The organism is Mycobacterium sp. FW102-FHT13B02 (genome assembly GCF_058790275.1).
The window spans coordinates 223,882-452,123 of the sequence record NZ_JBYTCM010000002.1 but is presented as its reverse complement, the minus strand read 5'-3'; the positions used below and the strand labels follow the sequence as shown (position 1 = coordinate 452,123).

The window sequence follows — 228,242 nt, the reverse complement described above, 5'->3', positions numbered from 1 at the left end:
GAGCTGCATGACTGCTTCTCCGCCAACGAGCTCCTGCTGTACGAAGCCCTGGGCCTGTGCGGCGAGGGTGAAGCGCCGCGGCTGATCGACAACAACGACACCACCTACGGCGGTCGCTGGGTGGTCAACCCGTCGGGCGGGCTGATCTCCAAGGGCCACCCGCTCGGCGCGACGGGCCTGGCCCAGTGTTCCGAACTGACCTGGCAGCTGCGCGGCACCGCCGACAAGCGCCAGGTCGACGGCGTCAACGCTGCCCTGCAGCACAACATCGGACTGGGCGGCGCCGCCGTCGTGACGGCCTACCAGCGCGCCGAACGGTAGTCACCGCCCCCTCGAAACGGCATTCCAGCAGGCCAGTTCTCGAACTTTCCCTGCCGGGATGCCGTTTCGGGTGGTCAGGGGGTGAACATGGCGTCCACCAGGCGGCGCAGCACCTGCCTGGTCTCGCGCCGGGCCTTCTTCGGGTCTTCGGACGTGGCGATGAGCATGGCCGCCTCGTCGAGCGCGCCGATCAACACGTGCGCCAGAGATCGCACCGGCTGACGAGCCAGCTGGCCGGCCTTGATGGCCTCGCTGAGCAGCTGCTCTGTCATACCCAGGCTGTAGCGCTGGGCCACATCGCGGAAGCCCGCCCAGCCGAGCACGCTCGGGGCGTCCAGCAGGACCAGCTGCCGGACCTCCGGGTCACCGGAGACCTCTAGCCACGCGTCGACCGCGGCCCGGATGGCATCTGCCGGTGACGTCGCACCCGATGAAGCCACCATCGCCGCCATCCGGTCCATCACGTCCTGCTCCACCACCTCCACCACAGACAGGAAAAGCGCCGCCTTGTCGGCGAATTGGTGATACATCGCGCCCCGGGTGACCCCGGCCGTCGTCGCGATCTCGGGGGTACCCACTTCTGCGTAACCACGCTCGCCCCACAACCGCCGCGCAGCGACGATCAGCGCCTCGCGGGTAGCCGCGGAGCGCTCCTCCTGAGTACGCCTCTTGTTTTCCATACACCCTGTTGGTAAGTTGCGGACAGCCTGTTTGTAAATACGTGTCGAGCTAGGAGTCATCCATGTCGATCATCGAGATTAACGCCGGAACCATCCATTTCGAGGAATTCGGACCGAAGAGCGGCCGGCCCGTCGTCTTCGTGCATGGATACATGATGGGCGGCCAGCTGTGGCGGCAGGTCGCTGCGCGCCTGGCCGCACAAGGTCTGCGGTGCATCGCCCCGACCTGGCCCCTCGGTGCGCATCCCGAACCACTGCGCCCCGGCGCCGACCGGAGCATCCACGGCGTCGCACGCATCGTCGCCGACACCCTGACGGCACTGGACCTCGACGACGTCGTGCTGGTCGGCAACGACACCGGCGGCGTAGTCACCCAACTGGTCGCGGTCCACCATCGGGAGCGCATCGGCGCCCTGGTCCTGACGAGTTGCGATGCGTTCGAACACTTTCCACCGCCGATCCTCAAGCCGCTGATCCTGGCATCGCAATCGAAGGCGCTGTTCCGGGCCGGAGCACAGGTGTTCCGGATTCCAGCGGTCCGCAAGCGCGCCTACGCCGGGCTCGCCTACGCCGACCTCGACGCGCTGACCCGAGAGTGGGTACACAACGCGCAGTCGAAACCCGCCGTCGCCGAGGATCTTCGGCAGTTCACCAGGTCACTGCGCACCGAGGTCACCACTGGGGTGGCGGCGCGGCTGCACGAGTTCGACAAGCCGACGCTCATCGCCTGGTCAGCCGACGACGTGTTCTTCGAAGTCGGCGACGGCGAGAAGCTGGCGAAGATCATCCCGAACGCCCGCCTCGAAATCATCGACGGCGCACGGACTTTCTCGATGCTCGACCGGCCAGACCGGCTCGCCGACCTGATGTCGACTCTCGCGGTCCGCGCCTAACCCCCGGTTCGCGCTAGATAGTGATGACGTCGTAGGCGCCGTCGGCGTACCGGGCTCGGATGGTCTTCTTGTCGTACTTGCCGACGCTGGTGCGGGGCACCTGATCGACGAACGTCCACCGTTCAGGCAGCCACCAACGAACCACCTTGTCCGCCAGGAATTCTCGCAGTTCCGCGGGCGTCGCCGCAGCCCCTTCGTGCAGCACCACGGCGACCAGTGGGCGCTCCTGCCAGCGGTCGTCGGGCACTGCGACCACGGCGGCCTCCAGCACCGCGGGGTGCGCGATGAGATGGTTCTCCAGCTCGACCGAGGAAATCCATTCGCCGCCGGACTTGATGACGTCTTTGGCCCGGTCGGTGAGGGTGACGAACCCGCAGTCGTCGATGCGCCCGACGTCGCCGGTGCGTAGCCAGCCGCTGTCGAACTTGCTGGAGTCATAGCCCAGGTAGTAGCTGCCCGTAATCCACGGCCCCCGGACCTCGATCTCGCCGACGGCCTCGCCGTCGTGCGGCAGCGGTGCGCCCGCGTCGTCGACGACCCGGACCTCGACGCCACACATCGCGCGGCCCTGCGTGGCCCGCGTCGCCCAGTGCTGTTCTTCGGAGACACCCGGCAGCGGCTTGGCCGTGGTGGCCATCGGCGACGTCTCCGTCATGCCCCACAGCTGCTGGATGTAGACGCCGTGGCGTTCCTGGAACGTCTTCATCAACGACACCGGCACGGCGGACCCGCCGCACGCAACCAGACGCAGCGACGAAATATCGTGTGCGGGGCCCTTTTCCAGGCAGTGCTGCACGTCGTTCCAGATGGTCGGAACGGCGGCAGCGACGGTGGGCCGGCAGGTCTCGATCAGATTGATCAGCGAGGCGCCGTCGAGGAAGCGGTCCGGCATCGCCAAGTCGGCGCCCGCCATCATCGCGGCATACGGCAGCCCCCAGGCGTTGGCGTGGAACATCGGCACGATGGGCAGCGCGACGTCGTCACTGCCGATCCCCAGCGCGTTGCTGGTGCACGTCGCCAGAGCGTGCAGGAAGCTCGAACGATGGCTGTAGACAACGCCTTTCGGATTGCCGGTGGTACCGCTGGTGTAGCACATCGCGGCCGCGGACCGCTCGTCGAGCTCCGGCCAGTCGAACTCGACGGGCTGGGTGGCCAGCAGTTCGTCGTACCGAAGCACGGTCTTGCCCTCCGCAGCAAAGACGGCCTCGAGCGGCGCCAAATCCCCTGCGCCGACGGCGATCACGGTATGCACGGTGTCCAGCTGAGGCAGCACCGGAGCCAGCTGGGCGGCCAGCGAGATGTCGACGATGATGATCTGGTCCTCGGCCTCGTTCGCGACGTACGCGATCTGCTCGGGCGACAACCGGATGTTGAGGGTGTGCAGCACGGCGCCCATCGACGGAATGGCCAGGTAAGCCACCGTGTGCTCGGCGTTGTTCCACATGAAGGTGCCCACCCGCTGGTCTCCGGTGATGCCGAGACCACGCAACGCGTTGGCCAGCCGGCCCGCCTGCTCACCGATCTCGCGGTAGGTCGCAGTGCGGTACCGCCCGTCGCCGAGCGCCGTGGTGACCGTCCGAGAGGAATTCAGCCCGATCGCGTGCCGCATGATCGTGGCGATGGTGAGCGGGGCGTCCTGCATCGTACTGAGCATCGTGAATTTCGCCTCTGTGTTGCTGCCGCTGGGATGTCGAGATGCTAGCCGACCCTGCCAGGTAGGAGGATGATTGGCGTTAGTACGACAGGAGAAAATCATGCGCGGGAATTGGACGCTGGCCGCGGCGACCGCAGGGGCCGCGCTGACCGTGCTGGCGCCGGCAGGATTGGCTGCCGCCGAAACGGCGCAAGAGACCATCAACCGGCTGCAGTCCGAGGGCTACGTGGTCACGATCGACAAGATCGGGACGGCTCCGATGGACCAGTGCACCGTGACGAGTGTGCGCAACCCGCAGCAGACCACGCAGTGGGTGCCATGGGTCGGCCCGGGCCTGGGCCACAACAACAATTCGATTCTGCTGCCGCAGACCAGCAAGACCATCTCCGTGTCGCTCGACTGCACGGGCAGGCAGCACTGATCCCACAGACGCCAGAACGCCCCCGCCGGCAGGCGTGGGCGTTCTGTTCGGACTATCAGACGGTCGCGGGCTCCAGGGCGCGGACCTCGTTCATGGCGACGGACTTTGTCGCCATGAACTGCGAGTAGAGCAGCGGCTTGGGAGCCTCGACGGCGACCGCGGTGACGTCACCGGCGACGTCCGCGACGTACAGCCGCGAGCCGTCACGGCTGACGGTGACGCAGGACGGCTGGACGTCCGCGGTGATGGTGTCGACGACCACGTTGGTCTGGGTACAGAACACCGAGACCCGGTCGTAGTCGACGACGTAGGCGCGGGTGCCGTCAGCGGCGAGCACCAGCTGGGTCGGGGCGTCACCGACGGCGAAGCGTCCGCGCACCCGGCCGGCGGCCAGGTCGACGACGTGCACCTCACCACGGGCAGTCAGGTCCGAGGTCAGCGCGTACGCGGTGTTGTCCGGGCCGAGCGCCAGGCTGCGGATCGGGGCACCGACGACGATGGTGTTGCGAATGCGGGCGGTCTCGGTGTCGACGACGACCAGCTGGCTGCCCACCTCGTCGGTGGTGGCGACGTAGAGCCGGCGACCGGTGTGGTCGACCGCGAGCGCATCGATGCTGATGGCGGCACCGGTGGCGATCTCGATGGTGCCGACGCGTTCGGCGGTGATGTCGATGACGGCGACGTCGATGTAGGCGTCGCCGGTGCGGCCGGCGAACACGCGCTTGCCGTCCGGGCTGACGGCCAGGGCGCTGACGCCGGAGGCCAGCGGGTAGGCGGCCAGCTCGGCACCGGTGGCGACGTCGATGACGGCGACGCCGTCGAACTCGGCGCCGGACACGGCGACGTAGGCCCGGTCGTCGGTGGCGACGACCGCGAACGGCTCGCCGTCGACGGCGATATCGCGGATGCTGCGGCTGCGCGGTTCGATCAGCGACACGATGCTGTCGGCGTAGCTGGTCGCGACCAACTGGCCCGCGCTCTCGGCGATGTCGGCGATGGCGCCGCGGCCGACCTGCGCGATGTCCATGATTCCGCGCTGCGCCTGGGCGCCAGCCCGCTTCGCTTTTGCACGAGCGTTATTATTTGCCACGATCTTCGGTACCTCCGCCAGCGCGGCAACGCGCCGGTAGTCGATTGCCCGTCCGGGTGCGCCCGGATGAGCGCTGCTTTCAAGAAGTGTAGTGATCCCCACCGACATTCCGGACAGCTTCCGCGACGGCACATCGCGAATTACTCAGAGGCTCTTAAGAATTACTTAAGGTGCGAATTGTTATGCACTTGTTATCAAGAGCAATCAGCGCCTTCACCAGCGAAGACGCTCGCGAAAATCAAATTGAGCAAACTTTGGCAGACGTCGTTTCTGAGGATTTCGAAACGCCGTTTCCCGACATTCCCAGACAAAGTGAGCGAAACATCACACCGCGACACGAACGCATCCAATCCCATCCGTACCATCAGCACGATACAACTCAGAACCCACTTCTGTTCATCATGATCGTGACAGTGCCGAGACCCACCTGAGCCGGCGTTGATATTCGCTGTTATCGACGAGTTCACATTTCGTTCATGATGAGACGGGTGTCACACCCGAAGTTGCGGAGTGGCTGTCGACATCCGAATCGACCATCGTCAGCTCATCGAACGGATCGGCACCGCTGAGCACCGCCTCGGCCTTCACCCGATCGATCGTCCCGGTCCACGCTCCGATCAGCACAGCGGCGACCGCGTTGCCCGAGAAGTTGGTGACGGCCCGCGCCTCCGACATGAACCGGTCGATGCCCACGATCAGTCCGATGCCGTCCAGCAGGTCCGGCCGGTGACTCTGCAAACCGCCGGCCAGGGTTGCCAGGCCCGCACCGGTGACCCCGGCCGCGCCCTTCGAAGCGACGATCATGAAGGCCAGCAACGCCAGCTGCTCCCCGATCGCCAGTGGCCGACCCATGGCGTCGGCGATGAACAGCGCCGCCATCGTCAGGTAGATCGCGGTGCCGTCCAGGTTGAACGAGTAGCCGGTCGGCACCACCACGCCCACGGTGCTGCGGTCCACGCCGAGGTGCTCCATCTTGGCGATCAGCCGCGGCAGCGCCGACTCCGACGACGACGTCGAGAAGATCAGCAGGTACTCGCGGGCCAGGTAGCGGACCAGCCTGAAGATGGACATCCGCGTCATCGACCACAGCACCACTCCGAGCACGCCGAACACGAACACCACGCAGGTCAAGTAGAAGCCGAGCATCAGGGTCAGCAACTGCGTGACTGCGCGCCAGCCGGTCTGGCCGACGACGCCGGCCATGGCGCCGAACGCGCCGATCGGGGCCAGCCACAGGATCATGCTCAACACCCGGAACACCAGTTTCTGAAGGTGCTGGACGCCCCGCAGGATCGGTTCGCCGGCGGTCCCCATAGCCTGGACGGCGAACCCGACCAGCAGCGCGACGAATAGCGCCTGTAAGACGTTTCCGCTGGTCAGCGCGGAGAGCATGGTCTCGGGAATGATGTGGGCGACGAAATCCATGAGGCCACCGGCCTCGTGGGCCTTTTCGGCGAGTTTCGCACCCTGGCCGGTCACCTGCGGCGACAGGTGCATGCCCGATCCGGGGCTCAGCAGATTACCGACGACCAGGCCGATCGCCAGCGCCACCGTCGACATGGCCAGGAAGTAGCCGAGTGCCAGGCCACCGACCTTGCCGACGGTTGCGGCCTTTCGCACCGAACCGATGCCCAGCACGATGGTGCAGAAGATGACCGGCGTGATCATCATCTTGATCAGGCTCACGAACAGGGTGCCGAGGACCGCGATGTCCTTGCCCACCCCGGGCGCGATCAGGCCGACGGCCACACCGCCGGCAACGGCGATGAGCACGGCGATGTACAGCCAATGCGTGCGGTCGCGGCGGGGCGCTTGAGCAGTCATGTCGACAGTCCTCCGACTTCGAGTTGCAAATCTTCTGCAAGGATGTTGAGCCAGAACGTGAGGCACGTCACGCATATGTTCATTTCGTTCACGGAAGTTCACGCGGGTGCGAAGGGCACGAGGATTTCACAGAAGGACGCAGTGATGCGCAGTTGGCCGGCCGCGCCGCGCTGGTCCCTGGCCGGCCAGATCGTCGCCCTGCAGATCGCCATCATCATCGTGGTGGTGGCGGCCGGGAGCGCGCTGGCCGTGGTGCAATCCCGCCGCACCAACGACACCGCGGCCAAGCAGCTGCTCACCGGCATCGTCACGGCGCTGGCCGATGCCCCGTCGACAGCAGCCGCACTGCAGACGGGGAAGGCCACGGAAGTCCTTCAGCCAGTGGCCGAATCGGTACGGGTCCAGACCGGTATCGCGTTCATCACCGTCATGTCGCCCGACGGCACCCGCTTCACCCACACCGACCCGCGCCAGATCGGCGGTCACTACCTGGGGACCATGGCGCCGGCGCTGCAGGGCCAGACATTCACCGAGTTCTACACCGGGACGCTGGGCCGGTCGGTGCGCACCATCACCCCGGTCCGGGACGGCTCCGGCCGCATCGTGGGTCTGGTCGCCGCAGGCATCACCGAGACGACCCTGACCGCGCAGTGGCGCCACCAGATTCCGGTGATCATCGCGATCGGCCTTGCCGCCCTTGGCCTTTCACTGGCGGGCACGTGGCTCATCCGGCGCCGGCTGCTCCGGCAGACCAATGGCCTGCGGCCGGACGAGCTGCGGGTGATGTACGAGCATCACGACGCCGTTCTGCATTCGGTGTCCGAGGGCCTCCTGGTGCTCGAGAAGGGCCGCGTCGCCCTGGCCAACGACGAGGCGCGCCGCCTGCTGGCCCTGCCGCCAGGGGCCGTGGCGCTGTCCGATCTGCCGGAGTTCCTGCGTGCGGCCGGTCCCGGCGTGCGCGACGAGGTCCACGTCACCGACGAGCGGGTGCTGGTGGTGAGCCGGTCACCGGTGTCCGGCACCTCCGGTTCGGAGGTCGTGACGATCCGGGACCGCACCGAATTGCAAAGCACCCTGGGCGAACTCAGTTCGTTGAAGATACTCACCGACTCGTTGCGGGCGCAGGCGCACGAAGCGGCCAACAAGCTGCACACCGTGATCACCATGGTCGAGATGGGCCGCCCATCCGATGCCGTCGCGTTTGCCACCGACGAATTGGAGCTGTCCCAGCGACTCGTCGACCGGCTGTCCAGTGAGGTCCGCGAACCCGCACTGGTCGCGCTGCTACTGGGCAAGAGCGCGCAGGCCCATGAACGCGGTATCGAGTTCACCGTCACCGCGGACTCTCAATTGCCCTCGGACACTTCATATCTGCCCTTGACCGGTCAGGAGATGGTGACAGTGCTGGGCAACCTGATCGACAACGCCATGGATGCGTGCGACCGCGATGAGCCGTGGGTCGAGGTGACGGTGCGCTGCGAGCCGGGAGCCGAACTACTGATGCGGGTGGCCGACAGCGGCGCCGGCATGGACCCGGAAGCCTTCGAAAACGCCATGCACCGGGGCTATTCGACGAAAACTGCTCCGGGACACGGGTTGGGACTGGCGCTGGTGGCCCAGGTGGTGAGGCGGCACGGCGGCACGCTCTCCTCCGACGTCAGCTACGGGTCGGCGGTATCGGTGACGATTCCGGCGGTGCCCGCATGACCAGGGTGCTGATCGTCGACGACGACCCGCTGATCGCCGAGGCACACCGCACGTACGTCGAACGGCTGGAAGGGTTTTCCGTCACCGCGGTAGCCCATACCGCGCGCGAGGCGATTCAGACCGCCACCCGGGCGACCGCTACGGACGAGCCCGTCGACCTGGTGCTGCTGGACCTCGGGCTGCCCGACGCCAGTGGCATCAGCCTGGCCTCGGCGCTGTCCGGGCTGCGTCCGGCCCCGGACATCATCGCCATCACCTCCGAGCGCGACCTGGAGATGGTGCGCGCCGCCGTGGCCCACGGTGCGCTGGCGTACCTGCTGAAACCATTCACCTTCGCGGCGTTCCGGGACCGGTTGGAGCGCTATCAGCGGTACCGGACGGCACTGCCGTCCGGGGTGGACGCGGCGAGCCAGGCCGAGGTGGACCGGGCGCTCGCCGAATTACGCACCGGCGCAGACAAATCTGCGGCTCCGAAGGGCGCCGCCACTCTGACCAACGACGACATCGCCCGCGCGGTGCGCGACAGCCCCGACGGGCTGACCGCGGACCAGGCCGCCAAAGCCGTCGGCGTGGCCCGGGTGACTGCCTGGCGCTATCTGGAACGGCTGGCCGAGGACGGAACCGTCACGCGCCGAAGCGAATACGGCGGGACGGGCCGGCCCAAGACGCGGTACCAATGGCGTTGAGCAGCCCTCCCACGTGTGACAGCATCGGACCATGAGTCGCGACGACGATCCAGAGGCCCGCATCCGCGAGCTCGAGCGCGCGATGAACGAACAGGCGCGAGCCTCGGAGTTGACGGAGCCCGGCCAAGCGTGGTCGTCCCGCGCACCGGCGGCGCGTATGCCGTACCTCAGCCGGCCCCGAAACACCTGGCCAGCGCCACCCTCGGTGCCCAGTGTTTCGGCGTCGAAGAGTCGCCGCCTGATCTTCGCGGTCGTCATCCTCGCTGTGCTGGCGGGTCCGTTGATCGCGGGAATCATCGTCTTCGCCAACCTCACGGGCAAGAAGCACACGACGTTCCTCCCACCCAGCGCCGGCAGGCAGCCCAGCGCCTCGGTCTCGGCGCCAACCCCGGCGCCGTCCAGCGAGGAGTCCTCGGTGGTCGTCAACGGCACGACGGTGATGTCCGGACCTGGCCTGGTGGAACTGCCACCGCAGTCCGACGATCCGGGAAGGCCCATCCAGATCGCTGGCGTGCGGGGCCACCGGACGCTGGAATGCAATGACCGCCCGGTAAACATCAGCGGGGTGTCCAACAGCATCACCATCACCGGGCACTGCGCGACGGTCAACGTGTCCGGCATCGACAACACGGTGGTGGTCGACTCTGCCGACAAGATCGTCACGTCCGGCATGGACAACCGGGTGACCTACCACTCGGGCACACCCGAAATTCCCACACCGGGTGGGTCCAACACCGTCAGCCGCGGCTGAAGCGCGCCGTTTTTGACCATTTCGACGAATACGTTGATACGGTGCGCTCGACGACGGGAGCCACCATGGGCAACGCAATTCGTTCGGCGGCAATCGCGGCAGCAGTGATCGGCCTCGTGGCAGGGTGTGGCAGCGGATCCGACTCCGCCAAAGGATCGTCGAGCGCGGCCTCGACCAGCACCGCGTCAGCAGCCGCGGCCAGCCCCGCGCAACTGCAGGCGCTGGTGCCGACCCCAACCGGCACCGCCCAGACCTACGGGCCAGACACCCTCGCGGACAACGGGATTCACCTCAAGTTCAAGGTGGCGGGCTCCCCCACCGATGTGGTCACCGCGTACAAAGCCGCACTCGAAGGAAAGGGCTGGACCGTCACCACCATCGTGTCGTCCGACGGCGGACCGGGAGGTGGCGGCGGCGCTACCTACACCGGAACCCACGGCGACAACTACGGCGTGTTCGACGGCGGTGGGTTCGGCACCGAGACGTACCTCAACGTGTGCGCCTGGCCGGCGAAGCCGGCCCAACCGAATTGCAGTCGAAAGCGCTGACTGCGCGAGACACTCTTGCCGCTCACATTGCGCGCAGCAGGGCAGCGCGCCCCTTGACGTGAAGTTTCTCGAGTGTGGAGTCGCGCAGTTCCGATTTGCGCTGCAGCATTCGCTCGCCCAACGAGTCGAGCAGCTCAATACTCAGATCCGCCGGCGCCGGGCATAGATCACGCTCTTCTTCGGCAGCATGGGCGTCGAGGACCGTGACGAACGAGTTCCACTCATCCTCGTATTCGGGTGCCGACGGTGACGTCCTGAGCGCTACCGCCAGCTGGTCCAACACCTGCCGGTGCTCGGCATGGGCGATCGCCACAAGTCTGCTCGCCTCCGACACCGCCGGGTAGAACAAGTCGTCTTCGATCCGCATGTGGATGTCGAGCTCTATCAATAGTTCGTCGAGCGCGTCGCTTCGCGCGTCAGACTCGGGCGGCAATGCGCTGATCCTCTTGCACAGACCGCGGAGCACCTCGTGATGGTCGAACAACACGTCGTAGGCGTTCATCGCGTCACCCCGCGCACCTCGACCATCCCGTTGTGGATACGGGTCGGATAAGTCGGCAAGTCCGCGGTGGCGGGACCGCGCATCACCGCACCGGATCGACACGAGAAACGAGACCCATGCCATGGGCACACGATCCGGTCCCGATCGATCCACCCGTCGTCCATCGGAGCACCCAGGTGCGGACAATTCCCACCGGTGGCCAGCACCTGAGATTCGTTGCGGTACAGCACCATTCCGACGCCTTCGACCTGCACGCGTCGCGGTTGGCCGTCGAGATCCTCAATCGGCAGGACCGGTGTCCAGTGAGAACGCCTGAGCCGCGTCCCCGAGCGGTCCACACCGGTGCCCCATCCGTAGACCATGGCACCGCCCAGATAGCCGCTGCCGAGGGTGATCCCGTAGCCGAGCGCACTGGCTGCCACGGCGCGGGCCTGACGCCCCCGACCGCGGTCCCGCCAGGAGAGCGCGTAAAGGCCCGTCGCGACGGCATTCAAGACGCCGTGGGCCAAACCCAGCCGACGCGATCGTTCTTGCGTATGTTGCCAGTCCGTCATACCCGTCGCCGCCGCTCCGACGCTTCCTACCAAGCCGACTCCCAGGGCGAATCTCGCGGCGACGCGCCACTCCGACGCGCGCCGAGCCATCAGGCCGATGGCATCCATGGCGATCGTCGTTGTCGCGGCACCGATGGGCACGGCGGTCAACGCCGGATGCAGCGGGTGTCCCAGCCACGTTCCGTGCAACGCATTGGCAACCTGATCACGACGACGTCCCATGGCGGCGAAGACGAATGTCATGATGTGCTCGAGCCGGTAGCTCGGTCGATCCAACCATTCCTGCTTTTCGACTGCCGTACGTACGGCCGGACCCGATCTGCGGAGCCGCGTCAGAACACTTTGCGATGGCTCAGCCACGGTCTGTCTCCTCTCGTGCGCAAGATGCGGGTACCCCGCCTTCAAAGGGCTCAATCACCCGAGCGCTGGAGCCGCAGATGCTCCGAAAGCTGCCCTGTTGCGCACAGCGATCCGAGATCACGGCGCCTCGTTTCATGGGGACGAGACGGGGTAGGCAACCAGTCAGCAGGTGAATCCGTGACGCGGAACGGTCGTGACCAGTTGGAGAAAACTCGATTCAGGTGCCTCTGCGGGAGCGACGAAGCCCTGAGCCAGGTGCCGCAGAGTCGCTGTTCGCCGTCCTACGTCTGCGCATCGGCACACAGCGTTCCTGGGGGAGTTCGTGACTGAGGTACTGCGAGTCAGCGCACCCGTCTACGGCCGGTGCGGCGGCTATCGGTTGTGCTGCACCGGTGAGCTCAACGCATCGTCATATCGCACGTTGCGCGACTCCGTGGTCAAGGCGGCACTGGACGAACCCCGTATGGTGCTCGCCGATGTCAACGAACTGCGGGTACCTGACGCATCAGCGTGGTCGGTGTTCACGAGCGCCCGTTGGCACGTGAGCATCTGGCCCGACGTGCCGATCGTGCTGGTGTGCGCCGACGCTGCGGCTCGCGAAGTCATCTGCCAGTGCGGTGTCACTCGCTACGTGCCGGTGTTCGCCACCGAACAGGAAGCGCTGCAATCGATGGGCGACAGGCAGCCCCGACAGCGGCACCGGGCGCGAGCCGAACTGCCTCGCCACGTCAGCAGCATCATCGACGCACAACTATTGGTCGGCGGCTGGTTATCCGGCTGGTCGTGCGCCGGCCTGATCCCGGCTGCGGCGGTCGTCGCAACCGCGTTTGTCGAAAACGTCCTGCGCCACACCGATTTTGCGCCCACACTCCGGCTGGAGTACGACGGCCGATTCGCCACCGTAGCGGTCGCGGATGCCAGTCCGAAGCTGGCGCTGCGCAAGGAGGCAATTCCCTTCGGCACCAACCATTTATCCGGCCTGGACATCGTGACTGCGCTGACCCAGACGTGGGGGAACCTGCCGACATCGAGTGGCAAGACCGTGTGGGCGCGCGTGGGTCCGGAAAATGTAGTGCTTACGGGTTGATGGTGTTCTCGCCGTCTTGGCGGCCCCAGACGTATTCGGATGCGAACGGCGAGCCGAGGCCGAAGTGGTTGTACGGCGCGATCGACGCACCGGTGTCCAGCACCATGTAGGGCATGGGCCAGATGTCCCTGGTCACCGTCCAGCAACCGGGCCGGCCCATGGGCCCGCCCCGGGCATTGATGCGGGGCAGGTTGTCGGGGTAGACGTACTGGTTGGCGGCTCCCACGAGACTGGTATGGGACACCAGAGAGTAACCGTTACCGCCGACTATCGGCGTTGCGATGGCCACTGCGCGCGGCAGAGCCCTTATGCCGCAATCGATCTCGGGACTGTACTTGTCCAGCAACTGGGACGTCGGAAGCAGATCCTGGACGCCTCGGACCAGGTACGGGCCGCCGCGCTCGAAGATGTCGCCGCCGGTGTTGCCGAACCCGACCGCCGACATCAGCGCCTGATCGATGTTGCCGCGCTGGTCGTTGAGCGTGCGTTCGGTGGTCACCGCGTTCTTCAGGCCGTCCCACAGGTCGGGCGACGCCTGCGCGTACACCTCGGTCAGGTCGGCGAGCGCCTTCGTGTCGTGCCGGAAGCTCGGCATCCGCTGGTTCAGGTCGGCCAGGATGACGTTGCCGTTGACCAGTGATTGCCCGAACTTGTCACCGAGCCCGTCGAGCGCCTCCGCCGCGGCGGTCAGCGTCTGGTTCAGCTTGATGGGGTCGACCTGCTCGGAGATCGCGGTGACGGTCTCGAACAACGTGTTGAACTCCGTGGTGACGCTGACGGCGTTCACGGTGTCGCCGGCCTTGAGGCGCTGCGGTGTCGGGTTCGGCGGCGAGGTCATGGAGATGTACTTGTTGCCGAAAACCGTTGTGGCGAGCAATTTGACGTCCACGTTGCGCGGCAGCACCGACATATACTGCGGATCGACATCGAGGATCAGTTTGGCTTCGGGACTGTCGCCGGGAGCGGTCACTGCTTCGGTGCCCTTCAACCGGCCGATCGGTACCCCGTTGTAGGTGACCTTCGAGCCGTTGTCCATCGACAGCCCGGCGCGACTCGCCAGCACGTACACCTCGGCTTTGGTGGCGAAGGACCCACGGAATTGGAGCCAGGTGAGCGTCAGCCCCACCGCGGCGACGAGCGCCATGATGAGGCCGGCGATTTTGTACGGCGGGGTGCGGTCCCTGTTGAGCGGGGCATGGATCTGGCCCGTAGCGACGGGCGGCAACGGCGGCAGTGGCGGCCGCGGTTTCGTCATGGCACTCCAGCGTCAGATCGAGGTGTGGTGGGGCGCCGTTGCCCAACCCTGAATCGATGTCGACTGGTATGCAGGGTACGACCGTCGGCAGGCTGGTGATGCGCAAAATGGCAAACCTGTAGCAAACCGTAAATTGACGCGGCGGCTACCCGATGGCCACCTTCTCGCCATCACAAGGTCGGTGCCACCAAAGTGATGACGGCTGTTAGCAAATTGAGCGGCGCCATGCCTTCCGGCGTTACGAGGCCGCCTGGGGAGTCACCAGGAATTTCTCACCAGTGGCTTTCTTGAGGTAGCTGTTGAATGCCTCGGGCTTGAGCAGGCCGGCCAAGGAGACTTCCTGCGTATATGTGCTCGCGAAGGTGGTGGTGAGCTCCGCGGCCACGCGGGCCCGCAGCCTGCCGATGACCTCGGCTCCCGCGCCGGCGAGGAACGGCGTGAGCAGCCAGCCGCCGACGCCCCACGCCATGCCGAAGCTCCGGGTCAGGACGGTGGGGCTCGTGTCGAGGCTGCCGTAGATGTACACCTGCTTGTGGACGGACGAGCCGTAGCGGGAGTACTGCGTCGCGGTGGCGTTGGCCGCCTGCTCCATGCCGTTCAGGATCTGACTCGCCAGCGTGCCCCCACCGATGGCGTCGAAGGCCAGCGTCGCGGATGTGGCTTTCAGCGCGTCGACAAGGTCCTGCTCGAAAGTCGTTGCGGCGGAGTTGCATACGTACGTCGCACCGAGGTTGCGCAGGATCTCTTCCTGTTCAGCCTTGCGGACGATGTTCACCAGCGGCACCCCGTCGGCAAGGCAAATCTTGGCCAGCATCTGGCCCAGGTTCGACGCCGCCGCCGTGTGCACCAGGCCCGAATGTCCTTCCCGGCGCATGGTTTCCACCATGCCCAGCGCGGTCAGCGGGTTGACGAACGACGATGCGCCGTCCTTCGCCGTCGCGCCGTCGGGCAGCACCAGGCAGGCTACGGCCTTGACCACGCGGTACTGCGAATACATGGCGCCGCCGGCGATGCCCACGGTCTTGCCGAGCAGTGCCTGCGCCGCGGCCGACTCCCCCGCCGCCACGACGGTGCCCGCGCCTTCATTGCCGACCGGAAGTGATTGACCGACACGGACGGACAGCTGGGCCAGCGCCCCGGGTGGCAGCGGCGCGGTGACGACGGGGCGCTCCGGGGTGCCCGTGACCGTCGCCGCCGACATGTCGGCGCCAGGGATCAGCAGTCCCAGATCCGACGGATTGACCGGTGATGCCTCGACGCGGACGACGACTTCGTCGGCAGCCGGTTTGGGGACGTCAACGTCGTGCAGCGAGAGTTCGAGCATGCCGTCCGGTGTCACCAACGACCGCAATTCCAAACCGGTCTCCGGTGGTGCTTCGGTCATTGGTATGCCTCCGATCGTCGAACCCTCACCTGAACATTAGTGCGGCGGCAGCGACATGACCGGCGATCGCCGACGGAAAAAGGACTGCTACCCAACATGAGTGATCCGACCATGCACAACCGGCTCTACCCCGCTGGGTAGCAATCGTTCATCGACGGTCGTCCCTGTGAGCCACGCAGTGATCCGGTCGTGGGCGAACCACGCGCGACAACGAGCGGCCATCTGACAGTGCAACCAGTCCTGTAAGCGTGCTCGTGCGCGTCGTTGACCGCTATCCCTTTCAACAGATGGAGACGAGCAGTCATTTCTCCGCAGGTGCAATGCGCCTGCCAGCGCACACCCGCCGGCATGACCGAAACGATCCCCGTGCCCGACGTCGAAGAGCTTCTCATGAGGGAAGTTGGCTCGGTCATGCGCGCGAGCCGATGGCGGTACCTGCGCTGACCACTGCGGCTGCGGCGGAATGACGAACCCGATTGCCACCGTCGCGGTTTCGGCATGACATTGTGATCGCTTCCTGTCTCCGCCGTTAGGCGGGCGAGCTGACTGCACCGCAGGCGTACTTGCGATCACCCAGCGCGCGCCTGCGTTCGCCGCGCTGTTCGCGTGGGAGCTCGCGCGTCCACCCGTCTGACTGCTCCTGGTGTTCGTGCTGACGTCGCGCGGTATTCGGCTGCTCCGCGAACAGTCGGCCGCCGCGCCGATCGAACACCCAAAACGATTGTGGCCCTCCGCCTTCCAGTAGAGGCCACAACCTGTTCAGCTACTCGGCTCCGGCGGGACCGCCGCCGGCGCCGCCGGCCGCAGTGCGCCTGGACGAGCCCTCACAACTCCCGCCGGCCTTGGTGTCGCCGGTCTTCGTCCCACCACCCACCAGGGCTACCCGCAGCGACATACGGCCTCATCGTCAGCTGCATTACCCCACCTCTCGATTGTGTCAGCGATCTCAGCCCGCGGCGTCGCCAAATTAACCCACCAGTAAGTTATAAAGCAACAGTTTTCGCGAATTACAGCTACTTCCAGAATGGCGATACCCCTCACGCATCAGCCGAACAGCCCAGCTCATAGGCCACAAAGCGGACAGTTAAGCGCCCGGCGCCAGGTCGGTAGCAAACTGCATACGCACGGCGCCCGAATGGTCCACGTGTATTGCCCGGGACCCAACGGAAGCAACCTTGGAACTCCCTGCGAGCAGGCAATTGCCTACGTGGCGCCACTTCGACCGGAGTTTGCCGATCCGTTTCCAAACAAGACAGCCACACCAAACGAGGCGAAGCCGGGATAGCACAACCGGGATGACACCGGGACGGCCACTGCCACCGCCGAACGCGGCACTGCCCGCACCTGCCGCCGCTTGCGATACCCACCGTCTCGCCGAAAGGCGCCCGCGCCACCGGCGACTCACCCGCGGCCACAACGGCGCCCGGGCCTTCGTTTCTGACCGGCGGCAAATCAAATAAACGCCCGTTGAGCGCCCTCGACTTTTGTTGCACATTCAATTAACCAAATTTAGTTAACCGCATTTAGTTAACTACCTTTAGCTAAGCGGATTTAGCTAAATTGATTTAATCAAACAAATTAGAGTAACGATTTGCTGAGAACTGCTCCAAAAATCGATGAACAGCAATGATGCATCTCGATCTAGATTGCGACGGACAGGGTACCGCAACGAATATAAAAATACTTGCGGAATTTGACTTCCGCCCAGGTAACCTCCCCGGTGTCACGACCGTCAATTAAGGAGAGATGGCATGCAGGTTGCCGTTCCACCACGCATCAATATGGGTATTGCGCTGGCGGGTGCCGGTGCGATAGCGCTCGCCCCGATCGCCCAACCGATGCCCGCCATCGCCGAACTACAAGCGCGAGCGGTGTCCTCGGCGAAGGTTGCTCTCACCGCGGCGGTGAACCCGATCGAGCAGTGGGGGCAGATCATCCGAGACGCTCTCGCCAACGGCGGTACGCTCGTCAATACCTACATGCAGAACCCCGCACCGATCTTGCACCAGCTGCTCATCAACGGCCTCGGATACGGCGGGCAGACGTTCGCGGCACTGCAATCCTCGTTCGGGAATCTCGTCGACCAATTGCGGTTGGACAACCCCGACGGCTTCCCGGCAGGGCTTCAACACGGCGTCAGCCAGATTCTGGCGGGCCAGATCTACGACGGTTACAACACGCTGTTCAGTGCCGGGCTCGGACTCATCATCGGTCCGGTCTTCCCGCTGCTCGAACTTCTTCAAATTCCGGTCACCATGGCAAAGAACTTCGCGAACGCCGTCGCCGTGGCCCCTAGCGTTCTGGTCGGCGTGGGATTCGGAGTCATCGGCACCGTCAACGGCACCATGCAGGCGGCCGCATTTCAAGCGCAGGCCGTCCTCGACGCCCTGAAAGCCAGGGATTTGCCGGGCGCGGTCAATGCGCTTGTCGCCACCCCCGGCGCAATCGTCAACGCGGTGCTCAACGGTTTTGCGTTGTCCGGCGCCCCTGGGCTGCTCACCTCAGGCGGACTGATCGACCAGGTGATCCAAGGCCTCAACGCGATCGCCCACGCGATCGCTCCGACTACGTCCACGTCCCTCGCGGCGAAGGTGGCTGATGCCGGACCGTCCGCTGTTCCGTCGGCTGCTTTGTCGGCTGCGACGGTCACGCTGGGTGCCGAGAAGGTGACGACGCCTGATACCGCGAAGACCGGAGCGACGAAGACCGGAGCGACGAAGACCGCGGCTGCGGAGACCACCGGGGCGGAACCCGCCGCGACTTCGCCTGAGACGCCTTCCCCCGCAACCGAACCGAAGCCGGAATCGGGTACGACCTCGGGCAGCACCACCACGCCAACCGGTGGCACCGACACCACCAGCGGCACCACAGCCGGTACGCCCGGCACGACCGGTGAGACCACCAAACCCACCAAGCCCAGCGGATCAACCGGGAGCCAGACGGGCTCGGGCAGCACCACCACACCAACTGGTGGCACCAGCACGACCGGCGGCACCACAGCCGGTGCACCCGGCACGACCGGTGAGACCACCAAACCCACCAAGCCCACCAAGCCCACCAAGCCCACCAAGCCCACCAAGCCCAGCGGATCGACCGGGAACCAGACGGGCTCGGGCAGCACCGGCTCCGGCAGCAGCGGTAGCGGTGCATCTGCATCCGGAGGTGGCGCTTCCCACGCCGCCGCGTAGTCACACCCTTTCAAGACAAGTGGGCCCCGCTCATGAGCGGGGCCCACTGCCATCTGGTGTCGCGAGGGGTCGCCAGACATGCAGCGGTCCCCGAGCCCTGGTTCCTGGTCTGGATAGACCGACGGGCTCGGGGGCCGGATGCTGTGGGAATTCGCCGGCGCGCGAAGGTGATTCACTTGTGCGTAGAGCAACGAACACACCCGGCGCTCCCAAGCTGACCGCCACCCCACATGTCCGTGAGTCAATCAGTTTCCCGGACCACCGCATTCCTTGTGCGCGCGCGACCCGCACTCCCGAAGTCTGGGGCCGATATCGGCTTTTCGCTTCCCGCTCAACCGAGCACAGGATCGTGGCGTCTAGCGGTCAGTGTGACGCTCGACAGCAACCAGACACCCTGTGCACCAACGAGTTCAGCGAAATAGAACGGAATCTCCTGGCATTGCACGCCAGGTCCGCGTGGTTCACGGTTGTGGCGATCGACGACCCCTACTGGGGGTATGGATCCAGTTCACGCATCTGCTTCAAATGAGCTTGCTGCAGTTCTTCCGTACGGCTGAGGAACCCGACGATCAGGGCGATCTCCGCCGCGTTGTAGCTCAACAACATCTTGCCGCCCTGATCCAGCAGCGGGGCGACGAGTTCTGAGATACGGCGAGCCGCAAGTTCTGTGCCCAACACAACTACTCGGCGGTGATCGGTCGGATGCAGCGATCGGCTGACGTATTTCAGCTTTTCGAGGCGGTTGAGCACGATTGTGGTGCCGGCGGCGGTGAGACCGAGCCGGTCAGCCAGAAGTCCCGGCGTCGTTGCCTTCTCGCCCGTAAGGAGAATGTGTAACAGGGCACGGAGATCTGTGTGATTGACGCCGAGCATCCTCATCAGTTCGTGCGCCAATTCGTCGACAGCGCCGTGAAAAGATTCCAGTCTTCTCTTCAGGTCTGCGGCGATCCGAGCGAGTTCAGCTGCCATCGGACGAAAGACCTCCCCCAAGGTGTCCTTTATGACTGGGCCTGATCATAGCGATGGTCGAGTGGTTCCGGATGGAATTATTGACGCTTGGACTAGAAAATGGCAATGACCCTCGACTGGGCCGGTCAGTCAGCCCAGTCGAGGGCCGTTCACCGCTGCACTTCCCCGAGGTCATGCACTGAATCTGACCTGATCCGATCAGCGCCAAGATGTACAGTCGGCTATTTTCTGCGCGCCAACCGGAGTTAGGTGACGGTCGTGGTGGTGAGCGTCGGAGACGGATTCGGGTAGCACGCGGTTGCGACGTCGATTTGAGGAACAAGCGGCGGTTTCACGGTGGTGGTGAAGGTCATGCCGGGGTCGGCGTAGCCGGTGCCGGCGTACTTGCTGGTAATTGAGCCGGGAGCGTTGGCCGTCACGTTGATGGTGACTTGGGGAGGTGTGTAGGTCGCGCCGCCGGCAATTGGGCCGGGAACAGTGAGCTCGACATTACTGCCCACGAGGGCCGTCGTGCCGGCGACAGATCCACCGGACGCGCTGGAGGAGACATATGTCGAGTTGGCCGGGACCGGGATGAGCATCTTCATATTGCTGATCTTGACGACCGTAACACCGGCCGCCGACGTCGGAACCGTCGATGAACCCGGTGCAATGGTAATGGCTACAGGAGAACCCGCGGTCACCGAACTCGGCGCGGAGGTCGTAACCGAGGTTGTCATACTCGACGTCCCAACCGAGGCCTGACAACTCCAATTCACAGAGACGGCTGCATGTGCCGTCCCGGCCAGACAAAGTGCGGCAGCGAGGGCCATCGGAGTGATAGCGCCGGCACGACGCAACGTGGACGTATTCGATCGCATTGTTATCTCCAAGAGGTGAAGTAACGACGTGGCCGGAATGCCGCGCCGCGTTAGAGCGAAGAAAACATAACGCGCCTCCGGTCAAATTCCATGCACATATTGAATACGTTTCGATAGCCGTGTCGCATTCATTAATTGTTATTCACTATTCAGTATTGAGAATTCACAAAAGAAAACTATTACCAGAGAAGTATTGAATGCGTAATTTCGTGCGCCCAAACCAGGAACCAGGGCTCCGGCGGGCCGCTCCAGGTCTGTCGCCCCTCGATGCACCAGACGGCAGTGGGCCCCGCTCATGAGCGGGGCCCACTGGTCATGAAAAGGGTGTGACTACGCGGCGGCGTGGGAAGCGCCACCTCCGGATGCAGATGCACCGCCACCGCTGCCGGAGCCGGTGCTGCCCGAGCCCGTCCCGCTCCCGGTCGATCCGCTCGGCTTCGTGGGCTTCATAGGCTTCTTGGGCTCGCCGGTCTTGCCGGGCGTACCGGCCGTGGTGCCGCTGGTGGTGTTGGTGCCACTGCCACCGGTTGGCGCAGTGGTGCTGCCCGGGCCCGTCTGGCTCCCGGTCGATCCACTGGGCTTGGTGGGCTTCGTCGGCTCACCGGTCGTGCCGGGTGTACCGGTCTTTGTGCCGCCGGTCGTGCCACCGTTTGGCGTGCCGGCGCCACCGGTTGGCGCAGTGGTGCCACCCGAGGTCGTACCCGATTCCGGCTTCGTTTCGGTTGCGGGGGAAGGCGTCTCAGGCGAAGTCGCGGCGGGTGCCCCTGCGGCTGGCCCCGTGGCGACTGGCGCCGCCGCGGCGGGTTCTGCTGCCGTGGTCTTCGTCGCCGCGGTCTTCGCGCTATCAGGCGTCGTCACCTTCTCGGCACCCAGCGTGACCGTCGCAGCCGACAAAGCAGCCGACGGAACAGCGGACGGTCCGGCATCGGCCACCTTCGCCGCGACGGGCGCGGGGGACGCGGCCGCCGCCGCGGCCGGCACCGGTGCGCCAAGCGCTTGCGCGATGGCGTCGCGAACGGCGATCACCAGTATGGGAACCACGCCGCTTCCGGGAGCCAGAAGCCCCCCGAATCCCGTTGGCCCATACCCGTTGAGGAAGGCGTTGGTGAGCACGGCCGGGGCGTTGACGATCGCGTTCAGCGCCGCTCCGACGTTGCCGGCGCGCACCCCGTCGTACACCGCTTGCGCAGTATCCGCAAACGCGCTCTCGACGCCGCCAACTGTGCCGAGCACTGAAAAGCCAATACCGACAATAAGATCGGGGAGTAGTTTGGCTACGTTGGCGACGTTCTGCATAACCTTGCCGGGGATATTGAGCGTCTGACCTTGCAGCAGTGCGAAGCCGGGGTTTACCACCAAGTTGAGCACGGCGCCCCACGCCGTGTTGATGCCTGCGCTGATCTGGCCGGCGGCCAGCTGTTGAGCGGCCTGCTGAAAAGCCTGCGGAAGTGCCGTCACGGCCGTGAGGAAACCGTTGCCGGCTGCGCCCAGGTCAGTAGCGATGGTGTTCGCGTAGCCGAGCTGGTTGATGAGGATCTGCTTCAGGATGGGCGCGGGGTCGGCCCACACCTGCTGGCCGAGGGCCGAAACGTTGTTGAACGTTGTTGTCAGGACCTGCGCCCATTCGCTGATGGGATTGACCGACGCGGTCAACGTCGTCGCGAGGCTTGACACCGGAACCGCCGGCAGGTGTACCTGCTGCGGTGCCACCACTATCGGTGACAGCGCGATGGCACTCGCTCCGATCAGTGCCACACCGCTGGTCATACCGGTCCGGACAAACGTTTGCATAACTCCCCCTCAGTAATCAGTAACGTGAACTCGCAAATTAATGCACACTGATCGCGGCGTGGGGCGAATTCGGCCGAAAATTATGAGAATTCTTGCGCACCATTTTCGTTATCCGAAGTTGAAATTCAACGACAGAAAGTTAACCGCGTGAGGGTAATCAACTTCATAAAGCTATTAGCGCAAAGATGTTTGAAATGCCGAATATGAATCGCCCTGGAAATCAGGACTCCTGACCTTCGGTTCGAGGATGCAGACGCGCCCACGGAGTCGTCCTCGGGAAACACGCCCACCAGCTGTCGGTGTAGCGCCGAGGAGAAGGCAGCTGCGGCGCGGGTGGTCCGGAAGCTGCGCGCCGACGCGTAGTTCAGGTACGAGACATCGCGCTGGGCGAGCGGCGATCAGTCCGGTCGCATGTCCGCGGCGTAGCCCTACGCCGAGAGTGCGGCATATCGGTGCGTCCACCGGCGTGTCGTCACGACAGCCCGCACTTTCGACCTGGCACCGCACACACGCGTGGCGTCGCTAGAGTCGGACAGATGGTGACCGAGTCGGCATCGCTCACCCCTGTCCGGCACTCGAATGCTCGAGTGGTGGGAATACCTGATCGCGGAAAGCTAGAGGCGACTGGCAGCGAAATCAGCTGCCTCCGTGACCTTTCCGGACTGCACGTAGGAGGCGTGGGCACCGACGTCGAAACCGCCATCCACCCAGCAGATCGGGTCACCCGGGGCGCACTCGTCGATGGAATTGGCCGCGTATTGCGGTGCCAGCTCGGGTAGCGGTCCACCGGCGAGCATGCCCGCGAAACCGGTGCGGGGCGCGCCGAACAGTGCGGTGGCGGCCACGCGACTGGCGAGCTGTGGTGCCGCGTTGGTGGCTCCTTCGATGACCGCCGCACCCTGCGAGTAGCCGCCGAGCACCATCTTGGTCTTGGGGCAGGTGGCCGCGGTGGACTCGATGACTGCCCGCGCGGCGTCGATGCCGGCCGGCGTGCTGACGGCGAAGTCGCTGCTCGCCGGGTAGTCGACGGGCGTCGCCTCGACCGAGCGCGGTGCGATCCGGGCGGTGAGGTCGTCAACGAAGGGGCGGCCGACACTGCCTAGGCCCGGCCCCTCGCTGGTGCCGCGGGCGAACACCACCTGGACATCGGGGCACGGCGCCGCGGCGGCGAGTGCGGGGGCGATTGTCGGGATGGCCGGGGCCAAGGCGGCGACTGCAAAGATCAACGCGAGTTTGCGGGTCATACCAACTGATCGTAGGCAACCGACGTGCCGGGTTCTCGATCACATAGAACTACGGCGATGTTTTGAATGGTCTACGCGTGGCTACCCTCGGTTAGCGCTTATCGCTCGGCAGTTGCCTATCGTGTCGTGGATTGGTGAGGGCCATGTCTGATATTGAGCCAGCTACCACTGAGCGCGGAGCACCAGACTCCCAACAGTGGGGGCCTGCCGCGGTTTTGGCGGGCGGCTACGCCCAGACAATCGGTACCTTCCAGTACTTCCTGGCCGACCACCGGTGGGTGTGGTCGGACACGGTTGCCCGCATGCACGGCTACAAGCCGGGACAAGTGCAACCCACCACCGAACTGCTCCTGCGCCATAAGCATCCAGATGATCGGGCGAAAGTCTCTGAGCTCCTCCACCGCGTCGAAGCGGGCGGCTTGTTCAGCAGCCGGCACCGCATCATCGACACGAACGGGCAAACGCGCTGGGTCGTCGTTGTCAGCGACCACTTGACCGACGAAGCTGGGCGGACGGTGGGAACGCAGGGCTACTACATCGATGTCAGCGCTGGATTGCAGGCCGACATCACCAGGGAAGTGGCCAACGTTGCCAAGTCGCGCGAGATCATCGACCAAGCCAAGGGCGTGCTCATGGTGGCGTACGGGATCGATGCGGAGAAGGCGTTCGACATCCTCAAATGGCGCTCACAAGCCGTCCAGCGCAAGCTCAAGGATGTTGCGACGGAACTCGTCGAGGGGCTGATCCGCAAGGGTCTCTCCCCCGACAGCATCGGCACCATCGACCATCTACTCGTGGCCGACCTCCCCATCAAAGACGAGACCGAAGCACTGCGAGGAACCAAGCACGAGAGGGACAAGCTCGGGCGCCTCTAGCAGGAACAGTGGCGTAACGACGCGTATCGCGCGGCCAAGCACGGTCGGCTGAGATCAGTCCCACTGTCGACCAGCTCGGTCCCCTCCCCGTGGACACGCATCTCAGAGCAGCCGCAACATCACCGAAATTGAGCCGCACGGCTCGGAACACGTTCGCCGACAATGGGATCGGACACTATTGGGCGCTTGGTCGGCAGAGCAGTTCCAGTGGGTCCGGCCGGCACCAGCCCATGGCCGAGCGGGATTTCGCCTAACAAGTCGAACCGCCCCTGACGTTTGGCGACCTCGGACCCCGCGATCGCCAACGCCCCAGTGATGATGCAACGACCGGATTCGATGGCCGCGATCCGGCCTTGCCGAATCACCAGAACCACCAGGTCCATGTCGAAGGAGATGGTCAACTCCACCAAAGTCGCCTCCTGAGAGGATATAGCGCCCCTCGGCCGTCACTCGCACCTCAGTGGCAAATTTTGACGATTCCGCTAAATGTCGGACAACCCGAGCGTTACGCTAATGGACGTATCTTGTCTGCTCCGTTTGCCGGAGGTTCTACGTGCTGCGTTGCATATTGTCGATTTCGGCTGCAGCAGGTTTGTGGTGCAGCATACAAGCAGCGGTCCCGGCGACCGCATCAGCCTGCCCGGGTGGCGATTACACAAACTCAAGCGGCAATTGCGTACAGGACCCAACCGCACCCACCAGTGGGAACACCCCTCCCCCTGACGCAACTGCCATTTGCCGCGATGGCGATTACTCATTTAGCCAGCACCACACAGGTACATGTTCCCGGCATGGCGGTGTATCGCGGTGGCTAACTTCCTGACGCCACAAACCGCACCTCCCCGCAGCTACGCGCGGGTAGTTGTGGCTACAGGAGCGATTTCTGCCACCGCGTCAGCGTCCCTCGTACCCCACCCCAGCAGGAAGCCGCTCATGTCGCGAATAGTCTTTACGGCGGTCATCGCTCTTGGCGCATGGAGCGGAGGGCTCGTATACAACGCTCCGACCGCGGGTGCTGACGTCGACCCGCATGTGGCGTTGGCCATCGACAAATACGGTCCAGGACTCTGCGTAGCACTCGACCAAAACCCTGACGCGATGACGGTCCATGACTTCATCCAATCAATGAACGGCTTCACTTTCACTGATAGCTGGCAGTTCAACGAGCAGGGAGCCAAGAACGTCGCACTGGGGTCCCTGATTGGCTATTGCCCGCAGCACCAAGCTCTATATTTCGGCACACCAGAAGTGCAAAGCGAACTCGGGAAGTCCTTCCTTAGAGGATTTCTCGAAGGTTTCGGAGGGTAGGCCATCACGCCAACCGGCAATTACCGTGCAAACTCACCAATCCCTGTGGGAAGCTTGCTAATCCCTATGAATAGCGTGTACAGGAGGGGAATCCATGAAAGCGACAGCGACGGTTCTTGCCACATTCGCAATTACTGTTCCTACTGCCGTCGTCGCGGCAGCGACCGTCCGAGCCGAGGAATTCGACCTCTGCCCATCAGGGCTAACCGGAGTCGTGACCGAGGACACCAGCTGCGCATTCGCGGACAACGTGCGCTATTCCTGGTACGCGCAACCTGGAACCATAATCACCGCATTCAGTCCGGTAACTGGAAAGACCTACACCATGCAATGCACTGAAACGAACTCAGACACCTGGCCCCACGCGAAGCGTTGTGTCGGTGTGAACGATTCTGGGCACGGCTTGATTGTGGTTATCGCTTAGGGCCCCGGCGCGACGCAACCGGTATTGACAACCATGGTGACGCGAAAGCCCGTCGTAGCGCGTTGTTAGAGTCTGTTCGCTCAAGGGGAGAATCAGCGAGGGGACGTCTGAACGGACATGGAAGCTCTACTAATACTCGGCTTTATCTGGATCGCGGGCTGGGCCGCATATCGAATCGGTCGATACATCCTCAAAGAGCGGTACTTTGCTGGCGAAGAGTTCTTAACCCATAAGAAACAAATCGCATCGTTCGTCGCCGAGCACAACGAACTTGCCCAGTACATTGCCGAGATTCGTAGCCGCGGATCGTTTCAGCTTGGTGCGTCGTTCACCGGTTCGCAGGCGCATCTGGCGTCGTTCCAAAACACGAGTAATTGGAACTACCGCCGCGATCGGAACGTGGCGAATTACCAGGCACCGAATGTGCATAACTGTTCACTACAGGTTGTGCGTAGCGCCAGTGGTGATCCCCTCAAGTACGTGATGAAATACTTCAACATCAAGGCTGACGAGACGCATCTTGCTGACGTCGAGAACCTGGGTGACGACATCGCACGACTCCAAGACGCCGTGTACAACCTCCAGCAGCGTGAAGCTAGCATCAAGCAGTCGATCAATCCACCCGCATTCATCTTGAAGCACTACGCGGGCGAGTTCATGAAGCACGTCGGGGTCGAACTATCGCCGATCACGGTGCCTTACCCGGTGTACATCTTCGAATACGTAAGTGCCGGTGGGAACAGCTCACAGCGCACAACAGTCACGTTCAACTCCCCGACGATCGACGCACTCATCGAGACACTTTCGCAGAAGATCCGCTGGAGAAAGAGTGCTGCCGGCCAACGTGCGCTGATGACCTCTAGGCTCCGCAACTCCATCAAAGCACGCGACAACCACGCGTGCCGATACTGCCGGGTGTCGCTCGCGGCGGAGCCGCACCTCCTTCTAGAGGTGGATCACATCATTCCAGTTTCCAGAGGTGGTTTGACGACACCGGACAATCTGCAGACCCTGTGCTGGCGATGCAACCGGACCAAATCGAATAAGGTTGCCTGACCGCTCTTCGAGTAGGGAGAAAAGCAGACTGGATTGCGAAGCGTCGTGGAATTGCGTTTCCAAAAACATATGACGCTTGGGTCAGCGTCTAGACTTCTCCTGTTAGTGGCTGTAAGCGTGTGTCACCTTTGCCGTGAATTGGCGGCGATCCGAGGGGAGAAATCGTGCTGGAATTGTTTGCGCGGGACCAAGTGCTCGACCCTGACCGTATGCCCATAACCGCGGACATGATTGACGACATCCGTGAACTTCTAGCCGATAGCGTCAACAACGGATACGATATCGACGCAGTTCTGTTTCGATTGGCCTTATCCGTCATGAGGTTGGAGATGGAGCTGATGGAACGCCGAACTGACCTCCTTAGCCTTGAGACCCGCATCCTCCAGGCAGGTCTGAAGGTTCGCCCACGGCAGTAATGCCCCGAGCCGCGGTAGACGGCATTGCCAGGCTTGTCAGAAACCAATCGGACCTAGCCGCGTCGATGTCGTTCGACGACAACTGGCGTCTAACTGGGGCACTAGGCTGCCTGACAAGCCCAACCCGGCGATCCACGGGGCCAGCTCGCGGTACGTGATGTCTTTCAGCGCTGTATAACCCCACTTGGGCAGAACATGCGTGTCCAAGATCTGCGGTACCCGGCGACAGTCTTGGGCTTGCAAAGCGCTTTCGTTGCAAACCACTCCTCACCTACCGCCTTGAAGGTGTCAGCGCCCCACGTCGGGATTGACCCAGACTTTCGTGCGAACCTCGCCCTGAAGAACGCCAACCCACGTCTTGGCATCGTCTTTGATTCTGAACTTCTTAGTTCTACGTAGGCCGTCATCTCCGACATACCACGCCCGCCAACGGGAACCTTTGCCTTGCGGCTTACCCCGCCCTCTGCCCACGGTCCCCGCGCAAGCTTCGTCGGGGTGTTATCAGAGTTCACCCACATGTCTTCCACACCGCCCGTACCGGGCGTTCTGCGGCGACCAGTCCTGCCGGACAGTCTACGGTTTGTCTACGGTCAACGAGCCTAGACAACGATAAAACCTCTACTAGCTGCGAATTTCCAGTGCCCCCAGTCGGACTCGAACCGACACTTGGCGGATTTTAAGTCCGCTGCCTCTGCCAATTGGGCTATGGGGGCTTGGTGAAGCGGCTATCAACCTATGACGTGGCGACCAGGCCGTTGAATCCGGCCCCAACCAGACGCCAGAAGAGCCGGCGCGCCCTAGAACGTCGGCCGTGCGTCCTCATCCACCACACGCAACACCTCGGAGGCCGGCAGCGGCGGGCTGAGGAAGTAGCCCTGCAGCACATCGCAGCCGAAATCCCTTAACTGTGCGGCTGATTCGGCGCTCTCGATGCCCTCCGCGACGGTCTCGAAACCGAGCTTGTGCGCGAGGTCGATGATCGCGCTCACCACCACGGCAGCGCGCTCGTCGACCGTGACCCGTGCGATGAAGTCTTGGTCCAGCTTGATCTCATGGATCGGCAGGTCGGACAGGTAGGTGAGCGCGGAGTACCCGGTGCCGAAGTCGTCGAGGGCGATCCTGATGCCGCGGTTGGCCAAGTCGGCCAGCACTGTTCGGGTGTCTTCCATGTTGTCGACGAACAGATCTTCGGTGATCTCGACCGTGAGCGCCGTCGGCGGCAGCCCGCGCTCGTCCAAGGCCTGACATAACTGGTCCGGCAAGTTCAGGTCACTGAGCAACGGAGCGAAAAGATTAACGGCCACAGGCACTTTCGCCTCGGCAGCGCACCACTGCAGGGCGTCGTCGAGCGCCATGTGGACGACCAGACCCGTGGCCTGGCCCATCAGGCCATGCTGACGCACCAACGGCAGGAAGTCCGCGGGCCGCAGTAAACCGCGGTCGAAATGGCGCCAGCGCAACAACGCCTCCACCCCTACAACCAAGGCCGTGCGCGCGTCGAATTTGGGCTGATAGACCAGCGAGAGTTCGTCCCGGTCTATCGCCTGGCGAAGTTCTACGAGAAGCTCTGAGATGGCGTTCACCCGCCCGTCATCGACGCCTGCACCCTAGGCAGACCATTGAACCAGCGTGGCAATCGCAATCCGATCGTTTTCAACGCTGCCCGGGTGCGGCGCGCTTTTCCTCGTACATGAGCTCGTCAGCGCGGGCCAGCAGCTCTTCGAGCGTGCCGGTGTCGGCAGGCCACACGTGGAGCAGGCCGACGCTGGCCGAGAGCCGATAGACGCGATCGTGGGTGTCGTTGAACGTCTGAAAGGCGTCCAGAATCCTCCTCCTGAGGACCGACAGCCCGTCGGTTTCACTGACCAGGACGCAGAATTCGTCCCCGCCCATCCGCCCGATGATGTCGGACTTGCGCAGCGTGGCATGCAAGACCGTGGCCACGTCGCGGATGAGCTCGTCGCCCATCTCGTGGCCGTATTCATCGTTGACGCGTTTGAGCCCGTTGACGTCGAGGAAGGCCACCGCGGCGCTGTGCCCGTTGCGCTTTGCCTGTTCGAGGGCGGGTTCGGCGTGCAGGAAGAAGCCGCGGCGGTTCAGTAGCCCGGTCAATTCATCGGAGATCGACAGCTGGTGGATTTCCGCTTTGGCCTTCTCGAGATCCGCGGTGCGGTCCCGCACCCGTTCTTCGAGTTCGGTGTAGACCTGAACGTTTTCCATCGCGATCGACGTCGAATCGGCCAGTGCCTGCAGCAGTCCGACCTCTCTGGTAGAGGGCTGCCGCGCATAGGACCAGTAATTGCCGATGGCCCCGATCGGATCGAGCGTCCGGATCGGCACCATGACCATGCTCTTGACGAAGGTGGGTCGGTACGCCTCGTGCGGCACGCGGGCATCCTGGTAGATGTCCGAAATCACGGCCGCGTCCTTGTTCAGCATCGCCCAGCCGCTGACACACGCTTCCATCGGGAACCGCATGCCCTTCCACAGCGGCTCGATCGCGTCCTCGTCGGCGTAGAAGCACATGCCGTTGTCCCGGAGGATGAAGGTGGCGCCGTCGCAGCCAGTCAGTTCGCGCGCGGAAGTACGGACAATGCGCTGGACATCGGGCAGGCTGCGGGCCATCGACAGCTCCTGGACCGCCTTCATCAGGCGCTCCATGCCCCGGGTGTAGTCGGCGTCCGTGAACTCGCCACTGGTGATCGACTCAGGTGCCACGGCTTCTGCGGTCACTGGGGCCTCCATGGCTCCGGTCAAACTCAAGGCAACTACGACGGGGAAGATTGTTACGTCTTCGTCAATATAATGGTTGCTGCCCCTGCAGGTAAATGAAAGCGTACTTTTCGCATGGATCTCGCGAAGCCGGCCAGATTCGCATCCTTGAGCCGATTTGGCGAGGCCACCCGGAGCCACCTTGCCACCAAACGCCCAGCTTCGAGTGCTAGCTTCGCGCGGTCCTGGTACCGAGCCATCTTTGCTGGAGGCAACTCGTGAACACGCTGGTCCGCCTGATCGCAGTCCTGGTCATCCCCGTCGTCCTGCTGGTGGGCGGCTGCGGGCACAAACAGGCATCGACGGGAAACAGCGCCAGCTCGTCGGAGTCCATCCCCGCCGATCCCTCGGGCGACGCCGGTGACGCCGCGCCCATCTCCCAGACCTGCCCGGCGCAGGCCACCACGTCCTTCGCCAAGACCAAGTTCGTCGCGCACAGCGGCCTGGCCTTCGGCGCCTTCCACCGCTGGTTGTGGAAGCCCTTCCAGGCCGGCACATTCAAGAAGGGCGCCAACGGCCGGATCACGGCATTCGTCAAGGGCGGCCTCGCGGCGCTGTTCGTGAAACGTGAGGTCCGGCTGGCCGCCACCGACGTGCAGGCCGATCCCACGTTGTGCAAGGCGATCATCGCGCCGCTCGACAAGCTCGGCGACACCGTCCAGGCCGCGTTCGACAAGCTGAAGGGCGGCGACGCCAGCGGCATCACCGACCTGAACTCCTCGATCGGATCGATCGAATCGACCTCGCAGAAGGACGGCGTCGCGATCCAGGAGGACGAGAACGCCGACCTGACCAAGAAGCCCGCCTAATCCCTCGCGTCACTCAAGGGTTTTGGCCAGTCTCTTGGGTCAGGGCCGGCCAGGATCACAACGTGACCACGGGCCAATCATTCGCGACACGGGCCATCACATTGAAATAGTTGGTCATGGTGTTCAGCGCAACGTTGGCAACCACCTCGCCGATCTCCTCGTCGGAGACTCCCGCGTCGCGCGCAGCCGCTAGTTCGGCGTCGTTCACGTCACCGGCGTTCTCGGCGATGGCGACTGCCAGCTTGAGCAAGGCAGCGATGTGCGGGTCATCCGACTCGGCACGGCGGGCGTTGTCCAATTCCACGGCATCGATCTTGGCGAACTTGGCGCCCGTGAAGGTGTGTGCCGACAAGCAGTACTCGCAACCGTTGAGCTGAGCGGACGCGATGGCGAGCCGCTCGCGTACGGCGGGCTTGAGAGTACCGCCCGCCGCCGCGCCGGACAGTGCCAGATAGCTCTGCAGCAGGGTGGGGCTGTTGGCCATCACCTTGGTCATGTTGGGAGTCTGACCCATCGACTTCTTCACTTGCGCAAGCAATTCGGCGGCCTTGCCGGTCGCGGCCTCAAGCTCGATGGGGGCGAAGTTGGTCATCGGCGTTCCTTTGTTAGTCCATCCACCTAAGGGATAGAGCGAAGTTTTTCCGTTAGAAGCTGTACGCGAGCTTCTAACGGGTAGAACACCATCTATCCGTGATAAAATTCCGGGCGTGGCCACCAGTACGCCCGCCTGGATGCTTCCGGATGAACCAGCCCCGGTGCGGCTGATGAACACCATCTGGGCAGATACCCGCGGCGTACACGACGAACTGGCAAGCCCGACGGTGCTGCGCGACTGGCTGGCAGACGTCACCGAGCACGACCGCCGCGTACTGGGCAAGCCGAGTCCAGCCGAACTCAACGACGCCGTCCTGCTGCGCGACAGCCTGCGACGCTTGGCTGCCCACGTCACCGCAGACGATCGCCCGACGGCCCAGTCCCCCGTCGGCGAGGTCAGCCAAGCGATCGACGTGGTCAACGAGCTCGCCGCCGACCGTCCGCGCGCCGAACTCACGCTGCACAACGGCGCACTGGGCGCCGTCAGCGCGCAGCTCACCTCACCCATACGAAGTGCGCTTGCAGAACTCGCATACCAAGGCGTCGAGCTGCTCGCCGGACCAGAGGCGATCAACCTGCGAGCCTGCCGCGCACCCCACTGCGTGCTGTACTTCGTGAAGTCACGGCCGCGCCGCGAGTGGTGCTCCGAAATGTGCGGCAACCGCGTCCGAGCCGCCAGGCATTATGCCCGAATCCGCACAAGTCAAGCTTAGGCCCGACGCAGTAGCAGCGAGCGCTCTGCCTCATTGCTGCTGAGTTCGGCGGCGTGAGCGAACGCCGCCGACGCTTCCGCTGTTCTGCCCAAGCGCTCCAACAGATCTCCGCGCACCGCGGCCGGCAGAGGTGACCGGGGTAGCGGATCGGGACCGAGCGCATCGAGCACCGCGAGCCCCGCCTCGGCTCCATAGGCACGTCCGTGCGCCACCGCGCGGTTGACCTCGATGACGGCACCCGGCGCGGCGACGGCGAGCACGTCATACAGGTCCGCGATCCGCTGCCAGTCGGTGTCCTCGGCCCGCATGGCGCGGGCATGGCAGGCCGCGATGGCCGCCTGCAGAAAGTAGGTCCCGACAGGCGTGCCCGCCTGGGCAAGTTTCTCGGCGCGCTTGAGCACCTGCAGTCCGCGGCGCCGCAGCAGGTGGTCCCAGCGGGCCCGGTCCTGATCGTCCAACAGCACCGGCGCCCCGTCCCGATCGATTCGAGCCGGAATGCGCGACGCCTGGAGTTCGACAAGTGCTTGCAGCCCAAGAACATCCGGGATGTCCGGCGCCATGGCGGCCACCGTGCGCGCCAGCCGGATCGCTTCGAAGCACAAGTCCGGGCGCGTCCAGTCTTCGCCCGCGGTCGCCACATAGCCCTCGTTGAACGTGAGGTAGATGGCGGCCAGCACATCGTCGATCCGGTCGATGCGCTCAGCCCCGGCCGGCAGCTCCATGTCCGCGCCGATGAGACTCTTCTTGGCGCGGCTGATCCGTTGCGCCATCGTCGATTCCGGCACCAAGAAGGCGCGGGCGATCTCGGCCGTGCTCAGACCCGACACCAAACGGAGCGTCAACGCCGCGCGCGACGCCGCAGGTAGCTCGGGGTGACAGGTCAGGAACATCAGCCGAAGCACGTCGTCTTCGATGAAGTCGAGCTGCCCTTCGAAATCCGGCATATCGACCTCCTCCAGCCGGTGCCCGACTTCCTCGGTCTTGCGGCGCAGCGTCTCGGCACGGCGGATGTGGTCAATGGCCCGTCGCTTCGCCGCGGTCATGAGCCAGGCGGCGGGGTTGGCGGGGATCCCGCGGTCCGGCCACTCCTCCAGCGCGGCGACGAGCGCATCCTGCGCGACGTCCTCCGCAAGGTCGATGTCACGAGTCATGCGAGCCAGCGCCGCCACGAGGCGTGCCGATTCGGCACGCCACGCGGCGGTCACGGCCTCAGCGGTTGTCACCCGGGGCAGGCACCCGGTTCCTGGTCGGGTGCTCCCTCGATCAAATGCATTTCAACGCGGCCCTCCCACTCGGGCCAGTTCTCGCGATGGAGCTCGGTGAACGAACGGGCACCTTCGACGGCCTCGGCGTGGTTGCGGTACTCGAGCACGGCGTAGCCGCCGATGATCTCTTTGCCCTCGGCGAACGGCCCGTCGGTGGTGCTGAGCTGACCGGAACGGACCTGGTAGCCGATCCGGTTCTCCCCCTGCCCCAAACCGCCACCATCGACATAGATGCCGTCAGCGGCGTTCTTGCCGACGTACACCTCCATCGCGTCCATCAGTGCCTGCGGCGGCGGACCCTGGTTGGGATCCATGATGACCAAACCCATGTAGCGCATTGCGGTGACCTTTCGTCGTCGAGTCAATCCTTCACATACACGTCGAACGGGCGGGGCCGATTTCGACATTGCTCCGGAAATGACTCGCGATCGAGCGAAAGCTCATCGCAATCTGACGGCGAGCGCCCTAGATCTCCATCTCGACGAGCACCCGGCGCAGCAGCTTGCCGGTTGTGTTGCGCGGCAGCTCATCGATGAACACCACGTCGCGTGGCACCTTGTGACGGGCCAGGTTGTTCTTGACGAACGCCTTGATCTCGTCGGCGTCCTGCGCCGCACCCGGCTGCAACACGACGAATGCCCGCAGGCGCTTCCCCCATTCGACGTCGTCGACGCCGACCACAGCCGCGTCAAAGATGTCGTCGCGCTCGGCGAGGAGTTCTTCGACTTCCTGCGGGAATACGTTCTCGCCCCCGGAAACGATCATGTCGTCGTCCCGGCCGTCGACGAACAACAGCCCATGGTCGTCGAAATGCCCCATGTCGCCACTGGACATGTAGCCGTCGATGATCTGCTTGGTCCGGCCGTCGGTGTAACCGCTGAAGGGTGCACCGTTGCGGACAAAGATGCGACCACGACGGTTCTTCTCGTTGATGCGGCGGTCGTTTTCGTCGTACAGCACCACCTCGCACGTCACCGGTGCGCGTCCGGCGGTACCCGGCGCGAGGCGCAGTTCGGCCGGGGTGGCGACGCTGGCAATGGCGCACTCGGTCGAGCCGTACAAGTTGTAGAGCACGTCGCCGAAGATGTCCTGGACCCGGTTGGACAGCTCCGGACTCAACGCCGACCCGGCGATCAGGATCGTGGTCAGCGACGAGGTGTCGTACTTGCCGATCACCTCAGGCCCCAGCTCGACGATGCGGTGCAGCATCGTCGGCACCGCCACCAGCATCTGGGCCTTGTGCTCGGCGATGAGCTGCAGGGTCCGCTCGGCGTTGAATCGCCGGGCGGTCACCACCTTGTTTCCCAACGCGGCGCCGACGGTGTAGGTGGCCCAGCCAGTGCTGTGGAAAATCGGCGAGACGATGACCATGGTTCCCTTGCGCGGGAACGGAATTCGGTCGATGATCTGCGCTGTCGCCAACGGTGACACCGAGCTGCGCGGCGCACCCTTCGGCAGGCCTGTCGTCCCGCTGGTGAGGATCACCGAGCCACCCGCCTTGCTCGGCGCCGGCAGCGGCTCAGTCGAATTGGCCGCGACGATCGCGTCGAGAGTCTGTGCGCCGGCCGGGATTTCAGCGCCCTCGTCCACCCAGGTCAACACGCGCGGCATGTCCGCCGGCAGCGCGTCGAGCAGTCCGAGGAACTCGCTGTCGTGCAGCACGACCTTGACGCCTTCGCGCTCACAGACCTGGGCGAACTGCGGTTTGGCGAACCCGGTGTTCATCAGCACCAGCCGGGCGCCGAGCTTGCCGCACGCCACCATGGCAAGGATCAGGCCACGATGGTCCCGGCACAGCAGCCCAACCACCGAGCCTTCGGTCACGCCCATGCCCCGGAGCCCGCGGGCCAGTGCCCAGGACTGGTCGTCGACCTGCCGGTAGGTCAGCGTGCCGCGTTCATCCACCAACGCCGGCAGACCCGCGTATTTGCGCCCGCCCTGGATGGCCATCGACGCCTGCGGGCCGAAGATCGGCGCATTCTTCGCGGTCTCCAGCATCACGCCAGGGTTGGCCAGATCCAGAAAGCCGGTCTCATACAACCGGCGTACCGCGTTCGCGGACTCCGCAAGATGGTTCAGTTTCTGCCGAATCTCACCGACGACGTCGATCACCAATACCTCCCAAGTTCGAGGGGTGGTCGGCCCCACACGCTGGCACGTTAGCCGGTCGAGCGGCGAGAGGACATCAACAGCCCAAGACTTCCACGGAGCAGGCCGGCCGTAAATGCCACAACACCGCCCATTCATCTGTGTGAAACATCACTTGATCAGGCATTTGTCGGGTCGCACGTACCCGCGGCCCGGGCTCGATGCGGAATTCCGTAAAGGATGCCGGGCGGGCCGTAAAGAAGCCGTCAAGATCAGCGCATCCCCGCTCCCGCAGGCCGATGCTGACGAGGTCGCCGAGGGCCGGCGACCCGTTTACATGTGGGAGAACCCATGTCTGTAGTGGTGTTCGCGGTGCTGACGGTGGCGATCTTCGCCCTCCTCGGCCTGGTGCAGAAGAGCGTCGAGAAGGGTGTAGGGCGCTCATGAACCACGCCAACGACATCGGCCTGGTGCTGTGTCTGGTGATCGCGCTGTTCCTGGTCGCTGCTCTGCTCTTTCCGGAGCGGTTCTAGTGAGTACCACTGCCGCAGGAATCATGTTCCTGCTCTCACTGATCGTCGCGCTCACCGCGGTGCATGTGCCGTTGGGCGACTACATGTTCCGTGTGTATACATCCGAAAAGCATTCGCGCGCAGAACGTCTCATCTACAAGGCGATCGGCGCCGATCCCCAGTCCGAGCAGAACTGGGGCGCCTACGCCCGTAGCGTTCTCGCCTTCTCTGCCGTCTCGCTGCTGTTCCTGTTCGCGTTCCAATTGGTGCAGGGTGTACTGCCACTGCATCTGAACAATCCCGCCACTCCGCTGACGGCCGACCTGGCGTGGAACACCGCCGTCAGCTTCGTCACCAACACCAACTGGCAGGCCTACTCGGGTGAGACCACCCAGGGCCACCTGGTCCAGATGGCCGGCCTGTCGGTGCAGAACTTCGTCTCAGCCGCCGTCGGCATGGCCGTGGCCATCGCACTGGTCCGCGGTTTCGCCCGTCGCCACGCGTCCGAACTGGGCAACTTCTGGGTCGACCTGGTGCGTGGCACCATCCGAATCCTGTTGCCGCTGGCCGCCATTGCCGCGCTGATCCTGATCGCCGGCGGCGCCATCCAGAACTTCCACCTGCACGACCAGATCGCCAACACCCTGGCCGGCGCGCAGCAGACGCTCACCGGCGGCCCGGTGGCCAGCCAGGAAGCCATCAAGGAACTCGGTACCAACGGCGGCGGTTTCTACAACGCGAACTCGGCGCACCCCTTCGAGAACCCCAACGCCTGGACCAACTGGGTGGAGATCTTCCTGTTGCTGGTGATCTCGTTCTCCCTGCCGCGCACCTTCGGCCGGATGGTCGACAGCCGCAAGCAGGGCTACGCGATCGTCGCGGTCATGGCGACCCTGGCCGTCATCAGTGTCAGCCTCATGATGCTGTTCCAGAGCCAGCACCACGGCACAGTGCCCACCGCCGTCGGCGCCTCGATGGAAGGCGTGGAACAGCGCTTCGGCGTGGCCAATTCGGCGGTCTTCGCCACTGCCACGACCTTGACCTCCACCGGCGCGGTGGACTCATTCCACGACTCGTACACCTCGCTCGGCGGCATGATGACGATGTTCAACATGCAGCTCGGTGAGGTGGCGCCGGGCGGTACCGGCTCGGGCCTGTACGGCATACTGATCCTCGCGGTGATCACGGTGTTCGTGGCCGGCCTCATGGTCGGGCGTACCCCTGAATACCTCGGCAAGAAGATCACCCCGCGTGAGATCAAGCTGGCGGCAAGCTATTTCCTGGTCACACCGCTGATCGTGCTGACCGGCACCGCTTTTGCCATGGCCCTGCCCGGTGAACGCGCGGCGATGCTCAATTCCGGGCCGCACGGCCTGTCGGAGGTGCTGTACGCCTTCACCTCGGCCGCCAACAACAATGGCTCGGCGTTCGCAGGACTGTCGGTCAATACAGTCTGGTACAACACGGCTTTGGGCCTGGCGATGGTGATCGGCCGCTTCCTGCCGATGATCCTGGTGCTGGCGCTGGCGGGCTCACTGGCAAAGCAGGGCAGCACTCCCCCGTCGATCGGCACCTTGCCGACGCATCGTCCGCAGTTCGTCGGCATGGTCGCCGGCGTGACGCTGATCCTGGTCGCCCTGACCTTCCTGCCGGCGCTGGCGCTCGGCCCCCTTGCTGAAGGAATTCACTGATGTCCACCAACGTAAAGGGCGGCCTGCTCGACCCGAAGATGCTGTGGAAGTCCATGCCGGACGCCTTGCGCAAGCTCGATCCCCGCACCCTGTGGCGCAACCCGGTGATGTTCATCGTCGAAGTCGGCGCCGTCTGGTCGACGGTCCTGGCCGTACTGAACTCCAGCTGGTTCGCCTGGCTGATCGTGTTCTGGCTCTGGCTGACAGTGGTATTCGCCAACCTGGCCGAGGCCGTCGCCGAAGGCCGCGGCAAAGCTCAGGCCGCCAGCCTGCGAAAAACCAAGTCCGACACCATGGCCCGCAAGCTGGTCGGGTGGGCACCGGGCAGCGCCGGCACCGAGGAGGAGATCGCCGCACCGCTACTGCAGCAGGGCGACATCGTGGTGGTCGAAGCCGGACAGGTCATTCCCGGCGACGGTGACGTCGTGGAAGGCATTGCCTCCGTGGATGAGTCGGCCATCACCGGTGAATCGGCGCCCGTCATCCGGGAGTCCGGCGGCGACCGCAGCGCCGTCACCGGCGGCACCACGGTATTGAGCGACCGGATCGTCGTGCAGATCACCCAGAAGCCGGGTGAGAGCTTCGTCGACCGCATGATCGCTCTGGTCGAGGGCGCCAACCGGCAAAAGACCCCCAACGAGGTCGCGCTCAACATCCTGTTGGCCGCATTGACGATCATCTTCGTGTTCGCCGTCGCGACGCTGCAGCCGTTGGCCATCTACTCGAAGGCCAACAACCCCGGTGTACCCGACACCGAGGCGCTCGACGGCTTCGGCGTCACCGGCATCGTGATGGTCTCGCTGCTGGTCTGCTTGATTCCCACCACAATTGGTGCGCTCCTGTCGGCCATCGGCATCGCCGGCATGGACCGCCTGGTGCAGCGCAACGTGCTGGCCATGTCCGGTCGCGCGGTCGAAGCCGCGGGTGACGTCAACACCCTGCTGCTCGACAAGACCGGCACCATCACGCTCGGTAACCGGCAGGCCGCGGGCTTCATCCCGGTGCCCGGTGTCACCGCCGAGCAACTGGCCGACGCGGCGCAGCTGTCGAGCCTCGCCGACGAGACGCCCGAGGGCCGGTCAATCGTGGTGTACGCCAAGCAGGCTCACGGCCTGCGCGCCCGTACCCCGGGTGAACTGACCGATGCCACCTGGGTCGAGTTCACCGCCCTGACACGCATGTCTGGCGTCGATCTGCACGACGGTCAGAAGCTCCGCAAGGGCGCGGCCAACTCCGTCGCCGATTGGATCCGGACCAGTGGCGGAACGGTGCCCGTCGAACTTGGTGAGATCGTCGACGGCATCTCCGCCGCCGGCGGCACGCCGCTCGTGGTGGGCCGCATCACCGACGGAAAAGCAGAAGTGCTGGGCGTCATCCACCTCAAGGACGTCGTCAAGCAGGGGATGCGAGAGCGGTTCGACGAGATGCGCAAGATGGGCATCCGCACCGTCATGATCACCGGCGACAACCCGTTGACCGCCAAGGCGATTGCCGACGAGGCCGGGGTCGACGACTTCCTGGCCGAGGCCACGCCCGAGGACAAGCTGGCGCTGATCAAGAAAGAGCAGGCCGGCGGCAAGCTGGTCGCGATGACCGGTGACGGCACCAACGACGCCCCCGCGCTCGCCCAGGCGGACGTCGGCGTCGCGATGAACACCGGCACCTCGGCGGCCAAAGAGGCCGGCAACATGGTCGATCTGGACTCGGATCCGACCAAGCTCATCGAGATCGTCGAGATCGGCAAGCAGTTGCTGATCACCCGAGGCGCCCTGACCACGTTCTCCATCGCCAACGACATCGCGAAGTACTTCGCGATCATCCCGGCGATGTTCGTGGCCCTGTTCCCCGGCCTGGATCTGCTGAACATCATGCGGCTGCACAGCCCGCAGTCGGCCATCCTGTCGGCGGTGATCTTCAACGCCCTGGTCATCATCGCGCTGATCCCGCTGTCGCTGCGCGGTGTCCGGTACACCCCCAGCAGTGCGTCAAAGCTCCTCAGCCGCAACCTGTATGTCTATGGCCTCGGCGGCATCATCGCCCCGTTCATCGGCATCAAACTCATCGACCTACTCATCCAGTTCATCCCGGGGATGTCTTAATCATGAACATTGGCAACTTGATTCGCGTCCACAGTGCCGCGCTGCGCGCACTGCTGGTCCTGACCGTCATCACCGGCCTGGCCTACCCTGTGCTCGTGTGGGCCATCGCCCAGCTTCCGGGGTTCAAGGACAAGGCCGACGGCTCGCTCGTCACGGCGGGTGGCAAGGTCGTCGGCAGCTCCCTGATCGGCCAGCTGTTCACCGACGCCAAAGGCAATGCACTGCCGCAGTATTTCCAGAGTCGGCCGTCGGGCGCCGGCACCGGGTACGACCCGATGGCGAGCGGAGCAAGCAACCTGGGCCCGGAGAGCATTGTCGACACACCCGGTGACCCGGCTCAGATCAAGGCCGGCAAATCGGCCGCCGACGCCGGGTTCAAGGCCAGTCTGCTGACCCAGGTGTGCACGCGTAGTTACGGCGTGGCCGATACCGAGGGCCTGGACCACACCGCCGGGGCGCGTCCGTTCTGCACTGCCGACGGCGTGGGCGCGGTGCTGTCGGTGATCGGACCCCGGGACGCCACCGGCAACGTCACCCACCCCACTCGGGTGGTCAGTGTGAATCAACCATGCGAGACGACGAAGGCGCCGTTCGCCGCGACCTACGAAGGCATCCGCGTCGAATGCGCCAAGTACGGCGAGGATTACAGCGCCGGGCAGATCGTCGCGATCCGCGGATCGGCACCGGCCGACCCGCAGGTGCCGGCCGACGCTGTCACCGCCAGCGGCAGCGGCCTGGACCCGGACATCTCGGCCGACTACGCGAGCCTGCAGGTGGGCCGCATCGCCAAGACGCGGCACATCTCCGCCGACCAGGTGCGGACCCTGGTGCGCGACAGCACCACCGGCCGCGCGCTGGGCTTCATGGGTGAGCCGCGGGTCAATGTCCTGCAGCTGAATCTCGCGTTGGACCAGAAGTACCCAGCCCGTATTGGATGATGGGAGACATGGGAACGCCGGACAAGCGGGGCGAGTTACGCATCTACCTGGGTGCGGCCCCTGGCGTGGGCAAAACCTTCGCGATGCTCGGCGAGGCGCACCGCCGCATCGAACGCGGCACCGACGTCGTCGCCGCCGTCGTCGAGACACACGGCCGCAAGAAGACGGCCGAGGCACTGGCCGGCATCGAACGCATCCCGCCGCGGTTCATCGACTACCGCGGCGGGACGTTCGCCGAACTGGATGTGCCGGCGGTGCTGGCCCGCCACCCCGAGGTGGTGCTGGTCGATGAACTGGCGCACAGCAATACCCCCGGCAGCAAGAACGCCAAACGCTGGCAGGACATCGAAGAATTACTCGACGCCGGCATCACCGTCATCTCCACCGTCAACGTCCAGCACCTGGAGAGCCTGAACGACGTCGTCGCCCAGATCACCGGCATCGAGCAGCAGGAGACGGTGCCGGACGCCGTGGTGCGCAGCGCCGCGCAGATCGAGCTGGTCGACATCACACCGGAAGCGTTGCGCCGCAGGCTCTCCCACGGCAACGTGTACGCACCGGACCGCGTCGACGCGGCACTTTCCAACTACTTCCGGCAGGGCAACCTCACCGCGCTGCGCGAGCTGGCGCTGCTGTGGCTGGCCGACCAGGTTGACGCAGCCCTCGCGAAATACCGCGCCGAGCACAATATTTCGGAGACCTGGGAGGCGCGCGAACGCGTCGTCGTGGCGGTCACCGGTGGCCCCGAATCAGAGACCCTGGTACGCCGCGCGTCACGCATCGCCTCCAAGTCGAGCGCCGAACTGATGGTGGTGCACGTCGTCCGCGGCGACGGCCTGACAGGCGTCTCGGCCCCGCAGATGGGCAAGGTGCGCGAGCTGGCCACCAGCCTTGGCGCCACGCTGCACACCGTCGTCGGCGGCAGTGACGGTGACGTCCCCTCTGCGCTACTGGATTTCGCGCGCGAGATGAACGCCACCCAGCTGGTGCTGGGCACGTCACGCCGCTCGCGCTGGGCCCGGCTGTTCGACGAGGGCATCGGCGCCAAGACCGTGCAGCACTCGGGGAAGATCGACGTGCACATGGTGACCCATGAGCAGTCCCAGCCCGGCTGGTCGTGGTCGACGGCGACGCGCGGACAACGACACCTGGCGTCCTGGCTGGCCGCCATCGTCGTGCCCGGCATCATCACGGCCGTCACCGCGCTGCTGGATCCTTTCCTGCACATCGGCGGCGAGAGCGCGGTGTTCTTCATCGGCGTGCTGGTCGTCGCGCTCCTGGGCGGCGTTGCCCCGGCTGCCCTCTCGGCCGTGCTGTCGGGACTGCTGCTCAACTACTTCTTCGTCGCCCCGCGGTACAGCTTCACCATCGCCGACCTCGACAGCGCCCTGACCATCGTGGTGCTGCTGGCCGTCGCGGTCGCGGTCGCCGCACTGGTCGACGGTGCGGCCAAACGGTCCAGGGAAGCCCGCCACGCCTCGCAGGAAGCCGAGCTGCTGGCCCTCTTCGCGGGCAGTGTGCTGCGCGGCGCCGACCTGAACACACTGCTCGAACGCGTCCGCGAGACGTACGCGCAACGCGCCGTCAGCCTGCTGCACGAAGAAGAGGGCATCGTCGCCTGCGTCGGCAAGGACCCCTGTGTGACAGTCGATTCCGCCGACACCGCCATCGAGGTCAGCGACGACGAGTACTGGCTGCTGATGGCCGGCCGCAAGACCGAGGCCCGCGATCGGCGCGTGCTCGGCGCCGTCGCCCGTCAAGCTGCCGGTCTGGTGCGGCAACGCGCGTTGGCCGAAGAGGCCGGCCGCGCCGAGGCCTTGGCCAAAGCCGACGAGCTGCGCCGCTCGCTGCTGAGCGCCGTCAGCCACGACCTGCGCACGCCACTGGCCGCCGCCAAGGCCGCGGTGTCGAGCCTGCGCAGCGAAGACGTCGGATTCTCCCCCGAGGACACCGCCGAGCTGCTCGCGACCATCGAGGAATCGGTGGATCAGCTGACCGCGTTGGTGGGCAACCTGCTGGACTCCTCACGGCTGGCCGCCGGTGTCGTGAAGCCAGAGCTGCGGCGGGTGTACATGGAAGAGGTTGTGCAGCGGGCCCTGCTCGGAATCAGCCGCGGCGCAACGGGGTACGCGAACCGGGGACTCGACCGGGTGAAGGTCGAAGTCGGCGACGCCGTCGCGCTGGCCGATGCGGGCCTGCTGGAGCGGGTGCTGGTCAACCTCATCGACAACGCGCTGCGCTATTCCGCGGGCAGCGTCGTGCGGGTGAACGCCGGACAGGTCGGTGATCGGGTACTGATCACGATCGTCGACGAGGGGCCGGGCATCCCCCGTGGCACCGAGGAGGAGCTGTTCGCGCCGTTCCAGCGCCTCGGCGACCACGACAACAGCACCGGTGTGGGACTTGGGCTTTCGGTCGCGCGCGGATTTGTCGAGGCCATGGGCGGCACCATCTCCGCCACCGATACGCCCGGAGGCGGGCTGACCGTCGTGGTGGACCTGGCAGCCGCGGGAAAGGATCAGGCGTGACACGGGTTCTGGTCATCGACGACGAACCTCAGATTCTGCGTGCGTTGCGGATCAATCTGTCGGTGCGTGGGTACGACGTCACCGTCGCGGCCACCGGCGCCGAGGCGTTGAAGGCGGCCGCCGAGCACAAACCCGACGTGGTGATCCTGGACCTCGGCCTGCCCGACATGTCCGGCATCGACGTGCTGGCCGGGCTGCGCGGTTGGCTCACGGCTCCGGTGATCGTGCTGTCGGCGCGCACCGACTCGATGGACAAGGTCGAGGCCCTAGACGCCGGCGCCGACGACTACGTGACCAAACCGTTCGGCATGGACGAATTCCTGGCCCGGCTGCGGGCCGCCGTACGACGCGGCGCGGCGGCCTCCGAGACCGACGAGCCCGTCGTCGAAACATCGTCATTCACAGTCGATTTGGCCGCCAAGCGGGTGACCCGCAGCGGCAACGAGGTACACCTGACCCCCACCGAGTGGGGCATGTTGGAGATGCTGGTGCGCAACCGCGGCAAGCTGGTGGGCCGCGAGGAACTGCTCAAAGAAGTGTGGGGCCCCGCATACGCCAAGGAGACCCACTACCTTCGCGTGTACCTTGCGCAGTTGCGTCGCAAACTCGAGGTCGACCCGTCACACCCCAAACACTTACTGACCGAGGCCGGGATGGGCTACCGCTTCCAGGAGTAGTTCGACGTACAGAAATCGCCAACTGTTTACCTGACACGGGTTACCGACAGTGCAAGGCTGGAGCGCGACGTCCTCCCACGAATGCACCTGTGAAAAGGCTGGAAATGGCAGACAATTCGCGCGCGTACAACAGTGTCTGGCAACTGCGGGGCGACGCCTGGTGCCGCCTCGAAGAGGCCGCCGACCGGCTGACCCGGACCACCACCGTCGGCGATCTCAAGGAGCAGTACGTCAGTATCTGCCGAGAGCTCCTCGCGACGCTGACCCCACTGGAGCCGTATTGGGCGTACCCCGGTTCCCTCCAGTTCGCCAAGGTGCAGCGGTTGTTCAGCGCCGGCGCCTACGACAAGTTCGCCAAAGCCGTCGCCCGCATCAACCGCGCGCTCACCACCGAGTCCTACCGGACCGGCGACGTCGACCACGCCGGCATGGATGACACCGACATGTTCCCCACCGACCCGCGCACGCTGGAACAGCAGCCCGTTACCCGGCGCGAACAGCTGTACTTCGAGGTGCTGATCGTCGAGAAGATGACCGAGGCCCAGGAGCAGGCGCTGCGCGCAGAGGTTCGCAGCTGGCGCCGGCCCGACGACGAATTCGTCTACGAACTGGTGGTGGTCGCCAGCGGTGACGAAGCGTTGATCGCAGCCCGGCTGAACGTCAACCTGCAGGCCGTCGTGATCCGGCGGCGGTTCAGCCACCAGTCCGAGCGCGACCTTTCGACGCTGGCGGAGTTCGTCGACACCAAGGTGTCCGCGGTGCTGGACGACCACAAGTCGCCCGACGAACGCGCACAGATTCTCGCGTCGTCACTGCAGGAACTGCGGCCCGAACTCGACCTGTATCTCATGACGGAGATCGAGGTCGAAGACATCGCCGGCCGCCTCGGCCCCCACTTCCGCCGGGTGTTCCACGCCCGCGAGGGCGTGCTCGAACTGCATCTGTCGATCCTGCAGGGCGTCGCCGAGCGTTACCGCACACCGTTTTTCAGCGCGCTCAAGCAGTACAGCCACCGGCCCACCGGGGTGTTCCACGCGCTACCGATCAGCCAGGGCAAGTCAATTGTCAACTCGCACTGGATAAAAGACATGGTGAGCTTTTACGGGCTCGACGTGTTCATGGCCGAGACATCCGCGACCTGCGGCGGACTGGACTCACTGTTGGAGCCGACGGGGCCACTGCGTGAAGCGCAGCAGCTCGCGGCAGAGACGTACGGTTCGCGGCGCACCTACTTCGTCACCAACGGCACGTCGACAGCCAACAAGATCGTGACCCAGTCGCTGGTGGCGCCCGGGGACATCGTGCTGCTGGACCGCAACTGCCACCAGTCGCACCACTACGGAATGATGATGGCCGGAGCCAACGTCATCTACCTCGAGGCCTATCCGCTGCCCGACTACACCATGTACGGCGCGGTGCCACTGCGTGAGATCAAGTCAAAGTTGTTGGCGCTCAAGAATGCCGGCAAGCTCGACCGCGTCAAGATGATCTCGCTGACCAACTGCACCTTCGACGGCATCGTCTACGACGTGCAGCGGGTCATGGAGGAATGCCTGGCCATCAAGCCCGACCTGGTATTCCTTTGGGACGAAGCATGGTTCGCGTTCGCGCGGTTCCACCCGGTGTACCGCGACCGCACGGCCATGGCGTCGGCCCGCCGGCTGCGCGACACGCTGGCCGAGCCTGAGTACCTCGCCGCCTACCAGCGTCAACTGAAAGCGGACATCGAAAATCCGCCCACCGACCAGGAATTGCTCGAACGCCGGCTGATCCCGGACCCGGCAAAGGCGCGCGTGCGGGTATACGCATCGCAGTCGACACACAAGACGCTGACCTCGCTCCGCCAGGGTTCGATGATCCACGTGTTCGACCAGGACTTCGAGCAGAAGGTGGCCGAAGCCTTCCACGAGGCGTACATGGCACACACGTCGACCTCGCCCAACTACCAGATTCTGGCGTCGCTGGATCTGGGCCGGCGGCAGGTGGCACTGGAGGGTGTCGAGCTGGTGCAGCGCCAGATCGAGAATGCCATGCAGTTGCGGGACGCCATCGATAATCACCCGTTGCTGAGCAAGTACATGCGGTGCCTGCGCACCTCGGATCTGATCCCCGATGAATTCCGGGCCAGTCACATCGAGCAGCCGCTGCGCTCCGGGCTGCAGAACATGATGACCGCCTGGGATAAGGACGAATTCGTCCTGGACCCGTCCCGGATCACCCTGTCCATCGGGCACACCGGCTACGACGGCGACACGTTCAAGCGCGAGCAGTTGATGGACCGGCACGGCGTGCAGATCAACAAGACTTCACGCAACACCGTGCTGTTCATGACGAACATCGGCACCACCCGCAGTTCGGTGGCCTTCCTCGTCGAGGTGCTGGTGAAGATCGCCGCCGAGCTCGACGAATCGGTCTCCGAGATGGGCCTCGGCGAGCGCAGCCGGTTCGAGCAGAAGGTGCGACGCCTGACCACGCCGTCGGCCTCGCTGCCGAACTTCAGCGGGTTCCATCCGGTGTTCTGCGACGTGACCTGGAACAACGGCGCCATACCCACGCCGGAAGGCGATGTGCGCCGCGCCTTCTACCTCTCTTACACCGACACCAACTGCGAATACCTGACCACCGATGAGGTGTTCGAGAAGTTGGACAACGACGTGGACGTCGTCTCGGCGACGTTCGTGACGCCGTACCCGCCGGGTTTCCCCGTGCTGGTGCCGGGCCAGGTGTTCAGCCGCGAGATCCTCACCTTCCTACGAGACCTCGACACACCCGAAATCCACGGCTACAACCCGGACTTCGGCTACCGCGTGTATACGGCGAAGGCGATCGAGATGTGCCGGCCTGTCATCACCCCGGCAGCGCAGATTGCCACGCCCGCGGCTCCTGCACCCGAGGCGGTCGCGGCGCCCAAGCCCAAGAAAAGCGCCGCCAAAGCGAGTAGTTGATGCCGGGCGGCCATCGCCGAAATTGGAAGGGCAAGGCCAACGCAAACCAGCCCGCAGTTCATCCCCGATGCTTAGTTGCGCTAGGTATGTGTTAGGTCACACCAACCGCGTGGAATCGCAGCTCCCCGATTCGGCTTATACCAGGCAACTGGTAATTCAAGGGACGGGGAATACAACATGAGCGCCATTCGTATCGCGGCGGGCAAGGTGGCATTGACCGCCGTGGCTGCCTTCACGATCATCGCCGGCGCCATCGCCGGCCCGGTCGCCACCGCCAACGCCGCCGACGACTCCTGTGCGAACGTCGAGGTCGTCTTCGCCCGCGGCACCTTCGAAGCTCCTGGCGTCGGAGCCACCGGTCAAGCCTTCGTCGACGCACTGAATGCGCGCATGCCCGGCCGGAACATCGACGCCTACGGCGTGAACTACCCCGCCTCCCTGGACTTCGGCCAGGCCGCCGAGGGCGTCGCCGACGCCACCAACCGCATCGAGTCCATCGCCGCCTCGTGCCCCGCCACCAAGATCGTCATCGGCGGCTACTCGCAGGGCGCGGCCGTCGCCGGTTACAGCACCATGAGCAACGTCCCGGCCGGATTCGTTCTGCCCGCCGGCATCAGCGGCCCGATGCCCGCGTCGGTCGCCTCGCACGTCGCCGCCGTCGTTCTGTTCGGCACCCCGAGCCCGTTCGTGCTGAGCGTTGCCGACCGCGGTGCGCCCGCCATCAACATCGGCGGGGCCTACGCCGGCAAGACCATCCAGTTGTGCGCCCCTGGCGACCCGATCTGTGGTGGTGGCATGGACCGCTCCGCTCACAGCGCCTACAAGTTCAACGGCATGGCCAACCAGGCCGCGGACTTCGTCGCCCGCCAGCTGGGCGCCCCCGCCGCTCCGGCCGCCCCCGTGGTCCAGGCATCGGACGACACAGCCAACTGAATCACCCCCTGCCGACGGCCGGAAGTCAGTCTCACGAGGACTGGTTCCGGCCGTCGGTCTGTGATGCCGGCGTCCCGACTCCTACGCCGAACGTGTCGCTTACCGTCCATTTTTCGCGCGCGTCACCGCGCTGGTCGTCACACTCGGCGTAGCATCTGACATCGACCAGTGGCTCCGGCGACCTTCACTCAGCCCCGCGCCCGAACTATGGTGAAGTAGTCATATCTCGATAAGCCGAGACAAACAGGGGTGAACAGTAATGAAAGTTTCCACCAAGAACGTGTCGACCTGTGGCTGTCAGTGCAACGCCTGCCGCGACGGACACCACTGCCACAACCGCCCGAACTGCAAGGTCTAGCTAGAACCGCTTCCGCGCGCGACGCGCTAGAACGTCCGTCGTGTTGCGGTAGTTGCCAGTTCTGCCAATCCCCCTTTGGCGCGTGCCTGACGCGCCGAAGGGGGATTTTCGTTGTTCGGCTGTGGTGGTCTCGCATCAGCGATTTTGACGCAGGGGCCGGCCGCCGCTGCTCTTACGAACGTTGGGAGGACGTGTTTTTGACGCCAAGAGCAGGGTGCGGCGAAACAGCTGAAGGTAAATGCCGATGCGGCTTTGAATGCGGGACGCGGCGGGACTCCGAGATGAGCTGGCACGTCGATACCTGCGCGTTTTCGGTGCTAGCGATCAACCGGACAAGGCGTGGAGGCGTCGTGCCAGAACTCTACGGCGTCCCACATCGTCAGTGTCCCGTCTTGGTGTCGGAGAGCGGTATGGGCGCCGGGTAGCATTTCGGCAGCCGGTAATTCATCGTCGCCACAACTCGTCGGGGGGGACTGTGTCGAATTTGCGTGTGGACCCTGTCGACTTGGCGCTGTCCGCCGATCATATGGATATGCACGGCCGCGATTTGCAGGTAGCGCACGCATCCGCGAACGCAGCGATCGACAGCGCCGGGGCCGGATGGGTCGGAACATCAGCCGTAGCTCTGCAAGCCCGGCTCGCCGAATGGCAGGCCGTCACCGACGATCTATGCCTGCAAATCACGACGATGGGCGAGCACTTCCGCGTTGCCTCGCAGCGTTACAGCCAAGCGGACGCGAGCTCCGCCGATGCCCTGGCCCGCGAAATAGGGCCGGCGGCTGGGCCGGCGCCCCGCTGAGGTCACCGCCCGAGGATGACTGTCTCCCTCGCCGACGTCGACAAGTGGAGCTCCTGGGCGATCCACGAGGTCGCCGACGCCATGGCTGGCCGCGGATCATCGGCCGAACAGGTCATGACAGGCCTGACAATCCTTCCTATTGTCGCGAGTTGGACCGGGCAAGCCAGCGATTCGGCACGTGTATCGCTGGACCGTTTGAGTTCGCAGCTGGGCAACCATTCCGAGCAGATGCAGGCGGCCGCGTCAGCGTGCTGGAAGCTCGCTGACGATGTGGAGGGACTCAAAGCCATAGTTGCCGCGATCGACCGCGACGCGAGCGCCGAGGGTTTCAATATTAACCGCGTCACGGGAGAAGTCACCCCCACCGACCCTGATCGGCTGGCATCGTCGGTGGCGTACCAGCAGCAGATGGCCGACCTGCAGCGCCGCGTCACCGCAGCGCTCGCCGAAGCGAACACCATCGACGAGGCACTCGCGCACACCCTCAGTCTCGAACTGCCCCAAGGCACTCCCGCTCCTGCCGCCCCCGGCCCGGAACCGGCATTGCCCCCACCGCGCACCCCGGGAGCCAATGACGACCCCTGGCAGCATGGCGGGGATCGCCGGTGGACATCGGTGGCAACCGAAGGCCTCAAACAAAAAGCGGTCGCCGCAGCCGAACTGGAGATGCTGCGCAACGGTCAGACCAACGCTGCTGCGTTCCTGGACCACTACCTGGACAACACCGGCGCACCAAAGACGCTACCTCCGGACGTCATCGACAAGTGGCTCAGCGACAACGCCAACGGCTACAACGACTTTGCCGCGGCGCCGGTTGCCCAGGTCAACTCGAATCTGCAGTCCATCACCCGCGACGCTCTCGCCCAAGCGCGCAGCACAGGAAAGCCGGTCACGTTGTCCGGGACCACCCCGTGGGCCGTAGTGGCCGGCAGCGACGGCGACGAGGTGCGCACGCTCGGCCACTATTCAGTGTCAACCGCGTACACGATCACCATGAATCCCGACGGCACCTACGCCGCCAATTACCGCAACGATGTCACTGACTGGTACAACTTCGCCACCACATCTCCGATGCCTTCTGACCTCAGCCATAACATCTCCAACATGGCGCACGACCTGCAAGCGGTCGGCATTGCCCAAGACTTCTTGGTCACCGGATCGGGCAGCGTGCAGCGCGTCCAGGGAAGGATGCCATGAGCATCGTCATCGATTTCGCCCGCCGGATCGCAGCCACCGGCATGATCACCGTCGGGGTGCTGGCAACTGCTGCTTGCGCATCTGATCAATTGGAGACGACCAAGGACATACCGAAAGATCAAGCTGTTCAACAGATTAACGCTGCGTTTGTCCACGCACGCGTCCCGGCCAGCTTTACGCCACTAGCCGCCACCGTCAGCACGACCACCTGGGGCTCAGAAGCGCGGACCGTCAAAGCCGCCTTCACCGCCCGAAAGGCTGACTTCGATACATTCATGACAACGGTCAGCACCCAAGGCGATCCGACGTGGATGAAAGACACCTCGAATAGCTGCCCTCCTGACAGCGGCACACACCCCGCACCGGTGGCATACGCGCCACCTCCGCCGCTGTTGAAGAATTGGTACGACCGCGGAATCTTCCAGCGCTGCACAGCCATTGAGTCGTGGGCTATCGCATCGACTGAATTCAGTGACACCGCCCGCTCGGCAGGGCACATCTTCGTGCAGCCGACCGACAACGCCACGGACCCCGGCGAAGTGACTGTACTCATCGGGACGACGGTAGCCTAACCTACTGCGGCGGAACGGGAACCCGGCCCGCGCGATGTCCTCGCCCGCGGCCGAAGCCAACATCCCCACGCTCGGTGGGCGATCTCCAACCGCGCCGGAACAGCCGTGTGTGTGCTCGGGCCACCACCGCTGGACCATTGGTAGAAACGAACGACAATGACTGCGCACCACCAACTATTCATTATCACGAACAAGCCTGAGCATAGGGTCATAGCAGATCTTGCCGCAGCCACGGGTACCGAAATCACACCGATTCAAGCGGTATCCGAAGGGCCGACTTACGGCGGAAAATTCGACGACAGCATTACAGAGGTCGAGACGCAGCACGATTTTGACGACGATCTAGGTATCAAATTCAGCCAATACCCAATGGTGGTTACGATTCGCGACGCGAGCGGCGATAAGTCCGCAGAAGAAAAAAATGCACGCGATGTTTCCGAAAAACTCAAGAATATCGGCGGCTACAAACTTCTCCTGGCTTTTGATCTACAGAAACTGCTGGCACAGTTTCGATTCGGAGGTAGCTCCGACAGTCGACGTCAGATGGACAGCGCGATGCCGTCCAGGATGTCGTGTTCGCTGACCACCAATTCCGTGATCCCCGCCCGCTGACCGAATTCGCGGGCCAATTCCTCGACGACGATCGAGCCGCCACCGATCACCGGCACCCGGCCCGGGTGCATGGGGCCGAGCTCGGCGCGTTGCGCACGGGGCATCGCGATCAGCTCGTCACACACTTTCACCACTTCGGGAATTCCGATGCGGGACAGGTGAATCGCCTCGGAGTCGTACTCCGGTAGGCCCAGCGCCAGCGCGGCAATCGTGGTGAACGTGCCGGCCACGCCGACCCACGTCGCCGCACCTTCGATCGGCACCACATCGAGGGCTTCGGCCAACTTATCGCGGACCACGGCACGCGCCGCGGCCACTTCGTCGACGGTGGGCGGATCGGACTGTAGGCAACGCTCGGTGAGCCGCACGCAGCCGATGTTGGCCGAGAAGCTGGCCACCACGTCGGCAACGGCAGGACCGGAACCGCCGAGCACCACCTCGGTCGAACCGCCACCCAGGTCCACGACCACGAAAGGCCCTGTGGCCGGGTCTAATTCACCGACGGCACCGCGGAAGGACAATGCGGCTTCCTCGGTCCCGGTGATCACCTCGGCCACCGCGCCGGGCATCACCCGACCCAATTGGCGCGCCGTCATGGCGAAGAACTCGTCGCGGTTGCCGGCGTCGCGGGCCGCCGAAGTCGCGACCATGCGCACCTTGGCCACGTCGTGCGCCAGCATCACCTCGACATAGTCGGTCAGTGCGGCCTCGGTACGGGCCAATGCGGCGGGCGCGAATTGTCCTGTGGCGTCCACGCCTTCGCCGAGGGTGACGATCCGCATCTCGCGGTGGACATCCTGCAGCCGACCATCAGAGACGTCAGCGATCAGCAGCCGGATGGAATTGGTACCGCAGTCAACAGCAGCGACTCGCGAACTCACACCCACACCTTCGGATCCAGAATCCCGGCCATCGCCGGTTCGACTGCCAACAACGCCAGCGCCTCGTCACCAAAGGGATTGACGCCCGGGCCTTTTGCCAACGAATGCGCCATCACCACGTGCAGGCACTTCACCCGGTCCGGCATCCCGCCGCCGGAGAACGTCGTCCCCAGCGATTCTATGGCGTCCCGCTCAGCCAGGAACGACTCGTGCGCCCGCAGATACGCCGCCGCCAGCTCTTCGGAGTCCTGCAGGCGTTCGGTCATGTCCTTCATCAGACCGGACGACTCCAGCCGGCTCGCCGCGGCCGTCAGCGCCGGATGGGTCAGGTAATACAAAGTGGGAAAAGGAGTTCCGTCGGGCAATCGCGGCGCGGTCTTCACCACGCCGGGTTCACCATTGGGGCAGCGGTACGCGATCTCCAGCACACCGCGCGGTTCGCGCCCCAGTTGGGCCGCAACGGCTTCCAGATCAGCAGCGTCAACCACCGGGCGGCGCCTGAGGTGCGGGCTCGTCCGTCGGGGTCACGGCATCGTTCGGGGTGACGCCATCCGGGCCGGGCGGCACGACGGCCGGCGCCGGCGTAAGTCCGTGCGGCTGATCGGCAATGGTGTGCCACAGCGCGGTGTACCAGGGCTGGTTGCTCTTCGCGGTGGGCGACGGTGCGGGCGCGACGGGTGCCGTCACGGCGCCGGGAGGCAGTTGCACCTGATACGGGATATCGCCCGGCATCACGAAGCCCAACCGCTCACGGGCCTGCGCGGCGATGTACACCGGGTCGGCCAGCTTCACCTTCTGCTGCTCCAAATTCTTGATCTGCGAACGCAATTGGGCCTCAGCCGTGGCCAGCTGCTGCATCTCGGTGCGCTGCGCGAAGAACGTCCGCACCGGGCCGGCGATGGTCAGGGTCAGCACGCACACGACGACGGCGAGAATCGCCGCTCGCCGTGCCGCCGAGCCCAGCCGCTGCTCGGCATGGTGCTCGACCGACTCCGCATACGCCTGCCGGATCGGCTCCGTGGCGGGCACCGGCAGGTTTTCCGGGACCCGGCGCGGCTCGGCTTTGGGCCGGTTACCCGCCTTGGCCGCCGACGTGCCATTCCCGGCGCGCCCCCGCTTCGCCTCGCCGGGTTTGGCGGGGCGAGAGGCGGGGGAACGCCGCTTGGGATCGGCCATATCGGTAGGTCAGACCCGCGAAACTACTTGGCTTCCAGCGCGAAACGCGGGAAAGCCAGGTCGCCGGCGTACCGTGCGGCGTCACCCAGGGTCTCCTCGATGCGCAGCAGCTGGTTGTACTTGGCGACGCGCTCGCTGCGGGCCGGGGCACCGGTCTTGATCTGACCGCAGCTGCACGCCACGGCCAGGTCGGCGATGGTGGTGTCCTCGGTCTCGCCACTGCGGTGGCTCATCATCGACTTGTAGCCGGCGGCGTGGGCCAGGGCGACAGCGTCCAAAGTCTCGGTGAGCGTGCCGATCTGGTTCACCTTCACCAACAGCGCGTTGGCGGCGCCCTTCTCGATGCCCTCTTCCAGCCGCTCCGGGTTGGTGACGAACAGGTCGTCGCCGACCAGCTGAACACGGTCACCGATCGCGGTGGTCAGCGCCACCCAGCCGTCCCAGTCGTCCTCGGACAGCGGGTCCTCGATGGACACCAGCGGGAAGGAATCCAGCAGCGAGGCATAGAACTCGGCCATCTGCTCAGCGGTGCGAGTCTGCTTCTCGAAGGCGTAACCCGTTCCGTCCGTGTAGAACTCGGTCGCCGCGACGTCGAGGGCCAGCGCCACGTCGCTGCCCAGCTTCAGGCCGGTGGCGTCGATGGCGGTGCTGATCAGTTCGAGCGCGGCGTGGGTGCCGGCGACGTCGGGCGCGAAGCCGCCCTCGTCACCAAGGCCGGTCGACAGCCCCTGCTTCTTCAGCACGGACTTGAGCGAGTGGTACACCTCGGCGCCCCAGCGCAGCGATTCCTTGAAAGTCGGGGCACCGATCGGGGCGACCATGAACTCCTGGACGTCGACGCCGGTGTCGGCGTGGGCGCCACCGTTGAGGATGTTCATCATCGGCACCGGCAGGATGTGGGCGTTCGGGCCGCCGATGTAGCGGAACAGCGGCAGGCCGGCGGAGTCGGCAGCGGCCTTCGCCACGGCCAGCGAGACACCGAGGATGGCGTTGGCGCCGAGGCGCGACTTGTCCGGGGTGCCGTCCAGGTCCAGCAGCGCCTGGTCGATGATGCGCTGGTCGTCGGCGGCCTGGCCGATGACGGCGGGAGCGATCTCGTCGAGCACGGCCTCGACGGCCTTCTCGACACCCTTGCCGAGGTAGCGGGCGCCGCCGTCACGCAGTTCGACAGCCTCGTGCTCACCGGTGGACGCACCCGACGGCACGGCCGCGCGGGCGAACGTTCCATCAGTCAGAGCAACCTCGACCTCGACCGTCGGATTTCCCCGAGAGTCGAGAATCTCGCGGGCTCCGACCTGTTCGATGATTGGCACTTGGGTCTCCCTTTGGCGTCACGGACTCGTGCGAACGCCCATCAGCCTAAACGGTGCCAGGCGCAGGAGTGTGTCAGCTACCCCGGCCGATCGAATACCTATCTTTGATGCCCGTTGGCATATGCCGTCGCCCAGTCGCGCACAGCACGGGCGTAGTCGTCCGACATGTTGTAGGCGTGCAACGCGTCCATCCAGCCATGCGGACTGGACAAATCCTTGCCTCGGTAGCAGAGATAACCAGCCGCTGACAGCGCCGCGTCGTCGATGTTGTCGGGGCTGGCGAAGCCGGTGTTGTTGGCGTCGACGCCGTACAACCGCCAGGTGTCCGGAATGAACTGCATGGGCCCCATGGCGCGGTCGACGGCGCTGTCGTTGTCCATGTTGCCGAGGTCGGAGTCCGAAATCCGCAGGTTGTTCATGGTTCCATCGAGCGGCACGCCCCGAATCGGGGGCGTGACGTCACCGTTCGGCGCGATGGTCGCGCCGCGGTAGGTGCCGTGATGACTCTCGACCATGCCGATGCCGGCCAGCGTCGTCCACGCGATGTGGCACTTGGGGTTCTCGACCTCAGCGACGCGAGCGGCGTACCCGTACGCCTCGAGCGCCATGACCGGAATGCCCAGCGGCGGTGCCAGCTGCTGGGCCCAGTCGTGCAGCTGGTCGGCGCCACGACCCTTCACATGAGTGTTGATCGCGGGCACGGGCGGTCCCGCCGGTGGCGGCACTCCGCGCAGGTAGCCGGGCTGAAACGAGCAACTCGAGGCCATCAGCAGCGCTGTCGCGGCAACGACAGCGCTCGCCCGCAGCCACCGCGCTCGCAACACCGGTACTCCCCCATGCACTGAGATTCTCGACGGATTCGTCGCCCCGCCATCGTCGCATGCCGAGCTGAGTGCACCCGGGAGCGCGAGCTTTCCGGCACGGAACTACGACGGTCGCCCGTCCGCTGATAAGGTTGGCTTGCCTTCCTTTGGCAAGGCAAACCTGTGTTGCTGTTTAGTCTATCTAAGGATTGCGGATGACTACCACTTTCGCGGTCTCGACATCGCTAACTGCCGCAGGCCCCGGCATTTCCTCACAGCTGTTTGGCAGCTTGCTGATCGGCCTCCGCGAAGGCCTGGAGACTGCGATTGTCGTCACCATCCTGATCGCCTTCCTCGTGAAGTCCGACCGCCGCGACGCCCTCAAATGGGTCTGGCTCGGAGTTGCCGGCGCCATCGCGATGACCATCGGTGTGTTCCTCAGCATCCAGCTCAGCGAGAACACCATCTCCGGGCTGGCAGCCGAGGCCATCGCCGGCGTCGCCTCGTTTGTCGCGGTGGTCATCGTCACCACGATGGTGCTGTGGATGCGCAAGGCCGCCGCCACCATCTCCGGCGAGTTGCGCAGCGACATGGCGCGCGCCCTGGAATCGGGCGGTTGGGCGGTCGCCACGCTGGCGTTCCTGGCCGTCGGCCGCGAAGGCGTCGAGACGGCGCTGTTCATGGTCGGCTACGCCAATGCCGAGACCGCGTGGCCGTTGACCGGACTGTTGATCGGCGTGCTCATCGCCATCGCGTTCGCCTACGGCATGTACATCGGGTCGCTGCGGATCAACTTGGCCAAGTTCTTCAAGTACACCGGCGCCTTCCTGGTCGTGGTCGCCGCCGGCATCTTGTCCTACGCCATCGGCGCGCTGCAGACCGTCGGCTGGCTGCCCGGGCTGGGGGCCAAGGCCTTCGATCTGACGGGCGCCTTCAATTGGTCGTCGTGGTACGGCCAGGTGATCCAGGGCGTCTTCAACGTCAGCCCCACCCCATCCGTTCTGCAGTTCGTCTGCTGGCTGGCTTACCTGTTGATCGTCCTGACGCTGTTCCTGCGACCCGTCGCAGCCAAACCCGCCCCTGCAGCCCCCCTCGAAAGGTCCGCTAAGTGAACCTCGCCGCCCTGAACGCCAAGGCCGGTCTGACCGCGCACGCCAGGAGCAAGACGGTAATCGCCTCCGCAGCCCTGCTCGCCGGCCTGACCGCGGTCTCCGCGTGCACCTCCAAGTCGGACGAGAACAAGTCCGCCTCGGGCGAGATCACCGTGACCGCCTCCGACGACGCCTGCAAGCTCTCGGCGACGTCGGCCAAGACCGGCGCGAGCACATTCGTCATCACCAACAACGGCACCAAGGTCACCGAGTTCTACGTCTACGGCCCCGGCGACAAGGTGATGGGCGAGATCGAGAACATCTCCCCCGGCCTGCAGCGCAAGCTGATCGTGCAGCTGCCCGAGGCAGGCACCTACAAGACCGCGTGCAAGCCCGGCATGGTCGGCGACGGCATCCGCGGTGATTTCACCGTCACCGGCGACACCGTCAAGATCGACGACACCGGCAAGTTCAAGGACGCCGCCGACTTCTACAAGAAGTACGTGATCGCCCAGACCAGCGACCTGGTGCCCGCCACCGAGGCTTTCGCCGCTGCGGTGAAGAAGGGTGACGTCGCCGGCGCCAAGGCGCTGTACCCGAAGGCCCGCACCTACTACGAGCGCATCGAGCCGGTGGCAGAGTCGTTCCCGAACGACCTGGACCCACGCATCGACCTGCGCGAGGCCGACGTCAAACCTGGCGACAAGTGGACCGGCTTCCACCGCCTGGAGAAGGAGCTGTGGGTCACCGGTCTGCAGCCCGACAGCGGCGCGGTGGCCGATCAGCTGGTCGCCGATGTCAAGGAGCTCGACGCCGGCGTGAAGGATCCGAAGTGGACCATCGACTCCACCAAGATCGCCGGTGGCGCCCAGGGCCTGCTCGACGAGATCGCCAAGACCAAGATCAGCGGTGAGGAAGACATCTTCAGCCACACCGACCTGTGGGACTTCCAGGCCAACGTCGACGGCTCGCGCACCGCGGTCGGTTCGGTGGACCCGATCCTCGACGAGCGCAACCCCAGCCTCGGCAAGGACGTCGACGCTGCTTTCGACAAGGTCCAGACGCTGCTGGACAAATACCGCCAGGGCGACGGCTTCGTGTTCTACGACAAGGTCACCGAGCCTGAGCGCCAAGAGCTTTCGCAAGCGATTGACGCATTGAGCAAGGAGGTCAGTGAGGTGCAGGGTGTCGTCGCAAAGCAGTGACACTCAGCCGGTGACCACTGAACCGGCCGCGACCGAACGCGGCGCCCACGGCGGACTCAGCCGGCGCAAGCTGTTCGGCGCAGCCGGGGTGACAGCCGCTGTGGTCGGCGCCGCCGCCACCGGCGCGCTGGCCGGCCGCTCCTCGGCGGCCATGGTCGAGGACAGCCTGAGCAAGCCGGTGCCATTCCGCGGCAGCCATCAGGCGGGCATCGTCACCGCCGCGCAGGACCGGATGCACTTCGCCACCTTCGACGTCACGACGGACAAGAAGGCCGACGTGGTGGCGATGCTGAAGAAGTGGACGGAGATGGCCGAGCGCATGACGCTCGGCGAAGAGGCTGTCGCACACGGGGCCATCGGGCTGAACCCGTACGCGCCACCGGCGGATACCGGTGAGGCCCTTGGCCTTTCACCCTCCGCCCTGACCCTGACCATCGGCTTCGGTCCTGGCTTCTTCCGCAAGGACGGCAAGGACCGGTTCGGCATCGACGCCCAGCGGCCGCCACATCTGGTGGACCTGCCCAAGTTCCGCAACGAGAAGCTGGACCCGGCGCGCTGCGGCGGCGACATCGTCGTACAGGCCTGCGCCAACGACCCACAGGTCGCGGTGCACGCCATCCGCAACCTGGCCCGCGTGGGCTTCGGCACCGTCGCGGTGCGGTACTCGCAGCTGGGGTTCGGCCGCACATCGTCGACCACCCGGAACCAGTCCACCCCGCGAAACCTGTTCGGGTTCAAGGACGGAACGAACAATATCAAGGCCGAGGACACGTCGGCCATCGACAAGCACATCTGGGTCGGCACCGGCGACGGACCGGCCTGGATGACGGGCGGCTCGTATCTGATCAGCCGCCGCATCCGGATGCTCATCGAATCCTGGGACCGCACAACGCTGTTGGAGCAGGAGCGGGTGATCGGACGACAGAAGGGCAACGGCGCACCCAACGGGTACACCGACGAGTTCACCCCGCTGGACTTCGACAGCAAGGGCGCCGACGGCGCGCCGATGATCGACGTCAACGCCCACGTGCGCCTGGCCTCCCCCGAGGCCAACAACGGCGTGCAGATTCTGCGCCGCGGCTACAACTTCACCGATGGCTCAGACGGTTTCGGCCATCTGGACGCGGGGCTGTTCTTCATCGCCTTCGTCCGCAACCCGGCCGAGTCGTTCATCCCGATGCAGACCAAGCTGTCCACCAACGACGCGCTGAACGAATACATCACGCACACCGGCAGCGGCATCTTCGCCTGCCCGCCGGGTGTGCGTGATGGTTCGTCGGACTACTGGGGTTCGACGCTCTTCGGCTGATTACCGGGCTGGTCGGCGGTGCGGTAGCGGTTGTAGAACGCCAGTGATGCGACTGCCGCGGCGGCACCGATCACGCCCCACAGCGCGATCTGGAAGACCAGCGAGCCGAACAGGAAGTCGTAGGCGAAGGTCAGATACAGCGACCAGGCCGCCCGGTAGCCCGACCAGAAGGCCAGCAGGCCGGTGCTGATCGCGATGATCAGGCTCTGCTGACGATCGAAGCGGTTGACCTGCTGTTCGATGGCGGCGGGCAGTTTCATGGTGATTCCTTCCTCAGGTTTGTCGGACGCTCGTTGGTCGGCGTCGTTGGAGCAATCACACCGGGGCCGCCCGGCTACCGATCCCAAGTTCTGGGGTTGGCGGGCGGTCAATCGAGCGTGCGTGCACTCAGAAGTTCTCGAACGCAACCGGGTGGCGGAAAACCAGCCCGGAAATCGCCGTGCAGTTGCGTTCGAGCGGTGCGACGCCTGTCACGTTGCCCAGCCTGACCTGACGGCGGAAATCCGCATCGGAGATCGCCGTACCGTCAGGCTCGGGAAGGTAAGTCGGCATGATCGACGAGGCCGCGACTCAGACGTCCTGGACCGGCCAGTGCTCCCGCCACTCATCCTCTGACACCACACCCAGCGGTGCGGCATCCAACTCCACCGCCACCTCGTCGCCGCGGCGGGCGGCGACGATGCGGCGCTCGGCCTCGCGCACGTTGTCGATGAACTCCAGGGCCACTGTGCGCAAAGCACTTTCGGCGTCGACGTGCGGCTCGAGGGTCACCGAGGTGAGACCGGCCGGAAGCAGATCGGCGGGCAGCCCGGCCGTACCGGTCCGTTCGATCAGCTTCTGCGCCAGGGCCAGCGCCGGCAGCGCCGTCGGCACCCCGTCCAGGCAAGACCAGCGGGACGCCTTCGCCTGCATTTCCAAAGCCTTGCGCTCTTCCCACTGCGCAATCTGGTCTTCCAGCGAAATCTCCTGCCCGGCAAGCACTGCCGGAACCCGGTTGCCCAGTTTACGAATCAGCGTGTCGGCGACGTCGTCGATGCCGAACGGGTGCAGCGGCGCATCCTCGGCGATGCGCGCGTGAAACAGCACCTGCAGCAACACATCTCCGAGTTCCTCGCGGACGTCGTCGGCGTTGCCGCCCCGGACCGCGTCGAACAGCTCGTAGGTCTCTTCCAGCAGGTAGCGGCGCAGTGAGTCGTGCGTCTGCTCGCTCTCCCACGGCCCGTTGGTGCGCAGCTTGTCCATCATCGTGACAGCGTCGATGAGTCGCTCACCCGGCTGAGAACCGTCCGCCGTGATCAGCCTCTCGCCTGCGGCCAGCCGGGCGCGCACCTGTGGATGCTCCGGATCGGACGACAGCAGCACCGGTGCCGGGTTGTCGGAATCGCCGTAAGCCGGCCGGCCCGACGGCAAGGACCACGGCACCTTCACCGGCAATTCCTCGGTGTACTGCACGTCGCCGGTCAGCAGCACCAGCGCATCGATCGGCATCAACGAGGGGCGGCGCGGATCGACCAGGACGACCGTCATTTCGACTGCCCCGGTTCGCCCACCGCATTACCTCCCAGGTCGGTTATGTCCACTTCACCAGCCGCTTTCCCGTCGAGCACCAGCAGCAGTCCGGCCACCGCGCGCGCCAGCTCCAGGTCGCGGATGCGGGGCGCGCCCACGCCGGCACCGGCCCGTGGAATGGGGATCTGCACCGTTGCGGTCGTCGCCCGGTACGTCGCGCCGGGGTACATCCGCTTGAGCCGCAACTGACCGGAGTCCATGAGCGTCAGCGGCGTCACCCGGATGGTCGCGTCCGAGATCGCGGTGACCTCGGTGACGCCGTACTCGCGGCACAGCAGCCGCAAGCGAGCGACCGCGACGAGCCGCTGCGCGGGTTCGGGCAGCGGGCCGTAGCGGTCCACCAACTCTTCGACGACGGATGCGACGGCCGCGTGATCAGACGCGGCGGCCAGCCTGCGGTAGGCCTCGAGCCGCAACCGGTCGCTGCCGATGTAGTCCGGCGGCAGGTGGGCATCGATCGGCAGATCGACCCGCACCTCCTTCGGTTCCTCCACGGCCGCAACGGTTTTCCCATCCACCGCGGCGCGGTAGGCCTCCACGGCCTCGCCGACCAGCCGGACGTACAAGTCGAAGCCGACGCCCGCGACGTGCCCCGACTGCTCGACACCCAGCACGTTGCCGGCGCCGCGGATCTCCAGGTCCTTCATCGCAACAGCCATACCGGCACCCAGATCGTTGTTCTGCGCGATGGTGGCCAGCCGGTCGTGCGCGGTCTCGGTGAGCGGGACTTCCGGCGGATACAGGAAGTACGCGTAACCGCGTTCGCGGCTACGGCCGACGCGGCCACGGAGCTGGTGCAACTGTGACAGACCGAAGGTGTCGGCCCGCTCCACGATCAGCGTATTGGCGTTCGAAATATCAAGGCCCGTCTCGACAATCGTGGTGCAGACCAGGATGTCGTACTCGCGGTTCCAGAAGCCCTCGACGGTCTTCTCGAGCATCTCCTCGGGCATCTGCCCGTGGGCCACCACGACGCGCGCCTCTGGCACCATTTGACGCACCCGCGCAGCCGCGTTGTCGATCGACTTCACCCGGTTGTGGATGTAGAACGCCTGCCCGTCGCGCAGCAGCTCGCGACGCAGGGCGGCAGCGACCTGCTTGTCGTCATGCGGCCCAACGTAAGTCAGCACCGGGAAGCGCTCCTCGGGCGGCGTCAGGATGGTCGACATCTCCCGGATACCCGCGAGGCTCATCTCCAGGGTGCGTGGGATCGGGGTGGCGCTCATGGTCAGCACGTCGACGTGCGTTCGCATCGACTTGATGTGCTCCTTGTGCTCGACACCGAACCGCTGTTCCTCGTCGACGATCACCAGGCCGAGATCCTTCCAGGTGACACCGGTCGCCAGCAGCCGGTGGGTACCGATCACGACGTCGACCGAGCCGTCCTTCAAACCCTCGATAACCAAACGGGATTCGGCCGGGTCGGTGAATCGCGACAGCCCCTTGACCGTCACCGGGAAGCCGGCCATGCGGGCGGTGAAGGTCTGCAGATGCTGGTCGGCCAGCAGCGTCGTCGGCACCAGCACCGCGACCTGCTTGCCGTCCTGTACGGCCTTGAACGCCGCGCGGACCGCGATCTCGGTCTTGCCGTAGCCGACGTCACCGCAGATGACCCGGTCCATGGGCACCGGCTTCTCCATGTCGGCCTTGACCTCGGTGATGGCGGTCAGCTGGTCCATGGTCTCGGTGAAGCCGAACGCGTCTTCCATCTCGGCCTGCCACGGGGTGTCCGGGGCGAACGCGTGCCCCGGCGCGGACTGCCGCTTGGCGTACAGCGACACCAGCTCGCCGGCGATCTCGCGAACCGCCTTGCGCGCCTTGGTCTTCGTGTTGGTCCAGTCGCTGCCGCCGAGGCGGCTCAGCGTGGGTTCCTGCCCACCGACGTAGCGGGACAGCTGGTCCAGCGAGTCCATCGGCACGTACAGCCGGTCGGCCCCGCCACCGCGTTTGGCCGACGCGTACTCGAGCACCAGGTACTCGCGCCGCGCACCGCCGACCACGCGCTCGGTCATCTCGACGAACTTGCCGATGCCGTGCTGGTCGTGCACCACCAGGTCGCCGGCTGTCAAGGCCAGCGGGTCGACGACGTTACGCCGTTTGGCGGCAAGCCTTTTGCCTTCGGTGACCGCCGCCCGGTTGCCCGTCAGATCGGTCTCGGTGATGATGACGAGGTTGACGCCGGGCAGCACCAGACCGTCATGCAACGGCCCCTTGAGCACGCCGACGACGCCGGACTTCGGCGCCGCACCGGGCTCCAACATCGTTGCTGCGACGTCGGATTCACCCAGCTGCTCGACGACACGGTGCGCGGTACCGGTACCCGGGGTCACCACCGCGGCGAGCCCGCCGGTGGCGATGTGCGCCCGCAGCATCGCGAAGATCTCTTCGAGGCTCTGCTGGCTGCGGGCCGACGGCGCCGGTCGGATGTCGACCTCGGCGGCGGACTCATTGGCCAACTGGCTGAGCGTCCACCACGGGTGACCGCCGGCGGCCGCGGCTTCCCGGATCTCCACGAAGTCCCGGAATCCCGAACCACCAAGCTGCTCAACGTCAATCGGCGCGTCGCCGCCCACAGCGGCCACCGACCACGAGGCTTCCAGGAACTCGCGGCCGGTCTTGATCAGGTCGGCCGCGCGGGTGCGAACCTTCTCCGGATCGCAGATCAGCAACGGCGCACCCGCGGGCAGCCGATCGGTGAGCAACGCCAGTTCGCCGGGACGCAACACGGGCAGCAGCGCCTCCATGCCGTCGACCGGGATACCCTCCGCCAGCTTCGCCATCATGTCGGCGACGCTGCCGGTGATCTGGTTGTCGCTGCTGGGCAGGCCGGCCCCGATCGCGGCGGCGCGTTCGCGGACGTCGGCGGTCAGCAGCAGTTCGCGACAGGGCACCGCGATCACCGACTCGACGGCGATCTCCGGAATGGAGCGCTGGTCGGCCACCGAGAACATCCGCATCTCGGAGACCTCGTCGCCCCAGAACTCGACCCGCACGGGGTGCTCGGCGGTCGGCGCGAAGACGTCGAGAATGCCACCGCGGACGGCGAATTCGCCGCGCTTGCCGACCATGTCGACGCGCGTGTAGGCCAGCTCGACCAGTCGCGTCACGGTGTCGTCGAAGTCGGCTTCACCGCCGATGGTCAGAGTCACCGGCTCGGCGTCGGTCACCCCGCCGGCCAGCGGCTGCAGCAGCGACCGGGCCGTGGTGACGACGACCCGCAGCGGCGGACCGAGCCGGGCATCATCAGGCAGGGCCAGCCGGCGCAGCACCGTCAACCGGGCACCGACGGTGTCGACGCCAGGCGACAGCCGCTCGTGCGGCAATGTCTCCCACGACGGGAACAACGCCACGGCGTCGCCGTAGACGGCCCGCAGTTCGGCGGTGAGATCGTCGGCCTCACGGCCGGTGGCGGTGACCACCAGCACCGGGCCCGCAGCAGCCAGCGCGGCCGCGACCGGCAGCCGGGCGCTGACCGGGCCGACCAACGCCTGCTCGGCGACGCCCTCGGCGGCATGCCGCGTCAGTTCCTGCAGGCCAGGATCGGTGAGTGCGAGTTGGACGAGCCCCGCCAACGGGGTTTGGATCGATTGCTGCCCCGGGGAGGTCATGATGACACCGATTGTAGTTCGCAGGACTTCGTCAATATTGGGCACCGTCCCGTCAAGGGATCGTCAACGAGGCGCTCACGCGGCGATTTCCGGCGCAGGGTGGAGTCATGACACTGCTCGACATCCTGCCGTCCCTGCGGGGCGCCGTGCGTCCGCGCATCGACACCACCATCTGGCCGTCGACCACCCAGGTCGACGCCTTGGGGCGGCTCTGCGTCGGGTCCTTGGCGCTCACCGACGTCGCCGATGAGTTCGGCACACCCGCATACGTTCTGGATGAAGCCGACTTCCGCAAGCGGGCCCAGCACTACCGCGCCACGTTGCGGGGTGTCGAGGTGGTCTATGCCGCGCAGTCCCTGCTGACCAGGACCGTCGCCGGCTGGCTGCATGACGCCGGCCTCGGCATGGCGGTGTGTTCGACGGCCGAACTGGCCACCGCCCTCGCCGGTGGCATGGACCCCGCACGCATCGTGGTGCACGGCAGCGGCAAGTCGGTGGACGAACTGGCGACCGCGGCCGGCGCCGGCGTTGGTCGCATCGTGCTCGACTCCCCCATCGAAATGGCCTATCTGGCCGGGGTCGCGCGCCGGCCGCAGGCGATGCTGCTGCAGATACTGCCCGGCGTCGACGTGCTGCCGTTGGTCCGCCGGGCGCTGGCCACGCCGCAACTGCCGTTGGTGGGGCTGTGCTGCAATCTGGGCACGCAGATCGCCGAACCCGAGATGTACGTCGAGGCCGTGCGCCGCATGGTCGACACCATGGCCGATGTGCGAGCCGCCCACGGCGTGGTGCTCACCGAGCTGAACATCGGTGGCGGGCACGCCATCGCCTACCGGACCGGGGAACCCGAACTCGACGTCGCGGCATTGGCCGACTTCCTGGAAGACGCCCTCGATGCTGCCTGCGCCGCGAACCGGTTCCCGCGGCCCCGGCTCGTCGTCGAACCCGGCCGGGCGATCAGCGGCCGGGCCGGGGTGACGTTGCACCGGGTGCAATCAGTGTCGACCCGTACCGACGGCAGCGGTGTCATAACCGTCGACGGCAGCCATCCGCACTCCGCGCCGATCGCGAATTACACTGTGGCCCTTGCCAACCGGCACCCGCTCGGACCCACGCGGCGGTCCACGATCATCGGCCGCGACGGCACCCCCATCGCCGACGATCTCGAACTGCCCGACGACGTCCATCCCGGCGATCTCCTCGCCACCGCGTGCACCGGCGCCTACCACCACAGCACGGCCTCGAACTTCACCATGACGACCCGGCCACCGGTGGTCGCCGTCTGCGACCGTCGCGTGCGGCCGCTGATCCGGCGCGAGACGACCGCGGACCTGCTACTGCGCGACTGCGGGTAACGGCGTCAGCCGAGGGCAGAAGTCAGCCTTCGTGCAACTCGGGGTCTGCCTCGAGATGGGTCAGCCCGTTCCACATCAGGTTGACCAGGTGCGCGGCAACGACTTCCTTCTTCGGCTCCCTGGTGTCGAGCCACCACTGCGCGGACATCGACACCGATCCCACCAGCGCCTGGGCGTACAGCGGTGCCAGCTCGGGGTCCAGTCCCCGCCGGGAGAAGTCGCCGGCCAAGATCGACGACACCTGGTTGACGGCGTCGTTGAGCAGGGTCGAATACGTACCGGACGCGATGCTGGTCGGGGAGTCCCGAATCAGGATCCGGAACCCGTCGGTGTGTTCTTCGACGTAGGTCAGCAGCGCCAGCGCAACCCGCTCGACCCGCACCCGCGACCGGTTGTTGGTCAGCGACGACGTGATGCCGTCGAGCAGTGCGGACATCTCGCGGTCCACGACGACGGCGTACAGGCCTTCCTTGCCGCCGAAGTGCTCATAGACCACCGGCTTGGAGACATTGGCGCGCTGCGCTATCTCCTCGATGGACGTGCCGTCGTAACCCCGCTCGGCGAACAGCGACTTCGCGATCTCGATGAGCTGCTGACGGCGCGCACTGCCGGTCATGCGCGCGCGAGGGCTGCGCGCTCCGTTCTCCACCGCTGCCATGATCGCCAGCGTATCCGCTTGCACTAGAGTCTCTGGCGAGTAATCCGTCGTGGTGTAATCGGCAGCACCTCTGATTTTGGTTCAGATAGTTCAGGTTCGAGTCCTGGCGACGGAGCAAGTCAAGTAGTGCACAGCGCGAAGCAGTCAAAGCGCGACATCGCGTAGAGAGAGGCGTACGTGACTCGAGGCGAAGCCGCTGTCATCGTCCTGGCGGCCGGGTCGGGCACCCGGATGCGCTCCGACATCCCGAAGGTCCTGCACACGCTGGCCGGCCGCAGCATGCTCGCGCACGCCCTGCACGCCGTGGCCAAGGTCAACCCGACGCACCTCGTCGTGGTGGTCGGCAAGGAACGCGAGCGCGTCACCGCACACGTGGACGAGATCGCGGGCGGACTCGGCCGGACCATCACCGTCGCCATCCAAGACGAACAGCTCGGCACCGGGCACGCCGTCAGCTGCGGCCTGTCGGCCCTGCCGGCAGACTTCGCGGGCACCGTCGTCGTCACCGCCGGTGATGTGCCGCTGCTCGACGCCGACACCCTCACGAATCTGATTGAAACCCACGCCACCGCGACCGCGGCCGCGACGGTGCTGACCACCACCGTCGCCAACCCCACCGGCTACGGGCGGATCCTGCGCACGCAGGACCACGAGGTGATCGGCATCGTCGAGCAGGCCGACGCCACCGAATCCCAGCGCGCCATCCGCGAGGTGAACTCCGGTGTGTACGCCTTCGACGCCGCCGCACTGCGCTCGGCGCTGAGCCGGCTGCGGTCGGACAACGCCCAGCAGGAGCTCTACCTCACCGACGCCATCTCGATCGTGCGCGGCGACGGCCAGATCGTCCGGGCCCACCACATCGACGACAGCGCGCAGGTTTCCGGTGTCAACGACCGGGTGCAGCTGTCCGAGGTGGCCGCCGAACTGAACCGCCGGATCGTCGCCGGTCACCAACGCGCCGGTGTGACGGTCATCGACCCGGGCACCACCTGGATCGATGTCGACGTCGCCATCGGCCGCGACACCGTCATCAAGCCGTGCACCCAGCTTCTGGGCGCCACCGACGTCGGCGCGAACTGCGTCATCGGCCCCGACACCACCCTGACCGACATGGAAGTCGGCGACGACGCCGAGGTGATCCGCACGCACGGGCAGCTCGCGGTCATCGGTGCCGGCGCCACCGTCGGCCCCTTCACGTACCTGCGGCCGGGCACCGAACTGGGCGCCGACGGCAAGCTGGGTGCGTTCGTCGAAGTCAAGAACTCGAAGATCGGCACCGGCACCAAGGTGCCGCACCTGACCTACGTCGGGGACGCCGACATCGGCGAGTACAGCAACATCGGCGCCTCCAGTGTCTTCGTCAACTACGACGGCGAGCACAAGAACCGCACCACGATCGGTTCGCACGTGCGCACCGGCTCGGACACGATGTTCGTCGCCCCGGTGAGCGTCGGCGACGGCGCCTACACCGGCGCCGGCACTGTGGTCCGCGAGGACGTACCGCCTGGCGCGCTGGCCGTTTCCAAGGGTGAGCAGCGCAACATCGAGGGCTGGGTGGAGCGCAAGCGGCCCGACTCCAAGGCCGCGCAAGCGGCCAGGAAAGCGCGTGGCGAAAGCTGATCCCGACATCTGATGTTGGCAATCCGGTAACCCGGCAACAGAACCGGGTTACCGATAAGTACGATTACGGCGTATCGAGCCCCCACCGCGAAAGCAGCACACAGTGGCCACGGATTGGACCGACAACCGCAAGAATCTGATGCTCTTCTCGGGGCGCGCGCACCCCGAACTGGCCGAACAGGTGGCCAAAGAGCTCGGCATCGAGGTCACCCCGCAGACGTCCCGGGACTTCGCGAACGGCGAGATCTTCGTCCGTTTCGACGAGTCGGTGCGTGGCTGCGACGCCTTCGTGCTGCAGAGCCACCCCGCGCCGCTGAACCAGTGGCTGATGGAGCAGCTCATCATGATCGACGCGCTCAAGCGCGGGTCAGCGAAGCGGATCACCGCGATCCTGCCGTTCTACCCGTACGCGCGCCAGGACAAGAAGCACCGCGGCCGCGAGCCCATCTCCGCGCGCCTGGTCGCCGACCTGCTCAAGACCGCCGGTGCGGATCGCATCGTCTCGGTCGACTTGCACACCGATCAGATTCAGGGCTTCTTCGACGGCCCGGTCGACCACATGCGCGGCCAGTCGCTGCTGTGCGGCTACATCGGTGACAAGTACGGCGACTCCGACCTGGTCGTCGTGTCCCCCGACTCGGGCCGCGTGCGCGTCGCCGAGAAGTGGGCCGACTCCCTGGGCGGCGTGCCGCTGGCGTTCATCCACAAGACCCGCGACCCGCTGGTCCCCAACCAGGTCAAGGCCAACCGCGTCGTGGGTGACGTCAAGGGCAAGACCTGCATCCTGACCGACGACATGATCGACACCGGTGGCACCATCGCCGGCGCGGTCAAGCTGCTGCGCGAAGACGGCGCCAAGGACGTCATCATCGCCGCCACCCACGGTGTGCTGTCCGACCCGGCGGCTCAGCGCCTGGCCGACTGCGGCGCCCGCGAGGTCATCGTCACCAACACGCTGCCCATCACGCCGGACAAGCAGTTCCCGGCCCTGACCGTGCTGTCGATCGCGCCGCTGGTGGCTGCGACCATCCGCGCGGTGTTCGAAAACGGCTCGGTCACCGGCCTTTTCGACGGTTCCGCGTAGGAATGTCCACCGCGTCCAATGGGCGGCCCGCCGCCGTTATCTACCACAACCCGAAGTGCTCGACCTCCCGCAAGACGCTGGATCTGCTGCGGGAGAACGGCATTGAGCCCGAGGTCGTGCAGTATCTGAAGACGCCGCCGACTCGCGCCGAACTGGTCGAGATGATTGCCGCGGCCGGTATCGACGTCCGCACCGCCGTGCGCAAGCGCGAAGCGCTCTATGCCGAACTGAATCTGGCCGACGCCACCGACGAGCAGCTGCTCGACGCCATGGCGCAGCACCCGATCCTGATCGAGCGGCCGTTCGTCGTCACCGCCAAGGGCAACCGGCTGGCCCGCCCGATCGACGCGGTCCGCGAGATTCTGTGATCCTGCAGCGGGTTGTTGCCGCCGCCGCAGTGGCGCTGGCACTCACTGCGTGCGACGCGAAAACTCCTGACTACAAATCGATCTGGTCGACGACGCCGACGACCACCACGACACCCGTGGACAAGGCCAGCCTGATCCCGTTCCCGGACTACATGAACAAGCTCGGCGTGCAGAGCAAGCAGGTTGTCCCCGACCAGCTCACCGACCTCAAGGTGACGCTGCCCCGGCCGCAGGGCTGGACGGCATACAAGAACCTCAACTACTCGCCCGGCACCGTGACCATCGCCAAGAACGACACCTACCCCTTGGCAATGCTGATGGTGTTCCAGCTGTCCGGCGACTTCGACGTCAAGGACGCTCTCCGGCATTCCGACGCCGACGCGCTGCTGTCCGACAACTTCAAGAAGCTCTACAGCTCGGGCGAGGACTTCCAGGGCTACCCGTCGGCCATGATCGAGGGCAGCTACGACCTGCACAACCGCCGGATGCAGTCCTACAACCGGATCGTCATCGCCCAGCCGTCCCCGCCGCGACCGGGTATCCACTACCTGATCCAGCTGACCGTCACCACCTACGCCGAACAGGCCAAGGACCAGGCCGGCGACATCGAGGCGATCATCAAGGGCTTCTCGGTCGGTCCCAAGTAGCGGTACCGCACTAAGCTCGCCGTCATGAGCGAATGGACCGGCCAATGGACCGCCGCCGACCTGCCTTCTTTCGCCGGCCGCACCGTCATCGTCACCGGTGCCAACAGTGGCCTCGGTGAGGTCACCGCGCGTGAACTGGCCCGCGTGGGCGCCAAGGTCATCCTGGCCTGCCGCAACACCGCCAAGGGCGACGCCGCCGCCGCAGGTATGACCGGTGGCGTCGAGGTCCGGCCGCTGGACTTGCAGAGCCTGGCCTCGGTGGGCGAGTTCGCGGAGGGTATCGACAAGGTCGACGTCCTGATCAACAACGCCGGCATCATGGCAGTGCCCTTCTCACTGACCGAGGACGGCTTCGAGAGCCAGATCGGCACCAACCACCTGGGGCATTTCGCGCTGACCAACCTGCTGTTGCCGAAGATCACCGACCGGGTGGTCACGGTCTCATCGATGATGCACCTCCTGGGATACATCAGCCTCAAAGACCTGAACTGGAAGTCGCGGCCATACTCGGCATGGTTGGCGTACGGGCAGTCGAAGCTGGCGAATCTGCTGTTCACCAAGGACCTGCAGCGCCGGTTGTCGGTGGCCGGGTCCCCGGTGCGGGCACTGACCGCGCATCCGGGCTATTCGGCGACCAACCTGCAGGGCCAGACCGGCAACGCGCTGGGTGACAAGATCTTCATCGCGGCCAACAAGGTGGCGACCGATGCGTCCTTCGGTGCCCGTCAGACCCTCTTCGCGGCGTCGCAGGATCTGCCCGGCAACACGTTCGTCGGCCCGAAATACGGCATGCGCGGTCCCACCGGCCCGACGCAATTGATCAAGCCGGCCGCCCGGTCGGCGCGCACCGCGACGGCCCTGTGGGACCTGTCTGCCCAGCTCACCGCAACTGAATTTCCTCTGTAAGGGGCGTTTCCGCTAGTCTTGCTGACGATCACGGCGAGGGTCGGTCCGCTCGGACCACCGTTATCGACGGGAACTTCACAGCACTGATGTGCGCTGATATCCCAGCCCTGGCCGTGCCACCCAGTAGATACGGCATCAGGAGCGATTCACATGGCCAAGAAGGCCTCCCCCACCAACAATCTGACCGCTGAGGTCCGCACCCGGACCGGCAAGGGCGCTTCGCGTCTGGCCCGTCGTGAGGGCCGCGTGCCCGTCGTCCTGTACGGCCACGGCACCGAGCCGCAGCACCTGGAGATCAACGCGCGCGACTACGCCGCCGTGCTGCGTAACTCGGGCACCAACGCGGTGCTGACCCTGAGCATCGCCGGCAAGGAGCAGCTCGCGCTGACCAAGCAGGTCGTCGTTCACCCGATCAAGCGCAACATCGAGCATGCCGACCTGATCGTCGTGAATCGCGGCGAGAAGGTCACGGTCGACGTGAGCATCGTCGTCGAGGGTGACGCCGAGCCCGGCACCCTGGTGGCCCAGGACACCAACACCATCCAGATCGAGGCCGACGTCCAGTCGATCCCCGAATCGCTGACCGTTTCGGTCGAGGGCATCGCGGCCGGCACCCAGATCCTGGCCGGCCAGGTCGAGCTGCCCAAGGGCGTCACGCTGGTGACCGACCCCGAGGTGCTGGTCATCAACGTCGTCGCGGCGCCGACCGCTGAGGACCTCGAAGCAGAGGGCGCCGGCGCGGAGAGCGGCGCTACCGAGGCTGCCGCCGCGGGTGAGGCGGCCGAAGAGGCCGCTGCCGAGTCGGAGTAGTCCGCTTTGGCCGAGCCACTACTGGTGGTCGGCCTGGGCAATCCTGGGCCGCGCTACGAAACAACGCGGCACAACGTTGGGTTTCTGGTTGCCGACATCCTGGCCGATCGCATCGGCGCAGGGTTCAAGGTGCACAAGAAATCCGGGGCTGAAGTCACCACGGGCCGGCTGGGAGGCCGGTCCGTGGTGCTGGCCAAGCCGCGCACTTACATGAACGAATCCGGTAGGCACGTAGGGCCTTTGGCGAAGTTCTACTCCGTCGCCCCGGCCGATGTCGTGGTGATCCACGACGAGCTGGACATCGACTTCGGCCGCATCCGGCTCAAGTTCGGCGGCGGCGAGGGCGGCCACAATGGCTTGCGGTCCATCGCTTCCGCATTGGGCACCAAGGACTTTCAACGGGTCCGCATCGGCGTGGGCCGCCCGCCGGGGCGCCAGGACCCAGCGACCTTCGTGCTCGAGAACTTCAATTCGAAGGAACGTCCCGAGCTGGGCACCATCCTCGAACAAGCCGCCGACGCAACGGAATTACTGCTACAGCAAGGCGTCGAGGCGGCACAGAACACCGTTCACGCCTGGTAGCAACCCTCGCTGAGAACGCGAAAACTCCCAAATTCCATGGAATTTGGGAGTTTTGCGTTATGCCGCGGGAAGAACTATCCGCAGATATGTTGCCGGTCAACGGCATCGGTGTAGCAGCTGCGGCGACCCTGAGCACCGACCCGCGAAGCCTGAGTGTCGTCATAGGTGCGGGCCTCCGGGGTCACCTTGATGGCCACACTGCCATTCGTCTCGCAGGTGGAGTGACTGCCGGAGTCCTGGCAGGTCGGGCGGGCACCTGCGACGGGCGCCATGATGCCGCTGACCGAGGCCAGGCCCACCAGCAGAGCGGCCATCCTGCGCTTGCCTTGATGAGTCATGTCACCTTCTCACTATCAGGGAAGGCCGCCTGTCCCTGTCCCGCAATGACGGGCTGAGAACCACTAACCGCGCCTTCCATCAACGCATGTTAGGTCGACTATATGTTTCGTCCAGGTGTCCATGCCATTAACTCATGGCGAACTCACATATAGCTGAACAGCCGAAATGCGTTGACCTGGCGGTCTGAGAAATACCGGTGAGCAACGTCACCGAACAGCCGAGGAACTCTCGCCCACAACGGAATTCGCAAACCGCCGGTCGCGTGACTCAGCTCACGGGCAGGACCAGGCGAGGGTGGGGGAATCCGGCGCAAGTGGAGTGTTGTTGGCCGCCGCCCGATTGAACGCGTCCTGGCGCGCCGCCTCGACCGTCAGCCCGGCACCACCAGCCACCACACCGGTTTCGGGGGCGTCCACGTTCACGATGCACAGCCGGTCGTTGGTGACCTCGTCACTGGTGCACTGGTCAGCACCGGCGCGCTGACACGCCGCGGTGACCGCCGCTGCGGCAGCAGGGACGTCAGGCCCGGTTGCGGAGAAACCGACGATCACGCCGTCCTGCACCCCAGAGCCGACCGCCGCGGCGATGTCATAGGGGTTCTCGACCACGCCCGCCGAACCGTCGGCACAAGCGGGTGCCGCGGCCATCACACTCGCGCCGAAGACTGCCACCACAGCCGCAATCACACGCCCCATGAATATGCCGGTCCTCTCCTCAACAATTCAGCGAGAGATTACCCGGGGTTCACAGCTTTCGCTCAGGGAAGGGAACAATCCCACACTCGGGAACCAAAACGAAAACCCTCGATTTCCGGGGAAATCGAGAGTTTTCCACAAAGCTCGCGCAGAAGACTATCCGGTGACGAGTTCCACGGAGTTGGCGCGACGGAGCTTGCCGGACGGCGTCTTCGGGATGGTGCCCGGGCCGAGCACGACGACGTTGCGCGGCCGCACGTCGACCTCGGTCACGACCTCGTGCGCCACCTGATGCTCGATCCGGCGCACCTCCACCGGGTCCTGCCAGGCGTTGGATTCGACTGCGACAGCGAAGGTTTCACGCGAGTGACCGGCGTCGAGGCGCACCGCGACGGCGCAGCCAGGGCGCACGCCCTCGACGCGACCGGCGGCCCGCTCGATGTCCGTCGGGTAGATGTTGCGGCCCGCCATGATGATGACGTCCTTCACGCGGCCGCACACCACGACGTTCTGTTCCTCGGTGATGTACCCGAGGTCACCCGTGTCGTACCAACCGTTCTCGTCCTGCGTCGGCAGGAAGCCGGCCATGGTGATGTACCCGGGGGTCACCGACTCACCACGCAGCTGGATGACGCCGACACCGCGCTCGGGCAGCACGTTGCCGTCCTCGTCGACCACGCGGGCCTCGAGGTCGCGCAGCAGCGGACCCAGCGAGGCGAGGCGGCGGGTGTTGCCCTTCGAGGCGGGCACGGCGCGACGCAGCGCGGCCAGCAGGTCGGCGTCGACCTCGTCGACCACCAGGCCGGCGTTGCACGGCGAGAACGACACGGCAAGACAGGTCTCGGCCATGCCGTAGGCCGGCAGGATGGCCGATGCCTTCAAGCCGAACGGCTTGCCGGCATCGATGAGGTCTTCGACATCGGCGGGGTCGACGGGCTCGGCGCCGGACAGCGCGAAGCGCAGGGTGGAGAGGTCATATTCGCCCGGCTTGGCCTGGCGACGCAAACGCTTGGCGAACAATGCGTAGGCGAAGTTCGGGGCCGCCGTCATGGTGCCCTTGTACTTGTCGATCAGCTTGGCCCACAGCAGGGTGTCGCGCAGGAAGTCCATGGGCGTGACCTTGACCAGCTCGGCACCGAAGTACATCGGGATGGTGAGGAAGCCGACCATGCCCATGTCGTGGAAGCAGGGCAGCCAGCTGACCATGACGTCCTTGTCGACGTCGTACTCAGCGCCGATGAACATGGCCTCTGCGTTGGAGTAGATGTTGCGGTGCGTGATCTGCACGGCCTTGGGCGACCCGGTCGAACCCGAGGTCAGCTGCATCAGCGCGAGGTCGTCTTCGCCGGTCTCGACGGGATCGATCGGCTCGGCTGCCAGCAGGTCGTCGACCTTGAGGACCTGCAGGCCCTTCTCCTCCAGCACGGGGATGGCGACCAGGAACGGCTCGGAGACGATGACGGCCTTGGCCTCGATCATGCTGATGACGTTCATGGTGTCTTCAGCCCAGACGGCCAGGTCGGTACGGGGCGTCGGCTGGTGCAGCATGGTGAGGCTGCCGCCGCGCATCCAGATGCCCTGCACCGTCGGCGCGATCTCGACTGGGTAACCGGCCAGCACGCCGATCCTGTCACCGTGACCGATCCCGGCAGCTGCCAAGCCGCCGGCGACGCGCCGGGCGCGCTCGTGGACCTCGCCCCAGGTGTGCCGCACCGGCTCATACGGCTCACCAGTGACCATGCCACGCTGCGAGGTACGAGCGTTGTAGTACAACTTGTCGGTAAATCGGCTCACGACAACCTCCTGAGGTCAGGCGCCACTGCCCGTCGTTCCATAGTCCGTCCGGTGGTAGGCGCACTCGTAGAGGCGCGCACGCACAATTCGGCCGCGGTTATATCTCGAATCGATGGCTCCCATCGCGAGAGCGCCGCTGCCCTGGCACGCCTCGATCCCTCACCGACACTGCCGATGAGAGAAACCATTGCGTTCCACGCCTGGCCGCTGGCATACACCATCGATCATCTTAAGAGACTCTTAAGTAGCTAACAAACTGTCGGCCGAATTGAGTGCTGGGTCACACCGCGATCAGGCCTGCTTGCTGGGCTCCGGCACCACCCTGGCGCCATGGACGGGGCCGCTGGCCACACGTACAGTCCGGCACACCCCGGCGCCGGAAAGCTGGGTGCCAACCTCGATCGCGTCGTCGGCAGAGGCACACAGGAACGCGCACGTCGGCCCCGAACCGGACACGATGCCTGCCAGCGCACCGGCTTCGACGCCCGCCCGCAGCGTGCGTCGCAGCCCGGTGTCCAGACTGACGGCCGCGGCCTGCAGGTCGTTGCCCAACAGCGGCGCGAGTTGCCGAGGGTCACCCGACGCCAACGCGGTCAGCAGCGGCTCGGGGTCCTCCAGCGCCGGCGGGCCACCCGTACGAGCGTCGGCCCTAAGGTTGTCCAGTTCAGCGAACACTTTCGGCGTGGACAACCCGCCCTCGGCGAAGGCCAGCACCCAATGGAACGTGCTGCGCGCCAGCACGGTCGCCAGCTGCTCGCCGCGGCCAGTACCCAGGGCGGTGCCGCCGTGCAGCGCGAATGGCACGTCGCTGCCCAGTCGTGCGGCCAGCGTGTGCAGGTCGCGCCGGGGCACACCCAGCTCCCACAAGTTGTTCATCGCGACCAGCACGGCGGCCGCGTCGGCGCTGCCGCCGGCCATACCGCCCGCCACCGGGATGGCCTTGTCGATCGAGATGGCGACATCGGGCGCGCGGCCGACGTGCTCGGCCATCAGTTCCGCGGCCCGCCAAGCCAGGTTGCGGTGGTCCGTCGGCAGGCCCTCGGCGCCGTCGCCGAACATCTCCACCGACAGCAGGTCCGCGTTGCGCACGGTGACCTCGTCGAACAGAGAGACGGCGTGAAAAACCGTGGTCAGCTCGTGGTAACCGTCATCACGGCAGTCACCGACACCGAGGTACAGGTTCACCTTGCCCGGCACGCGGACGGTCACCGAGCCCGTGGGTACCCACTCAGAAGCAGTGTTTCCATCCGACGCAGACACGCCACGACATTAACGCCCGCAGCGAGCGTCACAACACCAAGTGGGGAGAAACCGGGCCCGACAGGCTCAGTGGGTGGCGTCGACCTGCTGATCGGACTCCGGAGCTTCGATCTGCTGGCCGGCCCGCTGCTCGCGGTCCAGCTCCCCCGAACGCTGCAGCAGCCGCACGAAGTCGGCGATCGCCAGGGTCTCGCCGCGGCGGGCCGGATCGATGCTGGCGGCCAGCAGACGCTCGGCCGAGGCATTGCCCGAACCCGCCCATTCGGCGAAGGCATTGCGCGACGTCTTGCGCCGCTGCGCGAAGGCGATGTCGATCAGGTCGAACACCTGCGAGCGGAAGCCGTCGTCGGTAGGCCACGGCGTCGTCTCGTGCCGGTCGATCCGGACCAGACCCGAGTAGACGCGCGGAATGGGCCAGAACACCGTCGGCGACACCATGCCGTAGCGCCGCACGTTGCCGAAGAACCGCACCTTGGCGCTGGGCACCCCGTAGTCCTTGGTGCCCGGGTCGGCGGCCAGACGCTCGGCGACCTCGGCCTGGACCATCACCATGACGGTGCGGATGGTCGGGAACTCCGAGAGCAGGTGCAGGATGGCCGGCACCGCGACGTTGTACGGCAGGTTCGCGACCAGCGCGGTCGGCTGCTCGTCCAGGTCGGACGGCACCAGGTCGAGCACGTCGCGGTTCAGCACCGTCAACCGGCCGATCTCGCTGTGGGAGTGCTCCGCGATGGTGGTCGGCAGCTGGCGGGCCAGGACCGGATCGATCTCGACGGCCGTCACCTTCGCGCCCCGGTCCAGCAGCGCCAGGGTCAGCGAACCCAGACCCGGGCCCACCTCCAAAACGTGGGACTGCCGGTTCACTCCCGAGGCCGACACGATGCGGCGCACCGTGTTGGCGTCATGCACGAAGTTCTGTCCGTATGCTTTACGCGGCCGGAAATCCAGCTCTTTAGCCAAATGCCGGATTTCGGTTCGACCGAGTAGCCGGATCGTCATCGTGCCCCAATTCTCCCGCTACACACAGGCCAGGCACCCCAACCTTGGCGGGCTCGCGTCACTTCAGCAATCGCGATCTGCTCTTCACGGGTCGCAAGATCAGCTCTCGAAGCATAACGCAGACCACCGTTCCGCTCCCAGGTGTTCTGGTCAAATTGGACGCCACCGTAAAAACCGTTGCCGGTGTTGATGGCCCAGTTACCACCGGCCTCACAATGCGACAGCGCGTCCCAGGCAGCGCCTTGAGCCACCGGGGGCACCTCGGTGCCGGGTTTCGCGCCGACCCGCAGCACACCGTCGCGCGCCGGGGTCAGCACCTGGTTGGAGACGGGGAGCCGGCCGGTCTCGACACCGTTGACCGTGGCAACCGCGAAGGTGACGTTCTGGGTGCCGGGCTGGCCCGGATCGTCGACAACCTTGCGGCTCATGTTCAGCGCCGGGTCGGGCACCGTGTTCATCGTCGGGGGCAGCGGCGACTCCGCTGTCACCTGCTGCAGCCGGATGCGGGTCACGTCGATCTCCATGCCCTCGGTCACCGGGGTGGCCGCGGCGGGGACGACGACGTCGCGCTGCTCGAGCGGCACGCCGGCCGTGGCCAGCAGCCCGGCCACGTTGGCCGCGGCCAGGTGCACCTGGCGCACCACACCGCCGTCGTTGATGGTCACGTTGCGGGCGCTGACGACCGGGAGCGACATGCCGGCCAGCGGCACGCGGGTGGCGCGGTCGGCCGCGACGGGAGCGGTGTCGGTCATGGACAGCTGCTTGAGGGCGTCCTGCACCGTGGCGGCGGTGGTCCATACCTGGCGGGTGTTCTGGCCGTCCAGCGAGACCTCGAGCGGGCGGCTCCGGCGCAGCACGATGTTTTCGGACTCGTGCACTTCCTGGTCGGCCGCGGGGAACAGGTCGTCGCGCTCGCCGACGGAGAAGCCGTTCTCCGCCAGGACGTCACCGATGCGGGTCTTCATGGTCTGCACCGTCATCGGTGCACCATCGATGGAGAGGGTGACGGTCTTGTGGTTCGCGACGGCGAACCCGCCTGCGACGGTCAGCGTGGCGAGGAAGGCCCCGGCCACGCCGCGCAGCATCGGCGAGCGCGCATCATGCAACTTGGTCAGAAAGTTCAAAACGCCAATCCCGTGTCTTTCGGGCCCGAGGTGGCCCCGAGCAGCGGCCGCGGTGACCGCATAAAAGCCACCTCGACCGGGTTAATCACAGAACGGTAACGAACATCCCCGGGAGGCGGCAACCTGGACAAATGCTACAGTCCATAGCTTTTCGAAGCATTTTCCGAGGTCACCGCGGCGATTTCGGCCGCTGAAGAAGCTCTGATTTCCGCTAGCGCGCGGACCGTGTACGGCAGGCAATACGACTCATTCGGCGCCCCGCGGAACGGGTGCGGCGTCAGGAACGGCGCGTCGGTTTCGACCAGCAGCAGCTCCGCCGGAATGATCGCGGCGGCCTCGCGCAGCGCGTGCGCATTCCGGAAGCTGACGGTGCCAGAGAGGCTCATGAGCCAGCCGTGGTCGGCACAGGTGCGAGCCATCGCCGCGTCCGACGAGAAGCAGTGGAAGATGACCGTCTGCGGCGCGCCCTCGGACTCGAGCATGTCGAGGACCTCGGCGTCGCCGTCCCGGTTGTGGATCATCAGCGGCTTGCCGACGCGTTTGGCCAGGTCGATGTGCCAGGCGAAAGCCTCGCGCTGCGTCGCCTCGTCGGCGCAGCCGTCGAGCTTGCCCGGCCAGTACATGTCGATGCCGGTCTCCCCCACCGCGACCACCCGCGGGTCTGTCGCCAGCGTTTCCAGGGTGCGTTTGGCCTCGTCGTCGAGGGCGCCCGCGCGGGTCGGATGCAGTGCGACGGCGGCGTACACCCGCGGGTCGGCATGCGCCGCGCCCACTGCCCACTCGGCGGCCTCGAGGTCGTCGGCGATGGTCACGACCTTCTCGACGCCGACGGCCTGGGCACGGTCGAGGATCACCCGGATGCTCTCGGCGTCGGTCGCGCCGCACGCGTCCAGGTGGGTGTGGGCGTCGATCAGGCCGGGCAGCGGTTCCGGGGCAGGCGGCTTCTCGCGTTTAGCGCTCACAGCGACACCTTAAAGTGAGACCAAATGAGCGAGCCTTTCTACATCACCACCGCCATCGCATACCCGAACGGCGCACCGCACATCGGGCACGCGTACGAGTACATCGCCACCGACGCGATCGCCCGGTTCAAGCGGCTCGACGGCTTCGACGTCCGCTATCTGACCGGCACCGACGTGCACGGGCAGAAGATGGCCGAGGCCGCCGCGGCGGAAGGCATCACGGCGGCGGAGCTGGCCACGCGCAACTCCGACGTCTTCCAGGCGCTGCAGGAGAAGCTCAACGTCTCCTTCGACCGCTTCATCCGCACCTCCGACGCCGACCACTACGAAGCGTCCAAGGAGATCTGGCGACGCATGAACGACGCCGGGGACATCTACCTCGGCACCTACGCCGGCTGGTACTCCGTGCGCGACGAACGCTTCTTCGCCGAGGACGAGACCGAGGTCCGCGAAGACGGCCGGTTCGCCATCGAGACCGGCACCCCCGTCACGTGGACCGAGGAGCAGACCTACTTCTTCAAGCTGTCGGCCTACACCGACCGGCTGCTGGCGCACTACGAGGCGCACCCCGAGTTCATCGGGCCGGACGTGCGCCGCAACGAGATCATCAGCTTCGTCTCGGGTGGGCTCAAGGATCTGTCGATCTCGCGGACGACGTTCGACTGGGGCGTTCCGGTCCCCGACCACCCCGAGCACGTCATGTACGTGTGGGTGGACGCGTTGACGAATTACCTGACGGGCGTGGGCTTCCCCGACGAGGCATCGCAGACCTTCCAAAAGTACTGGCCGGCGAACCTGCACATGATCGGCAAGGACATCATCCGGTTCCACAGCGTGTACTGGCCGGCGTTCCTGATGTCGGCCGGAATCGCCCTTCCGGAAAGGGTTTTCGCGCACGGCTTCATCAACGTCAAGGGCGAGAAGATGAGCAAGTCGGTGGGCAACGTGGTGGACCCCATCGCGCTGATCGACGCCTTCGGCCTCGATCAAGTGCGCTACTTCTTCCTGCGTGAGGTGTCGTTCGGGCAGGACGGCAGCTACAGCGAGGAAGCCATCATCGGCCGCATCAACGCCGACCTGGCCAACGAGCTGGGCAACCTGGCGCAGCGCTCGCTGTCGATGGTGAACAAGAACCTCGGCGGAATCGTCCCGGAGCCAGGCGAATTCACCGCCGCCGACCTCGAGCTGCTCAAGCAGGCCGACGACCTGCTGGACACCGTGCGCGGGCACTACGACGTGCCGGCCATGCATCTGGCCTTGGAGGCGATCTGGCTGATGCTGGGTGCCGCCAACCGCTACTTCTCGGCCGAGGAACCGTGGGTGCTGCGCAAGTCACCCGCCGAGTCGGACCAGAAGCGCTTCGGCACGGTGCTGTACACGACGCTGGAGGCGGTCCGGATCGCCGCACTGCTGGTGCAGCCGGTGATGCCGGAGTCAGGGGGGAAGCTGCTCGATCTTCTTGGGCAGGACGCCGCGGCCCGGGACTTCCGTGCGGTGGGTACCCGGCTGGCACCCGGAACCGTGCTGCCGACACCCGAGGGCGTTTTTCCCCGCTATCAGCCGCCGGCCGACTAGCCGGCGCGCCGAGATGGCAACTGCTGGCGATTCCTCGCCAGAAGTTCGGCAGAATTTGCCATCTCGGTGAACGAGAGTGGTGAGCTGCGCCACATCGACGGCCTGGGTGTCACATTCCGGGCGCCGCTGGTGTCTTGAGGGCATAACCAACCCGAAGGAGATGCAGTGATGACCGGAAACCAGAAGCCCAACCGCGTCGTCGTCATCGGTGGCGGATACGCCGGCGCGCTGGCGGCCAATCACGTTCGGATGCGCGACGACAGCGGCTGCCCTGTAGACGTCACTCTCGTCAATCCGCGGCCCAAGTTCGTCGAACGCATCCGCCTGCACCAGCACGCGGCCGGGAACTACGACGCCACCGTCGGCTACGACACGCTCCTGGCTGACGACGTACACCTCGTGGTCGACACCGCCACCCGCATCGACGCCGCGGCCCGCACCGTCGAACTGGCGTCCGGCGACACCCTCGACTACGACTACCTGATCTACGCCGTCGGCAGCACCGGAACGGTACCGGCGTCCGTGCCGGGTGCCGCCGAATTCGCCTATCCCCTGGCCGAATTCGAGCAGGCGGAGCGGCTGGCGGCGCGGCTGCAGGACGTGCCGCTGTCCGCGCCGGTGGTGGTCATCGGCGCCGGCCTGACCGGCATCGAGGCCGCTTCCGAATTCGCCGAGGCCGGTCGCAACGTCGTGCTGATCGGCAACAAGCTCGGCCCGTCGCTGAGCGCACCGGCACGCCGCTCGGTGGCCAAGGCCCTGACCAAGCTGGGCGTGACGGTCATCGAAGGTGACGTCAGCTCCATCACCGCCAACCGCGTGACGCTGGCCGACGGACGCTTCATCAGCAGCGCGGTGACGGTGTGGACCGCCGGCTTCGGCACGCCAGAACTGGCGACCGCAAGCGGGCTGCGCACCGACGACCTGGGCCGGTTGCTCACCGACGAAACCCTGACCAGCATCGACGATCCGCGGATCGTCGCCACCGGCGACGCCGCCGCGCCGTCAGGCCGGCCGCTGCGGATGAGCTGCCAGGCCTCGAGCCCACTGACCGTGACGGCCGTGGGGACGGTGCTGAGCCGGATCGCCGGCACCGAGCCCAAGGCCCTCGACCCCGTGTTCGCCGGATCGTGCATAAGCCTGGGTCGCCACACGGCGACCATCCAGATCGCCCGCAAGGACGACTCCTCCACGAACTACTACATCGGCGGTCGGGTCGCCGCGAAGCTGAAGGAGACGATCTGCAAGGGCACGCTGTGGGGCATCCGGCGAGCTGCCCGCAAGCCCAGTGCGGTGTTCGTGATGAAGGGCGGTAAGCGCGCCGAACGTCTGGCCGAGGCCGTCACCGCATGACGGGCTCAGCCAGCGCCACAGGGGGTGAACACGCCGAGCGGTTCACCCACCTGCGGCCGCTCCTCTTCACCATCGCCTACGAAATCCTGGGCTCCGCAACGGAATCCGACGACGTGCTGCAGGACAGCTACCTGAGGTGGGCCGAGGTCGACCTCGGCACGGTGCGGGACACCAAGTCTTATCTCGCCCAGTTGGTCACTCGGCAGGCCCTGAACACGTTGCGAGCCGGTGCGCGGCGCCGCGAGGAATACGTCGGCCCCTGGCTGCCCGAACCACTGCTGCTCGACGAGCGCGACGCCTCGTCGGATGTCGTACTCGCCGAATCGGTTTCGATGGCGATGCTGGTGGTACTCGAAACCCTGGGCCCCGACGAACGGGCCGTGTTCGTGCTACGGGAGGTCTTCGGCTTCGACTACGACGAAATCGCCGGCGCCGTGGGCAAATCCACCGCAGCAGTCCGGCAGGTGGCGCACCGCGCTCGGGAACACGTACAGGCCCGCCGCAAGCGCTTCACGCCCGATACCGCCAAGTCCACCGAGGTGACGACACAGTTCCTCACGGCGGCCGCGACCGGTGACCTGGACGGCCTGATGACCCTGCTGGCCCCCGACGTCACCTGGACCGCGGACAGCGACGGCAAGGTCAGCGCCGCCCGCCGGCCGGTGTACGGCCCGGACAAGGTCGGGCGACTGCTGTTGGGGCTCATGCGCGGCGCCGCGGAATACCCGCAGGCCCGCTTCGACCTCGCCACGTACAACAACGCGCCGGCGCTGGTGCTGTACCTCGGCGAGCAGCTCGAGGGCGTCATCCTGATCGAGATCGAGGACGGCAAGATCAGCCACTTCTACGCCATGCGCAACCCCGACAAGCTCGGCGGCGTGCTGGTCGAGCGGGAGATCCGGCGGACCGTCTGACAAGCTGTGGGGCGTGCGAGTCGAGCGGTTGGCCGACCTGGGCGACGCCCCGGGCGTCTTGAAGGCTGTCGCCGACGCTGCCGCTCTTCGCGGATTACCGCCACCGGCCGCACTACTGGGTGACTGGTTCGGCGCGACGGCCGTCATCGCGCCGAGCGTGGCCATCGAACCGATCGCCCCCGCCGAAGTATTCGACGCGCCAACGGGCTCCGGCGAGGTGATCGGCGGCGGTTGGTTCGGCTACCTGTCCTACCCGGACGGAGAGAGCCGGATCCCGGTGGCGGCGGGCGGCTGGTCAGATTGCGTGCTGCGGCAGGACGCCGACGGACAATGGTGGTACGAAAGCCTCTCCGGCACAGCGCTTCCAGACTGGATCGCCGCCCTGCAGCCGGCCCGGCCCGCGCCGTACGCCATCGAATGGCGTTCCCCGGACCGCGCCAGTCACCGCGCCGGCGTGTTGTCCTGCCTGGAGGCGATCGCCGCCGGCGAGGTATATCAGGCCTGCGTCTGCACCCGGTTCACCGGACAGATCTCCGGTGCGCCCATCGACTTCTTCGTCGACGCGGTGACGCGGACCGCGCCCGCCCGGGCGGCGTTCGTCGCCGGTGAGTGGGGCGCGGTGGTGTCACTGTCCCCCGAACTCTTTCTGAGCCGTCGCGGCGAGGCCGTCACCTCCAGCCCCATCAAAGGCACGCTGCCCCTTGATCATTCACCGTCGGACCTGGCGTCCTCGGTCAAGGATGTCGCCGAGAACATCATGATCGTCGACCTGGTTCGCAACGATCTGAGCCGCGTCGCAACCACCGGGTCGGTCCGGGTCCCGCAGCTGCTGGCAGTCGAACCGGCCCCAGGCGTCTGGCATCTGGTGTCGACGGTGTCGGCGCAGGTTCCGGCCGATATCCCGATGGCGGAATTGCTGGATGCCACCTTCCCACCGGCCTCGGTCACCGGCACCCCGAAGTGCCGCGCCCGTGAACTCCTCGCCGAGTGGGAACCCTATGACCGTGGCATCTATTGCGGCACGGTTGGTTTGGCATCACCGCTGGCCGGGACCGAATTGAATGTCGCGATCCGGACGGTCGAATTCGACGCCGACGGCGCCGCCGTGCTGGGTGTGGGCGGCGGCATCACCGCCGACTCCGACCCCGACCGCGAGTGGGACGAGTGCTTGCACAAGGCCGCGCCCACAATCGGGCTCCATCTTTCTCGCGAGTAGGGGCACCTCCCGCTTGCGGAAGAACTGTCAGTCGCGGGATTTGAGGACGGCGTCGTAGAGCTCGCGCCGCGAGGGCGCGCCGGGGTTCTCGGCGACCACCTGAGCACAGGCGTCTTTGACACGCGCGCCGTCGTCCACGAGTTCCTCCACCAGCCCCACCAAGGTGTCCAGATCTGCCACCGGTGTCGCCCCCGCCAGCACCACGGTGATCTCACCGAGCACGCCGTCGGCGGCCCACTCGGCCAATTCCGCGAGCGTGCCCCGACGAATCTCCTCATGGGTCTTGGTCAGCTCACGGCACACGACGGCACGGCGGTCCGGCCCGAGTGCCGACACCGCGTCGGCGAGGCATTCCGCCAGTCGCCGCGGTGACTCGAAGAACACACACGTCCGCCGCTCGGTCGCGAACCCGGCCAGCCAGGCCCTGCGTCCTTTGCGGGGCGCGAAGCCTTCGAAGCAGAACCGGTCCGACGCCAGCCCGGACACCGCCAGCGCCGTCGTCACCGCCGACGGGCCGGGCAGACATGACACCGGTAACCCGGCTTCGGCGCACGCCGCCACCAACCGGTATCCGGGATCGCTGATCAGCGGCATGCCGGCGTCGCTGACCACCAGCACCGTCTCCCCCGCGGCAATCGACTCCACCAGGCCAGCCACCCGCGCCGCCTCGTTCTGGTCGAAAAAGCTCACCACGCGCCCGCCGGGCCGCACATCCAGTGACGCAGCCAGGGCACGCACGCGCCGGGTGTCCTCGGCGGCGATCACGTCGGCACTGCCGAGCGCCTCGATCAGGCGGGCCGACGCGTCGCCGGGCTGGCCCAGCGGAGTCGCCGCGAGCAGCAGCCGACCGGCGCCATACGGTGTTGTCACACCGGACAGCCTACGATCGCTGACGTGACCGCTCCCGCGCTCGACGCCTCCGACGCCGAGCGTGAGGTGCCCGTGATCAGTCCGGCACCGCTGACCCCCGCCGCCGATTTCGGCCCCACCGACCGGCTGCGCGGCTGGACCATGACCGCGCTGATCACCGCGCTGGCCGCGATCACCCGGTTCCTGAACCTGGGCTCGCCGACCGATGCGGGCACCCCGATCTTCGACGAGAAGCACTACGCGCCACAGGCCTGGCAGGTGCTGCACAACCACGGCGTCGAGGACAACCCCGGCTACGGCCTCGTGGTGCATCCCCCTGTCGCCAAACAGCTGATGGCCATCGGCGAGTGGATTTTCGGCTACAACGGCGTCGGCTGGCGGTTCTCCGGTGCGGTGTGCGGCGTCATCCTGGTCCTGCTCGTGGCACGGATCGTGCGGCGCATGACGCGCTCGACGCTGCTGGGCGGCATCGCCGGGCTGCTGGTCATCGCCGACGGCGTCAGCTTCGTCTCGGCCCGCACGGCGCTACTGGACGTCTATCAGGCGGTGTTCATCGTGGCGGCGTTCGGCGCGCTCATCGTGGACCGCGACGAGGTGCGCGCCCGCATGCACGTCGCGATGACCGAGGGCCGGATCGCCGAGACCGTGTGGGGTCCGCGCCTCGGCGTGCGGTGGTGGCGGTTCGGCGCCGGTGTGCTGCTGGGTCTCGCGCTGGCGGTGAAGTGGTCGGGCCTCTACTACATGGTGTTCTTCGGCTTGATGACCGTCGCTTTCGACATCTCGGCCCGGCGCGCGTATCGCGTACAGCGGCCGTGGCTGGGCACGCTGCGGCGCGACGTCCTGCCGGGGATGTGGGCGCTGACGCTCATCCCGGTCGGGATCTATCTGGCGTCGTATGCGCCGTGGTTCGCGTCGGAAACCGCGATCGACCGGCACATGGAAGGCCGGAACATCGGTGACGGACGATTCGCGGCGCTGCGCTCACTCTGGTACTACACCCACGACGTCTACCGCTTCCATTCCGGGCTGACCAACGCCGCGGGCAACCATCACCCGTGGGAGTCCAAACCGTGGACGTGGCCGATGTCGCTGCGGCCGGTGCTCTACGCCATCGACAACACCAACGTGCCGGGCTGCGGTGCGCAGTCGTGCGTCAAGGCCGTGATGCTGGCGGGGACGCCGGCCATGTGGTTCATCGCGGTGCCGGTGCTGGCCTGGGCCGCGTGGCGGACGTTCGTCAGACGCGACTGGCGGTACGCCGCCGCGCTCACCGGCTATGCCGCGGGCTACCTGCCGTGGTTCGCGGACATCGACCGGCAGATGTACTTCTTCTACGCGACGCCCATGGCACCGTTCCTGATCATCCTGATCACGCTGATCCTCGGCGACATCCTGTATCCCAGATCGACGGAACCGGAACGACGAACGCTCGGGCTGCTGGTCGTGTGCTTCTACGTCGCGCTGGTGATCACCAACTTCGCCTGGATGTACCCGATCCTGACGGGGCTGCCGATCTCGCCGTCCACCTGGAACATGGAGATCGTGCTGCCCTCCTGGCGTTGAGCCTGCACAGGGTTCCAGCACATCGAACGCCTGTGCGATAAGATCGCAGGGTGTCCTTGGCGGTTCAGGGTTCGCTGTTCGACCATGCCGAACGGCGGTGGCTCGGCGACGGCGCCTGGGTCGACGTCCGTGCCGGCTGGCTGACGGGCGCCGACAGCCTGTTCGACGAGCTGCTGACCGCGATTCCCTGGCGCGCCGAACAGCGCCAGATGTACGACAAGGTGCTCGACGTACCGCGTCTGGTCAGCTTCCACGACCTGGCCCGGGAACGGGCACCGCATCCCGGCCTCGCGCGCCTGCGGGTGCGGCTCAACGACGCCTACGCCCACGAACTCGGCGAGCCGTTCACCACCGTGGGCCTGTGCCTCTATCGCGACGGCGCGGACAGCGTCGCCTGGCACGGCGACACCATCGGCCGCAGCAGCACAGAGGACACCATGGTCGCGGTGCTCAGTCTCGGCGCAACAAGGGTTTTCGCGCTGCGCCCGCGGGCGACGACGCCCGACGGTCGCGAGTCACGGTCCACCTCCGGCGGACGGCGCACCAGCATTCGGCTGCCGCAGGACCACGGCGACCTGTTGGTGATGGGCGGGTCATGCCAGCGCACCTGGGAGCACGCGGTGCCGAAGACCGCCCGCCCCACGGGGCCGCGGATCAGCATCCAGTTCCGGCCACGCAACGTGCGCTAGCTACTGGCCCCGCACACTCGCGACCGACTTGGTGAGCAGCTCCGTCGCCTTCTGCGTATTCACCGGCACGACGGGCTTGTCCGGCGCGACGAGCGAGTTGGCCGTGACGATCACGAGGAACCTGCCGAAACCGGCGACATAGTTGTAGAGCTGGCCCGAGGCCGGCTTGCCACCGGCCACCGTCTCGAGGAAGCGGTGGGTGCCCAGCGTTTTCACGCCGTCGATGGTCGGCGCGGGTACCTCTTCGACCAACCCCCGCACGCCGGTGCCGGAGAAGGCGACTTTCTTGCAGGCGGCACCCGGATCGGCGGGCGCGATGGGCTCGGACGTCTCGACCGCGAGGATGACGAACCGGTTGCCCTGACCTTCGGCCGTGACAGCGGTCATGTTGCCCTTGGCACCGGGGGGGACGGCCATGCCGGAGGCGAACTTCGCGCAGTCCGGTGGCTCGAACTTCAGGCCCGGCGGCAATATCTGCGGGGCGAACGCGCGGGGGTCGATACCCGTCGGCGCGACCGTCTTGACCTGGTAGTCCGGCCCGAAAGTGCCCTTCAGGTCAAGGATCTTCGTGATGTCGGGGTCAGCGACCACCTGGGCATGAGTCGTGCATGCCGCCACCAGACCGGCGGAGGCCACCGCGAGCACCGTTCTGCGCATTGTGGCGAATCTACCGGGCCAACCCGTCCGCGGCCGGGATGCCCTGCACCGACCGCACTGCTGCCGCCAACAAAGTCGCGGGGAGATCCGCCGGCAGGGGCGGCGCGACGGCCCCGGGATCGATCACCATGGTGACCGAAACCGCCAGCGTATCGACGTAGGCGATCAGAGTCGTTGCCTGCGAATGGGTTTGCGCGCCGTTCTCGACACTGGTGGTGATGTGGGCCGTCATGCCCAGCGTGCGGGCTTCGGCGATCCTGGGCGCGTCGACGGCGTCGACGGCCGCCCTGGCCCGGCCCGCGCTCAGTGTCCAGCTGGAACAGTCGCGGGCCACCTCGGGCGCGGGGGCGCCGCCGGGCGCCGCGGTCGCGTACACGATGCCGCCCGGCCCCGATGCCGACCAGCCGCGCACACCGTCGGCAGGCGCTGCCACCAGTGCTGCGCAGTCCGGCGGGTCCGCAGCCGACTCGGACGGCATGCCCCAGAAGGTCGTCGGCACGGCCGGCGCGGGCAACGGGCCGAACTCGTAGCTCTGCAATTCTTTGGGCAACTGTTGGCGCATCCGGCCGATCGCGGCGGGGTCGGCGGGCTTGGCGGCCGCAGTGGTGGTCGGCCTCGCGGCTTCGGTGGTCGACCCGCACGCAGCGCACAGCAGAACCGCTGTCGACCACGCGAGTGCGCGCATTTGCTGTTGATAGCACGGCAAACCCGCCGACCGCGGCCAATACCCGACGCCACGCCGGAACCTCTTTTGCGGAAGCCGCGCAGGGACGAAACCTCACGCCACCGCCCACCTCCGCCCCGTAGTCTGCATCCGACGACAGGAGACAGAAATGTTGCCGATGAGGGTTGCCGGCCTTGCGCTGGCCGTGACCGTGAGCGCGCTGGGCGCGAGTGCATGCAACTCGGGCTCGAAACCGGCGTCGTCGACGTCCGCTTCCAGCAGCGCCTCGAGCACCAGTGCCGCGGCGGCGCCAACCTCGTCGGCCCCCGCCGCCCCCGCGGCGCCGAAGAAGACCATCCGGGACTACCTGCGCGAGAAGAACATCACCGAGCAGCAGTTGCATCCGGGCGATGCCGGGGCCCCGACACTGAATATGCCGCTCCCCCAAGGCTGGGTGGACGCCGGCGCGCTGACCCCGAAAGATGCGTGGAGCGCAAGCAAATTCGATGACCCGTCCATGAAGGCCGACCCGCCGACCATCATCGTTCTCGTCTCGAAGTTGCCCGGTGGTAATGCCGATGAGGTACTGCAATACGCACCCGGCGAGCTGCAGAACCTACACAACTGGCAGGACGCCGGCACCAACTGCAACGCCAAGCTCGGCGGGTTCAAGGCGTGTCAGGTCGGCGGCATGTACAACCAGGACGGCAAAGATCGGTTGATGGCCCAGAAGACGGCGGCCATCCCGACCAAGGACGGCGTGATCGTGTTGCAGATCAACGCCAGCGGCACCAAGGACACGATCGGGCCGCTGATGGACGCGACCGCGGCGATCGACAAGTCGCTGACCATCACCGCGCCCTGAGGCCAGGCGCCGCGATTCAGGCGCGGGAGAACGCTGACGCCGCGGCCACCTGTGCGGCGGTCGGCCGCACCCCGGTGTAGCGCTCGAACTGTTCGGCGGCTTGCAGAGCGATCACCTCGGCGCCCGTGATCACAGGAATCCCGGCCGCGCGGGCCGTGCGCACCAGTGGGGTCTCCGACGGCAGCGCCACGACATCGAACACGGTGTGTGCCTTGGCGATAACGTCGGGTTCGAAGGACAGATCGCCGGCTTCAGCGCCGCCGGCCATGCCGATCGGGGTGACGTTGACGACGATGTCCGCGCCGCCTGCGGCGTCGGCCGCGTAGCGGTACCCGAGGCGATCAGCCAGCCGGCCGCCGGTCTCCGGATTGCGGGCCACGATGGTGCCCGTCTCGAATCCTTTGTCCCGGAAGGCCGCTGCCACCGCGCTGGCCATTCCGCCACTACCGCGGATGAGCAACGACGCGGCAGGGTCCAGGCCATGTTCGTCGATGAGCCGGGCGATCGCCAGGTAGTCGGTGTTGCAGGCGGTGAGCCGTCCCGCGTCGTTGACAATGGTATTGACCGAATTGATCACGCGCGCAGACTCTTGCAGCTCATCGACCAGCGCGATGACGTCCTCCTTGAACGGCATGGACACCGAGCAGCCGCGGATACCCAGGGCCCGGACCCCACCGATCGCGGCGACGATGTCCGTCGTCGTGAAGGCTTTGTAGATGAAATCCAGGCCCAGCTCGTTGTAGAGGTAGTTGTGAAAGCGGGTACCGATATTGCTGGGCCGGGCGGCCAGCGAGATGCATACCGCGGTGTCCTTGTTCAGCAGCGGCCGCCCGGAGTACAGCGAATCCGTCATCAGCCGACCGCCTTGATCACTCTTTGCGCCAGTGTGTAGATGTCCCGATACTGCTTGCGCGACAACGACAATTGCCCGGGTTTCGGGACGTCGAACTCGGTGACGATCATGTTGCGGTCGTCGCGCTCCCAGGTGGCGCCGTAGTGCTCGAGGATCTTGCGCATCGGGAAGTTGTCGGACAACACCCGCGCTGCGAACCGCTCGATGCCGGAGCTCCGGGCGGCGGGCACCAGCGCATCCATCAGGAAGGTGCCGATACCCCGACCCTGATAGTCGTCACCCACCATGAAAGCCACCTCGGCAACCGTCGGATTCTCGTGCAGCCGAACGAATCTCGCGTCGGCAACCATGGGCCCGTCGGGTCCGTCCACACCGTCGGTCAGCACCCAGACGAAGTGGTCCACGTAGTCGACCTCGAACAGGTACGCCATCAGTGCCGGGCTGGGCTGGTAAGCCGTCTGGAACCGGCGGTAGATGGTCTCGGTCGAAAACCGGACGGGCCCCTGACGTACGCGCGGGTTGTCACCCGGCAGGACGGGCCTTAGGTACATCTGGCTGCCGTCGCTCAGCTTCACCGGAAGCGGCGTGATGAACTCCGCGAGCCGTTGCCGCGCCGTGCGCACCAACCGCTCGGCCATGCAGGGCACGTCGAGCATGGCGGTCAGAGCGTCGTGCCCGCCGACCCACCCCGCCAGCGGTTCGGTGACCAGCACCGTGGCATTGCGGGTGCCGCCCCGCAGCAGCGCGATCTCGCCGACGATCAGACCCGGGCCGATGTTGTGAACGATGAGCTCACCGTCGGGGGCGGCATGCGTCACCCGTGCGCTGCCGGCGCTGATCAGGATGAACGACGACGCAACTTCGCCCTGCGTCATCAGTACCCTGCCCGGTTCGGCCGTCAGGGGACGCAGCAAGGGAGCGAGCCGGTCGAGGTCCTCCCGGCGACAACTCGCGAAGAACCCCAACGAAGCCAGTTCATCCGTCGTCGATTCCGGCACGGAAGGAAACGTTACCGGCGGACGGCGCCACGTGCGACGAGGTCGGTCCGGTCAGTTCGGGCCGGCCCCGCCTGCGGCGTGGGTGCGGGTGACCTGAGGCTCAGCGTGCCCGGCGATGCGCGCATGATCACGTACGGCAGCCGCGACGGCTTCCACACGGTCGGTGGGAACCAGCGCGATCACGCAGCCGCCGAAGCCGCCTCCCGTCATCCTGGCGCCCAGCGCGCCCGCTCGCACCGCAGACTCGGCGATCAGTTCGATCGGCGCGGTGGTGATCTCGAAGTCGTCCCGCATCGACTCCTGCGACGCGTTGACAAGGTGCCCGGCCAACAGATAGTCGCCGCGCTCGATCGCGTCCACGAAGTCGAGCACCCGCCTGTTCTCGGTCACCACGTGGCGGGCCCGTCGGGCGTCTACCGAATCGACCACCGCGGCAAGGTCTGCCACGTCGCGTACCTCGCGCAGTGAGCCCAACCCCAGGGCTGCGGCCGCACGTTCGCACGAAGCCCGGCGCTGACCGTACTCGCCGCCGGCATGCTGATGTCTGGTCCGAGAGTCGATGAGCAGCAAGGCGATACCCGATTCTTCGGGCATGAACTTCACAGGCCGCACCGTGGTCTCCCGAAAATCGATCAACACCGCGGCGCCGACTGTCCCGCACATCGATGCCAGTTGATCGAGCAGACCCGTTGGCACACCCACGTATTCGTTCTCCGCATGCTGTGCGATGCGCGCCTGGTCGATGCGCGGCAACGATATACCCGCTGCCTCGAGCAGAGCTCCCAGCACGGCGCATTCCAGCGCCGCGCTCGACGATAGGCCCGACCCAACCGGCACGTCACTCGCGATCGTCATCGTGCCGCCGGGCACTGCGTACCCCTGCCGCCGTAGCGACCACATGATGCCCGCGACGTATGCGGCCCAGCCGGCAACCTCTCCCGGCTTGGTGTCCAACGCAATTCGAGCGGTGCCATGACACGCGCTCGACACCGACAGCGTGGTGCCGGCGTCCGCGCTGAATGTGACGACGGTGCGCTGCGGTAGCGCGATCGGCAGCGCGAAACCGAGGTTGTAGTCGGTATGTTCCCCGATCAGGTTGACGCGGCCGGGGGCGGAGAAGACGACCGGCCCCGTCATCGTCCGACCGCGCGCAGTCGGGCGGCCGCGTCCTCCGGGGAAACATCACCGATGAAGGCGTCCATCGCCGATTCGGAGCCCGCCAGGTATTTCAGTTTGTTGGCGGCGCGGCGGACGGACATCAGTTCGATGTGGAAGTAGCCCTCTTGCTGAGCATCCCGTCCGTTGTATTGGTGCAGCGCCGAAATGTACGGCAGCGGCTTGTCGTACAGCCGGTCGAAGCGTTGCAGGACATCGCGATACAACTCGGTCAGCGCATCGACCTCGGCATCATCGAGAGCAACGATGTTGGGCACGAACCGATTCGGGTAGATGTGCACCTCCACCGGCCAGCGCGCCGCGAACGGGACAAAGGCCGTGAAATGGTCATTGCCGGCGATCACCCGACGGCCATCATCGACTTCCGCCGCGAGCAGCGCAGCGAACAGGTTGGTGCCGTGCGTTTTACGGTGCGCATCCGCCTGTTGCAGCATCACCGTGGCGCGCGGAGTCAGGAACGGGTAGCCGTAGATCTGGCCGTGCGGGTGCGTCAGCGTCACCCCCATGTCCTCACCCCGGTTCTCGAAACAGAAGACCTGCTCGATACCCGGCCTAGCCATCAGATCGGCGGTGCGGTGCCGCCATACATCGACGACCAGTCTGGCCTGCTCGACCGGCAGTTGCGCGAAAGAAATGTCGTGGTCGCTCGAAAAGCACACCACTTCGCACCGTCCGTGACCCGGTGCGGCGATGAACAAATCGAACTGCTCAGCGGCTTGAGGCAATTCGAACCCGGGATGCCGTGACAGGCTCGGGAAGCGGTTCTCGAACACCACGACGTCGTAGTCCGCGGCCGGGACCTCACTGGCCAGTCCCGTCGGCCCCGGGCACAGCGGACATTGATCTGCCGCGGGTTTGTGGGTGCGCTCCTGACGCAGTGCCGCGATGATCACCCACTGTCCGGTGCTCCGGTCGAACCGCAGCTCGGACGCACCGGCTCCGCGCTCGGGTAACGAGCGCCTGTCGGGCACCGGATCGGATCGGTGTCCGGCCAAGTCGAAGAACCAGATGTCGCGGCCATCGGCGAGCATCCTGTGCGTCACGTTGTCCTGACTAGGCACGTTCGAACACTAGCCGCATTTTCTGGGCTCGCTCACAGCCTGCGCTGTTACCGTCGCCCCACTTGGGACTTCGGCTTCACACGAGCACGAAGGAGGCTGCTTTTGCGATTGCATGTCAGTGCCCTGGACTACGCGATCGTCGCCATCTATTTCGTCTTTGTTCTCGGCATCGGCTATCTGGCACGCAGCCAGATCACCTCGAGCCTGGACTTCTTCCTCTCAGGCCGCCGGCTGCCCGCCTGGGTGACCGGCATCGCCTTCGTGTCCGCGAACCTTGGCGCGGTCGAGATCATGGGGATGTCTGCCAACGGCGCACAGATCGGCCTCGCCACGATGCACTACTACTGGATCGGCGCCGTCCCTGCGATGCTGTTCCTCGGCGTCGTGATGATGCCGTTCTATTACGGCTCCGGGGTGCGGAGCGTGCCGGAGTTCATGCGCCGGCGTTTCGGCCCAGGCGCCCACCTGGTCAACGCGGTGAGCTTCGCAGTGGCACAGGTACTTATCGCCGGGGTCAACCTGTTCCTGCTCGCCACCGTGATCAACGCGCTGCTGGGCTGGTCGCACTGGATATCGCTGATCGTGGCGGCGGCAATCGTGTTGACCTACACGGCCCTTGGCGGGCTATCGGCGGCGATATACAACGAGGTGCTGCAGTTCTTCGTCATCCTGGCCGCGCTGGTTCCGCTGACCGTCTTCGGGTTGATCAAGATCGGCGGCTGGAATGGTTTGAAGGCCAAGGTAATCAACACCGTCAGGGCGGATGGGACCGTCACCGCCACGGTGCACGAGCAGCTCAACACCTGGCCGGGCCAGGCACTCAGCGGCTTCGGCAGCCCGGTGTGGTCGGTCATCGGCATTGTCTTCGGGCTCGGGTTCGTGCTGTCGTTCGGATACTGGACCACCAATTTCGTCGAGGTGCAGCGCGCCATGGCTTCGAGTTCCATGTCAGCCGCGCGCCGTTCCCCGATCATCGGCGCTTTCCCGAAGATGCTGATCCCGTTCGTCGTCGTCGTACCCGGAATGATCAGCGCCGCAGCGATCGGCGACATGATCCACCTGAAATCGACTGGCAGCGGTCAGGTGACCTACAACGACGCCATGCTGCTGATGATCCGCGACATCCTGCCGGGCGGGCTGCTCGGCGTCGCAGTGACCGGGTTGATCGCCTCGTTCATGGCCGGCATGGCGGCGAACATCTCGGCGTTCAACACCGTGTTCAGCTACGACATCTGGCAGCAGTACGTGGTCAGGGACAAACCCGACGGCTACTACATCACGGTGGGCCGCTACGCGACGGTCGCAGCCACGGTCTTGGCAGTGTTCACCGCGGTGATCGCATCGGGCTACTCGAATCTGATGGACTATCTGCAGACGCTGTTCGGCTTCTTCAACGCGCCGCTGTTTGCCACGTTCGTCCTGGGTATGTTCTGGCGCCGGATGACCGCCGCCGCCGGCTGGACCGGCTTGGTGGCCGGAACCCTCTCTGCGATCACTGTTTTCGCCTTCTCCAAGGCGGGGGTGATCGACCTGCCGGGGCAGGGCATGCCCTTCCTTGCCGCAACCGCCGCGTTCATCGTCGACATCGCCGTCAGCGTCGGCATCAGCCTGGTAACCGCCGCCAAACCCCGCGCCGAGCTGGCTGGGCTGGTCTACTCCGAGACGCGGGTGTCACTGCTCCGCGATCCAGAGGATGCCGGGAAGGCCTGGTACCTCAAGCCCGTTCCACTGGCCGGCGCGATGCTGGCCGCGGTGATCATCCTCGACGTCGCGATCCGCTAGGGGTGCTGATGCTGAAGTATCTGTTCGACGTCCGCGTCATCGTCGGCGCTCTGCTGGGGATTTACGGACTGCTGCTCACTGTCGCGGGGTTCTTCCCGTCGATTCTCGGTGCACATGCCGGTGCCGCCAACACCGATACCGTGCAGCTCTACGCCGGCACCGACGCCAACTGGTGGGTGGGTCTCGTATTGCTTGCCGTGTCAGCAGTATTCATTGGCTGGGCGGTGATCCGACCGCCAGAAGTCGCCGAAGTCAATGACACCGAGGAGTGACGCGCAGCAGCGTAACCGCATGTGGGGCAACGGTTCCGCTGTCGATCGCCCCGGTGCTGGTGGCGTCTTTGTGTGACCAGGTATCGCGGACCGTGTAGCAGCGCTCGGCGGGTAATCCCGCGGCCGCGGCGGTCGTTGCAATGGCGACAGGCTTGTCGGTGGCGTTGAACATCGCCACCGCCATGGCGCCGTCCGACAGCCATTTCAGCTGTACCCGCGGGTCCGTCGCCAGCGGATGCATGGGCGCGGTCAGCGAATCCTGGTCGATGGCGATGACGTCCCGGTTGGTCAGCAGGTCGCGGGTGTCGTTACTCATCGTGCGCACGTCGTTGCCGGCGATCAACGGTGCGGACAACATCGACCACAATGCCAGGTGGGCACGCTGCTCGTCGGCCGTCAGATTGCGTTGCCGGTCGGTCATCAGGTGCAGAAGTTGATCATCGGAGGCCGTCGCGAACTGCCGCACCGCGTCGGCAGGCGCACCGACAGTGAGCTGGTCGCGGACCGACTTCAGATGCTCGGCGACCCACTCGTTCCAGCCGATGCCAGCGACCAGCATATCGGCGTCGACCCAGTACCCCTGTTTACTGGGGGCGAGAGCCTTTGCCGCAGCGGCGAATTCGTCGGGCACACCCAGGTAGACGTGACCGGCGAACGGGTCCAGTGGCCCCAGCTGCGGCAGCTGGTCATGCCAGACAGGCACCAGATCGTTGGTGGCGCGGGCCATGTCGGCAATGTCCGACCAGTCATAGCGGATGCCCGCGGTCTGGTCGTCGGAACTGTTGGGGTTGATGCTGTAGACGATGTGCCGACCTGACGCACGCAGCGCGTCGCGCATGGCGCTGAACACCTGCACCTGATGCTTGTGGTCAGCCTCGTTGCGGCACCAGTCGTACTTGAGCATGTCGACGCCCCAGTCCGCGTAGTCTTTCGCATCCTGGGTTTCATGGCCGACAGCCGCCAACGCCGGTTGGGCGCTGCACCCTTGGTCGAACGGACTCGCGTACAGGCCCAGCAGCATGCCGCGATCGTGTGCATACGTGGCCAAAGCGGCCATGCCGTCCGGGAAACGTGCTGGATCTGCACGCAATTCGCCGTCGGCCGTGCGTTGCGGCGCCGCCCAACCGGCATCGAGATTGACGTAGCGGTAGCCCGCGTCGCGCATGCCCGAGGACACCATGGCGTCGATGACGGCCTTGATGTTGGTCTCGGTGAGTGCGACGCCCGAGTTCCACGAGTTCCAGCCCATGGGTGGCATGGGCGGTTGAGCAGGCCCGTTCGACGGCCCAGTCGATTGGGCCGAACAGCCCGCATTCAGCGCCACCACGCACAGCAGCACCGCCAACACAGACCAGAGCCGCGTCATCCATGTCCTCGTCGTCAGGAGCCGGGTGTACCGACAGTAGCGACGTCGGCTGAGAGCGAGCTGCCGCTTATCGGAAACCATTTTCGACAAGGCACGGCCGGTCAGGTATCGTCGGCCTCGCCTTAATGAAAACGATTTTCACAGAGTCGATGGAGGTTCCCATGAAGGCCGGCATTCACCCCGACTACCACCCCGTGGTCTTCCAGGACGCCACCACCGGACGCACGTTCCTCACCCGATCCACCGCCACCAGCTCCCGAACCATCGACTGGCAGACCGCGGACGGCGTTCACACCTACCCCCTGATCGTCGTCGACGTCACCTCGGACTCGCACCCGGTGTGGACCGGCAAGCGGCAGATCATGGACACCGCGGGCCGCGTCGAGAAGTTCAATCGCAAGTACGGTCGATGATCTTGTCGCGGGTATCCCCTTGCCCCCGCGAGACATTCGCATCCCCTTCTCGCAACGCCCGCCCCCGGCCGCGCCCCGGGTGCCACACGCGGGGCGCGGCCACCACCGCTGCCTGGGATTGGCAGTTGCACGCCCGCTGCCGCGGACTGCCGGCCGAGGTGTTCTATACCGGCGACGACGACCGCGGCGCCCGGCGAGTCGCCCACGAAGAACATGCCAAACAGATCTGCCACCATTGCCCGGTACTGCGCGAATGCCTCGGCCACGCCATGGAAGCCGATGAGCCCTACGGTATCTGGGGCGCGACCACACCGAAGGAACGCGCCGCCTTGCGAAGTTCACAGGTTTTTATTAGCTGATCTAGCAAATCTGTCGGTACCTTGGTGACATCACCGCGACACCGATGGGAGCCACGATGGGATTCGGACCGCCACAGGGCCGGCCGACCGTCACCGACGACGAGATTGCCGCCATCATGGACCCACCGCAACGCGTCCGCACACTACGAAATATGTTGGACGCCACGGGGGATGCACTCGAACCGGTGATCGACCTATATCGGCCCTACGTGACCGGCCTCGACCGCCTGCCCCGCGACGGCCGCTTCCTTCTGGTCGGCAATCACACGGCGTTCGGCTTCGCCGAGATACTGCTGATGCCGTATTACACCCGTCGCGAACTCGGCGTGCAGGTGCGCCCACTTGCAGAACGGGGCCTGGCACAGGCCAAGGGCTTTGGCGGCGACCTGGTGGCAGCGTTCGGCGGCGTGGTCGGCCACCCCGACACCGCACGAGAACTCATGCGGCACAATGAGACTGTGCTGGTATTCCCCGGCGGCGGGCGCGAGATGCCCAAGTTCAAGGGCGAGGAATACCAGCTGAAATGGGAAGGCCGCAGCGGTTTCGCCCGCGTGGCCATCGAAAGCGGGTATCCGATCGTGCCGGTCGGCCTGGTCGGCAGCGACGACGTCTACGAACCACTCTTCGAACGCGACAGCGCGCTGGGCCGCCTGAGCCAGTCCATCGGCGAGCGGTTCGGTGGGCGTACCGACATGGCGATGCCCCTGGTGCGCGGCATCGGTCCGACGCTGATTCCGCGCCCGCAGCGCATGTACCTCGAGTTCGGCAAGCCGATCAGCACGACGGCACCAAACGGCACCACCGACCACACCCGGTGGGTGGAAACAGTCAAGTCGGCGACTCAGCAAGCGCTGGAACAGATCCTGGCCGATTTACAGGAGATCAGGTCCGGTGATCCGTATCGGAGTCTGAATCCGCTGGCTTGGTCCCGGGCAGCCCAGCCACCTGAGACCGCCAGTCGAGCGGTCTGAACCACGGCCGGTCGCCGGTCATCGTAAGCTTCGTCAGGTGGCATTCACCGACTATCAGCAGCTGACGTTGACTCGCCGCGACAACGGCGTCCTGCTGATCACCCTCGACCGGCCCGAGAAGTACAACGCCGCCGACGAGGGCATGCACGCCGAACTGGCCAACATCTGGAAGGACGTCGCGGCCGATCCGGAGACCCGGGTGGCCGTGATCACCGGTGCGGGAAAGGCATTCAGCGCCGGCGGGGACCTGGCCATGGTCGAGCGCATGGCCGGTGACTATGACCGCGTCTCGCACATGCTCGGCGAGATGAGCGACCTGGTCTACAACATGATCAACTGCGACAAACCGATCGTGTCCGCGATCAACGGCGTCGCGGTCGGCGCCGGCGCTGTGGCCGCATTGCTGGCCGATGTCGCCATCATCGCCGAGGACGCCAAGATCGGCGACGGCCACGTCAAACTCGGCGTGGCCGCGGGCGACCACGCCGCGATCATCTGGCCGTTGCTGGCCGGGACCGCGAAGGCCAAGTATTACCTCATGACGGGTGAGATGATCGGCGGCGTCGAGGCCGAGCGCATCGGTATGGTCGCCAAAGCCCTGCCCCGCGAAGAGGTTCTGGACGAAGCACTTCGGGTTGCCGACGTGCTCGCCACAGGTGCCCAGCAGGCGATCCGGCTGACCAAACGGGCGCTCAACAACTGGCTTCGCAATGCCGGCCCCATCTTCGATCAGTCCGCGGCCTACGAGATGTTGACCTTCCTCGGGCCGGATGTGGTCGAGGGGTACACCGCGCTGCGCGAGAAGCGCACGCCCCAGTTCCCGTCCGCGCGCTAGCCGCAGGAGCCGAAGTGACCTGGCAGCAGATCGAGCCCTTCCTCGTAGCACTTGCCATCGGGCTGCTGCTCGGTTTGGAGCGCGAACGCAGTCATTCCCGCAAACTGCCTGCCGGGTCGCGCTCGTTTGCCCTGCTGTCGCTGGCTGGGGCGGTCGCGGCAGGTTTCGGCCAATGGGCCATCGTCACGGTATTCCTCGGCGTCGGCACGCTGGTCGCGCTCGCTTACTTCCGAACCAGCCAGGAAGACCCCGGAACCACCACGGCGACGGCCGCGCTCGTCGCGTATCTCCTTGGCGCCCTGGCCTATTCCCGGCCCGCGCTGGCAGTCGCCCTCGCCGTCGTCGTAGCCGGCCTGCTCGTGTCGAAAACCCGCATCCACCAGTTCGCCCGCGACATCGTCACCGAGGTCGAGCTGGAAGACGCCATCAAGTTTCTCGTCGTCGCCTTCGTGATCCTGCCGCTGCTGCCCGACCGCGGACTCGGACCGTACGGCGTTCTCAACCCGGCGAAGATCTGGCTTCTCGTTGTCCTGCTCACCGGCATCGGTTGGGTGGGGTACATCGGTGTGCGAGCTCTCGGGCCAGAACGCGGCGTACTCGTCACCGGCATCGCGGGCGGCTTCGTCTCTGCGAGCGCGACAACGGCGTCCATGGGCCGGCTCAGCCGAACGACAGCGAGCTTGCGGGCGCCCCTGGCCAGCGCCCTGCTGGCCAGCTTGGCCACCTTTGTGCAGCTCCTCATCGTGATCGGAGTCGTCGACGCCGACGTGCTGCGCCGGCTCTGGCCGCCCGTGGCTGCCGGTGCCGTCGTGCTGATCGGTATTGCCGCCCTCGTCTACCGGGGAGCCGGCCGACCCGCTGAGAACGCCGCTGCCCCAAGCGAAAACGCTGAGCCGGCGCCCCCAAATCGACCGTTCACCCTGCGGCCGGCGCTCATCCTGGCCGCAGTGCTGACCCTGGCCCTGCTGGTCGGACGGTGGGGCGCCGACGTGCTCGGCACCGAGGGCACCGTGCTCGCCGCCTTCGCCGCGGGCCTGGCCGATGCGCACGCGGGCGCTGTCGCCGCGGCCAGCCTCGCCGCGAAGGGTGCCATCTCCGTCGACACCGCACTGGTCGCGGTGGCAGCCGCGCTCGGCTCCAACTTGATCGTCAAGACGGTGCTGGCGTTCACCGCCGGTGGTCGCCGGTTCGGGCTGCGGTTTCTCGCCGGCATGACGCCGCCGGCCGTGGTCTTCGGCGTCGTCCTGGCCCTGACGATGGCCTGAGCCTGACAACCCGTCGACCACGACTCGGGTTGCCGCCGGCGACGCCACCGCCCGCTTGTGCCGAAAGTCCCATCGCCTCTGTCCCTTTGGCACCAGCGGGAGCCGGCGGGAGGCCGGACGATAGTCGTAGCAGCGGAAGGAGCGGCGCATCATGATGTTCTGGTATGGCCACAACATGGGTGGCTGGGGCTACGCCGGGATGGCCGTTGGCATGTTCCTTTTCTGGGCGCTGGTGCTCGGCGGCATCGTCGCGCTGATCCGGGTCGCCGGTGGCGATCAAAGGAACCGCATCCCCGCCCCCACCGAACCCGACGCACGCCAGGTACTCGCCGTGCGGTTCGCGCAGGGTGACATCACGGAGGCGGAGTACCGCGAGAAGCTGGCGGTACTGCGCGAGCACGCACGAATGTGATCTCTCAAGGCGGCCTGTCAGAGGTCGTCACGACGTCCTGACTCGTGGACGCCCGACGACGCAGCAGGTGCGCCCGAGGTGAGCAGACAATCCCACTTGTCAGGCGTGCAGGACGACCGGGAGGCGCGTCGGCCCACGCAGTGAACTGTTGGTCGACCACGTCGTCGGCCCGGTCGCCGAAATTCGTGAGACTCGGGAAACGAGCTCGCGCAGAACCGCCTGTGCCTCCATCCGTGCCAACGGCGCGCCCAGGCAGAGGTGCGCGCCGAAGCCGAAACCGACGTGCGTACGTGGATTCCGTTCCGCGCAAAAAGAGTTGGGATCATCGAATGCGAGCGGATCACGGTTCGCGGCGCCGAAGGACAGCAGGACGCGAGAACCCGTCGGAATGGTCACCTCTCCGACCCGGTAAGGCGCACGGGTGTAGCGGTAGAGATTCTGAATAGGACTGGTATACCGGACGTGCTCTTCGATGGCCTGCGGGATGAGGTCCGGATTCGCCCGGATGGTGTCGTACTGGTCCGGATTGTTCGCGTACGTGTCGAGCATGCCGCCGAGAAGGTTCGTGGTGGTTTCGTTGCCGGCGATCAAGAGCAGGATGGCGATCTGGAACAGCGCCTCATCGGTCAACGCACCATCCGCGCTGTGTTGAACCAGTCGCCCGAGGACGGTATCGGAGCCCTTGAGTTCTCCGTCCTCCAGATGCCGCAAGAAGTAGCGGCGCAACGCCATCGCAGCGCGCATGGATTTCGCGGTGCCGATCAGACCCGGCACGGTTGGCGTGAAGTTGATCAGTCGAGTGCTTTCGTCTGACCACCGGCGAAAGTCGGCGATATCGCGATCGGGGACGCCAACGATCGCGGCAATGACCCGTAGCGGCAGTGGGACCGTCAGTCGCTGCACGGCGTCCGCACCGGGGTTGGCGATGAGGTCGTCGACGAGTTCAGCGGCGAGCCCGTCGATCGTGGCGCGCCAACCGTCCAGGGCCCCTTTCGTGAACGCGGGTTGCACCTGCTTGCGCAGGCGGCTGTGCAGATCGTCGTCGGTCACCACGACAAGGTCGGCAACCATCTGAATCCGGGTCACCCCTTGGCTGCTCGTGACTTCATCGGTGTCCCGCAAGGCGGCCCGAACATCGTCGAGCCGGTGCAGAATCCACGTGGACCGCCTGGGGCTGTAGTGCACCCGGCCGCCCCGATGCAGCGCGGCATACGCGCTGTAGGGGTGTGCGGCAGTGCCCGGGTCCAGCGGGTCGTAGTCGGTGTTGATCGCGCCAGTCCAGGCGCGATAGCCCAGACAACGGGCACGCACGGCTGCGGAGACGTTCAGTCGGCCGGCGGCGATCAGTGGGGACAGCGCCGAGGCGGCGCCGCGCGATGCCTGAGCGATGGTCGTGGTGGGCACCTCATCAGCGTCCGGCCGAGCCATCGGCACCGTCAACGGATCGCACCGAAGTTGAAACGCGCAGCACCGGCTGGGCCTGTGGTCGCGGCGGAAGATCCCATTCCGACCAGGCGATATGCGTGAGAAAAGAACCCGAAAACGTCTCAAGGTGATAGAACGAATTTAGCTTCTATCCCGGAGGAGGTCCACGCGATATGCCTCGACATGACTGGGTACTGGGCGCGGACCGCAATGCCGAAGCCCTTGACCGAATCCTGGCCGCAGCCTCAGAACTCGTGTCCCGCAACGGGTTCGAAGCATTCACCATCGAATCCGTTGCCACCGAACTGCACTGTTCCCCGGCTACCGTTTATCGCCGGGCCGGAGGTAAGGCCGCGATCCTGGAGCGCCTTGTATCGGTTTTCGCCGAACAAATCCTCAGCTCCATCCGACATGCCGTTGCGGGCCTGGAGGGTACCGAGCGCGTGGTGACCGCCATCATGGTCGCGTTGGACTGCATGCGGGCCGAACCGCTGGGCAAGTTGATCATGGGCGACATCCGTCCCAATCACGACGGGGGAACGGTGACCACCTCACCGCTGGTCGCCACGTTCGCCGAGGAAATGCTCGGGCGCCACGACCCGCTCGCCGCGCACTGGCTGATCCGGATCACGTTGGCGCTGTGGTACTGGCCGCTCAAAGACAAAAGGTCTGAATACGAACTTGTGAGGCGGTTCGCCGGCCCGTCCGCGATGTTGGGCCTGGGCGAATCCCCGTCAGCCTGACCTGCTCAATCTCTGTGGAGCTAAGGGGAATCGAACCCCTGACCTTCTCGATGCGAACGAGACGCGCTACCAACTGCGCTATAGCCCCTTGTACCGGAAGCAAAGGCTACCAGCACTGGTCTGCAACCCGAAAATCAGCTACTGACCAGACGCCCGGGGCAGGTCATAGTCCCTGGACATCCGGGTGTATTCCAGGTGTTCGAAGATCGGATCCTCGTCATCGATGTCCAGCACCGCGGCGCCCGGACGCCGCAAGCGAGAAGGGACGACGTCGAATTCCTCGTCCTGGGTGTTCTCGACGCCATGCCGGGACCGCATCATCCGCTGGGCGCGCCGGCGCCGCAGCTGCTCTTCGATCCGGGTCTGACGGCGCAGGTAGGCCAGGTACAGCACGGAGGCCGCGCTGACCATGCCGCAGAACCACCACCACATGCTCGACGCCATCGAGAAGGCCACAACGCCGGTGACCAGGATGGCCACGGCCATACCGGAGAGCATGCGGCTGCGGAAGCGGTATTTGCGCTCGGCAGCCGCGACGGCGGCCTTCGACTCGTAGCGGCTGCGTCGCGCCGTCGACATCGAGTCGGCCAGCTTCGGCTCGTCCTCCGATACCGCCTCGACACCCGAGGTGTCGTCGACGTACTCGTAGTCGTGCTCTGTGCCGTCCTCGGCTTCCGCCTGAGCCCCTGCCTCGGCCGCGGCTTCAACTTCGGCTTCGGACTGTTCGTCCACGGCCTCGTCAGCCTGTTCCTCCACGGCCTCGTCAGCCGCGACGGCCTCGTGGACGTCGGTGGTCGGCTCGACCTCGGTTTCGGGCCCGGCTTCGGGCTCGTCTGCGTCCGCCGCGGCCATCTCGTCGGTGAGCGCTTCCTCGGGCCCGAAGTCGACCTCCGAGATGGTCCGGATCGCCATGGTCGGCGTGGCGACGTCATCGAAAAGCGTTGGCTGCTCGAGGTTTTCCGGCTCAGGAACGGCTTTCATCCGACCCGATGCCCCAATCGGCAACGCTCCGGAATCCATCTCGACGACCTCGACGTCGAGGTACTCCGATTCTTCGACGACGACCTGGCCGGCCAGCACCACCGAACGCGGCGAATCCGCCTCGGGGTCGGCGACCGGGATCGAGTCGGTGGTCGCGTCGCTGCGCGCCAAGTCTTCTTCGAACGCGGTGAAGTCTTCGTCCTGTTTCCAGTGCGGATCGCTGTGATGACCGGCGGCGGGCCCACTGCGCCGTCGCAACCGGCTGTTGCCCTGCGTGTTGAGCACACGGGTCGCCAATGCGACATCGCTCGTCCGGCGGACGTTCTCGCGCTTGCTGATCAACATCGGCACCAGCACGAACAACCACAACACAACGAGGGATATCCACAGCAGGGATTGGGGGATGCTTGGCATGTCGCCGGCTCCTTTCCCCATCAGATTAGGTCTGTGACCAGCGCATCCGAAGCCGACGCGCCAGGGTCAATTACACACCTGTAATTCATTACTTACAAGCACATCAGTCACAGATGTCACATCTGCAACACAGTCTTATTTGCGATTTGCGCACATTTCCCCGCGCCGCATACCCAAATTGCTCAGACCCAGGTAGCTCGACCGTCCCTGACCAGCGCCGATGACGCGGACTGGGCCATCTCTTCCACGGTCATCGCCACCAGCAGGTGGTCCCGCCAGGCGCCGTCGACTTCGAGGTAGCGCCGCAGCAGGCCCTCCTCCCGGAAGCCCACCCGGGCCAGCACCGACCGGCTCGGACCATTTTCCGGTCGGACGGTCGCCTCGACCCGGTGCAGTCCGACCGGACCGAAGGCGTGGTCGACGCCGAGCGCCAGCGCAGCCGTCGCGATCCCGCCGCCGGTGAACTGCCGGGCCACCCAGTAGCCGATCCACGCCGACCGCAGCGCTCCATGCGTCACGTTGCCGATGGTCAACTGCCCACAGAACTCACCGTCCAACTCGATGACATAGGGCAGCATGCGGCCACGCCTGGCCTCCGACCGCAAACCCGAACACAGCGCCGGCCACGACGAAACAGCATGGCGCGCAGTCCAATCCACCTCACCGACCGGCTCCCAGGGCTCCAGGTGCGCCCGGTCGGTCAGCCGCATCCGGCTCCACACGGGGCCGTCGCGCAACCGCACCGGCCGCAACCGCACCACCCCGGCACGCACACGGATCGGGCCGACCGACAACGGCCAGCCCGGATGCATCGCACTCGAACGCAGCAAGTTCACGAATCAGCCGCGCTGTGCAAGAAAGGCCACCTCGACCGATTCGCCGGTACGAATCTGCTCGGCCTCCGTGGGCACGATCACCAGACAGTTCGCCTCGGCAAGGGTGGCCAGCAGGTGCGACGCGCCTGGGGCACCGCCCAGCGCCTGCACCAGGTACTCGCCGGTGTCCTGGTCGCGCATCAACTGGCCACGCAGAAATCCCTTGCGCCCCACCACCGATGAGATGGGCGACAACGTGCGCGCCGGCACCACGCGCCGCATCGGCTGCCGCTTGCCCAGCGACATCCGGATCAGCGGACGCACCATCACCTCGAAAACCACGAGGGCGCTCACCGGGTTGGCCGGCAGCAGGAAGACCGGCACCCCGTCGCGCCCGAGCTGCCCGAAACCCTGCACCGATCCGGGGTGCATCGCGATCCGGGCGACCTCCATCTCTCCCAGCTCGGCAAGCACCGCGCGCACACCTTCGGCCGCCGCGCCACCTACAGCGCCCGCGATCACCACGATCTCCGACCGATTCAACTGGCCTTCGACCACGTCGCGCAGGGTCTTGGGGTCGGCGTCGACGATGCCGACCCGGTTCACCTCGGCGCCGGCGTCGCGGCCGGCAGCGGCCAGCGCATAGGAGTTCACGTCGTAGACCTGGCCGTTGCCGGGCGTCCGGGAGATGTCGACCAGCTCACCGCCGACGGAGATGATCGTCAGCCGCGGCCGCGGGTGCACCAGCACACGTTCGCGGCCCACCGCCGCCAGCAGTCCCACCTGGGCCGGCCCGATGATGGTTCCGGCACGCACCGCGACGTCGCCGGGCTGCACGTCATCCCCGGTTCGACGCACGTAGGCGCCGGACCGCACCCCGCGCAGGACCCGTACCCGCGATTCGCCGCCGTCGGTCCAGCGCAGCGGCAGCACCGCATCCGCAAGAGTGGGCATGGGCGCACCGGTCTGGACCCGCGCGGCCTGACGCGGCTGCAACCGGGTGGGCGTGCGTTCACCAGCGGCGATGGTCGAGACGACGGGCAGGGTGACGTCACTGCCACCGCCGGACTCCGCGCCCATCACGTCGACGCTGCGGACGGCGTAGCCATCGATGGCGGCCTGATCGAATCCGGGCAGCGGCCGTTCGGTGACAACCTCTTCGGCGCACATCAGACCCTGCGCTTCGGCAATCGCTACCCGCACCGGCCGCGGTGCCACCGCCGCAGCCGCAACCCGGGCCTGCTGTTCCTCAACCGAACGCACAGCTCGCCTTTCTGCATACCTCGTACACCGTGGCTGACCACATGCTCGCGCATGTTCGGGCCAACCGTACCGCCGGTGTCAGGCGCTCAGCGCTCGGCAAGACCCAATCGCTCGACCAACCAACGCCGCAATTCCGGGCCGTAGTCGTCGCGTTCCAACGCAAAGTCAACCGCAGCTTTAAGGTAGCCGCCGGGATTTCCCAGGTCGTGTCGGGACCCGCGGTGCACGACCACGTGTACGGGGTGTCCGTCCTCGATGAGCAGCGCGATGGCGTCGGTCAGCTGGATCTCGCCGCCGACACCCTTCTGCACCCGCCGCAGCGCGTCGAAGATCGCGCGGTCCAAGATGTAGCGGCCGGCCGCGGCGTACGGCGACGGGGCATCCTCGGCCTTGGGCTTCTCCACCATGCCCTTGACGCGCAACACATTCGGATTGGCCGCATCGGGCACCGTCTCGACGTCGAACACGCCATAGGCGCTGATCTCGTCCGGTGGCACCTCGATGGCGCACAGCACGCTGCCACCACGCTTGGCCCGCACCTTCGCCATGGTCACCAGCACGCCGGCCGGCAGCACCAGGTCGTCGGGCAGCAAGACCGCGATGGCGTCTTCGTCGGGCAACAGCACCGGCTCGACGCAACTGACGGCGTGCCCCAGGCCCAGCGGTTCGGCCTGCACGACCGACTCCACCTTGATCAACGCGGGCGCGCGCCGCACCTTCTCGAGCATCACGTGCTTGCCGCGCGCCTCGAGCGTTCCTTCCAAGATGAGGTCCTCGACGAAGTGCGCAACGACGCCGTCCTTGCCCTCCGAGGTCACGATCACCAGTCGCTCGCCACCGGCGTCAGCCGCTTCGGCAGCAACCAGCTCGATGCCAGGGGTGTCGACGACCGGCAGCAACTCTTTGGGGACGGTCTTGGTGGCAGGCAGAAAACGCGTGCCCAGACCAGCCGCCGGCACCACCGCGGTGCGCGGCATCGGCACTGAAGTCTGTGTCGTCATTGTTCACACGATAACGGCATTGCCTCGATCTGCCCTAGCGAGGTGCGCCTTGTCGCAGTCGGCGGCAACGTCAAAGTGGCCATTACCTGGACAGGTGTACAACACGACGGGAGCAAATATGACACGGTGGTAAGCGTGAGCCCCGGGGTCGAAAAGGACGAGCTGCGCAAAGCCATCCTGCGCAGACGCCGCGCCCTGGCGCCCGAGCAGAGGCAGGCGGCCGCCGATGCGCTGGCCCGACAGATACCGGAATTGGTGGTCTCCGGCGACGTGGTGTGCGCCTACATGCCGATCGGCACCGAGCCGGGTTCGCCCGCGATGCTGGACGCCCTGACCGAGGCGGGCGCCGAGGTGCTGTTGCCGGTGACCCGCCCCGACGCCCCCCTGAGCTGGGGCCGGTACCGACCCGGACACCTCACGGAAGCGCAATTCGGGCTGCTCGAACCGGCCACACCGCATCTGCCCCCCGACGCGATCGGACAGGCACGGGTGATCCTGATCCCCGCGCTGGGCGTCGACCGCGCCGGAAGCCGGCTCGGCCGCGGCGCGGGTTTCTACGATCGGTCACTGCCGCTGGCCGCACCGGACGCATTGCTCGTCGCAGTAGTGTACGACGACGACGTCTTGCCCGCGCTGCCCGCCGAGCCGCACGACGTACCGATGACGCATGCCCTGACCCCGAGGTCAGGGCTGGTCAAGCTGGATAGTTAGGAAAAGCGGGCGTCAGTCCTTGCCGCAGGTACATCCCGGTCCGCAGTTGCAGTTCTCACAGGTGCAGTCCGGGTTGTCGCAGCCGCCCTTGGTCATGTTGTCAGTCATGCGCACAATGCTATGTGTCGCGCCGTCGTCTCGGAGACATTTGGCCCTGCCACCAGCCCATCGCGGCCGCCGACGCGGGAATGCCCGACACCGAATAGCTGTTTTGGCACTTAAGCCGGTAGAGTGCTAACAAGTTTGACGACCTCGGAGGTTTACGTGCCGACCTATTCCTACGCGTGTACCGAGTGCGACAACCGGTTCGACGCGGTGCAGGCCTTCAGCGATGACGCGCTGACCGAATGCCCGAAGTGCCACGGCCGGCTGCGCAAGCTGTTCGGTTCCGTTGGCGTGGTCTTCAAGGGCAGCGGCTTCTACCGCACCGACAGCCGCGACTCGAAGAGCTCCAGCACCGCGGCGGCTCCGGCCAAGAGCGAGTCCAGCTCCAGTTCATCGGACTCCTCGTCTTCGTCGAGCAGCAGCAGCAGCACGAAGTCGGCCGCACCGGCCGCCGCAGCGTCCAGCTGAGTTATCCACAGGCCGGATGCCGTCCGGCCTGTGCTTCCCGCGCAAAATCCCTACCGTTACGGCATGGGGGATTCGCTCGACGCGCCGTTGATCGGCCGACTGACACAGAAACTGCGGCCCGACTGGGCCAGAACCACCGCCGCGCGCCGAGTCGTCGCTGGATTGCTGGTGATCCTGGCAGCCGTCATCGAATTCCGCCCGGACCCCCGAGTCGGACTGGTGCCCGTCGTCATCGCCAAGCATGACCTGGCCCCTGGCTCGTCCTTGACGGCCGCTGACGTCGTCATCGAATCGCGTTCTGCACCAAGCATTCCCGACGGTGCACTGCACGAATCCAGCGCCGCGGTTGGCTCGACACTGGCCGCTCCCGCACGGCGCGGTGAGGTCATCACCGACGTGCGACTGCTCGGTTCGCGGCTTACGACTGCTGCTGCCGGCCCCGACGCGCGCATGGTGCCACTGCATCTGGCCGACGCCGCGCTTCCGGATCTGCTGCGCTCGGGCGACGTCGTGGACGTCTTGGCCGGACCGGAAAACACCGGCACGGCCGCCGATCAGACGGCCGAGGTCATCGCCACCGACGCCCGGGTGGTGCTGGTCTCCGAACACCTCAAATCACCGACAAGCGCCGACGAACGTGTCGTACTCGTTGCCTTGCCGCGGCACAGCGCCAACGCCGTCGCCGGCGCGGCTCTGCACCGGGCGATCACCGTCACTCTGCACTGACGAGCACAATTTGCCAGGCGGCCAATTTCGATTTCATCACCGGAGCGCATCTGTTGTGCCCGTGAGGCCGTCGACGACTGCGCGCAGCCAAGGTCAGTCTTAACGTTCCTGGGTACAGGCCGTATCACAGGGAGGGCAGTCATGTTCAAGGGCTTCAAGGCGTTCCTCATGCAGGGGAACATCGTCGATCTGGCCGTCGCCGTGGTCATCGGCGCCGCGTTCACCACGCTGGTGAAGGCATTCACCGATCAGGTGATCCAGCCGCTGATCTCGAGCATCGGCGCCGGCGGCGACCACTCATACGGCGTGCTGCGCATCCACCTGCTCGGCGACAACTACATGGACCTGAACGCCGTCCTGAGCGCGACGATCAACTTCGTTCTGGTCGCAGCCGTCATCTACTTCGTGATTGTGTTGCCCTACAGCAGGTTCCGCACAGTCACGGAGGAGGCGGTCAAGAAGGAAGTGGAGTTGCTGACCCAGATTCGCGACCTGCTCGAAGCGAAGAACGTGAAGAACGAAGCGACGAAGTAGCCGATACGGCGGAGCCCCCGGCCAGTGGCCGGGGGCTCCGCCGTATCTCGGTGCGAACCGCCCGAATCAGTTCATGTTCCAGGGCTCGCCGTAGGTGGTCACCGAGTCACCGGTCTTGGCGATCAGGCGGGCGAATGGTCGCAGCAGCACACCACCGGCCGCACCGGTCACAGTGCCGTGCGCGTTCGAGACCGCCACACCACCGGCCGGGCCGGACACATCCACCGAGAACGTCGCGACTTCCTGAATACCCGGGCCGTTGCCCAAGTCAGCCGAAATCGACACACCCGGGAACAGGTTCGGCGTGATGATGCCGCCACCGAACGCCGGGAACCCGAACGGGTTCACGTCATCGAGCAGGATGTTCGGCGTGGTGTAGCTGAAGTTGATACCCACACCCAACGACCACGGGAAACCAATCTGGTAACCCAGCTCCAACGTCCCCGCGAACTGATCACAGCCCTTGCCGTCGCACTTGTACTTCGCCCGGCCCGAATGGAACCACTCACGCGTCAGCCGGTTGCGGTCCAACGGGAACACACCATTGAGGAACGTGTCCCACTGCTGCACCGTCAACGTCCGATCCTGACCATCGACCAGGCTCAGCTCATTGTCCAGGCCCGCATGGGCCGTACCTGTTCCAAGGAACAACGACGACACTGTCGCTACGGTCGCTACCAGCACCCGACTGAATGCTTTCATGGTCCCCACTCTCTGGGCTTGATGTTCCATATAAAAGTTCCTTGCAGACGAGGGGCGGCGTCGACAGGGCCGACTTGTGGCCTGTCGACGCCGCCCCGAATGCGTCGTCGGCGCCCAGCATAAGGCCTAGGCGCTGCTGCCGTGCACCTAGTTCATATTCCAGGGTTCTCCGTAGGTGGTGACGCTATCACCGGTCTTGGCGATCAGGCGGGCGAATGGTCGCAGCAGTACACCACCAGCCGCACCAGTCACAGTGCCGTGCGCGTTCGAGACCGCCACACCACCGGCCGGACCGGACACATCCACCGAGAACGTCGCGACTTCCTGAATACCCGGACCGTTGCCCAAGTCAGCCGAAATCGACACACCCGGGAACAGGTTCGGCGTGATGATGCCGCCACCGATCGCCGGGAAACCAAACGGGTTCACGTCATCGAGCAGGATGTTCGGCGTGGTGTAGCTGAAGTTGATACCCACACCCAACGACCACGGGAAACCAATCTGGTAACCCAGCTCCAACGTCCCCGCGAACTGATCACAGCCCTTGCCGTCGCACTTGTACTTCGCCCGGCCCGAATGGAACCACTCACGCGTCAGCCGGTTGCGGTCCAACGGGAACACACCATTGAGGAACGTGTCCCACTGCTGCACCGTCAACGTCCGATCCTGACCATCGACCAGGCTCAGCTCGTTATCCAGACCCGCATGAGACGTACCCGCGCCCAGAAACAGCGACGACAGCGCCGCCACCAGTGCTACCAGCACCCGACTGAATGCCCTCATATTCTCCCTAGCTCAGTAGGCGTGCCAGCAAGCTGACCGCGCGACCGTCGCAAGACCTCCATGTACGCCGCGTAGGCGAACTTCACATGTTGCTCTTACCTATTGCTCATCGTTGACACGAGGAAGATATCGGCGTACGGATCGTCCGGCAATGCGAACGGTGCAAAGACCGCGCATATATTCCCGTTGCTGAAATGTTTGCTGGGAACTAGCTGAAAACCGGGGCCGACGCTACCGGCCGGTTGGGTTGAAACAGGGCGGAAACATGGTCTCAACGCACCCACTGACCGGCGTAATCGCGAGTTAACATCGGCTGCGGCGGCCGTTTCGTGAAAGCCGGTGCTCAGCGATGGTGCGGGGGAACGTTTTCCCGTAGCCAGCGATCCCGGTCACCATCTCCGGATGCGGACCGCTCGTTACATTCATCCTGAGTAACGTCGGGCAAAACGTCGCCGAACACCTTGTTAACTAGATCGCGCGAGGGCTGGGTGTCGCTCATCACAGTTTTCCGATTGTGTGACCAAGATCACAATTTGCTGAAGTGAATCGTTCAAGCTGGACGAACTTCATGATCACTCCGTTCGACCGACGCCCCAGGCGGAGCTCCAGCTATCAGATGTCGAGGCTGGACAGCTGCGCGATGATGTAGGCCGCCAGCGGCCCCAGCGTGGCCATACCGTCACGCACCGACGCGCGCGAGCCCGCGATGTTGACCACGAGCGTGCTTCCGGAGACTCCCGCCAGGCCGCGCGAGAGGCCCGCGTCCGAGATACCCGCCGCCAAGCCCGACGACCGCAGCGCCTCGGCGATACCCAGCAGCTCACGATCAAGCATGGTGCGGGTGGCTTCCGGCGTCACATCGCGGGGGCTGACCCCGGTGCCGCCGACGGAGATGACCAGGTCGACACCGCCGATCACGGCGGTATTGAGGGCATTGCGAATCTCGATCTCGTCGGCCGGAACCACGACGACGCCGTCGACGATGAAGCCGGCCTCACCGAGCAGTTCGGTGACCAACGGGCCGCTGTGATCCTCTTCGCCGTGCGCGGTCCGGTCGTCCACGACCACGACGAGTGCGCGCCCGGCCAATTCCCCTGCCTGTTCCATGCCTGTCACCGTATATCCCGCCTCTGACATCGAACTCGGACCCGTTCCCATCACTGCTGAGCCTTCCCCAGAGTCACCTGAACCGTCTGCGGTTTGCCCGCCGTGTCCAGGTAGGTCAATGTCACCTTGTCGCCCGGCGCCTTCGAGCGCACCGCGGCCACCAGCGCATCGGCACTACTGATCACCCGGTCGTCGACCTTGGTCACCACCACACCGCTGGGCAGCCCGGCGGACTGAGCCGCACCGCCGTTCGTCACGTCGACGATCTTGGCGCCGTCGACGGCCTTGTCGTTGCCCACCTGCACGCCGAGCGACGCATGGCTGGCGATGCCGTTCTTGATCAGTTCATCTGCAATGCGCTTGGCCTGGTCGACGGGAATCGCGAAGCCCAGACCGATCGAGCCGCTCTGCGACTGTCCGGAATCCCCGCCCAGCGTCGCGATGGCCGAGTTGATACCGACCAGCTCGCCACTCATGTTGACCAGCGCGCCACCGGAGTTACCGGGATTGATCGCGGCGTCGGTCTGGATGGCGTCCAGCACGGTGTTCTGGTTCTTGGCGTCACCGCCAGCGGCGACCGGGCGGTTCAGCGAGCTGATGATGCCCTCGGTCACGGTGCCTTGCAGACCCAGCGGCGAGCCGACGGCCACCACCTGCTGCCCCACCACGAGATTGGACGACGAACCCAACTGGATGGGCGTCAGCCCCGAGACGCCCTTGGCCCGCACCACGGCGATATCGCTGCTCGGGTCGGTGCCGACGATCTGGAAGGTGGCGGTGTTGCCGGTGTTGAACGTGACCTTGGTCTGCGCCGGCGGAGCCCCGGGTGGTGTACCTGGAGCATCCTTGGCGCCGGCCACCACGTGGTTGTTGGTGAGGATCAGCCCGTCCGCGGACAGGATGATGCCCGAGCCCTCTTCGGAAGACCGGCCCATGTCGGTCTCCAGCTTCACCACGCTCGGCACCACCTTGGCGGCCACCTGCTCGACCGAACCGATCGGCGCGTTGCCGGCGTGCTGTCCATGTGCGGCACCGCCCAACGAAGTCGAACTGTTCGAATAGTCAGGCTGGGCCAGCATCACGATGCCGCCGCCGATGCCCGCCGACACCAGCGCCACGGCAGCCATTCCGGCAACCAGAGGCCCTGTGCGGGAACGGTTTTGCGGTCGCGCCACGACGGACGGCCGGCCATTCTGCTGGCCGGTGCGGTATGGGTCGTACGGCTGCGAACCGTACTGCCCGGTCGAGTACTGACCGGTGGAGTACGTGCCGGTCTGGTGCTGCCCGGTCGGGTACTGACCGGTGGCGTAGCTCCCCGTGGGGTACTGCCCGGTGTTCTGGCCTTGCTGATGGGTGGCGTACCGCCAGTCGTACGACGACCCCGCCTGCTGCGACGCGCCGTAGCCGGGCGCGGACTGATAGGAATCAGGACGCCGACCGGACTCGGGCTGCTGCGAGTACCTCGGGTGATTCGTCATTACTGGTCGACACTCTTCCTGTATTTCCGATCCGCTGCCGGGACAACGAACGACATGGCCCAACGGTGCCCTTTTGGGCTGAGAATCCACTGAGACACCATCGGCCGCACCCTAGACATCCTCCCCCGTCCGGGCAGCTTCATTTTCCGTGGTCACGCCCGTTACGTCCAGCCCAGACGGTCGGTGTGTTGCGGTCACACCCGAGGGCCGTCCCGGCAACACGAGATGGATCGAGGTTCCGGGCGGCGTCCCGCCCGGAACGGTGTCCTCGATCCGCAGTGCGCCCCCGTGTTTGAGCACCACCTGCTTGACGATCGCCAGCCCCAGGCCGGAACCGGGCATCGCCCGCGCCGTCGTCGACCGGTAGAAACGCTCGAACACCAGGGCGCGTTCCTGCGGCGGGATACCCGGCCCCCAGTCGGACACCACCAGCTCGGCATGCGTCGGGTCGATTCGCCCCAGCCGGACCCGCACCACCGAGCCCGCCGGGCTCCACTTGGCAGCGTTGTCGAGCAGGTTCAGCACCGCCCTGGACAGCCCGGCACCGTCGCCGTACACCTGCCAACCGGCGATGTCGACGTCGAAGTCAATGTCGTTGCGACGGCGCCGAACTCGTTCCAGGCTGCGGTCGACGACCTCGGCCATCTCGACGGGCTCGTGGATCGTCACGCCGGCGTCGTCGCGGGTCAGGTCCACCAAGTCACCGACCAGTGTGGACAGTTCCTCGATCTGGGCGATGACGTCGGCTTGCAGACCCGCCATCTCCTCCTCCGGGAAGGGCGGCGCCCCGGGCGCCATGGCCGCCATCAGCAGTTCGACATTGGTCCGCAGCGACGTCAGCGGTGTGCGCAACTCATGGCCGGCGTCCGACACCAAGCGGGCCTGCCGGTCCCTCGACTCGGCGAGCGCCCGCAGCATCATGTTGAAAGCCTCTGTCAGCCGGGCCAATTCGTCGTTGCCGTACACCGGGATGGGGCGCAGGTCGTCGGTGCGGGCCACACGTTCGGTGGCCTCGGTCAATCGGGCCACCGGTCTGAGCCCGGTGCGCGCCACGGTGCCGCCGGCGATGGCGGCGACGGCCATACCGATTCCACCCACGATGAGCAAAATGGTGCCGAGGCGCTTGAGCACCTCGCTGGTAGGCCCCAGATTCTTGGAGATCAGCAGCGAGTTGCCCGACTGCAGGTGCACGGCCAGCACACGCTGATAGTTGGTGGTGCGCAACGACATCAGCAGCTTGCCGGCGATGACGTCCCTCTCCGGCGCCCCGAGCGGCAGCGTCTGCCCCTGCTGGTTCGCGGTGTAGATGGACTGCCCCGGAATGACGTACATCGCGTTGACGTCCGAATACGCCGTGCCTTCGATCGCCTTGCCGGGGTCGACGGCCAGGGAGCCGCTCTCGATCAGCAGTTGCGCGCGGCTGTGCAGCTGGTTGTCGATGTCGCCGTACAGCGCCTTGGAGACCACCACGTACACCGCGACCGACATCAGGACGACGACCATGGCCACCATCGACATCGCGAGCAGCATGACGCGCCATTTCAGCGACACCGAACTGGCGTCATGTTGCACCGGACCGTCCGGCGTCGTCACCGGCATCTGCGGCACTTCCCGCATCTTCCGGTCCACCGCCACGCGAGCCTTGTCGAACATCAGGGTGGGGTCTCACGCAGCACGTAACCCACGCCGCGCACGGTGTGGATCAGGCGCGGTTCTCCCTCGGCCTCGGTCTTACGGCGCAGGTACCCGACGTAGACCTCCAGGGCATTGCCGGACGTCGGAAAATCGAATCCCCAGACCTCTTCGAGGATCCGGCTACGGCTGAGTACCCGGCGCGGGTTGTGGATGAGCATCTCGAGCAGCGAGAACTCGGTGCGGGTCAGGCTGATCGACCGCGAGCCTCGGGTGACCTCGCGGGTCACCGGGTCGAGGCTGAGGTCGGAGAAGGTCAGGGCCGCCGATTCGGTGCCCTCAGCGGGTCCGGTCCGGCGCAGCAGCGCCCGCATCCGGGCGAGCAGCTCCTCGAGCGCAAACGGCTTCGGCAGATAGTCGTCGGCGCCGGCATCGAGACCCGCGACGCGTTCGTCGATCGAGTCGCGCGCCGTCAGCATCAGCACAGGAAGGTCATCACCGCTGCTACGCAGCTGACGACAGACACCACGGCCGTCCAACCGGGGCATCATGTCGTCGAGCACCACAGCGTCGGGCCGGTCGCTGGAGATGCGCTCCAGCGCCTCGACACCGTCCTGGGCCAGTTCGACCGAGTACCCGTTGAAAGTCAGTGACCGACGCAATGATTCACGCACAGCGCGGTCATCGTCGACTACAAGGATTCGCACAGGCACAGTCTCACCCCATCATCTGAGAGCGGACTGAGAAGACGCGCCACATGGACGCGAGAAAACTGTTACGACGCCGAAGTCGAGGTCGGTTCAGACGCGGCGGTCGAGGTCGATCAGACCCAGACGCGCGGCCTTGAGCAGACGACGCGGCACCTTGTGCGCCTGACCTGCCACGTTCACGTTGACCAGGCCGGTGGCCTCGGCCTTCCACTGCGCGCGACGGCTACGGGTGTTCGAGCGCGACATCCTGCGCTTGGGCACAGCCATGATGTGCACCTCTCTAACTAAACGGAATTGCTTGCGGTCAGCCGCGCGACGTACGAAGGCCGGCAGAATCTACTTCGGTCCTCGCGTGCGCAGCGATTGCACCTCAGGATAGCCGCCGACCTGCGTAGGCTCCAAAACGTCGCCCCAACCGGGCAACACGCAACCCCGAACCCCCTTGACTCGGTACCGCTAGTACCGACTAACCTCCCTACCGGTTGGTTGAACGACGGGAGTGTGTGTGACATCACCAGCAGTCCGGATCGGAAACTGCTCAGGGTTCTATGGCGACCGGATGGCGGCGATGCACGAGATGCTCGCCGGCGGGGAACTGGACTACCTGACCGGCGACTACCTCGCCGAGCTCACCATGCTCATCCTCGCTCGAGACCGGGCCAAGAACTCCGACCTTGGCTATGCGAAGACCTTCCTGCGCCAGCTCGAGCAGTCCCTGGGCCTCGCCCTGGACAAGGGCGTCAAGATCGTGGCCAACGCCGGCGGCCTCAATCCGGCCGGCCTGGCGACCGCCGTGCGGGCACTGGCCGAGCGGCTCGGCCTGTCCGTGAACGTGGCGCACGTCGAGGGCGACGACCTCGTCGGTCGCGCCGCCGAGCTGGGCTTCGGCACCCCACTGTCGGCCAACGCCTACCTCGGCGCCTGGGGCATCGTGGACTGCCTGAAGTCAGGGGCCGACGTCGTGGTCACCGGCCGGGTCACCGACGCCTCGGTAATCGTCGGACCGGCCGCCGCGCACTTCGGCTGGACCCGCACCGACTACGACGCACTCGCCGGCGCGGTCGCCGCGGGCCACGTCATCGAATGCGGCACTCAGGCGACGGGCGGCAACTTCAGCTTCTTCACCGAGATTCCCGACCTCATCCACCCCGGGTTCCCCCTGGCCGAGATCGCCGCGGACGGCTCGTCGGTGATCACCAAGCACCCCGGCACGGGCGGCCGCGTCAGCGTCGACACCGTCACCGCGCAGCTGCTGTACGAGATCACCGGGGCGCGCTACGCCAATCCCGACACCACCTTGCGGGTCGACTCACTGGAGTTGACCCCCGATGGCGAGGACCGCGTGCGCATCTCCGGAGTACGCGGCGAGGCGCCGCCGCCCACATTGAAGGTGTCGCTCAACAGCATCGGCGGTTTCCGCAACGCCGCGTCGTTCGTCCTCACCGGCCTGGACATCGAGGCGAAGGCAGATCTGCTGCAGCGCCAGCTGGAAGCGAGCATCACGGATCGCCCGGCCGAACTGCAGTGGACGCTGGCCCGGACCGACCACCCCGACGCCGACACCGAGGAACGCGCCAGCGCCTTGCTGCACTGTGTGGTGCGCGATCCCGATCCAGCCAAGGTGGGCCGCAAGTTCTCGGCAGCCGCAGTCGAACTCGCGCTGGCCAGCTACCCGGGATTCACGACCACCGCGCCCCCGGGCGACGGGCAGGTGTACGGCCTGTTCAAGCCCGGCTACGTCGACGCGACATTGGTGCCGCACATGGCGGTGCTGGCCGACGGCACCCGGGTCGACATCGCGCCGTCCGCGGAGACCGTGGCGCTGGGTCCGGTCGATGATCCGTCGCTGCCCGAGCCGCTGCCCGCCAGGCCCACCCGCCGGGCACCGCTGGGCACCATCGCCGGAGCCCGCAGCGGCGACAAGGGCGGTTCGGCCAACGTCGGCGTCTGGGTCCGTAATGACGACCAATGGCGTTGGCTGGCACACACTTTGACGGTCGACAGGCTGCGTGAGCTGTTGCCCGAGACGGCCGAGCTGCCCGTGACGCGACACTTGCTGCCCAACCTGCGCGCCATCAACTTCGTCATCGAGGGCATCCTCGGCGAAGGCGTCGCGTACCAGGCTCGATTCGACCCCCAGGCCAAGGGCCTCGGGGAATGGCTACGAACCCGTCATCTCGACATCCCGGAGGAACTTTTTTCGTGAGCATCTGGACCACGCCCGAACGTGACGCGCTGCGAAAGACCGTGCGCGCGTTCGCAGAACGGGAGATTCTGCCCCACGTCGACGAGTGGGAGCGTAGCGGTGAGCTGCCCCGCTCGCTGCACAAGGCAGCCGGCGCGGCGGGCCTGCTGGGCGCCCAGGCGCCCGAATCCGTCGGTGGTGGCGGCGGCGACGGCGCCGACGCGGTGATCGTCTGCGAGGAGCTGCATTACGCCGGCGTGCCCGGTGGAGTCTTCGCGTCGCTGTTCACCTGCGGCATCTCCACGCCGCACATGATCGACTCGGGCGACCAGCGGCTGATCGACGCCTACGTGCGACCGACGTTGCAGGGCAAGATGATCGGCTCGCTGGCCATCACCGAACCCGGCGGCGGCTCGGACGTCGGGCACCTGAGCACGCGCGCCGAGCGCGACGGTGACGACTTCATCATCAACGGCGCCAAGACCTACATCACCTCGGGTGTGCGGGCCGACTATGTGGTGACCGCGGTGCGCACGGGCGGCCCGGGCGCGGCCGGTGTTTCGCTGATCGTGGTGGACAAGGACACACCAGGCTTCACCGTCAGCCGCAAGCTGGAGAAGATGGGCTGGCGCTCGTCGGACACCGCGGAGCTGTCCTATGTCGACGCCCGGGTGCCGGCTGCCAACCTCGTCGGGCCGGAGAACTCCGGCTTCCTGCAGATCGCCGGCGCCTTCGTCTCCGAGCGGGTCGGCCTTGCCGCGCAGGCGTATGCGAGCGCGCAGCGCTGCCTGGACCTGACCGTGCAGTGGTGCCGGGACCGCGAGACGTTCGGCCGGCCGCTGATCTCGCGGCAGTCGGTGCAGAACACCCTCGCCGAGATGGCACGGCGCATCGACGTCGCCCGGGTGTACACGCATCACCTGGTCGAGCGGGAGCTCGCCGGGGAAACGAACCTGATCGCCGAAGTCTGTTTCGCGAAGAACACCGCCGTCGAGGCCGGCGAGTGGGTGGCCAACGCGGGCGTGCAGTTGTTCGGCGGCATGGGCTATATGGCCGAGTCGGAAATCGAGCGGCAGTACCGCGACATGCGCATCATCGGTATCGGTGGCGGTACCACCGAGATTCTGACCTCACTGGCCGCCAAGACGCTGGGGTTCCAGTCGTGACACAAGCAAGTAGCGGAGCGGATTGCGCATCATGACCCAGTTGAAATCACGGCTCGACACCGCGTCGGCCGGATACACCGAAGCTGCCGCCGCGATGGCGGCCAAGCTCACCGAGCTGGATGCCGAACACGCCAAGGCGCTGGCCGGCGGCGGCGCGAAATACGTCGACCGCCACCATGCCCGCGGCAAGCTCACCGCGCGCGAGCGCATCGAGCAGCTGGTCGATCAGGACTCCCCGTTCCTGGAGCTGAGCCCGCTGGCGGCGTGGGGTAGCGACTTCGTCGTCGGCGCCAGCCTGGTCACCGGCATCGGGACGGTCGAAGGCGTCGAGTGCCTGATCGTCGCCAACGATCCGACCGTCAAGGGCGGTACCAGCAACCCATGGACGCTGAAGAAGATCCTGCGCGCCAACCAGATTGCGCGGGAGAACCGGCTTCCGGTGATCTCGATGGTCGAGTCGGGCGGCGCGGATCTGCCCACCCAGAAAGAGATCTTCATTCCGGGCGGCGCGATGTTCCGCGATCTGACCCGGCTGTCGGCGGAGGGCATTCCGACCATCGCGCTGGTGTTCGGCAACTCCACCGCCGGCGGCGCCTACATCCCCGGCATGTCCGACCACGTGGTGATGATCAAGGAGCGCTCGAAGGTGTTCCTGGCCGGGCCGCCGCTGGTCAAGATGGCCACCGGCGAGGAGTCCGACGACGAATCCCTCGGTGGCGCCGAAATGCACTCCCGCACATCGGGTCTCGGCGACTACTTCGCACAGGACGAGCTCGACGCCATCCGCATCGGCCGCCGCATCGTGGCCCGGCTGAACTGGCACAAGCAAGGCCCGACGCCGGCGCCGGTGGTGCCGCCGCTCTACCCCGAGGACGAACTGCTGGGGATCGTCGGCGCCGACCTGCGCATCCCGTTCGATCCGCGCGACGTCATCGCCCGCATCGTCGACGGTTCGGACTTCGACGAGTTCAAGCCGCTGTACGGCTCGTCGCTGGTCACCGGCTGGGCCACGCTGTGGGGCTACCCGGTCGGCATCCTGGCCAACGCGCGCGGCGTGTTGTTCAGTGAGGAATCCCAGAAGGCCACGCAGTTCATCCAGCTGGCCAACCGCGCCGATACGCCATTGTTGTTCCTGCACAACACGACCGGCTACATGGTCGGCAAGGCGTATGAGGAAGGCGGCATGATCAAGCACGGCTCGATGATGATCAACGCCGTCTCCAATTCGAAGGTGCCGCACATCTCGCTGCTCATCGGCGCCTCGTACGGCGCCGGTCACTACGGCATGTGCGGCCGGGCCTACGACCCCCGGTTCTTGTTCGCCTGGCCCAGTGCGAAGTCCGCGGTGATGGGCGGCGCGCAGCTGGCCGGCGTGCTCTCCATCGTCAGCCGGGCGGCCACCGAAGCCCGGGGCGGCCAGGTCGACGAAGCCGCCGATGCGGCGCTGCGTGCCGCCGTCGAAGCGCAGATCGATGCCGAATCGCTGCCGGCGTTCCTGTCCGGCCGGCTCTACGACGACGGCATCATCGACCCCCGCGACACCCGCACCGTGCTGGGAATGTGCTTGTCCGCCATTGCCAATGCCCCGATCGAGGGGACGTCGAACTTCGGCGTCTTCCGGATGTGACCATGGAAATTGCTGCCGCCGAACGTGAGCTTGTGCACGAGTTTTCGGTGAAATTTCGAACACAAGCTCACGTTCGGCCGGAGGAAAAATGATTCAGAAAGTACTGGTGGCCAACCGCGGTGAAATTGCTCGCCGGGTATTCGCCACCTGCCGCCGGCTCGGCATCGGCACCGTCGCGGTGTACACCGATCCCGACGTTGCCGCGCCCCACGTCGCCGAGGCCGATGACCGGGTGCGGCTCGAGGGCCGCACCGGTTATCTCGACGGCGCCCAGCTGATTGCCGCGGCCAAGGCCTCCGGTGCCGACGCCATCCACCCCGGCTACGGATTCCTCTCGGAGAACCCCGATTTCGCCGCCGCGGTGCAAGAGGCCGGGCTGACGTGGATCGGGCCACCGGTGGCCGCGGTACAGGCCATGGGCTCCAAGATCGAGGCCAAGAAGCTGATGTCGGCGGCCGGCGTTCCGGTGCTGACCGAGCTGGACCCCGACTCCGTCACCGCCGATCAACTGCCGGTGCTGATCAAGGCTTCCGCCGGCGGCGGCGGCCGCGGTATGCGCGTGGTTCGCGAATTGTCCGCGTTGCCGGCCGAAGTCGCGGCCGCGCAGCGCGAGGCCCAGTCCGCATTCGGCGACCCGACGGTGTTCTGCGAGCGCTACCTGGCCAGCGGGCACCACATTGAGGTGCAGGTGATGGCCGACGCGCACGGCACGGTGTGGGCCGTCGGCGAACGCGAGTGCTCCATCCAGCGGCGCCACCAGAAGGTCATCGAGGAGGCACCGTCCCCGCTCGTGGAGCGGACTGCGGGTATGCGCGCCAAGCTGTTCGAGGCGGCCCGGCTGGCGGCGACCGCGATCGGTTACACCGGCGCCGGGACCGTGGAGTTCATGGCCTCCGGAGAAGATGGGGCGGACGGTGACTTCTTCTTCCTGGAGATGAACACCCGCCTGCAGGTCGAGCACCCGGTCACCGAGGAGACCACCGGACTCGATCTGGTCGAGCTGCAGCTGGCCGTAGCGGATGGGCGACGGCTCGATCAGGAACCACCCGTGACGCAAGGACATTCGATCGAGGCCCGGCTCTACGCCGAGGACCCGGCGAAGGACTGGCAGCCACAGGCGGGCACGGTGCACCGATTCGAGGTGCCGGGGACCCGAACCGAGTTCAGTCTGCTGGGCCGCGCCGGAACGCGCGTCGATTCCGGCATCGTCGACGGATCGGTGGTGTCGGTGTTCTACGACCCGATGCTGGCCAAGGTCATCTCGTTCGCGCCGACGCGCGACCGGGCGGCGGCGATCCTCGCCGACGCGCTGTCGCGGGCGCGCATTCACGGCCTGCGCACCAACCGCGACCTGTTGGTGAATGTGTTGCGGCACCCCGCCTTTCTGGCCGGTGACACCGACACCGCGTTCTTCGACACGCACGGCCTGGCCGAACTGGCGGCGCCCACACGCGCGGACATCACGCTGGCCGCCGTCGCCGCCGCCCTGGCCGACGCCGCCCACAACCGCGCCACAGCAACGGTTTTCGCCGCCGCGCCGAGCGGTTGGCGCAATCTTGCGTCGGGCTACCAGAGCCGTTCGTACAGTGACGCAGCCGGAGCCGAGCATCAGGTGCGGTACCGGTTCACCCGCGACGGCGTCGAGCTTCCCGGCTGCGACGACGTGGCCGTGGTGACCACCGATCCCGCGCGCGTGGTGTTGTCACGGGGCGGCGTGGAGCGGTCGTTCGACGTCGCCCGGTACGGAGCCGACGTGTTCGTCGACTCCCCCGCCGGCGCCGTCCACCTGGTGACCCAGCCGCGGTTCCCCGATCCGGACTCCGCCGTCGCCAAGGGCTCGCTGCTGGCGCCGATGCCCGGCTCCGTGGTGCGCCTCGGCGCAACCGTCGGCGACCAGGTCACGGCCGGCCAGCCCCTGATCTGGCTGGAAGCCATGAAGATGGAACACACCATCGCCGCACCGGATTCCGGTGTGCTCGCCGAACTCAACGTGCAACCCGGGCAGCAGGTCGATGTCGGCGCTGTCATGGCCCGCATCGAACCTCCCGTAAACCCCGAAGGAGAATGACAAATGAGCTTCATCGAATCCGAAGAGCGCAAGGCGCTGCGCGAGGCCGTCGTCGGGATGGCCGCGAAGTTCGGCCAGGACTACTTCCTGGAGAAGGCCCGCGCCGGTCAGCACACCGACGAATTGTGGGCTGAGGCCGGCAAACTCGGCTTCCTGGGCGTCAACATGCCCGAGGAGTACGGCGGTGGCGGTGCCGGCATGTACGAGCTGAGCCTGGTCATGGAAGAGATGGCCGCAAACGGCTGTCCGCTGCTGATGATGGTCGTCTCGTCAGCCATCAACGGCACCATCATCTCCAAGTACGGCACCGAGGAACAGAAGAAGCGCTGGGTCCCGGGTCTCGCGGACGGCTCGCTCACCATGGCTTTCGCGATCACCGAACCCGACGCCGGTTCCAACAGCCACCGCATCACCACCACGGCCCGCCGCGATGGCGGCGACTGGATCCTGTCCGGGCAGAAGGTCTTCATCTCGGGCATCGACCAGGCGGACGCCGTGCTGGTGGTCGGCCGCACCGAAGACCACAAGACCGGCAACCTGAAGCCGGCGCTGTTCGTGGTACCCACCGATGCCCCGGGCCTGACCTGGACCAAGATCGAGATGGAGATCATCAGCCCGGAGAGCCAGTTCCAGGTGTTCCTGGACGAGGTGCGGCTGCCGGCCGATGCGCTCGTCGGCTCCGAAGACGCCGCCATCGCGCAGCTGTTCGCCGGTCTGAACCCCGAGCGGATCATCGGTGCGGCCATGGCCGTCGGCACCGGCCGTCTCGCCATCCGCACCGCCACCGAGTACGTCAAGACCCGCCAGGTATGGAAAGTCCCGGTCGGTGCTCATCAGGGCATCTCGCACCCGCTCGCCCAGATTCATATCGAGCTCGAGCTGGCCAAGCTGATGATGCAAAAAGCCGCGACGCTGTATGACGCCGGTGACGACTTCGGCGCCGCCGAGGCGGCCAACATGGCCAAGTACGCCGCCGGTGAAGCATCGGTGCGCGCCGTCGATCAGGCTGTGCAATCGTTGGGCGGTAACGGCCTGACCAAGGAGTACGGCATCGCCGCCGCCGTCACCGCATCGCGGTTGGCGCGGATCGCTCCCGTCAGCCGGGAAATGGTGCTGAACTTCGTCGCACAGACCTCGCTGGGCCTGCCGCGCTCGTACTGAACAGGAACCCCATGACCGCCCTTGTGCATTACTCGGTCGAAGACGGCGTCGCCCGGTTGACGCTGGATTCACCGCACAACCGCAATGCGATGTCGACCGCGCTGGTGGACCAGCTGCGGCAGGGCCTCATCGATGCGGCCGATGATCCGGACGTGCGGGTGGTGGTGCTCGGCCACACCGGCGGCACCTTCTGCGCCGGCGCTGACCTCAGTGAAGCCGCCGGACGCGACCCCGGCGACCTTGCAAACGCCCGCGCCCTGGATGCCGCAAGGCTGCTGCGATCGATCCTGGAGCTGCCCGTTCCGGTGATCGCCGCCATCGACGGCCACGTCCGGGCGGGCGGCATGGGACTGATCGGTGCCTGCGACCTGGTGGTCGCAGGCACCGCAAGCACCTTCGCATTGACCGAGGCCCGCATCGGCGTGGCGCCGTCGATCATCTCGCTGACGTTGCTGCCGAAGATGACGGCCCGTGCGGCGGGTCGCTACTTCGTCACGGGTGAGAAGTTCGGTGCTGCGGAGGCCGAACGGATCGGCCTGGTGACCGTCGCGACCGACGACGTACCTGCCGCGGTGGCGAAACTGACCGATGAGATCACCAAGGGCTCACCGCAAGGTCTGGCCACGTCGAAGGCGCTGACCACGGCGTCGATCCTGGCTGATTTCGACCGCGATGCCGAGAAGCTGGCCAAGCAGTCGGCAGAGTTGTTCGTCTCGGACGAGGCACGGGAAGGCATGATGGCCTTCCTACAGAAGCGGCAGCCGAACTGGAATAAGTGATCCACATCCCGTAACGGATATGACGTCGATGCGGCCACAGTTTGTAACAGCAGCCTTGCAAGTTGCTGTGATCGTCGTAGGCTCGACTTGATGAGCACCCCAGGTTCGCGCGCACAGATGCGCGCCGCCGATACCGACCGGATACAGGTCGCTCACCTCCTCAGCGACGCGGCCGCGCAGGGGCGGCTGCCGATGTCCGAGTACGAGGACCGACTGAACCGCGCCTATTCGGCTCAGACGTACGCCGAACTGTTGAAGCTGAGCGCCGACCTGCCGTACATCACCACCGCACCGTGGGAAGCGGGCGGCGAATGCCACCCCGCGCCCTCGACGGTGCTGCTGGCGATCATGAGCGGATTCGAGCGGCGGGGCCGCTGGAACGTGCCACAGCGGCTGACGTCGTTCTCGTTGTTCGGCGGCGGCGTCATCGATCTGCGGTACGCCGATTTCACCTCCCCCGACGTCGAGATCCACTCCTACTCGATCTTCGGCGGCCAGACCATCCTGCTGCCGCCGGAGGTCAACGTCGACGTCCACGGTGTCGGTGTCATGGGCGCGTTCGACCACCTCGGGCAGCGGGGCACCCCCGGCGCCCCGCGCGTCACCATCCGTGGCTTCTCGCTGTGGGGCCGCGTCGGCATCAAGTCCAAGAGGCGCAAGCCTCTGCCCTCCTAGCTCCGTCACCGCGAGCTTTGCGCTGGGCTGGACCTCCCGCGAGCGTGCGCGTCTGTCCCCCAACACGCCGTCATAGGCATGCACATTGGTGACGTTCGCGGCCGACGAGCGTGACAAAACTACACAGCATCGGGTACTCGGGCTCATAGCGCGCACTTAAGCTCGCCCTTCACCATTGCGTCATGCCCACGCAGTCAGCGGAGTGGATGGCCACGGCACGGCTGTTGCGCCGCACCGGTTTCGGCACCACCGGTCACGCCGTCGATGCTGCCGTCGCGCAACCGGACTATCTGACCGCAGCGCTCGACTCCCACCCGGAGGCCGATCCCGGCGCCAAATCGACGCCCCTGCCGGAGTTCCGCGCATCCATCCCACCCGGCAAAAGCGCGACCGCCGCAGCGCGGAAGGAGTACAACCGCGGTCTCAACGATGAGATGCACAGCCTGTCACAGTGGTGGCTGAACCGCATGGTGGCGGTACAGCAGCCGGTCCACGAGAAGCTGACTTTGCTGTGGCACAACCACTTTGCCACCTCGGCGCGCAAAGTCCGGGCCGCAAGGCTGATGGCCATACAGAACCAGAAACTGCGGGGCGGCGCACTCGGCGACTTCCGGTCGCTCGCGTACTCGATGCTCACCGATCCGGCCATGCTGCGCTGGCTGGATGGTCAGCAGAACACCGAGAAAGCCGCCAACGAGAATTTGTCTCGCGAGTTCATGGAGCTCTTCGCGCTCGGCCACGGGAACGGCTACACCGAATCCGACGTGCGCGAAGGGGCCCGGGCACTGACCGGGTGGGTGATCAAAGACGGGCAGTCCAGCCTGGTCCACAAACGGCACGACGCCGGCGACAAGACCGTGCTGGGTGTGACGGGTGCCCTGGACGCCGCGGGATTCTGTGACGCCGTGCTGGCACGACCGGAGTCTGGCGAGTTTGTGGCGCAACGGCTCTGGCAGCAACTCGCATCGGACGACCCGCCGTCGGCCCCGGCATTGTCTCGACTGGTCGGCGCGTACGGCGCCGACCGCGACTTGAAGGCGCTGACCCTGGCCATCCTGACCGACCCGGAGTTTCTCTCCCACCCCGCGTCCCTGGTGAACACTCCGGCGGAGTGGACCGTCGGGCTGGTGCGTGCCCTCAAGGTGCCGACGACGCAGAATGCTCAGCTGATCGACCAAACCCTGAAAATGCTTGGCCAGCAGCCCTTCTACCCGCCCGACGTCGGTGGCTGGCCGCGTGGCCAGGCCTGGCTGTCCACCGCGAGCGCAGGAGTACGGCTACGCGCGGCCACCGCGCTGGCCCGTCAGGGTGACGTCTCCGCAGTATCCGACGCGGCACCGTCGGATCGCATCGACGCGGCCGGATACCTGTTCGGCATCGGCTCGTGGTCGGACCAGAGCGCGGCCGCGCTCCGTCCCCTGGTGAATCGCCCACCCGAGCTGGTGGCCACTGCGGCGAACACGCCCGAGAACCTGACGTCGTAGGGGTGCACATGGTTGAGATGAATCGGCGCAGGTTTCTGTTCGCCAGCACGGGATTGACCGCGGCGGGGCTGCTGGCCGGCGCCACCTTCGGATTGCCCGACCTGCTGCAGGCCGCGCACGATCGTCCGCTGGCACAGGGTTCGGGCATCCTGGTGCTGGTCACGATGTACGGCGGCAACGACGGCATCAACACGCTGATCCCCTATGCAGACTCGGCCTACCACCAGTCCAGGCCTGAATTGGCTTACGCCGCATCCGATGTGCTGCATCTGGACTCGGCGCTCGGGTTGAACCCCGGGATGTCCGGGCTGGCCAAACTGTGGCAGCAGCAGCGATTGGCGGTGATCCGCGGAGTCGGTTATCCCAAACCCGACCACAGTCATTTCCGATCGATGGACATCTGGCAGACCGCCTCGCCGGACGAGCCGGTGCCCACCGGCTGGATCGGACGGTGGCTCGACGCAACCGGGGACGACCCGCTGCGCGCGGTGAACATAGGCACGGTCCTGCCACCTCTGGCGGTCGGCGAAAAAGTAACCGCTGCAGCACTTTCAGTCAGTGGTGACCATACGGTCAAGTCTTTCGCCAACACCATCGACGCCCTGGGCACACCGGCCGCGCAGGACACTCCGGCCATGGCCATGGTGCGCCAGTCGTATCGGGCCGCGCAGACGACCGACGCTGCGCTGCAGCCCGCCACGCAGGCCGGCACCCGGCCCGCGGCGCACAAGGGTAAGTCGCCGGCCGCAAAGGGCAAGTCAGACAATGCCCTCGCCGACCAACTCGGGGTGGTGGCGCGCTGCATCAAGGCCGGCGTCCCGACACGGGTGTACAGCGTGAGCTTGGGCGGATTCGACACTCACGCCAATGAACGCGGGACCCAGCAGCGGCTGCTGAGCCAACTCGACACCGCGGTGACCGGCTTCCTCGACCAGATGGCCGGCGATCCGCACGGAAGAAACGTTGTGCTGATGGCGTATTCAGAGTTCGGTCGCCGAGTACGTGCCAACGCGTCGCAGGGCACCGACCACGGCACGGCCGGCCCGATGTTCATCGCCGGCGCCCCGGTCAAGGGTGGCTTCTACGGCGACGAGCCGTCACTGACCGATCTGGACAACGGAGATCTGAAGGTCACCACCGACTTTCGCGATGTCTATCACGAAGTACTGACGCGGACGCTCGGGGCAGATCCGGACCCCGTGGTGGGCGGGGGCCGGAAGGACGTCGGTTTCCTCGCCTAACCACATCCCCGCGAGCGTGCGTGTATGCGAGCGACACACCATCGTGTGCGTGCAGTTCCGTAGCGCTCGCGGGCGACGAGTGTGCGCATCATGCACATGGAGCCCGGCGTGTCGGGCGCAGACACGCACGCTCGCCACAAGGGGCTAGCGCCGGCGCCGCCGCGAGCGCAGGTAGTCACCGACGACCGCCGCACCCAATCCGTCGAGTTCCGGCACCACGACACGACCTTCGACGCGGCGCGCCACCTGATCGATGAACCGGGCCAGGCCGGGATCACTCCCCAACCGGAAGATGGTGATCTGCGCGCCCATTCGGGCCACCTCGTCGAAGCTGCGCACCGTGAAGGCGATGGTGCGCGGATGCGGTGGGTAGTCGAAGAACGTCGCCGGCGGCTGAGCCGCCGATCTGGCTCCAGTCCCGTTTCCATACACCTCCAGATGGGCCGTCGGCTCACCGTCGGTGACGACCAGGATGACCGGCTGTGCATTGGGATGCCGACGCAGATGCCGGCCGGCGAGCAAGAGTGCGTGGTGCAGATTGGTGCCCTGCTCGTAGACGCCTTCCAGCCCGGTCAGTTCAGCCGCCGAGACGGTGCGGGCATGCCGGCCAAAAGCGATGATCTGCAACGCATCCGAGCGGAATCGGGTGCTCACCAGGTGATTGAGCGCCAGCGCGGTGCGCTTCATCGGCAGCCACCGGTTCTCCATCACCATGGAGAACGAGGTGTCCACCAACAGCGCCACCACGGCCTGGGTGCGGGTCTCGGTTTCCGAGATCTCCACATCGTCGACGCTGATCCGCAGCGGGCCGTCCTGACCCGTACCCGCCTGCCGCAGCACCGTATTGGTCAACGTGCGCGTGACGTTCCACGGCTCGGTATCACCGAACTGCCACGGCCGGGTGGCCCCGGTCAGTTCGCCGGCCGCACCCGCCCGGCGGGTATCCCGTTCACCGTGCCTACCGGAAAGCTGTTGCGCCACATCGCGCAACGCCGCCTGCCCGAGCTGGCGCATGGCTTTGGGCGACAACCGCCACTGCCCGTCCGAGCCACGATCCAAAAAGCCCTGGTTCATCAGGGTGCGTTCCAGCTCCGCCAAGGCGCGCGCGTCGACGGCGGCCTCGTCACCCAGTTGCCGGGCGAGCATGTCCAGATCGACGTCGTCCATCTGAGCACCGGCGTAACTCTGCGAAAGCTGTTCCGCCAGTTGCTCCAACTCGGCGACGTCCGCCATCGCCTGAGCGGCCTCCCCCATACCCAGCGGGTTGTTGCCCGTGAAACTCCGTTCCCCCGTCCAGTCCTCCCCTGGACGGGCAGCCTGCAGGTTGGCGTCGAGTCGGCCGAGCGCGTTCATCAACGACGGCGACCCGAAGGCCTGCTGTGCCAACGCATCCAATTCGGCTCGCTGATCGGGGGACAGACTGTTGCGGAATCGCTGCGCGGCCGCGGCACGCTGGGCCAGGGAGTCCAGCAGTTGGTCGACATTCTGCGGATTCTCCGGGAAGAACTGGCCATGCTTGGCCATGAAGTCCTGGAAATCTTGTTGGGTGTCTTCACCTTTGGCGTGTTTCTCCAAGAGGTCGTTCAGGTCGTCGAGCATGTCGCTCACGGCCTGCCGGTCCTCGTCGGTGGCGTTCTCCAGCGCATCCTTCATGCCCGCGAACCGCTGGTCGAGCATCTCCCGGCCCAACAGATCCTTGATCTGCTCGTACTTCTGCCGCGCTTCCCCTGAGCGCCAGTCGTATTCGGAGAGCTCCTGCACGGCCTTGGCCGGTGACGGCGACAACGACTCCAGCTGCAATTCACCGAACCGCGCGTCATCGTCGAGCGCCCGGGCCAGTTCCTTGCGTTCGGCGAGTACGGCCTCGTCGAGCAGCTTCTTGATCTCCTGCAGCGTGCCGTCAAGGTTGTTGCGCGACAGCAACTCCCGGCGACGCCGGTTGGCCTCGGCGGCCAGTCGGTCGGCGCCGCGCATGTTCTGGGTGCCGCGCCGCAGCAGCTCGGACAGCGCGCGCCGGGGCGACGCGCCTTCCATGACGTCCTGCCCGATCTGCTCCAGCGCCTCCCTCAGATCGACGGGAGGCGCCAGCGGGTCAGGGCCGCCGGTGTAGCGCGAGTACCGCGAGAGATGATTAGCCATATACCGTTTCGCCGTCGTCAGAGGTCTTGTCGATGCGCTTGGCCAGATACAGCGCTTCCAGCGCCAGTTCGACGGCCGCCGCCCGCTCGCCGTCCGACTGCGCACCCAGCCGGTCGGCGACCGCGTCGATCACCGGCAGGTCAGGCAGCGCGGCCAGCACGTCCTTGGCCGACACCCGCTCGCCCGTCGTCACCGGTGAATCCCCTTCCACCGCCGCAACCAGCGAACCCACATCGATGCCGCCGAGCAGCCGCTGCGCGGTGTCTGCGGTCGCGCGGCGCAGCAGGTGTTCCAGCACCGCCTGTTCGCGCCCTTCCTCGCCGGACTCGAATTCCAGCTTGCCGCGCAGCACGCCGATCACCGTCTGGAGATCGATCACGCGGGCCACGGGGTCCTGCTCGCCCAGAATCGCGGAACGATGCTGGGCCGCCGCACCGACGGTTTCCGCCGCTGCGATGGCGAACCGGGCCGAGACGCCCGACCGCTGATCGATCGACTGCGACTCGCGCAGGTACCGCGCAAAGCGGGCCAGAATTTGCAGCAGGTATTCCGGCACCTCAGCGGCCAGGTGCGCCTCCTGCTTGATGACGCCGACCTCGGCGTCGAGTTCCAGCGGGTAGTGGGTCCGAATCTCGGCGCCGAAGCGGTCCTTCAGCGGCGTGATGATGCGGCCACGGTTGGTGTAGTCCTCGGGGTTGGCGCTGGCGACCACGAGCACGTCCAGCGGCAGGCGCAGGGTGTAGCCGCGGACCTGGATGTCGCGCTCCTCCATCACGTTGAGCATCGCGACCTGGATGCGCTCGGCGAGGTCGGGCAGCTCGTTGATCGCGACAATGCCGCGGTGCGCCCGCGGGATGAGGCCATAGGCGATGGTTTCCGGGTCCCCCAGGCTGCGTCCCTCGGCGACCTTGATGGGATCGATGTCGCCGACCAGGTCGGCGACGCTCGTGTCGGGCGTTGCCAGCTTCTCGAAATAGCGCTCACTGCGGTGTTGCCAGGTGATCGGCAGGTCGTCGCCTGAATCCGCGGCCCGGCGGATCGACTCGGGCGTGATCGGCGAGTAGGGGTGCTCACCGAGCTCCGAGCCCGCGATGACGGGCGTCCATTCGTCCAGCAGCCCGACCAGACCGCGCAACAGGCGGGTCTTGCCCTGGCCGCGTTCACCGAGCAGCACGACATCGTGCCCGGCGATCAGCGCGCGCTCGAGCTGCGGCAGGACGGTGTCCTCGAATCCGAAGATGCCGGGCCAGACGTCCTTGCCGTCAGCCAGCGCTGCCAGCAGGTTCTCGCGGATCTCGGTCTTGATGCCCCGTTCGCGGTGGCCCGTTGCTTTCAGCGCGCCGACGGTCTTGGGCAGATCGGCCGGCAGGTCGTTAGGTGATGTCACGACCTCCACGCTACGACGGTGCTTCGTGACGGGCAGCACCTTGGGCTCCGGACCTTTACCCAGTACCCTCGGTATCGTGAACTCGCTCGACTGGACTCACCGCCCGACCGACCTCGAGTTCGGCCCCGCCGCGTGGCAGAGCCGACTGCTCGGCGGGTTGACCGCGGTGTTCGTCCGCCCGGTAATCGCCCTGCTCACGCTCATTGGCATGATCGTCAACCGGTTCCATCCCGACCTGGTCCAGCGCGGCCGCTACGACATCATTGACGGGCCGTTCCGCGCGTTCCGCGCGCTGCCCGGCACGACGGTGACACCGATCGCGTTGGACGACTGCGACGCCGAATGGGTCGTCGCGCCGAACGCCCGGGCGTCCGATCGCGTGATGATCTACTTCCACGGTTCGGCGCTGATCACCCTCGGCCTGAACTCGCACCGCCGCTGGGCCAGCAAGCTCTCGGCCGCGACCGGCGCGCGGGTGCTGAACGTGGGCTATCGACTGGCACCGCAGGCCCTGATCGAGGACGCCATCGCCGACGGCGTGTGCGCCCACCGACTGGTGTTGGCCTCCGGCGTGGACGCGAAGAAGATCGTGTTCGCGGGCGACTCCGCCGGCGGCCTGATCGCTACCGGCACCGCAATCGCTGTGCGTGATGCGGGCCTGCAGGTGCCTGCCGGCCAAATCCTGCTGTCGCCGCTGACGTCGTCCGACATGAATCTGAAGTACAACGCGATGCTCGAACACCGCGACGTGCTGTTCCCGTTCATGGCGGTGAAGTACCTCTACGACGTGTTCGCGACGAAGAACGGCACCCATCCGGTGCCGGAGATGCCAACCGAGGCCGACCTGCACGGCCTGGGACCGACGCTCCTGCAGGTCGGCAACAACGAGATGCTGCGCAATGACTCGTTCGCGCTCGCCGACGCGCTGCGCGCAGCCGGCGCTCTCGCATGGGTTCAGGTCTGGGACAGGGCGATGCACATGTTCCAGCTGAGCTTCGACATCAATCCGGATGCCCGCAAGGCCGTCACCGAGATCGTGGACTTCTTCGAATACGCCACCACGCAGCGGCCCGGCGAGGTCGCCGCCTCTTAACCACGCGCCGACCATTCAGCGCGCAGAAAGGTGAGCAGCCGCCGAGCAGCGGGCGTGACCGCGGTCGACGCCCACGCGAGTGCGATCTGTCGCTGATAGGTGTTGGGTGTCAATGGAATTTCCCGCACCTTGCGCGACGTGTGCTCATCATGCGGTAGCAGCGCAATACCCATCCCCCGCCCGACGAGCTCGCGGATCGTTGAGAACTCGGTGATCTCCACCGGCACGTGTGGCGTGAATCCCGAGTCACGGCACCAGCTTTCAGTCGCCTGCCGCAGGTGATAGCTGGCCGGGTTGGCGATGAACGTCTCGTGTCGCAATTCGTCCAAGCGGAGACGACGACGCGCGGAGAGCGGATGGGCCGCGGGTAACACGGCCCGTATCTGTTGGCCGCCGATCACCACATGGTCGACGTCGCCGGGCGGAGGGATGACCACTGCCACATCGAGCGTCCCGGCGTTGAGGTCTGCGGCCAGTTCACTGCCGTGAGCCTGTTTGATCTGCAGCCTGATTCCCGGTGCGCGCCGGTGGAATTCGGTGATCAGACTGGGAACCACGCCGGCTCCCATGGTCAGGGGGAAGCCGAACCGGATGGTGCCGTACTCGGGGTCGGCTTCCCCGGCAATCGTCTCGATGGTGACTTCGAGCTCACGCAGCGGACGCCGCGCCCGCTCGGCAAGCTGCACTGCGGCCGGTGTCAGACGCACCGACCGCCCCTCCTGAACGAGCAACGGGACGCCCAGCGTCTTCTCCAACGCATGAATGCGGCGACTCATCGACGACTGCGGAATCCCCAGACTGTCAGCGGCCCGGGTCATGTGCCCACCGTGGGAATCAAGTTCCTCGAGCGCCCGCAGTTGCGGTGCGAGCTGGCTCATCCATTGATCCATATTTGGATGTTAATAGCCAAAACATTCATTGGACGGATTGAACACTACGGAGTGATGCTGGGTACATCGAGACAAGGAGCAACAATGCCTACCGTCGAACCCGAAATCGCCGACGTTCTCCTCATCGGTGGCGGCATCATGTCAGCCACGCTCGGCGCCATGATCAGCACGTTGGAGCCTAAGTGGCGAATCGTATTGATCGAACGAGCATCCGACATCGCAACCGAGAGCAGCGGGCCGTGGCACAACGCCGGTACCGGTCACTCGGGTTATTGCGAGCTCAACTACATGCCCGACCCAGCCGACGGCTCGGTGGCCGTCGAGATCGCGAAGCAATTCCACCTGTCCCGACAATGGTGGGCATACCTGGTCGACCAGGGCCTGCTCGATCCGACGACGTTCGTCCATGGCACGCCCCACATGGATGTGGTGTTCGGCGACCACGACGTGGCGTATCTGCGGCAGCGGTTCGAGACCCTCAGCGCCGATCCGCTGTTCGCCGGTCTCGAGTTCAGCGATGATCCCACGACAATCGCCGGCTGGGCGCCGCTGGTGATGGCCGGCCGCGACCCGGCGCAAGAGGTCGCGGCAACCCGGCACCCCGGCGGCACCGATGTCGACTTCGGAGCGCTCACCCGCGGACTGACCCGAATCATCACCTCGAACGGAGGCGAGGTCCGGCTCAGTCATGATGTGCACCGACTGCGCCAGGGCTCGGACAGGACCTGGCTCATCAGTGGTCGACATACACGCTCGCGCAACAGGTTTCAGCTGAGGGCGCGGCACGTGTTCGTCGGCGCCGGCGGTTTCGCCCTGCGCCTGCTACAGCGCGCGCACCTGCCAGAAGTCCGGGGCTACGGTGTCCTGCCCGTCGGTGCAGCCTTTCTCCGGTGCTCGCGACCCGACGTCGTCGACCAGCACGACGCCAAGGTCTACGGTCAAGCCGCGATAGGCGCCCCACCGATGTCGGTGCCGCACTTGGACAAACGGGTGATCGCCGGTGAGGACTACCTGATGTTCGGCCCGTACGCGACGTTCAGCACCAAGCTCCTCAAGGGCGGCAAGCTCACCGACTTCTTCACGACGCTGCGGTGGCACAATCTGCATGTACTGGCCGCCGCGGCCGCGCAGAGTATGCCGCTGGTGCGCTACCTGATCAGCGAGTTGCTGACCACTCGCAGCGGGAAAATCAAGCAGCTGCAACGGTATTACCCGGGTGCCGATCCCCAGGACTGGGAGTTGGTGCCGGCGGGACAACGTGCCCAACTGGTCACCCCGGACGCCGAACGCATCGGTGCACTGCGATCAGGAACCGAGCTCGTCTGCTCGGCCGACGGTTCGATCGCCGGACTGCTGGGTGCCTCACCGGGCGCCTCGACCGCCGTGCCGATCATGCTCGAGCTGTTGCAGCGGTGCTTCCCCGAGCGCTGGGCGACCTCCTGGCGCGTGCACCTGGACACCGCACTTGCCAACCGAGACACCGAGGCACGGCTGGGCCTCTGACGCCAAGTGGCCAGGTTCGCACGAAACATCCGCGTACAAACCTGGCCACTTGCGACAAAGAGACCTTAGTGGGCGAAGTGCCGAGCCCCCGTCAGGTACAGCGTGATGCCCGCAGCCGCGGCGGCCGCGGTCACTTCGTCGTCGCGGACCGAACCGCCCGGGTGCACAATGGCTTTCACGCCGGCGTTGGTCAGGGTCTCCAGGCCATCCGGGAACGGGAAGAAGGCATCAGAGGCGGCAACGGCGCCGCGCACCCGGTCACCGCCCCGCTCGACCGCGAGCCGGGCCGCGTCGACCCGGTTCACCTGACCCATGCCGACACCGACCGTGGCACCGTTGGCGGCGACCACGATCGCATTCGACTTCACCGCACGGCACGCGCGCCACGCAAACACCAAGTCGGCCAACGTTTGCGGGTCGGCCGGCGTACCGGTCGCCAGGGTCCAGTTCGCCGGGTCGTCACCGGCCGCGTCCAGCGCGTCGCGCTGCTGCACCAGCAGGCCACCGCTGATCTGACGGTATTCGACTGCGGCGCCCTCAGGTTCCGACGCCACCAGGATGCGAATGTTCTTCTTGCGGCTCAGGATTTCGACGGCGCCCGGTTCGAACGCGGGGGCGACGATCACCTCGGTGAAGATGTCGGCGACGGTCTCGGCCATCTCCTCGGTGATCGCCGTATTGGCTGCGATGACGCCACCGAATGCGCTCAGCGGGTCGCACTCGTGCGCCTTGCGGTGCGCGTCGGCAACCGAGATCGACGACACCGCAATGCCGCACGGGTTGGCGTGCTTGATGATCGCCACGCAGATGTCCTCGTGGTCGAACGCTGCCCGCCACGCCGCATCGGCGTCGGTGAAGTTGTTGTAGGACATCTCTTTTCCGTGCAGCTGCTCAGCCTGGGCCAGACCCGGCCAGCCGGCGTCGTCGCGGTAGAGCGCGGCCTTCTGGTGCGGGTTCTCGCCGTAGCGCAGCACATCACTGCGACGCCAGGTCGAACCGAGCCAAGCGGGCATGCCGGCAGCGGACGCCTCGTCGTCGCCGGGCACCAGCACCGACCCCATCCAGGACGCGACGGCCACGTCGTACTCGGCGGTGTGCCGGAAAGCCACCGACGCCAACTTCTTTCGCTCTTCGAGCGTGAAGCCGCCGGCCCGGACGGCGGCCAGTACACCGTCGTAACCCAGCGGGTCCACGACAACGGCCACGCTCGGATGGTTCTTCGCCGCGGCACGCACCATAGACGGGCCACCGATGTCGATCTGCTCGACGCAGTCGTCCTCGGAAGCACCCGACGCCACGGTCTCCGTGAACGGGTACAGGTTCACCACAACAAGTTCGAAGGCCTCGACGCCGAGCTCGTCCAGTGCAGCCAGGTGCTCGGCCTTGCGGGTGTCGGCCAGCAGGCCGGCGTGCACGCGCGGATGCAGCGTCTTGACTCGGCCGTCCAGGACCTCCGGGAAGCCCGTGACCTCTTCCACAGGGGTAACCGGAATACCCTCGGCAGCAATGGTTTTCGCAGTCGAGCCGGTCGATACCAGGATCACGCCGGCGGCGTGCAGCCCGCGGGCCAGCTCCGGCAGGCCGGTCTTGTCGTACACGCTGATCAGCGCCCGCCGAATCGGTCGTCGCGTCATCCTATTGCTCCTCACCTCCGCGGCACCCGATGGCCGCCTTTCGCCCACTCCACGTCACACCGCGGAGGGCCACCGCGGCGATCACATCTACCAGCAGTCGTCGCTCGACGACCTTGATCCGTTCGTGCAGCGACGATTCATCGTCGTCGTCGAGTACCGGCACCGGCTCTTGCGCCAGGATCGGCCCGGTATCCGTGCCCGCATCCACCAGGTGCACCGTGCTGCCGGTGACCCGCACCCCGTAGGCGAGGGCCTCGGACACAGCATGCGCGCCGGGAAACGACGGCAGCAGCGCGGGATGGGTGTTCAGCACCCGTCCCTGGAAGCGCGAGAGAAACATCGGTCCGAGAATCTTCATGAAGCCCGCCGAGACCACCAGGTCGGGTTCATGGGCTGCGACCGCTTCGGTCAGTGCGACGTCCCAGGCCGCCCGGTCGGCGTGGTCGCGCAACTGGGTCGTGAACGTCGCCGCGCCTGCGGCCGCGCCGACCCCCAGCGCCCGGCAATCGCGGTCCGTTCCGACCGCCACGACACGCGCCGGGTAATCCCCGACGGCCGCTGCCAGCACGGACTCGAGCAGCGAGCCGGTCCCCGACGCCAGGACGACGAGCCGCGCCGGCGCTGTCGGGGGGACACGGAGCGGTTGCTGCACGCAAGCAGCCTAGTGGCCACGTCGGCTGAGCCGACTAGTGGCCGTCGTCGTCGACGACGAAATGCGCCTCAGGGTCCTCGTCAGGGTCGAAGGCGACGGCTTCGCCGATGCGATCGGTCGTGCCGGACTGATACGCCTCTGCCGGTGCCGGGGTCATGTCCGGTTCCGGACGCGCCGGCCGGCGGGGTTCAGCAGGTTTCGCCACCGGCTCGGGCTCGGGCTCGGGGACAGGCTCGGGCTCGGGGACAGGCTCCGGCTCCGCAGTCTGTTCGAACGCCGGGCCACCGGCGAAGTGCGAATCGTCATCGACAGCCGCAGCGGTCGCCGTCACGTCACCGAACAGCTTCTCGGTCACAGGTTCGTCGTCCTCGACGACATCGGCCGCGCCCGGTTCCTCGTCATACGGCTCGTCGTCCGCCGGTGCGACGGGCGCCGGTGCGACGGGTGCCGGCCGCTCGGGCCGACGCGTCAGGCCGCCGGCCATCACCACCGTCAGGCCACCGATCGATACGAACCACAGGAACACTGCAGGCCCGAACGTCGTCTGGTCCACGCCGAGCTCACCGAAGTTGCCCAGGCGACCGCTGCCCGCGATCGACAGCAGGACCATCATCACCGCAGCGAGCAGCGACGCCACCGCCAATTTGGCGAACGCAATCGGCCAGGGAGCCGGACGCCGCGCGCACTGCTGCCCCACCGCCACAGCCGAGGCTGCCGCGACGATCAGCAGCGCCACCCACACCGGGCCGAGCGGCGGCGACGGCACCGCGGCCAGCACCGGCACGGCAGGAACGTCGCCGCCGAGCACCGTGAACGAGCTGAACGTCGCCAACCCGATGTGCACGCTGGACCCGACGGCCACCGCCGCCGCTCCGACCATGACGTTCGGGATGTACAGCGCGGACAGCACGGTCAGGCTGAGCTGGCCGAACACCGAATCAGTGATCCCGTAGAGGTCATGCATGGTCCCCCAGTGCACGACCATCGAGCCGACCGCGACCAATCCCGACAGCCCGAGGAGCGCCAGCACGCCGGCCATCGCCGCGCGCAGGGCCTCGGGAAGCCAGTACGGCAGGTGGGCGTCGGTCAGCAGTCGCCCCTGCAGTCGCGAGCCGACGCCGATGGCCGCACCGAAGGCATGTACGGCCAGGACGCAGCCGAACGCCTGGAGCGCGCTGGGCGTCTGCAACTCGGTGATCACAGACGACGCGTCATGGATCACCGCGATCGCAATCGCCGCGATCAGCAAAGGGCCACCGAGCGCTGACGCGACGATCCACCGCACCACGAACCACGACGCACCCGGCCGCGTCGCGGCTGCCGTGGTGCGTGCGGTGCCCCACACCATCGCCAGCAACGGGGCCAGCGGCATCACGCCGAGTTCGGCACCTGCGATGGACACGGGCACGCCGTGCACGCCCAACCACATGCTGGCCATCGCGCCGAACGCGCCGGTCAGATCGCTGTTGGCGATGACCAGCTGGATCAGCACCAGCGCAGCGATGATCGCCAGGGCGATGCCCGACGGGCCGAACGCAACCCGAAGCAGGTCACGCGCCTGGCGCGTACCGACTGGTCGGTTATCCACTAGCTGGGTCACTCCTCGCGAGGTCTTCACCCGCCTGTCGCGAGTGCCCTAGCGATTATGACGACGCCGGACCCGATTACTGCGGAGCCGGGGGCTGCTGGAAAGTCGTTGTCGGCTCCGAGCCGGACCCCGTGGCACCCGGAACACTCGGCGCCGAGGTGTACGACGACGATCCGGCTACCGGCTCAGCGGCCGAAGATGCCTGGCCGGACGACTGCTGCGGGGCCGACGACTGGCCGGCCGACTGCTGCGGCTGACCGAACGCAGGGAACCCGGTCGGAGGGGTCGGCGGACCCGAGTCGGCACCGTGCTGCGGCGCGCCCTGCGGACCGGTGTAACCGCCGATCGGCCCGTTCTGAGCCTGCGGCTGGTAACCACCCTGCTGGCCGAAGTGCTGGCCGGTCTGCTGACCGTACTGCTGCTGCGGCTGCTGGCCGTAGTACTGAGCCTGCGGGTTGTAGCCCTGGGCCGGGCCGCCGTAGTTGTACGGATCGGGCTGCGGGCGCGGCGCCGGAGGCTGGATGACGCCGGCGTCCAGCAGCAGCGCCGCCACGGCGCTGCCTGCCTGCAGGACCGCCAGCACGAGCACGGTGTAGAGGCCCCACTCGACCTCCACGCCCTTGGGCGCCTGCACGATTTCGTTGATCACGAGCAGCAGCGCCAGCACCGCGAGGATGGCGACCCACGACTTGAAGCTCTTCTGCTTGGGCAGCAGGCTCACACCGGCGAGCAGCGCGGCCAGCACGGCGACCACGATCGGCGCCTGGGTCAGGATGCTGCCGGTGCCCGCATCCAGGCCTCCCGCACCCAACTGGGGCGCGAAGTTGAAGCCGAAGATGAGCAGGCCGAGCGCCGCGACCGCGGTGGTCAGGTACTCAGGCAGTTTGCTCGGGCCGGCCGGCGCAGCGGGCGCAGCCGGGATCTGCTCGGGCAGACGATTGAACTGCTGGGTCGGCCCACCGAATTGGTTGGGCTGCTGGGCGGGCGGGTAGCCGGAGTTACCGGGCTGGTACGTCATGACCTCTCCTGTACTGGTCGACTCGACCAACCACGCTAGCGCACTTCACTGCGGGTGCCCTGCATCAGTTGGACCCGCAAAGCACTGTCCTGACCGGCCGCGACAGCCCCGAGCAAACTTCCCGGCGCGTCACGCGGGGACGCGGATGGGACCCTCCGCGGCGTCCCGTTCGGCCGCCTCGATTTCCCGCACCAACGGCAGCACCTTGGCGCCGAAGTACTCGATTTCTTCCTGGAAATGCAGGAAGCCACCGAGGATCAGATCGACTCCCCGTTTGCGGTACGCAGCAATCCGTTCGGCGATCTGTTCCGGGGTTCCGATCAACTTGGTACGAAAACCGTCGTTGTACTGCACCAGATCCTCGAAGCTCGAGTCCGCCCACATGCCCTTCTTGTCGCCGGTGGCGTTGCCGGCCTGTTGCACCGCCTGCCGGAACCCTTCGACGGCCGGCCGGTTCGCCTTCGCGATGATTTCCTTGAGGACTTCCTTCGCTTCTTTCTCTGTATCGCGCGCGATGATGAAGCCGTTCAGCCCAAAGCGGACTTCGCGGGCAACCTGGCGGGCGTGGTCGCGAACATCCACGACTTGTTCGGTCACGCCGTCGAAGTCCTTGCCGTTGGAGAAGTACCAGTCGGCGTAGTGGCCACCGTTGCGGCGCGCGGCGCTCGAGTTGCCGCCCTGGAACAGTTCGGGGTTCGGGCGCTCCGCTGTGTTGAGCGGCTTGGGCTTCAGCGTGAAGTCATGGATGCGGTAGAAGTCGCCGCGGAAATCCACGTCGTCCTCGGTCCAGATCTTGCGCAGCACCTGGAGGAATTCGGCGCTGCGCCGGTATCGCTCGTCATGCTCGAGCCACGGCTCGCCCAGATGGGTGAATTCGTCCTTGAACCAACCCGATACGACGTTGACGGCGAAGCGGCCATTGGACAGGTGGTCGGCCGTGGCGCCCAGTTTGGCGAGCACGGCCGGCTGCCACAGACCCGGATGAACGGCCGCGATGACCTTGAGCCGTTCAGTGGCCAGCAGCAGCGCGAGGCTGAAACTCGTTGACTCGTGCTGGTATTCGGCTCCGTAGCTGGCCTCGTATCGCACCTGACTGAGGGCGTATTCGAAGCCGTTGTTCTCCGCGGTCTGGGCGAGTTTCTTGTTGTACTCGTAATTCCAGTCGGTGCGTTGTTCGATGTCGCTGGTCACGAGGCCGCCGCTGACGTTGGGCACCCAGTAGGCGAACTTCACGTGGTCGGCGATGCGTTCGGTCGTCATGGGCCCATGTCAACAAGCGAGGTGCACCGCCGTCGTGGGTAACGTTCGCGATGAAGTTATCTCCGATTTGGTTCACAGGCGTCTCGCGCCTGAGCTTTGAGGCAAAACACCAGGTAGTCCGCCTTGTTGAGGTTTCTCGCCACCCCCTCTTGCGCCCCGATACTGAAACACGTTCTAATCACGGTATGGACTACGGGCTCGTACTTTTCACCAGCGACCGCGGCATCAAGCCCGCCGCCGCCGCCAAATTGGCCGACGACCACGGCTTCACCACCTTCTACGTGCCCGAACACACGCACATTCCGATCAAGCGCCAGGCCGCACACCCCACCACCGGCGACGAGACGCTGCCCGACGACCGCTACATGCGCACGTTGGATCCGTGGGTGGCGCTCGGCTCGGCCGCGGCGGTCACTTCGCGCGTGCGACTGTCCACCGCAGTGGCGCTGCCCGTCGAGCACGACCCGATCACCCTGGCGAAATCCATTGCCACGCTGGACCACCTGTCCGGTGGCCGGGTATCGGTCGGCGTCGGATTCGGTTGGAACACAGACGAACTCCAAGACCACAACGTCCCGCCGGCGCGGCGGCGCACCATGCTCCGGGAGTACCTGGAGGCCATGCGCGCGCTGTGGACTCAGGAAGAAGCCGAGTACGACGGCGAATTCGTGAAGTTCGGCCCGTCGTGGGCGTGGCCGAAGCCGGTCCAGTCGCACGTGCCGATCCTGGTCGGCGCAGCCGGTACCGAGAAGAACTTCAAGTGGATCGCCAAGTCGGCCGACGGCTGGATCACGACACCGCGCGACTTCGACATCGACGAGCCCGTCAAGCTGCTCCAGGACAACTGGGCCGCGGCCGGACGCTCGGGCGAACCGACCATCGTCGCGCTGGACTTCAAGCCGGACGCCGACAAGTTGGCGCGCTGGAAGAAGCTCGGCGTGACCGAGGTGCTGTTCGGCCTGCCGGACAGTGACGAGGCCAAGGTATCGGCGTACGTCGAGAAGCTGGCGGGGAAACTGCGCGACTTCGGGATCTGAGATTCCGTCGGCGCTTTGGCGTCGGAGACTTCTGGTCACACTTCAAACTGCGGCGGTCAAGGTTCCTTGACCGCCGCAGTTTTGTGCTGGATTTCCGTCAGGGCGCGGGTATCAACCGCCATAGACTGACGTCATGGGGTGGTTCTTTGACGGGTGGGGCCGTTGTCGATCCTGAAGATTCGCGGCACCAATCCACTGACTGTGGTCGATGGCGGCCGTGATCTGAAGCGCAAGGCTGAAGACCTCGACGGGTTGATCGGCAAGCAGGTGCATGCCGTCCAGGAACTTGAGCAAGATTGGAAAGGCAAGGCGGCCAACGCCGCCCGCGGGCAGGCCTACCGGAACATCGAGCACCAGCACCGCTTTCACGAGATCACCGACGCCATGGCGACGGCAATGATTGCCGGCGGACAAACGCTCGCGACATTGCGCGACGCACTACTCAACTGGGTCAGCACCGTGTCCCAGATGTTCAACGTCGCCGACGACGGCGTGGTCACCACCCGTCCGCCGCGGACCGGCGCGGCACTACGAGTGGCCACAGTGTTACTAGTTCTGCCACTTCCACTGACGGCATGCTCGCAGCTCAAAGACAGTCCACGCGTCCCTGCGGTGCCACACGACGTTGATTTTCCAGACTTCAGCACATTCACCGCAGCTGATTCCAGTAGGTATTCAAAACGGATCGACAACAACTCAGTATTCGCCTTTTTGACACCCCTAGGCCTACGTTGCAGCTTTGCTGCGGGCCGTGAATCACGACCTGACGGCATCAGTTGCGTCGGGCCAATTCCAGGCCGCGAGCACCAATGGTCGCTTCGTGTCGAACGTGGCAGTGGTGCAAGGATATACATTGAACTAAATAAGAGCGGACCTGGAATCTTCACGCCTCCGGAGCCACCATCACCGACATTGGCCCGCCACGAAGCACTACAGATCAACCAGGGCGACATGGCTTGCGGGATCCTTGATGCCGGAACCCCGGCCTGTCACGTCGGCGATCACGGGTTCGTTGTGAACCCCGACAATGTTGTCCTTTTCTAGGGGTCCTGTGGCAGTGCGGTCAGTCACCAGCCATTGTTGTCAAAGAATGCTGATTGCCACAGCAATTCTCGTAGCCGGCATCGGCTGCACTCCAAGTACGCCCAAACGAACAAGCGGGACGGCACCTGGCACGCCTCCGAGTGTCGGCTTTCCAGACTTCAGCAGCTACACACCTGCGGATCCGCGCGATTACTACTCAGAAGGGCCGGATTCTGACACGGAGTACCGCTTCACCACGCCGAGCGGGCAGCGGTGCCGAATCCGCGTCACAAAATCGTACGCTCAATCGATCGGCTGCGCGGGCCCGATTCCTGGTCGGGACGGCGAGTGGAACATGGGTTTCGATACCGGTTATGCCGTTGGAGGCCAGTCTACTTCGCGGGCCTATCCCGACGAGCCTGCACAGCCGACAGCACCAACCTTGCCTTTGCATCACGTCCTGCGATTCGACAATGACAAAGCACAATGCGGCATTATCGACAACGGTACCGCCGCCTGCCTCGCCAACCATGGTGGCTTCCTGGTGGGCATGGGCAAGCTGACATTGTTCGAGAAATGACCACGACGGCATGCCGTGTCGGCGACCACGGATTCGTCTTGGCGCCAGACAAGACCACGCTGTTCTGACGCGTCGAGATTGACGAAATGGTCGCGAAAACCACTGCAAAACAACCATTTCGTCGACCTCGGTGACCAGCTCAGGCCAGAACAGCCCGATTACCCTCGTCGGTCGCGTTGACGAGGATCTTCGCCCCCAACGGTTCGCCGTCGCACAGCAGCGCCATCAGATCGGAGTCGGTTGTCGTCGCCAAGAACCGACTGCCATCGGCGTCGAGCCGACCGATGATGATGCCGGTGTTGGGAGTCCAGTCGTATCGGACCGTGTAGGTCTCGATGGTCGCGGGGCCGTTCGCATGCTCGGTGACGGCGACCGTCGGCCACGACGCGACCTCCGCGCACAGTTCCGCACTGTTGTCGGCGACCCAGTCCGCCGGCTCGGTCGAATAGATACCCACCGAGAACTTGCTGGCGATGCCGCCGTTCGCACCGACCAACGCGAATGCGCCTGGGGTTTCCCGCATTCGGGTGACCGCCTCAGCGATGCCGTGCAGGGAGTAGTTGTTCCCCGGGCCGCCGAAGTACGGCAGGCCGCCGGTCAGCGTCAGACCTCGCGGATCGTCAGCCGCCAGACCAACGCCGTCACAGATGTTGAACACCGGGAACGGGAAGCAGCTGTACAGGTCGAACGCTGAGACGTCGTCGATCCCAATTCCGGTTACCCGCAACGCTTCTCGCACGGCGAGCACCGACGCCCGGCTGGCACCGACGTCAGGACGGTCGAGGAGCTTCTGCTCCTTCATGTCCGCATGGCCGCGCAAGTAGACCCACTTGGATTCCGGCACACCGAGTTTGCGAGCCGACTCCACCGACATGAGCACGGCAGCGGCGCCCATGTTCACTTGGTCGCGAGCCACCATGAGCCGGGGATAGGGGTCGCAGATCATCCGGTTCTTGTCGGTGACGGTGACCAGCTCGTCGACGGTGCGCTCCACCGGCGCCGACGAATACGGGTTCTTGGCCGCGACTTTCGACATCGGAGCGAACAGCTCCGCCATCGCCTGTCGGTAGTCCTGCACGGACAATCCGAGCCGCGCACGACGGGCGTTGTCCAGCAGGCCGTACTGCACCGGCGCGCCGATCAGACCGTGCCGAACGGTGTACTCGTCGAAGATGCCGTCGTAGCCGTAGCCGCGGTCTTCGAGCTGGCCGTCGATGGTCTCGGAGTGATCGGGTTTGTCGTCCCGACCCTTGAAGTACCGAATGCTGGAGGTGTTTTCCGACCCCATGATCATCACGACATCGGCGCGGCCGGCCACGATTTCGCTGGCGAATTCCGTGATGAGGTGCTGCGGGCTCTGCCCGCCGATGACTTCCAGCACGGCGCGAGCCGGGTCCGCGCCGATGCGTTGCGCCACGGAGCGGGGGTAGTTGTTCGACTTGCCGAGCGGGGCCGGAACGTGGCCGGAGATCTCGAACTGCCGGGTGCCGGCGACGGTGTCGATCGCGGCGGCGACTGCCGCGATGTCGGAGCCGGTGTCCTCCAGCGCCGCCTGCGCGGCTGCGGTGGCGAGGTCGACCGACGACATTCCTCGGTAGTCGGGGTCTTCGAGGCGCTCGGTGAACTGGCCAACACCCACGATCACCGGCGTACGCGGATCGACACCCATTACAGACCTCCAGACAACTGTTAATTCGATAGGCTAACCGATTGCGATGCACCAGCGGTACCGCGGGTAGCTGCAGATTTGCGTCGGGAGACACCCGCCAAGCGAAGTACGGTTGAGTGATGGGTGGACCAAATCTGCGCGTCAACACCGCTGAACTGGAGTCGGCAGCCCGCAAATTGTCCAGCTTGAGCAGCGACCTGACAAACAGCGCGGTCGTCCACGGGCTCGCCACCGCCGAGGGCCAACCAAGCGGTACCGCGGCGGCAGCCGTAACCGCCGCGGCCGATCACGTGGCCGGAGTCTGTGCAGGTGATCTCAAGGCATTTGGCGACAAACTGGCGCAAGCGGCCAAGTCCTACTCCGCGACGGACTCCGATGGCGGACAGCGTGTGCTGACAACTATGCACACGGACCGATAGCGAAGCAGCCACACATGGTGGAGATGCCAACGCGCACCAAAGTCGAGAACTGGAAATCAGACCATTTGGCGAGTGCGGCTGACGCATGGACTCGACAAGCTCGCACGGTCGAGGACATCTACGGCAGCGCCCAACAGGCAGTTGCCGAACCCACGTGGCACGGTAGTGCCGCCGACAGCGCCCACGACAGAATGTTCAGTGACATCGTCCGAGTGCGGACCGCTATGGAAATGCTCCGCAAGGCTGCCGGCATTGCCAAGAATGGCGCGGACCTACTGGCCGGTTTGAAACGCAGCGCCATCGAGGCGATTTCCAACGCCGAGCGTCAGTTCTTTTCCGTGAGCGACAATCTCCGTGTCACCGATCGCATACCAAAAGTTCTAGTCGGCCCACTGCTTATGGTCCGCGATCTCGCTCGCGCTGCTATCGAAGCGGATATCCGAGGCAAGGCGTTGAGCCTCGCCGCCGCCGACGACCAGATCGCGAGCCAACTGAAACCGATAGCGACCAGTCTGCGCGAGTTCAAGACGGATCAACCTGGAGGTCCCGCCGGACCTGGAGCGTCAGGAGATCCAAAAATCACTGGGCCCGCCGGCCCACTCACCAAAGACGACGACAAAGCCGACCTCAATGCCACCATTCCCGGCACCGGCATTGTGATCAGCGGGGATGGACGCAATGGGTATCCAACCCTCAACGGCGAACGAAATCCCCTCGACGTCGGGAACCCACGCGACAAAGGTGACCCACATGGCCAAGACGTCGTGAGACCGTTGCCCACAGGCACAGCCGCTGGGCCGGAGGGGAAGCAATACGCCATGTACGGGGTCGTCCCGTATGCCCGCACTCCGGAGGAAGGGTACGCAGCGGCCGACACGACGGTCGTTGATCTCGCGGACCCCTCAAAGAGCATCGGTGTACTTCGCGGCATATCGCAGGCCAGCGCAGCGTACGACCCTAAGACTAACCGCATGTACGTCGTGGGAAATCCCGATCCACTCTCGAGGCAACGCATTCTGTATCAGTCCGCCCCGATCGACCCCGCCCACCCAAACGACTGGGTCAACACCGTTCAACCGATTGGACCAATCAACGGCCTGCCTGGGGACCGCGAGAACCAGCTGGTGGTTCTCAAAGGTGGCGGCTTCATGCTGGTTGGGTCGGATGCATATACCGACCCGACGCGTCATGCAGTGAGCGCAGTAACCGCTGCCACTCCCCAGGGTCTGCTGAATGCAACGCCAACCGACCTATTTCCGCCTTCGCAACACAATTGGCCAGGAGGCGCAGCTCCCTATGGGCCTACCGTTGTTGATACGACCTTCGATCCGGTCACAGGGAAGGAAAACGTAGAAATACGTGTGAGCACTTGGGAGGCAAAGCCAGGCTGGGTACCAACGCCAGAGCATCCACGTCCTGATTACAACCCGAATACGTATAAGTCGAGCGTCACCGTGCAGCACTAACCTCAAGGACGGATCTGTGAGTATCGCGTACAAATCCCTGGTCTTTTTAGCATCAACGACTGCCAGTCTCGTCGCTGCAGCCACGGGTCTGACGTCGACGGCGATTGCGACTGCAGCCCCGCCCGGATTTCCTGATATCGCCAGCTTCACCCAAGTTAACCCGGCTCCATTCGCCCGTCCGTTGACGCGGGATCAGCGATGGGAAGTCGGCTACCTGTTCTTTCGCACGCCTGACGGAATGAATTGCGCAATCGGACCAACGTCCTGGTGCTCCGGTGCAGTACCCGGCCTCCCGGCGCAAAAACAGTCGGTATGCCCGTCGGTACACCAGGGTGCATCGCCCGCAGAGTCATTCGCTTTCGGCCAGTCGGATCAACCGTGCCTTCAGACGAATGACGCTCTGTTGAACATCGGCCAGAAGCTGACTGATGATGCACACGAAGTTACTTGCGTCGTTGGCACCGACAGCCTCACCGCCTGCATCAACACCGCCACCAACCATGGCTTCGTTCTCCAGCCCTCGGGCAGCTGGACCTTCTAACCCACGACAACTTAAACGTACAACTTCCTAGACGTACATCTATTTCGACGTACAATTGCGGTCATGAATTGGCCCATCAGACCCATGTCTCTCGTGGTCGGCGGCGTCGTCCCGCCCGAGAACGTGGTGGGCCGCGTCCGCGAGCAGCAGGAGATCCTGGCCAGCCTCCTCGATGGTGGCGCCGCCCTGGTCGGCGACCGCCGCCACGGCAAGACGTCACTGTCCCGCCTCGTCGCGCACACCGCGCGCCTACAGGGCCTGACCGTCGTCTCGGTCAGCGCAGAGCGGCAGACCTATGCCGAATTCGTCACCGCCCTCGCCGCCGAACTCGGGCGCGTCGACAATGCCCTGCGGCAGGAGGTCGACCGCTGGAAGGTCGCGGTCGGTACCGGGCCGTTCAAGTTCGAGCGGATCCGCGTCGACGCCGCGCTCGATGATCTGCTGCAGCGCGCGGTGGCCCGCACCAAGAACGGCCCGCTGGTGTTGTTCATCGACGAGGTCACCGTGCTGGCCCGCAACCTCGAGCGCGAGAAGCCCGGCGGCGGAGACGCCTTCCTGCACCTGCTCCGCCGGTTCCGCCAGGAGCATTCAGGACGGCTCGCCACCGTCTTGTCCGGTTCCATTGGATTTCATCACGTTTCGGAGGACGCGCTCAGCTCCGTCAACGACATCCGCAAAGTGACCGTCGGCCCGATTCGCCACGACCACGCCACGTACCTGGCCGAGTGCCTGCTACTCGGCGCAAACGTCCCGACCACTGACCGACACCTGGTGGCCGAATCCGTTGCGACTGCCGCCGAGAATGTCCCGTACTACATCCAGCACCTGGTCGCAGCCGCCGCACGGGAGGGCTCTGTGCAGCCACACCGGATCGGCGAACTACTCGCGGCCGCGATCGTTGACCCGCACGACCCGTGGGACCTCCGCCACTACCGCGACCGACTGCGAAACTACTACGGCGACGACGCCCCCGCGATCGCCGCTCTCCTCGACATCTACGCCTATGCCCCAACACCTTTGAGTGTCGATGCAACCATCCAGTTCCTGCAGACCGAGGGTTCACCGATCCGCGACCGCGACCAGTTGGTGTCCTTTATCGAGCGCTTGGAACAGGACCACTATCTGCGCCGCGTCGGTGACGACGACTGCTTCGCCTCCGGCCTGGTGCAATCGGCTTGGCGGGCCATGAGGCGATAAGCGATGACCCACCCCGCTTTCTCCCCCGGCACCGTCGACCCCGCCGAACTCGACGCCCGCACCGTCGGCCGCGCTGCACTGCTGAAGCGGCTGACGGACCGCCTCGTCAGCTCTGCACAGGACGGCTCGCGTCCGCACACCTTGCTCGTCGCGCCGCGCGGTACCGGCAAGACCCACACCCTGCAGGTCACCCTCTATCGCGCATTGAAACAGCGCAAAGCCGCGAAAGCCGTACTGCTGCTGGCACTTCCAGAGGACGCCCTCGCCATCGGCAGTTACCCCGACCTCCTCGTCGAACTGCTCCGCACGCAAGGCCCCGACGTGGCCGCACGCGCACGCGACCTCCGTGGCGACGCGCTGGAACTGGAACGGGAAATCCTCGATCTCGCCGCGGGCAGGATGGTACTGATCGCGATCGAGAATGCCGACCGCATCTTCGACGCCATCGGCGAAGCCGGTCAGGGCAGCTTCCGCGCCTGGGTCGAAACATCCACCGCAGTACTGGTATTCGCGACAGCACCGGCGCTGTTCCCGGGCGTCTCGTCGCGCACCCACCCGTGGTACGGATCGTTCATCATCGAGGAGCTCCCCGACCTCACCGACGCTGACGTCGCCGAGTTCCTCACCCGACACGCCCGCGATCGCGAATTGGCTTCGTACGTCCAGACTTCCGGGGGGCTATCTCGTATCGACGACGTCACCCAACTCGTCGGCCGCTCCCCGCGGGTTTGGCAGATCATCGCGGAGATCGCCGACCGAGCCGCGTTCGAAAGCGTCACTCCCGCCGCCGATGCGGCCCTGGAACAGCTCACGCCCCACTACCAGCAACTCATCTGGCAGCTGCCTGCCGGCGAGCAACGCCTGATTGTCGAACTGGCCCGCGCCGACGGTCCACGCACCGTCACCGATTTAGCTGCCGCCGTGGGTATTTCGAATCAGTCAGCGTCGGCGGCTCTGGGCCGCCTCACAACAGGCGGCTGGGTCCACCCCGCAAAATCGGACTCCGGCGATCGCCGCGCCACCTGGTACGACCTCAGCGATCCGCTGCTGCGGAACTATCTGCACTACCGCGAGCGCCGCCAGCGCTGACGTTGCGAGCGTGCCGCCAGAGCGCGCACAGGCCGGAGCTGCGAACTACGGCCCTTGTGCGCGGACACGACCCGACTCCTTGACGAGGCTGTCACTTAGTGACACAGTTGAGCTGTCACTAAGTGACAGGAGGTGAGGGAAATGAGCGACAAGCAGGACCAGGCACGGATCGTGGTGTCCCGCATTGCCTGCGCCCTGTTCTGGGAACGGGGCGTCGCCGGAACCAGCGGTGACGACATCGCGGCGGCCGCCGGACTCTCCACCCGCACCATCTGGCGCTATTTCCGCAGCAAGGAAAGTTGCGTCGAACCCCTGCTCGCCAAGTCAGCCGACCGGTTCCTGGCGAGCGCCCGGCGCTGGCCGCACGAACTCTCGTTGTCGGAACACCTTGCGGCAGATGCCATTGCGTATCCGCTGTCACCGCAGGACATCGAGGACGAGCTCAGCGCGATCCGGCTGGCGACCATGACCGAATCCGACCCCGCCCTGCGCACTGCGTACCTGATGGTCCACGACCGCATGGAGCGCGGACTCATCCCGGTCATCGCCGACCGATTGGGCTTACCCGACGACGATCTCACCGTCCGTCTGTGCGCGGCGGCAGTCACGGGCGCCTTCCGCGTCGTCGACGAAGACGTGAGCAAGGCAATCGTGGTCGACGGCAAAAAAGTCAGCCAGGCGGAGGCGCTGGCGCTCATGGACCGCGCGATCCGCGAAGCCACCAACGGCAGGCTGGGCGGCCCCGTCAAACCCTGACAATCCCATATTCCTCACGAGCCGGCGACTACCGGCCCGGCGAACAAGCCTGTCCAAGAAAGGATTCCCATGGCGCTACCCGAACTCATCTCCGTCGAAGACCTTTTCAGCGCACCCGAGCGCACGGCGGCGACGATCTCGCCGGACGGATCCAGGATCGCGTACCTGGCACCGTGGAAGAACCGCCTGAACGTCTGGGTGCAGGACGTCGACGACGACGCGACCGCACGGTGCGTCACGGCCGACGAAACGCGCAGTGTGTACATCTACCGGTGGACCGACAATCCACGCTGGATGCTCTACATGCAGGACTCCGGCGGTGACGAGAACTGGCATGTGTACCGCATCGACCTGGAGAACCCGGACACACCCGCAGTGGACCTGACCCCGTTTCCCGGGACGCGAGCGAGTTTCGAGCTGCCCAAGGGATTGCCGGGAAAGGCCATCGTCCAGATCAACAAACGCAACCCCGAACTGTTCGACGTCTACGAACTCGATATCGCCACAGGCGAACTCACGCTCCGCGCGGAGAATCCCGGCAGCGTCGTCAACTGGCTGAGCGGGCCGAGCGGTGACCTGTTCACCAATACGCTGACCACGGAAGGCGACGTCGAGATCTCGCATTGGGACCCGGCAACCAGCACCCTGCGTCCGGTCAAGGTCTACGACGGCAGCGACTACCCGGTGGGCATCTTCCCGGTCACCGTCACGCCGGACGGCAAGGGCATCTGGCTCCCCTCGTATGAGAACAGTGACCGATCTCGACTGGTCCTGGTCGACGTGGCCACCGGCGCTGAGACCGAGGTTGACAGCCACCCGACATTCGACCTGGGGAACCAGATGGTCCTCCCGTCACCGTTCATTCTCAGCGCGCGGACCGGTGATCTGATCGGCGTCCGCTACTACGGCGAACGCCAGGTCATTCACCCGCTGGACCCGAATTTCGCTGCGGTGCTGGAGAATCTGGTCAAACTCTCAGACGGCGACCTCGCCACCGTGTCATCTGACGACCGTGGGCGGCGGTGGGTGGTCAGCTTCACTCATGACCGGGATCCGTGGGCGACCTACCTCTACGACCACTCGACCGGCGAAAGCCGGCTGCTGTTCCGGCCTTACGCGCGGCTGGACCCCGATGCGCTCGCCCCGATGACACCCGTGACGATCACGTCGCGCGACGGGCTGGACCTGCATTCGTATCTGACACTGCCGGTTGGGATCGAACCCGTCGAACTGCCGTTGGTCCTGCTGGTCCACGGCGGTCCGTGGGCGCGCGACTGCTGGGGCTTCCAACCCGATGTGCAGCTGCTGGCCAATCGCGGATACGCGGTGCTGCAGGTGAACTTTCGCGGCTCGACGGGCTACGGCAAGGCCTTCACCAAGGCTGCGATCGGGGAATTCGCGGGCAAGATGCACGACGACCTCATCGACGCCGTCGACTGGGCCGTCAAGCAGGGCTACGCCGATCGAGACAAGGTGGCAATCTTTGGCGGCTCGTACGGCGGTTACGCCGCGCTGGTCGGCGTGACGTTCACCCCGGACGTGTTCGCGGCGGCCATCGACTACGTCGGGATCTCAAGTCTCGCGAACTTCATGCGCACCCTGCCCAACGTGGCCCGGCCGTTCCTTGCCACCAACTGGCACACATACGTGGGCGACCCCAACGACCCCGCGCAGGAGGCCGACATGCTGGCCCGCTCCCCCATCACCAAGGTGGATCAGATCCGCACACCACTGCTGGTTGTCCAGGGCGCCAACGACTCTCGCGTCGTGCAAGCAGAATCCGACAACCTTGTCGAGGCGCTGCGCGCCGGCGGAGTCGAAGTCGAGTACATGGTCAAGGCCGACGAAGGACACGGATTCCTCAACCCCGACAACCAGATCGACATGTACCACGCCGTCGAGCGCTTCCTCGCCCAGTACCTGGGCGGCCGCGTCTGACTGCATTCGCCGCGAAACACAACAGGCCCCCACCAAAAGGTAGGGGCCTGTTGCGCAGAGAAATTACAGCGACTGAAGGATCTCGCGAGCCAGCGCAGCGGTGGCCGACGGGGTCTTGCCGACCTTCACGCCGGCAGCTTCGAGGGCTTCCTTCTTGGCCTGTGCGGTGCCCGACGAGCCCGACACGATGGCGCCCGCGTGGCCCATGGTCTTGCCCTCGGGAGCGGTGAAGCCCGCGACGTAGCCGACGACCGGCTTGGTGACGTTGGCCTTGATGTAGTCGGCGGCACGCTCTTCGGCGTCGCCACCGATCTCGCCGATCATCACGATGACCTTGGTCTCCGGGTCCTTCTCGAACGCCTCGATGGCGTCGATGTGGGTGGTGCCGATGACCGGGTCGCCGCCGATGCCGATGGCGGTCGAGAAGCCGAAATCGCGCAGCTCGTACATCATCTGGTAGGTCAGGGTGCCGGACTTGGAGACCAGACCGATCGGGCCCTTGCCGGTGATGTTGTTCGGGGTGATGCCGACCAGCGCCTCACCGGGGGTGATGATGCCCGGGCAGTTGGGGCCGATGATGCGGGTCTTCTGACCCTTCTCGACGTTGTAGGCCCACGCATAAGCGCTGTCCTGCACCGGGATGCCCTCGGTGATGACGACCAGCAGCGGGATCTCGGCGTCGATGGCCTCGATGATGGCGTCCTTCGAAAAGGCCGGCGGCACAAAGGCGATCGACACGTCGGCGCCGGTCTCCTTCATGGCCTCTGCCACGGTGGCGAACACCGGCAGCTCGATGTCGTTGCCGTCCTTGTCCACGTGCGAGACCTTGGTGCCGGCCTTGCGCGCGTTCACGCCGCCGACGACCTGGGTGCCGGCCTTCAGCATCAGCTTGGTGTGCTTGGTGCCCTCACCGCCGGTGATGCCCTGGACGATGACCTTGGAATCCTTGTTCAGGAAGATAGACATAAGTTGTTGGCTCCCTTACTTGTTCGCCAGCTCGGCGGCTTTGTCGGCACCGGAATCCATGGTCTCGGCCTGGATCACCAGCGGGTGGTTGGCCTCGGCCAGGATGCGACGGCCCTCTTCGACGTTGTTGCCGTCGAGACGGACGACCAGCGGCTTGTTGGCCTCGTCGCCCAGCATTTCCAGAGCCTTGACGATGCCGTTGGCGACCGCGTCACACGCGGTGATGCCACCGAAGACGTTGACGAAGACGCTCTTGACCTGGCTGTCGTTCAGGATGACGTCCAGACCGGCGGCCATCACCTCGGCCGAGGCGCCACCGCCGATGTCCAGGAAGTTGGCGGGCTTGACGTTGCCGTGGTTCTCACCGGCGTAGGCGACGACGTCCAACGTCGACATGACCAGCCCGGCACCGTTACCGATGATGCCGACCGCGCCGTCGAGCTTGACGTAGTTGAGGTCGTGCTCCTTGGCCTTGAGCTCGAGCGGGTCGGTGGCTTCCTTGTCCTCGAACTCGGCGTGGCCGGGCTGACGGAAGTTGGCGTTCTCGTCCAGGGTGACCTTGCCGTCCAGCGCCAGGATCTGGTCGTCGGGGGTGCGAACCAGCGGGTTGACCTCTACCAGGGTGGCGTCTTCGGCGACGAAGACCTCCCACAGCTTCTGGATGGTCACGGCCGCGGCGTCGAGCACCTCGGCGGGCAGGTGGCCCTTCTCGGCGATCTCACGGGCGAAGGCCAGGTCAACACCCTTGACGGCGTTGACGGCAACCTTGGCGAGACGCTCCGGCTTGGTGGCGGCGACCTCTTCGATCTCCATGCCACCCTCGACCGAGCACATGGCGAGGTAGGTGCGGTTGGCGCGATCGAGCAGGAAGGAGATGTAGTACTCCTCCGCGATGTCGCTGGCCTCGGCAACGAGCAGTTTCTTGACGATGTGGCCCTTGATGTCCAGGCCGAGGATGTTCTGCGCGTGGGTGAGAGCGTCCTCCGGAGTGGCGGCGTACTTCACACCACCGGCCTTACCACGACCGCCGACCTTGACCTGCGCCTTGATCATGACGGGCTTGCCGATCTCCTCGGCGATCGCCTTGGCATCATCGGCGGACTCGGTGACCCGGCCCGGTGTAGTAGGGACGTTGTGCTTGGCGAACAGCTCTTTCGCCTGGTACTCGAAGAGATCCATGAGCTCTGAGAAATCCCGTTCTGTCTGCGTTGACGATTTGAATTCACTTCAGCGTTGGGCCGCACTGGCTCGTTGCGCACTGTATCTATGTACGCGTGAGTAGCCAGCACCGCCTAGCACCCATGTGGTACATCTCACCCGACTGCCACGAGTGAGGCAAATCACACTTCCCGCCCAATGGCATCGATAGGTTGCCAATAGGTTCTGATTTTCAGTACCGTCATGGGCGGTCTCGGTAACGGTACGGTCACGGAGCAAAGGAATTTTCGGTTGGCTGAGCACGATTCGTCTGGCACTCCCCGCGGAGAAGCGACGAACGCCGGCGTCACCGAGAACGCTGCCCGCACCATCAAGCTATCCACGCGCGCTGTGAGCCCAGCCGAAGTAACCGACATCATCCCGTTCAATGAGTTCGGCGATCTGGATGATCTGGACCTCTCCGAGAACGCCTTCGACCGCGATTCCCGCGTCAATGCCGCCCCCGAGCTCGACGATCTGAACGATACCGACGACGAGACTCCCCTGATCCTGACTGTTCCGGCCGAATTCCGGCAGCCCGGAGGCGCCACGCGCCTCTCTGTGAGCGCCTACCGCGACAGCCACACCGACAACAGCAACGGCCTCGACGACACTGACGTCATCGATCTGCGTGCGAGCCGTGGCTCCCATCGCAAGCCTGAGCCCGTCCATGGTGTGAAGGGCCGCCTGGTCGCCGCTGCCGTGGCTGTCGGCGCCACCGCCGCCGCCGGGTATTCGATGATGGCCAGCGCCGATCAGCCGACCAGCACCAAGCTGGCCGCTGATCAGGTTGTCCGGGCGGACGGATCGGCCGGGTCATCTGATGGCATCCAGATCGTCAACGTCGAACCGGCCGCCTCGTCTGGGGCGGTGCACGCCCAGGAGCTGGCCAACGGCGCCGCCTACGCGCAAGAGCGCGCCGAGCGCGAAGCCCGCCTGGCCCGCCCGCTGTTCGTGATGCCGACCAAGGGTGTGTTCACCTCCGGTTTCGGCTATCGCTGGGGTGCGCTGCACGGCGGTATCGACATCGCCGGCCCCATCGGCACCCCGATCGTCGCGGTTTCGGACGGCGTGGTCGTCGCCGCGGGTCCGACCGCCGGTTACGGCGCCTGGGTCAAGGTCCGCCACTCTGATGGCACCGTGACGCTGTACGGCCACGTCAACACCTGGGTGGTGTCGGTTGGCCAGCGCGTTTTCGCCGGCGACCAGATCGCCACCATCGGCAACCGGGGCAACTCGACCGGCCCGCACTGCCACTTCGAGGTACTCCTCGGTGGCAGCCAGCGCATCGATCCCGTGCCGTGGCTGGCACAGCGTGGCCTGAGCCCGGGTAACTACGTCGGCTGATCCGTGAAGGACGACAACACCGCCGACGGGCCAGCCCAGACGCACTTGTCCGACCCCACGCAGACTTTCGGACGGCAGTCCGGCCCTGCATTCGCGCAAACGCCTGATGATGACGCCAAGACCGGCCTGATCCGTCGCGCTCCCACAGGTGCCATCCCGGTCGTGCACCCCGCTGACGACAGCGCTCCAGCGACCAGCATCATCCGGCGCACACCGACCGGCGCGATCCCCGTGGCCGATGCTCCGCAGACCAGCATCATCGAACCCGCGGCCACTGGCCTGATCCTGCCCGGGCTGGTCGAACCCGACGCACCGGGGACCACCCACCTCGCGGCACCCGGCCACGGCAAGGACGCGGCCCCGAAGCCTCCAGCCGGCCCGTTCGCCGCCTGCGCCACCGCCACCGCCTGCATCCTGAGCGGCTGGGCCACCGCGGTCATCGCCACCTCGCTGATCGCCGGATGGTGGCGCACCGACCCGCTGTTCTGCGTCGCCATCGGCTTCCTCGCCGCGGTATCCGCGGGGGCGACCATCGGCGGCCAGATCGCGGTGCTGCTGCGCCACCGGACCGGCCGCATGCTGGTTGTGGTCGGCGCTCTGGTGACGCTGGTGATCTTCGCCAGTTTGTTCGTCGCCGGGGCAAAACTGCCGCCGATCGTCTACGGCATCCCGGTGCTGCCCATCACGAGCATGGTGCTTGCGATGCTGCCTGTCACCGGGCGTTGGTGCACCAAAACCTGACGGCGCCAACGTGAATCCCGCTAAAAATCAGCGAGATCGCACCACCGTGTTTCGCGCGCGACGACGCTAAAGCTTCTGTACCGGCGCGTGGTTGTGCATCAGCTTGACCCGGCCGGAGCTGCCGAAGTCGATGAGCGACATGGCCGATTCGCCGACACCGCTGACCTCTTCTACCCGTCCCAGGCCGTACTTGTCGTGGGTCACGCGGTCACCCGGTGAGAGCACCACCAGCGGCTTGTTGCGATTCGGGGCCGGCCGCATGGGCGACGGGCGTCCACCACCCAGACCACCACCACCTGATCCGCCGGAGCCGTAGCGACTCGGCGCCGACAGCGATGGCGGCGGCTCGACCCGTCGCCAGTCGATGAGCTCCTGCGGAATCTCTTGCAGGAAGCGTGATTCCGGGTTCAGCATGGGCTGACCCCACGACGACCGCACCTTGGCGCGGCTGAGGTACAACCGCTGCCGGGCCCGGGTGATGCCGACGTAGGCCAGCCGGCGTTCCTCGGACAACTCGGTGGGATCGCCGAGGGCGCGCATGTGCGGGAACATGCCGTCTTCCCAGCCGGTCACGAAAACCACGGGGAATTCGAGGCCTTTGGCGGTGTGCAGCGTCATCATGGTGACGACGCCGTCGCCGTCCTCGGGGATTTCGTCGGCATCAGCCACCAGCGAGACCCGCTCCAGGAACGCGGCCAACGCCCCGGTGTCGGGCACGTCCTCGTCCAGCTCCTCTTCCTGAAGGGCCCGCGCGTTGGCGAGGTCGGTGCTGAATTCGTGTGCGACGCTGACCAATTCGTTCAAGTTGTCCAGCCGCGCCTGATCCTGCGGATCACTCGACGCCTCCAGCTCGCGGCGGTAACCGGTGCGGTCCAGCACCGTCTCGACCAGGTCGCCCAGCTCGCCGTCGAGCCCGCCACGCAGGCTGTCCAGCAGCTCGACGAAACTGGCAATTGCCTTCTCCGAGCGGGAGTTCAGCATCGGCACCCGCCCCTCGGCGGCGGCCTGTAGCGCATCGTTGAAGCTGGCACCGGTGTTCTCGGCGTACACCGCCACGCAGGCCTCGGCGCGGTCACCGATGCCCCGGCGCGGGGTGTTGAGGATGCGGCGCATGCTCACGGCGTCGCCCGGATTGTCCAGCACGCGCAGGTACGCGACGATGTCGCGAATCTCCTTGCGCTCGTAGAAGCGCATGCCGCCGACGACTTTGTACGGAATGCCGGCCCGGATGAAGATGTCTTCCACCGACCGTGACGAGTTGTTGGTGCGGTAGAACACCGCGACGTCGCCGTACGTGAACTTGGTGTCGATGCCGCTGCCCTTGGTGGTCAGCGTGTCGATCTCCTCGGCGATGAACCGCGCCTCGTCGTGCTCGTTGTCGGCGACGTAGCCGACGATCAACTCACCCTCGCCCGCGTCGGTCCACAGCTTCTTGTCCCGGCGGCCGGCATTGCGGCTGATGACCCCGTTCGCGGCCGACAGGATGTTCTGGGTGGACCGGTAATTCTGTTCCAGCAGAATCGTTTTCGCGTTCGGGAAGTCGCGCTCGAAATCCTCGATATTGCGGATGGTCGCGCCGCGGAACGCGTAGATGGACTGGTCGGCGTCGCCCACGACGCACAGCTCGGCGGGCGGGACGTCATCGGCGCCTTCGGGCGCGTGGTGCCCGACGAGCTCGCGTACCAGCACGTACTGCGCGTGGTTGGTGTCCTGGTATTCGTCGACCAGGATGTGCCGGAAGCGGCGCCGGTAGTACTGCGCGATCTGCGGAAAGTTCTGCAGCACAGCGACGGTCTCGCCGATCAGGTCGTCGAAGTCCATGGCGTTCGCGGCGCGCAGCCGGCGCTGGTATTCGCCGTACACCTCGGCGACGATGCGCGGCAGCTCCTCATCGGCCTCGGACGCCTCCGAGGCGGCCTGCAGCGGGTCGATCAGTTCGTTCTTCAGGTTCGAGATCGCGGTCGCCAGCATGCGCGGCGAATACCGTTTGACGTCGAGGTTCAGGTCCTTGCCGACCATCATCAGCAACCGGCGCGAGTCGTCGGCGTCATAGATGGAGAAGTTGGAGTTCAGCCCCGGCAGCAGCGACGCCTGGTTGCGCAGAATGCGAACGCACGTGGAGTGGAACGTCGACACCCACATCGACTTGGCGCGCGGGCCGATCAGCTGGACCACGCGTTCCCGCATCTCGGCGGCGGCCTTGTTGGTGAACGTGATGGCCAGGACCTGACCGACGCCGACGTCGCGATTGGCGAGCAGATAGGCGATGCGCCGGGTGAGCACCGCCGTCTTGCCCGAGCCGGCACCGGCCACGATCAGCAGGGGCGAACCCTCGTGCAGCACAGCTGCACGCTGCTGCGGGTTGAGGCCGTCTAACAACTGGTCTGTGTCGGGGGCAGTGCTGGTCACATTGGGGCTCGTCATATCAGCTCAAACTTACCGCCGGGGTGCGACAACCCACGCATTTCCCGTCGCTTCACTCGCCCCTTTGCGCTGGCACGGGCCGGGATGGCACACTCGAAACGTGCTCAATGCGCAGCAGCGATTTTTCTACGGGTACCGGACGCCGGTACCCGGGGTTTAGCTGCTTCCCTTCAGCCCCGTGGTCCGCATCCGGATCCGGGGCTCGTTTGTTGTGTGAGGCCTGAATTCGGATGACACCAGAATCCACCAACAGCGAGGAAACCATGTCGACCGAAACCGAACTCCCCAACATCGATGAGCTGCGCCTCGAGATCGATGAGCTGGACGCCGCCATTCTGGCGGCCGTCGCCCGTCGCACCGAGGTGTCCAAGATGATCGGCAAGGCCCGCATGGCCTCCGGCGGCACCCGACTGGTGCACAGCCGTGAGATGAAGGTGATCGAGCGCTACAGCGAGCTGGGCCCCGAGGGCAAAGACCTCGCCATGCTCCTGCTGCGCCTGGGCCGCGGCCGCCTCGGCCACTGATCAACTCCGCGAGCGTGCGCGTCTGCGCACGACACACCGCAGTTGACCGCCAACGACGTCGCACTCGACGACGTTGAGCGCGACGTTTGTGCGCAGAATTCACCGCGTGTCGCGCGCAGACACGCACGCTCGCGTTAAGAGGTGAGGGCGATGTACTTGGTGTCGAGGTACTCCTCGATGCCTTCGGTACCGCCCTCGCGGCCGAATCCTGACGACTTCACGCCGCCGAACGGCGCCGCCGGGTCGGAGATGACGCCGCGGTTGACGCCGACCATCCCGGTCTCCAGTGCCTCGGACACCCGCAGCGCCCGATCCAGCGACTGCGTGTAGATGTAGGCCGCCAGCCCGTACTCGGTGTCGTTGGCCGCGGCGATCGCCTCCTCCTCTGTGTCGAAGCCGGTGACGGGGGCAACGGGTCCGAACACCTCTTCCTTGAGGATGCGGGCATCGGCGGGCACGTCGGCCAGCACCGTCGCGGGATAGAAGTAGCCCGGCCCGCCAGGAGCGGTGCCCCCGACAGCGACGGTCGCCCCACGCGACACCGCGTCGGACACCAGGTCGGTCACCGTGCCGACCTGTTTGGCGTTGATCAGTGGTCCGAGCGTCGCGTTCGCGTCCAGGCCGTTGCCGAGCCTGAACTCGCTCATCCGCTGCACCAGCTTCGTGGTGAATTCCTCGCGCACCGAGTTGGCGACGTGGAAGCGGTTGGCCGCGGTGCACGCCTCGCCGCCGTTGCGCATCTTCGCGAGGATCGCGCCGTCGACCGCGGCGTCGATGTCGGCGTCGTCGAACACCACGAACGGCGCGTTGCCGCCGAGTTCCATCGACATCCGGAGCAGCTTCTCACCGCCCTGCTGTACCAGCGATCGGCCGACGCCCGTCGACCCGGTGAAGGTCAGCTTGCGCAGCCGGCCGTCGTTCATGAGGGCCTCGGTCAGCTCGCCGGGGCGGGTGGTCGGGAGGACGGACAGCACGCCCTTGGGTAGGCCGGCGTCGTCCATCAGCTTGGCCAGCAGCAACATGGTCAGCGGAGTTTCCGCGGCTGGTTTGACCAGCATGGTGCAGCCGGCCGCCAGCGCCGGGCCGATCTTGCGGGTGCCCATGGCCAGCGGGAAGTTCCACGGTGTCACCGCGTAGCACGGGCCGACAGGCGACTTGGTGACGACGATCCGCCCGGTACCGGCCGGGCTCGGGGTGTAGCGCCCGCCGATGCGGACGGCCTCCTCGGCGAACCAGCGGAAGAACTCGGCGCCGTACTTGACCTCACCGCGGCTCTCGGCGAGAACCTTGCCCATCTCGAGCGTCATCAGCGTGGCCAGGTCCTCGGCGCGTGCGGTGATGGTCTCGAAGACCGATCGCAGGATTTCACCCCGCTCGCGCGCCGGAGTTGCCGCCCAGTCCTTCTCGACGGCGGCCGCGGCATCCAGCGCGGCCACGCCGTCCTGTGGTGTCGCGTCGGCGACGCGGGTGATGACGTCTTCGGTGGCCGGATCGAGCACCTCGAAGGTGGCCTGGCCGGCGCGTTCCTCACCACCGATCCAGAGGCCAGTTGGGACAGACGACAGCAGCTCGGCGATGTCCATACACCCATCATGTACGGCGGCGTTTCCTACGTCACACTAGGGTTTGAGGCATGGCTGATCACACTCCCGCTGCCGACATCTCGACCACCCCAGCCTGGAATGCGCTCACCGCGCACCACGCCGCGGTTGAGGCCACCACGCTGCGCGAGCTGTTTGCCGACGACCCGGAGCGCGGCCGCGAGCTGACGCTGACCGTCGGCGATCTGTACATCGACTACAGCAAGCACCGGGTGACCCGCGAGACGCTGACGCTGCTGCTCGACCTGGCCCGGGCGGCCGGCCTGGAAGAGCGCCGCGATGCCATGTTCGCCGGTCAGCACATCAACACCTCCGAGGACCGCGCGGTGCTGCACACCGCGCTGCGGCTGCCCCGTGGGGCGTCGCTGGTGGTCGACGGTCAGGACGTGGTCGCCGACGTGCATTCGGTGCTCGACGACATGGGAACGTTCACCGACCGGCTGCGCAGCGGTGAGTGGACCGGCGCCAGCGGGCAGCGCATCACAACGGTGGTCAACATCGGCATCGGCGGCAGTGACCTGGGACCGGTGATGGTCGACCAGGCGCTGCGCCATTATGCCGACGCCGGCATCTCGGCCCGGTTCGTGTCCAACGTCGACCCGGCGGATCTGATCGCCAAACTGGACGGACTCGACCCTGCCACAACGCTTTTCATCGTCGCGTCGAAGACGTTCTCGACCCTGGAGACGTTGACGAATGCCACGGCCGCCCGGCGCTGGCTGGTCGCCGCTCTGGGTGATGACGCCGTCGCCAAGCACTTCGTCGCGGTGTCGACCAACGCAAAGCTGGTGTCGGAGTTCGGCATCGACACCGCCAACATGTTCGGCTTCTGGGACTGGGTCGGTGGCCGCTACTCCGTGGACAGCGCCATCGGGCTTTCGGTGATGGCCGTCATCGGCAAGGAACGGTTCGGCGAATTCCTGGCCGGTTTCCATCTGGTCGACGAACACTTCCGCACTGCGCCCCTGGAGGCGAATGCGCCTGCGCTGCTTGGCCTCATCGGGCTGTGGTACTCGGATTTCTTTGGCGCACAAGCCCGTGCGGTGCTGCCCTACTCCAACGACCTGGCCCGGTTCGCCGCCTACCTGCAGCAGCTGACCATGGAGTCCAACGGCAAATCGGTGCGCGCCAACGGCACCCCGGTGAGCACCGATACCGGAGAAATCTTCTGGGGCGAGCCGGGAACCAACGGTCAGCACGCCTTCTACCAACTGCTGCATCAGGGCACCCGGCTGGTGCCGGCCGACTTCATCGGGTTCAGCGAGCCGACTGACGACCTGCCCACCGCCGACGGCACCGGCAGCATGCACGACCTGCTGATGAGCAACTTCTTCGCCCAGACCCAAGTGCTGGCGTTCGGCAAGACCGCCGAGGAGATCGCTGCCGAAGGCACGCCCGCCGACGTCGTCCCGCACAAGGTGATGCCCGGAAACCGGCCCACCACTTCGATTTTGGCGAGCAAGCTGACGCCATCGGTGGTCGGTCAGCTGATCGCGTTGTACGAGCACCAGGTCTTCACCGAGGGCGTCATCTGGGGCATCGACTCATTCGACCAGTGGGGCGTCGAGCTCGGCAAGACGCAGGCCAAGGCGCTACTGCCGGTCATCACGTCCGACGCCGCGCCCGCCCCGCAGTCCGACAGCTCGACCGATGCCCTCGTCCGCCGCTACCGCACCGAACGCGGCCGCGTTTCGTAGCAATTTGTGCACGAAAATCCGCGGCCTGGCGCGGAAAATCGTGCACAAATCACTAGGCGAAGTACTTGGTGAAGCGCGGTGGCATCAGCTTCATGACCTCGACCAGGGGCCACCACGGCCAGCCGGGGACGACGGCGCGGCCCTTCTCCTTCTCGATGGCGTCGACCATGGCCTTGACGCCGGTCTCGTTGTCGACCATGAGCATGGTGGAGTTGGACTTCGCGGTCATCTCAGACTCGATGTAGCCGGGCTCCAGGACGGTGACCTTGATCGGGCCGGACGGGTACTCGGCGCGCAGCGACTCACCCAACGACGTGACGCCGGCCTTGCTCGCGGCGTAGGCGGCCTTGTAGCCGGGCACCCCGACGTTGCCGAGCACCGACGACACCAGAACCAGGTGTCCCCGGCCCGCAGCCTTGAACATTTCCAGCGCGGTCTCGATCTGCACCAGCGCCGCAACAAGATTCGTCTCGATGGTGGCCTTGTTGGCCCACAGCTTCCCGCCACCCAGCGGGTAGCCCTTGCCGATACCGGCGTTGACGATGACGCAATCGATGCCGCCGAGCTGGTCGGACAGCTCCTCGAAAACCTTGGGCACCTGGTCGTGATCGTTGACGTCCAGCGCCGCGATAGCGACGGTGACGCCGGGGTACTTCGCCGTCAGCTCCGCCTTCAGTTCTTCGAGGTTGTCCAGGCGGCGGGCGCACAGTGCCAAGTCGCGGCCTTTGGCGGCGAACTGCCGGGCCATACCCGCGCCCAGGCCCGAGCTCGCGCCGGTGATGAGGATCTTCTGCCGAGTCATGACTGCAGCGTAGCCAACTCGACACCCGTCAAGAAAGGTCGGAGGGTGCAGGATCGACGTATGAAGCTCGCCGCACTGTTGGTTGCCGTGTTGGGAATGACGTCGATGCCTCTCGCCCACGCCGACGACGATCCACTGTTCCGGCTGGTCGACACCGCGGCCCAGCGGCTGCAGACCGCCGACCCCGTGGCCGCGGTCAAGTGGATCAAGGGCGGCTCGATCGAGGATCCGGCACGGGTCGACGCGGTGCTGGCCGCGGTCGGTGCACAGGCGCGCAGCGCCGGCGCCGACCCGGCGTTCGTCCGGAAGGTGTTCACCGACCAGATTCACGCCACCGAGGGCATCGAGTACCAGCGGTTCAGCCAGTGGAAGTTCGATCCGGGAACCGCGCCCATGACGGCACCCGATCTGTCCGAATCCCGCACGGCGATAGACGGTTTCAACCGCACCATGGTCGCCGAGATGGCCGCGCAACAGGGCATTCTGCAGAGCCCGGGCTGCGCACCCGCGCTCGACGTGGCCCGCACCCAGGTCACCGCGAACCGACAGCTTGATCCGCTCTACCAGCAGGCACTTGCGGCCGCCACCAAGAACTACTGCAACTTAATCACTTGAGCAGCTTGGACATTCGCCGGTCGGCGAGAATCTTGCCACCCGTCTGGCACGTCGGGCAGTACTGAAAAGACTTGTCCGCGAAAGACACCTCACGCACCGTGTCCCCGCAGACGGGGCAGGGTAGCCCGGTGCGGGCGTGTACTCGGAGGCCAGAGCGCTTCTCGCCCTTGAGGGTTGCCGCGCCCTGGCCCACCGATCGGGTCACCGCATCGGAGAGCACCGAGATCATCGCGTCGTGCAGAGTCCCCAGCTGTTCGTCGGTCAACTTGCCCGCGGTCGCGAACGGCGAAAGCTTGGCCACATGCAGGATTTCGTCACTGTAGGCATTACCGATCCCGGCGATCACCCGCTGGTCGGTGATGACGTTCTTGACCCGGCCGGTGTTGCCGGCCAGGACCGCGCCCAACTCCGCCGGTCCGAGTGACAGCGCGTCGGGGCCAAGCGAGGCGATCTGCGGCACCGCCAGCGGATCGTTCACCAGCCAGACCGCCAGCCGCTTCTGGGTTCCGGCCTCGGTGAGGTCGAAACCCGGTGCCTCACCCGGCTTTCCGAGATGCACCCGCAGGGCGATGGGCCCCTTGCCCGGTTTGAGTGGCGCGGCAGCCAGCTTCTCCGACCAGCGCAACCACCCTGCCCGGGACAGGTGCGTGATGAGATATAGGTCGCCGACCTGCAGGCCCAGGTACTTGCCCCACCGGCCCGCTCCCGTCACCTCGTGGCCGTACAGCGCGGTCGGCGGCGGGTCGAAGGTCTTGAGCACGGACAGGGCGGCGACGTCGACGCGGCCCACCGGCAGACCGACCGCATGACGACGCAGGTGATCGGCGAGCGCCTCGACCTCGGGAAGTTCCGGCATGGGTTCAGGCTAGCGACTCGAGGTACCGCATGCTGTACACATGGCAGACCGCTCGGCGCCCGCCCCGGCCACGAACCCGCTGCGACGCATGCTCGTCATGAACGCCGTACCGCGTCGCTGGCCGTTCGCCCTGCGGGCCGCGGTCTGCATGATGGTGCCGATTTTTGTCGGGTGGGCCGCCGGAGATGTGTCCGCCGGGCTGGTCGCCACCATCGGTGGCTTCACCTCCCTGTACGGCAGCGGGCGCCCGTACCTCAACCGCGCGATGTATCTCGGCGCGATCGCCGTCTCGTTCGCAGTGGTCGTCGCGCTCGGCGACTGGGCGGCCGCGAGCCCATGGTCTGGAGTGCTCGTCGTCACGGTGATCGCGATGATCGCCGTGCTGATCTGCCAGGCACTGTCGGTCGGTCCGCCGGGCGCCTACATGCCGGTGCTGGCCTGCGCGGCGGCGGTCGGGATCGCGACCGAGCATCTGAGCCCATTGCGGCTGGGCGTGCTGGTGCTGGCCGGCGGTGCGTTCTCGTGGGTGGTCCACATGACCGGCGCACTGGTCCGCCCGCGCGGCCCGGAGCGCGCCGCGGTGGCCGGCGCCGCCGAAGCGGTGGCCACCTATATCGAAACCGCGTCGCCCGACGCCCGGCACCGCGCCGCGCAACTCCTGCACGAAGCCTGGATCACCCTGGTGACGTTCCAGCCGATGCGCCCCAAACCGGATGACGCCCTGTTCCGGCTCCGGATGACGAACCGCCGGCTGCACGTGTTGTTCGCCGAGGCGATGGCGGCCGCCGACCGCGGCCACCCGATGTCCGTCGACGGCGCTGCGTTGGCCCGGCAACTGGGCGCGGTGCCCGACGACATCGGCGGCAGTTCCGAGGGCCTGATCCCGCTGGGACGCCCGTCGGTCGGGACCCTGCTGCGACGGGCGGTGGCGCCGGGAGCTCCCCCACTGACCGCGGCCCTGCGCACCGCGGTCGCCGTCGCGATCGCCGGTTCCGTCACCGTCGGCCTGAACATGGACCACGCCTACTGGGCGATGGCAGCGGCGGTCCTGATGCTGCACCAGGGCTTCGATTGGCGACGCACGGTACAGCGCGGCATCGAACGCACGCTGGGCACCTGGCTCGGCCTGGTCCTGGCGGGCGGCATCTTGATCGCCGCGCCGGGTGGGCCCTGGCTCGCCCTGATCGTCGGCACGCTGCAGTTCCTGATCGAGATGTTCGTGGTGCGCAACTACACCGTCGCGGTCGTCTTCATCACGCCCGCGGCGCTGACCATCGCGTCGGGCGGTCACCACATCACCAACGTGCCCGACGTGCTGCTCGCCCGCGGTATCGACACCGTGATCGGTTGCGCGGTAGCACTTCTGGTGCTGTGGTGCACGCGGCGCGGACATGCCGCGGCGGGCCCGGCACAGGCGATCGCCGCGACGCTGGATGCCGTCGCCGTCGTGGTCGGGCATCTGGCCGCGGCAGCGGTAACCACCGGGCAGGCCCGCAATGACCGGCGCGATCTGCAGTTACGCGCCATGGCCATGCTCCCCGCGTACGACACCGCCATCGGCGGATCGGCCCGGAGCCGGGTTGCGGCAGAACGACTTTGGCCGGCCATCGTCGCCACCGAGCAGCTGGCCTACCGGACGTTGGCTGCGGCATGGGCCACCGAACGGTCCGGCGCCCCGGTCACGCCGGGCGACGCTGAGCAGCTGACCACCACGATCAGCGGCCTCGCCGACGCGATCCGCAGCGGCCGGCACGCCGACGACATCACCGAACCACCGGCCTTCGGCGCCTGCGAAATACAGGCGATTCAGGCGTCACTGGCCTAACTCTCAATGGCGCGCTGCACCAGACCCAGCGCCCAGCCGACCACCGACAGCAGAATGGCCGCCCAGATCGCGGTGAACCAGAACTGGTCGATCGCCAGGCCCCAGTGCGTGGTGTGCTCGGTGATCCACGAGGTGATCCACAGCATCCAGGCGTTGATGACGATGTGGATCAGGCCGAGCGTGAGGATGTACAGCGGAATCGCGAACAGCTGCACGATCGGCTTGATGATGGCGTTGACCAGTCCGAAGATGAACGCGACGACCAAGATGATGCCGACCCGCTCCAGTCGGGAACTGCCCTCGACGAAGACGAAGTGGATACCCGGGATCATGCGGGTGACCAACCACAATGCCAAGCCGGTCACACAGGCTCGCAGCAGCAACGATTTCATACCGTCGATTCTGCCCGCAGCAGATAGGTGTCCATGATCCAGCCGTGCCGGGCCCGGGCTTCGGCGCGCTCGCGCGCGATCTGGTTGCCGACCTCGCCGATGGTGCCGGCGATCAGCATCTCGTCGGGGGTGCCGAGGTAGGCACCCCACCAAATGCGGGTCTGCGGTGGGCATTCCAGGAACGAGCACTCGCCGTCGAGCATCACGACCGCGGCCCCGGCCAGTCCGGCTTCACGCAGCTGACGGCCCGTCGTGATGAGCACCGGCTCCCCGATGTTGTTGAGCGGTATGCGATGTCGGGCGGTGAGCGCCTGGATGGCGGTGATGCCGGGAATGACGTCGAACTCGAACTCGACGTGTTCGGCGACGCGGTCGAGGATGCGCAGAGTGCTGTCGTAGAGCGACGGATCACCCCACGCCAGAAAGGCCCCGACGCCGTCGGGTCCGAGTTCGGTCTCGATGGCCTCGGCCCACAGCCGGGCCCGCGCGGCGTGCCATTCCGCCACGGCCTCCTGATAGTCACCGTCTTTGGCCCGCTTGGGATCCGGCAGTGCCACGAACCGGTAGTCGGGCTTCTCGATGAACCGCTCGCAGATCAGCCTGCGCAACGCGACAAGATCGTCCTTGATGTCGCCTTTGTCCATGGCGAAGAAAACCTGGGTGTCATTGAGCGCCGTGACGGCCTGGGCGGTGACGTAGTCCGGGTCGCCGGCACCGATACCGATGACGTGGATGGTGCGCATGCACCGAAGGGTATCGGGGCGGGTAGCCGCACCCTTCAACCGCGCGACGCGAACCCAAGGTATGCGGTACCCGGGGTATTGACTAACCCTGGAGGGCGGACGTAGCTTCGGAGTACGGACACTTTCGGAGGGGATGTCAACGATGACAGCTTCGTTCAAGGGCCAGACCACGCGCGCGGAATTCGCCGAGCGCCTGCTCAAAGGCTCGGTACGTAAGTCTTATGCGCCGATCGTCGACATCGACTGGGATGCGCCGGTCGACCCCGACAAATACTTCCTGCCGCCGAAAGTGGTGTCGCTGTACGGCACGCCGCTCTGGGACTCGATGAGCCGGGCCGAGCAGATCGAGCTGTCGCGCCAGGAGCTGGTGAACACCCTGTCGGCGGGCATCTGGTTCGAGAACATCCTCAACCAGGCCCTGCTGCGCAAAGCGATGCATCAGGACCCGACCGCGAGCGCCACTCACTACGAGCTGACCGAACTCGGCGACGAGACCCGCCATATGGTGATGTTCGGCAAGGCCATCGAGAAGGTCGGCGCCGACCCGGTGCGGCCGAAGTGGTACCAGCGCACGATCATCAACATGCTGCCGTTCGCCTTCCAGGGCTCGGTGCTCTGGGTCGCCGCTCTGATCGGCGAGGAAATCTTCGATTCGCTGCAGCGGCAGATGATGGACGACCCGGAGCTGCAGCCAATGGTGCAGCGGCTCATGCGGATTCACGTCACCGAAGAGGCTCGCCACATCCAATTCGCCCGCGACGGGCTGCGCAAGCGCGCGCCGGAGATGTCGTGGCCGAAGCGCTTCTGGGTGGGCAATCTCAACGGCCTCGGCGGCTTGTTCTTCCGATTCCTGTTCACCAACAAGGTCCAGTACCGCCGCGTCGGCCTGGACGCGCGGGCCGCGCGGCGGATGGCGCGGACGTCTCCGCACCGGATCGAGACGCAGATCGCGGGCTTCGCCCCACTGGCCTCATTCCTGGAGGAAGTTGGGCTCCTCGGCCCGATCGCGCGCCGGTTGTGGCGACGCACCGGATTTCTGCCCGGCGGCCGAATCATTCCGGCGGCCCGCGCGGATGTCGCGGATCCCGAAGACCTGTACGACGGGCCGGCCACCATCGACGGCCGCGAGGTCCGCGTCCGGCTGGCCGGACACCTCGACCCGATCGACGGCCAGTATCACTGGCGTGGAACGGTTTTCGAGTCCCTCGATGAACTGCCCCGCGGCCCCGTCACCGTAGCGGTCGGCGAACGCTCCGCGACAGCGCGGGTCACCGAGCGCAGCCAGCAGGGCGGCTATGCCGTCAGCGGCGCCGGTTTTCCCCCTTTCCCACTCACGTAACCTGCCGCCAGCAGCCCCACCGCGAACACCGCACCGACACCGCCCGAGATCAGCAGTGGCACCGTGCCGTCGGCGCCCCACGCCAGACCGGCCCACAACCCGGCGATGAGGACGGCAAAACCGCTGGCGCCCTGAAACACACCTTGGGCACTGGCCTGCACGTCGGCGCCGACCAGCGAAGACACCCACGCCTTGCCAACTCCGTCCGTGCATCCCGTGAACAATCCGTAGATGCCGATCAAAAGCCATGCCGCGACGGTGTTCTCGGTCAGCCCCAGACCGAGGTAACCCACCGCGAAGAATGCCAGACCGATGCCGAACACGGCAGCGCGCGGCATCCGGTCGGATAAGTGCCCGGCCGGATAACTCGACAGGGCATACACCGCGTTGTAGGTGACGTACGCCAAAATGACCTCGACGACGGAGAAGCCGATCTCGTTGAGCCGCAACAACAGCAGCGCATCAGGAAAATTCACCAAGCCGAAGATCACCAACAGCCCCGCGACCCGCCAGTAACGCTGCGGCAGCTCGCGCACCCGCCCGAACAGTCGTGTCCGGCTGGCCGCGATTGCCCGTCGGGGTTCCCGTACGAGGTACACCAGTGCCACGCTGAGCACGGCAGGCACGACTGCCACCCACAGCAAGGGCGGGATCTGATGGTCCAGCAGTTCGTAGCCGGCGAGGCCGAGTAACGGACCGACGACGGCGCCCAACGTGTCCATGGTCCGGTGGAATCCGAACACCCGGCCCCGTGCGGCGTCATCGATACCGGCGACCAGCAGTGCATCGCGGGGCGCTCCGCGCAAACCCTTACCCAGCCGGTCCACCACGCGTCCGGCGAGCACCCCCTGCCAGGCTCCGAATGCCGCGACCATGACCTTGCCGAGCGCCGCCAGACCGTAACCGGTGGCGATCATGGGTTGCCGGGCAAAGCGGTCACCGAGCGGACCCGACGCCAGTTTGGTCAGCGACGCGGCACCTTCGGCCGCACCTTCGACGATGCCCACAACCGAAGCCGGCGCCCCGAGGACCGTCGTCAGGTAGATCGGCAGCAAGGGATAGAGCAGTTCACTCGCGGCGTCCTGCAGAAAGGACACCGCGGAGAGGACCCGGACGTTGCGGGTCAGCCATGGCCTGCGGAGCGGACCGACGCGTCGGGGTCGCACCAGCTCATGATGCCGAACAGATCTGCGTTTCGCGAGACACAAAACTAGAACACGTTCTACTATGGTCGCCATGCGGTTCACCTATGCGGAAGCCATGACCGATCCGAAGTACTACATCCCGTTGGCGAAAGCCGCTGACGAGGCCGGATACCACGCGATGACCATTCCGGACAGCATCGCGTACCCGGCAGTCTCAGACTCGAAGTACCCTTACACCGCGGACGGCAGCCGCGAGTTTTTGGACGGCAAGTCTTTCATCGAATCGTTCTCGCTGATCGGTGCCCTGTCGGCCGTCACGACCAAGCTGCACTTCAACATCTTCGTGCTGAAGCTGCCCATCCGGCCGCCGGCCCTGGTGGCCAAGCAGGCCGGATCGCTGGCCGCGATGTTCGACAACCGCCTGGGCCTCGGCGTCGGCACCAGCCCCTGGCCCGAGGATTACGACGTCATGGGCGTACCGTTCGCCCGCCGAGGCAAGCGCATGGACGAGTGCATCGACGTCGTCCGTGGCCTGACCTCGGGTGACTACTTCGAGTACCACGGCGAGTTCTACGACATCCCCAAGACCAAGATGACGCCGGCGCCGACCAAGCCGGTGCCGATCCTGGTCGGCGGCCACGCCGACGCCGCACTCAAGCGCGCCGCCCGCAATGACGGCTGGATGCACGGTGGCGGCGACCCGGCCGAGCTCGACCCACTGCTCAAGAAGCTCGCCCAGTACCGCGAATCCGAAGAGCGCATCGGCCTCTGCGACGAGTTCCAGATTCACGTCATCTCGATCGACGGGTTCACCGTCGACGGTGTGAAGCGCCTCGAGGACAAGGGCGTCACCGACGTCATCGTCGGCTTCCGCGTGCCCTACATCATGGGCGAGGACACCCAGCCGCTCGACGAGAAGATCAAGCACCTGGAGATGTTCGCGGAGAACGTCATCGCCAAGGTCTAGCGTTCCGCGCCGGCCGGCGACACTACTCGTCGATGATGTGCACTGCGGCCTCCTCGGCGGAGGCCGCACTCCCAGCGATGCCGACGTCCCCGGCGAGCAGCTCACCGGCCTGCTCGCCGGCCACGAGCCGGCCGGATCGCCGGTCACCGACCTCGTCGTCGCCCCACTGCTCGTCGGGACCTGCCACCGGGTCCAGCTGCGTCGCCGGGTCTGGCTCTTCCTCGGCGAGGAGCTCATCGAGCGTCTCGTGATCGCGGGGCTCACGCCACGCATCCGGCGGCGCATAGCCCTCATCCAGCAGGTCATCGACGCCGCGGTCCACCAGCATGTCTTCCTGAGTCAGCTGATCGTCATCGTCGCTGCTGTACTCACCCGAGCCGCTCATGTCACCACCTTGCCACGGATCGCCGGGCCACGCGAGCAGATCGTTACAGCGAGCGGCTGATGATCTCTTTCATGATTTCGCTTGTGCCGCCGTAGATCTTGTTGACGCGCGCCGCGGCGTAGGCCCGGCCGATGGGGTACTCCAGCATGTAGCCGTACCCACCGAAGAACTGCACGCAGCGGTCGACGACGGCGACGCCCTTGTCGGCGGCGATCAGCTTGCCCATTGACGCGGTCGCCGGATCGTTGTTCCCGTTGATCAGTTCCTGGATGCAGTAGTCCACCGTGGTCTTGATCGACAGCACCTCGGCTTTGAGCTCGGCGAGCTGGAATCGGTTGTGCTGGAACTGGATCAGCGGCTTACCGAAGGCCTCGCGCTGCTTGGTGTACTTGATGGCCTCGAGCACGGCGGCCTCGGCCATGCCGGCGCACACCGAACCGATGATCAGCCGCTCGCGGGCCAGTTGCTCCATGAGCTGGTAGAAGCCCAGCCCCTCCTGCTCGCCGAGCAGGTTGGCGACCGGCACCCGCATGTCGGTGAAGAACAGTTCGCGGGTGTCCTGGCCGTGTTGGCCCACTTTCTCCAGGACGCGACCACGCTCGAAGCCCGGCAGGTCGTTCACCTCGGCCACGATCAGCGAGACGCCCGCCGCACCCTTGCTGGGGTCGGTCTTCGCGACGATGACGACCATGTCGCAGTGGGTTCCGTTGGAGATGAACGTCTTCGACCCGTTGATGACGTAGTGGTCGCCGTCGCGGACGGCGGTGGTGCGGACTGCCTGCAGGTCGGACCCAGTGCCGGGTTCGGTCATCGCGATGGCGAGCACGGCCTCACCGCTGATGATCTTGGGCATCCAGCGGGCCTTCTGCTCCGCATTGGCATAGGTGTTGATGTAGTGCGCCACGATCGGCGAGTGCACGGTCCAACCCGAGGCCGAATCATGCGCCAGCGCAAACTCTTCCGCCACGATCGCGGACAGGCCGAAGTCGCCGCCCGCGCCGCCGTATTCCTCCGGCAGGTCCAGGCCGAGCAGGCCGGCGTCGCCGAGCTTGTTCCAGAACTCGCGGTCGACCTGGTGGTTCTTGGCCCACCGCTCCTGGTTGGGCGTGGCCTCCTTGGCCAGGAACGACGCGGCATGCTGACGCAGCTCGCGGTGCTGATCGGTCTCCCAGCTGGCCCGGTAGTTCGGGAAGAGCACTGACATTGGTCCACCTCGCTGATTTCCGCGCTATACAACTGTATAGGCCACTGTTCATGTGTACAGTACATTGCACTGGTTGTCGATGGGAGGTCTGATGGTTGATCCACGGGCAACCGTCGACGATCTGACGGCCAAGGCGCGCATCCGCAATACCGCCCTAGATCTCTACGCCACACACGGCGAAGACCGAATCTCCCTGCGCGCCATCGCCTCCGAGGCCGGCGTCGCGGTGGGCCTGGTGCAGCACCACTTCAAAACCAAGGCCGGCCTGCGGAACGCCGTCGACCAGTTGGTGGTCGACTACTTCGCGGGCGCCCTGGCCGAGGTGCCCGAAGACGCCTCGACGGCCGTGCGCGACGACGCCGTTCGGGACATGCTGCGCGCCAATCCCGCGGTGGTCGACTACGTGCGCCGGGCCCTCCTGCAGCCCAATGTCGCCGACAGCCACTTGGTCGACGTGATCGTGGACCTCACGCAGCGCGAGGTCCGGGCGGCCCGCAAGACGGGGCGCGCCTCGACCACTCGCCGCGAGAACATCCAGGTCGTCGCCGTCTTGGCGAGGCAGATGGGCGAACTACTTTTGGCACCCATGGTCGACGCGGTGTGGCAGCGAGTAGCGCCGGACACCCAGCCACCGCGGCTGCGGGTCAGCGTCGACGAGGCGGGGCAATGACAGTCAGCGTCGACGAATTCGAGGTCGCCGACACCGCAGAGTCCTGGACCGCCGCCGGGTTCACCGTTGATCCCGACGGCGTGTGCCGAACCGGTGGCGTCCGGATCCGGTTGGTCGGACGGGACCACGGCACCGGCATCGTCGGGTGGTCGCTGCGCGGTTTGCCGTCCGGCCAGCGCCTCGACGGCATCCCCACCACCCGGTCGGACGCACCTGCCTCCACTGGAGCCGAGCACGCGAACGGCGCCCTCTCGGTCGACCATGTCGTCCTGTTGTCGCCTGACCTGGATCGGACCGTCACGGCGCTCGCGGCAGTCGGTGTCCGCCCGCGCCGGGAACGCGACGGGCAACTCGGCGGCCGGCCGATGCGGCAGATCTTCTTCCGCCTCGGCGAGGTGATCCTCGAGGTCGTCGGCTCCCCCGAGACCAAGGGCGACGGCCCATCGACGCTGTGGGGCCTGACATACGTTGCGCGCGACATCGACGCCACCGCCGCGTTCTTCGGCGACCGCACCGCACCGGTGAAGCCGGCGGTGCAACCCGGACGCCGGATTACCACGCTGCGACATCGAGAATTCGGGATGTCGGTCCGCACGGCGATGATCTCGGCCCCTATTCTCAGCCCATGAGCGACTCCGCCACCGATGCCGTCGTGGTCATCCACACCGACGGCGGCTGCCGCCCCAACCCCGGCCCCGGCGGCTGGGGCGCGGTGCTGCGCATGCGTCATCACGTGCGGGAAATGTGCGGCGGCGAGCCCGGCGAGACCAGCAACAACCGCATGGAGCTGACGGCGCCCATCATGGCGCTCGAAGCGTTGACACGGCCCGTGGTGGTGCACCTGCACACCGACAGCACCTACGTCCGCAACGGCATCACCAAATGGGTGCACGGCTGGGAACGCAATGGCTGGATGACGGCGGCGAAGCAACCGGTCAAGAACGTCGACCTCTGGAAGCGGTTGCAGGCCGCTTGCGCCCGGCACGAGGTCGAGTGGTTCTGGGTGAAGGGACACGCCGGCGTCGCCGACAACGAGCTGGCCGATCAGCTGGCGACCCGCGGGCTGGAAGAGGCTGTCGCCCTCGCACTCACTCCCATGTGACCTCCGCCGGTGTCTTGTCCGGACGCAGCCCACGCCAGCTGGGTTGCCGCAACCGGCCATCCGAGGTGCGCTCGCTGTAACGCACCTCCCCCACCACCTCGGGCCGTACGTACGTCACACCTTTGGCATCCAGCGTGGAAAGCGGTGCAGTAAAAGGTGATTCACTGGTTTCCAGCGGTGCCAGCAACGCCCGCAGGTCGCCCAGCATCTTGTCGGTGAACCCCGTACCGACCCGCCCGGCGAACCGCAGACCGTGTTCGTCGGGCACCCCGACCAGCAGCGCCCCGATGCCACTGGTGCGGCCACCTTCCCCAGCGCGCCAGCCGCCGACCACCACTTCCTGTGTGCGCCACAACTTGTCCTTGACCCACGCCTCCGACCGGCCCGGCCGGTATCCGGAATCCCATTTCTTGGCGACCACTCCTTCAAAGCCGCGGCCACTCGCCACCTCCAGGGGATCGTCAGCGGGCAACAGCGGCGGTACCGTCAACGCGCCATCGGCGGCCAGCGTTTCCAACAGCTTTCGTCGGTCCCGGTACTTTGCGCGCGTCAGGTCACGTCCGTCGAGGGACAGGATGTCGAAACACCAGAATTCGATGTGACTGCGGGGACCGCGGTTCTGCATGGCCTGAAAACTCGGTACGCCATCCTGCAATGCCACCACCTCACCGTCCAGGATCACGTGGTGCTCGGCGAGATCGGCTGCCAGCGACTGCAATTGCGGGAATTCCCCCGTGATGTCGCGACCGCTGCGCGAGGTGAGCCGGATCCTGCCGTGGTCGGCGTCTACGAGAAGCCGGTAGCCGTCCCACTTGCCTTCGAAGGCCCACTGGTCCGAAGACAGTCGGCTCACCGATCCGTGGGTCGCCAGCATCGGTTGCAGCTGCTGCTCTTTCATCCGGCGCACCAGCCAGTTCTTGCCGCCGGTCTGGATGAGCACGTACCGGCCGGAGACCCGGCTGCCGTGGAGGTTGACGATCACCTCACCGTTTTCGCCTGAGTCCCGGAACTTCTCGGTGTCGTAGGTGCCCGAGTCCCAGATCGAGACGTGTCCACCGCCGTATTCACCCTTGGGGATATCACCTTCGAAGGTGGCGTACTCCAGCGGATGGTCTTCGGTGTGCACCGCCAGGTGGTTGACGGTCGAGGTGTCCGGGAGGTTTTTCGGCACCGCCCAACTGACCAGCACCCCGTCGCGTTCCAGCCGGAAGTCGTAATGCAGCCGGCGGGCATGATGTTCTTGAATGACGAACCGATTGTTCTGACCCACCGCGGGCTGGACCGCGGGGACGGGCTCCGGTGTCCGGCCCGGGTCCCGCATGCTGCGGTAGGTGGTGAGCCGATCGGCCACCGGCGCATCGCCATCCATGCCGGCGAGCAGATCACCGTCGCGCGCCAAGCGGGCCAGTACCTCGTCGAACCGCAGTTGCCGCAACTCCGGATCGTCGAGTTCGTCCCAGGTGCGCGGCGCCGCGACGGTCGGCTCGTCGCGGCCGCGCAACGAATACGGCGCCACGGTCGTCTTGGCCGCGGAGTTCTGGCTCCAGTCCAAAAACACTTTGCCCGCCCGCAAGCTGCGGGTCATGGTCGCGGTGACCAGCTCACCCATCGATGATTCGAGTTGCTGGGCAACACGTTTGGCGACGGCCGACGCACCGCGCGAGCTGACGGGCGAGGCCAGTGGCACATAGAGGTGCAAACCCTTGCTGCCGCTGGTCACCGGATACGCCGCCAAATCCATGCCGGCGACCAGTTCACGCACCGCGCGGGCCACCCCGCACAGCTGGGCCATGGTGATGCCCTCACCGGGATCGAGGTCGAACACGATGCGCGTGGCGGGTCCCGGGGCCAGGACATCGCCCGCCCCGCTTCGCCCACCCGCCCCGACAAAGCGCCATTGCGGCACATGCACTTCCAAGGACGCCTGCTGGGCGATCCAGGCCAGCCCTTCGGCAGTGTCGATGATCGGGTAGACGGTGGTCCCGCTGCGATGCGTGATGGCGCCGCGTTCCAGCCACTCCGGCGCCGAGGACGCCAGCTGCTTCTCGAAGAACGCCTGCTGCGCAACACCATTGGGCCACCGTTTGCGGGTGACGGCACGACCCGCGATGTGCGGCAACATCGCATCGGCGACAGCGAGGTAGTAGTCGAAAACGTCGGCTTTGGTCGTGCCGGTCGACGGGTAGAGCACCTTGTCCGGGTTGGTCAGCCGCACCCGTCCGAATTGCTCCACACCTCGAGTATCCAAGCTCGAACGCGATAATGGGCCATACTGAGGTATGCGGTCCATCTGGAAGGGGTCAGTAGCCTTCGGGCTGGTCAATGTGCCAGTGAAGGTGTACAGCGCCACTGAGGATCACGACATCAAGTTTCATCAGGTGCATGCCAAGGACAATGGCCGCATCCGATACAAGCGGGTGTGCGAGGTCTGCGGCGAGGTTGTCGAGTTTCGGGATATCGCGAAAGCGTTCGAATCCGAGGACGGGCAGACCGTCATCATCACCGACGAGGACATCGCCACCCTGCCTGAAGAGCGCAGCCGCGAGATCGACGTGGTCGAGTTCGTTCCGGCGGAGCAGATCGATCCCCTGATGTACGACCGGAGCTACTTCCTGGAGCCGGACTCGAAGTCGTCCAAGTCCTACGTGTTGCTCGCGCAAACCCTGGCCCAGACCGATCGGGTGGCGATCGTGCACTTCTCGCTGCGCAACAAGACGCGGCTCGCGGCATTGCGGGTGAAGGATTTCGGCAAGCGCAACGTGATGATCGTGCACACGCTGTTGTGGCCCGACGAGATTCGCGACCCCGATTTCCCGGTGCTGGACAAGGAAGTCGAGATCAAGAAGGCCGAGTTGAAGATGGCCGGTCAGGTGGTGGACTCGATGACCGAGGACTTCCACCCCGAGCAGTTCCACGACACCTACCGCGAACAAATGGAAGAGCTCATCGAGGCGAAGATCGCGGGCGGCGAGGCATTCTCCACCGAGGAAGCGGCGACCGAACTGGACGCGACCGAGGACGTCTCCGATCTGCTGGCCAAGTTGGAGGCCAGCGTCAAGGCCCGCAAAGGCTAATTGGAACGTGTTCTAGAAATCTGCTCCGGCAGCGCCTCGATCTTGCTAGCGTGCCTAACAACAACCAATACGAGGCGAGTGAGGCACACGTGATTCTGGATAGATTCCGGCTCGACAACCAGGTAGCCGTAGTAACCGGTGCGGGCCGCGGCCTCGGCGCCGCCATCGCCATCGCATTCGCCGAAGCGGGTGCTGACGTGGTGATTGCCTCCCGCACCGAGTCGCAGTTGCAGGACGTGGCAAGGCAAGTCGAGCAGGCCGGCCGGCGAGCTCACGTCATCGCCGCCGACCTCGCCCACCCAGAGGAGACCGCCAAGCTCGCCGCAGCGGCGGTCGAGGTGTTCGGCAGACTAGATGTCGTCGTGAACAACGTCGGCGGCACCATGCCCGCCCCGCTCATGTACACCTCGACGCAGGATCTGAAAGACGCGTTCACGTTCAACGTCGCCACCGCGCATGCGCTCACGCAGGCGGCCGTGCCGCTGATGCTCGAGCATGCCGGCGGCGGCAGCGTCATCAACATCACCTCGGCCGTCGGCCGACTGGCGGGCCGTGGCTTCGCCGCCTACGGCACCGCCAAGGCCGCGCTGGCGCACTACACGAGGCTGGCCGCGATGGACCTGTGCCCGAAGATCCGGGTCAACGGCATCGCGCCCGGTTCGATCCTGACCTCGGCGCTGGACATCGTCGCCTCCAACGAGGCGTTGCGTGATCCCATGGAGAAGGCCACCCCGCTGCGACGCCTCGGCGACCCGGAGGACATCGCCGCCGCGGCGCTGTACCTGGCCTCACCGGCCGGGGCCTACGTCACCGGCAAGGTGCTGGAGGTCGACGGCGGCCTCACGTTTCCCAACCTCGACCTGCCCATCCCGGACCTGTGAGGAACGTGTACATGCCCATCAAAGTCGCCGCCGTCGGCACCGGAAACGTCGGCCGCCATGCCCTGACTCAGCTCATCACTGACCCTGCCTACGAACTGACCGGCGTCTGGGTGTCCTCTGCCGCCAAGACCGGCAAAGACGCCGGAGAGCTTGCCGGACTTGATGTTTCAACCGGGATCACGGCCACCGACGACCTCGATGCCATCCTCGCCGGCAAGCCGGACTGCATCGTCTACACCGCCATGGCCGACAACCGCCTGCCCGAAGCGCTGGAAGACTATCGGCGCATTCTGGCCGCCGGAGTCAACGTCGTCGGCAGCGCGGCAGTGTTCCTGCAGTATCCGTGGCAGGTCCTGCCGGCCGAATTGATCGCACCGCTCGAGCAAGCGGCGAAAGAAGGCGGATCGTCGCTGTTCGTCAACGGCATCGACCCCGGCTTCGCCAATGACCTACTCCCCCTTGCCCTTGCGGGCACCTGCCAGAGCATCGAACAGATCCGCTGTATGGAGATCGTCGACTACGCCACCTACGACAGCGCCACGGTCATGTTCGACGTGATGGGCTTCGGCAAGCCCATCGACGAGCTGCCGATGCTGCTGCAGCCCGGCGTGCTGAGCCTGGCCTGGGGTTCTGTGGTGCGTCAGCTGGCCGCCGGCCTCGGCATCGAACTCGACGAGGTGACCGAGACCCACACCCGCATCCCGGCTCCCGAGGCATTCGACATCGCGTCAGGTCACATCCCGGCCGGCACCACGGCGGGCATGCGGTTCGAAGTGCGCGGCATGAAGGACGGTCGGCCGGCTGTCGTGCTGGAGCACATCACCCGCCTGCGCAACGATCTGTGTCCCGACTGGCCGCAGCCGGCGCAAGAGGGCGGTTCGTACCGGATCGAGGTGACCGGCGAGCCGTCGTACGCCCTTGACCTGTGCCTGAGCAGTCGCAAAGGCGACCACAACCACGCCGGACTCGTTGCCACAGCAGCACGGGTGGTGAATGCCATCCCGGCGGTCGTGGCCGCCGAACCGGGCATCCGCACAACGCTGGATCTGCCGCTCATCACCGGGAAAGGCCTGTACCGCCCCAACTGACGACGCCGAAAATAGAGTCATTCGTCGCTAGCGGATGACCTACCTCTCAGAGCCAGAATCAGGGCGAACTTACGCAAAAGTCAGTTCGCAGACTGTCCGATTCTGAGCCTTTGAAAGGGCCCGTTATGCACACCGCCGCTCGACCGTTCGCTTCCGTCGGCGTGTCCCTGGCCGGGGCCGCGGCTATCGCCGTCGCCCCGGTCATGGCACCGACCATCAGCACCCAGATCCACCATATGGAAGCTCAGATCGAGCGCGCCGCAGTACGTTTGACCGCGGCTGCCAATCCTTTCGAGGCATACGCACAGGCGTTCAACAACACCGTCGCCAGCCTGCAGACCATCGTGACCACGGCACAAACCCAGGGACCGACCCCGATTCTGACCGCAGCGCTGAACAATCAGCTCGCCGCGCTGCAGGACCTGCTGAAACTGGTGTCGTCGCCCGGTTCGGTCACCGTCGATCCCAGCCCACAACCGGCGGTGCCCTTCGCGCCGGCCCCACCGCTGTTGAACGCGGTCGGCACGACGCTGGGCCAGATCGGGACCAACCTCACCACCGCGGTGCCGCCGCTGCTGGCCGCTGCCGTCAACGATCTGGCGAAGGGCAACGTCGAAGACGCGACCAATCAGCTGCTGCTGGTCGGGCTGAATGCGCTGATCCCGCTGACCAATCTGCTGGCGCCCGCACTCAACGCCGTCACCTATCCGCTGCAAGGTTTGGTCACCGCGATCGACAAGCTCGGTCCGCTGGGGGCCATCGCCGCCAACCCGCTGCAGAACGCCGTCAATGTCCTCAACACGCTCAACCAGGGGTTCGGCGGGCTGCAGCCGTCGAACGCCCTCGTCATCGTCGGTGGTCTGCTCGGCCCGCTGATCCAGGCGCCCGCCGCCATGGGCGCCGCGGTGCAGGACGTCATCGATGCCACGCGCACCGGCGACCTCGGCAAAGTGGCCACGGCGCTCGTCTCGATTCCCGCGACGATTCTGAACGGGGTCCTCAACGGTGGTTACGGCCCCGACCTGTCGACCGTGATCGACACCGGTCTGCCGGGCGTTCCGCTGTATGCCGGCGGCCTGCTCACCTCCTTCGGCATCAACATCGGCGGTGGCCCGCTGGGCTTCACCGTCAACCTTCCAGGTCCGGTCGCCGCGCTGCAGCTGCTGCAGAAGCTCGTCGCCGACGCGCTCAAGCCGCCGCCGGTCACGACGGCCAAGGCCGCAGTCGCAGCCACCGCGCCGGTAGCGGCCAACGCGGTGCCGGCCACCGACGCGACGACCGTCGCGGTACCGGCCTCGACAGTCGTCAAAGCCCTGCCCGCGAAAGCGACAACGGACGGCACGAAGCCCGTGGACCAGACCACGACGAAGACGGATACCACCAAAACGGATGCGACGAGCCCGGTGGAAACTTCCACGAAACCCGTTGCAACAAAGCCCGATTCATCGACAGAAGCCGGCACGGACACGGCCACCAGCACCACCGGCGCCACCAAGCCCACAGCCCCGGGTAGCACTGACGCCGCGCACACGGGAAGCGGGCAGGCCGGTTCCAAGGGCGAGGGTACGACTGCTGACCACACCAAGGGTGGCGATGCCAAGGGCGGCATGAAGGGCGGCGATGCCAAGCCCGACTCCAAGCCGGCCAAGCCCGACACCAAGTCCGGCTCGACGCCCACCAAGCCCGGCACGACGAGCACCAAGCCCGCCAAGGCGGCCACCGGTGCAGGCCAGGCAAAGGACGGCAAGAGCACTCACGCCAAGTAGGACCACGAATGTTGGCTTGTGGTCGAGGATCTCGGGGGTTCTCGACCACAAGCCGATACTCACCGGCGAGCTAGGCCGGCGCCGCCTGAATCAGCATGTCCGCCAACGACGCGGTGGCCGGCGTCAGACGGCCCACCGGCTGCGACGCCAGATAGACCTGCCACATGACACTTCGCCTCAATGCGATGGCGCGCAGATCACCGAATTCCGCGCATTCCGACGCAGGCATGAAGGTGGTTCCCAGCCCTTGACGAACCAGTTCACCGACCACTGAGAAGCCGGCCGGAATCACATGGACGGGCCGCGACTGGCTGCCCGCCGCGAGAAATGCGTTGTCCATCAAGGAACGAAAGCCCCAGTCCGGCGGAAACCCGATCAGGTCCTCGTCCGCCAGATCGATCAGACTGACCACTTTCTCGGCCGCCATCGGATGGTCGTCGCGGCACACGAAGCACATAGGTTCCTCGAACATCAAGCGCATGTCGAGTTGCGGCGGAAATCGGTTGGGCACCGAGACCAGAGCCAGATCCAGCGAGCCATCGACAAGTGCCGAGAGATATGCCGAGGCGCCAGCTTGGTTGAGCTGCAAGCGAAGTCGCACGAAGGGGTGCTCCCGGTGAAACTCCCCGAGCACTCGCGCGACATTCATCGGGCCGTACGAGATCAATGATCCGAACTCGACGGTACCCATCAGCCGGCCGCGACTGGATGCCACCGATTCGGCGGCTGCCCCCGCAACGCGCAGCAGTTCGTGCGCCTGAGCGAGGAAGCGTTCGCCGGCGACCGTCAGCTCGATCTGCTGACGGGAGCGGTCGAACAACTGCACACCGAGCTCCCGCTCCAGCTTCGCGATCGACGTCGAGATGGCGGACTGCACCACGTGGACGCGACGTGCCGCGCGGGTGAAGCTGCGTTCGACGGCAACCGCCACAAAGTGCTCGACCTGCCGTAGCTCCACGCCGCAGATTATCTACGTCATAGATGGGACTTATCAATATCTGTCATTAGACGTGTTGACCGATCGGATGTCTCATGGTTCGTGTGAACATCGCGTCGACGCAGCTCATCGGGCGCGACGCCGAACTCACGGCACTGCGGGACGCCATCGCGAAACCGCCCCATGGGCAGGTGATCGTCATCTCCGGGGCATTGGGCTCGGGCAAGACGTCTCTGCTCGCCGAGGCCGAGCGACAAGGACGCTCGCTGGGCCATCGCGTTCTCGGCATCGCCGGACTACCCGGCGAGACCGGCACTCCGCTGGGCGGCCTGCACCGGCTGCTGCGGGCGCTCAACAACGCCGAGGCCAACCCGTATGGTCGCGCCAACATCATCGAAACCCTTTTCAGCACACCATTGTTCGGCGATCAGATCCACACCGCCAGGTTGGCCGCGGCACTGCTCGAACTCTTGGACGCGGTGCCGCGACGGCAGCCGGTGCTGGTGACGGTCGACGACGCCCACTGGCTCGACGAGCAATCCCGCAGCGTTCTGTTGTTCGCCGCCCGGCGGAGCGCGGGCCGGCCGATCACCGTGGCGCTGACGCTGCCTGACGCTGTCGCCCCGACGGGGCTGGCGGGCCGGTCGGCTCTCGAAATTCCGCTGGCGCCAATGCACCTCGACCAGTCGATCGCACTGCTGGAGGCACAGCCCACACCGCCGGGCGGACTACTCCGTGAGCAGATCATCAAACAGTCCGCGGGCAATGCCGCCGCGATCATCCACTTTTCCAGCACGGCTACCGGCGCGACGCCCACGGCGGGTTGTGCACCGGACCCGTTGCCGTTGCCGATCAGCGCCCACGCGGTCTACGCACAGCATCTCGCGCACCTGCCCGCAGCCACGCGCGCCGCGCTCGTCGTCATCGCGGCCGCGTCCGCCGCCGACCTACGCACGCTGCCGCCCGCAGTGCTGGCCGACCCGGCGGTCCTGGCCCCGGCAGAGACCGCGGGCATCGTGCGTATCGAGGCCGCACGCATCAGCCCCATCAATCCCCTCATCCGCTCTGCGGCCTATTACGGGGCGCCGCTGACCACTCGGCAGGATGCGCACCGAATCCTGGCTGACGCGGTGAGTACGTCCGCATTGAGTACGCCACCCCAGCGCGAGGCCTGGCACAGAGCGCATGCTGCGTCCTCCACCGCCGGCGGTCCGCGTGACCGCATCCGGGCATTGACCGCCCGCGGGATGGCCACGATGTGGAGTGACGGGCGGGCGGCGGCCCAGGCCCTCCTGGCAGTGACCGTCGAAGCACTCGGAGTCGAACCCGAGCTGGCGTGGGAACCGCTGCGCGTGGCGGCCTCCGCAGCTTTCCTGTCGGGTGATCCAGCCGCGTATCAGGGGACGGCACAAACGCTGCAGCTGCTGGACGACGCGATGCCGGTGCCGACCGGCAGCTCGGCAACCTCGCGGCTGTGGATCCGAGCGGTGACCGACTCTCCGCGTGCGCGCGCCGACTTGGCCGCGTTCACCGCCCCGCCGGCCGGCGGCCTCGGGGCCCTGGAGTTGAGTCTGATCGGCCTGGCCGCCGGCGTGACCGACGCGTCAGAGCTCAGCATCCGCAGTCTGCGCGTCGCGCAGTCCTTGATGACACCACATGATTCGACGCACGGACAGGCGCTGACGGCGGCGATCCTGGCCTGGTCGTGTGTCGACTCCGGCCGCTGGGACGAGGCGCTCAGAATCACCAGCCAGCTGCACACCCTCGGCGCCGTCAGCGATCAACCACTGATCATCGCGACCGGGGACCAGGTCCGAGCCACGGTCGCCGCCTGCCGCGGCGACACCGCGTCCGCTCGCGACCACATCGGCGCAGCCCTGAATGTCGTTGATTTCCAGGACAACCGGTTGCACGCGGCACGGGCACATCACGTCCTCGGGCTGATCAACCTCGCGGCCGGCAACGATCTCGGGGCCTACGGTCATCTGTCCGAGTTGTTCACCGACTCCGGCATTCCTCTGCACCAACACGTGTCCTACCGCGCTCTCGTCGACTACGCCGAGGCAGCTCTGCGGACGGGCATGGTCGACGACGCGCGGCGCATGTTCACCGCCGCACTGACGCACCTACCGCAGCCGCACTCCGCCCGCGTCGACCAGCTGGTGAACCACACCGCGGCGCTGCTCAGCGTCGGGGAGGCCGGCGACATCCTGGCTCGCACGCTCGCCGACGCCGCCGGCGAGCAGTGGCCATTCGAACGCGCCCGGTTGCGGCTCAGCTACTCGGGCTGGCTTCGGCGAAGCCGGCGACGCAAGGAAGCGCGCCGGCACATCTCAGCCGCCCTGGCCACCTTCGAGACGCTGGGCGCCACACCGTGGCTGGACATCTGCGCCCGGGAACTGCGCGCATCAGGCGTCGCGACGGCGGCGTCGGGGACGCCGTCCACAGAACAATTGAGCCCCCAAGAGCATCAGGTCGTCTATCTCGCCGGACGTGGCTTGACCAACCCGCAGATCGCGGCCCGACTTCAGCTTTCGACCCGCACCGTGTCCGGATACCTCTACCGCTCGTTTCCGAAGCTGGGCGTCACCAGCCGGCATCAGATCCGCGACATCCCGCCGCCGCCCGACGGGCGCGGGGCCGCCGGCTGACCTATTTCCCCAACAGACAGGTTTCGGCTACCCTAACTTTTCTATTCGAATGCCCGGATGGAAGGCGAGCGCAGTGCTGACCGAGAGCCGCACCTCATCGCGTCCGACGTGGTCCTTGCTGGGCCCGGCGTTCGTGGCGGCCATCGCCTATGTGGATCCGGGCAACGTCGCGGCCAACATCAGCGCGGGCGCGAAGTTCGGTTTCCTGCTGGTGTGGGTGATCCTGCTGGCCAACGTGATGGCCGGCCTGGTGCAGTACCTGTCGGCCAAGCTCGGTCTGACGACCGGCCGGTCACTCCCCGAGCTGGTGGCCGAAAACTGCCGTACACCAACCCGGCTCGCGTTTTGGTTCCAGGCCGAAATGGTCGCGGTGGCAACCGATCTCGCCGAGGTAGTGGGCGGCGCCATCGCGCTGCAACTGTTGTTCGGCCTGCCCATGCTGCTGGGCGGCGTGATCACCGGAGTGGTGTCCATGTGTCTGCTGTCGGTGCAGAACCGGGGTGGCCAGCGCGCCTTCGAACGGATCATCGCCGGGCTGCTGATGATCATCACGCTCGGCTTCGTCGCCGGCCTCCTCGTCGACCCGCCCCCGCCAGGCGACGTGCTCGGCGGCATGGTGCCGCACTTCGCCGGGCCAGAGAGCCTGCTGCTGGCCACCGCGATCCTGGGCGCGACCGTCATGCCACACGTCGTCTACCTACACTCGGGCCTGGTCCGGGACCGGCACGGGAAGCCCGAGACCGGCGCTCCGCTGCGTCACATGCTGCGCGTCACGCGCTTCGACGTCGGCCTCGCGATGGTGGTCGCGGGCGCGGTGAACCTGGCGATGCTGCTGGTCGCCGCGACCCACCTGCAGGGCGTCGCAGGCACCGACACCATCGCGGGCGCACACGCCGCGGTCGGCAATGCCCTGGGCCCGGCGATCGCACTGTGCTTCGCGATCGGCCTGCTGGCTTCGGGCCTGGCGTCCTCGTCGGTCGGCGCGTACGCCGGCGCGATGATCATGCAGGGCCTGCTCAACCGGTCCTATCCCCTGCTGCTGCGCCGGGCCGTCACGGTCATTCCGGCGTTGGTGGTGTTGGCCATCGGGTTCGACCCGACGCGCGCGTTGGTCATCTCCCAGGTGGTGCTGTCGTTCGGCATCCCGTTCGCACTGATTCCGCTGGTGCGGCTGACCAGCAACCGCGCCGTGATGGGCGAGCACGTCAACCACCGCGTCGTGACGGCATTGGGATGGGCTGTGGCCGTGCTGATTTCGGGGCTGAACGTGGTACTGATCTGCCTCACCGTCACAGGCTGATCGCTGCCGCGATCTCGCCACTGCGGACCGCCACGTGCGACGGCAGCATCGCGCCGAGTCCGTGGCTGTGTTCGACGGTCGCGCCGTTGAGAAAGATGTCTCCGGATGTGCCCCGCGTGTCCGTAAGGTCGAACACATGACGAGAGATTTCCGCTTCGGAGTCGGCCTGCGACACACCGACGGCCGGTCAGCAGTGCAAGACGCCGCGCGCCGCGCTGAAGACCTCGGTTATGACGTCCTCTTGGTGCCCGACCATCTGGGCGCTCCGGCCCCGTTTCCGGTGCTTGCGACGGCCGCCGCGGCAACCACCACCATGCATCTGGGCACCTTCGTCTTCAATGCCTGCTTCTACAAGCCGGCGCTGCTGGCCCGCGATATCGCGGCCATGCGCGATCTGACCGAAGGACGATTCGAAACCGGCCTGGGCGCCGGCTACGTCAAGGAAGAGTTCGACGCCGCGGAACTGCCCTTTCCCAGCGCCGGAAGGCGAGTGGAGTACACCGCGCACGTCACCTCGTATCTGCGCACCCAGCTGCCCGACGTACCGGTCATGATTGCCGGCGCCGGCGACAAACTGCTGACCGTCGCCGCCCAGCAGGCACAGATCATCGGGCTGACCGGAGGCGGGCCGCGCACCGACGACCACGATCCGCTCGCCGAGCGAATCTCCTTCGTGCGCAACGCCGCCGGCACCCGCTTCGACGAGCTCGAGCTGAACCTGGCCATCACCGCGGTGCCGACCGACGGATCCGGAATCCCGAACCTGTCCATGACCCGGCACTTCCAGCCCGACCTCAGCGACGCCGAGCTGATGACGACGCCGGGTGTGCTCAGCGGCGGCATCACCGACATGGCGGCCCGGATCCGCGAGCTACGCGACCGCTACGGTGTCAGTTATTTCATTGTCCAGCAACAGCATTCGGAGGCCTTCGCGAAGGTCATAGCAGAACTGCGCTGACGGCCCGCGCGGCAACGTTTCGGCCGACGAACCTAGGGGTATGCACAGCCACGTGCTCAAGGAACTAGAAGGCCGCCGGGTCGCCATCCTCGCTGCCGACGGGGTCGAGAGAGTCGAGCTCGACGAACCGCGCGCCGCGGTCGAGGAGGCCGGCGGCTCCGTCGAAGTGCTGTCGGTCAAGTCCGGCGAAATCCAGGCCCGCAATCACGACCTCGAACCAGCGGGCAGCATCGCGGTGGACCGGACCGTCGGGGAGGTGAGGGTCGACGCGTTCGACGCGCTGATCCTGCCGGGCGGCACGGTGAACCCCGACAAACTACGGCTCGATCACGCCGCGGTGACGTTCGTCGGTGACTTCGTCCGCTCCGGTAAGCCTGTCGCCGCCATCTGTCACGGTCCGTGGACCCTCATCGAAGCCGACGTCGTCCGGGGCCGCAAGGTGACCAGTTATCCCAGCGTGCGCACCGATCTTCGTAACGCCGGGGCCACCGTCGTCGATGAAGCAGTGTGTATCGACGGCAATCTCATCACCAGCCGTTCGCCCTCCGATCTACCGGCGTTCTGCGAGGCAATCACGGAGGCATTGGCGAGCAGTCCCGCCCAGACCTAGGGTCAACCGGGTTATGACAGCCATGACCACACCCAGCCCCGCCGACGTGGCGGAAGCGACGCCCAGTATCCGGCAGCGCAACTTCGTATTCCTCGCTGTCGTTCTCGGCATGCTGCTGGCCGCACTCGACCAGACCATCGTGGCGACGGCGCTGCCGACCGTCGTCGCAGACCTGGGCGGTGCCGGCCACCAGTCCTGGGTCGTCACGAGTTACCTGCTCGCGTCGACGATCGTGACTGCGGTGGTCGGCAAGCTCGGCGACACCTTCGGCCGCAAGCGGGTCTTCCAGGTCGCCATTCTGCTGTTCCTGGCCGGCTCCGTGCTGTGCGGTCTCGCGCAGTCGATGGGGATGCTGGTCGCCTCGCGCGCTCTGCAGGGCCTGGGCGGTGGCGCGATCACCGTGACGGCGGTTGCGGTGATCGGCGAGGTCATCCCGCTACGCGAAAGAGGCAAGTACCAAGGCGCTTTGGGCGCGGTATTCGGCGTCACGACTGTCGTCGGCCCGCTGCTCGGCGGGTTGTTCACCGACCACCTGGGCTGGCGCTGGGCGTTCTGGATCAACGTGCCGGTGGCCGTGGTGGTCATCGCGATCGCGGCAGCGGCCATTCCCGAGTTGGCCCGCGCCGGCCGGCCGGTCGTCGACTATGCGGGCATAGTCCTGGTCGGGCTCGGCGCTGCGGGTCTCACGTTGGCAACCAGTTGGGGTGGCACCACCTACGCGTGGGGTTCAGCCGTGATCATCGGGTTGTTCGTCGTCTCGGTGGCGGCACTCGTCGGCTTCGTCATGGTGGAACGCCGTGCGCCCGAACCGATTCTGCCCATCCGATTGTTCGCCAACCCCGTCTTCACGGTGTGCTGTGTGCTGTCGTTCGTCGTCGGGTTCGCGATGCTCGGTGCGCTCACGTTCCTGCCCACCTACATGCAGTTCGTCGACGGCGTCTCGGCCACCGCGTCGGGACTGCGCACCCTGCCGATGGTGGCAGGTCTTCTCGTCACCTCATTGAGCAGTGGCGCAATCGTCGGCCGCACCGGCCAGTACCGAATCTTCCCGATCGCCGGCACCGCCATCATGGCGCTGGGATTCGTGCTCCTGTCACGGATGGACGCCGACACCTCGACGCTGACCCAATCGCTGTTCCTATTGATCCTCGGCACCGGCATCGGGCTGAGTATGCAGGTGCTGATTCTGGTGGTGCAGAACACCGTCGACTTCTCCGACCTGGGCGTCGCCACCTCGGGTGTGACGTTCTTCCGCACCATCGGAAGTTCCTTCGGCGCGGCGATTTTCGGCTCGATGTTCGCGAATTTCCTGGGCGACCGCATCCCGTCGGCCATCCGGGCCAGCGGCGCACCACCCGATGCGGCGACGTCGCCGAAGGCGCTGCACAGCCTCCCGCATGAGACCGCCGCACCGATCATCAACGCATATGCCGATTCCCTGAGTCACGTGTTTCTGTTGGCGGCGCCGGTCGCGGTCGTCGGGTTCGTCCTCGCACTCTTCCTCAAACAGGTGCCGCTGCGTGACGCCGCCGCGAGCGGCAGCACCGACATGGGTGAGGGTTTCGGCATGCCGACCACCGAGTCGCCGGAGAAGCTCCTCGAAGTCGCTGTCGGCCGGTTGTTGCAGCACAGCAACGGCATTGACCTCGAAGCGGTAGCGCGCACCTCGAACAGCCGACTGGGCACCGCACAGTTGTGGGCGCTGATGCTGATCTACCGGTACGCGGCGGTGACCGGTGCCGCAGACCTGCTCGACATCGCCGACGACCGGCGGGTACCACGGCAGGTCCTCGAACCGACCTTCGACCGGCTGGTCAGCACCGGATTTGCGACGCGCTCGGGAACCGAATTCGCACTGACGCCCGCAGGCTCAGCCGAGGTGGGTTCAGCGCGCAATGTCATCTCGAGCTGGATCACCGAAACCCTCACGCAGTCAGATGAATTCCAGGGTGCGCCCGAGCGCATTCATGTGCAGAGTGCACTGGACCGTATTGCCCGTGGTGTGCTCGTCGAACGGGAGTCGGCCCGGCGCGATAGTCGGCCGCCCAAACTCGGCCCACCGCAGCGGTATATCGCCGAGCAGCCCACCACTCGGATGCGCGCGCCCCGCCCAGATGAGCCACCGACTCGCCCATTCCGCCCGCACGCCACCATGCCCCACAGCTGACATGTGGCCGGGACGGTCCCGTTTGCGGCTGGACCGTCCCGGCGGTGGTGCCAGTGCGGACCGAGCAGACGCCCGGATCTGTGGAACCGGAGAGCAGTGACGGCGGTGTCGGAGCCACTCCAGCGGGCGTCGAGTTCGGGATCCACCTGACGATCAGTGAATACCCCGTCCGGCGCGTTCAAACCGCAGCGCCGAGGAAAGACAGCAAAAGCCGGTGGGTTGAGAGCCAGGACTGCGGGTATATGACGACCGGTGCCTGGAGGGCGCGGCCCGTGTCAGGTGATCCGCGTCCATCGCACACCGAAGCACAGCGAAAGGACACGCCATGAAGTTTTCAATTCGATTCACCGGCCTGATCCCGGTACTGGCCGCAGTACCGGTCTGCCTCAGCCTGGCCACGCCGACAACAGCCGCCGCGGAAACTGATTGCGGTCCCGAATCCGTTGCGAACACCGTCAGCTCGGCAACCGGGGCGGCCAGTAACTATCTGACAGCGCATCCCGACGCCAATCAGGTTGTGGTGGCGGCATATTCGCAACCCCGGCCACAGGCGTCGGCCAACCTCCGCGCGTACTTCACGGCACATCCACAGCAGTATCAGGACCTGCGCGGAATTCTGGCGCCGATCGGCGACACTCAGCAGCGGTGCAACGTGACGGTCTTGTCACCCGACTTGGCCACTGCCTACGCCGAATTCATGGCCGGATAGCGGTAACGATGACCGGACCTCGAGAGCCCTGTCACCTCACCTCATTGTGGTTGGCCGACCGCGAGATGTCGCCGTCTTCGCCGCCGTCGCCGGAGTCGACCGACTTGGCTTCTCCCGCCGACGTCGTGGTGATAGGCGCCGGCATCACCGGCCTGACCACCGCCGTCCTGCTGGCCCGGGCGGGGAAGAACGTCACGGTTGTCGAAGCGCGACATGTGGGTGCGGGCACGACCGGCAACACGACGGGCAAACTGAGCGTGTTGCAGGGCAGCAAGCTCGCCCGCATCGCCGGCAAACACAGCGCTGATGTGTTGCGAGACTACGTCCGTGGCAACGCCGAGGGACGTGACTGGCTGGTGCGCCATTGTGACAATCACGGGATTCCCTGGCAGTCCGAACCCGACCACGCCTATGCGCAGACTTTCTCCGGTATCGCCCTGGCACGCGACACCCTGAGCGCCTGTCGTGAGGCGGGGTTGACGCAGTCGGAATGGATCGACACCGCCGACGTTCCGTTTCCGTTCCGCGGCGGTGTGCGGTTACCCGATCAAGCCCAGATCGACCCGATGCCCCTACTCAACAGCCTGGCTGTCGAATTCGAAGCCCACGGCGGCACACTGTTGCAAGGCGTGCGAGCGGTGTCGGTGGCCGATGAAGGACTGTTGCGCGTCACGCTGCAAGCGACACACCCTACGGTTGAGTTCGCGGGGTCCCACATGTCGGTCACCGGGCACCGATGCATTCTCGCGACCGGAACGCCGATCCTGGACCGCGGCGGGTTCTTCGCCCGACTGACGGCAAAACGCTCCTACTGCTTGGCATTCGACGTCGCGGGCGAGCCGACGGGCGGCATGTTCATCTCGGTGGATACGCCCACCCGTTCGGTGCGTTTCTCCCCGTCCGCGGACGGGGAGAAACTCATCGTCGGTGGCGCCGGCCATCCGGTGGGGCGTGGCCACGCCCCCGCACATGACGTGGCCGAGCTTGCCAAGTGGGCGGAACTGCACTATCCAGGGTCGACACCGACACATTTCTGGTCGGCCCAGGACTATTCACCCATCGACGAGTTGCCGTATGTCGGCCCACTGCTTCCCGGCTACGAAAAAATCCGGGTGGCAACGGGTTTCGACAAGTGGGGCTTGACCAATGGGGTCGCGGCGGCATTGCTCCTGTCCGCGCAACTGCTCGGTGGCCACATCGAGTGGGCTCATGCATTCGCCAGTTGGAATCCACACGAACTACGTGCGGTGACCGCCGCGCTGCGAACGAATCTCGAGGTCGGGCTCAACCTCGTCAAAGGCTGGATAGCGCCGGTTACCGAGTCGCCGGAAAAGCTCTCCGACGGCGCCGGGGTGGTCAGCGGATGGCCGTGGCAGCTACGGGCCGACAGCCTGGTCCACGGGCAAAAACGCACGGTGTCGGCGGTCTGCCCGCATTTGGGCGGCGTGGTGAGGTGGAACGACGCCGACCGGGCTTGGGAATGCCCGCTGCACGGTTCGCGGTTCAGCGCCGACGGGCGACTTCTGGAGGGACCCGCCACCCGCGACCTCTCGCCGCTCCCCGACGCACGCTGAGCCCTCGTCGGCGTCAGGGCTGCCGTCACTTCGAACGGCCGCGTCGGCCGGCGGCCTTGCGCAGCGCACTGTTGTCGTCCTCCAATTCGAGGATCCTGCTGATGCCGGCGATGTTCACCCCCGAGGCAACCAGGGCGACGATCCGCCCGATGCGGGCCACGTCGTCAGCGCTGTAGCGGCGGGTACCACCGTCGGTGCGCGCCGGCGCGAGAAGTCCGTGGCGTTCCCACAGCCGGAGTGATTGTGTTGGCGCGCCGGACAGTTCCGCGGCCACCGTGATCCCGTACACCGCATGATCGGATGCCGGACCGGCCGCAGCGGGTCCTGGGCTCGGCGGCACCAGCCGGCGATCAGCATCGTTCACAAGGTTTCCTGTTCCACTACTCGCATCCAATCATGCACTGGTGCTATATAGAAATATATTCCGTCTGGCATAGATACGCTGGACCAAATCACACAAGGCGGTAAGCGAAAGGTTACGTGCGGTGATCGCCACGCCGATGCACACTGATCCGAACCGCCGAACCACCGGAAATCCGTCGCCGGTCTGCAGTGACCGCCGGCATCGAAGTCTGATCGGCCGGCGCGGTCAGCGATATCGGTGCCGAGGCCGCGTTGCGCTCAGTCGGGTTCGGACACGTCAAACGTTATCTGCTCGGTAGCTACCGTCGCCACCAATCGTCGGCTCGGCGGCCCAGCTGCGGGCCGCCCCGGGAAATTGATTCCACTTTGTTCCTAACGGACAACGATTTGAGCCAGACCGGCAAAAGATTGTCTCGGCGGTACCTGGGTCGAGCTGCGCTCCCGCCGTACCGTTCTTGTATCAGCTTCCCGTTGAGAAACACCAAATATCAACGGAACAAACACATTTCACCAATCTCAGGAGTGCTTCCATGTTCGAGGCCAACTTCATCATCGACGCCATCGTCCTCTACGCCATCGGCCTGTGGCCGCTGCTGCTGGTCGTCGCCGCCGCCGGCGTCCGGTGGTTCAACGGCCGCCGCAGCGCCGCCGCTGCCGCCGTCCACTCGTTGCCGCAAGTCACAGCCGGTATGACGCCCGCCCGCAAGCGCACCTTGGCCTACGCCGCCGGCCAGTAACAAATTGCCGTTTCAGCCAGTCGCGGGTCGCACCCACATCCCCAGGTAGACAGGCAGCGCTCAGCCTGGGGGCACTCCGAAATGGCCGGCGACGGGACCGTGAGTTTGCCACATCCTCGGCCCACCGGCCTCCGAGACCGACAGCGACGAACGCCCGCGAGACGCCTTTCGCGGATTCCTACGCAACAGCTCGAACCGCGAATCCAGTGCCGACCTCCTTCACCTGCACGTCAAACCCAGTGAAGTACGGCGTACAGCGCGCCACCGGGCGCCGCGGCCGGCCCGTCGATGAAGACCGCATCGACGTGGAAGTCGCGCTGCTGCTTTGCCATTGGTTTGGCACCGCCACGCTCGCTCCTTAACGCAATCTGTGGATTCCGGCAAAGTCCGTACGCCACCGGGGGCGACAGGGGACGCTGTTGGAAGAACCAGCAGCGCCACCGGGCGCTGCCGTAACCGAGGAGCGCTTGGTGTACGCACGCTCAACCACGTTTCAAGCCGAACCGGCATCGATCGATGCCGGTATTGCGTACATGCACGACACCGTGCTGCCCGCCCTCGAAGAGCTGGGGGCGGCAGGAATGTCGCTGATGGTGGACCGGCGCCTCGGACGCTGCATCGCCACCAGCGCGTGGGAGTCCGAAGCGGTGATGCACTTGACGGCGCACGCCGCACGGCCGCTCGGGGAACGGGCAGCGGAGCTGCTCCACGGCACCCGGCGGGAGGTGAACGAGTGGGAGGTCACGGCACTGCACCGCGATCACCGCTCGCCCAAGGGCGCGTGTCTTCGGGTTGCCTGGCTCTCGGTCGAACCACACCAGGCTGACCTGCTCACCGACTTCTACCGGACGCTGGTACTGCCGGCCGTGGAGAAACTCGAGGGGTTCTGCAGCGCCAGCCTTCTGCTCGACAAGCCCTCGGGACGCGCCGTGTCGTCCGTGACGTTCGACAACGCCACGGCGTTGGACAACAACCGTGAACAGGCCAGTGCGCTGCGTACCGAGAAGCTCGCCCAGCTGGGCGGCAGCCTGGTCGATATTTGTGAGTTCGAGCTGGCGATCGCTCATCTGCGAGTGCCCGAACTGGTCTGATCGACCACTCGCCGGACCGGTTTCACAGCTCCTTCGCCTTGCCGGCAGCGCGTCACCCGGTGGGTACACCCCACGCGCCACGCCGCAGCAGTCGCAGTCCGTTGAGCCCGACGATGATCGTCGAACCCTCGTGGCCGGCCACGCCCAAGGGCAAGGGCAGCGTTCCGACCAGGTCCCAGACCACCAGCACCGCAATGAATGTCGCCGCGATGGCCAGGTTGGCCATCACCACGCGGCGGGCTCGGCGGGACAGCGCGATCACGGCCGGGATGGCACGCAACTCGTCGCCGATGACGACGGCGTCGGCGGTCTGCAACGTCAGGTCGGCGCCCGCGCCGCCGATCGCGATACCGGAATTCGCGGCCGCCAGTGCGGGCGCGTCGTTGATGCCGTCACCGACCATGGCCAGCCGGCTGCCATCGGCCTGCAGGTCCCGGACCGCGTCAACCTTGTCGTGCGGCAGCAGTCCGGCGCGCACCTCGGCGATGCCGACGGCGTCGGCCAACTGTCTTGCGACAGAGTGATTGTCGCCGGTGAGCAGCACCGGTTCCCGGCCAGTCACGGTCGTGACAGCCGCGACCGCCATCGCGGCGTCAGGGCGCAGTTGGTCGGTCAATCCGAGGACAGCGGCAGTGCGGCCGTCGACCGTCACGACCACCGCGGTGTGGCCACGCTGTTCGACTGCTGCTGCCGCCGCGCCATCGGCAGCGGCCGCGGGAGAAGTCACGCTGATCACCCGGCCGTCAATGGTGGCCCGGACCCCGCGGCCGGGTGCTGCCACGAAGTCGGTGGCGCGCGGCAGCGCCAGGCCGCGTGCCTGCGCCGCACGGACGATGGCCGCACCCACCGGGTGCTCGCTGGGATGCTCCGCCGCCGCCGCCAGCGTCAGCACGCGTTCCTCGGTGAAATCACCTGCCAGGACGTGGATTTGTGCGAGTTCCGGGGTGCCACGCGTCAGCGTTCCGGTCTTGTCGAAGGCCACCCGGGTCGTCGCGCCGAGTTGTTCCATCACCACCGCCGACTTGACCAGCACGCCGTGACGTCCGGCATTGGCGATCGCCGCCAGCAGCGGCGGCATCGTGGCCAGCACCACCGCGCACGGGGACGCGACGATCATGAAGGTCATGGCGCGCAGCAACGCCTCCCGCACCGAGTCGCCCGCGAGCAGAGGGACTACGAAGACCGCGAGGGTGACGGCGACCATGCCGATCGAGTAGCGCTGCTCCACCTTCTCGATGAACAGCTGGGTACGCGCCTTCGTCTGCGCCGCCTCTTCGACCAGCGCCGCGATACGTGCGACCACCGATTCGGCAGCCCGGCGGTCCACCCGGATCCGCAAGGCCCCCGTGCCGTTGAGGGTTCCGGCGAATACCTCGTCGCCAACGCCCTTGTCGACCGGTAGCGGTTCGCCCGTGATGGTCGCCTGGTCGACCTCGCTGGCGCCGTCGATCACCGTGGCGTCGGCGGAGATCCGCTCCCCGGGCCGCACCAGCACCACGTCGCCGATGGCCAACTCCGCGGCAGGCACCACCTGCTCGCCGCTGCTCGTCTCGCGCGTCGCGGTGTCGGGGGCGAGGTCCAGCAGACCTCGGACCGAATCTTCGGTACGTGCAGTCGCCAGCGCTTCGAGGGCACCTGAGGTGGCGAAGATGACGATCAGGAGAGCGCCGTCGGTGACCTGACCGATGGACGCCGCACCGATCGCGGCGACGACCATCAGCAGGTCGACATCGAGGGTCTTTTCCCGCAGGGCCTGCAATCCGGCCAGCGCCGGTTCCCAGCCGCCGGTCACGTAGCAGGCCAGATACAGCACCCACCACACCCACACCGGCCCGCCGGTCAGCTGCACCAGCAGCCCGACCAGGAAGATAGCCAAAGCCACTGCAGCCCAGCGTATCTCGGGCAGGATGAACCAACCCCGGCGCAAGCGGTTCACCGCCACACCGGCCGCCGCCGGACGGTCCGCCTGAGTCACCGTCGCCACGACGCACCTCGCAAAAGCATGCAACCAACGTTATCAGAACAAATGAATACGTCTTCATGTGTGCGTCTTAGTACACTGGGGCGATGGGACATGGTGTCGAGGGGCGTGATCGCCCGACCGGGCGTCTCGACGCCGACGCCGCAGCGCAGGTGGCCACCACGTTGCAGGCGCTCGCCACCCCGAGCCGGTTGATGATCCTCACCGAGCTGCGCCAACGCGCCTGCTCCGTTACCGACCTCGCCGACTCGATCGGACTGGAACAGTCCCTCGTCTCCCACCAGCTCCGGCTGCTGCGCAACCTCGGGCTCGTGACGGGCACTCGCAGTGGCCGCAGCATCGTCTACAGGCTGTACGACAATCACGTCGCGCAACTGCTGGATGAGGCCGTCTACCACAGCGAGCACCTGCGACTGGGGCTGGCGGACCGTGCGGGCGACGCCGGCTGACCTGCTGACCCCTGCCGTCGACCCGGATAGCGGTCATGTCTTCCTGGCGCTCGCCGACAGCGGCACTGGCACACCACAACTGTGGGAATTCCAGCCGGACAGCTGAAAGCGTCAAGCGGGCTTGGCCGCGGTGAGGATGCGCGTCGCAGGCCGAATCAATGCTGTCCCCACCTGCTGGAAACCGTTGTCTGTTAACATATCCCGATAGCGGCGGATGTCGATGGATTCTGGATCCATATGCCTGCTGAGGAGCCGGGTCAACAGCCCGTGCAGACCCACGTTCGCCAGATCCGCCAGCAGCAGGGAACCGCCCGGGCGCAGCACCCGCCACATCTCGGCGATGGCTGCGTCCCGGTCGCCTTCCGGGATGTGGTGCATCGCGAAGGTGCAGGTGACCACGTCGAACGAGCGGTCCGGCAGGTCAAGTGCTTGCGCGACACCGTGTTCGAACCGGCAGTTCGATCGGCGCGAGTGCGCGCGGGCATACTCGACCATCGCCGGCGCGGCGTCCACGCCGAGGACCTCGCCGCCCGGGCCCACGAGCTCGGCCAGGGCCGCCACCAATGCCCCTGGGCCACAGGCGATATCCAGCGCTCGGTGACCCGCGCTCGCGCCGCTTGCGGCCGCCACTGCCGCGTCGTGGCGACGTCTGCCCCCGAAGAACACGGCGGTGAACCTACGGTACCCGCGCGGGTTGGTGATCAGCAGGCCCGTGGCATCTTGTTCAATTCGGAACATGAGTTCATGATCAGTTGAAAACTGTTGAGCCACCAGGATCAAACTGGCCAGATCCGTTCCCTTCCGCACATCTGGAGGCATAGTGTCCGGAAACGACCGCCGGGTGCGACGCACCCGCGCCACTTTGCACCGTGCGCTGATCGAGCTGATGATCGAGCATGGCTACGACCGGGTGACCGTGCAGGATGTCCTCGATCGCGCCGATGTGGGGCGCTCGACGTTCTATGCCCACTACCGCAGCAAGGACGACCTGCTGGTGGTCAGTGGCACCGAATACTTGCGGGCAGCGATAGCCGAGCGGAACTCCGATTCGGTGCGCACACTCTTCGACCTCGCCCGAGGCCACCCCGAGGTGTACCGCACCTTGCTCGGCCCGAAGAGCAGCGCGGTCGTGATCCGCGGGGCCCGCCAAATGGTGGCCGACATCCTCTCCGACCAACAGATGGACGAACCGGACGCCACCTTCCTATCGTGGGGACTGGTCGGGTTGCTCGGAGCGGTCGCCGAGGGGCGCATCAGTGCCGATGCCGGCTACGCCGTCGTCCAACCGTCCTTGCGGCGGTCGACGTAATCAGCGAGGCGAGGAGAACGCGTGTCCACGACACCCACGAGCACCAACGTCGCGACCTTCGAACGATTCCACTGCAGCTGCAACAGCGGTGACATCGACGACATCGTGAGCACCATCGATGAGATCTTCTTGCCCGACGCCGTCGTCCATTCGCCGCTGGCCGCGAGTTCCGGCCCCGAAACGATGAAGCAGATATGGCGCCTGCTGCTGCGAGCGTTCCCGGACATCCACGTCATCGTCGAGGACACCATCGTCGATCATGACAAGATCGCCTCGCGCCAGACGGTGACCGGAACGCACCGTGGCGAGTACCGCGGCCTGGCACCCACAGGGAAAGCCGTTGTGTACGACGAGATATTCGTCATCCGGTTCACCGACGGGCAGATCGCCGAAGTCTGGGGTGTGGTCGACACCTTGACCCAGTTGCGCCAGCTCGGTGCGATTCGGCTCTAGTGCGCGGGATACGCGTGAATCAGCGCCGTCGTGAGCTTCGGCACTGCGTGGACCAGGTGATGTTCGGCGTCGTGGGCGATCTGGTGGGCCTGCGCCAGGCTGAGTTCCGGATCGAGGTCGAGTTCGACGTCGGCATGCAGGCGGTGGCCCATCCAGCGCATCCGCACGCTGTGCACCGAGCGCACCCCCGGTTCGGCCGACAGGGACCGCTCAGCGGTGTCCACGAGTGCCGGATCGACGCCATCGAGCAAGCGGCGGAACACATCTCGCACCGCGGTGCGCAGCACGGCGAGGATCGCGACCGTGATGATCAACCCGACGATCGGGTCGGCCAGCGGATATCCCAGCGCCACGCCGGCGGCGCCGAATAGCACCGCCAGTGAGGTGAACCCATCGGTACGCGCATGGATGCCGTCCGCGACCAGCGCCGCCGAACCGATCTGACGACCCACGCGGATGCGGTAGACCGCCACGGTCTCGTTTCCGAGGAAGCCGACGAGCCCGGCCAGTGCCACCCAACCCACGTGATCGATGACGTGTGGGTGGAACAATCGCTGCACCGCCTCATACCCGGCGATGATCGCTGACAGTGTGATCATGGCAATCACGAACAGCCCCGCGACGTCCTCCACCCGGCCGAAGCCATAGGTATAGCGGCGGGTTGCGGCCTTGGTACCCAAGGCAAATGCGATCCACAGCGGCACCGCGGTCAGGGCATCGGAGAAGTTGTGAATCGTGTCGGCGGCCAGCGCGACCGACCCCGATACCACCACGATGACGATCTGCACCAGCGCGGTGAGTCCCAGCACCAGCAGGCTGATCTTCACCGCCCGGATGCCGGCCGCGCTCGATTCGAGTGCACTGTCCACGCTGTCCGCCGCGTCGTGCGAGTGCGGCGCGAAGATCCCCTTGACCGTGCCCCAGATGCCGTGGGAATGCCCGTGGTCGTGGTCGTGAGGATGACCGTGGTCGTGCGGATGTCCCTGACCGTGATGGTGCGGCCCACTCACTGTCGGCGGACCTTTCGCGTACCCACATCCAGATTCCGGACATCGGGATCCTGCCGGTGGTGCGCCGGGACACCGGGTCCGGCATGCTCGGCATTGTGGACGGCGTCCACCACCAATTGGCGGACGTGCTCGTTCTCCAAGCTGTAGAAGATCGACGTCCCGGAACGGCGCGTCTGCACCAGGCGGGCCATCCGGAGCTTCGCAAGATGCTGTGACACCGATGGGGCCGGCTTGCCGACCCGCTCGGCCAGTTCGTTGACCGACAGCTCGGAACCGCTCAACGCCCACAACAGATGGACGCGCGTCGGGTCGGCGAGCATCCGGAACACTTCGACCACCAGCCGCACCTGGTCGTCGGCGAGGGGTGCCGGCACCTCGTTACCTGCATTCATACGCAGATAATAGACCTTACTCGCAGCCTCCACAGACGAAGCGGTGGTCAGCCGCCGCGAGCTTCCCTTGCCGTAACCGATCGTGAACACCTGCCCGGCAAGTCAGCAGAACGCAATCCAGCAACCGTATGCGGATGTAGCCCGCACTGCTGCAGAAAATGTCGGCGGGGTCAATCTGCCTGCTACAGTCCGGCTGTGTCTGGTGGTCAACCGGCGCGAATTGGCACTGCGGAAAGGATTACGGCAATGGTGTTCACCAAATCGGTCGCCCAGCGGGCGGTCGTGGCTGCTGCAGGAGCCGCAATGGCCGTGATGGCCGTCGCCCTGCCGACGTCGGGTCAGGCGCTGGCCGATGCACCGAAGGCACCCAACTGCACTCCCGCGGACCTGGCCGGTGTCGCTTCGGGCGTCGCGGCAGCGGCCTCCGCCTACCTGTTCACCCACCCGGCCGTCAACGACTTCTACGCCAGCCTGCAGGGCAAGCCGCGCGATGAGGTCGCCAAAGACGTGCGCGCCTTCTTCGACGCAAACCCGCAGGCGCACGACGAACTTCGGGGAATCCGTCAGCCCATGACCGATTTCCGGGAACGCTGCGGCCTGGCACAGCCCGACGCGCCGCTGCTGGGCGAATGATGTCCACCGCCCCGTTACGCCCCCGTCGTCGGCTGATCGCCGCCGCGCTGGCCACAGCAGCCGTACCCGGGTTGCTCGCCGTCATCCCCGCAGGCACCGCGAGTGCCGACGTCTGCTTCGGCGCCGGACGCCGCATCACGGTCAGCGGATGCACCGACTTCGGCGCCGTCGCTCCGTACGCGCCGCCGCCGGCGTACTACGCACCGCTACCCGAGGACATGCCGCCGCCGCCTCCCCCGCCGCCGCCCGTCCAGGGCTGCGTGGGCTGGAACGGGCGCTGGGTCAGCGCCAACACCTGCCGTTAAATTCCAGCGAGCCGCGGACCACGGCGGTCAGTACGCCCGTGCGGCGGCCGGCTGGTCCGCGGCGTCACCGCGCCCGCGCCACGCCCAATGCAGGCGCCTCGCTGCCGCCAATACCCCGCCGGGCGCGTGCGGCTGGCCGTAGTGAATGAGCAACGTGACCCGCCGCTGCCCTGAGGCAATCGGCATGTTGGCATGCAGGCTGCGGTAGCCCCAAAACAGGTACACGTCACCGACATTCATGTCGACCACGGTCGGGCCGCCGGGGCGGCCGAGGCTTTCCAGGATCCGCTGCCGGAACGATGCACTCTGGTGGACGATCTTCTCGACGATGTTGACCATCACCGAACGACGGAACGGCCGCTTGTTGAAGTAGCCGACCAGCTCACCCGACTGGCCCGGTCCTGCGTCGGGGATGAACAGCGGGACAACCATGGTCACGACGCTGGCGTCGTAGTGGAACCACCAGGCATCACCGTCGGCGTGCGGCCCGGCCACGATACGCACGGCGGTCCCGGCCAGTTCATGAGCACGGTCCGGGAACTGCTGGCGGACGATGTTGTCGAGAAATTCGCGAACTGAGTCGCTGCCCATGAACGCGTGAATCGATTCGAGGTGCCCTTCCTGCGGCGACAGGACGAAATGGTCGCGCTCACCGAACGCGGCCAGCCAGCGATCGATTTCGGCCCGAGAATCAATTACCCAGTCCCATTGGACTGCGTTTGCTACCCGTGCGACACCCGTCGTGTCGAGTTGGCGCACGACATCGACGGGATCGCACGTTTTCATGTCAAATTCACACATTTCGACGGAAGTGTAGACAACCAGAGAACGTCATTACCACGATTGCTGCGATTTGACATTTGCTCCGAAATGGTCATGGAATTCGGCGCCCCGAACGGGCGATTCTGCAATTACGTAAATACTCGGAGATATCCGCACTTCACATCTCGTCACCGCAGTTCGGGGCGGGGCTCACCGCCTTTGCGGTTTATCAGCGTTGACCCGACCGCCTAGCCACGACGGGCGACGTCGTCGCTGAGGATCTTCGGCCAAGTCTGGACATCACCCGGGGTGTGGGCAACGGTGAGCGTCGACTGCGGCATCAGTGCGGCAAGCGATTCCGCGGTCGACAACGGGTGCGCGGCGTCGCCGATCCAAGCCAGAATCGTGGTCGGCACATCGATGCGGGTGAGGGCCTCAGGGGCCGGCAGATCACTGAGAGCGGCACCACGAAACAGCGACGGCAGCAGCGCATCGGCGACATCGGGAACCGTTTCGGGCGCCCCGACCGTGGCGGGGGGCGGAACCACGCCGCGCGCCGAAGCGATGAATGCCCCGACACCCTCGGTTTCGATAAGCTCCGCCGCGGCAACATAATTCGCGGCCTGTGCCGCCCGGGTCTCCCATGCGGTGGCCGGCACCATCAGCGTGAGACCTGCGAAGCGGTCCGGCTCACGGGCAGCAGCGTGCAGCAGCGTGCCGGTTCCCATGGACGGCCCGACTCCGTGCACCCGTTCACCTGGAAACCATTGGTCGAGCAGTCGCAGTAGGTCCTCGGCGAGGTTCTCCCATCGGTAGTCTTCCGGGACCTTTCGGCCCGTCGACTTGCCGTGACCGCGGGCGTCGTAGCGCAACAACCGCGTCCCGTTGAGTCCTCTACCGAGGTCGAGGTTGAGCACTCGGTCACGCGCGCGACTGGACGTCAGCCCGTGCAACTGAACTACCGGATGGCCACCTTCGTCGCTCAGTTCGACCGCAAGCTCTGCACCGGGGACCACGAAAGTGGGCATCACGCAACTCTTTTCATGACCGGCCACCTCGCCGCGGAGCCGACCGCGCTGACCGAGCATTCAGGCTATCCGGAGCGCTAGGGTACCGCCATGCGACTCACCAACGTGGCGCACCTGCGGCTGCCGTTCGGACGACTCTGGGGCTACGACGTGTCGTCGTCTGGCCTCGGTCGGCAGCTTCCGGTGTCCTTCGACCAGCACATACACGTTGGCGCAGGCGACCGGCCCGGCTCCTGGATGGCCCTGTCCATTCGGTTGCCTGCAGCCGTCAGCCGCGAATCGCTGGCGGACGCGTGGCTGGCGGTGATCGCACGCCACGGCACCCTACGAACCGCTTTCACCCCTGGCCCGGACGGCGACCCGCAGCTGTACGAGATCAACGTCAGCCCCGGCAGCTGGGTCGAGCATGAGATCGCTCCCGGGCAGGCGGTCAACGACGCGCTGCAGGCCGTACTCAACGCGACGTGTTCACCGTTTCAGCGGCCCTCGCATCGGCTGTGTGTTTTGGAGACTGCCGCCGGATTGACGGTGGTCATCGCTGCCGACCATGCCCACGTCGACATGTGGTCGATGCTGGTGATCGCGCGGGACCTACTGGCGGCGCTCGCCGGCCGCCCATTCGCTTCCGCCTCGGTCCCGGCGTTCGTCGAGCACACGCAAGCACTGCTGGACCGTCCTACAGCGCCGGAACCTGTGCGCGCACGGTGGGCACACATCATCAGCGAAAGCGGCGGGGTGATGCCACGGTTTCCGCTGCCGTTGGGTGACTCTCGAACTCATCCGGAGCGCGTCGAAGTGCGCGATGTGTTCGATGTCGACGACGGCGCCGCGTTCTCCGTGCAGGCCCGCGACGACGGCGTGTCGACGCTCGCCCTCGCAGTGGTTGCCATGACTGCCGTCACCCGCGAGTTGGCGGATGCACCGCTGCGGGCGGTCTTCCCGGTACACAGTCGATTCGAAGACACTTGGCACGACTCGGTGGGTTGGTTCATCACCAATTCTGTCCTCGAGTCAGCGATTGCCGAGCCGGGGGCCGCAGCCGACGCAGTCAGGGAAGCGGTGCAACTCGGCTCATGGCCACTGGCCGAGATACTGGCGCCCTGGGGCGGAATGCCCATGGCGCCAGGCATGTTCGCGATTTCCTGGCTGGATCTGCGCCGCCTCCCCGTGCGCATCGACGCGGTCGGACTCGACGCTCAATATGTGGGTGCCACCATCGACACCGACGGCGTCATGCTCTGGTTCATCCAAAACGAGTCCGGCCTGCATCTGCGCTGTCGCTATCCCGATACCCCCGAGGCGCGGACGAATGTCGGGGCCTGGCTCGACCTGTTGGTGGCGCGCCTGCAGGCGCTGGCGCAATCCTCGGTGCGCGGTCTGCTCCGGGTCGCCGATCGCACATTTCGCATTCAGCGGGCGGCCCGCGAAGACGTGGCTGCGATTGCCGCACTGCTGTCCGACGACGAATTCGGCGAGGATCGCGAAGGCGCCGAGTTGGAGCGGTACGAGGCTGCCTATGACGTCGTGGTGCGCGATCGTTCGAACTACTTGGGGGTGGTCCGGGACAGTTCCGGCGTGATTGTCGCAACCGTGCAGTTGACGGTCATTCCCGGGCTCTCCCGCGGTGGCTCCACCCGGCTGCAGATCGAGGGACTACGGGTGGCCGCCGCCGAACGCGGACGCGGCCTGGGGACCGCAGTCGTCGAGTGGGCACACAACTACGGACGGGCTCACGGAGCTCAACTCGCGCAGGTCACCACTGACGAGGCACGAGAACGGGCTCGAGCGTTCTACGACCGGCTCGGGTACCGCGCCGCCCACGTCGGGCTGAAACGGACCATCTGAATCCGGTACCGACGGCATCGATGGATCGATCGGTACGACGAACGCGGCCCGATCAGGAGCCCGATTCCGCCGATCGGCCGTCCGCCGAATAGCATGGGCTGTCCCTTAGGGTTCTCAGTGCCTATCTCGATAGGTCCCCGCCCCCGTAGCTCAGGGGATAGAGCACGGCTCTCCTAAAGCCGGTGTCGCAGGTTCGAATCCTGCCGGGGGCACCATCTGACCTGCGTTTATGCAGTTCGGTGCGAGATTCGTGCAATCCGCCTCCCCAAACAGGATGCAGAAATGCAGACAAACACCCCTGACACCGCAACTCGACGCCCGTCACCACTCAACGGGGGCGGTTTCATGTGGCTTAGGAGGCCGGCTCCCAGCGCCAACCATCATTGTTGGTGCAGACAATCTTTCCCCCGTCACCGCTAACGCCCGTTGCGCCGTGGTCTCTACTACGGCAGAACTCGCCGGACTGGTAACAATTGCCGCGATTGGTCAACGGCTGGCAGGTTGATGACGGCGCGAGCGGCAACGGTGGAGCCGCCGGGATGACGAATGCTCCGGCGAGCGCCAGGACGGCCAATACGTTCACGCCGCGTATTATTGACGCTTCCGTAAGAAGTGTCTGTGGAATGCCCGTCTTCGAGCCAGCGACAATTCCGACCCGACTCCAAGCCGATGAGCGTGACGATCGAAAGGGTTACCCGACCCGTCGGCGCAACAGCTGCCGCAACCTAACCCGGCAGGTAGATCAGCCTGGCCAGGACGACCGTGATCACCATGGTCAGCGCAAGAAGCGGCACGCCGACCTTGGCGTAGTCGGCGAACTTGTAGCCGCCGGGCTCCATCACCAGCATGTTGGTCGGCGACGACACCGGGGTGACGAACGCGGCGGAACACGCGATGGCGACCGTCATCGCAAAGCCCTGCGGCGAGACGTGCAACGCTTGCGCCGCTTCGATGGCCACCGGCGCGATGAGCACCGCCGTCGCAGAATTCGAGACGAACAGCGCGACCACCGCCGTCACCAGGAACACCACCGCGAGCATCGCGGACGGCCCGAGGTCGCCAAGTGTCTGCACCAGATGGTTGGCGATGAGCGTCGTCGTCCCGGTCTTGGCCAACGCGGTGGCCAGCGGCAACATGCCCGCGATCAGGACCAGGGTGTTCCAGCTGATCAACCGGTAAATGCTGTCGACGCGGACACAGCCCGCGGCGACCATGGCCAGCGCCGCGAGCAGTGCCGCGGCGGCGCCGGGAAGCCAGCCGAGCGCCATACACGTAACCATGGCAACCAGGATTGCCACCGCAGCCCGCGCCCGGCCCGGCGCCACCAGTCGCTCCTGATACTCGGTGGGCATGTTCAGCAGGATGAAATTCCGGCGGGTATCACTGAGCTGCTCGATGTCATCCCAACTGCCGCCGACCAACAGTGCGTCACCGAAGTCGAGCGTGCGACCAGGTAAGTCCTCGGTGATCGATCGGCCGCGGTGCCGGATGGCCAACACCGTCACCCTGTGCGCGGTGGCCAGGTCCAGGTCGGCGAGCGTGCTGCCGATGGACTTCGATTCCGGCGCAAGCATCACCTCGGCGACGCCGGCGATCTGCAGCACCTCACGGCGCTCGTCCTCGGCGCGCGGACCGGTGACCTGGCAACGAAGGTCTGCTGCTACCGCGGCAGTCTGCTCCGCGTCGATGAGCGTGAAGACGAGATCGCCTGCCTCGAAGATGGTTTCGGGCTGTGGCGACAGATACCGCGGAGTGCCGCGGTCGCGCTTTTCGAAGCCGAGGAGATCGAGTCCATAGCGGTCGCGCAGTAAGTTTCGTTGCGCGGCAACCGATTGCCCGACCAACGGCGAGTCCGCTGACACGTGCAGCAAGTGCCACCGCGTCTTCAGGCCGTAGGACTCGAGCACGTCGAAGGTGGACGCGCCCTCGGCGTCGGCGGATCCGGTTCGGTTGCGGCTCAACAGGTTGAGACCGATCACCAACATGAACACGACGCTCACGGCGAGCGCGGCCACACCGAACGGCGTGAATCCGAAGAACCCGAGCGTTGGAGTGATGCCCCGCTGAGTGAGTAGCCCCTCGATAATGACGTTGGGTGACGACGCAATTGACGTCATCATGCCGCTGATCATGACCGCGACGCACAACGGCATCAGCATCCGTTTGCGATTCAGCCCCGTCTTCGCCGTGATCGTGACAACCACCGGAATCAGCATCGAGACGATCGCCGACGAATTCATGACCGAGCCAATGCCGGCTGCCAACACCATGACCAACGCGACGAGCCGGGATTCGCTGCGGCCACCGACCTTGACGATGAACTCGCCGAGGCGCTGAGTAACCCCGGTGTTGACCAAACCCGCACTGACGATGAAGATTCCCGCCAGCAGAATCACCACCGGCGAGCCGAAGCCGGCCAGCGCCTCGGCCGGTGTCAGCACCCCGCTGATCATCAACGCGACCACCACCAGTAGGCCGACGAGGTCTGCGCGCGGACGCCCCCACACAAACAGGCCGACCGCAACGGCCATGATGGCAACCACGATCCACATGTGGTGAGTCACTGGCGCAGCCTGAGACCAGCTGACGAATTCGTGCATCCTTGATGAATAGCATCCGATGCAGCGGATCGGCCGGAAGTCGACACTCGCGGGGAACACGCCGCCCTTGGCTGCCGGCACCCCGCACATTGATCAGTTCACGAGCGCCAACGCATGCGCGCGCCGCAGCTTGCCCGACGGCGTCTTCGGGATCACTCCGGGCTCGATCACCACCACGTTGCGCGGCCGGACATCGACCTCGGCGAACACCTCGTGTGCCACCTGCCGCTCGATGCGCCGCACCTGGGGTGGTTCACGCCAACTCTTGGATTCGACTGCCACGGCGAAACTCTCGCGCGACTGCCCGGCGTCCAATCGCACCGCTACCGCACCGCCCGGCCGCACTCCCTCGACGCGGGCGGCGGCTCGCTCGATGTCCGTCGGGTAGATCTTGCGCCCCGCCATGATGATGACGTCTTTGACCCGGCCACACACCACGATGCTGCCGTTCTCGGTCAAGTAGCCCAGGTCTCCGGTGTCGTACCAGCCTTGGTCGTCTTGAGCCGAGAGGAATCCGGCGACCGTCGTATACCCCGGTGTTACCGGCTCACCGCACACCTCAATGACGCCGACACCGCGGGCCGCCAAGATGCTGCCGTCCTCATCGACGACGCGTGCTCGAATGCCGCGCAGCGGCCGGCCCAGACACACCAGCCGCCGGGTACGGCCCCGGTTCGCCGGCACCGCCCGCTGCAGAACTCCGAGCAGATCGGCGTCGACTTCATCGACGATCATCCCGGCGCCGCATTCGGTGAACGACACCGCCACCGTCGTCTCGGCCATCCCGTACGCCGGCACTATGGCCTCTGGCTTCAGCCCGAACGGCGCCCCGGCCTGGCATAGATCCTCCACATCGGCGGCCTCCACTTGCTCGGCGCCCGACAACGCCCAGCGCAACGAGGAGAGATCGAATTGGCCCGGTGTGGCCTGCCTACGCAACCGCTTGGCGAACAACTTGTAAGCGAAGTTCGGGGCGGCGGTCATGGTGCCCTTGTACTTGTCAATGAGCTTGGCCCACAACAACGTATCGCGCAGAAAATCCATCGGAGTTATCTTGATCAGTTCCACGCCGTAGTACATCGGCACGGCGAGATAGCCGGTCATACCCATGTCATGGAAGCAGGGCAGCCAGCTCACGATCACATCGGAATCCGTGTCGACTTTGGCGCCCGCGAACATCGCCTCGGCGTTGGCGACGAAATTTGCGTGCGTGATCCGAACCGCCTTGGGCGGTCCGGTGGATCCCGACGTCAACTGCAGGAACGCGACGTCGTCGTCGGCGGTGTCGAGTGGATCGATCGAAGGACCGTCGAGCAGCTGCTCGACGGTTACCACCTGCATGCCCAATTGCGCCAGCAATGGCGCGGCGGGCAGGAACGGGTCGGACACGATCACAGCCTTCGCACCGATCATGTTGACGACGGCGGTGGTTTCCTGGACCCAGCGTTGCAGATCGGTGCGCGGGGTGGGTTGATGCAGCATCGTCAGGCTCGCGCCGCGCATCCACACCCCCTGCGAGGTCGGAGCGATGTCGACTGGGGCGCCTGCCAGCACCGCGACCGCATCGCCACGTCCGACCCCGGCCGCCGCCAGCCCACCCGCGACGTTCCTCGCCCGGTGATGTACCTCGATCCAGGTACGGCGCATTGGCGAATCGGGCTCGCCGGTGACCATGCCCTTGAGGCTGTACTGTGCGTTGGCGAACATGGTCTCGGTAAATTTGCTCACAAGACTTCCCCTGACTACGGCGCGTTAGCGCTTGAGGGCGTCGTGTTCGCCTGCAGGCGTTGACAACACTGCGTCAGCGTGCAGGGACGAGACCGGAATGAGCGACTGCGGCCGAACCTCGCGCGATCCCCTCTCCCACCTGAATCGTAGCCGTTCTGCGACAGATGACAGCACGAATTTGACTGTGTCCGAAGGCAACGGCGCGATGGTGTTGCTTTTGAGTCCCCAGAACGATCGAAATCGAACTCTTCCAATGACTTTCGAGAAAGGCAACCGGGCAGCGGGAAAGTTACCGGGGCGGACTCGGGCGTGTCGTCGATGAGGTTGACGGCTGGGGTGGGGCGGGCGGACCGACAGCCGCGGCGAGTGCGGCGCGGACGCGCTCGCCTGGGCTATCGGCGGTTCCGCGCAACATGGACCGCAACGTCCCGTTCGACGCTACCGAGCAGCCCAGTACGTCAACGGTGACGTATGCCGGATCATCGTCGGCCCGGTCGATGATGAACAGATCCTGCTGCCCGTCGTCGTAGGGACAGCTCATCCGCCCGACGACGATGTTGGGCCCCACCGCGTTCAGATCCGCGACCAGTGCGGACAACCGGGCCCCATCGATCACCGCGGCCCCCACCAGGTGTTGGCCCTGGTCGGCCACATTGTCCGCCGCATAGCGACACACGAGGGCCGAGATTGGCGTACCCGCCACCATCAGTGATTCCTGCCCTACCGGGAAGGGGAAGGCGCCTCGTCCGGGACCCGTTGCCGGGCAGGCCGAGGCGTGATCGTCGGCGCGCGCGGCGGGCGCGAATGTGGGGATGGTGGTGACCGCGCCGACCAGCATCAGTGCTGCCGCAAAACATGTCGACTTCGATATTCGCGACGAACTGTTCATCAAGGACACCAATCGCCAAGGGGGCTGACGACAGCACCGTCAGTCGGTTGAGGTCATGAATCGCAGATAGCACGCACCGAAGATCAATACGATCCCGATGTTAGCCATCAGACGAGGCCAAAAATGGTGACGAAACAGCAGAATGTCGGCGCCGAAAATGACCGAAATCATCGCCAGCACATACGCTGCGATCAACGCGGGTTTGCCCATGTATCGGTTCTACTCTGCGACCCTGACCCGATGACGACTCACGGCAGCAGGATGTAGCTCATCCCCGGGATGTGCTGGGTGTCGCGGGTCCACCAGGCGAACGGGCCACCGTGCGACTCGTTGTTCATCTCCGTGATGTTGATCGAGCGGCCGGACACCGAATTCACCCAGGCCACATGCCCGTACTCGCTGACGCCAGGCAACTCGGACGGATACACCGCGATGGACCGGGCCTGCGGTTCGTCCACGACTGTCCAGCCACGAGACCGGGCAGAGTCGGCCCATAGCTTGGCGTTGCCGTGGATGTCCGGGTAATAGCCCACGTTCTCGAAGGCCTTTTGCAGTGCACCCCAAGTGCATTGACCGGGCCCGCCGGAGTTCGAGGCCTGAACCGCACCCATGGTTCGGGCGGGACCGGAAGACTGTTGGCCAACGGGTTGGCCGGACTGCTGTCCGTAGCCGGTCGGGTCGACGAATACCGGGGAATCGGCGTTGCCAGGTGGCGCCGTCAGTACCCCTGCGGCGACGATCAAAGCAGCCGCCAGCGTGCCACCCACATACGACTTGAAGCTCATGGCGTACATCCGTCCCCCCGATCAAGCGAACGAACCGATGCATTGATCAAATCACAATTCGGTCACGATTAGACACAAATTCAAAAACATGGCTTGGCAAACTGTCAAGTTTTGCTCAAGAGATGCTGATCACTGACTCGGGGTGCGCTACCGGTTCAAGCGGAATTGCAGGTTGTTCCGCACTGCCGGCCATTCGAGATCGAGGATCGAATACACGACGGTGTCGCGCCGGGAGCCGTCACTGAGCAACTGATGCGAGCGCAGCACCCCGTCGAGCTTGGCTCCGAGCCGCTCAATTGCCGCGCGACTCGCCGTGTTGAAGAAGTGGGTTCGGAGCTCCACTGCTATACAGTCGAGCGCTTCGAAAGCGTGCCCGAGCAGTAGCAGCTTGGCTTCGGTGTTCACCCCGGTGCGCCGAACCGACTCCACATACCAGGTGGCACCGATCTCCAGACGCCGATTGGGACCGTCCGCGTTCAGGTAGCTGGACGACCCGATGAGCCGGCCGTCGAGCGAGCGCACGACGAACGCCAGGCCGGTATCGGGCCGCTGCACGGCCAAGCGGGTCCGTACCCACTCCCCCGCGGTCGCCGGCGACGGCGCAGACGTGAACCACAACCGGCCCGGGTCCCCATCGGCGGCGGCCTCGGCGATCTCCGGCACGTGATCCTCGGTCAGCGGCTCCAACGAGACCCAGCGCTGTCCCGTCAGCACCACCGGCTCGACGAACCCCATCACGAACGCCAGGCGACGACCGAGGCCAGCACCGAGAGCACGATCGCGAGCACGGCCGCCGCCAAACCCACGTACAACCCGTACGACGCGACCACGGGGCTGTGCACGTACAGCACGTGATACCAGATGCCCAGCGCGGCCAACCCCGCCGAAAGCACAAGGGCCACAATAGAAGCAACGCGCGCAGAGAGCCGGCGCGCGGCCATCGCAGCCGCCACCAGCAGGCACGACGACAGCAGGACCATCAGTTGGCCGACCCCGAAACCCGGTGGCGGGACGGTGATGTGCCCGACCTTGCCGCCGACGGCGTTCGCGTGCCCCACGGGGCTCGACAGCCAGGGCAGCCAGGCACTGACCAGCAGCACCACCGCGCACAGTGCCACGATCCAGGCGGGCCGCAACCGTTCCATGACATGAGCGTATCGATCAGCCGACACCGCCATTGGGCCGTAGCCTCAAGTGCCATGACGGATCTCCCCGATTGGGCGCGGCAGCTGGACCTGTCGCCGCATCCGGAAGGCGGCTGGTACCGCGAGACCTGGCGCAGCGAGCTGACCATCCCGCAGTCCGCGCTGCCCGCGCAGTATTCCGGCCCGCGCAGCGCCGGGACGGCAATCCTGTTCCTGCTGATGCCCGGCCAACAGTCCGCCTGGCACACCGTGCACAGCGCCGAATTGTGGCTGTTCCACCGGGGCAGTCCGCTGCTGCTGGAGGTCGGGGCCGACCGAACCACCGCCGACACTGTGCTGCTCGGCGCGGATGTCGCGGCGGGCGAGCAGCCGCAAGCGTTGGTCCCGCCCGGCCACTGGCAGCGCGCCCGGCCGCAGCCCAGGCGAGCGGAGCGACGGGGAAATGCAGGTGACGAGCCGACCCTGGTGAGCTGCGTCGTGGTGCCCGGCTTCGACTTCGCCGACTTCGCGCTCACTCCGGCAGGTCGGTAGGGGTTATGGAGGGGCACGTCATCGTCTGCGGTACCGACGCGCTGGCCAACCGCATCACCGAGGGGCTGCATGCGGCAGGCGCGACGGTAGTGGCGATCCATGAACCCGCCGGCCTCAAGCAGGCCATGGTCGCCAGCGCCGCAGCCATCGTGTGTGCCGGTGACGACGACGCCATCAACCTCGAAATCGCGCTGTTGGCAAGGCAGGTCAACCCCACCGTCCGGGTGGTGACCCGGCTGGCCAACACCGTGCTGCGCGCCGCGGTCGCCCAGGACAACGGTCCCGGTGCGGTCCTCGACGTCGCCGACCTCGCAGCACCTTCGGTCGTGGAGGCCTGCCTGGCCCGCACCACGCACACCATCTCGGTGGCCGGGGTGGATTTCGTCATCTCCGGCACCGATGCCCCGCGCGACGCCACGTTGCGGGAGATGTTCGGCGACCTCGCCCCGGTCGCCGTCATCGGCGGTGAGAACTCAGAGTCCCCCGGTGAGGTGACACCCTGTCCTGGAAGGGATTTCAAGGTTCACGCCGGGGACTGGACCGCCATGATCGGCACCGCCGAGGAATTGGCGGACGCCGGCATCACGGTGCCACGCCCATTGACCAGCCGCACATACCGCCCATGGCCACGCCGGGTGATCGACGCGCTGCGGGTCATCCGCGACGACATCAACCCCGTTTTCTGGTGGGCCCTCGGCACGTCGGCGTCGCTGCTGCTCGGGTCGACGGTGCTGCTGCGCTTCGCGTACCACAACCCGACCGGCATGAGCTGGATCGATGCGCTGTATTTCTCCACCGAGACCATTGCGACGGTCGGCTACGGTGACTTCAGTTTCCTGCACCAACCAACGTGGTTGCGGCTGTGGGGTATTGGACTCATGCTCGCCGGCGTCACCACGACGGCCATCCTGGTCGCGTTCGTGGCCGACGCGCTGCTGTCCCGTCGCCTCGGCAATTCATCCAGCCGCCGGCGGGTCCAGCACCTGCGTAACCACGTCGTGGTGGTGGGGCTCGGCTCGTTCGGTATCCGCGTCGTCAGCGACCTGACTGCAGCGGGCTACGACGTCGCCGTCATCGAACTCGATGAGTCCAGCCGGTACCTGGCGCAGGCCGCGCAGTTGGACGTGCCGGTGATCTTCGGCGACGCCACCCTGCGGCAGACGCTGGAGCTGGCGCGGCTGGACCGGGCCCGCGCCGTTGCGGTGCTGACCCAGGACGACATGGTCAACATCGAGACCGGCATCGTGCTGCGCGAGATGCTCAGCACCCGCATGCTGCCCGAGATCGACCGCCCCCATGTCCCGCTGGTGTTGCGGATCTATGACCGCACGCTCGGGGCTGCGGTGGCCCAGCGTTTCGGCTTCGGCCATGTCCGGTCGACGGTCGAGCTGGCGACCCCGTGGTTCGTCGGTGCGGCGATGGGCTTACAGGTGCTGGGCACGTTCTCGGTGGGCCAGCAGTCGTTCACCGTCGGCGGCGTCCACGTCGACGCGGGCAGCGCGCTCGACGGCATGCGGATGGCCGACGTGCCGACGCAGATCCGGGTCATCGCCATCACCCGGGATGGCGCCACTCATCGCAGGCCGCGTCGCGACACCCAGCTGTGCGCGGGTGACACCGCGTATCTGGTCGGCCCGTATCGCGAACTGATCGATACGCTGCTGACCGGCCAGCGGGCGACGTAACGCCACGGTCAGGCGGCGATCATCAGGTCGATGGACAGCTGGTCGCAGATGGTGTGGGTGGTCGGCCAGTCGCCCCGCTGAGTCGCGCGGGCAAGTTCCTCGGTGAGCGGGCTCTGCACGTCCAGCTCGGCCAGCCAACCGGCGACGGTCGCTGCGACGCGGTCTGCGGTGACACCCACAGCGTGGCGATCGTGGAGCTGGTCGACGATCTCGTAGGTCGGCCCGAAGGTGATAGCTGCCCGGTGCTGGTGCCGCCAATGGATGTTCATATCGGTAGGAGCCCCGAGCACCTGGAACTACGACACTTTTCCCGGAACTTTTTGAGCGCATCTCATCGAGGTATTCAGTCACTCTCTTAGTTGTAGTAACGTGCCGGCAATGGACGTCTGGATCCTCGGCGGTTACCAGAGCGATTTCGCCCGCAACCTGCACCGGGAAGGTCTGGATTTCGCCGACCTGACCGCTGAGGTGGTCCGCGAAACCCTGACCGCGGCCAAGATGCGGGCCGCCGATATCGGCGTCGTCCACGTCGCGAACGCATTCGGCGAGATGTTCACCGCGCAAGGTCACCTGGGCGCCATGCCGGCCACCGTCGACGAGGGGTTCTGGGACACCCCCGCGAGCCGGCATGAGGCAGCGTGCGCATCCGGCAGCGTCGCAACCCTGGCGGCGATGGCCGATCTGCGTTCCGGCGCATATGACAGCGCGCTGGTCCTTGGCGTCGAGCTGGAGAAAACCGTGCCCGGGGACACCGCCGCGCAGCATCTCGGCGCCGCGGCCTGGGCCGGCCACGAGGGCACGGACGCAAAATTCATGTGGCCATACATGTTCAGCCTCGTGGCCGACGAATACGACCGCCGTTACGGTCTCGACGACATCCACCTCGACGCGATCTCGGGGCTGAACTACGCCAACGCGAAGGCCAACCCGAACGCCCAAACCAGGTCCTGGTCGGTTGATCCACGGTCCAATCCGCCTGTCGAGGGCCGCATCCGGCGGTTGGACTGCAGCCAGATGACCGACGGCGGCGCCGCCGTGGTCCTGGTGAACGACACCTACCGGCGTAATCACCCCGCGGTCCGGCCCATCGCCCGCATCGACGGCTGGGGCCACCGCACCGTCGGACTGGGGTTGCAGCAGAAGCTCACCCGCTCCGCCGCCGACCCGTACGTCCTGCCCCACGTGCGCCGCGCCGCCCTCGACGCATTCGAACGGGCGCGAATCGGCCTTGAGGGTCTCGACGGCGTCGAGGTACACGACTGCTTCACGCCCAGTGAGTATCTGGCGATCGACCACCTGGGTCTGACCGGCCCCGGCGACTCGTGGAAAGCCATCGAGAACGGCGACATCGAGATCGGCGGGCGACTGCCGGTCAATCCCAGCGGCGGGCTGATCGGCGGCGGGCATCCGGTTGGTGCGTCAGGAGTCCGCATGCTGCTCGATGCCGCCAAGCAAGTCAGCGGCACCGCCGGCGCCTACCAGGTCGAAGGTGCAAAAACCTTCGGCACCTTGAACTTCGGTGGGAGTACCGCCACCACCGTCAGCTTCGTCATCGGGTCCGCCCAGGAGGTCTCATGAACACCGACGTCATCGCGAAGTACCTGTCCACGCTGCCCGAAGATGACGACCACCCGTACCGCACCGGAGCCTGGCGACCACAGACCACCGAGTGGGATGCGGACGACCTACTGGCCGTCGAAGGCGAAATTCCCGCCGACCTGGACGGGGTGTACCTACGCAACACCGAGAACCCCCTGCACCCGGCATTCACGTTCTACCATCCGTTCGACGGCGACGGCATGCTGCACATCGTGGGCTTCCGAGATGGAAAGGCCTTCTACCGCAACCGGTTCGTGCGCACCGACGGCCTGCTCGCCGAAATCGAGGCGGGTGGCCCGCTGTGGCCCGGCATCGCCGAGCCCGTCGAACTGGCCCAACGCGAACACGGTTGGGGCGCCCGCACCTTCATGAAGGACGCCTCGAGCACCGACGTGACGGTGCACCGCGGCATGGCGCTCACCAGCTTCTACCAGTGCGGCGACCTGTATCGCATCGATCCGTACACCGGAGACAACCTGGGTAAGGAGGACTGGCGCGGCGGCTTCCCCACCGACCTCGGGGTGTCGGCGCACCCGAAGTCCGATGACCACACCGGCGAACTGCTCTTCTTCAACTACGGCAAGCAGGCGCCGTACCTGCACTACGGCGTCGTCGACGAGAACAACGCGCTGGTGCACTACGTCGACGTCGAACTACCGGGGCCGCGGCTGCCCCACGATATGGCGTTCACCGAAAACTACGTGATTCTCAACGACTTTCCGTTGTTCTGGGATGCCGAGTTGCTGAAGCACAACGCGCACATCCCACGCCTGCACCGGGACCTCCCATCGCGGTTCGCCGTCCTCCCGCGGCGCGGGACCGCCGACCAGGTGCGCTGGTTCGAAGCAGACAGCACCTACGTCCTGCACTTCACCAATGCCTACGAGGACGGCGATGAGATTGCGCTCGACGGGTTCTTCCAAGGTGAGCCCGCGCCGAGCGTGGGCCTCGATAACGGCATGGATCCCAAGTGGCAGCGCGTCTTTCGCGGTCTGTCCCTCGACGGCATGCAGACGCGGCTGCACCGCTGGCGGTTCAACCTCACCACCGGGCAGACCCGGGAGGAGCAATTGTCCGACAGCATCACCGAATTCGGGATGATCAACTCCGCCAACGCGGGCCGCGACTATCGTTACACCTACGCCGCAACCGGGAAATCCGGCTGGTTCCTGTTCGACGGACTGGTCCGGCACGACCTGCGCACCGGATCCGAACAACGATTCACGTTCGACGACGGCGTGTTCGGCAGCGAGACGGCCATGGCACCGCGTGTCGGCAGCGTCGGCGAGGACGACGGCTACCTGGTCACCATCACCACTGACATGAACGCCGACGAATCCTATTGCCTGGTATTCGACGCAGCGCGGGTCTCCGACGGGCCGGTGTGCAAACTCCAACTGCCGGAACGGGTATCGAGCGGCACGCACGCCACCTGGGCCGCCGGCTCGGAGTTGCGGCGCTGGCGCGAGTGATGGCGCCCGGCCCGGATGTCAATGCAGTGGGCCGGATGCTCGGGCTGCTCGGCGACGAGTGGACCCTGCTGATCGCCCAGCAGGCCCTACTGGGCGCTACCCGCTATGCGCAGTTCGCCGACCGGCTGCCGATCTCCAACTCGGTGCTCAGCCGGCGACTGAGCATGATGACCGCGGCCGAGCTGCTGAACCGCGTTGATTACCAGTTGAATCCGCCGCGCCATGAGTATCGGCTCACGGGACGCGGCAGGTCGCTCTGGCCGGTGCTGGTGTCGATCTGGGCTTGGGAGAGCCGGTGGGTGCCTGAGCACGACCTTCCTGCGATGCGGCACGGACTGTGCGGCCAGGAGTTCTCCCCTGCCCTGACCTGCCGCGCCTGCGGCAGCCTGGCCGACGAGAAAAGCCTTGTCGCGCAATGGGGCCCGAGCGGCTCGTGGCCACGTTCCATGCCGGTGTCGGCCACCCGGCGGCGCTCGCACGGCGATCGCAGCGCCCAAGCCGATCTGTTCCCCCAGACCATGAACATTCTCGGCAATCGATGGGCGTTCGCGACGATAGTCGCCGCGTTCGTGGGGACCACCCGGTTCACCGATTTCGCCGAACAACTCGGCGCCCCACCGGGATCACTGGCCGACCGGCTGCAGATCCTGGTGGCCAATGACGTGATGGCGGCCGGCGACGGCCGATACCGGCTCACCGAGAAGGGGCTGGCGGTGCTGCCGATCATCGTCACCGCGCTCGACTGGGCGCAGCGGTGGTTCACCGCGCCGGAAGGCCCAGCGGTGATCCTCACCCACTCGCGGTGTACGCAGGAATTCCACGCCGAACTGGCGTGTGACCAGTGCTGGGAGTCGCTGCGCGGGTCTGAGATCGAGCAGCGTCCAAGGTGAAGACGATGGCGAGGATCGCGACCATTCCCGCCATCGTCTTCACGCTCGGCAATCAGTCCTTCAGCGAGGACAGGTTGAACGCCGCACCCGTGCGATCGGTGACCGCCGCCAGCCGCCCGTACGGGGTGTCCTCGGCGGCGCGCACCACGGAGCCGCCGTTGGCGATCACCAGTTCGACGGTCTTGTCGACGTCGTCGCTGCCGAGGAAGAAGTTCCACGTGGAACGATCCAGGCCCGGGATGACCGTGCCATCCATCACGCCGATCAACGGGGTGCCGTCGAAGCTGGCTGTGCTGTAGCGGAACTCGTCGGTGTCGGACTCGATCTGGAGCTGCCAGCCGAAGACCGCGGTGTAGAACTCGCCGGCCTTGGCGAAGTCCGTCGTGGTGAGCTGGAACCACACCGGGGCGCCGGCTTCCTCGTACGCTTCGAAGCCCTGGTGCCCGGTCGGCTGCCACAGTCCAAAGAAGGCGCCCGTCGGGTCGGTGAGCATGGCCATCCAGCCCTTCTCGGGCACCTCCATGGCCGGGATGCAGGTGGTGGCGCCGGCGGCGACCGCGGCGTCGATGGAGGCCTGGATGTCGGCGGTGTGCAGGTACACGGTCCAGGCGTCGGGGGCGTTCCAATCCGGGTCGCTGGCCATCATGCCGCCGACGTAGCGGCCGTCGCGCCGGGCGTTGACGTAACCGCCGTAGTCGGCTCCCGGGTTTTCGTAGTCCCAACCCATCACGGCGCGGTAAAACGCCTGGGCGCCGGCCACATCGGAGGTGGCGAGGTCGATCCAGACGGGTGCGCCCAGCGGGGTTGCGGTACGAGTGGCCATGATGTTCTCCCTAGACGAGTGACGGGGTGGTCATCGGTACAGACAAGCACCCCGCCGAAAACTCATCGCGGAGCCGCCAACGGTAGAAGGTGGCGAGAATCTCGAAGATTCTCGCCACCTTCTTGCGCTCGGACGGGGTCTACAACGACGCGAACAGCGCCTTGAACTTCTCCAGCGAGTGGTGGATGTCGGACCGCAGCGCGGCCGCCACCACCATGCCGATGGGGCCGAACAGGGCCGGACCACCAAGGTGGACGTCGAACGCCACGTTCGAACCGGCTTCGGCCGGCGTGATCTTGGCCATCAACTTGACCCGGACGCCGCCCTTGCCGACACCGTTGAGGGTCAACGACCCCGGCGGGTTGTAGTGCACGATGGTCCAGTCGACCCGGTTCAGCATGCCTTTGACCTCGACGACGGACGAGATCTGCGTGCCCTTGCCCAGGGTCTCGGGCAGCGTGCTCCGCCACATGCGGTGGATGGACAGCCAGTCGTCGTACCGGGAGAGGTCCGACGCTGCCTCCCATGCCTTTTCCGGGGACAGGGGTACTTCGATAGAACTTGCGAGCTTTGCCATGACTACTGCTGTTCTTGCGTCCCCTCGGCCGGCGGCGCGGCGGGAGCCTCAGCAGGCTGCTCGCCGGCCACAGCCTTCTTGGCGGCTTCCTGAGCGCTGTCGACGACGCTCTTGAACTTGCCGTCGGTCTTCTCGTCGACGATGTCGCCGACCTTCTCGATGGCGGCCTCGACCTTGTCGGCGTTCTGCGCCGCCAGGTCCTTCACCTTGTCCAGAAATCCCATGATTCCCACCCTATCTATTGCCGGATCGTCCGGTGAACGTCCTTATTGTTCATGCCTCGTCGGTTCGCCACAACCGGCGCGGTTCGCCCAGCCAGCGGCCCTGCAGCCACCACAACACCTCGATCGCACCGGCGCCGACCAGGCCGATTCCGACGGCCGCCGAGGTCAGCGCCAGGTTCGACGGATCGAGCATGAACTGTTGCTGCGCCCAGGGAATCGAAAGAATCACCACGTACGCCAACGCCGACGCGGCGACCAGGGCCACGCGCCACCACTGGTACGGCCGGGCCACCACCGCCAGCACCCACACCGCGGACACCAGCAGCGTGATCAGGGCGGCGGTGGACGCCTGGTTCTGCTGAACCTCGTCGGCGTATTTCCCGTGGTAGGCCAGCAGGTACGAGGTGAACGTCGCGGCACCGACCACCAGGCCCGACGGCAGCGCGGCCGTCATCACCCGGCGCACGAAACCGTGGTGTGCCCTTTCATTGTTCGGCGCCAGCGACAGGACGAACGCCGGAATGCCGATGGTGAACCAGGCCGCGATGGTGACGTGGATGGGCTGGAACGGATACAGCACGGGCTCGGTGCCGAAGAACCTGGCCGACAAGCCCGCCAGCCCGACGAGCACGGCCAGCAACACCGAGTAGACCGTCTTGGTCAGGAACAGGTTCGAGACCCGCTCGATGTTGCCGATGACCCGGCGCCCCTCCCCCACCACATAGGGCAGGGTCGCGAACTTGTTGTCCAGCAGCACAATCTGCGCGACGGCGCGGGTCGCCGAACTGCCCGAGCCCATCGCGACACCGATGTCGGCGTCCTTGAGCGCCAGGACGTCGTTGACGCCGTCGCCCGTCATCGCGACGGTGTGGCCGCGCGACTGCAGCGCATGCACCATGGCGCGCTTCTGGTCCGGCCGGACACGGCCGAAAGTGGTGTACTCGCTGACGGTTTCGGCCAGCTGCTCCGGGTCGTCCGGCAGATGCCGGGCATCGAGCGTCTCGCCGTGCAGGCCGAGCGACCCGGCTACCGCGCCCACCGACACCGCGTTGTCGCCGGAGATCACCTTGACCGAGACATGTTGATGCGCAAAGTACTCCAGCGTCTCGCCGGCATCGGGGCGGACGCGCTGCTCCAGGGTCACCAGCGCCGCGGGCGTTACCTCACCGGGCGCGTCGGGAGCGTCCACGGAGCGGTCCGAGGAACCCAGCAGCAGCACCCGCAGGCCTTGTGCGCCAATCTGTTCGGCTTGCTCGGCTTCGGGTGAACCAGCGGCGAGCAAGACGTCGGGCGCGCCGAGCACCCAGTTGCCATGCTCGCCGTAGGACACCCCGCTCCACTTGGTCGCCGATTTGAACGGTGCGTTCGCGGTCTGGGTCCAGCCCGGCGGCAGCTTGTAGGCCTCGGCGATGGCGGCCATGCTGGCGTTGGGCCGGACGTCGTCGGCCGCCATCTGCGCCAGCACCGCCGCTGCGTCGTCCGAGGTGAATGTGCTGAGATCGCTGACCCGCATCCCGTTTTCGGTCAGCGTCCCGGTCTTGTCGGCGCACACCACGTCGACCCGGGCCAGACCCTCGATGGCCGGCAGTTCCTGCACCAGGCATTGGCGCCGGCCCAGTCGAACCACGCCGACAGCGAACGCCAGCGACGTCATCAGCACCAGGCCTTCGGGCACCATGGGCACCAGTGCGCCGACGGTGCGCAACACCGACTCTTTCCAGCCCACGCCGGTGACGGTGAACAGCTGGGTGTAGATGATCAACGCGCCGGCCGGCCAGAGCAGGTAGGTGATGAACCGCAAGATGGTGTTGATGCCGCTGCGCAGCTCAGACTTGACCAGGGTGAATTTGCTTGCCTCGGCGGCCAATTGGGCAGCGTAGGCCTCGCGGCCGACCCTGGTGGCGCGGTAGGAACCGCTGCCGGCCACCACGAAGCTGCCCGACATGACGGTGTCGCCGGGGTTCTTGTCGATGGCGTCGGCCTCACCGGTGAGCAGCGACTCGTCGACTTCGAGGTTGGCGCCTGCCAAGACAATTCCGTCGACCACGATCTGATCGCCCGCGCCGAGCTCGATGACGTCGTCCAGCACCACCTCTGCCGGAGACCGTTCCTGCGTGCCGGACTGCCTGCGCACCAACGGTTTTGCCTGCCCAACGATGGCCAACCGGTCCAGGGTCTGCTTGGCCCGCAGTTCCTGGATGATGCCGATGGCGCTGTTGGCGACGATCAGCAGCCCGAACAGTCCGTTGATCACCGAGCCCGTCGCCAGCACGATCAGGAACAGCGTCCCGAGGATCGCGTTGATGCGCGTGAAGACGTTGGCGCGGACGATCTCCGAGACACTGCGGGCCGCCCGCGTCGGGACGTCGTTGGTCTGGCCGGCCGCAACGCGTTGCGCTACTTCGTCATCCGACAGGCCTGTGGCCGCCGCGGTGCGTTCCGGATCCTCGACAGTCACCCTTCATCCCCCACAAAGTCGGGATTTGTGCACGAAAAGGTACGGTCAGCGACCCGTATCGTGCACAAATCGCTGGTTACGGGCGCCACCACTCATCCAGCCCCGGCAGCCGCGCCGGTTCCACTCGTTGCCCCGGCACGGGCACCGCGACGTCCACCGACTCGTCGCGCGCCGCGATGATCATCCGCTCGACTGGCTCGGACCACGGGTGCGGCGCCAGCCGGAACGTCGCCCAGTGGATCGGCACCAGCAGGCCGCTGTCGGTCACATCGCGATGGGCCCGCACCGCGAACTCCGGATTCATGTGGATGTCCGGCCAGCCCGGGTGGTACGCGCCGATGGGCATCAGGGTCAGGTCGAACGGGCCGTAATCGGCGCCGATGTCGCCGAAGCTCTTGGTGTAGCCGGTGTCGCCGCCGAAGAACGCCCGGTGCTGCGGGCCGATCAACGCCCAGGACGCCCACAGAGTGGTGTTGCGGGTGAGGAAGCGTCCGGAGAAGTGCCGGGCCGGCGTGCACACCAGAGTCAGCTCGCCGAGGTTCGCGCTCTGGTTCCAGTCGAGTTCGATGATGCGCTCGGCCGGGATGCCCCACCAGCGCAGGTGCGCGCCGATACCGAGCGGCACGAAGAACTTGGCGCGCTGCATGCCGGCCAGCTGCGTGATGGTGTCGATGTCGAGGTGGTCGTAGTGATCGTGGCTGATGATCACCGCGTCGACCGCCGGGAGCGCCTCCAGCGGCGCGGGCACCTCGTGGAGCCGCTGCGGACCGACCGTCCGAGACGGGGAGCACCGGCGGCTCCACACCGGATCGGCCAGCACGCGGTAACCGTCGATCTCGATCAGCGCCGAGGAGTGGCCGAACCAGGTGACCGCCAGGTCCCCGGCCGGGAGCCCGGGATCGGGTACCACCAGAGGGATGGGCATGGGCGGGCGCTGGAGCGCGCTGCTGGTCAGCAGGTCACGAACCAGCCCGGCCTGCTGTTCGCGGCTCAGCTCCGTGCCCGACGGCGGCTCGAGGTTGACGAACACCCCGTCGCGATAGTTGGGCGACTCGGCAGCCACTGCGTTGATGTCCACGGGTCCGGCACCGAGTGCGGCGGGCGCGCCATTGAGTGCCCGCATCACCCAGCCACCGGCTGCCAGCGCCGCCGTTCCCCACATCAGCCGCAGTGCCCGTCGCAGCATCAGGCGCCCTGGAACCTCGGCGCCCGCTTCTCGAACCGGGCCACCTGGGCTTCGATCACGTCGGGGCTGGCCCAGGCCTTGTTGAACATGCGGGTGTGTTCGCCGCGGACGGTGTCGTAGGCACCGTCGTCGTTGAGCACGCGCTTGGAGTGCGCGACCGACAGCGGGGCGTGCCCGGCGATCTCGGCAGCCCAGGCCTGGGCGTCGGCCAGGGTGCCGGCGCGGTTGATCATGCCGGTCAGCAGCGCGGTGTCGAAGTCGAGCCGTTCGGCGGCGATCAACATGCCACGGGCCCGGCCGTGGCCGACCAGCGACGTCAGCCGGCGAATGCTCCAGTTGTCCAACGCCAGACCGTACTTGGCGATGGGGAACTGGAAGTACGTGCCCGGGGCCGCGACCCGCAGGTCGCAGATCATTGCCAGGATGACGCCGGCGCCGATCGCCGGGCCGTTGAGCGCCGCGATGATCGGGATCGGACTGGCATCGATGGCCAGGTTCAGGGCCAGTGCCTTGTCCGGCAGTTCCTTGGCCACGCCCTCGGCATCGGAGAGGTCGGCGCCCGCGCTGAACACGGTGCCCTGCCCGGTCAACACGATCGCGCGGGTATCGGCCGGTGAGGCCTTCTCGATCTCTTCACGCAGGCCGTCGACGAGTGCGCCGTTGAGCGCGTTGCGTCGCTCGGGTCGCTGCATTTCCAGGGTCAGGACATTGCCGTCCCGGGTCACTCCGATCATTCGGCCAGCCTAAGCGGTACGACGATCACTCGGCGAGGCCAGGCGCCGGGTGCGAAACAACGAAGTGTGGACCGGGGCGGGCAGGGAGCCGATTAGCCTGACCGGGTGAGCCGGACCGGAGCACGTCAATTCTTCGACGCCATCCTCGACGACGGATCGTTCCACAGCTGGGACGGACCGCCGCTGGACGTCGCGGTGAGCGATACCTACCGCGCCGAGCTGGCCGACGCGACGCTGCGCACGGGGCTGGACGAGTCGGTCCTGACCGGCGAGGGCACCGTGTCCGGCCGACGCGTGGCTGTGCTGGCCTGCGAATTCGACTTCCTGGCCGGGTCGATCGGGGTAGCCGCCGCGGAGCGGATCACGGCGTCGGTGCAGCGCGCGACCGCGCTCGGATTGCCGCTGATCGCCTCGCCGTCGTCAGGCGGCACCCGCATGCAGGAGGGCACCGTCGCATTTCTGCAGATGGTGAAGATCGCGGCGGCCGTCGAGCTGCACAAGAAAGCGCACCTGCCCTACCTCGTGTACCTGCGGCACCCCACAACCGGCGGGGTCTTCGCCTCCTGGGGATCGCTGGGCCATCTCACGGCCGCCGAACCAGGTGCCCTGATCGGCTTCCTCGGGCCGCGCGTCTACGAACAGCTCTACGGCGAGCCGTTTCCCGACGACGTGCAGACGGCCGAGCACCTGTTCTCCCACGGGGTGATCGACAGCGTGGTGCCGCTGGACAAGCTGCGTGGCGTCATCGATCAGGTCCTGACGGTCGTCGCCGACCCGCCCGAACCGGGGATTTGTGCACGAAAGGTTACGGCCAGCGACCCAGATCGTGCACAAATCACGGAGACGACGGCATGGGAGTCCGTGGAGGCGTCGCGGCGGGCGGACCGGCCGGGCGTGGACTACCTGCTGACGCACGGCGCGACCGACCGGGTGCTGCTGTCCGGAACCGGGCGCGGCGAATCGGGGACGACGCTGCTCGCGCTGGCCCGGTTCGGCGGGCAACCCGCGGTGGTGGTCGGGCAGCGCCGGGTGATCGGCGGCCTCGTCGGGCCGCGCGCGCTGCGGGAGGCGCGCCGCGGCATGGCGCTGGCAGCGGGGTTGCAGCTGCCGCTGGTGCTGGTGATCGACACCGCGGGGCCCGCGCTGTCACGCCAGGCCGAGGAGGACGGTCTCGCCGGTCAAATCGCGCTGTGCCTCGCCGAAC

The 228,242-nt window shown here is 66.1% G+C and carries 218 protein-coding genes, 4 tRNA genes and 2 pseudogenes (2 of these 224 only partly in view); 120 read left to right on the top strand and 104 right to left on the bottom strand.

Annotated features, from left to right (window positions below):
- Nucleotides 1-321: the 3' portion of a lipid-transfer protein gene (locus AC3WTE_RS05085; RefSeq protein ID WP_492436127.1), read on the top strand. The gene continues 873 nt to the left of window position 1, outside the view; the window shows 321 of its 1,194 coding nt (coding positions 874-1,194); the start codon falls outside the window, past its left edge; it ends in the stop codon at nt 319-321.
- Between the two features lie 74 nt (nt 322-395).
- Here AC3WTE_RS05085 and AC3WTE_RS05080 read toward each other — a convergent pair whose 3' ends face one another.
- Nucleotides 396-1,001 (bottom strand): TetR/AcrR family transcriptional regulator, encoded by a 606-nt coding sequence (locus tag AC3WTE_RS05080; RefSeq protein WP_492436125.1) that lies wholly within the window; start codon nt 999-1,001, stop codon nt 396-398.
- A gap of 62 nt (nt 1,002-1,063) precedes the next feature.
- On the opposite strand from AC3WTE_RS05080, the gene AC3WTE_RS05075 reads away from it, so the two are divergent.
- On the top strand, nt 1,064-1,894 hold the full coding sequence (locus tag AC3WTE_RS05075; protein ID WP_492436124.1) for an alpha/beta fold hydrolase: 831 nt from the start codon (nt 1,064-1,066) through the stop codon (nt 1,892-1,894).
- Between the two features lie 13 nt (nt 1,895-1,907).
- On the opposite strand, the gene AC3WTE_RS05070 is transcribed toward AC3WTE_RS05075, so the two are convergent.
- Nucleotides 1,908-3,548: a long-chain fatty acid--CoA ligase gene (locus AC3WTE_RS05070; RefSeq protein WP_492436122.1), complete on the bottom strand. Its 1,641-nt coding sequence runs from the start codon at nt 3,546-3,548 to the stop codon at nt 1,908-1,910.
- 100 nt (nt 3,549-3,648) lie between these two features.
- On the opposite strand from AC3WTE_RS05070, the gene AC3WTE_RS05065 reads away from it, so the two are divergent.
- Complete coding sequence (locus AC3WTE_RS05065; protein ID WP_492436120.1) at nt 3,649-3,969, top strand: hypothetical protein; 321 nt, start codon at nt 3,649-3,651, stop codon at nt 3,967-3,969.
- A 55-nt stretch (nt 3,970-4,024) separates the two neighbouring features.
- Here the strand turns inward: AC3WTE_RS05065 and AC3WTE_RS05060 are convergent, their stop codons facing one another.
- Nucleotides 4,025-5,059, bottom strand: coding sequence for a YncE family protein (locus AC3WTE_RS05060; RefSeq protein ID WP_492436118.1), 1,035 nt, complete (start codon nt 5,057-5,059; stop codon nt 4,025-4,027).
- 474 nt (nt 5,060-5,533) lie between these two features.
- The gene (locus AC3WTE_RS05055) at nt 5,534-6,883 is read right to left on the bottom strand and encodes a cation:dicarboxylate symporter family transporter (protein ID WP_492436117.1); all 1,350 of its coding nucleotides are present in this window, start codon (nt 6,881-6,883) and stop codon (nt 5,534-5,536) included.
- 144 nt (nt 6,884-7,027) lie between these two features.
- Here AC3WTE_RS05055 and AC3WTE_RS05050 point away from each other — a divergent pair, with 144 nt between their 5' ends.
- From AC3WTE_RS05050 to AC3WTE_RS05035, 4 genes are all read left to right on the top strand, one after another.
- Entirely contained in the window at nt 7,028-8,590 is a 1,563-nt protein-coding gene (locus AC3WTE_RS05050; RefSeq protein WP_492436115.1) for a sensor histidine kinase, read from the top strand.
- Nucleotides 8,587-9,276, top strand: coding sequence for a response regulator (locus AC3WTE_RS05045; protein WP_492436113.1), 690 nt, complete (start codon nt 8,587-8,589; stop codon nt 9,274-9,276). The genes AC3WTE_RS05050 and AC3WTE_RS05045 overlap by 4 nt, the downstream gene beginning before the upstream one ends.
- Nucleotides 9,277-9,307: 31 nt before the next feature.
- On the top strand, nt 9,308-10,027 hold the full coding sequence (locus AC3WTE_RS05040) for a DUF3060 domain-containing protein (protein ID WP_492436111.1): 720 nt from the start codon (nt 9,308-9,310) through the stop codon (nt 10,025-10,027).
- Nucleotides 10,028-10,092: 65 nt separating this feature from the next.
- Nucleotides 10,093-10,575 carry a hypothetical protein gene (locus AC3WTE_RS05035; RefSeq protein WP_492436110.1) on the top strand — a complete coding sequence of 161 codons (483 nt, stop codon included), beginning with the start codon at nt 10,093-10,095 and terminating at the stop codon, nt 10,573-10,575.
- A gap of 22 nt (nt 10,576-10,597) precedes the next feature.
- Here AC3WTE_RS05035 and AC3WTE_RS05030 read toward each other — a convergent pair whose 3' ends face one another.
- Entirely contained in the window at nt 10,598-11,077 is a 480-nt protein-coding gene (locus AC3WTE_RS05030; protein WP_492436108.1) for a hemerythrin domain-containing protein, read from the bottom strand.
- On the bottom strand, nt 11,074-11,874 hold the full coding sequence (locus AC3WTE_RS05025) for a Rieske (2Fe-2S) protein (RefSeq protein ID WP_492436302.1): 801 nt from the start codon (nt 11,872-11,874) through the stop codon (nt 11,074-11,076). The genes AC3WTE_RS05030 and AC3WTE_RS05025 overlap by 4 nt, the downstream gene beginning before the upstream one ends.
- A gap of 439 nt (nt 11,875-12,313) precedes the next feature.
- Here AC3WTE_RS05025 and AC3WTE_RS05020 point away from each other — a divergent pair, with 439 nt between their 5' ends.
- On the top strand, nt 12,314-13,078 hold the full coding sequence (locus tag AC3WTE_RS05020; protein WP_492436106.1) for an STAS domain-containing protein: 765 nt from the start codon (nt 12,314-12,316) through the stop codon (nt 13,076-13,078).
- Here AC3WTE_RS05020 and AC3WTE_RS05015 read toward each other — a convergent pair.
- Nucleotides 13,068-14,333 (bottom strand): MCE family protein, encoded by a 1,266-nt coding sequence (locus tag AC3WTE_RS05015; protein WP_492436105.1) that lies wholly within the window; start codon nt 14,331-14,333, stop codon nt 13,068-13,070. The two genes, AC3WTE_RS05020 and AC3WTE_RS05015, sit on opposite strands and share 11 nt — an antisense overlap.
- A 238-nt stretch (nt 14,334-14,571) precedes the next feature.
- Nucleotides 14,572-15,717 (bottom strand): zinc-binding dehydrogenase, encoded by a 1,146-nt coding sequence (locus tag AC3WTE_RS05010; protein ID WP_492436104.1) that lies wholly within the window; start codon nt 15,715-15,717, stop codon nt 14,572-14,574.
- 547 nt (nt 15,718-16,264) lie between these two features.
- Between AC3WTE_RS05010 and AC3WTE_RS05005 the strand changes: the two are divergent.
- Nucleotides 16,265-16,462 (top strand): annotated as a pseudogene (locus AC3WTE_RS05005) (hypothetical protein); the annotation flags it as partial.
- 18 nt (nt 16,463-16,480) lie between these two features.
- On the opposite strand, the gene AC3WTE_RS05000 reads toward AC3WTE_RS05005, so the two are convergent.
- Nucleotides 16,481-16,612 (bottom strand): hypothetical protein, encoded by a 132-nt coding sequence (locus AC3WTE_RS05000; RefSeq protein ID WP_492436103.1) that lies wholly within the window; start codon nt 16,610-16,612, stop codon nt 16,481-16,483.
- A gap of 856 nt (nt 16,613-17,468) precedes the next feature.
- Here AC3WTE_RS05000 and AC3WTE_RS04995 point away from each other — a divergent pair.
- The gene (locus AC3WTE_RS04995; RefSeq protein WP_492436102.1) at nt 17,469-18,905 is read left to right on the top strand and encodes a hypothetical protein; all 1,437 of its coding nucleotides are present in this window, start codon (nt 17,469-17,471) and stop codon (nt 18,903-18,905) included.
- A gap of 486 nt (nt 18,906-19,391) precedes the next feature.
- Here the strand turns inward: AC3WTE_RS04995 and AC3WTE_RS04990 are convergent, their stop codons facing one another.
- The 4 genes from AC3WTE_RS04990 to AC3WTE_RS04975 form a co-directional block, all read right to left on the bottom strand.
- Complete coding sequence (locus AC3WTE_RS04990; RefSeq protein ID WP_492436100.1) at nt 19,392-19,874, bottom strand: MarR family winged helix-turn-helix transcriptional regulator; 483 nt, start codon at nt 19,872-19,874, stop codon at nt 19,392-19,394.
- A 245-nt stretch (nt 19,875-20,119) separates the two neighbouring features.
- Nucleotides 20,120-20,461, bottom strand: coding sequence for a hypothetical protein (locus AC3WTE_RS04985; RefSeq protein ID WP_492436098.1), 342 nt, complete (start codon nt 20,459-20,461; stop codon nt 20,120-20,122).
- Nucleotides 20,462-21,064: 603 nt separating this feature from the next.
- On the bottom strand, nt 21,065-22,525 hold the full coding sequence (locus tag AC3WTE_RS04980; protein WP_492436096.1) for a hypothetical protein: 1,461 nt from the start codon (nt 22,523-22,525) through the stop codon (nt 21,065-21,067).
- A 614-nt stretch (nt 22,526-23,139) separates the two neighbouring features.
- Entirely contained in the window at nt 23,140-23,769 is a 630-nt protein-coding gene (locus tag AC3WTE_RS04975; RefSeq protein WP_492436094.1) for a cutinase family protein, read from the bottom strand.
- Nucleotides 23,770-24,008: 239 nt separating this feature from the next.
- Here AC3WTE_RS04975 and AC3WTE_RS04970 point away from each other — a divergent pair, with 239 nt between their 5' ends.
- Nucleotides 24,009-24,644 (top strand): PAS and ANTAR domain-containing protein, encoded by a 636-nt coding sequence (locus AC3WTE_RS04970; RefSeq protein WP_492436300.1) that lies wholly within the window; start codon nt 24,009-24,011, stop codon nt 24,642-24,644.
- 119 nt (nt 24,645-24,763) lie between these two features.
- Here the strand turns inward: AC3WTE_RS04970 and AC3WTE_RS04965 are convergent, their stop codons facing one another.
- Complete coding sequence (locus AC3WTE_RS04965; protein WP_492436092.1) at nt 24,764-25,051, bottom strand: hypothetical protein; 288 nt, start codon at nt 25,049-25,051, stop codon at nt 24,764-24,766.
- Nucleotides 25,052-25,197: 146 nt separating this feature from the next.
- On the opposite strand from AC3WTE_RS04965, the gene AC3WTE_RS04960 reads away from it, so the two are divergent.
- From AC3WTE_RS04960 to AC3WTE_RS04945, 4 genes are all read left to right on the top strand, one after another.
- Nucleotides 25,198-25,467, top strand: coding sequence for a DUF3761 domain-containing protein (locus AC3WTE_RS04960; RefSeq protein ID WP_492436090.1), 270 nt, complete (start codon nt 25,198-25,200; stop codon nt 25,465-25,467).
- A gap of 110 nt (nt 25,468-25,577) precedes the next feature.
- Complete coding sequence (locus AC3WTE_RS04955) at nt 25,578-25,952, top strand: hypothetical protein (protein WP_492436089.1); 375 nt, start codon at nt 25,578-25,580, stop codon at nt 25,950-25,952.
- A 541-nt stretch (nt 25,953-26,493) separates the two neighbouring features.
- Nucleotides 26,494-27,432, top strand: coding sequence for an HNH endonuclease (locus tag AC3WTE_RS04950; protein ID WP_492436088.1), 939 nt, complete (start codon nt 26,494-26,496; stop codon nt 27,430-27,432).
- 164 nt (nt 27,433-27,596) lie between these two features.
- The gene (locus AC3WTE_RS04945) at nt 27,597-27,848 is read left to right on the top strand and encodes a hypothetical protein (protein WP_492436086.1); all 252 of its coding nucleotides are present in this window, start codon (nt 27,597-27,599) and stop codon (nt 27,846-27,848) included.
- A 639-nt stretch (nt 27,849-28,487) separates the two neighbouring features.
- Here AC3WTE_RS04945 and AC3WTE_RS04940 read toward each other — a convergent pair.
- The 3 genes from AC3WTE_RS04940 to AC3WTE_RS04930 form a co-directional block, all read right to left on the bottom strand.
- Nucleotides 28,488-28,561, bottom strand: a tRNA-Leu gene (locus tag AC3WTE_RS04940).
- A gap of 84 nt (nt 28,562-28,645) precedes the next feature.
- On the bottom strand, nt 28,646-29,431 hold the full coding sequence (locus tag AC3WTE_RS04935; protein ID WP_492436084.1) for an EAL domain-containing protein: 786 nt from the start codon (nt 29,429-29,431) through the stop codon (nt 28,646-28,648).
- Nucleotides 29,432-29,501: 70 nt separating this feature from the next.
- On the bottom strand, nt 29,502-30,581 hold the full coding sequence (locus AC3WTE_RS04930) for a sensor domain-containing diguanylate cyclase (RefSeq protein ID WP_492436082.1): 1,080 nt from the start codon (nt 30,579-30,581) through the stop codon (nt 29,502-29,504).
- A gap of 257 nt (nt 30,582-30,838) precedes the next feature.
- Here AC3WTE_RS04930 and AC3WTE_RS04925 point away from each other — a divergent pair, with 257 nt between their 5' ends.
- Nucleotides 30,839-31,429: a hypothetical protein gene (locus tag AC3WTE_RS04925; protein ID WP_492436080.1), complete on the top strand. Its 591-nt coding sequence runs from the start codon at nt 30,839-30,841 to the stop codon at nt 31,427-31,429.
- A 55-nt stretch (nt 31,430-31,484) separates the two neighbouring features.
- On the opposite strand, the gene AC3WTE_RS04920 is transcribed toward AC3WTE_RS04925, so the two are convergent.
- Nucleotides 31,485-32,021 carry a carboxymuconolactone decarboxylase family protein gene (locus AC3WTE_RS04920; protein WP_492436079.1) on the bottom strand — a complete coding sequence of 179 codons (537 nt, stop codon included), beginning with the start codon at nt 32,019-32,021 and terminating at the stop codon, nt 31,485-31,487.
- A 115-nt stretch (nt 32,022-32,136) separates the two neighbouring features.
- Here AC3WTE_RS04920 and AC3WTE_RS04915 point away from each other — a divergent pair, with 115 nt between their 5' ends.
- Nucleotides 32,137-32,736 (top strand): CGNR zinc finger domain-containing protein, encoded by a 600-nt coding sequence (locus tag AC3WTE_RS04915; protein WP_492436077.1) that lies wholly within the window; start codon nt 32,137-32,139, stop codon nt 32,734-32,736.
- Here the strand turns inward: AC3WTE_RS04915 and AC3WTE_RS04910 are convergent.
- The 3 genes from AC3WTE_RS04910 to AC3WTE_RS04900 all read right to left on the bottom strand — a co-directional run bounded on the left by AC3WTE_RS04910 (nt 32,733) and on the right by AC3WTE_RS04900 (nt 36,113).
- Complete coding sequence (locus tag AC3WTE_RS04910; protein ID WP_492436076.1) at nt 32,733-33,959, bottom strand: RNA polymerase sigma factor; 1,227 nt, start codon at nt 33,957-33,959, stop codon at nt 32,733-32,735. The two genes, AC3WTE_RS04915 and AC3WTE_RS04910, sit on opposite strands and share 4 nt — an antisense overlap.
- Nucleotides 33,956-34,330, bottom strand: coding sequence for a YciI family protein (locus AC3WTE_RS04905; RefSeq protein WP_492436075.1), 375 nt, complete (start codon nt 34,328-34,330; stop codon nt 33,956-33,958). Before AC3WTE_RS04905 ends, AC3WTE_RS04910 begins: the two co-directional genes overlap by 4 nt.
- A gap of 136 nt (nt 34,331-34,466) precedes the next feature.
- Nucleotides 34,467-36,113, bottom strand: coding sequence for an acyl-CoA synthetase (locus AC3WTE_RS04900; RefSeq protein ID WP_492436074.1), 1,647 nt, complete (start codon nt 36,111-36,113; stop codon nt 34,467-34,469).
- A 327-nt stretch (nt 36,114-36,440) separates the two neighbouring features.
- Between AC3WTE_RS04900 and AC3WTE_RS04895 the strand changes: the two genes are divergently transcribed.
- The 13 genes from AC3WTE_RS04895 (at nt 36,441) to AC3WTE_RS04835 (ending at nt 51,950) form a co-directional block, all read left to right on the top strand.
- Nucleotides 36,441-36,536 carry a potassium-transporting ATPase gene (locus tag AC3WTE_RS04895; RefSeq protein ID WP_492436073.1) on the top strand — a complete coding sequence of 32 codons (96 nt, stop codon included), beginning with the start codon at nt 36,441-36,443 and terminating at the stop codon, nt 36,534-36,536.
- The gene (locus AC3WTE_RS04890) at nt 36,533-36,622 is read left to right on the top strand and encodes a potassium-transporting ATPase subunit F (protein WP_492436071.1); all 90 of its coding nucleotides are present in this window, start codon (nt 36,533-36,535) and stop codon (nt 36,620-36,622) included. The genes AC3WTE_RS04895 and AC3WTE_RS04890 overlap by 4 nt, the downstream gene beginning before the upstream one ends.
- Nucleotides 36,622-38,292 (top strand): potassium-transporting ATPase subunit KdpA, encoded by a 1,671-nt coding sequence (gene kdpA, locus AC3WTE_RS04885; protein WP_492436069.1) that lies wholly within the window; start codon nt 36,622-36,624, stop codon nt 38,290-38,292. Before AC3WTE_RS04890 ends, kdpA begins: the two co-directional genes overlap by 1 nt.
- Nucleotides 38,292-40,391, top strand: a complete 2,100-nt coding sequence (gene kdpB / locus AC3WTE_RS04880; RefSeq protein ID WP_492436068.1) for a potassium-transporting ATPase subunit KdpB — start codon at nt 38,292-38,294, stop codon at nt 40,389-40,391. The genes kdpA and kdpB overlap by 1 nt, the downstream gene beginning before the upstream one ends.
- Before the next feature lie 2 nt (nt 40,392-40,393).
- The gene (locus AC3WTE_RS04875; protein ID WP_492436067.1) at nt 40,394-41,329 is read left to right on the top strand and encodes a potassium-transporting ATPase subunit C; all 936 of its coding nucleotides are present in this window, start codon (nt 40,394-40,396) and stop codon (nt 41,327-41,329) included.
- The gene (locus AC3WTE_RS04870) at nt 41,329-43,857 is read left to right on the top strand and encodes a DUF4118 domain-containing protein (RefSeq protein WP_492436065.1); all 2,529 of its coding nucleotides are present in this window, start codon (nt 41,329-41,331) and stop codon (nt 43,855-43,857) included. Before AC3WTE_RS04875 ends, AC3WTE_RS04870 begins: the two co-directional genes overlap by 1 nt.
- Nucleotides 43,854-44,534: a response regulator gene (locus AC3WTE_RS04865; RefSeq protein ID WP_043398993.1), complete on the top strand. Its 681-nt coding sequence runs from the start codon at nt 43,854-43,856 to the stop codon at nt 44,532-44,534. Before AC3WTE_RS04870 ends, AC3WTE_RS04865 begins: the two co-directional genes overlap by 4 nt.
- 104 nt (nt 44,535-44,638) lie before the next feature.
- Nucleotides 44,639-47,479: an aminotransferase class I/II-fold pyridoxal phosphate-dependent enzyme gene (locus AC3WTE_RS04860; protein WP_492436062.1), complete on the top strand. Its 2,841-nt coding sequence runs from the start codon at nt 44,639-44,641 to the stop codon at nt 47,477-47,479.
- 177 nt (nt 47,480-47,656) lie between these two features.
- Entirely contained in the window at nt 47,657-48,412 is a 756-nt protein-coding gene (locus AC3WTE_RS04855; protein WP_492436060.1) for a cutinase family protein, read from the top strand.
- Between the two features lie 614 nt (nt 48,413-49,026).
- Nucleotides 49,027-49,569, top strand: coding sequence for a WXG100 family type VII secretion target (locus AC3WTE_RS04850; RefSeq protein ID WP_492436059.1), 543 nt, complete (start codon nt 49,027-49,029; stop codon nt 49,567-49,569).
- A 15-nt stretch (nt 49,570-49,584) separates the two neighbouring features.
- Complete coding sequence (locus tag AC3WTE_RS04845) at nt 49,585-50,766, top strand: hypothetical protein (RefSeq protein ID WP_492436057.1); 1,182 nt, start codon at nt 49,585-49,587, stop codon at nt 50,764-50,766.
- Nucleotides 50,763-51,338, top strand: coding sequence for a hypothetical protein (locus AC3WTE_RS04840; protein WP_492436055.1), 576 nt, complete (start codon nt 50,763-50,765; stop codon nt 51,336-51,338). The genes AC3WTE_RS04845 and AC3WTE_RS04840 overlap by 4 nt, the downstream gene beginning before the upstream one ends.
- Before the next feature lie 156 nt (nt 51,339-51,494).
- A complete protein-coding gene (locus AC3WTE_RS04835) occupies nt 51,495-51,950 on the top strand; it encodes a hypothetical protein (protein WP_492436053.1) in 456 nt (151 codons plus the stop codon).
- Here the strand turns inward: AC3WTE_RS04835 and AC3WTE_RS04830 are convergent.
- From AC3WTE_RS04830 to AC3WTE_RS04810, 5 genes are all read right to left on the bottom strand, one after another.
- On the bottom strand, nt 51,878-52,837 hold the full coding sequence (locus AC3WTE_RS04830) for a Ppx/GppA phosphatase family protein (RefSeq protein WP_492436051.1): 960 nt from the start codon (nt 52,835-52,837) through the stop codon (nt 51,878-51,880). The two genes, AC3WTE_RS04835 and AC3WTE_RS04830, sit on opposite strands and share 73 nt — an antisense overlap.
- Nucleotides 52,828-53,319, bottom strand: a complete 492-nt coding sequence (locus AC3WTE_RS04825; RefSeq protein ID WP_459368447.1) for a DUF501 domain-containing protein — start codon at nt 53,317-53,319, stop codon at nt 52,828-52,830. Before AC3WTE_RS04825 ends, AC3WTE_RS04830 begins: the two co-directional genes overlap by 10 nt.
- Nucleotides 53,312-54,007, bottom strand: coding sequence for an FtsB family cell division protein (locus tag AC3WTE_RS04820; protein WP_492436049.1), 696 nt, complete (start codon nt 54,005-54,007; stop codon nt 53,312-53,314). The genes AC3WTE_RS04825 and AC3WTE_RS04820 overlap by 8 nt, the downstream gene beginning before the upstream one ends.
- A 23-nt stretch (nt 54,008-54,030) precedes the next feature.
- The gene (eno, locus tag AC3WTE_RS04815; protein ID WP_459368445.1) at nt 54,031-55,320 is read right to left on the bottom strand and encodes a phosphopyruvate hydratase; all 1,290 of its coding nucleotides are present in this window, start codon (nt 55,318-55,320) and stop codon (nt 54,031-54,033) included.
- 98 nt (nt 55,321-55,418) lie between these two features.
- Nucleotides 55,419-56,087, bottom strand: a complete 669-nt coding sequence (locus tag AC3WTE_RS04810; RefSeq protein WP_407665901.1) for a lytic transglycosylase domain-containing protein — start codon at nt 56,085-56,087, stop codon at nt 55,419-55,421.
- Nucleotides 56,088-56,338: 251 nt separating this feature from the next.
- Between AC3WTE_RS04810 and efeU the strand changes: the two genes are divergently transcribed.
- From efeU to efeB, 3 genes are read left to right on the top strand one after another with little or no spacing between them, the layout of a single operon-like run.
- A complete protein-coding gene (efeU, locus tag AC3WTE_RS04805; RefSeq protein ID WP_492436047.1) occupies nt 56,339-57,235 on the top strand; it encodes an iron uptake transporter permease EfeU in 897 nt (298 codons plus the stop codon).
- Nucleotides 57,236-57,264: 29 nt separating this feature from the next.
- Nucleotides 57,265-58,419 (top strand): iron uptake system protein EfeO, encoded by a 1,155-nt coding sequence (gene efeO / locus AC3WTE_RS04800; protein ID WP_492436298.1) that lies wholly within the window; start codon nt 57,265-57,267, stop codon nt 58,417-58,419.
- Nucleotides 58,400-59,728, top strand: coding sequence for an iron uptake transporter deferrochelatase/peroxidase subunit (efeB, locus tag AC3WTE_RS04795; protein ID WP_492436046.1), 1,329 nt, complete (start codon nt 58,400-58,402; stop codon nt 59,726-59,728). The genes efeO and efeB overlap by 20 nt, the downstream gene beginning before the upstream one ends.
- Here the strand turns inward: efeB and AC3WTE_RS04790 are convergent.
- From AC3WTE_RS04790 to mfd, 4 genes are all read right to left on the bottom strand, one after another.
- Complete coding sequence (locus AC3WTE_RS04790; protein WP_492436044.1) at nt 59,701-59,988, bottom strand: hypothetical protein; 288 nt, start codon at nt 59,986-59,988, stop codon at nt 59,701-59,703. The two genes, efeB and AC3WTE_RS04790, sit on opposite strands and share 28 nt — an antisense overlap.
- A 127-nt stretch (nt 59,989-60,115) precedes the next feature.
- Nucleotides 60,116-60,280 (bottom strand): hypothetical protein, encoded by a 165-nt coding sequence (locus AC3WTE_RS04785; RefSeq protein ID WP_492436042.1) that lies wholly within the window; start codon nt 60,278-60,280, stop codon nt 60,116-60,118.
- Nucleotides 60,281-60,298: 18 nt separating this feature from the next.
- Nucleotides 60,299-61,255 (bottom strand): nucleoside triphosphate pyrophosphohydrolase, encoded by a 957-nt coding sequence (locus tag AC3WTE_RS04780; RefSeq protein WP_492436040.1) that lies wholly within the window; start codon nt 61,253-61,255, stop codon nt 60,299-60,301.
- Entirely contained in the window at nt 61,252-64,905 is a 3,654-nt protein-coding gene (gene mfd / locus AC3WTE_RS04775) for a transcription-repair coupling factor (RefSeq protein WP_492436038.1), read from the bottom strand. Before mfd ends, AC3WTE_RS04780 begins: the two co-directional genes overlap by 4 nt.
- 107 nt (nt 64,906-65,012) lie before the next feature.
- Between mfd and AC3WTE_RS04770 the strand changes: the two genes are divergently transcribed.
- Nucleotides 65,013-66,260, top strand: a complete 1,248-nt coding sequence (locus AC3WTE_RS04770) for a diaminopimelate decarboxylase family protein (protein ID WP_492436036.1) — start codon at nt 65,013-65,015, stop codon at nt 66,258-66,260.
- 22 nt (nt 66,261-66,282) lie between these two features.
- Here the strand turns inward: AC3WTE_RS04770 and AC3WTE_RS04765 are convergent, their stop codons facing one another.
- Nucleotides 66,283-66,876, bottom strand: coding sequence for a TetR/AcrR family transcriptional regulator (locus AC3WTE_RS04765; protein ID WP_492436296.1), 594 nt, complete (start codon nt 66,874-66,876; stop codon nt 66,283-66,285).
- A gap of 85 nt (nt 66,877-66,961) precedes the next feature.
- Here AC3WTE_RS04765 and AC3WTE_RS04760 point away from each other — a divergent pair.
- From AC3WTE_RS04760 to pth, 8 genes are all read left to right on the top strand, one after another.
- Nucleotides 66,962-67,033 (top strand) — tRNA-Gln (locus tag AC3WTE_RS04760).
- A gap of 62 nt (nt 67,034-67,095) precedes the next feature.
- Nucleotides 67,096-68,538: a bifunctional UDP-N-acetylglucosamine diphosphorylase/glucosamine-1-phosphate N-acetyltransferase GlmU gene (gene glmU / locus AC3WTE_RS04755; RefSeq protein ID WP_492436034.1), complete on the top strand. Its 1,443-nt coding sequence runs from the start codon at nt 67,096-67,098 to the stop codon at nt 68,536-68,538.
- Between the two features lie 103 nt (nt 68,539-68,641).
- The gene (locus tag AC3WTE_RS04750) at nt 68,642-69,622 is read left to right on the top strand and encodes a ribose-phosphate diphosphokinase (protein ID WP_455982342.1); all 981 of its coding nucleotides are present in this window, start codon (nt 68,642-68,644) and stop codon (nt 69,620-69,622) included.
- Nucleotides 69,623-69,624: 2 nt separating this feature from the next.
- Nucleotides 69,625-69,990, top strand: a complete 366-nt coding sequence (gene arsC, locus AC3WTE_RS04745; RefSeq protein WP_492436032.1) for an arsenate reductase (glutaredoxin) — start codon at nt 69,625-69,627, stop codon at nt 69,988-69,990.
- A complete protein-coding gene (locus AC3WTE_RS04740; RefSeq protein ID WP_492436031.1) occupies nt 69,987-70,637 on the top strand; it encodes an LpqN/LpqT family lipoprotein in 651 nt (216 codons plus the stop codon). The genes arsC and AC3WTE_RS04740 overlap by 4 nt, the downstream gene beginning before the upstream one ends.
- A gap of 24 nt (nt 70,638-70,661) precedes the next feature.
- Entirely contained in the window at nt 70,662-71,543 is an 882-nt protein-coding gene (locus AC3WTE_RS04735) for an oxidoreductase (protein ID WP_492436030.1), read from the top strand.
- A gap of 150 nt (nt 71,544-71,693) precedes the next feature.
- A complete protein-coding gene (locus AC3WTE_RS04730) occupies nt 71,694-72,353 on the top strand; it encodes a 50S ribosomal protein L25/general stress protein Ctc (protein WP_492436028.1) in 660 nt (219 codons plus the stop codon).
- Nucleotides 72,354-72,359: 6 nt separating this feature from the next.
- The gene (gene pth / locus AC3WTE_RS04725) at nt 72,360-72,935 is read left to right on the top strand and encodes an aminoacyl-tRNA hydrolase (protein WP_492436026.1); all 576 of its coding nucleotides are present in this window, start codon (nt 72,360-72,362) and stop codon (nt 72,933-72,935) included.
- A 74-nt stretch (nt 72,936-73,009) separates the two neighbouring features.
- On the opposite strand, the gene AC3WTE_RS04720 is transcribed toward pth, so the two are convergent.
- From AC3WTE_RS04720 to AC3WTE_RS04690, 7 genes are all read right to left on the bottom strand, one after another.
- Complete coding sequence (locus AC3WTE_RS04720) at nt 73,010-73,273, bottom strand: hypothetical protein (RefSeq protein WP_492436025.1); 264 nt, start codon at nt 73,271-73,273, stop codon at nt 73,010-73,012.
- Between the two features lie 273 nt (nt 73,274-73,546).
- Entirely contained in the window at nt 73,547-73,969 is a 423-nt protein-coding gene (locus AC3WTE_RS04715; RefSeq protein ID WP_492436024.1) for a hypothetical protein, read from the bottom strand.
- Nucleotides 73,970-74,125: 156 nt separating this feature from the next.
- Entirely contained in the window at nt 74,126-75,763 is a 1,638-nt protein-coding gene (locus AC3WTE_RS04710) for a fatty acyl-AMP ligase (RefSeq protein ID WP_492436022.1), read from the bottom strand.
- A 291-nt stretch (nt 75,764-76,054) separates the two neighbouring features.
- A complete protein-coding gene (locus tag AC3WTE_RS04705; RefSeq protein WP_492436021.1) occupies nt 76,055-77,023 on the bottom strand; it encodes a 4-(cytidine 5'-diphospho)-2-C-methyl-D-erythritol kinase in 969 nt (322 codons plus the stop codon).
- A gap of 66 nt (nt 77,024-77,089) precedes the next feature.
- Entirely contained in the window at nt 77,090-78,022 is a 933-nt protein-coding gene (gene rsmA / locus AC3WTE_RS04700; protein ID WP_492436020.1) for a 16S rRNA (adenine(1518)-N(6)/adenine(1519)-N(6))-dimethyltransferase RsmA, read from the bottom strand.
- Complete coding sequence (locus AC3WTE_RS04695) at nt 78,019-79,146, bottom strand: resuscitation-promoting factor (protein WP_492436018.1); 1,128 nt, start codon at nt 79,144-79,146, stop codon at nt 78,019-78,021. Before AC3WTE_RS04695 ends, rsmA begins: the two co-directional genes overlap by 4 nt.
- A gap of 134 nt (nt 79,147-79,280) precedes the next feature.
- Nucleotides 79,281-80,108, bottom strand: a complete 828-nt coding sequence (locus tag AC3WTE_RS04690) for a TatD family hydrolase (protein WP_492436016.1) — start codon at nt 80,106-80,108, stop codon at nt 79,281-79,283.
- Nucleotides 80,109-80,132: 24 nt separating this feature from the next.
- Between AC3WTE_RS04690 and metG the strand changes: the two genes are divergently transcribed.
- The 4 genes from metG (at nt 80,133) to AC3WTE_RS04670 (ending at nt 85,163) form a co-directional block, all read left to right on the top strand.
- Nucleotides 80,133-81,683 (top strand): methionine--tRNA ligase, encoded by a 1,551-nt coding sequence (gene metG / locus AC3WTE_RS04685; protein WP_492436015.1) that lies wholly within the window; start codon nt 80,133-80,135, stop codon nt 81,681-81,683.
- A gap of 168 nt (nt 81,684-81,851) precedes the next feature.
- Nucleotides 81,852-83,033, top strand: coding sequence for an NAD(P)/FAD-dependent oxidoreductase (locus AC3WTE_RS04680; RefSeq protein ID WP_492436013.1), 1,182 nt, complete (start codon nt 81,852-81,854; stop codon nt 83,031-83,033).
- Entirely contained in the window at nt 83,030-83,947 is a 918-nt protein-coding gene (locus AC3WTE_RS04675) for an RNA polymerase sigma-70 factor (RefSeq protein WP_492436011.1), read from the top strand. The genes AC3WTE_RS04680 and AC3WTE_RS04675 overlap by 4 nt, the downstream gene beginning before the upstream one ends.
- A gap of 13 nt (nt 83,948-83,960) precedes the next feature.
- Nucleotides 83,961-85,163 (top strand): aminodeoxychorismate synthase component I, encoded by a 1,203-nt coding sequence (locus AC3WTE_RS04670; protein ID WP_492436009.1) that lies wholly within the window; start codon nt 83,961-83,963, stop codon nt 85,161-85,163.
- Between the two features lie 27 nt (nt 85,164-85,190).
- On the opposite strand, the gene rsmI is transcribed toward AC3WTE_RS04670, so the two are convergent.
- Nucleotides 85,191-86,033, bottom strand: coding sequence for a 16S rRNA (cytidine(1402)-2'-O)-methyltransferase (gene rsmI, locus AC3WTE_RS04665; protein ID WP_492436007.1), 843 nt, complete (start codon nt 86,031-86,033; stop codon nt 85,191-85,193).
- Between the two features lie 24 nt (nt 86,034-86,057).
- Here rsmI and AC3WTE_RS04660 point away from each other — a divergent pair, with 24 nt between their 5' ends.
- Nucleotides 86,058-87,596: a dolichyl-phosphate-mannose--protein mannosyltransferase gene (locus tag AC3WTE_RS04660; RefSeq protein WP_492436005.1), complete on the top strand. Its 1,539-nt coding sequence runs from the start codon at nt 86,058-86,060 to the stop codon at nt 87,594-87,596.
- Between the two features lie 50 nt (nt 87,597-87,646).
- Nucleotides 87,647-88,285: an alpha-ketoglutarate-dependent dioxygenase AlkB gene (locus tag AC3WTE_RS04655; protein ID WP_492436004.1), complete on the top strand. Its 639-nt coding sequence runs from the start codon at nt 87,647-87,649 to the stop codon at nt 88,283-88,285.
- On the opposite strand, the gene AC3WTE_RS04650 is transcribed toward AC3WTE_RS04655, so the two are convergent.
- Complete coding sequence (locus AC3WTE_RS04650) at nt 88,286-88,942, bottom strand: DUF5642 family protein (RefSeq protein ID WP_492436002.1); 657 nt, start codon at nt 88,940-88,942, stop codon at nt 88,286-88,288.
- A 10-nt stretch (nt 88,943-88,952) separates the two neighbouring features.
- Complete coding sequence (locus AC3WTE_RS04645) at nt 88,953-89,627, bottom strand: DUF5642 family protein (protein ID WP_492436001.1); 675 nt, start codon at nt 89,625-89,627, stop codon at nt 88,953-88,955.
- Nucleotides 89,628-89,775: 148 nt separating this feature from the next.
- On the opposite strand from AC3WTE_RS04645, the gene AC3WTE_RS04640 reads away from it, so the two are divergent.
- On the top strand, nt 89,776-90,471 hold the full coding sequence (locus AC3WTE_RS04640) for an LpqN/LpqT family lipoprotein (protein ID WP_492436000.1): 696 nt from the start codon (nt 89,776-89,778) through the stop codon (nt 90,469-90,471).
- Between the two features lie 16 nt (nt 90,472-90,487).
- On the opposite strand, the gene AC3WTE_RS04635 is transcribed toward AC3WTE_RS04640, so the two are convergent.
- Genes AC3WTE_RS04635 through galT form a run of 4 tightly spaced genes read right to left on the bottom strand, consistent with a single transcriptional unit; the run spans nt 90,488 to nt 94,529 of the window.
- The gene (locus AC3WTE_RS04635) at nt 90,488-91,324 is read right to left on the bottom strand and encodes a shikimate 5-dehydrogenase (RefSeq protein ID WP_492435999.1); all 837 of its coding nucleotides are present in this window, start codon (nt 91,322-91,324) and stop codon (nt 90,488-90,490) included.
- Nucleotides 91,324-92,322 (bottom strand): acetyltransferase Pat, encoded by a 999-nt coding sequence (pat, locus tag AC3WTE_RS04630; protein ID WP_492435998.1) that lies wholly within the window; start codon nt 92,320-92,322, stop codon nt 91,324-91,326. The genes AC3WTE_RS04635 and pat overlap by 1 nt, the downstream gene beginning before the upstream one ends.
- Nucleotides 92,323-92,373: 51 nt before the next feature.
- Nucleotides 92,374-93,459: a galactokinase gene (locus AC3WTE_RS04625; protein ID WP_492435996.1), complete on the bottom strand. Its 1,086-nt coding sequence runs from the start codon at nt 93,457-93,459 to the stop codon at nt 92,374-92,376.
- The gene (gene galT / locus AC3WTE_RS04620; protein ID WP_492436294.1) at nt 93,456-94,529 is read right to left on the bottom strand and encodes a galactose-1-phosphate uridylyltransferase; all 1,074 of its coding nucleotides are present in this window, start codon (nt 94,527-94,529) and stop codon (nt 93,456-93,458) included. Before galT ends, AC3WTE_RS04625 begins: the two co-directional genes overlap by 4 nt.
- A gap of 126 nt (nt 94,530-94,655) precedes the next feature.
- Between galT and AC3WTE_RS04615 the strand changes: the two genes are divergently transcribed.
- Both AC3WTE_RS04615 and AC3WTE_RS04610 read left to right on the top strand, forming a co-directional pair.
- A complete protein-coding gene (locus AC3WTE_RS04615) occupies nt 94,656-96,341 on the top strand; it encodes a sodium:solute symporter family protein (protein WP_492436293.1) in 1,686 nt (561 codons plus the stop codon).
- A gap of 8 nt (nt 96,342-96,349) precedes the next feature.
- The gene (locus AC3WTE_RS04610; RefSeq protein WP_492435995.1) at nt 96,350-96,613 is read left to right on the top strand and encodes a hypothetical protein; all 264 of its coding nucleotides are present in this window, start codon (nt 96,350-96,352) and stop codon (nt 96,611-96,613) included.
- Here AC3WTE_RS04610 and AC3WTE_RS04605 read toward each other — a convergent pair.
- Complete coding sequence (locus AC3WTE_RS04605; RefSeq protein ID WP_492435993.1) at nt 96,594-97,979, bottom strand: glycoside hydrolase family 27 protein; 1,386 nt, start codon at nt 97,977-97,979, stop codon at nt 96,594-96,596. The genes AC3WTE_RS04610 and AC3WTE_RS04605 overlap by 20 nt on opposite strands.
- Before the next feature lie 161 nt (nt 97,980-98,140).
- Between AC3WTE_RS04605 and AC3WTE_RS04600 the strand changes: the two genes are divergently transcribed.
- The 6 genes from AC3WTE_RS04600 (at nt 98,141) to AC3WTE_RS04575 (ending at nt 102,234) form a co-directional block, all read left to right on the top strand.
- Nucleotides 98,141-98,392: a type B 50S ribosomal protein L31 gene (locus tag AC3WTE_RS04600; protein WP_492435992.1), complete on the top strand. Its 252-nt coding sequence runs from the start codon at nt 98,141-98,143 to the stop codon at nt 98,390-98,392.
- Nucleotides 98,393-98,517: 125 nt separating this feature from the next.
- Nucleotides 98,518-98,751: a WhiB family transcriptional regulator gene (locus AC3WTE_RS04595; RefSeq protein ID WP_492435990.1), complete on the top strand. Its 234-nt coding sequence runs from the start codon at nt 98,518-98,520 to the stop codon at nt 98,749-98,751.
- A gap of 56 nt (nt 98,752-98,807) precedes the next feature.
- Complete coding sequence (locus AC3WTE_RS04590) at nt 98,808-99,722, top strand: lysophospholipid acyltransferase family protein (protein ID WP_492435988.1); 915 nt, start codon at nt 98,808-98,810, stop codon at nt 99,720-99,722.
- 37 nt (nt 99,723-99,759) lie between these two features.
- Nucleotides 99,760-100,557, top strand: coding sequence for an enoyl-CoA hydratase/isomerase family protein (locus tag AC3WTE_RS04585; RefSeq protein WP_492435986.1), 798 nt, complete (start codon nt 99,760-99,762; stop codon nt 100,555-100,557).
- Nucleotides 100,558-100,571: 14 nt separating this feature from the next.
- Nucleotides 100,572-101,822, top strand: a complete 1,251-nt coding sequence (locus tag AC3WTE_RS04580; RefSeq protein WP_492435984.1) for an MgtC/SapB family protein — start codon at nt 100,572-100,574, stop codon at nt 101,820-101,822.
- Nucleotides 101,823-101,973: 151 nt separating this feature from the next.
- Complete coding sequence (locus AC3WTE_RS04575) at nt 101,974-102,234, top strand: SHOCT domain-containing protein (RefSeq protein WP_492435983.1); 261 nt, start codon at nt 101,974-101,976, stop codon at nt 102,232-102,234.
- A gap of 99 nt (nt 102,235-102,333) precedes the next feature.
- Here the strand turns inward: AC3WTE_RS04575 and AC3WTE_RS04570 are convergent, their stop codons facing one another.
- Nucleotides 102,334-103,662: a cytochrome P450 gene (locus AC3WTE_RS04570; protein WP_492435981.1), complete on the bottom strand. Its 1,329-nt coding sequence runs from the start codon at nt 103,660-103,662 to the stop codon at nt 102,334-102,336.
- Between the two features lie 170 nt (nt 103,663-103,832).
- Here AC3WTE_RS04570 and AC3WTE_RS04565 point away from each other — a divergent pair, with 170 nt between their 5' ends.
- The gene (locus AC3WTE_RS04565; RefSeq protein ID WP_492435980.1) at nt 103,833-104,402 is read left to right on the top strand and encodes a TetR/AcrR family transcriptional regulator; all 570 of its coding nucleotides are present in this window, start codon (nt 103,833-103,835) and stop codon (nt 104,400-104,402) included.
- 15 nt (nt 104,403-104,417) lie between these two features.
- Here AC3WTE_RS04565 and AC3WTE_RS04560 read toward each other — a convergent pair.
- The 5 genes from AC3WTE_RS04560 to AC3WTE_RS04540 all read right to left on the bottom strand — a co-directional run bounded on the left by AC3WTE_RS04560 (nt 104,418) and on the right by AC3WTE_RS04540 (nt 108,876).
- Nucleotides 104,418-104,490, bottom strand: a tRNA-Ala gene (locus AC3WTE_RS04560).
- A 50-nt stretch (nt 104,491-104,540) separates the two neighbouring features.
- Nucleotides 104,541-105,797: a divisome protein SepX/GlpR gene (sepX, locus tag AC3WTE_RS04555; protein ID WP_492435979.1), complete on the bottom strand. Its 1,257-nt coding sequence runs from the start codon at nt 105,795-105,797 to the stop codon at nt 104,541-104,543.
- A 182-nt stretch (nt 105,798-105,979) separates the two neighbouring features.
- Nucleotides 105,980-106,633, bottom strand: a complete 654-nt coding sequence (locus AC3WTE_RS04550) for a GNAT family N-acetyltransferase (RefSeq protein ID WP_492435978.1) — start codon at nt 106,631-106,633, stop codon at nt 105,980-105,982.
- Nucleotides 106,634-106,636: 3 nt separating this feature from the next.
- The gene (gene glp / locus AC3WTE_RS04545; protein WP_492435977.1) at nt 106,637-107,875 is read right to left on the bottom strand and encodes a molybdotransferase-like divisome protein Glp; all 1,239 of its coding nucleotides are present in this window, start codon (nt 107,873-107,875) and stop codon (nt 106,637-106,639) included.
- 86 nt (nt 107,876-107,961) lie between these two features.
- Nucleotides 107,962-108,876 (bottom strand): UTP--glucose-1-phosphate uridylyltransferase, encoded by a 915-nt coding sequence (locus AC3WTE_RS04540; RefSeq protein WP_492435976.1) that lies wholly within the window; start codon nt 108,874-108,876, stop codon nt 107,962-107,964.
- A 135-nt stretch (nt 108,877-109,011) separates the two neighbouring features.
- Here AC3WTE_RS04540 and AC3WTE_RS04535 point away from each other — a divergent pair, with 135 nt between their 5' ends.
- The 4 genes from AC3WTE_RS04535 to mscL all read left to right on the top strand — a co-directional run bounded on the left by AC3WTE_RS04535 (nt 109,012) and on the right by mscL (nt 111,420).
- The gene (locus AC3WTE_RS04535) at nt 109,012-109,587 is read left to right on the top strand and encodes a 5-formyltetrahydrofolate cyclo-ligase (RefSeq protein ID WP_492435974.1); all 576 of its coding nucleotides are present in this window, start codon (nt 109,012-109,014) and stop codon (nt 109,585-109,587) included.
- Nucleotides 109,588-109,851: 264 nt separating this feature from the next.
- Entirely contained in the window at nt 109,852-110,160 is a 309-nt protein-coding gene (locus AC3WTE_RS04530) for an FmdB family zinc ribbon protein (RefSeq protein ID WP_492435973.1), read from the top strand.
- A gap of 63 nt (nt 110,161-110,223) precedes the next feature.
- The gene (locus AC3WTE_RS04525; RefSeq protein ID WP_492435971.1) at nt 110,224-110,886 is read left to right on the top strand and encodes an SAF domain-containing protein; all 663 of its coding nucleotides are present in this window, start codon (nt 110,224-110,226) and stop codon (nt 110,884-110,886) included.
- Between the two features lie 141 nt (nt 110,887-111,027).
- A complete protein-coding gene (gene mscL, locus AC3WTE_RS04520; RefSeq protein ID WP_492435969.1) occupies nt 111,028-111,420 on the top strand; it encodes a large-conductance mechanosensitive channel protein MscL in 393 nt (130 codons plus the stop codon).
- 66 nt (nt 111,421-111,486) lie between these two features.
- Here the strand turns inward: mscL and mspA (AC3WTE_RS04515) are convergent, their stop codons facing one another.
- The 7 genes from mspA (AC3WTE_RS04515) to rpmF all read right to left on the bottom strand — a co-directional run bounded on the left by mspA (AC3WTE_RS04515) (nt 111,487) and on the right by rpmF (nt 118,099).
- Complete coding sequence (mspA, locus tag AC3WTE_RS04515) at nt 111,487-112,122, bottom strand: porin MspA (protein ID WP_492435968.1); 636 nt, start codon at nt 112,120-112,122, stop codon at nt 111,487-111,489.
- 147 nt (nt 112,123-112,269) lie between these two features.
- Nucleotides 112,270-112,905, bottom strand: coding sequence for a porin MspA (mspA, locus tag AC3WTE_RS04510; protein WP_459368384.1), 636 nt, complete (start codon nt 112,903-112,905; stop codon nt 112,270-112,272).
- A 612-nt stretch (nt 112,906-113,517) separates the two neighbouring features.
- Nucleotides 113,518-114,042 carry a MogA/MoaB family molybdenum cofactor biosynthesis protein gene (locus tag AC3WTE_RS04505; RefSeq protein ID WP_492435967.1) on the bottom strand — a complete coding sequence of 175 codons (525 nt, stop codon included), beginning with the start codon at nt 114,040-114,042 and terminating at the stop codon, nt 113,518-113,520.
- A gap of 20 nt (nt 114,043-114,062) precedes the next feature.
- Nucleotides 114,063-115,490, bottom strand: a complete 1,428-nt coding sequence (locus AC3WTE_RS04500) for a S1C family serine protease (RefSeq protein ID WP_492435966.1) — start codon at nt 115,488-115,490, stop codon at nt 114,063-114,065.
- A gap of 111 nt (nt 115,491-115,601) precedes the next feature.
- Complete coding sequence (locus AC3WTE_RS04495; RefSeq protein ID WP_492436291.1) at nt 115,602-117,089, bottom strand: ATP-binding protein; 1,488 nt, start codon at nt 117,087-117,089, stop codon at nt 115,602-115,604.
- A gap of 53 nt (nt 117,090-117,142) precedes the next feature.
- Complete coding sequence (locus AC3WTE_RS04490; protein WP_459368382.1) at nt 117,143-117,829, bottom strand: response regulator transcription factor; 687 nt, start codon at nt 117,827-117,829, stop codon at nt 117,143-117,145.
- Nucleotides 117,830-117,922: 93 nt separating this feature from the next.
- Complete coding sequence (rpmF, locus tag AC3WTE_RS04485) at nt 117,923-118,099, bottom strand: 50S ribosomal protein L32 (protein ID WP_459368381.1); 177 nt, start codon at nt 118,097-118,099, stop codon at nt 117,923-117,925.
- A 238-nt stretch (nt 118,100-118,337) separates the two neighbouring features.
- Here rpmF and AC3WTE_RS04480 point away from each other — a divergent pair, with 238 nt between their 5' ends.
- From AC3WTE_RS04480 to AC3WTE_RS04440, 9 genes are all read left to right on the top strand, one after another.
- Complete coding sequence (locus tag AC3WTE_RS04480; protein ID WP_492435963.1) at nt 118,338-120,038, top strand: acyclic terpene utilization AtuA family protein; 1,701 nt, start codon at nt 118,338-118,340, stop codon at nt 120,036-120,038.
- The gene (locus AC3WTE_RS04475) at nt 120,035-121,183 is read left to right on the top strand and encodes an acyl-CoA dehydrogenase family protein (RefSeq protein WP_492435962.1); all 1,149 of its coding nucleotides are present in this window, start codon (nt 120,035-120,037) and stop codon (nt 121,181-121,183) included. The genes AC3WTE_RS04480 and AC3WTE_RS04475 overlap by 4 nt, the downstream gene beginning before the upstream one ends.
- A 31-nt stretch (nt 121,184-121,214) precedes the next feature.
- On the top strand, nt 121,215-122,810 hold the full coding sequence (locus AC3WTE_RS04470) for an acyl-CoA carboxylase subunit beta (protein ID WP_492435961.1): 1,596 nt from the start codon (nt 121,215-121,217) through the stop codon (nt 122,808-122,810).
- 88 nt (nt 122,811-122,898) lie between these two features.
- Nucleotides 122,899-124,878, top strand: coding sequence for an acetyl/propionyl/methylcrotonyl-CoA carboxylase subunit alpha (locus tag AC3WTE_RS04465; RefSeq protein ID WP_492435959.1), 1,980 nt, complete (start codon nt 122,899-122,901; stop codon nt 124,876-124,878).
- Nucleotides 124,879-124,881: 3 nt separating this feature from the next.
- Complete coding sequence (locus AC3WTE_RS04460; protein ID WP_492435958.1) at nt 124,882-126,039, top strand: acyl-CoA dehydrogenase family protein; 1,158 nt, start codon at nt 124,882-124,884, stop codon at nt 126,037-126,039.
- 11 nt (nt 126,040-126,050) lie between these two features.
- Nucleotides 126,051-126,818 carry an enoyl-CoA hydratase family protein gene (locus AC3WTE_RS04455; RefSeq protein WP_492435956.1) on the top strand — a complete coding sequence of 256 codons (768 nt, stop codon included), beginning with the start codon at nt 126,051-126,053 and terminating at the stop codon, nt 126,816-126,818.
- A gap of 90 nt (nt 126,819-126,908) precedes the next feature.
- Nucleotides 126,909-127,493 (top strand): DUF1707 SHOCT-like domain-containing protein, encoded by a 585-nt coding sequence (locus AC3WTE_RS04450; RefSeq protein WP_492435955.1) that lies wholly within the window; start codon nt 126,909-126,911, stop codon nt 127,491-127,493.
- Nucleotides 127,494-127,675: 182 nt separating this feature from the next.
- Nucleotides 127,676-128,977, top strand: coding sequence for a DUF1800 domain-containing protein (locus AC3WTE_RS04445; RefSeq protein WP_492435953.1), 1,302 nt, complete (start codon nt 127,676-127,678; stop codon nt 128,975-128,977).
- Nucleotides 128,978-128,985: 8 nt separating this feature from the next.
- The gene (locus AC3WTE_RS04440; protein WP_492435952.1) at nt 128,986-130,218 is read left to right on the top strand and encodes a DUF1501 domain-containing protein; all 1,233 of its coding nucleotides are present in this window, start codon (nt 128,986-128,988) and stop codon (nt 130,216-130,218) included.
- Between the two features lie 144 nt (nt 130,219-130,362).
- Here AC3WTE_RS04440 and AC3WTE_RS04435 read toward each other — a convergent pair whose 3' ends face one another.
- The gene (locus AC3WTE_RS04435; RefSeq protein WP_492435950.1) at nt 130,363-132,357 is read right to left on the bottom strand and encodes a vWA domain-containing protein; all 1,995 of its coding nucleotides are present in this window, start codon (nt 132,355-132,357) and stop codon (nt 130,363-130,365) included.
- Nucleotides 132,350-133,726: a sigma 54-interacting transcriptional regulator gene (locus AC3WTE_RS04430; RefSeq protein ID WP_492436289.1), complete on the bottom strand. Its 1,377-nt coding sequence runs from the start codon at nt 133,724-133,726 to the stop codon at nt 132,350-132,352. Before AC3WTE_RS04430 ends, AC3WTE_RS04435 begins: the two co-directional genes overlap by 8 nt.
- Nucleotides 133,727-133,820: 94 nt before the next feature.
- Here AC3WTE_RS04430 and AC3WTE_RS04425 point away from each other — a divergent pair, with 94 nt between their 5' ends.
- Complete coding sequence (locus AC3WTE_RS04425) at nt 133,821-134,837, top strand: alpha/beta hydrolase (protein WP_492435949.1); 1,017 nt, start codon at nt 133,821-133,823, stop codon at nt 134,835-134,837.
- Here the strand turns inward: AC3WTE_RS04425 and AC3WTE_RS04420 are convergent.
- Nucleotides 134,834-135,727, bottom strand: coding sequence for a LysR family transcriptional regulator (locus tag AC3WTE_RS04420; protein ID WP_492435947.1), 894 nt, complete (start codon nt 135,725-135,727; stop codon nt 134,834-134,836). The two genes, AC3WTE_RS04425 and AC3WTE_RS04420, sit on opposite strands and share 4 nt — an antisense overlap.
- Nucleotides 135,728-135,811: 84 nt before the next feature.
- Here AC3WTE_RS04420 and mqo point away from each other — a divergent pair, with 84 nt between their 5' ends.
- A complete protein-coding gene (mqo, locus tag AC3WTE_RS04415; RefSeq protein ID WP_492435945.1) occupies nt 135,812-137,230 on the top strand; it encodes a malate dehydrogenase (quinone) in 1,419 nt (472 codons plus the stop codon).
- Between the two features lie 65 nt (nt 137,231-137,295).
- On the opposite strand, the gene purH is transcribed toward mqo, so the two are convergent.
- The 5 genes from purH to sfnG all read right to left on the bottom strand — a co-directional run bounded on the left by purH (nt 137,296) and on the right by sfnG (nt 143,382).
- The gene (gene purH, locus AC3WTE_RS04410) at nt 137,296-138,864 is read right to left on the bottom strand and encodes a bifunctional phosphoribosylaminoimidazolecarboxamide formyltransferase/IMP cyclohydrolase (protein WP_492435943.1); all 1,569 of its coding nucleotides are present in this window, start codon (nt 138,862-138,864) and stop codon (nt 137,296-137,298) included.
- A 1-nt stretch (nt 138,865) separates the two neighbouring features.
- Nucleotides 138,866-139,516 (bottom strand): phosphoribosylglycinamide formyltransferase, encoded by a 651-nt coding sequence (gene purN / locus AC3WTE_RS04405; RefSeq protein ID WP_492435941.1) that lies wholly within the window; start codon nt 139,514-139,516, stop codon nt 138,866-138,868.
- A gap of 34 nt (nt 139,517-139,550) precedes the next feature.
- Nucleotides 139,551-141,104 carry a cell division protein PerM gene (locus AC3WTE_RS04400; protein ID WP_492435940.1) on the bottom strand — a complete coding sequence of 518 codons (1,554 nt, stop codon included), beginning with the start codon at nt 141,102-141,104 and terminating at the stop codon, nt 139,551-139,553.
- 76 nt (nt 141,105-141,180) lie between these two features.
- Nucleotides 141,181-142,122, bottom strand: coding sequence for a DUF5336 domain-containing protein (locus AC3WTE_RS04395; protein ID WP_492435938.1), 942 nt, complete (start codon nt 142,120-142,122; stop codon nt 141,181-141,183).
- A 129-nt stretch (nt 142,123-142,251) separates the two neighbouring features.
- A complete protein-coding gene (gene sfnG / locus AC3WTE_RS04390; protein ID WP_492435936.1) occupies nt 142,252-143,382 on the bottom strand; it encodes a dimethylsulfone monooxygenase SfnG in 1,131 nt (376 codons plus the stop codon).
- A gap of 185 nt (nt 143,383-143,567) precedes the next feature.
- Between sfnG and AC3WTE_RS04385 the strand changes: the two genes are divergently transcribed.
- The 3 genes from AC3WTE_RS04385 (at nt 143,568) to AC3WTE_RS04375 (ending at nt 146,022) form a co-directional block, all read left to right on the top strand.
- Nucleotides 143,568-144,419 carry an LLM class F420-dependent oxidoreductase gene (locus tag AC3WTE_RS04385; protein ID WP_492435935.1) on the top strand — a complete coding sequence of 284 codons (852 nt, stop codon included), beginning with the start codon at nt 143,568-143,570 and terminating at the stop codon, nt 144,417-144,419.
- Nucleotides 144,420-144,581: 162 nt separating this feature from the next.
- A complete protein-coding gene (locus AC3WTE_RS04380) occupies nt 144,582-145,463 on the top strand; it encodes a WXG100 family type VII secretion target (RefSeq protein ID WP_492435933.1) in 882 nt (293 codons plus the stop codon).
- A 46-nt stretch (nt 145,464-145,509) separates the two neighbouring features.
- The gene (locus AC3WTE_RS04375) at nt 145,510-146,022 is read left to right on the top strand and encodes a hypothetical protein (RefSeq protein ID WP_492435932.1); all 513 of its coding nucleotides are present in this window, start codon (nt 145,510-145,512) and stop codon (nt 146,020-146,022) included.
- A 139-nt stretch (nt 146,023-146,161) separates the two neighbouring features.
- Here AC3WTE_RS04375 and AC3WTE_RS04370 read toward each other — a convergent pair whose 3' ends face one another.
- On the bottom strand, nt 146,162-147,691 hold the full coding sequence (locus tag AC3WTE_RS04370) for an acetyl-CoA acetyltransferase (RefSeq protein ID WP_492435931.1): 1,530 nt from the start codon (nt 147,689-147,691) through the stop codon (nt 146,162-146,164).
- Nucleotides 147,692-147,810: 119 nt separating this feature from the next.
- On the opposite strand from AC3WTE_RS04370, the gene AC3WTE_RS04365 reads away from it, so the two are divergent.
- From AC3WTE_RS04365 to AC3WTE_RS04335, 7 genes are all read left to right on the top strand, one after another.
- The gene (locus tag AC3WTE_RS04365) at nt 147,811-148,110 is read left to right on the top strand and encodes a hypothetical protein (protein WP_492435930.1); all 300 of its coding nucleotides are present in this window, start codon (nt 147,811-147,813) and stop codon (nt 148,108-148,110) included.
- A gap of 14 nt (nt 148,111-148,124) precedes the next feature.
- On the top strand, nt 148,125-149,576 hold the full coding sequence (locus AC3WTE_RS04360; RefSeq protein WP_492435929.1) for a WXG100 family type VII secretion target: 1,452 nt from the start codon (nt 148,125-148,127) through the stop codon (nt 149,574-149,576).
- Nucleotides 149,577-149,592: 16 nt separating this feature from the next.
- Entirely contained in the window at nt 149,593-150,117 is a 525-nt protein-coding gene (locus AC3WTE_RS04355) for a hypothetical protein (RefSeq protein ID WP_492435927.1), read from the top strand.
- 84 nt (nt 150,118-150,201) lie between these two features.
- Nucleotides 150,202-151,314: an ATP-binding protein gene (locus AC3WTE_RS04350; protein WP_492436287.1), complete on the top strand. Its 1,113-nt coding sequence runs from the start codon at nt 150,202-150,204 to the stop codon at nt 151,312-151,314.
- Between the two features lie 3 nt (nt 151,315-151,317).
- Nucleotides 151,318-152,403 (top strand): MarR family transcriptional regulator, encoded by a 1,086-nt coding sequence (locus tag AC3WTE_RS04345; protein WP_492435926.1) that lies wholly within the window; start codon nt 151,318-151,320, stop codon nt 152,401-152,403.
- 141 nt (nt 152,404-152,544) lie between these two features.
- Complete coding sequence (locus AC3WTE_RS04340; protein WP_492435924.1) at nt 152,545-153,159, top strand: TetR/AcrR family transcriptional regulator; 615 nt, start codon at nt 152,545-152,547, stop codon at nt 153,157-153,159.
- Between the two features lie 69 nt (nt 153,160-153,228).
- Nucleotides 153,229-155,097 carry a S9 family peptidase gene (locus AC3WTE_RS04335; protein ID WP_492435922.1) on the top strand — a complete coding sequence of 623 codons (1,869 nt, stop codon included), beginning with the start codon at nt 153,229-153,231 and terminating at the stop codon, nt 155,095-155,097.
- Nucleotides 155,098-155,160: 63 nt separating this feature from the next.
- Here AC3WTE_RS04335 and sucD read toward each other — a convergent pair whose 3' ends face one another.
- Complete coding sequence (gene sucD / locus AC3WTE_RS04330; protein ID WP_459368357.1) at nt 155,161-156,063, bottom strand: succinate--CoA ligase subunit alpha; 903 nt, start codon at nt 156,061-156,063, stop codon at nt 155,161-155,163.
- Nucleotides 156,064-156,078: 15 nt separating this feature from the next.
- Nucleotides 156,079-157,242, bottom strand: a complete 1,164-nt coding sequence (sucC, locus tag AC3WTE_RS04325; RefSeq protein WP_459368356.1) for an ADP-forming succinate--CoA ligase subunit beta — start codon at nt 157,240-157,242, stop codon at nt 156,079-156,081.
- A 270-nt stretch (nt 157,243-157,512) separates the two neighbouring features.
- Between sucC and AC3WTE_RS04320 the strand changes: the two genes are divergently transcribed.
- Nucleotides 157,513-158,607: a M23 family metallopeptidase gene (locus tag AC3WTE_RS04320; protein ID WP_492435920.1), complete on the top strand. Its 1,095-nt coding sequence runs from the start codon at nt 157,513-157,515 to the stop codon at nt 158,605-158,607.
- A gap of 45 nt (nt 158,608-158,652) precedes the next feature.
- Nucleotides 158,653-159,348 carry a hypothetical protein gene (locus AC3WTE_RS04315; protein WP_492436285.1) on the top strand — a complete coding sequence of 232 codons (696 nt, stop codon included), beginning with the start codon at nt 158,653-158,655 and terminating at the stop codon, nt 159,346-159,348.
- A 66-nt stretch (nt 159,349-159,414) separates the two neighbouring features.
- Here the strand turns inward: AC3WTE_RS04315 and pcrA are convergent, their stop codons facing one another.
- Nucleotides 159,415-161,772 (bottom strand): DNA helicase PcrA, encoded by a 2,358-nt coding sequence (gene pcrA / locus AC3WTE_RS04310; RefSeq protein WP_492435919.1) that lies wholly within the window; start codon nt 161,770-161,772, stop codon nt 159,415-159,417.
- A gap of 230 nt (nt 161,773-162,002) precedes the next feature.
- Between pcrA and AC3WTE_RS04305 the strand changes: the two genes are divergently transcribed.
- Nucleotides 162,003-162,296 carry a chorismate mutase gene (locus AC3WTE_RS04305; protein ID WP_492435917.1) on the top strand — a complete coding sequence of 98 codons (294 nt, stop codon included), beginning with the start codon at nt 162,003-162,005 and terminating at the stop codon, nt 162,294-162,296.
- Nucleotides 162,297-162,430: 134 nt separating this feature from the next.
- On the opposite strand, the gene AC3WTE_RS04300 is transcribed toward AC3WTE_RS04305, so the two are convergent.
- Nucleotides 162,431-163,879: an NAD-dependent succinate-semialdehyde dehydrogenase gene (locus AC3WTE_RS04300; protein ID WP_492435915.1), complete on the bottom strand. Its 1,449-nt coding sequence runs from the start codon at nt 163,877-163,879 to the stop codon at nt 162,431-162,433.
- Nucleotides 163,880-163,929: 50 nt separating this feature from the next.
- On the opposite strand from AC3WTE_RS04300, the gene pgi reads away from it, so the two are divergent.
- Nucleotides 163,930-165,594, top strand: coding sequence for a glucose-6-phosphate isomerase (gene pgi, locus AC3WTE_RS04295; protein ID WP_492435913.1), 1,665 nt, complete (start codon nt 163,930-163,932; stop codon nt 165,592-165,594).
- Nucleotides 165,595-165,646: 52 nt separating this feature from the next.
- Here the strand turns inward: pgi and AC3WTE_RS04290 are convergent, their stop codons facing one another.
- Entirely contained in the window at nt 165,647-166,396 is a 750-nt protein-coding gene (locus AC3WTE_RS04290; RefSeq protein ID WP_459368350.1) for an SDR family oxidoreductase, read from the bottom strand.
- Between the two features lie 60 nt (nt 166,397-166,456).
- On the opposite strand from AC3WTE_RS04290, the gene AC3WTE_RS04285 reads away from it, so the two are divergent.
- Nucleotides 166,457-167,011 carry a chorismate mutase gene (locus AC3WTE_RS04285; RefSeq protein WP_492435911.1) on the top strand — a complete coding sequence of 185 codons (555 nt, stop codon included), beginning with the start codon at nt 166,457-166,459 and terminating at the stop codon, nt 167,009-167,011.
- Here AC3WTE_RS04285 and AC3WTE_RS04280 read toward each other — a convergent pair.
- Together AC3WTE_RS04280 and AC3WTE_RS04275 are read right to left on the bottom strand one after the other, a co-directional pair.
- Nucleotides 167,004-167,477 (bottom strand): zinc finger domain-containing protein, encoded by a 474-nt coding sequence (locus AC3WTE_RS04280; RefSeq protein ID WP_492436283.1) that lies wholly within the window; start codon nt 167,475-167,477, stop codon nt 167,004-167,006. The genes AC3WTE_RS04285 and AC3WTE_RS04280 overlap by 8 nt on opposite strands.
- Nucleotides 167,478-167,624: 147 nt before the next feature.
- Nucleotides 167,625-167,867: pseudogene (locus AC3WTE_RS04275) on the bottom strand (DNA-formamidopyrimidine glycosylase family protein); the annotation flags it as partial.
- A gap of 40 nt (nt 167,868-167,907) precedes the next feature.
- Between AC3WTE_RS04275 and AC3WTE_RS04270 the strand changes: the two are divergent.
- Nucleotides 167,908-169,692, top strand: a complete 1,785-nt coding sequence (locus AC3WTE_RS04270; protein ID WP_492435909.1) for an FUSC family protein — start codon at nt 167,908-167,910, stop codon at nt 169,690-169,692.
- On the opposite strand, the gene AC3WTE_RS04265 is transcribed toward AC3WTE_RS04270, so the two are convergent.
- Together AC3WTE_RS04265 and cobF are read right to left on the bottom strand one after the other, a co-directional pair.
- Entirely contained in the window at nt 169,689-170,084 is a 396-nt protein-coding gene (locus tag AC3WTE_RS04265; RefSeq protein ID WP_492435908.1) for a phage holin family protein, read from the bottom strand. The genes AC3WTE_RS04270 and AC3WTE_RS04265 overlap by 4 nt on opposite strands.
- Nucleotides 170,081-170,827, bottom strand: coding sequence for a precorrin-6A synthase (deacetylating) (cobF, locus tag AC3WTE_RS04260; protein WP_492435906.1), 747 nt, complete (start codon nt 170,825-170,827; stop codon nt 170,081-170,083). Before cobF ends, AC3WTE_RS04265 begins: the two co-directional genes overlap by 4 nt.
- 142 nt (nt 170,828-170,969) lie before the next feature.
- On the opposite strand from cobF, the gene AC3WTE_RS04255 reads away from it, so the two are divergent.
- Nucleotides 170,970-172,166, top strand: a complete 1,197-nt coding sequence (locus AC3WTE_RS04255; RefSeq protein WP_492435905.1) for a diiron oxygenase — start codon at nt 170,970-170,972, stop codon at nt 172,164-172,166.
- Here AC3WTE_RS04255 and AC3WTE_RS04250 read toward each other — a convergent pair.
- Nucleotides 172,121-173,332: an MFS transporter gene (locus AC3WTE_RS04250; protein WP_492435904.1), complete on the bottom strand. Its 1,212-nt coding sequence runs from the start codon at nt 173,330-173,332 to the stop codon at nt 172,121-172,123. The genes AC3WTE_RS04255 and AC3WTE_RS04250 overlap by 46 nt on opposite strands.
- Nucleotides 173,333-173,402: 70 nt before the next feature.
- Here AC3WTE_RS04250 and AC3WTE_RS04245 point away from each other — a divergent pair, with 70 nt between their 5' ends.
- Nucleotides 173,403-174,278: an LLM class flavin-dependent oxidoreductase gene (locus AC3WTE_RS04245; protein ID WP_459368342.1), complete on the top strand. Its 876-nt coding sequence runs from the start codon at nt 173,403-173,405 to the stop codon at nt 174,276-174,278.
- Between the two features lie 22 nt (nt 174,279-174,300).
- Here AC3WTE_RS04245 and AC3WTE_RS04240 read toward each other — a convergent pair whose 3' ends face one another.
- Both AC3WTE_RS04240 and AC3WTE_RS04235 read right to left on the bottom strand, forming a co-directional pair.
- The gene (locus AC3WTE_RS04240) at nt 174,301-174,663 is read right to left on the bottom strand and encodes a DUF5709 domain-containing protein (protein WP_492435903.1); all 363 of its coding nucleotides are present in this window, start codon (nt 174,661-174,663) and stop codon (nt 174,301-174,303) included.
- 43 nt (nt 174,664-174,706) lie between these two features.
- Nucleotides 174,707-175,867: an acyl-CoA dehydrogenase family protein gene (locus tag AC3WTE_RS04235; RefSeq protein ID WP_492435901.1), complete on the bottom strand. Its 1,161-nt coding sequence runs from the start codon at nt 175,865-175,867 to the stop codon at nt 174,707-174,709.
- A gap of 91 nt (nt 175,868-175,958) precedes the next feature.
- Between AC3WTE_RS04235 and AC3WTE_RS04230 the strand changes: the two genes are divergently transcribed.
- From AC3WTE_RS04230 to rnhA, 3 genes are read left to right on the top strand one after another with little or no spacing between them, the layout of a single operon-like run.
- On the top strand, nt 175,959-176,537 hold the full coding sequence (locus tag AC3WTE_RS04230; RefSeq protein WP_492435899.1) for a TetR/AcrR family transcriptional regulator: 579 nt from the start codon (nt 175,959-175,961) through the stop codon (nt 176,535-176,537).
- Nucleotides 176,534-177,166 carry a glyoxalase gene (locus AC3WTE_RS04225; RefSeq protein ID WP_492435897.1) on the top strand — a complete coding sequence of 211 codons (633 nt, stop codon included), beginning with the start codon at nt 176,534-176,536 and terminating at the stop codon, nt 177,164-177,166. Before AC3WTE_RS04230 ends, AC3WTE_RS04225 begins: the two co-directional genes overlap by 4 nt.
- Nucleotides 177,163-177,639 carry a ribonuclease HI gene (rnhA, locus tag AC3WTE_RS04220; RefSeq protein WP_459368337.1) on the top strand — a complete coding sequence of 159 codons (477 nt, stop codon included), beginning with the start codon at nt 177,163-177,165 and terminating at the stop codon, nt 177,637-177,639. Before AC3WTE_RS04225 ends, rnhA begins: the two co-directional genes overlap by 4 nt.
- On the opposite strand, the gene AC3WTE_RS04215 is transcribed toward rnhA, so the two are convergent.
- Nucleotides 177,626-179,929 (bottom strand): ATP-dependent DNA ligase, encoded by a 2,304-nt coding sequence (locus AC3WTE_RS04215; RefSeq protein WP_492435895.1) that lies wholly within the window; start codon nt 179,927-179,929, stop codon nt 177,626-177,628. The two genes, rnhA and AC3WTE_RS04215, sit on opposite strands and share 14 nt — an antisense overlap.
- Between AC3WTE_RS04215 and ku the strand changes: the two genes are divergently transcribed.
- From ku to AC3WTE_RS04195, 4 genes are all read left to right on the top strand, one after another.
- Nucleotides 179,919-180,713 carry a non-homologous end joining protein Ku gene (ku, locus tag AC3WTE_RS04210; RefSeq protein ID WP_492435893.1) on the top strand — a complete coding sequence of 265 codons (795 nt, stop codon included), beginning with the start codon at nt 179,919-179,921 and terminating at the stop codon, nt 180,711-180,713. The genes AC3WTE_RS04215 and ku overlap by 11 nt on opposite strands.
- A gap of 89 nt (nt 180,714-180,802) precedes the next feature.
- Nucleotides 180,803-181,594 (top strand): SDR family oxidoreductase, encoded by a 792-nt coding sequence (locus AC3WTE_RS04205; RefSeq protein WP_492436281.1) that lies wholly within the window; start codon nt 180,803-180,805, stop codon nt 181,592-181,594.
- A gap of 11 nt (nt 181,595-181,605) precedes the next feature.
- A complete protein-coding gene (locus tag AC3WTE_RS04200; RefSeq protein WP_492435891.1) occupies nt 181,606-182,682 on the top strand; it encodes an NAD(P)H-dependent amine dehydrogenase family protein in 1,077 nt (358 codons plus the stop codon).
- 125 nt (nt 182,683-182,807) lie between these two features.
- Complete coding sequence (locus AC3WTE_RS04195; RefSeq protein WP_492435889.1) at nt 182,808-184,448, top strand: hypothetical protein; 1,641 nt, start codon at nt 182,808-182,810, stop codon at nt 184,446-184,448.
- A gap of 70 nt (nt 184,449-184,518) precedes the next feature.
- Here the strand turns inward: AC3WTE_RS04195 and AC3WTE_RS04190 are convergent, their stop codons facing one another.
- Nucleotides 184,519-185,406 (bottom strand): LysR family transcriptional regulator, encoded by an 888-nt coding sequence (locus AC3WTE_RS04190; RefSeq protein ID WP_492435888.1) that lies wholly within the window; start codon nt 185,404-185,406, stop codon nt 184,519-184,521.
- Between the two features lie 74 nt (nt 185,407-185,480).
- Here AC3WTE_RS04190 and AC3WTE_RS04185 point away from each other — a divergent pair, with 74 nt between their 5' ends.
- Nucleotides 185,481-188,036, top strand: coding sequence for an AAA family ATPase (locus tag AC3WTE_RS04185; protein ID WP_492435887.1), 2,556 nt, complete (start codon nt 185,481-185,483; stop codon nt 188,034-188,036).
- Between the two features lie 49 nt (nt 188,037-188,085).
- Entirely contained in the window at nt 188,086-189,336 is a 1,251-nt protein-coding gene (locus AC3WTE_RS04180; RefSeq protein ID WP_492435885.1) for an Nramp family divalent metal transporter, read from the top strand.
- Here AC3WTE_RS04180 and AC3WTE_RS04175 read toward each other — a convergent pair.
- Entirely contained in the window at nt 189,326-189,472 is a 147-nt protein-coding gene (locus AC3WTE_RS04175; protein ID WP_492435884.1) for a hypothetical protein, read from the bottom strand. The genes AC3WTE_RS04180 and AC3WTE_RS04175 overlap by 11 nt on opposite strands.
- On the opposite strand from AC3WTE_RS04175, the gene AC3WTE_RS04170 reads away from it, so the two are divergent.
- The 5 genes from AC3WTE_RS04170 (at nt 189,473) to AC3WTE_RS04150 (ending at nt 195,354) form a co-directional block, all read left to right on the top strand.
- A complete protein-coding gene (locus tag AC3WTE_RS04170; RefSeq protein WP_492435883.1) occupies nt 189,473-190,294 on the top strand; it encodes a TIGR03621 family F420-dependent LLM class oxidoreductase in 822 nt (273 codons plus the stop codon).
- 52 nt (nt 190,295-190,346) lie between these two features.
- The gene (locus AC3WTE_RS04165; protein WP_492436280.1) at nt 190,347-190,904 is read left to right on the top strand and encodes a type 1 glutamine amidotransferase domain-containing protein; all 558 of its coding nucleotides are present in this window, start codon (nt 190,347-190,349) and stop codon (nt 190,902-190,904) included.
- Between the two features lie 22 nt (nt 190,905-190,926).
- On the top strand, nt 190,927-193,071 hold the full coding sequence (locus tag AC3WTE_RS04160) for an MDR family MFS transporter (RefSeq protein WP_492435882.1): 2,145 nt from the start codon (nt 190,927-190,929) through the stop codon (nt 193,069-193,071).
- Between the two features lie 325 nt (nt 193,072-193,396).
- Nucleotides 193,397-193,780, top strand: coding sequence for a heme-binding protein (locus AC3WTE_RS04155; RefSeq protein ID WP_492435880.1), 384 nt, complete (start codon nt 193,397-193,399; stop codon nt 193,778-193,780).
- An 8-nt stretch (nt 193,781-193,788) separates the two neighbouring features.
- Nucleotides 193,789-195,354 carry an FAD-dependent oxidoreductase gene (locus AC3WTE_RS04150; RefSeq protein WP_492435879.1) on the top strand — a complete coding sequence of 522 codons (1,566 nt, stop codon included), beginning with the start codon at nt 193,789-193,791 and terminating at the stop codon, nt 195,352-195,354.
- Nucleotides 195,355-195,379: 25 nt separating this feature from the next.
- Here the strand turns inward: AC3WTE_RS04150 and AC3WTE_RS04145 are convergent, their stop codons facing one another.
- Complete coding sequence (locus tag AC3WTE_RS04145) at nt 195,380-195,643, bottom strand: MerR family transcriptional regulator (RefSeq protein WP_492436278.1); 264 nt, start codon at nt 195,641-195,643, stop codon at nt 195,380-195,382.
- Between the two features lie 604 nt (nt 195,644-196,247).
- Between AC3WTE_RS04145 and AC3WTE_RS04140 the strand changes: the two genes are divergently transcribed.
- Together AC3WTE_RS04140 and AC3WTE_RS04135 are read left to right on the top strand one after the other, a co-directional pair.
- Complete coding sequence (locus tag AC3WTE_RS04140) at nt 196,248-196,454, top strand: hypothetical protein (RefSeq protein ID WP_492435877.1); 207 nt, start codon at nt 196,248-196,250, stop codon at nt 196,452-196,454.
- A gap of 470 nt (nt 196,455-196,924) precedes the next feature.
- On the top strand, nt 196,925-197,545 hold the full coding sequence (locus AC3WTE_RS04135) for a hypothetical protein (RefSeq protein WP_492435875.1): 621 nt from the start codon (nt 196,925-196,927) through the stop codon (nt 197,543-197,545).
- Between the two features lie 52 nt (nt 197,546-197,597).
- Here the strand turns inward: AC3WTE_RS04135 and AC3WTE_RS04130 are convergent, their stop codons facing one another.
- Nucleotides 197,598-199,529, bottom strand: a complete 1,932-nt coding sequence (locus tag AC3WTE_RS04130; protein ID WP_492435873.1) for a heavy metal translocating P-type ATPase — start codon at nt 199,527-199,529, stop codon at nt 197,598-197,600.
- Between the two features lie 83 nt (nt 199,530-199,612).
- Here AC3WTE_RS04130 and AC3WTE_RS04125 point away from each other — a divergent pair, with 83 nt between their 5' ends.
- A complete protein-coding gene (locus AC3WTE_RS04125) occupies nt 199,613-199,975 on the top strand; it encodes an ArsR/SmtB family transcription factor (protein WP_492435871.1) in 363 nt (120 codons plus the stop codon).
- Between the two features lie 111 nt (nt 199,976-200,086).
- On the opposite strand, the gene AC3WTE_RS04120 is transcribed toward AC3WTE_RS04125, so the two are convergent.
- A complete protein-coding gene (locus AC3WTE_RS04120; protein WP_492435869.1) occupies nt 200,087-200,713 on the bottom strand; it encodes a class I SAM-dependent methyltransferase in 627 nt (208 codons plus the stop codon).
- 82 nt (nt 200,714-200,795) lie between these two features.
- Here AC3WTE_RS04120 and AC3WTE_RS04115 point away from each other — a divergent pair, with 82 nt between their 5' ends.
- Nucleotides 200,796-201,284 (top strand): TetR/AcrR family transcriptional regulator, encoded by a 489-nt coding sequence (locus AC3WTE_RS04115; protein ID WP_492435868.1) that lies wholly within the window; start codon nt 200,796-200,798, stop codon nt 201,282-201,284.
- A gap of 21 nt (nt 201,285-201,305) precedes the next feature.
- Nucleotides 201,306-201,737 (top strand): ester cyclase, encoded by a 432-nt coding sequence (locus AC3WTE_RS04110; protein ID WP_492435867.1) that lies wholly within the window; start codon nt 201,306-201,308, stop codon nt 201,735-201,737.
- Here AC3WTE_RS04110 and AC3WTE_RS04105 read toward each other — a convergent pair.
- On the bottom strand, nt 201,734-202,747 hold the full coding sequence (locus AC3WTE_RS04105; protein ID WP_492435866.1) for a cation diffusion facilitator family transporter: 1,014 nt from the start codon (nt 202,745-202,747) through the stop codon (nt 201,734-201,736). The two genes, AC3WTE_RS04110 and AC3WTE_RS04105, sit on opposite strands and share 4 nt — an antisense overlap.
- Complete coding sequence (locus tag AC3WTE_RS04100; RefSeq protein WP_492435864.1) at nt 202,744-203,139, bottom strand: ArsR/SmtB family transcription factor; 396 nt, start codon at nt 203,137-203,139, stop codon at nt 202,744-202,746. Before AC3WTE_RS04100 ends, AC3WTE_RS04105 begins: the two co-directional genes overlap by 4 nt.
- Before the next feature lie 246 nt (nt 203,140-203,385).
- On the opposite strand from AC3WTE_RS04100, the gene AC3WTE_RS04095 reads away from it, so the two are divergent.
- Complete coding sequence (locus AC3WTE_RS04095) at nt 203,386-203,772, top strand: heme-binding protein (RefSeq protein ID WP_492435862.1); 387 nt, start codon at nt 203,386-203,388, stop codon at nt 203,770-203,772.
- Complete coding sequence (locus AC3WTE_RS04090; protein ID WP_492435860.1) at nt 203,772-204,077, top strand: hypothetical protein; 306 nt, start codon at nt 203,772-203,774, stop codon at nt 204,075-204,077. The genes AC3WTE_RS04095 and AC3WTE_RS04090 overlap by 1 nt, the downstream gene beginning before the upstream one ends.
- Before the next feature lie 27 nt (nt 204,078-204,104).
- Here AC3WTE_RS04090 and AC3WTE_RS04085 read toward each other — a convergent pair whose 3' ends face one another.
- Together AC3WTE_RS04085 and AC3WTE_RS04080 are read right to left on the bottom strand one after the other, a co-directional pair.
- Nucleotides 204,105-204,878, bottom strand: coding sequence for a hypothetical protein (locus AC3WTE_RS04085; protein ID WP_492435858.1), 774 nt, complete (start codon nt 204,876-204,878; stop codon nt 204,105-204,107).
- Nucleotides 204,879-205,087: 209 nt separating this feature from the next.
- Entirely contained in the window at nt 205,088-205,867 is a 780-nt protein-coding gene (locus AC3WTE_RS04080; protein ID WP_492435856.1) for an alpha/beta fold hydrolase, read from the bottom strand.
- A 90-nt stretch (nt 205,868-205,957) separates the two neighbouring features.
- On the opposite strand from AC3WTE_RS04080, the gene AC3WTE_RS04075 reads away from it, so the two are divergent.
- Both AC3WTE_RS04075 and AC3WTE_RS04070 read left to right on the top strand, forming a co-directional pair.
- Nucleotides 205,958-207,712: a GNAT family N-acetyltransferase gene (locus AC3WTE_RS04075; protein WP_492435855.1), complete on the top strand. Its 1,755-nt coding sequence runs from the start codon at nt 205,958-205,960 to the stop codon at nt 207,710-207,712.
- A gap of 139 nt (nt 207,713-207,851) precedes the next feature.
- A tRNA-Arg gene (locus tag AC3WTE_RS04070) sits at nt 207,852-207,927 on the top strand.
- Nucleotides 207,928-208,437: 510 nt separating this feature from the next.
- Here the strand turns inward: AC3WTE_RS04070 and AC3WTE_RS04065 are convergent.
- The 7 genes from AC3WTE_RS04065 to AC3WTE_RS04035 form a co-directional block, all read right to left on the bottom strand.
- Nucleotides 208,438-210,276, bottom strand: a complete 1,839-nt coding sequence (locus tag AC3WTE_RS04065) for an SLC13 family permease (RefSeq protein ID WP_492435854.1) — start codon at nt 210,274-210,276, stop codon at nt 208,438-208,440.
- A gap of 129 nt (nt 210,277-210,405) precedes the next feature.
- On the bottom strand, nt 210,406-212,040 hold the full coding sequence (locus tag AC3WTE_RS04060; RefSeq protein WP_492435852.1) for a fatty acyl-AMP ligase: 1,635 nt from the start codon (nt 212,038-212,040) through the stop codon (nt 210,406-210,408).
- Nucleotides 212,041-212,329: 289 nt separating this feature from the next.
- Nucleotides 212,330-212,929, bottom strand: a complete 600-nt coding sequence (locus tag AC3WTE_RS04055) for a hypothetical protein (protein ID WP_492435851.1) — start codon at nt 212,927-212,929, stop codon at nt 212,330-212,332.
- Nucleotides 212,930-212,968: 39 nt separating this feature from the next.
- On the bottom strand, nt 212,969-213,139 hold the full coding sequence (locus AC3WTE_RS04050) for a hypothetical protein (protein WP_492435850.1): 171 nt from the start codon (nt 213,137-213,139) through the stop codon (nt 212,969-212,971).
- A 38-nt stretch (nt 213,140-213,177) separates the two neighbouring features.
- Nucleotides 213,178-213,714: a CHAP domain-containing protein gene (locus tag AC3WTE_RS04045; RefSeq protein ID WP_492435848.1), complete on the bottom strand. Its 537-nt coding sequence runs from the start codon at nt 213,712-213,714 to the stop codon at nt 213,178-213,180.
- Between the two features lie 147 nt (nt 213,715-213,861).
- Nucleotides 213,862-214,452 carry a GNAT family N-acetyltransferase gene (locus AC3WTE_RS04040; RefSeq protein WP_492435847.1) on the bottom strand — a complete coding sequence of 197 codons (591 nt, stop codon included), beginning with the start codon at nt 214,450-214,452 and terminating at the stop codon, nt 213,862-213,864.
- Nucleotides 214,449-214,859 carry a hypothetical protein gene (locus tag AC3WTE_RS04035; protein WP_492435846.1) on the bottom strand — a complete coding sequence of 137 codons (411 nt, stop codon included), beginning with the start codon at nt 214,857-214,859 and terminating at the stop codon, nt 214,449-214,451. Before AC3WTE_RS04035 ends, AC3WTE_RS04040 begins: the two co-directional genes overlap by 4 nt.
- Before the next feature lie 54 nt (nt 214,860-214,913).
- Here AC3WTE_RS04035 and AC3WTE_RS04030 point away from each other — a divergent pair, with 54 nt between their 5' ends.
- Together AC3WTE_RS04030 and AC3WTE_RS04025 are read left to right on the top strand one after the other, a co-directional pair.
- Entirely contained in the window at nt 214,914-215,390 is a 477-nt protein-coding gene (locus AC3WTE_RS04030; protein ID WP_492435845.1) for a cupin domain-containing protein, read from the top strand.
- A gap of 5 nt (nt 215,391-215,395) precedes the next feature.
- Nucleotides 215,396-217,075: an NAD-binding protein gene (locus AC3WTE_RS04025; RefSeq protein WP_492435844.1), complete on the top strand. Its 1,680-nt coding sequence runs from the start codon at nt 215,396-215,398 to the stop codon at nt 217,073-217,075.
- Nucleotides 217,076-217,083: 8 nt separating this feature from the next.
- Here AC3WTE_RS04025 and AC3WTE_RS04020 read toward each other — a convergent pair whose 3' ends face one another.
- Nucleotides 217,084-217,344: a hypothetical protein gene (locus AC3WTE_RS04020; protein WP_459368291.1), complete on the bottom strand. Its 261-nt coding sequence runs from the start codon at nt 217,342-217,344 to the stop codon at nt 217,084-217,086.
- A gap of 109 nt (nt 217,345-217,453) precedes the next feature.
- On the opposite strand from AC3WTE_RS04020, the gene AC3WTE_RS04015 reads away from it, so the two are divergent.
- The 3 genes from AC3WTE_RS04015 to AC3WTE_RS04005 are packed head-to-tail and all read left to right on the top strand — an operon-like array spanning nt 217,454 to nt 221,036.
- Complete coding sequence (locus AC3WTE_RS04015) at nt 217,454-218,653, top strand: acetyl-CoA acetyltransferase (protein WP_492435842.1); 1,200 nt, start codon at nt 217,454-217,456, stop codon at nt 218,651-218,653.
- A complete protein-coding gene (locus AC3WTE_RS04010; RefSeq protein WP_492435841.1) occupies nt 218,650-220,146 on the top strand; it encodes a carotenoid oxygenase family protein in 1,497 nt (498 codons plus the stop codon). Before AC3WTE_RS04015 ends, AC3WTE_RS04010 begins: the two co-directional genes overlap by 4 nt.
- Nucleotides 220,146-221,036 carry a winged helix-turn-helix transcriptional regulator gene (locus AC3WTE_RS04005; protein ID WP_492435840.1) on the top strand — a complete coding sequence of 297 codons (891 nt, stop codon included), beginning with the start codon at nt 220,146-220,148 and terminating at the stop codon, nt 221,034-221,036. The genes AC3WTE_RS04010 and AC3WTE_RS04005 overlap by 1 nt, the downstream gene beginning before the upstream one ends.
- A 52-nt stretch (nt 221,037-221,088) precedes the next feature.
- Here AC3WTE_RS04005 and AC3WTE_RS04000 read toward each other — a convergent pair whose 3' ends face one another.
- From AC3WTE_RS04000 to AC3WTE_RS03975, 6 genes are all read right to left on the bottom strand, one after another.
- Nucleotides 221,089-221,859 (bottom strand): VOC family protein, encoded by a 771-nt coding sequence (locus AC3WTE_RS04000; protein WP_492435838.1) that lies wholly within the window; start codon nt 221,857-221,859, stop codon nt 221,089-221,091.
- Nucleotides 221,860-221,998: 139 nt separating this feature from the next.
- Nucleotides 221,999-222,436, bottom strand: coding sequence for a type II toxin-antitoxin system Rv0910 family toxin (locus AC3WTE_RS03995; RefSeq protein WP_492435836.1), 438 nt, complete (start codon nt 222,434-222,436; stop codon nt 221,999-222,001).
- Between the two features lie 2 nt (nt 222,437-222,438).
- On the bottom strand, nt 222,439-222,660 hold the full coding sequence (locus AC3WTE_RS03990) for an antitoxin (RefSeq protein ID WP_492435834.1): 222 nt from the start codon (nt 222,658-222,660) through the stop codon (nt 222,439-222,441).
- 49 nt (nt 222,661-222,709) lie between these two features.
- Nucleotides 222,710-225,118 carry an HAD-IC family P-type ATPase gene (locus AC3WTE_RS03985; protein ID WP_492435832.1) on the bottom strand — a complete coding sequence of 803 codons (2,409 nt, stop codon included), beginning with the start codon at nt 225,116-225,118 and terminating at the stop codon, nt 222,710-222,712.
- 76 nt (nt 225,119-225,194) lie between these two features.
- Nucleotides 225,195-226,304, bottom strand: a complete 1,110-nt coding sequence (locus AC3WTE_RS03980) for an MBL fold metallo-hydrolase (protein WP_492435830.1) — start codon at nt 226,302-226,304, stop codon at nt 225,195-225,197.
- Entirely contained in the window at nt 226,304-227,038 is a 735-nt protein-coding gene (locus AC3WTE_RS03975; RefSeq protein ID WP_492435828.1) for an enoyl-CoA hydratase, read from the bottom strand. The genes AC3WTE_RS03980 and AC3WTE_RS03975 overlap by 1 nt, the downstream gene beginning before the upstream one ends.
- Nucleotides 227,039-227,143: 105 nt before the next feature.
- On the opposite strand from AC3WTE_RS03975, the gene AC3WTE_RS03970 reads away from it, so the two are divergent.
- On the top strand, nt 227,144-228,242 hold the 5' portion of the coding sequence (locus AC3WTE_RS03970; protein WP_492435826.1) for a carboxyl transferase domain-containing protein. The gene runs 401 nt beyond the window's last position; the window shows 1,099 of its 1,500 coding nt (coding positions 1-1,099); its start codon is at nt 227,144-227,146; its stop codon lies beyond the right edge, outside the window.

Bases quoted from the DNA above. Each gene is read 5' to 3' on its own strand.
- AC3WTE_RS04780 (WP_492436040.1), bottom strand. From the start codon at position 61,255: ATGACGGTCGTCCTGGTCGATCCGCGCCGCCCCTCGTTGATGCCGATC.
- AC3WTE_RS04575 (WP_492435983.1), top strand. From the start codon at position 101,974: ATGATGTTCTGGTATGGCCACAACATGGGTGGCTGGGGCTACGCCGGG.
- AC3WTE_RS05080 (WP_492436125.1), bottom strand. From the start codon at position 1,001: ATGGAAAACAAGAGGCGTACTCAGGAGGAGCGCTCCGCGGCTACCCGC.
- AC3WTE_RS04855 (WP_492436060.1), top strand. From the start codon at position 47,657: ATGAGCGCCATTCGTATCGCGGCGGGCAAGGTGGCATTGACCGCCGTG.
- AC3WTE_RS04730 (WP_492436028.1), top strand. From the start codon at position 71,694: ATGGCCAAGAAGGCCTCCCCCACCAACAATCTGACCGCTGAGGTCCGC.
- AC3WTE_RS04215 (WP_492435895.1), bottom strand. From the start codon at position 179,929: ATGGACCGCATACCTCAGTATGGCCCATTATCGCGTTCGAGCTTGGAT.
- AC3WTE_RS04365 (WP_492435930.1), top strand. From the start codon at position 147,811: ATGGGTGGACCAAATCTGCGCGTCAACACCGCTGAACTGGAGTCGGCA.
- AC3WTE_RS04085 (WP_492435858.1), bottom strand. From the start codon at position 204,878: ATGTGTGAATTTGACATGAAAACGTGCGATCCCGTCGATGTCGTGCGC.
- AC3WTE_RS04845 (WP_492436057.1), top strand. From the start codon at position 49,585: ATGACTGTCTCCCTCGCCGACGTCGACAAGTGGAGCTCCTGGGCGATC.
- AC3WTE_RS04715 (WP_492436024.1), bottom strand. From the start codon at position 73,969: ATGGGGCGTGTGATTGCGGCTGTGGTGGCAGTCTTCGGCGCGAGTGTG.
- AC3WTE_RS05040 (WP_492436111.1), top strand. From the start codon at position 9,308: ATGAGTCGCGACGACGATCCAGAGGCCCGCATCCGCGAGCTCGAGCGC.
- AC3WTE_RS05045 (WP_492436113.1), top strand. From the start codon at position 8,587: ATGACCAGGGTGCTGATCGTCGACGACGACCCGCTGATCGCCGAGGCA.
- AC3WTE_RS04770 (WP_492436036.1), top strand. From the start codon at position 65,013: ATGACACTGCTCGACATCCTGCCGTCCCTGCGGGGCGCCGTGCGTCCG.
- AC3WTE_RS04850 (WP_492436059.1), top strand. From the start codon at position 49,027: ATGCGGGACGCGGCGGGACTCCGAGATGAGCTGGCACGTCGATACCTG.
- purH (WP_492435943.1), bottom strand. From the start codon at position 138,864: ATGACGCGACGACCGATTCGGCGGGCGCTGATCAGCGTGTACGACAAG.
- AC3WTE_RS04045 (WP_492435848.1), bottom strand. From the start codon at position 213,714: ATGAGCTTCAAGTCGTATGTGGGTGGCACGCTGGCGGCTGCTTTGATC.
- AC3WTE_RS04005 (WP_492435840.1), top strand. From the start codon at position 220,146: ATGGCGCCCGGCCCGGATGTCAATGCAGTGGGCCGGATGCTCGGGCTG.
- AC3WTE_RS04860 (WP_492436062.1), top strand. From the start codon at position 44,639: ATGGCAGACAATTCGCGCGCGTACAACAGTGTCTGGCAACTGCGGGGC.
- AC3WTE_RS04265 (WP_492435908.1), bottom strand. From the start codon at position 170,084: ATGAAATCGTTGCTGCTGCGAGCCTGTGTGACCGGCTTGGCATTGTGG.
- AC3WTE_RS04300 (WP_492435915.1), bottom strand. From the start codon at position 163,879: ATGGACATCGCCGAGCTGCTGTCGTCTGTCCCAACTGGCCTCTGGATC.
- AC3WTE_RS04985 (WP_492436098.1), bottom strand. From the start codon at position 20,461: ATGAAGATGCTCATCCCGGTCCCGGCCAACTCGACATATGTCTCCTCC.
- AC3WTE_RS04285 (WP_492435911.1), top strand. From the start codon at position 166,457: ATGAAGCTCGCCGCACTGTTGGTTGCCGTGTTGGGAATGACGTCGATG.
- AC3WTE_RS04185 (WP_492435887.1), top strand. From the start codon at position 185,481: ATGGTTCGTGTGAACATCGCGTCGACGCAGCTCATCGGGCGCGACGCC.
- kdpB (WP_492436068.1), top strand. From the start codon at position 38,292: ATGTCCACCAACGTAAAGGGCGGCCTGCTCGACCCGAAGATGCTGTGG.
- rsmA (WP_492436020.1), bottom strand. From the start codon at position 78,022: ATGACGATCCGGCTACTCGGTCGAACCGAAATCCGGCATTTGGCTAAA.
- AC3WTE_RS04075 (WP_492435855.1), top strand. From the start codon at position 205,958: ATGCGACTCACCAACGTGGCGCACCTGCGGCTGCCGTTCGGACGACTC.
- AC3WTE_RS05000 (WP_492436103.1), bottom strand. From the start codon at position 16,612: ATGTCGCTGCGGGTAGCCCTGGTGGGTGGTGGGACGAAGACCGGCGAC.
- AC3WTE_RS04540 (WP_492435976.1), bottom strand. From the start codon at position 108,876: ATGACGACACAGACTTCAGTGCCGATGCCGCGCACCGCGGTGGTGCCG.
- AC3WTE_RS04495 (WP_492436291.1), bottom strand. From the start codon at position 117,089: ATGCCGGTGACGACGCCGGACGGTCCGGTGCAACATGACGCCAGTTCG.
- AC3WTE_RS04720 (WP_492436025.1), bottom strand. From the start codon at position 73,273: ATGACTCATCAAGGCAAGCGCAGGATGGCCGCTCTGCTGGTGGGCCTG.
- AC3WTE_RS04120 (WP_492435869.1), bottom strand. From the start codon at position 200,713: ATGTTCCGAATTGAACAAGATGCCACGGGCCTGCTGATCACCAACCCG.
- AC3WTE_RS04370 (WP_492435931.1), bottom strand. From the start codon at position 147,691: ATGGGTGTCGATCCGCGTACGCCGGTGATCGTGGGTGTTGGCCAGTTC.
- AC3WTE_RS04975 (WP_492436094.1), bottom strand. From the start codon at position 23,769: ATGACCCGCAAACTCGCGTTGATCTTTGCAGTCGCCGCCTTGGCCCCG.
- pcrA (WP_492435919.1), bottom strand. From the start codon at position 161,772: ATGACGAGCCCCAATGTGACCAGCACTGCCCCCGACACAGACCAGTTG.
- AC3WTE_RS04600 (WP_492435992.1), top strand. From the start codon at position 98,141: ATGAAGGCCGGCATTCACCCCGACTACCACCCCGTGGTCTTCCAGGAC.
- AC3WTE_RS04440 (WP_492435952.1), top strand. From the start codon at position 128,986: ATGGTTGAGATGAATCGGCGCAGGTTTCTGTTCGCCAGCACGGGATTG.
- AC3WTE_RS04180 (WP_492435885.1), top strand. From the start codon at position 188,086: ATGCCCGGATGGAAGGCGAGCGCAGTGCTGACCGAGAGCCGCACCTCA.
- efeU (WP_492436047.1), top strand. From the start codon at position 56,339: ATGACTACCACTTTCGCGGTCTCGACATCGCTAACTGCCGCAGGCCCC.
- AC3WTE_RS05025 (WP_492436302.1), bottom strand. From the start codon at position 11,874: ATGACATTCGTCTTCGCCGCCATGGGACGTCGTCGTGATCAGGTTGCC.
- AC3WTE_RS04460 (WP_492435958.1), top strand. From the start codon at position 124,882: ATGAGCTTCATCGAATCCGAAGAGCGCAAGGCGCTGCGCGAGGCCGTC.
- AC3WTE_RS04095 (WP_492435862.1), top strand. From the start codon at position 203,386: ATGGTGTTCACCAAATCGGTCGCCCAGCGGGCGGTCGTGGCTGCTGCA.
- AC3WTE_RS05035 (WP_492436110.1), top strand. From the start codon at position 10,093: ATGGGCAACGCAATTCGTTCGGCGGCAATCGCGGCAGCAGTGATCGGC.
- AC3WTE_RS04030 (WP_492435845.1), top strand. From the start codon at position 214,914: ATGACGGATCTCCCCGATTGGGCGCGGCAGCTGGACCTGTCGCCGCAT.
- AC3WTE_RS04240 (WP_492435903.1), bottom strand. From the start codon at position 174,663: ATGAGCGGCTCGGGTGAGTACAGCAGCGACGATGACGATCAGCTGACT.
- AC3WTE_RS04160 (WP_492435882.1), top strand. From the start codon at position 190,927: ATGACCACACCCAGCCCCGCCGACGTGGCGGAAGCGACGCCCAGTATC.
- sucD (WP_459368357.1), bottom strand. From the start codon at position 156,063: ATGTCTATCTTCCTGAACAAGGATTCCAAGGTCATCGTCCAGGGCATC.
- mfd (WP_492436038.1), bottom strand. From the start codon at position 64,905: ATGACCTCCCCGGGGCAGCAATCGATCCAAACCCCGTTGGCGGGGCTC.
- AC3WTE_RS03990 (WP_492435834.1), bottom strand. From the start codon at position 222,660: ATGGGATTTCTGGACAAGGTGAAGGACCTGGCGGCGCAGAACGCCGAC.
- AC3WTE_RS04080 (WP_492435856.1), bottom strand. From the start codon at position 205,867: ATGCCCACTTTCGTGGTCCCCGGTGCAGAGCTTGCGGTCGAACTGAGC.
- sepX (WP_492435979.1), bottom strand. From the start codon at position 105,797: ATGCCAAGCATCCCCCAATCCCTGCTGTGGATATCCCTCGTTGTGTTG.
- AC3WTE_RS05010 (WP_492436104.1), bottom strand. From the start codon at position 15,717: ATGACCGAAGCACCACCGGAGACCGGTTTGGAATTGCGGTCGTTGGTG.
- AC3WTE_RS04170 (WP_492435883.1), top strand. From the start codon at position 189,473: ATGACGAGAGATTTCCGCTTCGGAGTCGGCCTGCGACACACCGACGGC.
- sucC (WP_459368356.1), bottom strand. From the start codon at position 157,242: ATGGATCTCTTCGAGTACCAGGCGAAAGAGCTGTTCGCCAAGCACAAC.
- AC3WTE_RS04340 (WP_492435924.1), top strand. From the start codon at position 152,545: ATGAGCGACAAGCAGGACCAGGCACGGATCGTGGTGTCCCGCATTGCC.
- AC3WTE_RS04470 (WP_492435961.1), top strand. From the start codon at position 121,215: ATGACCCAGTTGAAATCACGGCTCGACACCGCGTCGGCCGGATACACC.
- AC3WTE_RS04605 (WP_492435993.1), bottom strand. From the start codon at position 97,979: ATGACGCGGCTCTGGTCTGTGTTGGCGGTGCTGCTGTGCGTGGTGGCG.
- galT (WP_492436294.1), bottom strand. From the start codon at position 94,529: ATGCTCGCCGATGGCCGCGACATCTGGTTCTTCGACTTGGCCGGACAC.
- AC3WTE_RS04505 (WP_492435967.1), bottom strand. From the start codon at position 114,042: ATGTCAGAGGCGGGATATACGGTGACAGGCATGGAACAGGCAGGGGAA.
- arsC (WP_492436032.1), top strand. From the start codon at position 69,625: ATGTCCACCGCGTCCAATGGGCGGCCCGCCGCCGTTATCTACCACAAC.
- mspA (WP_459368384.1), bottom strand. From the start codon at position 112,905: ATGAGGGCATTCAGTCGGGTGCTGGTAGCACTGGTGGCGGCGCTGTCG.
- AC3WTE_RS04090 (WP_492435860.1), top strand. From the start codon at position 203,772: ATGTCCACCGCCCCGTTACGCCCCCGTCGTCGGCTGATCGCCGCCGCG.
- AC3WTE_RS04675 (WP_492436011.1), top strand. From the start codon at position 83,030: ATGACGGGCTCAGCCAGCGCCACAGGGGGTGAACACGCCGAGCGGTTC.
- AC3WTE_RS04905 (WP_492436075.1), bottom strand. From the start codon at position 34,330: ATGGGTTTGGTCATCATGGATCCCAACCAGGGTCCGCCGCCGCAGGCA.
- AC3WTE_RS04350 (WP_492436287.1), top strand. From the start codon at position 150,202: ATGTCTCTCGTGGTCGGCGGCGTCGTCCCGCCCGAGAACGTGGTGGGC.
- AC3WTE_RS04230 (WP_492435899.1), top strand. From the start codon at position 175,959: ATGGTTGATCCACGGGCAACCGTCGACGATCTGACGGCCAAGGCGCGC.
- AC3WTE_RS05075 (WP_492436124.1), top strand. From the start codon at position 1,064: ATGTCGATCATCGAGATTAACGCCGGAACCATCCATTTCGAGGAATTC.
- AC3WTE_RS05055 (WP_492436117.1), bottom strand. From the start codon at position 6,883: ATGACTGCTCAAGCGCCCCGCCGCGACCGCACGCATTGGCTGTACATC.
- AC3WTE_RS04195 (WP_492435889.1), top strand. From the start codon at position 182,808: ATGCACACCGCCGCTCGACCGTTCGCTTCCGTCGGCGTGTCCCTGGCC.
- AC3WTE_RS04000 (WP_492435838.1), bottom strand. From the start codon at position 221,859: ATGGCCACTCGTACCGCAACCCCGCTGGGCGCACCCGTCTGGATCGAC.
- AC3WTE_RS04590 (WP_492435988.1), top strand. From the start codon at position 98,808: ATGGGATTCGGACCGCCACAGGGCCGGCCGACCGTCACCGACGACGAG.
- AC3WTE_RS04640 (WP_492436000.1), top strand. From the start codon at position 89,776: ATGTTGCCGATGAGGGTTGCCGGCCTTGCGCTGGCCGTGACCGTGAGC.
- AC3WTE_RS04570 (WP_492435981.1), bottom strand. From the start codon at position 103,662: ATGGCTCGGCCGGACGCTGATGAGGTGCCCACCACGACCATCGCTCAG.
- AC3WTE_RS03975 (WP_492435828.1), bottom strand. From the start codon at position 227,038: ATGATCGGAGTGACCCGGGACGGCAATGTCCTGACCCTGGAAATGCAG.
- AC3WTE_RS04450 (WP_492435955.1), top strand. From the start codon at position 126,909: ATGAGCACCCCAGGTTCGCGCGCACAGATGCGCGCCGCCGATACCGAC.
- AC3WTE_RS04050 (WP_492435850.1), bottom strand. From the start codon at position 213,139: ATGGGCAAACCCGCGTTGATCGCAGCGTATGTGCTGGCGATGATTTCG.
- AC3WTE_RS04360 (WP_492435929.1), top strand. From the start codon at position 148,125: ATGGTGGAGATGCCAACGCGCACCAAAGTCGAGAACTGGAAATCAGAC.
- AC3WTE_RS04980 (WP_492436096.1), bottom strand. From the start codon at position 22,525: ATGCAAACGTTTGTCCGGACCGGTATGACCAGCGGTGTGGCACTGATC.
- AC3WTE_RS03995 (WP_492435836.1), bottom strand. From the start codon at position 222,436: ATGGCAAAGCTCGCAAGTTCTATCGAAGTACCCCTGTCCCCGGAAAAG.
- AC3WTE_RS04035 (WP_492435846.1), bottom strand. From the start codon at position 214,859: ATGGAACGGTTGCGGCCCGCCTGGATCGTGGCACTGTGCGCGGTGGTG.
- AC3WTE_RS04650 (WP_492436002.1), bottom strand. From the start codon at position 88,942: ATGCGCAGAACGGTGCTCGCGGTGGCCTCCGCCGGTCTGGTGGCGGCA.
- AC3WTE_RS03980 (WP_492435830.1), bottom strand. From the start codon at position 226,304: ATGCTGCGACGGGCACTGCGGCTGATGTGGGGAACGGCGGCGCTGGCA.
- AC3WTE_RS04785 (WP_492436042.1), bottom strand. From the start codon at position 60,280: ATGCCGACTTACCTTCCCGAGCCTGACGGTACGGCGATCTCCGATGCG.
- sfnG (WP_492435936.1), bottom strand. From the start codon at position 143,382: ATGACGACCGAACGCATCGCCGACCACGTGAAGTTCGCCTACTGGGTG.
- AC3WTE_RS04820 (WP_492436049.1), bottom strand. From the start codon at position 54,007: ATGGCCGATCCCAAGCGGCGTTCCCCCGCCTCTCGCCCCGCCAAACCC.
- AC3WTE_RS04200 (WP_492435891.1), top strand. From the start codon at position 181,606: ATGCCCATCAAAGTCGCCGCCGTCGGCACCGGAAACGTCGGCCGCCAT.
- AC3WTE_RS04765 (WP_492436296.1), bottom strand. From the start codon at position 66,876: ATGACCGGCAGTGCGCGCCGTCAGCAGCTCATCGAGATCGCGAAGTCG.
- AC3WTE_RS04990 (WP_492436100.1), bottom strand. From the start codon at position 19,874: ATGGCAGCTGAACTCGCTCGGATCGCCGCAGACCTGAAGAGAAGACTG.
- AC3WTE_RS04225 (WP_492435897.1), top strand. From the start codon at position 176,534: ATGACAGTCAGCGTCGACGAATTCGAGGTCGCCGACACCGCAGAGTCC.
- AC3WTE_RS04305 (WP_492435917.1), top strand. From the start codon at position 162,003: ATGACACCAGAATCCACCAACAGCGAGGAAACCATGTCGACCGAAACC.
- AC3WTE_RS04810 (WP_407665901.1), bottom strand. From the start codon at position 56,087: ATGGCCTCGAGTTGCTCGTTTCAGCCCGGCTACCTGCGCGGAGTGCCG.
- AC3WTE_RS04155 (WP_492435880.1), top strand. From the start codon at position 193,397: ATGAAGTTTTCAATTCGATTCACCGGCCTGATCCCGGTACTGGCCGCA.
- AC3WTE_RS04680 (WP_492436013.1), top strand. From the start codon at position 81,852: ATGACCGGAAACCAGAAGCCCAACCGCGTCGTCGTCATCGGTGGCGGA.
- AC3WTE_RS04375 (WP_492435932.1), top strand. From the start codon at position 145,510: ATGCTGATTGCCACAGCAATTCTCGTAGCCGGCATCGGCTGCACTCCA.
- AC3WTE_RS04635 (WP_492435999.1), bottom strand. From the start codon at position 91,324: ATGACGGATTCGCTGTACTCCGGGCGGCCGCTGCTGAACAAGGACACC.
- mspA (WP_492435968.1), bottom strand. From the start codon at position 112,122: ATGAAAGCATTCAGTCGGGTGCTGGTAGCGACCGTAGCGACAGTGTCG.
- mqo (WP_492435945.1), top strand. From the start codon at position 135,812: ATGCCTACCGTCGAACCCGAAATCGCCGACGTTCTCCTCATCGGTGGC.
- AC3WTE_RS04840 (WP_492436055.1), top strand. From the start codon at position 50,763: ATGAGCATCGTCATCGATTTCGCCCGCCGGATCGCAGCCACCGGCATG.
- AC3WTE_RS04395 (WP_492435938.1), bottom strand. From the start codon at position 142,122: ATGACGTACCAGCCCGGTAACTCCGGCTACCCGCCCGCCCAGCAGCCC.
- AC3WTE_RS04950 (WP_492436088.1), top strand. From the start codon at position 26,494: ATGGAAGCTCTACTAATACTCGGCTTTATCTGGATCGCGGGCTGGGCC.
- AC3WTE_RS04055 (WP_492435851.1), bottom strand. From the start codon at position 212,929: ATGAACAGTTCGTCGCGAATATCGAAGTCGACATGTTTTGCGGCAGCA.
- cobF (WP_492435906.1), bottom strand. From the start codon at position 170,827: ATGCGCACCATCCACGTCATCGGTATCGGTGCCGGCGACCCGGACTAC.
- AC3WTE_RS04645 (WP_492436001.1), bottom strand. From the start codon at position 89,627: ATGCGCGCACTCGCGTGGTCGACAGCGGTTCTGCTGTGCGCTGCGTGC.
- AC3WTE_RS04995 (WP_492436102.1), top strand. From the start codon at position 17,469: ATGCAGGTTGCCGTTCCACCACGCATCAATATGGGTATTGCGCTGGCG.
- AC3WTE_RS04610 (WP_492435995.1), top strand. From the start codon at position 96,350: ATGCTGAAGTATCTGTTCGACGTCCGCGTCATCGTCGGCGCTCTGCTG.
- AC3WTE_RS04875 (WP_492436067.1), top strand. From the start codon at position 40,394: ATGAACATTGGCAACTTGATTCGCGTCCACAGTGCCGCGCTGCGCGCA.
- AC3WTE_RS04100 (WP_492435864.1), bottom strand. From the start codon at position 203,139: ATGAATGCAGGTAACGAGGTGCCGGCACCCCTCGCCGACGACCAGGTG.
- AC3WTE_RS05065 (WP_492436120.1), top strand. From the start codon at position 3,649: ATGCGCGGGAATTGGACGCTGGCCGCGGCGACCGCAGGGGCCGCGCTG.
- rpmF (WP_459368381.1), bottom strand. From the start codon at position 118,099: ATGGCTGTGCCCAAGCGCAGGATGTCGCGCTCGAACACCCGTAGCCGT.
- AC3WTE_RS05070 (WP_492436122.1), bottom strand. From the start codon at position 3,548: ATGCTCAGTACGATGCAGGACGCCCCGCTCACCATCGCCACGATCATG.
- AC3WTE_RS04625 (WP_492435996.1), bottom strand. From the start codon at position 93,459: ATGACGGGGCCGGTCGTCTTCTCCGCCCCCGGCCGCGTCAACCTGATC.
- AC3WTE_RS04015 (WP_492435842.1), top strand. From the start codon at position 217,454: ATGGACGTCTGGATCCTCGGCGGTTACCAGAGCGATTTCGCCCGCAAC.
- AC3WTE_RS04890 (WP_492436071.1), top strand. From the start codon at position 36,533: ATGAACCACGCCAACGACATCGGCCTGGTGCTGTGTCTGGTGATCGCG.
- rnhA (WP_459368337.1), top strand. From the start codon at position 177,163: ATGAGCGACTCCGCCACCGATGCCGTCGTGGTCATCCACACCGACGGC.
- AC3WTE_RS04735 (WP_492436030.1), top strand. From the start codon at position 70,662: ATGAGCGAATGGACCGGCCAATGGACCGCCGCCGACCTGCCTTCTTTC.
- AC3WTE_RS04235 (WP_492435901.1), bottom strand. From the start codon at position 175,867: ATGTCAGTGCTCTTCCCGAACTACCGGGCCAGCTGGGAGACCGATCAG.
- ku (WP_492435893.1), top strand. From the start codon at position 179,919: ATGCGGTCCATCTGGAAGGGGTCAGTAGCCTTCGGGCTGGTCAATGTG.
- mscL (WP_492435969.1), top strand. From the start codon at position 111,028: ATGTTCAAGGGCTTCAAGGCGTTCCTCATGCAGGGGAACATCGTCGAT.
- AC3WTE_RS04385 (WP_492435935.1), top strand. From the start codon at position 143,568: ATGGACTACGGGCTCGTACTTTTCACCAGCGACCGCGGCATCAAGCCC.
- AC3WTE_RS04150 (WP_492435879.1), top strand. From the start codon at position 193,789: ATGACCGGACCTCGAGAGCCCTGTCACCTCACCTCATTGTGGTTGGCC.
- pgi (WP_492435913.1), top strand. From the start codon at position 163,930: ATGGCTGATCACACTCCCGCTGCCGACATCTCGACCACCCCAGCCTGG.
- AC3WTE_RS04435 (WP_492435950.1), bottom strand. From the start codon at position 132,357: ATGGCTAATCATCTCTCGCGGTACTCGCGCTACACCGGCGGCCCTGAC.
- AC3WTE_RS04445 (WP_492435953.1), top strand. From the start codon at position 127,676: ATGCCCACGCAGTCAGCGGAGTGGATGGCCACGGCACGGCTGTTGCGC.
- AC3WTE_RS04010 (WP_492435841.1), top strand. From the start codon at position 218,650: ATGAACACCGACGTCATCGCGAAGTACCTGTCCACGCTGCCCGAAGAT.
- AC3WTE_RS04125 (WP_492435871.1), top strand. From the start codon at position 199,613: ATGGGACATGGTGTCGAGGGGCGTGATCGCCCGACCGGGCGTCTCGAC.
- AC3WTE_RS04420 (WP_492435947.1), bottom strand. From the start codon at position 135,727: ATGGATCAATGGATGAGCCAGCTCGCACCGCAACTGCGGGCGCTCGAG.
- AC3WTE_RS05030 (WP_492436108.1), bottom strand. From the start codon at position 11,077: ATGAACGCCTACGACGTGTTGTTCGACCATCACGAGGTGCTCCGCGGT.
- AC3WTE_RS04870 (WP_492436065.1), top strand. From the start codon at position 41,329: ATGGGAGACATGGGAACGCCGGACAAGCGGGGCGAGTTACGCATCTAC.
- AC3WTE_RS04835 (WP_492436053.1), top strand. From the start codon at position 51,495: ATGACTGCGCACCACCAACTATTCATTATCACGAACAAGCCTGAGCAT.
- AC3WTE_RS04565 (WP_492435980.1), top strand. From the start codon at position 103,833: ATGCCTCGACATGACTGGGTACTGGGCGCGGACCGCAATGCCGAAGCC.
- AC3WTE_RS04525 (WP_492435971.1), top strand. From the start codon at position 110,224: ATGGGGGATTCGCTCGACGCGCCGTTGATCGGCCGACTGACACAGAAA.
- AC3WTE_RS04025 (WP_492435844.1), top strand. From the start codon at position 215,396: ATGGAGGGGCACGTCATCGTCTGCGGTACCGACGCGCTGGCCAACCGC.
- AC3WTE_RS04920 (WP_492436079.1), bottom strand. From the start codon at position 32,021: ATGACCAACTTCGCCCCCATCGAGCTTGAGGCCGCGACCGGCAAGGCC.
- AC3WTE_RS04895 (WP_492436073.1), top strand. From the start codon at position 36,441: ATGTCTGTAGTGGTGTTCGCGGTGCTGACGGTGGCGATCTTCGCCCTC.
- AC3WTE_RS05015 (WP_492436105.1), bottom strand. From the start codon at position 14,333: ATGACGAAACCGCGGCCGCCACTGCCGCCGTTGCCGCCCGTCGCTACG.
- AC3WTE_RS04270 (WP_492435909.1), top strand. From the start codon at position 167,908: ATGGCAGACCGCTCGGCGCCCGCCCCGGCCACGAACCCGCTGCGACGC.
- AC3WTE_RS04955 (WP_492436089.1), top strand. From the start codon at position 25,578: ATGTCGCGAATAGTCTTTACGGCGGTCATCGCTCTTGGCGCATGGAGC.
- AC3WTE_RS05050 (WP_492436115.1), top strand. From the start codon at position 7,028: ATGCGCAGTTGGCCGGCCGCGCCGCGCTGGTCCCTGGCCGGCCAGATC.
- AC3WTE_RS04790 (WP_492436044.1), bottom strand. From the start codon at position 59,988: ATGAAACTGCCCGCCGCCATCGAACAGCAGGTCAACCGCTTCGATCGT.
- AC3WTE_RS04020 (WP_459368291.1), bottom strand. From the start codon at position 217,344: ATGAACATCCATTGGCGGCACCAGCACCGGGCAGCTATCACCTTCGGG.
- AC3WTE_RS04465 (WP_492435959.1), top strand. From the start codon at position 122,899: ATGATTCAGAAAGTACTGGTGGCCAACCGCGGTGAAATTGCTCGCCGG.
- AC3WTE_RS04140 (WP_492435877.1), top strand. From the start codon at position 196,248: ATGTTCGAGGCCAACTTCATCATCGACGCCATCGTCCTCTACGCCATC.
- AC3WTE_RS04500 (WP_492435966.1), bottom strand. From the start codon at position 115,490: ATGACGAATCACCCGAGGTACTCGCAGCAGCCCGAGTCCGGTCGGCGT.
- metG (WP_492436015.1), top strand. From the start codon at position 80,133: ATGAGCGAGCCTTTCTACATCACCACCGCCATCGCATACCCGAACGGC.
- AC3WTE_RS04290 (WP_459368350.1), bottom strand. From the start codon at position 166,396: ATGACTCGGCAGAAGATCCTCATCACCGGCGCGAGCTCGGGCCTGGGC.
- AC3WTE_RS04245 (WP_459368342.1), top strand. From the start codon at position 173,403: ATGCGGTTCACCTATGCGGAAGCCATGACCGATCCGAAGTACTACATC.
- AC3WTE_RS04255 (WP_492435905.1), top strand. From the start codon at position 170,970: ATGACAGCTTCGTTCAAGGGCCAGACCACGCGCGCGGAATTCGCCGAG.
- AC3WTE_RS04335 (WP_492435922.1), top strand. From the start codon at position 153,229: ATGGCGCTACCCGAACTCATCTCCGTCGAAGACCTTTTCAGCGCACCC.
- AC3WTE_RS04455 (WP_492435956.1), top strand. From the start codon at position 126,051: ATGACCGCCCTTGTGCATTACTCGGTCGAAGACGGCGTCGCCCGGTTG.
- AC3WTE_RS04345 (WP_492435926.1), top strand. From the start codon at position 151,318: ATGACCCACCCCGCTTTCTCCCCCGGCACCGTCGACCCCGCCGAACTC.